A 225,749-nucleotide genomic window follows, 5' to 3' on the forward strand; every position below is an offset into this window, starting at 1 on the left:
TGGAACGCCAGCATGAAATCGCCTGTCGTGAAACGCTCCATCGTCGTCGCCGGCCACAAGACCAGCGTCAGCCTTGAAGAAGCCTTCTGGAATGGCATGAAGGAAATCGCCTCGGTGAGAAGCCTCACCCTCTCCGAACTGGTGGGAGAAATCGACGGCGGCCGCCAGCAAGGAAACCTTTCCTCCGCGATCCGCCTCTTCGTGCTGGATTACTTCCGCTCGCGCGCAACTCATCCGACAGGGAACGGCAGCACGAGATTGCAGGCTGAGGGGCCGCATCCGTAATTTTCCGCACCGTGCAGTTACGATCCTGACTCCGCCGTAGGTTTTCGTCCGAATACCGCGGCGGGTCCGTTTCCGTTACTATGTACCTGTGCCTCGAAGCGCACACCGTTTCGAGGCCGGCTGCGGGGGCGGCTACAATCCTGATCCGCGCGGCGAGATCAACATCGTACATGGTCCAGCTTGTCGCCGGCCGCGAGACATCGTCTCGCTGCACGCGGTCGCTTGGCCAGAACGGGGGCCTTCCGATGCAGAACGACAATCTCACAAACATCGCCGACCATGCGGACGGATGCTCCGTTCGCGGCGTCAAGGAATTCGCCGTGGTGAAACGCTCCGTCGTGGTCGGCGGTCACAAGACCAGCGTCAGTCTCGAAGATGCCTTCTGGACCAGCCTGAAAGACATCGCGACGCGACGCGGCCTGCCGCTGTCCAGCCAGATCGACGCCATCGACCGCACGCGCAGGACCGCCAATCTCTCATCTGCGATTCGCCTGTTTGTGCTGGATCACTTCCGCACCCGCGCGGTGACATCGGTCTTCATCGGCGAACGGCAACCGTCGCATCACATTGCACGCTAGAACGTGCCCGCAGGAGCAGCGGGGCGCTGCTTCTGCAGCCGCATCGCACCCGGCGCAGGCCTGATGTCGATCGGCGGAGGCAACGGCTGGATCACTGCGTTTCCGCCTGAAGGTGCAGGCGTCGCAGCGCCCGGCGCCGGAGCCTGCGGAGGATGCGCCGTCACAGGCGGACGCGCCGGTGTCTTTGCTGCGGGTGTTTTCCGCCGCGGATCGCGAGCCGGCATTTTCACCTGCGATGGCGGAAGCGGCTCCACCGATGGCAGGTCCTCCTCCCACAACCGCTCATCTGCTTCCGGCGCCGGCGTCACGCCACGCTCAAGCTGGTCGAGCCGCCGGGTCTCACGATCGATCGCGCGCAGCCCCAGCCACGACGACAGCGCCGCTACATCGACTGTGCGCACGAGCCGGTCCGGCGCGCCGTTAAGGTCGATGCGAATTTCCGGACGGCCATTCAAGGGCCGCGCGGTCACCGGCGACATGATGGCGCGAAGATCGGCCTGATCCGCCAGCAGATCGTATCCACCCGCGATCGCGACACGCGCCCGCTTCGCTTCCAGCGAAGCCGTCTCGATCCGCAGCCGCCCATCCTTGATGCTGAAGGGAATCTGCGCCGACGGGACTGTCAGCGTCCCGGCAGCCAGCACGGGATCGACAACATCCCTGAGTTTGATGTCGTCGGTCGCCTGGCCGCTGTCGCTGGCCCGCATCGCCGCCTCGAACGCGCGCGGATCGAGACCCGCGATTCGTGCATCCGTCAGCGCGAGTGTACCGGCGCCCGACAATGCGCCGGTCAGACCGGCGGCGCTGCGGCCCTGGCCGGAGAGCGTCATCTGCAGCGCGGCCTTGCCCTCGGGCAACATAAGACCGCGATAGTGAAGCGCGGTGCCATCGACCCCAGCGGCCTGAATGCGTGCAGTGAATGACGTGCCCTGGTTTGTCACGCCCTGCCGGGCATCGAGATCAATAGAGGCTTCACCGCCGCCGATACGGCCTTTGACACTTTCGAGAACCAGCGACTGGCCATCGCCCGTGATGGCTCCGCCAAACGGACGCAGTTCGGCACCTCCAGGCAGAACAGCGCTCAAGGCCTGAAACGCCAGCTTGCCGCGCCAGCCGCGCAACCAGCCGCGATCCAGAGGCGTCGATGGATCATGTCCCGCTGCACCGAAAGCCAGGCCCGTCACGGCTGCCAGATCGAGCGTGTCGAGTCCGATCTCGCCATCGACGCCAGTCTCCTCGCCGCGCGTCAGTACCAGCCGCCCGCGCACACGCGATCCGCCGACCGTGGTATCGAGATTGTCGAAGGTGAGGATGTTACCCGACACATCAAGCCGCGACGACAGCGATATCGGCGATGCGCTTGCCGGCTTTGCCCCGATCAGCGTCGAAACATCCGCGCGGCGCACAGCGATGTTGAGCACCGCGGCGGGCTTCTCGGCCCAGGGATTTCCCGTGCCCTGAAACTCGCCGTCGATTTCCGCGCCCGAGAGCTTCGCCTTCAGTTGCAGCGGCGCACCCCAGGTGCCGTTCACCGAAGCCTCGAATTGGGCCGGACTGCTGCCGCCGGACAAAACACCAGCGAGCCCCAGCGTCTGAATCATCGCCGTTGTCGTCTCGGCGGACAGCTTTGCTTCCGCTGTAAAATCGCTTCCGCCCAAAGCGGAAATATCCAGTCCGGTTGCGATGTCGATTGCGGGCGCCGCCGTCAGCGTGACCGCGCCCTTGATTTGCGGCGCATCGAGGTCGAACACGACACGGCCGCTGGCGCGGGAGCGCTCGCGCGCGACATCTGCGGACAGCCGGGCTTTCACGGGACCGGAAAGCGATAGCGCATTCAGCCGACCCGCCACGGCGGGTGCGAACGGCGCCACCAGTCCGCCGATTCGCGCGAACGACGACGCGGTCGTTTCCAGCGCGAGCTTGCCCTTGCCGCCGATCCGGTCGAATGAGCCGGTGCCGGTGACGGCAAGATCGCCGCCCGCCTCTCCAATTTGTATCCGCTCAAGGGCTATTGTCGTTGGCCCGTAACTGAGCGTGAGGCCCGCCGGCTTCACCTCCTGCCCTGCGATCACTGCGCGTCCGGCATCCAGCGCTATCCGCGCCTCATCCGGAAGTGTGGCCTGGGGTCCGGCCAGCACCGCGACAAGCGATGACACGGCATCCACATCGAAGCTCGCAGCGGACAGCGCGGCCTCGAGGCGGGTCTTGCCGCCGTCGATCGTCAGCAGCGCCAGACGGCCATCGAGCGCGCCGCCATTGATCTCCGCCGTCATGCCATCGAGACCGATCCTGTCAGCGGCGACCGTCGCCTCGCCGCGCAGCCGCAACGGCTTCTGATTGCGATAGGTCGCATCGCTGCGCCCCTGCAGCCAGGCCGTCAGAACGTCCGGATCGCCGGATTCGACGCTCACCGGCCCGCTGAAACGCGCCGATGGTTCGGCTGTGGAAATCACGCCGCTGGCGGTTACGCGGGTCGCGCCCGGTGCGCGCATCTCGAATTTTTCGATAGTCCAGGACTTGGCGTCGGTTTGCAGCGTCGCGGCGACGTTCTGGAGCGGCCGGCCGCCCAGCCCGATCTGGTCGGCGCTCAATTCGATTTGCGATGGAATCGGCAGCACAGGCATCGACGTCACCAGCATGCGCAACGCTGGCAGCAATCGCAGGGGTTCGGTGGCCGCTGCGCCCGTCGCCAGCAGGCGGTCTGCATCCAGTTGCCGCGCCGCGAGCGCCAGTTTCAACAATGGCGCCGCACCGAAGCGGATATCGCCGCCACCGGTCAGCCTCAGCGCATTGTCATCGGGACCGTAAGCCGCTTCCACCTGATCGAAGGCGGCGGATGACGGATTGGCCTTGATCCGCGATGAAATTTTCCACGGCTGCCCCTTGTCCGTCGCCTTGGCGTCGGATGCGCGCGCGAGCACCAGTGCGCCGTCGAAATTCGGCACCCCGTTGTTGAAGGTCAGTGCGCCGTCGAGATCGGCCATCAGCGGACGGACACCGGGGTCCGCCGTGAAGTGCACGCGCGTCCCTTTGCCATCGCCCGTCTGTCCCGACGACAAGCGGAATGGAGTTGTCGCGCCAAGCAACTGGAACGAGCCCTCGCCTCGCATACTGCCGGCGAGCGCCCGTACCTCTCCGCTGAATTTTAGATCCTCCATCCGCAGCGTGCCGCCGCTGGCGGCATCATGGAGCACGATCTGTCCTGCGAGATTCATGCGGTCGATGGTGAGCGAGCCGAGATTGCCGCGCCCCCCGGCAGACGGCAGCCGAAAACGGCCCTGCCGGTCGAGACCGAGGTCGAGCGAGAAGCCGTTCAGCGTCAGTTCGCTGGCACGCCAGTCCCCCCGCATCAACGATCCGAGGCTGAACTCGACATCGAGCTTGCCCGCGCTCACCCATGGCGCGCCCTTGTCGCCAACGGCGACGTCGTACAGCCGCAGCGTGGGCGTCGGCAGCAGGAGGGCATCGAGCCTGCCATTCACCCGTACCGGCGCGCCGATGATCCGGGACGCTTCCGCCTCGAACTGGGGCCGGAACTGGTTCCAGTCAACGAAATACGGCCCGGCCAGCGCCGCGATCAGCGCAAGGATGAGAGCTATGGCCAGTCCAAGCAGCGTGGTCTGCAAGGTCTTTCCTCAGTGAGATCGGTTGATCCGGGATGGCAACAGCGCGTCACCGCCGTAAGCTGCGAACATTGAACCAGCCGATGGCTTGGAATACTAATTTTAACGTCCCTTGTTCACAACCCTGTGTGACAACGATGTCTGAAAAGCAGGCACGGCCCACGGACCGAACCGGCGCTTCGCCCGAAGCCATCATGTCGCATTACGACATGGGCAACGATTTCTTCCGGCTCGTGTTGGACCCGGAGATGATCTATTCCTGCGCCCTGTTCAAAGGCGATGACGACCTCATCACGGCGCAGTTTCACAAGCTCGACCATCACATCGAGGCAGCGGGCGCCGCGGGGACCGCGCGGGTGCTGGACATCGGCTGCGGCTGGGGCGCGATGCTGCGGCGGCTGGTCGATCATGCCGGCGTATCGCATGCGGTTGGATTGACGCTCAGTCCGTCGCAGGCCCGCTGGATCCGCGAGTACGACAACCCGAAGATCGAGGTGCTGGAGCAGGACTGGCGCGATCACAGGCCGGAGCGCCGGTACGATGCGATCATCTCGGTCGGCGCCTTCGAGCATTTCGTCCAGAAGGGCCTCGATCCCAAGGTCAAGCTCGACGCCTATCGCGAATTCTTCGCCTATTGCGACCAGGTTCTCGCTATCGGCGGCAGGCTATCGCTGCAGACCATCGCCTATTCCGAGCGCACCAAGGTGCAGCCGCTGCTGGACAAGACCTTCCCGGACAGCGATCTGCCGCTGGAATGGGAGCCGATCGCTGCAGCCGAAGGCACCTTCAGCCTGATCGCCGCACGCAACGACGCGGATCACTACTATCGGACACTGGTGCTGTGGGAGCAGAACCTGCTGGCGAATTACGACAAGGCTGTCGCACTGGTCGGCAAGGCGCGCACCGACGAATTCCGCCGCTATCTGCGCATGTCGGCAGTCGGATTTCGTGCCGGGATGGTCAGCCTGATGCGCTACAGTTTCCGGAAAAAATACTGAGGCTCATCCGAACCGGATATCGAGACCGCCGATCGGAATTCCCTCAAGCTCCGTCGTCCACCGCTCGCCCGGCTTCACCGGCATGGCCTTGGTGAGCGTGCCGGTGGTGATGATCTCGCCCGCCGCGACCTGCGGATTGTGCCGATCCTGCGCCAGCAGGGCGACCAGGTGTTTCAACGCAGACAGCGGCCCATCCAGAACGTCACGCGCGTGGCCAGGTTCGGCAAGTTCGCCGCAACGAAGCGTGATCGAAAAATTCGACAACGGGCCAAACCATTTGTCGGCATCGTCGCCGATCTGATGGCGCTCGCCGACAAACAGCGCGCCGTGCAAACCGAATGCCGCGACTGTGTCCGGCGGCGCGAACTTCCAGTCCGGAAAAACCGACTGCACGATCTCGTAGCCGTGCGCCACCCAGCCGATACAGGACAGAAGATCGCGCTCATCCATGCCCGGCTCCGGCGCGGTGGCCATACCGAAGACAATCTCGGGCTCGATGCGCGGTTCGGCAAATGTAGCCAGCGAAGCAGACCCATCGGTATCCGCGAGGTTGCGAACGGTGCTGTCGTACATGTAGCCCCAGATCGGTGCATAGACGCCGTACTGTTCCCAGATCGTGCGGTTGGTGAACCCGATCTTGCGGCCAAGCACCTTCTCGCCGCGCGCTTCGCGCAGACCGCGCACCAGCGGGGTGATCCGGTAGGCATTAGCAAGATCGAAAGCCGGATCGCGCGACGAGAACGGGGTGATCTGCCGCCCGCTCTGGTCGAGAACGGAGATCAACTCGCGCGCCGCGGCGCCGGGCTCGATGGCAGCCGCGATAGTCATGCGGGCAAAATCTTTCCGGGATTGAGAATGTTCTGCGGATCGAGCGCGGCTTTCAGCGCGCGCATCGCCTGCACAGCCTCGGGGCCAAGCTCGGTTTCGAGATACTTCTGCTTGCCCTGCCCGATGCCGTGCTCGCCAGTGCAGGTGCCGCCCATGGCCTGCGCGCGCTCCACCAGCCGGTGCAGGAATCCGTCGGCGCGCTGCATCTCGTCCGGATCGTTGACGTCCACCAGCATCGAGCAATGGAAATTGCCGTCGCCGACGTGGCCGACAATGGGCGACAGCAGGCCGACCGTCTCCAGATCCTTCTCAGTCTCGACCACGCATTCGGCCAATCGCGAGATCGGCACGCAGACGTCGGTCGCCACTGCCTGCGCCCCCGGACGAAGCCCGCGGACTGCCCAGTAGGCGTCATGCCGCGCCTGCCACAGCCGGGTGCGATCCTCCGGCCGCGTCGCCCATTCAAATCCGCCGCCGCCGCATTCCTTGGCGATTTCCCCGAACATCGCCGACTGCTCGGCCACGTCCGCTTCCGTGCCGTGGAATTCCAGCAAAAGCAGCGGCGTCTCCGGCAGCGTGAGCTTGGAATAGGCGTTGCAGGCTTTGACCTGTGCCGCGTTCAGCAGTTCGATGCGCGCCACCGGAATCCCGGTCTGGATCGCCAGAATGGTGGCGTCGCACGCGCCTTTTACGGTGGCAAACGAGCAGGCGCCCGCGGCAATGCTTTGCGGAATGCCGCGCAGCTTGAGCGTGATCTCGGTGATGATCCCGAGGGTACCTTCCGCGCCGATGAACAGGTGCGTGAGATCGTAGCCGGCGGAGGATTTCTTGGCGCGCGTGCCGGTGGTGATGATCTCGCCGTCGGCGCGCACGACTTTCAGCGCAAGAATGTTGTCCTTCATCGTGCCGTAGCGAACGGCATTGGTGCCCGACGCACGGGTCGCGGCCATACCACCGATGGACGCATCGGCACCCGGATCAATCGGAAAGAAAAGACCCTGATCGCGCAGATGTTCGTTCAGCGCCTTGCGGGTCACGCCCGGCTCGATCACGCAATCCAGATCATCGCCATGAACCGCAAGAATACGGTTCATTTCGCGCAGGTCGATACAGATGCCGCCCGCGGGAGCATTGACCTGCCCCTCCAGCGAAGTGCCGGTGCCGAACGGGATCACCGGAATGCGGTGCTTCGCGCATATCCGCACCACGTCCTGAACGTCCGCCGTGCTCTGCGCCATCACCACCGCGTCCGGCGGCTGCATCGGCAGCCAGGTGGTGGTATGGGCGTGCTGTTCGCGCACCGCCTGCGATGTGATGAGGCTGTTACCGAAACGTGCGGCAAGCGCTTCGATGGCGCTGGACAAAGCGGATGCTGGGGGACGTGTCAGGGCTGCGTTGGAGAAGGCCACGGTTGCTCTTTTCGTTTCTTTCGAGGCTGTTGTGGCGCGAAACGTGGCAAAGGATGTATAGCGGGTCAAGAGAGTGGTACCGACACGCACGGGAATTGAGATGACCTCCAGCGCGCCTGCAAAAGACAATGCGCCGCAACATATCGCGGCGCCGTTCCTGACGACGGTGATGCAGATCGAACCGCAGTGGATCGACTACAACGGCCATCTCAACATGGCCTATTACAACGTGCTGTTCGATCGCGGCATCGACCAGATGTGGCTCGAACTCGGCATCGGCCCGCAATACATGAAAGAGCGCAACTGCTCGACATTCACGGCGGAAGCGCATGTGCGCTATCTGCGGGAGGTTCATTTCGGCGATCCTGTCCAGGTCTCAGTCTACCTGATCGCAGCGGACGAAAAGCGCCTTCACACCTTTGAAGAGTTGCGCCACGCCACCGAGGGCTGGATTTCAGCCACCTCGGAGAACATGACGCTTCACATGGACATGACGGCGCGGAAGACCGCGCCGTTCCCGCCGGATATCGCCGCGCGCATCTGCGATGTGATCGCCGCACACGGCAAGGTGCCCAAGCCGGATGGCATTGGCCGGCGCGTTGGCATGCCGGCCAGATAGCGCCATCGCGGCCCCGCGAGGCGCTTATGGCCCGCCGCTGCGGCGCGCCAGACCGACCACCGCCGAGATCAGGAACAGGATCAGGGCGACAAAGAAGACGATCTTGGCGATTTCGATCGAGGCGCCCGCGATGCCGCCGAAGCCCAGAAGGGCCGCGACCAGCGCGATAACCAGAAATGTGACCACCCAGCTCAACATGACATGCTCCTGCGGTTTGTTTTCGAGCGCGGAAGCCAGCGCTCCGACTGGGAAACCAATCCGCCAGCGGGGCCGGAGTTCCGCCCTGTGCCGCCCGTTTAAATTCTTCGGAAACGGGGGCTGACGGGAACAAATCCGCCCGATTGGGCTCCATGCGCGCCGGTTTTCCGGGGAAACCAGCCCTGCAGGTGTGCCCAATCATGCCTATATGTCCCGATATCCTGATATGAAACCTCCCCTTTCCCGCCTCGCGATGCCATCGTGACGGCAAAGACGAATCGCATGACCGAACCGAACAAGCTGCCGCCCTCAGACTTTCGCGATGTGCCGAGCCACCAGCCTGCCGCTGGCGGCATCGCAGCCCGTGCGCGTGCGTCGGCAGCCCCGCAATATCTGACCGCGCTCAATCCGGAGCAGCGCGAGGCGGTCGAGACGCTTGAAGGCCCGGTGCTGGTTCTGGCGGGCGCAGGCACCGGCAAGACGCGCGTGCTGACCTCGCGCATCGCACATATCCTTTCAACCGGCCGCGCCCGGCCGCACGAAATTCTCTCCGTCACCTTCACCAACAAGGCGGCGCGCGAGATGAAGCATCGCCTTGGCCAGATGCTCGGCCAGGCGGTCGAGGGCATGCCGTGGCTCGGCACCTTCCATTCCATCGGCGGCAGAATTCTCCGCTATCACGCCGAACTGGTGCAGTTGAAATCGAACTTCACCGTGCTCGATGTCGACGACCAGATTCGCCTGCTCAAGCAGTTGCTGCAGGCCGAAGGCATTGACGACAAACGCTGGCCGGCGCGGATGCTGGCCGGGTTGATCGACGGCTGGAAAAACCGCGGACTGACGCCATCGCAGGTACCTGCAGGTGAAGCCGCCGTCTTCGGCAACGGCAAGGGCGGCAAGCTCTATGCGACCTATCAGGAGCGGCTGAAGATTCTCAACGCCGCGGACTTCGGCGACCTCTTGCTGGAGAACATCCGCCTGTTCCGCGAGAACCCCGATGTGCTGCGGCAGTATCAGGGCCGCTTCAAGTATATCCTGGTCGACGAGTATCAGGACACGAACGTCGCGCAGTATCTCTGGCTCCGCCTGCTGGCGCAGGCACCATCCAATCAAACTGTACCTGCGATTGCGCCGCAGGACGCCGACAAAGCAACGCAAGTTCCGAGTCTGACGGTCGCCGCGCCGAAAAACATCTGCTGCGTGGGTGACGACGACCAGTCGATCTATGGCTGGCGCGGCGCGGAGGTGGATAACATCCTGCGCTTCGAGCACGATTTTCCGGGCGCGAAAGTCATTCGCCTCGAGCGCAACTACCGTTCGACCGGACATATTCTCGCGGCGGCCTCGCACCTGATCGCACACAATGAAGGCCGCCTCGGCAAAACGCTGCGCACCGAAGATCACGACGGCGAAAAGGTCACCGTCACCGGCGCATGGGATTCGGAAGAAGAAGCCCGCGGCATCGGCGAGGAGATCGAGCAGATTCAGCGCGCCGGCCAGAAGCTGAACGAGATCGCCATCCTCGTGCGCGCCTCCTATCAGATGCGCGAGTTTGAAGACCGCTTTGTCACGCTTGGCCTGCCCTACCGCGTGATCGGCGGCCCGCGTTTCTATGAACGCGCGGAAATCCGCGATGCGCTGGCCTATCTGCGCGTCATCAATTCGCCTGCCGATGACCTTGCCTTCGAGCGCATCGTTAATGTGCCAAAGCGCGGCCTCGGCGACGCCACCGTGCAGATGCTCCACGACATTGCCCGCAAGCGCCGCGTTCCGCTGACCGAAGCGGCGCGTCAGGTGATCGAGACCGACGAACTGAAGCCGAAGGCGCGCGGCAGCCTGCGCGATGTCATCGCCAATTTCGACCGCTGGCGCGCGCAGCGCGATATCGTTCCCCATACGCAGCTCGCCGAAATCGTGCTGGATGAGTCCGGCTATACCGAGATGTGGCAGAAGGACCGCTCGGCTGATGCCGCGGGCCGTCTCGACAACCTGAAGGAACTGGTCCGCTCCATGGAGGAGTTCGAGAACCTGCAGGGCTTCCTCGAGCATATCTCGCTGGTGATGGACCGCGAGGGCGGCGTGGACGAGGACGCGGTGTCGCTGATGACGCTGCATTCCGCCAAGGGACTCGAATTCGACAATGTCTTCCTGCCCGGCTGGGAAGAAGGCCTGTTTCCGAGCCAGCGCACGCTGGACGAACAAGGCCGCGCCGGGCTCGAGGAAGAACGCCGTCTCGCCCATGTCGGCATCACGCGCGCGCGCAAACGCGCGATGCTCTACTTCGCCACCAACCGGCGCATCCATGGCTCGTGGACCACGACCATTCCTTCGCGTTTTCTCGACGAACTGCCGGCGGCGAATGTCGAAATCACCGAGAGCAAGGGCGGCTCGGGATGGGGCGGCTCCGGCGGTTACGGCACATCACGCTTCGACAATGTCGAGACATTCGGTTCGAGCTATTCGACGCCGGGCTGGCAGCGCGCGCAGGCCAACCGCGCCCGCAGCGGCGGCAGAGGGTTTGACGAAACCGGCGCGCGCTATGACTCAGGCTCGCGCGGCAATGCCAGCCGCAAACCGATGGTCATCGAAGGCGAACTGATCGCGAAATCCACCGGCGCCCATTCGGACTACGCGCCCGGGGATCGCGTGTTTCATCAGAAATTCGGCTATGGCCACGTCGCCAAGGTGGACGGCAACAAGCTCACCATTGCGTTTGAAAAAGCCGGCGAGAAGAAGGTGGTCGACAGCTTTGTGAGCCGTGCGTAGCAGGCCTCGCCGCTGCGCATGACAAAATTGAATTTGTCGCAGTAGAATTTTCGCTGCGCGCGGCAGCCATCCAGCAGTCATTCCATATTGCGCAAGGGCGTCTGCGCGCCTATGTCATGCTCCCGCCCTGGCAGACCCCACCATGTCCCCCATCATCTCGATCAAAAATCTCTCGAAGACCTATGCCTCCGGCTTCACGGCGCTGAAGAATATCAACCTCGATATTCGCGCCGGGGAAATCTTCGCATTGCTCGGCCCGAACGGCGCCGGAAAGACCACGCTGATCGGCACCATCTGCGGGCTGGTCGGCGCGACCGAGGGCACTGTCACCGTCGGCGGCCACGACAATGTCAGGGACTACCGCGCGGCGCGCGCGATGATCGGACTGGTGCCGCAGGAACTGCATACCGACGCATGGGAAAGCCCGTGGTCCACCGCATCATTCAGCCGGGGGCTCTTCGGCAAGCCGAAGAATCCCGCGCATATCGAGAAGGTGCTCAAGGACCTCTCGCTGTGGGACAAGCGCAAGAGCCAGATCATCACCCTGTCCGGCGGCATGAAGCGCCGCGTGATGATTGCCAAGGCGCTGGCGCACGAACCGCAGATTCTCTTCCTCGATGAACCGACCGCCGGCGTCGATGTCGAATTGCGCAAGGCGATGTGGGACGTGGTGCGCGAACTGCGCGCTTCGGGTGTGACCATCATCCTCACCACGCATTACATCGAGGAAGCCGAGGAGATGGCGGACCGGGTCGGCGTCATCAACAAGGGCGAGATCGTGCTGGTCGAGGAAAAGGCCAAGCTGATGCAGAAGCTCGGCCGAAAGCAGCTCAAGCTGCATCTGCAGGAAAAGCTGACGGCCATTCCCGCGGCACTCGCCGCGCATCACCTCGAACTGTCGGCCGATGGCGGCGAACTGATCTACACCTACGACACCAAGGGCGAGCGCACCGGCATCACCGCCCTGCTCAACGACCTCAGCGGCGCCGGTGTCCGCTTCAACGATCTCAACACCACCCAAAGTTCGCTCGAAGAAATCTTCGTCAGTCTGGTGCATCAATAATGAACCTGTATGCCATTCGCGCGATCTACAAATTCGAGATGGCGCGCACCTTCCGCACGCTGCTGCAAAGCGTTGTCTCGCCGGTGATCTCGACATCGCTGTATTTCGTGGTGTTCGGCTCGGCGATCGGCTCGCGTATCACCGAGATCGACGGCGTCAGCTACGGCACCTTCATCGTACCCGGCCTGATCATGCTTTCATTGCTGACGCAGAGCATCGCCAACGCCTCTTTCGCGATCTACTTCCCGAAGTTCACCGGGACGATCTATGAACTGCTGTCCGCACCCGTCTCGTCGTTCGAGGCCGTGGTCGGCTACATCGGCGCCGCGGCCACCAAGTCGATCATTCTGGGCCTCATCATTCTCGCCACCGCCGGGCTGTTCGTGCCGCTGAAGATCGCCCATCCGTTCATGATGCTGACGTTCCTGGTGCTCACGTCGGTGACCTTCAGCCTGTTCGGCTTCATCATCGGCATCTGGGCCGATGGTTTCGAGAAACTGCAAGTGATCCCGCTCTTGGTCATCACGCCGCTGACATTCCTGGGCGGCAGCTTCTATTCCATCCATATGCTGCCGCCGATCTGGCAGACCGTGACCCTGTTCAATCCCGTCGTTTATCTCGTCAGTGGCTTCCGCTGGAGCTTCTTCGAGATCGCCGATGTCAGCGTCGCCGTCAGCCTCGGCATGACGCTGGGCTTCCTCGCGCTGTGTCTCGTGGCGGTGTGGTGGATCTTCCGTACCGGCTATCGTCTCAAGACTTGATCCCAAACGAAAAGCGCCCCGCGAGCGGGGCGCATGGGCAGTGGCTTCGTCCCGCTCAGTTCGGACGCCAGTTTCCATTGCTGTCGTAATGGCCGGTAGCCCCACTGCCGGGTGGCGGAGGCACCGTCGTCGGTTGCACCGCATTGCTGACGCCGGTGCCGACCACATTGAGCGTGCCGGCCACGGCGCCAACGCCTGCGCCGAGCGCGCCGCCGACCAACCCACCGACCGGCCCGGCAGCCGTCCTGCCCTGATAGGTGCCTTGCGCGGCACCGCTGATGGCGCCGTTCACAGGGTCCTGCTGTGCAACGGCAGGCATCGCCGAAAGAGCCAGCACCGCCGCGGTGGAAATGAAAGCTATAAATTTCATCTGAAAAACCTCCCTGCCCGGCCGGGTCCGGCCTTGAAGCAAATCAGTCAGGGAAGGTTGCGTCAGCGCGGGCCGAAATACAATGCGGAAGGACCGAACACCCGCCGGTTTCCCCGCCGGAATGTCTTAAAAGTCACAACGGCAACTTGCCGCATACAGCAAGGAAGGCGCCTCCGAGAGCCGGACGCGCCTTCGAGATATAGCCGCAGAATGGATTAGCGGTGACGGCGGTGGCGATAATGACGATGGCGATAGTGACGGCGGTTGTCGATTCCGAGCACGCCATTGACGCCGCCGACGATTCCGCCAACGCCAGCACCGACGGCGCCGCCGACCGCGCCACCCACCGGCCCCGCCGCACGGTTGCCGCGATAGGAGCCTTCCCTCGCGCCGCCTTCCATGCCCCTGATGACACCCTGCGCATGCGCAGCGATCGGCACAGCCAGAACGGCAAGCGCCGCCACAACAAACGTGAAGCGGCGATGCGCCGCCGTGAACATGAACAGGGCTTCGGTCTTCATTACGTGAATCTCCTCGATCTGATGGAATCTTGCCGTTTCAGCAACGCCCACCACGCCGAAAGGTTGCGTCAATTTGGCGAAAACACGCCGTAAACAAGAGCAGTTCACGAAAGCGTTTGCCTGCCTCCATCAACCTTAAGACGAAGTCACTGTGAAAAAAGCCACTTTCCATGCTTTATTGCACGATGAAGCGAGAGGGGCGGAGACGAGGCGAACGTCATGCGTGCGATTTTGATATCAGTGACCGGTCTGGTGCTGCTCTCGGGCAGCGCTGCGAACGCGGCCGTCTCCATCCTCGTCAACAAGGACACGCAGCAGATGACCGTCTCGGTTGACGGCACACCGCGTTACACTTGGCCCGTCTCCAGCGGCAATCCCTCGCACGAAACGCCGAATGGCAGCTTCAAGACATTCCGGATGGAAGAGGATCATTACTCGAAGGAATTCGACGATGCGCCGATGCCGAACGCGATCTTCTTCACCAAGCAGGGTCACGCCATCCATGGCACCGATGCGGTGAGCCGCCTCGGCACGCCGGCTTCGCATGGTTGCGTGCGGCTGTCGCGCGCCAACGCGCTGAAACTGTGGGGTCTTGTCAAGGCGGAAGGCCTGCTCAACACCACGGTGACGCTGACCGGATCGTCGCGCGTTGCGCTGGCGCGCAATCCCCGCACCCGCACGGCGGTCGCTCGCGGCGATGACGCCGCAAGCCAGCCAGTGCAGATCGCGCCACAGGGCGGCTACAGCGAAGACCTCAACGCCAACACGCGCGCGCGTCAGGTCTCGCCCGATCGTGTCTACCGCGATCCGTCCTATCCGCAGGATCAGGCCTATTATGGACCGGCAGACGCCGGCCCGATGCAGCGCCGCATCTACCAGCAGCGCGGCTACTATCAGGGTTACGAGCAGGATTCGCGTTATCAGCAACAGCGCTACGCCTATCCGCGCGGCGGCTATTACTACTACGCGGAGTGAACGCGGCAGCTATTCGTCCGGCGTCCTGAGCCTGCGCCACACCGCGCCGAGCACATTGGAATAGTCGTCGGTCCAGACCCGCTGGCCTTCGGTCGCTTCGGTCATGGCCCACTTCTCGTCCGAGGCAATCTTGCCGACATCGGCTTCCTCGCGTGCCGAGATCACGACGTTGGTCGTGAAGATATACTCGGCGTCGCGCCCGGAATCCTCGTTGAACACCCAGCTTTTCAGGTCGTTCTCCTCGGCGATCCCGACGACGACGCTCGCAAGCTCGAGATGCCGGTTCGACACATGCATGACCACCGCGCCCTGCGGCGCGAGCTTGGCCTTGTAGATCGCCATCGCCTCTTCGGTCGCCAGATGGATCGGAATCGCGTCCGATGAATAGGCATCGACGATGATCAGGTCGTAAGCACCGTCCGGCTCCTTGGCGAAGGTGAGCCGCGCATCGCCGATCACCGGCTTCATCTTGGGATCGCACGAATTGATATAGGTGAAGTATTTCGGATCGCGCGCCGTATCGACCATGGTCTGGTCGATCTCGAAATACGTCCAGTCTTCTCCAGGCATCGACTGACAGGCGAGCGTGCCGGAGCCGAGCCCGATCACCGCCACGCGAATGGGGCCGCCCTTGCGCTCGCGTATCGCGGCAATCGCGCGGCCGATGCCGCCGTCCTTGTGATAATAGCTGATCGGCTCGGGCCGTCCCTTGATCGGCGTGCCGTCATCGTTGAGAAATTTTTCAGCGCCGTGAATGGTCGTGCCGTGCATCAGCACATGGTACTGGCCGTTCGCTGTCACCACGATCTTGTGGACGCCGAAGAAGCTGCGCACCGTTTCGACACGTCCGTCGTCGGCGGGATAAACGCGGATCAGGATGAGCCCCAGCGCGACGAGCCCGGCGATCCTCCAGCGGCCAATGCGCCACAGCACCGCGAGCAACATCATGACGCTGGCAAAAGCGGCCACCACCCAGATGCGATTGGTTTCCAGAAATTCAGTGATTGTTCCCTGCCGGTAGGAAACGGCAATCAGAACAAATCCGGCGATCACCGCAAGCAGCCAGAGACTGAAACCTCCTCGCTTTGCTGTCGTCCCGGCCGGGCGACACAGCGCGGCGAGCGCCAGCAGGATCGGGTATTCGGCAATCCACGAGAAGGTGTAGGGTGCGATCAGGCCCGCGAACAATCCGCCGACCATGCCGCCAAACGACAGCGCAACGTAAAAGCCCGTGAGATAACGCGCGGCAGGCCGCGTGCGCGCCAGCTCGCCATGGCAGGCCATGGCGATGATGAAGAAACAAAGCTGATGCCCGCCAAGCGTCAGCAGCAGGTTCTGCTCGCCGCCGATCACCAGAAGGATCATCACGCCGGCGATGGCGAACGGCTGGAGCAGCAACATCAGCCCGTGCGGCAACAGCGGGCGCGACTGGAACACCAGCACCCATGTCAGAAGATACAGCGACAGCGGCAGGACCCACAGCAGCGGCGCCGCCGCGACGTCGGTTGATATGTGCGCCGTCACCGCGATCAGCAGACCCGACGGCACGGCGGCCAGGAATATCCAGCGCAGCCGCGTCGGCCAGCTTGGCGCGGGTGCGTCCCCGTCCGCTGCGCTGACAGCGTCAACCGTCATCGGCGGCGAGCGCAGCAACAGGACGCCGCAGGCCGCGATCAGAACGATGAGCAATGCATAGCCGCCGGTCCAGATCACATTCTGGGTTCGCAGCGAAAACATCGGTTCGAACAGCACCGGATAGGACAACAGGGCAAGGAAACTGCCGATGTTCGAGGAGGCGTAAAGAAAATACGGATCGGGACCGTCGGGATGGCCGGTGCGGACGAACCAGGCCTGCAGCATCGGATTGTTGGCCGCGAGCGCGAAGAACGGCAGCCCGATCGAGACCGCGAACAGCCCGAGCAGCCAGAACGCATAGCCGCTGGCTGGTGGCTCCCCCCACCCGCTCGCAATCGACAACGGCAAGGTGAGCAGCGCGGCGATCAGCAGCAGAAGATGGATGACGACCGGCGCAGTTCGGCTCTTCAAGGTCATCAGATAGTGGGCATAGGCGTAGCCGCCGAGCAGCAGCGACTGGAAAAACACCATCGCCACCGACCACACCGCGGGCGAACCGCCGAGCCGCGGCAGCACCATTTTCGTGAACAGCGGCTGAACCGAGAACAGCAGCAGGGCGCTGGTGAAAATCGCCACGGTGTAAACCACCAGCACAAGCGCGTTCCTCGCGCCGAAAGACTGGCCCGTGGTGTCGGACGGTATCGAATTCATGAAGGCTCCGGAACATGTCCGGCACATCACCGGAGACGGTGCCGAATGGAGCACAGCCGCCAGCGGCGAGCAATAACATGCGCGTGACAGAAATCACTCGCGCGTGACGTACTCTAATACTATGACGTGATGCATGTCGGACTACGATGCACTCATTATCGGCGCGGGCCATAACGGCCTGACCTGCGCGGCCTATCTCGCGATGAACGGCTTGCGCGTGAAGGTCGTCGACCGGCGAAAGGTGGTCGGCGGCGCGGCGGTCACCGAGGAATTCCATCCCGGCTTCCGCAACTCCGTGGCGGCCTACACCGTGAGCCTGCTCAATCCGAAGGTGATCGCGGATCTCGATCTGCACCACCATGGCCTGCGGATCGTGGAACGCCGCGCCCAGAATTTCCTGCCCGCGCCCGATGGACGCTATCTGCTCACCGGCGACGGACGCACCCATCAATCGATCGCAAAGTTCAGCGAACGGGATGCCCTGCGGATCGACGATTTCAACCGCGAACTGGAAACCATCGCCGACGTGCTGCGCGCCTTCGTGCTGCGCGCGCCGCCGGATGTGGTCGAGGGTTTCGGCCTTCGCGCCATCCGCGAAGGGTTCAATGCGCTCTCCAGCGCCAACATCCTGCGCGGCCTGTCGCTGGAGAGCCAACGCCTGCTGCTCGACCTGTTCACACGCTCGGCGGGCGACATGCTGGACGACCGCTTCGAGAGCGATCTGGTCAAGGCGCTGTTCGGGTTCGATGCCGTGGTCGGGAACTATGCCAGCCCCTACGCGGCGGGGTCGGCCTACGTCATGCTCCATCATGCCTTCGGCGAGGTGAACGGCCGCAAGGGCCTCTGGGGCCACGCCATCGGCGGCATGGGCGCGATCACCCAGGCCATGGCGGCGGCGGCCCGCGCCCACGGAGCGGACATCGAGACCGAAGCCGGTGTCCGGGAGGTCATTGTGGAGGGCGACCGCGCGATCGGCGTCACTCTCGATAACGGTACAATGATAAAGGCGAAATATGTCGCCTCGAGCGTGAATCCGAAGCTGCTCTACACCCGGCTGATCCCGCGCGACGCCCTGCCGAAGCCATTCCTCGACCGCATCAAGACCTGGCGAAACGGGTCCGGCACCTTCCGGATGAACGTCGCCCTTTCAGCCTTGCCCTCCTTCAAGGCGCTCCCCGGCGAGGGTGACCACCTGACCGCGGGCATCATCATCGCCCCCAGTCTCGGCTACATGGACCGCGCCTGGCTCGATGCCCGCGCCCACGGCTGGAGCCGGGAACCGGTGGTCGAGGTCCTGATCCCGTCCACGCTGGACACCTCGCTGGCTCCGCCGGGCCGGCATGTCGCCAGCCTGTTCTGCCAGCACGTCGCGCCGGAACTCCCGGACGGGCGGTCATGGGACGACCATCGGGAGGAAGTCGCCGACCTGATGATCGCCACCGTGGACCGCTACGCACCCGGCTTCGCTCGCAGCGTAATCGGCCGGCAGGTGCTCTCCCCGCTTGATCTGGAGCGCGAGTTCGGACTTCTCGGAGGCGACATTTTCCATGGCGCGCTGTCGCTCAATCAGCTCTTTTCGGCCCGGCCGATGCTGGGCCATGGCGGCTACCGGGGGCCGCTGAAGGGCCTCTATCACTGCGGCTCCGGCGCCCATCCCGGCGGCGGCGTGACCGGCGCGCCGGGCCACAACGCTGCGGCTGTTATCCTGCGGGATCATCAGGGAATCTTCACTTAAAGAGCTGTGGAAAGAGCGCTTCACGGCTGTTGAGAACCTGTGGATAACCCTGTGGATAATCAGTGGATTTCCGCTTGGTTAAGGTTTTACTAACGTGTTGAAAACCCGGGTTAACAAAGTGTGAAGAACCCCGGTATGTTCGGTGCGTAACCGGTGGACAGATTGTGGGAAAATGGGCGATGCAATCACGAAACTCAGCCCGCTGGACCCGCCCGTGACCGCATCAGATTCCCCGCCCGTGACCCAGGCCACCTTCGCCATCGGTGACGAGCGGACCGCCAGCCGCATCGTGGACGCGATCACCGAAAGCTATCCCAGCCACGACCTTGCCATTGCCGCCTTCGAGGCGCCGGGCGGCCGCTGGGACATCACCATGCATTTCGGCGAACCGCCGGATCAGGACTTCATCCGCTCGCTGGTGACTGACACCGCGGGCGAAGCCGCCGCGAGTTCCATCGTCTTCGGCACCGTCGAAACCAAGGACTGGGTCAAGGCCAGCCTCGCCGATCTGGTCCCGGTCAGCGCCGGGCGGTTCATCGTCCATGGCAGCCACGATCGCGATCGGGTGCCGACCAACAAGCTCGGGATCGAGATCGAGGCGGCGCTGGCCTTCGGCACCGGCCACCACGGCACCACACGCGGCTGCCTGCTGCTGCTCGATCAGGTGCTGAACCAGCGCACCCCCAAGCGGGTTCTGGATCTCGGTTCCGGAACCGGGGTGCTGGCCATCGCAGCGGCGAAGGCGCTCCGACGCCGGGTGCTGGCGACCGACATCGACTTCCGATCAGTGATCGTGGCGAGCGAAAATGCCCACCTCAACGGCGTCGGGACTCTGGTCGAGGCTGTCCATGCTACCGGCTTTCATGCCCCGGACTTTGCCGCCAACGGCCCGTTTGGCCTCGTGATGGCGAACATCCTGGCCAACCCGCTGCGGCGGCTGGCCCCGGACATGGCGCGGCATCTGGCGCCCCATGCTTTCGTGATCCTGTCGGGATTGCTGCCGCATCAGGCGAACAGCGTGGTGGCCGCCTATCGCGGCGCGGGCCTGAAGCTGCTCAAGCGCATCCAGATCGACGGCTGGAGCAGCCTTCTGATGCAAAGGCGCTGAGGGCGCGTCATTCCGGGGCGTGAGCCATTGCGAGCGAACCCGGAATCCGGTTGCGGCGGAAAAACTCTTCTGCATTCCGGATCAGTCCGCAGGTCCGGACTGTCCGGAATGACGGCATTCTGGTGAATGATCGGATGTCTTATTCCCGTTTCATCCGGTGAGGCGTGATATCGGCCTCGGTGTAGCCAGCTTCAAATCGCGCCCGGCGCGCCTCGCGCTGCAGCCGGTTTTCGGTCAAGCGATCCAGCATCTGGACGATGACCCCGCGCGGCTCCTTGATGGTCACCGCCGGAATGCTGCCGCCCTGATGAGTCGGCGGCGAAATCTTCTCAAACATAAAAGCTGGCATGCCCTATCCCCTCTTCGTTGAGTTGAAAAACACACCCCTTCGCATTTCCGCGAGGTCCACTTCGTTGAAGCATCTTTGCTCTCAAATGGTTCCTCTCATTGGCCTTCCCTGTAGGCACCGATTACAAAGCATGGATCGTGCCATTCACAATTGACGCAGCCCCATGACACGGCTGCCGATTGCCCGCCAATTCCACGCCTCATAAGGTCGCGCAATGTTCGAAGCCCAATTCCAGACATTCGAGGACCCCGAGGGCGGTGTCGCACTGGCTGCGCGGCTGTCCGCCTTCCGTGAGGAACTGCTGCGCCGGCAACTCACGGGATTCGTGATTCCCCGCGCCGACAGCCAGCAAAACGAATATGTGCCGCCGAGCGACGAGCGGCTGGCGTGGCTGACAGGGTTCACCGGCTCGGCGGGACTGGCGATCGTCCTGACTGGCGAAGCGGCGCTGTTCGTGGACGGCCGTTACACCATTCAGGCCGCAAAGCAGGTCGATACCAGTGCATGGAACATCGAATCCCTGATCGAGCCGCCGCCGGAAAGCTGGCTGACCGCACATCTGTCGCCCGGCGACCGCCTCGGATTTGATCCCTGGCTGCACACTTCGGCGGCAGCCGAACGACTGGCCAAAGCCTGCGAGAAAGCCGGGGCCGAACTGGTCGCCGTGGACAGCAACCCGGTCGATGCGGTCTGGACGGACCGCCCCGCGCCGCCGCTCGGGCCGGTGAAAATCCATCCCGCTCAGTTGGCCGGAGAAAGCGAGAATGACAAGCTCACGCGAATCCGCACAGAGATTGCGAAGCTGAAGGTCGACGCGCTCGTGCTGTCTGACTCGCACGCAGTCGCATGGACCTTCAACATCCGCGGCGCGGATGTCGCGCACACACCGCTGCCGCTCTCCTATGCGCTGATTCCGAAAGACGGACGGCCAACGATCTTCATCGACCATCGCAAGCTCTCGAACAGCGTGCGCGATCATCTCGAAAAGAACGCGACCGTCGAGGAACCTGCGGCGCTGATGGGAGAGCTTGCCGGACTGGCGCAGACCGGCGCGGCCATCGGCCTCGACAGTGCGACAGCCGCCGATGCTTTGAGCCGTCTGATCGCAACGGAAGGCGGCAAGCCGGTTCGCGTATCCGATCCGGTTGCAACGCTGAAAGCGGTGAAGAATGCCGCCGAGATCGCCGGCACCCACGCCGCGCACAAGCGCGATGGCGCGGCACTGGCGAAATTCCTGGCGTGGATCGACCGCGAAGCGCCAAGCGGCAAGCTGACAGAAATCGACGCCGTCGAAGCACTGGAAACCTTCCGCCGCGAAACCGGCGCGCTGAAGGACGTGTCTTTCCCCACCATCTCCGGCACCGGCCCGAACGGCGCCATCGTGCATTATCGCGTCACCCGCAAGTCCAACCGGCGGATCGCGCCCGGCGACCTGCTGCTGATCGATTCCGGCGCGCAATACGAAGACGGCACCACCGACGTCACCCGCACCATCGCCATCGGCGAGCCGACGGAGGAAATGCGCGACCGCTATACCCGCGTGCTGCGCGGGCATATTGCGATTGATCGCGCGGTGTTTCCCGACGGCGTCAGCGGCGCACAGATCGACGCTTTCGCACGGCAATTCCTCTGGCATGCCGGCATCGACTTCGAGCACGGCACCGGCCACGGCGTCGGCAGCTATCTGTCCGTGCATGAAGGCCCGGCGCGCATTTCCAAGCTCGGCACCACGCCGCTGAGGCGCGGCATGATCCTCTCCAACGAGCCTGGATATTATAAAACCGACGCCTTCGGCATTCGCATCGAAAATCTCGAACTGGTTGTCGAGAAGATGATCGAGGGCGCAGAGAAGCCGATGAATGGCTTTGAAGCGTTAACGCTTGCGCCATTCGACCGGCGGCTGATCAATGCCGACCGGATCAGCAAGCAGGAATTGCGCTGGCTCAACGCCTACCATGCGCGGGTGCGCGACGAGATCCGCCCGCTGGTCGATGAAGCGACGAAAGTGTGGCTCGACGCGGCGACGGAGCCGATGACCCACACACGATGAGCGACAACCGCAAGCCGACCCAAGAGAACAGAGTCCGGACAACGTGACCCACCCGAAGACCGAATTCTCCGCCACAAAGGCAGCGCCGCCCGCCGCGTGGAAACTGCTGCTGATGCTGGTGGCGATGAACGGTCTCGCGCCGGTCTCGCTCTACATCCTCGTGCCCGCGCTTCCGATCCTGGCCAAGACCCTCGGCAGCGACGTCTCCGCCGTTCAGCTCAACGTGTCGCTGTTCATGGTGGGCCTTGCGATCTCGCAACTGGTAACCGGATCGCTGTCGGATCGTTTCGGCCGCCGCCCCGTCCTGCTCGGCGGATTCGGGCTGGCAGTGATCGCCACCATCATCTGCATGTTCGCGGAAACCCTGCCGCAGCTTATCGCAGGACGCTTCCTGCAGGCGCTGGGCGGCGCCACCGGGATGGTGATGAGCCGCGCGGTCATCCGCGATCTTTATCCGCGCGAGCGCGTCGGCGGCATGATCAGCCTGGTGATAGCCGTGATGATGATCGCGCAGCTTCTCAGCCCGCTGATTGGCGGCCTTCTGGAAACCAGCTTCGGCTGGCGCGCGATCTTCTACTTCATGGCGGCGACGTCGATCGTCATCACCGTAGGCATCGCCCTGGGTCTGCCGGAAACACGGCCCGCTCGGGTCTCGACAGAGGACAGCGGATTTTTCAAGGATGTACGTGCGCTGTCCGCCAGCCGCGTGTTCTTCGGCTATGTCCTGTGCCAGATGCTCGCCTCGGCGATCATCTTCACCTTCGCTGGCGGCGGCCCTTACATCGTGGTCAACCAGATGGGCCGTTCGACCGCGGAATACGGATTGTGGTTCGCCACATCGGGCCTCGCCTATCTGCTCGGCAATCTGGCCTCGGTGCGGCTGTCGCCGCGTCACGGCATCGACCGGATGATCTGGCTCGGGATCGCGCTGCAGATCGCCGGATCGGTCCTCAATGTCATTTGGGGCTTCACCGGTCTAAACCAGACGCCGTCATGGCTGTTCGGCACCCATATGATCGTGATGTTCGGCAATGCCTTCGCGATGGCCAATGCGTCGGCCGGCGCGATCAGCATCCGCCCGCAGGCGGCGGGCACGGCGGCCGGCGCCATGGGCTTCCTGCAGATGGGCTTCGGCTCGCTCTGCTCGCAGCTCGGCGCGTTTCTCGGCGGTCAGTTCACAACGCCGCTGCCGCTCAACATCGCAATCTTGATTGTCTCTGCATCATGCGCGGTGGTGATCGTGCTGCTGGTTCCGCGCACGCACGTCGCGGTGACGACAGAGAAGATTGTTGAGGCCGAAGCGGAAGAGACGGGACTGATTTAGCTTCCACCGACCATCGCGAGCCATTCGTCTTCGGTCAGGACCTTGACGCCGAGTTTGTTGGCTTCGGCGAGCTTCGAGCCGGCACTGGGCCCTGCGACCACGTAATCGGTCTTCTTCGACACTGAACCCGATGCCTTCGCGCCCAACCGCTCCGCCGTGGCCTTGGCTTCATCGCGGGTGAACTTTTCCAGCGAGCCGGTGAACACAACGATTTTTCCGGCGATGGGGGAATCGGTCCTCGCCTTTTCCGCAGGCTGCACGGTGATCTCGTCCAGCAGATCGTCCACCGCCTTGACGCTGTGCGGCTCCTTGAAGAACTCGACCAGCGCGTTGGCGACAACGGTCCCGACACCCTCGATGCCATTGAGGTCGCGATAGGCTTCGGAGTCCTCGCCCTCGCCCGCCGCGATCATGGCCGCGCGGAACGCTTCGACCGTTCCATAGTGCCGCGCCAGCAGCTTGGCGTTACCCTCGCCGACATGGCGGATGCCGAGCGCGAAGATAAAGCGAGGCAGCGCGATGGTGCGGCGCGCGTCGATCGCCGCGAACAGGTTGCGCACCGACGTCGTGCCATAGCCTTCGCGGTCGGCCAGCTTCTTTTGCGCGCGCGCATCACGCTTCTCGAGCGTGAAAATATCGGCGGGCGACATCACCAGACCGTCGGTGAAGAATTCCTCGATCTGCTTGTCGCCCAGCCCGTCGATGTCGAATGCGTTGCGGGCGACGAAATGCTTCAGCCGCTCTTTCACCTGCGCCGGGCAAGCCAACGAATTGGTGCAGCGGCGCACCGAATCCGGACGGCCTGTTTTTGGATCTTCCTCGCGCACCGCATGGCTGCCGCAAGCGGGGCACACCGTCGGAAACTTGTAGGGCTTGGCATCCTTCGGTCGCTTGTCGAGGACAACGCTGACAATCTGCGGGATCACATCGCCCGCGCGTTGCACCACCACCGTATCGCCGACGCGGATATCGACACCGTCTCGGATCGGCTGGCCGTCATTGCCGATGCCCTTGATGTAGTCTTCGTTGTGCAGCGTCGCGTTCTGCACCGCAACGCCGCCCACCGTGACCGGCGCGAGCTTCGCCACCGGCGTCAACGCACCGGTGCGGCCGACCTGGATTTCGATGTCGTTGAGAACAGTGGTTGCCTGCTCGGCGGCAAACTTGTGCGCGATCGCCCATCTTGGACTGCGCGACACGAAACCGAGCCGCTCCTGCCAATCGAGCCGGTCGACCTTGTAGACCACGCCGTCGATATCATAGCCGAGCTTGGCGCGCTGGGTTTCGATCTTCCGGTAGAACTTCAAGACCTCGTCGACACTGTCACATAGCGTCGTCAGCGGATTGGTGACGAACCCCGCCTTGTCGATCCATTCAATCATCTTGAACTGGGTCTTGGCTGGCATCTCGCTCATCTCGCCCCAGGCATAAGCGAAGAATTTAAGCGGACGCGACGCGGTGATCGACACATCCTTCTGGCGCAGCGAGCCGGCCGCCGAGTTGCGCGGGTTGGCGAACACCGTGTCCTCGGCTTCCGCCTGCCGCTTGTTCAGCGCGAGGAAGTCCTTCTTGAGCATGTAGACTTCGCCGCGGATTTCGCAGACGGCGGGAATGTTGCGGCCCTTCAACTTGTGCGGAATGTCGGCGATGGTGCGCACATTGGCGGTCACATCCTCGCCGGTGAAACCGTCGCCGCGCGTCGCGCCGCGCACCAGATCGCCGTCTTCGTAGCGCAGGGAAAGCGACAGGCCATCAATCTTCGGCTCGGCGACAATGGCCGGAATATCGTCGTCGCCCAGCTTCAGAAAGCGCCGCACGCGATCGACAAAGTCAGTGACGTCCTCGTCGGTGAAGGCGTTGCCCAGCGACAGCATCGGAACGGCATGCGGTGCTTTCGCGAACCGTCCGGATGGCGCGGCGCCCACCTTCTGCGACGGCGAGTCTCGCGTGACCAGCCCCGGAAACCGCGCCTCGATGGCATCGCTGCGCTTGCGCAGTTCATCGTAGGCCGCGTCGGAAATTTTCGGCGCGTCTGCGTTGTAATAGGCCTCGTTATGACGCTCGATCTCGAGAGCAAGCCGCACGAGTTCGACCTTGGCCTGTGTCTCGGTCAGCTTGTCGACAGCGACAGGTGTTTTTTTCGGTTTCGCGGCCATCACGCATCACGCCGTCGCAGCTTTAAGCAGCCGGTCCGCCGCAGCGCGCGCCTCGGCGGTGATTTCCGCACCCGCCAGCATGCGCGCGATTTCCTCGCGGCGATGATCCTTCGCCAAGGTCGCCACCCGCGTCGCGACACGCTTGCCCTTGTCGAGGGCATCCTTGGAGATCAGCAAATGCTGGTCCGCCCGTGCCGCCACCTGCGGCGCATGGGTTACGGCCATGACCTGAACCTTCTCGGCCAGCCGCGCCAGCCGCGCGCCGATGGCGTCGGCCACGGCGCCGCCCACACCGGTATCGATTTCGTCGAACACCAGGGTCGGCGCGGAGCCGCGATCCGACAGCACCACCTTCAGCGCCAGCAGGAAGCGCGAGAGTTCGCCGCCGGACGCGACCTTCATCAGCGGGCCCGGCCTGGTGCCCGGATTGGTCTGCACCCAGAATTCGACGCGGTCGAACCCCTGCGGACCCGGCGACGCAGCGTCGCTCTCAATCTGCGTGGTGAATTTTGCGCGTTCCAGCTTGAGCGGCGCGAGTTCGGAATTGACCGCCTTGTTCAGCTTCTCGGACGACTTCGCGCGAGCGGCTGACAGCTTCTGCGCGGCCGCATCGTAAGCCTTGTCGGCAGCGGCAGCAGCCTTCTCCAGAACCTTGAGCTGATCCGCGCCGGCGTCGATCAGCGCGACATCCGCCGCATAACGCTGCGCCAGGGCAGCCAGTTCATCCACCGGCGTCGAATATTTCCGCGCCGCGCCGCGCAGGGCGAACAATCGTTCCTCGATACGTTCAAGTTCATGCGGATCGAAATCGGCGGCGATCAGTGCTGCATTCAAATGCTGATCGGCCTCTTCGAGCGCGTTGATCGCGGCATCCATCGCTTTCACCGCAGGCTCGATCAGTGACGGCGCACTGCCCGCGCGGCGTTCGAGACGGCGCACGGCGGCCGCGAGCGATGACACCGGTGACCCCGGACCACCGACGGCGGCCTGCGCCTCGCGCAAATCCTCGGCGATCTTCTCGCCCTGCATCATGGTGGTGCGACGTTCCGCCAGCGACGTTTCCTCGCCCTCCTGCGGATTGAGCGTCTTCAGCTCCTCGGACGCATGGCGCAGATAATCCGCCTCGCGCGCGGCGCGCTCCATTCCGGCGCGATGCTCATCGAGAGCCGTGCGCGCGGTGCGGCGCGCCTCCCACAGCGCCTCGACGGCACTGACATCTTTCTCAAGTCCTGCGAACGCATCCAGCAGGCGGCGGTGCGTGGCGGTGTCCACCAGCGCGCGTTCGTCATGCTGGCCATGGATTTCAACCAGCGTCGCGCCGAGTGCTTTCAGCGTCTGGACGCTGATGGTCTGATCGTTGAGGAAGGCCCGGGTGCGGCCGTCGGCGAACTGGACACGGCGCAGGATCATCTCGCCGGTGTCGTCGAGGCCGTTCTCGCGCAGAATGGCGCTGGCGGGGTGCTTCTTCGGAACATCGAACACCGCCGTCACCTGGCCCTGCTCCGCGCCATGACGGACAAGGCTGGCGTCGCCGCGCCCGCCAAGCGCCAGTGCGAAAGCGTCGAGCAGAATGGATTTGCCCGCGCCGGTTTCGCCGGTGAGCACGGCAAGGCCGTTCAGGAAATCAATATCGAGCCGCTCGATCAGGACGATGTCGCGGATCGAAAGCCGGGCCAGCATGCGGAATTAGTCCTGCAGGAAGAAATCAGCCGAGGCCGACCTTCTTGAATGCGCGGGTAATCCACGAATCCTTGTTGGCCGCCGGTTCGACACCGCCGGACTTTACAAGATTGTAGGCGTCTTTGTACCAGCGGCTGTCAGGAAAGTTGTGGCCAAGAACGGCTGCCGCCGTCTGGGCTTCCGGAACAATGCCGATGGACATATAGGCTTCCGTCAGGCGGGCGAGCGCTTCCTCGACATGGCGCGTGGTCTGGTACTGCGTCACCACCACCTTGAAGCGGTTGATCGCGGCCGTGTAGTCCTTCTTGTCCATGTAGTAGCGGCCGATATTCATTTCCTTGCCGGCGAGCTGGTCGCGGGCCGCTTCGATCTTCCGCTTGGCGCTGGTGGCGTATTCCGAGGTCGGATACTTGCGGATCACTTCCTCAAGCGCTGCGATGGATTTTTCGGTGCGGCCCTGATCGCGCGAGATGTCCGGAATCTGGTCGAAATTCGACGCCGCGATCAGGTACTGCGCGTAAGCCGCATCCGGGCTGCCGGGGTGCAGCGCCACGTAACGGTTCGCGGAGGAGATGCACTCGTCGTAGTCGCCGTTTTCGTAGGCGGCATAGGCCGACATCAGCAACGATTTGCGCGCCCACTCGGAATATGGATGCTGGCGATCCACTTCCTCAAACTTCTTCATCGCGGACTTGCGGTCGCCCTTCTTGTTCATGAGGTACAGGCCCTCATTGTAGAGCTTGTCCGCAGGCTCATCGACGAAGGTCTCTTCCTTCGCCATGAACTTGTCCCAGAGCGCACCGGTGCCGCATCCACTGAGCGGCACGGCGAGCAGCGTCAGCCCGAGCGCAAGGCGCACCTGACGGCCAAGGCGGCTCATGAGAAATGGGCCGGAAATCTTGCGCGGTTCGAGCATCATGCGTTGGGCCGACCTGAATTTGAAATCCGACACGGGATCAACCGACCACCGGCTCTGGGTTGCTGACATGTCTGCCGCCGCGTCGCGGCACAAGCAGTCTAAAGGCTCGTCCAGCGCGCCTATGTAACTGAAAAACGGTCCTTAACCAACCGGATAGGAGGACAATTCGCCGGGATTAAGGCGGGTTTGGCCAGCGCAACGGTGGTGTGGTTAAGCGGCAAACCGGTCTGATCCGGGGTTCCGAAACCCGCCGGACGGCCGGGGTTCAGGACACATCCGGGGCGAAAGCAACGGCCACCATGCCGCCGGCGACATCGGCGTGGCCACGCGCACGGCGCGCAACAACGGGACGTTCGAGCACCGGCTCGGTGGCTTCCACCACCCGCCAGGCATGACGGTCGGCCATCAGCGCGGTCAGCACGGCGTGGTTCAGCTTGTGGCCGCCACGAACCGAGCGGTAGAGGCCGAGCAGCGGCAGTCCTGCCAGCGCGAGATCGCCCACGACGTCGAGCACCTTGTGGCGAACGCATTCATCGGCGTAGCGCAGGCCCTCGGTGTTGAGGACGCGGGTCTCGTCGACCACGACGGAATTGTCCAGCGAGGCGCCAAGGGCGAAGCCTGCGCTCCAGAGCTTGTTGACGTCGCCCATGCGGCCGAAGGTGCGGGCGCGGCAGATGTCGCGGCGGAAGCTGTCCGCGGACAGATCGAATGCATAGGCCTGACGGCCGATCGGCGTGTTGACGAAGTCAATCTCGAGTTCGGCGCGGAAGCCGCCGGCATGCGGGCGGAGTTCACCGCACGATTCGCCGAGCGTGACCTGCACGGTCTTCAGGATTTCGATGAACCGGCGTGGCGCGTTCTGCTGCACGACACCCGCCTGATCAATCGCATCGACAAACGGCGCGGCGCTGCCATCCATGATCGGAATTTCCGGTCCGTCGACTTCGATGGTGGCGTTGTCGACGCCCATGCCGCGCAACGCGGCCAGAACGTGTTCTGCGGTGGAAACCAGCGGACCTTCGTGGTCGCCGAGCACGGTGGCAAAGTCGGTCGCAACAACAGACGACGTGGTGGCCGCGATTTCGCGATCATCGCCGCTGCGGATGAAAATGAAGCCGGCATTGATCTCGGCCGGTCCGATTGTGACACTGGCCGGAGTTCCGGAATGAACGCCGATACCCGTCACGGTGACGTGCGACCGGAGCGTTGTCTGCCGACTGGATTTCATTCCCGCTTGCCCAAAAGTTCAGTCATCCAAGCCGCTGTAACCAAACTGGTTTCGCCTGTTGGCCGGCGCCGCGACAAAGGATCGTCCCCAAGTGGACAGACCTTAACCCTTACGCGTGAGAGCGCTACTCACGCTTGTTTACAGATTGTTACCCCAAACTCGCCGCATTCGTGCCGCCGGTCTGGCCCAATTGCTCGCCGAAACCGCCGCCCACGAGCGCGTCAGCGCGGCTGCAGTTGGCATATTTTACCAGCAAAAACAAATATTTAATTTACAGGTCAGTGGACCCGAAGGGTTTCCAGCAAAATGCCCCGGCTTTTGGCCGGGGCATTGAGACATTCACGGATTGTAACAGAGCTTAGTTGGCCTGCCGCCGCAGAAAGGCGGGGATATCCAGATGGTCCTCGGCACCGCCCTGCGGCGCGACCGGAGCCGGACGGCCATGCGAATCAAGGCCCTGCGGAGCCGGACGGCGTGCATACTCGGATACCGGAGCACCGGACCCACCGAACTCGGCCGGAACGGGACGCTGCGGCTTGCGCTCGGGGAGCGGAGGCATCGGCGCCATGGCCGGACCCGAGGCACGGGCCGCAATCGGCGGCTCGCTCTCTTCGTCACGGCGGCCGAGGCCGACATTGGCAAGACGCTGCAGCAGCGACGCGCGCTTCTGCGGCGGATGCTCCTCGGTGGCTTCACCGCGGGCCTGCCGGATCTGGTTCTGGGCCGGTACCGGCAATTCCTCGAACTGCGGCATGCGCGGCGCGCGCATCGGCATCCGCTCCGCCTGCTGCGGAATGAAGGACGACGGGGGCGCTGCTTCCTGCAGGTTCATCGGCTCTTCGTGATCCGGAAACAGCGAGGGCTTCGGCGGGATCGGACGCACGCTGACGTCGCCATAGGCGGCGGGCTGCATTGGAGCCGGGGCCGGAGCCGACGGCGCAACCGCTTCCGCGATCGCGGCGAGCGCCGCGCGGTCGATCTGGTCGGCAGTGGCACGAACCGGCGCAGGCGCCGCGGCGACAGCCTGCTTCTGCTGCTGGGCGCGTTCCTGCATGCGCTGGTTGTCAGCGCGCAGACGTGCGGTCAGTTCGGCAAGGCGGCTTTCCGGCGCACCGGCCGTGGTGACCGGAGGCGTAGCCGCGCGGGTGGCGGCCACGGCGTCGATGCCGGTGGCGACCACCGACACGCGGATCACGCCGTCGAGGCTTTCGTCGAAGGTCGCGCCGACAATGATGTTGGCGTCGCTGTCGACTTCCTCGCGGATGCGGGTCGCGGCTTCGTCGACCTCGAACAGGGTGAGGTCCTTGCCGCCGGTGATCGAGATCAGCAGGCCCTTGGCGCCCCTCATCGACGAATCGTCGATCAGCGGGTTGGCAATCGCGGCTTCCGCCGCGGTCAGGGCGCGCTTCTCGCCGGTCGATTCGCCGGTGCCCATCATCGCCTTGCCCATTTCGCGCATCACGGCGCGGACGTCGGCGAAGTCGAGGTTGATGAGGCCTTCCTTGACCATCAGGTCGGTGATGCAGGCAACGCCCGAGTAAAGCACCTGGTCGGCCATCGCGAAGGCGTCGGCGAAGGTCGTCTTCTCGTTGGCGACGCGGAACAGGTTCTGGTTCGGGATGATCAGCAGCGTATCGACCACCTTCTGCAGCTCGGTGATACCGGCTTCGGCGGTGCGCATGCGGCGCTGGCCTTCAAAGTGGAAGGGCTTGGTCACGACGCCGACGGTGAGGATGCCCATCTCGCGCGCGGTGGCGGCGATCACGGGAGCTGCGCCAGTGCCGGTGCCGCCGCCCATGCCGGCGGTGACGAACACCATGTTCGCGCCCGTGAGATGGTCCTTGATCTCGTCGATCACTTCCTGCGCGGCGGCGGCGCCCACGTCCGGCTGCGAACCCGCGCCAAGACCCTGGGTGACCTGCGTGCCCATCTGCACGATGCGCTCGGCCTTCGACATGGTCAGGGCCTGCGCGTCGGTGTTGGCGACGACGAAATCAACGCCCTGCAGCCCGGCGGTGATCATGTTGTTGACCGCGTTGCCGCCCGCTCCGCCCACACCGAACACGGTGATGCGGGGCCTCAGCTCGCGTACATCAGGGGGGGTGAGATTGATGGTCATGGGTGCCTCTCGATTATGCGCGCGCGTGGGGGCTTGGGCTGCACGCCAAAGCGGTTGATGAATTGGTCCGATCCGGTGTTGAGATCATCAGAAGCCCTCTCGAAGCCATCTGCCGACCTTTCCGAAGTAGCCGTTGGTCCCTGTCACAAGTTGCCGCGTGTGCCGCGGTTCGACGTGTTCTAGATGTGCGAATTGCGGATAGACCAGCAGGCCGGTCGACACCGCGAAGGATGCGCTCTTGGCCTCGTTGGGCAGCCGCGAGAAACCGAGCGGGCGGCCGATGCGGACCTCGCGGCCCAGAATGCGGCTGGCGAGATCGGGGATGCCGGTGAGCTGCGAAGCCCCGCCTGTCAGCACCACTCGCGCCCGCGGCTCTGCCGCAAAGGGGGAATCCGCGAGCCGGTCCCTGACCATCTCAAAAATCTCCTCGACCCGCTGCTTCACGATGTTTGCAATCGTGGCGCGGGAAACAATCTGCGGCGCGTCACCGTCGTGACCACCTACTGTCGGCACGCTCATGACTTCGCGCGAGTCAGACCCACCCGTCAGCACCGTGCCATATAACGTCTTGATTCGCTCGGCATCCGCAACGCAAGCCCCAAGTCCGCGCGCCAAATCCATTGTCACATGCTGTCCGCCGACTGCGAACCCGCTGGCATGCACGCACTGCCCGGCCGAATAGGTCGCGATCGTCGTGGTGCCCGCGCCCATCTCGACCACGGCCGCGCCGAGATCGGCTTCATCGTCGGTCAGGACCGACAGGCCGGAGACATAAGGAGCGGCGGCCATCGCCTCGACATTGAGATGGCAGCGCTCGACCACCAGCATCAGGTTTTTCGCCGCGGTGGCGTCGGCGGTCATGACATTCATGTCGATGCCGAAATGGCGGGCGACCATGCCGCTCGGATCGCGCACGCCCTTGACGCCGTCCAGCGAGTAGGTCGCTGGCAGGACATGGAGAACGGTGCGACCATGTGGCGTCGCATGATGCATGCCGGCACTGATGACGCGGCTCATGTCGGCAGGCGTCACGCCGCCGCCGCGCAATTCCGAGGAGGCCTCGACCATGGCGCCCTGCAGACGGCCGGCGGAGACCGACAGCAACACCGACTCGACGCGGACTTTCGCCATCCGCTCGGCCAGCGCCACGGCCTGGCGCACAGCCTGCTCGCATTCGTTGAGATCGACCACGGCGCCGGCCTTGACGCCGCGCGACTGGATGTGGCTCAGGCCGATCAGTTCGACCGCATGGGTCCGCCCGCGCAGCGCATCGCTCGGGGCGCATGGCTTCAGCCGCGCAATCAGACAGGCGATCTTGCTGGTGCCGATGTCGAGCGCGGCCACAAGCGCCGTCTTGTTCGGCGGCATCTGCCGGGTCTTCGGGGTCTGTACGCCATCGAGACTGGTCATGCGCTTCCAGCCTTCTTCGGGGTTTTCTTGTCCTTGAGCAGGTCGTTGCGCGCTTTCGCCGCCTCTTCCGACAGGCGGACAGTCAGCCGGTCGGGCAGCCGCATGTCGATGGCGGTGATGTCGCGCGAGAACAGTCCGGTCTCCTTGTCCATCTTGGACAGGGTCGCCAGCGCCTTCTCGACCTCGAATTCCGGCAGCCGGACGTCGATGCCGTCCGCCAGGCGCAAATTCCAGCGGCGCTCGCCGACAAACACGATGGCCTTCACCTGCGCCTTCACCTGCGGATATTGCGCCAGCAGGCTGAGGAAATCCTTGGCGCGGGTTTCAGCACCCTTGCCCACCACCAGCGGCAGCGACACGAAGCGCCGCGCCACATAAGGCTCGAGCACCGTGCCATCGGACGAGATCACGGACACACGGCCGTTCTCCTGCCAGAGTGCGAACGGCGAACGCTCGGTGATGTCGATCTGCAACGCGCCCGGATACAGCTTCTGCACCGTGGCATCGGCGATCCACGGATCAGCCTTCAGCTTGTCGCGCGCCGCGGCGGCATCGAGAAACAGCAGCGAGGAGCGCCCGTTGACGCCGCCGACCGCGAGGATTTCGTCCTGCGTGAGCTGCTTGCGGCCGGTGATCGCGACGCTGGTGATGCGGAAGCCCAGCGCATTGGCCGCGGCATTGCGGGTATCGCTCAAGGCCCCGAGCACATCGTCGGTGTGTCCGCCCTTGGTCACACCGAGAACGACAGCGCCAAGCAGCATGACGACAGTCGCGGCAAGACCGAAACCGCGCGGACGCCGGCGCTCCAGTTCGGAAATCCAGCGGGGGTCTTCCTGGCGGGAAATCACAGTGACGCCGGTGCGGCGCGCAGACTCCTGCCCGCGGGCGCGCGGACGCTGGGCCGCGGAAGCGGCCCGGGCCTGCTGAGGATTAGACTGGGACCTCGTCCGGCTTAACGACCGAGAGAGGCGTCCTCCACCATCCATTGCACCAACTCGTCAAATGTGATGCCTGCATGCGCTGCAAGCTCTGGCACAAGTGACGTCTCGGTCATGCCGGGTTGGGTGTTCACTTCGAGGCAGGACAATCCCCCAATACCCTCGATGCGGTCGTCGTAGCGGAAATCCGCACGGCTTACGCCCCGGCAGCCAAGCGCAACATGCGCCGCCAGCGTTAACCTTCGGACTTCCTGGTAAACAAAAGGTAAAATAGGTGCAGGCAGGATGTGTTTTGATGCGCCCGGTGAGTACTTTGCCTCGTAATCGTAGAATTTAATTAAAGGTACGATCTCGATCACCCCGGTCGGCTCGCCATTGATGACGGCGCAGGTGAGTTCCTTCCCTGCAACGTATTTTTCGACCAGAAGCTGGTCGCCATGGGGCCAGTCCTCGCGAAACAGTTCCTGCGGGGGGTGGGCATGAGATTCCGTGACGATGAAAACCCCCACACTGGAGCCGTCCGCCACCGGTTTGATGACATAGGGCGGCGCCATGGCATGGCCTTTGGCGACTTCGGCTCGCGTCAGCGTCAGCCCTTCCGGCACCGGCACCCCCGCCGTCGCCATCACGGTCTTGGCAAGGTCCTTCTGCATCGCCAGCGACGACGCCAGCACGCCGGAATGCGAATAGGGAATCCCGAGCGTCTCCAGCACGCCCTGAATGGTGCCGTCCTCACCCGGGCGGCCATGCAGCATCACCAGCGCCGCATCCGGCTTCACCTGATCGAGCACCGTTGCGATATCTCGTTTCACGTCGATGCGTGTGACACGATAGCCCTTGCGCTCCAGCGCATCGGCGCAGGCCTTGCCCGACCGCAACGAGACTTCCCGTTCGGACGACCATCCGCCCATCAGCACCGCGACATGCTTGAATCGAGTCATGATTTCTCCCAATGAGCCTTACCTACGCTGATTTGGGCCGATGACCAAGCCACCGCGAGTCGGATAGGTTCGCGGCCAGCGAATCCCGCGCCAGAACCCAACCGAGAAAGAAGGCCGCTTCCATGATCAGAGCATGGCTCGACATGTATCCCACTGGAATTTTCCTGTGCCTGATCGGGCTTTATTTCGGCATGATCGTCCTGCTCGTGATTGTGGCGTTCTGCCGCCCGTTTAACCGCTTTGTTCAGTCGCTAACCGGAGTTGTCGCACCGTTCTTCAATGCCGCGGCGATCCTGTTCGCGCTTTTGACCGGTTTTCTCGCCAGCGACATTGCCGAGCGCGGACGGCAGGCCTATCGCGTGGTCCACACCGAGGCTGGGGAATTGCGCAACATCCACACGCTCAGCGTGGCTTCGGTATCGGACATGCGCACCATCCGGTCTGCACTCAAGGCCTATGTATCAGCCGTGGTGAATGAAGAGTGGCCGGCCATGAACGCCATGCGCCTGTCGCCTGCCGCCGCCGCTGCGTATGACAGCCTGCTGCATGAAGTCAGCATTCCGTCGATCTCGAAAGAGTCCGGGGCAGCGGTACAGTCCGCACTTCTCACGGCCACGCTTCGCGTCGGCACCGCGCGAAGCGACCGGCTCGCACTCTCCGCCGACCACACCAATGACCTGAAGTGGCTTGTGGTCATCGTGCTTGGCTTAATCACGCAGGTTGCCATCGCGGTGGTCCATCTGGAAAAACCGCGCGCTTTCCTTGCGTCGCTCGTGGTGTTTTCAACGGCCGCCATTGTCGCGCTCGGCATCATCGCGCTTCAGGAATATCCGTTTGACGGCACGTTTCAGGTTTCGCCAGAGCCGATCAGGGCGCTGCAATCCCTGAGCGACTAACGCTCAACACCGATCCGCTTGATCTCCCAATGCAGATCGATGCCGGAAGTTTCCTTCACCCGCGCACGCACGGTTTCGCCGAGCGTTTCGATGTCATGCCCGGTGGCATCGCCGGTGTTGATCAGGAAGTTGCAATGCATTTCCGACACCTGCGCGCCGCCGACACGAAAGCCGCGCATGCCTGCAGCATCGACCAGTTTCCAGGCGCTGTGACCCGGCGGATTCTTGAAAGTCGAACCGCCGGTTTTCTCGCGGATCGGCTGCGCCGTTTCGCGATGGTTTTGCACCTCAAGCATCCGCGCGCGGATCGTCTCGGGATCGGTGACTGTCCCGCGATAGAGCGCGGAGGTGAAGATCACCGACGAATCCACGCCTGAATTGCGATAGACGAATTTCATATCGGCGTTGGAGTAGGTGACGCGCTCGCCGGTGCGCGTGACGCCCCTCGCCTCGACCAGCACATCCTTGGTCTCGCCGCCATTGGCGCCCGCATTCATGCGCAGCGCACCGCCGATCGAGCCGGGAATCCCAAAGTAGAATTCCAGCCCGCCGATATTGGCCGCAGCGGCGGCTTCCGCCACGCGCTTGTCGAGCGCGGCGGTCCCCGCGCGCACCGTATCGCCCTCGGCTTTCACCTCGCCGAATCCGCGTGGCGACAGGCGGATGACAACGCCACTGACGCCGCCGTCGCGCACGATCAGGTTCGAGCCGACACCGACCGTGTAAACTGGAATGTCCTGCGGCAGCCTCATAAGGAAGTAAGCGAGATCGTCCTCGTCTGCGGGCGTGAACAAAATCTGCGCCGGGCCGCCGACGCGAAACCATGTGAGAGGTGCAAGGGCTTCATTCGCCAGCAATCGCCCGCGCAGATCGGGCATCGCAGACTTCAGATCGGCGCTGATGTCGGGGAAAGTCAATACAGCCAAGAACGATACTCCGGCTTGGTGTCTTTCATGTCGTCAAACAACCATACCATGCGATCGACAAACCAGGTCTTGGCGACAATCACCAGCAGCATGGCCAAAAGGGTCACGGCCGCATTCGACACGACAAGCCCCCAAATCAATGCGCCTGTGCCGATCAGCGAAAACAAGGTTGCCGCGCGAGGCGCGACGCGGTGATGCAATGGAATCTCGTCACGCTTGAGATCCAACCAAACCCGCTCACCAAGCACAGCCTTTGAGGCCCAATTGTTGGTGGAAGCCGGCGGCGGAAACGCCCGCGGATTCCATATCAACCACGCGACAACAATGGCGACAGGAACAACCGCCCACCAGTCCAGCCACATCCGGCTCCAGATCGCCGCAACCAGCGCCGGGAACGCAGCATAGCGCGTCCAAACGCTCCAGGGATTGGCATGACGGCGCCATGTCTCATCGCTGAGAACCATTCGCAGCACCCCGCGCTAGCTTAGGGCCTTCAGTTCACCCGGCAACGCATAGGCCCATTGCGTGATATTGCCCGCACCGAGACACACCACGAAGTCATCCTTCTTCGCGATATTGCGCACCAGCGGCGCAAGGCTGTCGGCGCCATCGAGCGGGATCACCTCGCGATGCCCGTGAGCGCGAAGACCCTGCACGAAGGAATCGCGGTCAATGCCGGGGATCGGATCTTCGCCCGCCGCGTAGATATCGGCGACGATCACGGTATCCGCATCGTTGAAGCAGGTGCAGAACTCCTCGAACAGCGACTGCAGGCGGGTGTAACGATGCGGCTGCACCACCGCGATCACCTTCCCCTTGGTCGAATCCCGCGCGGCCTTGAGCACAGCGGCGATTTCCACCGGGTGATGGCCGTAGTCGTCGATAATCGTGACACCGTTCCATTCACCGGTGCGCGTGAAGCGCCGCTTCACGCCGCCGAAGCCGGCGAGCGCCTTGCGGATCGCATCGTCCGAGATTCCGATCTCGTGCGCCACGGCAATCGCCGCCGTGGCGTTGAGCGCGTTATGACGGCCCGGCATCGGCAGCACGAGGTCCGAAATCCGATGGCCGACCTGGGTCTTTCGGTGGCGGAATTCGACCTCGAATTTCGAGCCGCCGCTGAACGGTTCGAGATCGACCAGCCGTGCATCGGCCTGCGGATTTTCACCGTAGGTGATGATGCGGCGATCCTCGATCTTGCCGACCAGCGTCTGCACCACCGGATGGTCGATGCACATCACCGCGAAGCCGTAGAACGGCACGCCTTCAACGAAATCCTTGAATGCCTCCTGCACGGCGTCGAACGTCTTGAAGTGATCGAGATGCTCGGGATCGACATTGGTGACAATGGCGACGTCGACCGGCAGCTTGAGGAACGTGCCGTCGCTCTCGTCGGCTTCGACCACCATCCACTCGCCTGCGCCGAGGCGCGCATTGGTACCGTAGGCATTGATGATACCGCCGTTGATGACGGTCGGATCGAGCGCCCCCGCATCGAGCAAGGTCGCGACCATCGAAGTCGTGGTGGTCTTGCCATGGGTGCCCGCGATGGCGATGCAGCTTTTCAGCCGCATCAGCTCGGCCAGCATTTCGGCACGCCGGACGACAGGAATGCGCAGGCCGCGCGCGGCGACCAGTTCCGGATTATCGCGCTTGATGGCGGTGGAGACCACCATCACGTCCGCGCCGTTAACATTCTCGGCCTTGTGGCCGATGCTGATCTTGATGCCCTTGTCGCGCAGCCGGGTGACGTTGGCATTCTCGGAGGCGTCCGAGCCCTGCACGGTGTAGCCGAGATTGCACAGCACCTCGGCAATGCCGCTCATGCCGATGCCGCCGATACCGACGAAGTGAATGGGTCCGATCTCGCGCGGCAGTCTCATACATATCTTCCGATCATGGGAGATGCCGTCCCGGGCATCCATGGCGTCCTTCAAACAGACGAAGCCGACCGGGACAAGCCCGGCCGGTTCGGAAAAATACACGATTCTTTTCAGATCGGGCCGGAAAGGCCGAACTTGGCCGACTATTCGGCGGCCGCGGGGCAAACAGCGGCCGGAACCGGCTTGGCGCGTGTCTCGAACCGATGGCTCGCGATCGCCAGCGCCATGCCGGCCAGCGGCACCAGCGCCGCGATCCATGGCACCGATTCCAGTCCCGGTCCGCGCGCAATCACTATGCCGCCCAGCCACGCACCGATGGCATTGCCGAGGTTGAACGCCGCGATGTTGAAGCTCGACGCCAGCGACTGACCCGCGCCATGGGCTTTTTCGAGCACCCACATCTGCAGCGGCGGCGCCGTCGCGAACGCTGCGACACCGAACAGCGCGGCAAAGGCAACCATCGCGATCTTGTTATGAACGGCGAAGGTCATCAGCGCGAGCACAAGAGCAAGAGCGAACAGGCTACCGAATACTGTCGGCATCAGATGCCTGTCCGCGAACCGTCCACCGAGCAGATTTCCGATCAGCAAGCCGATCCCGACCACCAGCAAGATCGGCGACACGGCGGCATCGGAGAAGCCGGTCACCTTGGTGAGAAGCGGCGCCAGATACGTGAAGACCGCGAATACGCCGACCCATCCAAGGACCGTTGTGAGCAGTCCCGCCAGAACGGGACCGCGCTTGAGAACCGCAAGATCTTCTCGCAGGTTGAAGCCTTCAGGCGCCTTGCTGCTCGCTGGAACGAGCGCTGCGATGATCGCGAACGCCACAACACCGACCAGCGTGACGGCCCAGAAAGTCGCGCGCCAGCCGAAATGCTGGCCGAGCCACGTCCCGAACGGCACGCCCAGAATGGTTGCGACGGTGAGGCCGGTGAACATGATCGCGATGGCCGATGCCTTCTTGTCGGAAGCGACCAATGAGGTCGCGACCACCGAGCCGACGCCGAAGAAGGTGCCGTGCGCGAAGGCGGTGAGCACCCGCGCGGCCATCAGGGTCCAGTAGTTCGGCGCCAGCGCACAGGCGAGATTGCCGATGGTGAACACCGCCATCAGCACCAGCAGCGCGGTCTTCCGCGGCCAGCGCGCGGTGGCGATGGTCATGATCGGCGCGCCGAGAACGACGCCGAGGGCATAGCCGGAAATCAGCAAGCCTGCCGCCGGGATCGAAACACCGAGATCGGCGCCGACCTCGATCAGCAGGCCCATGATGACGAATTCGGTGACGCCGATTCCGAAGGCGCCGGCGGTGAGCGCGTAGAGTGCGAGTGGCATGGAACAGTCCTCAGGCAAATCCGGCCAGATGCCGGCATTGTCCGAGAGATGGACGCAAAGCCATTCGTGAACTAGATTGTGTAAAGTAACAGTATTTGTGAAATGAAGTCACAATGGCCAGTCAAGACATCAACCGCTCCGGCGAAATGGAGGTGTTCGCCCGCGTGGTCGAACTTGGAGGATTTTCGGCGGCGGCGCGCGCTTTCCGCATGAGCCCCTCGGCGGTGAGCAAGCTGGTGGCCCGGCTGGAGGCGCGGCTCGGCGTGCGGCTAATAAACCGCTCGACCCGCAAGCTGCAACTGACGCCGGAAGGCTCGGCCTATTACGACCGCAGCATCCGCATTCTCGACGACATCAACACGGCGGAGCGCGAAGCCGCCATCGGCGCAATTCCGCGTGGCCGGGTGCGGGTCAATACCAGCGTGCCGTTCGGGCTGCACTGGCTGCTGCCGCTACTGCCCGGCTTCTTCAGGCTGCATCCCGGCATCAGCGTCGACGTTTCGCTCACGGACACCGTCGTCGATCTGATGGAAGAGCGCGCGGACATCGCCATCCGCGTCGGCCCGCTGCGCGAGTCGCGCCTGCTCGCGCGCAAACTCGGCGAGAGCCGCATGGTGGTGGTCGCAGCGCCGTCCTACCTGAAAGAGCACGGCACGCCGAAAACTCCGTCCGACCTGACGAGGCATAACATGCTTGGCTTCTGCTTTTCCAAGCAGATCGACGGCTGGCCGTTTCGCGATGGCAATGGCGGGACGATTTCGGTGGCCCCTGTCGGCAATGCCCTCGTCTCGGACGGCGAAGCGATGCAGCGCCTTGCAGTGGCGGGCGCGGGCCTTGCGCGGCTGGCACGCTTTCATGTCGATGCGGACATCAAGGCCGGACGGCTTGCCGCCGTGCTGGAAGATTCCAACCCCGGCGATCTCGAGCCGGTCCATGCGGTGTTTCTCGGCCACGGGGGACATCTGCCCGCGCGCGTCCGGGCGTTTCTGGATTATCTGGTGGAGAACGTGCGGCTCTAGAGTCCGGCGACCTTCATCAACAGGTCTGCGAGACGTTCGGACGCATCGAGCCTGCCGACAGTGCGTGCACTGGCCGCCATCGCAGCCAGCCGCGCCGGATCGGCGGCGAGCGCGGAGATTTCCGACGCCAGACGGTCCGGCGTGAATTCGGCTTGCGGAATCCGGATCGCGCCGCCAGCCTTTTCCAGCACACCTGCGTTGGCGTGCTGGTCCTGGTCAATCGCGCCGGGCAGCGGCACGAGGATCGAAGGTCGCCCGATCGCACCAAGCTCTGCGACCGTTCCAGCTCCCGACCGCGACACCACGAGATGTGTGGCGGCGAAGCGCGCGGGCAGATCGGTGAAGAACGGCGCAAGCTCCGCCTCGATCTTGAGCTTGTCATAGACCGCGCGCACGCGCGGCATATCTTCCTCGCGCACCTGCTGGACCAGACTGAGCCTGCGCCACAACGCCGGCTCCAGCCGCTCGATCGCAGGCGGCACGATGTCCGCCATCACCCGTGCGCCCTGGCTACCGCCAACGACCAACAGACGCAGCGGACCATCGGCCGTCGGAGCAATATAAGGGACCGCAGCGGCCGCAAGAATCGCGGGCCGCATCGGCGTGCCGGTGACCGTCGTCTTGCTCGCGAGCGATGGATCGCGATCCAGCACGCCGGGCAGCGACGTCGCAATCGCGCTGACGCGGGTCGAGAGCAGACGGTTGGCGCGGCCGAGCACCGCATTGGAATCATGAATGACGGTCGGAATGCCGAGCAGCTTTGCCGCGATCAGCGGTGGCAGCGTCGGATATCCGCCGAAGCCCACTACGGCCTTGGGCCTGCGCGCCATCAGCAAGGCGAGCGCCTTGGCGCCGCCAGCGGCCAGCATCGCGCCCGTGCGTGCCAGCGCCCAGGGCGTGCGGCCGCGCACTGTCTCGCTCGGCACCACATCCATCATGTCGCGCGTGAACATCCCGCCATAACGCAGCGCGCGGGAGTCCGTCATCAGCCGCACCTCGGCGCCACGCTTGATCAGCGCGACGCCAAGCGCCTCGGCGGGAAACAGGTGGCCACCCGTTCCGCCCGCCGCCAGCATGATGAGAGGTTTGTCAGACATAGGAGTATCAGTGTTACGCGAAGCCGTGCGCCGCTTGCGCCGCGCCGATGGATTCCATCTCCACGCGCGGGCGCTGCCGCGTCAGCGCCAGCAGCATGCCGACTCCATAGGCCAGCGAGATCATCGACGAACCGCCATAGGAGATGAAGGGCAGCGTCATGCCCTTCGCCGGCATCAGGTGCAGGTTCACCGCCATGTTGATGGAGGCCTGGATACCGAACATGATGGCGAGACCCGCAGCGGCGAAGCGCGCGAACAGGTCCTCGCTGGCATAGGCCCGCGACAGCGAACGAATGACGATGAAGGCGAACAACGCCAACAGCGCGAGGCAGAGGATGATTCCGAACTCCTCGGCGGCGACCGCGAACACGAAGTCGGTGTGGCTGTCAGGCAGGATGCGCTTCACCGTGCCCTCGCCCGGCCCCTGCCCGAACCAGCCGCCGTGGGTGAAGGCTTCCATCGCGGTATCGACCTGAAAGGTGTCGCCCGACGCAGGGTCCATGAAGCGTTTGATGCGGCCCGCGACATGCGGCACCATCATATAGGCGCCGAACAAGCCGACCGCGCCCGCGCCCATCAGGCCGAACACCCAGATCATTCGCATCCCGGCGATAAAGAACAGCGCCCCCCACACCATCAGCAGCAGCATGGTCTGGCCGAAGTCCGGCTCCAGCACCAGCAGCGTCACTGTCATCAGGAGAAGCGCGAGCGCCATCGAGGTCGCCGGCATTTCGGGACGCTTGGCGGATTCCGCGAACAGCCACGCGACCAGCACGACGAAGGCGGGCTTGAGCGATTCCGACGCCTGAATGTTGATGCCGAGGATGGTAATCCAGCGCTTCGCGCCCTTCACCTCCGGCCCGAGCAACAGGGTCGCAACAACAAGCGCCATGCTGACCGCGAACACGATCAAGGCACTGCGCCGGACCTGACGCGGTGACAGGAACGAGACGCCCAGCATCACCAGCAGCGACGGCAGCAGAAACAGCACATGCCGATTGAAGAAGTGAAACGGATCGAGACCGATGCGCGTCGCCACCGGCGGACTCGCAGCCAGCGAGAGAATGACACCCCCCAGCATCAGCGTGACGAACGCAGCCAGCAGCAGCCGGTCTACCGTCCACCACCATTCACTCAGGGGCGTGCGTTGCTCGCGGGAAATCATGGGCCGTCGCCCCTCTGCCAGAGGTTAACGGGGTATTACTCCCGCATCATGGTTTCCGGAGGGTTAAGGATGGGCAAATACGAGAAAAAATCTCGTCAAAGTGTCGGGAGATCGTAACAAGCGTTTGCCTAGGGCGGCGTCAGACCACCCGGCAAGGCATGAGCCACGTCGCGGAAGCGATCACCGCGCTTCTCGAAATTCGGAAACTGGTCGAACGACGCGCAGGCCGGAGACAGCAGAACCACAGGCGCGGCCAGACCGGATGCCGCCGCATCGCGCGCGGCGTGCGGCACGGCCTCCTCAAGGGTCTTGCTGATTTCGTGCGGCACATCGCCAAGGGTTTTGGCGAACTCTTCCGCGGCCTCACCGATCAGGTAGGCCTTGCGGATGCGCGGGAAGAATTCGCGCAAACTCTCGATCCCGCCGGTCTTCGGCTTGCCGCCGGCGATCCAGAAAATGTCCTTGAACGACGACAGCGCCCGCGCAGCCGCATCCGCATTGGTGCCCTTGGAGTCGTTGACGAACAACACCTGGCCCTGCCGGCCGATCTGCTCCATGCGGTGCGCAAGGCCGGGAAAACTGCGCAGTCCCTTCTGCAACACCTCGGCGCTGACCCCAAGCGCGAGCACCGCCCCCGACGCACATGCTGCGTTTTGCGCATTGTGCAAACCGCGCAACGAGCCGATTTCGGCCACGCTGGCGATGCGGGCGCGGGCGCCGCCATCGACACGCACGATGGTTTCGCCTTCAAGGCAAATACCATCGGCCACCGGACGCTTCACCGAGACGCGCACCACATTCTTGCCCGCCTGCGCCACCCGGTCCGCAATCGCCACACAGAACGGATCGTCGACGCCGACAATCGCGGTGCCGTTCGGCTGCACGCCCGCGACCAGCCGTTCCTTCACCGCCGCATAATGTTCGATGGTGCCGTGGCGGTCGATATGATCCTCGGTGACGTTGAGCAGGATGCCGACAGCCGGATCGAGCGAAGGCGTGAGGTCGATCTGATACGACGACATCTCGATCACATGGACGCGGCCTTTTGCGGGCGGTTCCAGCGAGAGGATCGCGGTGCCGATATTGCCGCCCATCTGCGTGTCGTAACCGGCTTCGCGCATCAGATGCGCGATCAGCGCCGTGGTGGTGGATTTGCCGTTGGTGCCGGTGATGGCCACGAACGGCGCATCCGGCGCATGGCGTCTGCGCTCGCGGCAGAACAGCTCGATGTCACCGATGACTTCGACGCCCGCGGCTTTAGCCGCCACAACCGTCCAGTGCGGCTGCGGATGGGTGAGCGGCACGCCGGGCGTCAGCACCAGCGCCGCGAAATTGTCCCACGACACGGTGCGCAGATCCGCGGTGATGAAACCTTCCCTCGCGGCTTCGGCGAGCTTTGCGGGCGTGTCGTCGCTGGCGATCACCTCCGCACCGCCCGCCTTCAGGGCGCGGCAACTCGCCAGCCCCGACCCGCCGAGGCCGAACACCGCGATCGTCTTGCCCTTAAAGGATGTGACGGGAATCATTACCGCAGCTTCAGGGTCGAAAGGCCGACGAGCGCGAGCATCACCGACACGATCCAAAACCGGATCACGATCTGCGGCTCGGTCCAGCCCTTCTGCTCATAATGATGGTGGATCGGCGCCATGCGGAAGAACCGCTTGCCGGTGAGCTTGAACGATGCGACCTGCACGATCACCGACAGCGCTTCCACGACGAACAGACCGCCGATCACCGCCAGCACGATCTCATGCTTGGTCGCGACCGCGATGGCGCCGAGCATGCCGCCGAGCGCGAGCGATCCGGTGTCGCCCATGAAGATCGACGCCGGCGGCGCGTTGAACCAGAGGAAGCCGAGACCTGCGCCGAGCACCGCGCCGCACAGCACGGCGAGTTCGCCGGTGCCGGGCACGTAGCGGATCTGCAGATATTCGGCGAACACGGCGTTGCCGACCAGATAGGCGATCATGCCGAAGCTCGCCGCCGCAATCATCACCGGCACGATGGCGAGACCATCGAGGCCGTCGGTAAGGTTCACCGCGTTGCCTGCGCCGACGATGATGAACATGCCGAACAGCACATAGAACCAGCCGATATTCAGCAGGAATTCCTTCACGAACGGAATCGACAGCGCCGTCACCGACGCGTCGCGGCCGAACCAGACGACACAGCTACAGGCGATCAAGGCAATCAATCCCTCGACTGCCAAACGCAAGCGTCCGGAGAATCCCTTGTCGGTCTGCTTGGAGACTTTCAGATAATCGTCATAGAAGCCGACGAAGCCGAAGCCGAGCGTCACCAGCAGCACGATCCAGACATAGGCGTTGCGCAGGTTGGCCCACAGCAGCGTCGCGACCACCAGCCCGGACAGGATCATCAGGCCGCCCATGGTGGGCGTGCCCTTCTTGGTCACGAGATGAGTCGGCGGGCCATCGGCGCGGATCGGCTGACCCTTGCCCTGCGCCAGCCGAAGGTGGGCGATGATCCACGGCCCGAACAGGAACACGAACAGCGCGCCGGTGACCATGGCGCCGCCGGTGCGAAACGTAATGTAACGAAACACATTGATGCCGGGGATAGTGCCGGCCAATTCAGTGAGCCAATAAAACATGTCCAATTGCCTTATGGTGCGACGTCATCCAGCGCCGCCTTGTCAGGGAAGCGCTTTTGCAATGCCGTCACAATCAATTTCATACGCGACCCGAGCGAACCCTTGACCATGATGGCGTCGCCTGCCCCGATCGCGGACACCACCTGCGGCTCGAGCGCTGCCGAGTTATCGGCATAGCCGCCCTTCTTCGTGGAAGGAAGGGCCTCCCACAGATTGCGCATCAGCGGACCACAGCAAAAAACCGAATCGATCCCGTTCATCGTGATCGCTTCTGCGAGGCCGCGGTGCAAATCCGGACCCGTGGGGCCGAGTTCCAGCATATCGCCCAGCACGGCGATCCGCCGCCCGCGCTGCCCGACCTCCGCCTGCCCCAGAACCGTGATCGCCGCCGCCATCGAGGCGGGATTGGCATTGTAGCTTTCGTCGATCAGCGTGGCGGTGCCTTCCGTGAGCGTCAGCGCCTCGCGCACGCCGCGGCCCGAGGCGGGCTTGAGTTGCGCAAGCGCCAGCGCCGCCAAGGCGAGGTCCGCCCCTGCCAGCGACGCGGCGGCGAGCACCGCCAGCGAATTCATCGCCATATGCCGCCCGGGCATCGCAATCTTGTAAGTGACGTCGTGACCGAGAATGTCTGCGCGCACCGCCGAAAAGGCGGCATGCAGCGAAACGTCAATCAGCCGCGCATCGGCTTTTTCGTCACTGCCGAACGAGACGATTTGCTTGATTCCGGCAGCCTTCGCGCTTTTGCGGAGGCGCGCGAACTGGGAATTGTCGCGGTTGAGCACCGCCGCACCGCCCGGTTCCACGCCGGCGAAGATTTCCGCCTTGGCATCGGCGATGGCTTCGATCCCGGAAAAGAATTCCAGATGCACCGGCTCCACCGTGGTGATGATCGCCACATGCGGACGGACCATCTTGACCAGCGGCTCGATCTCGCCCGCATGGTTCATGCCGACCTCGAAGATCGCGAATTTTACCGAGGCCGGGCAACGCGCCAGCGACAGCGGCACGCCCCAGTGATTGTTGAACGAGGCCGCCGAGGCGTGGGTCTCGCCCTGCGGACTGAGCACCGTGCGCAGCGCTTCCTTGGTCGATGTCTTGCCGACCGAGCCGGTTACCGCGATGACTTTTCCGCCAAGACGGGCTCGCGACGCCTTCGCCAGATCGACCAGCGCGGCGAGTACGTCGTCAACAATCAGGAGACGCGCATCGGCCGGAAACTTGTCCGCGTGGGACTCTGCGACGACTGCGAGCGATGCGCCGTTCTTCAACGCGGCCTCGACGAAATCGTGGCCGTCATGCACGTCACCCTTGATCGCGAAATACGCTTCACCCGGCGTCAGGGTGCGGCTGTCGATGGAAATTCCGGTGACATTGTCCGGCAGCGTGCCGCGCCTTGCAGCACGCATCGCTTCAGTCATCGCCGCGCTGGTCCACAATGCGGCGCTCATGCCGCATGCTCCGCCAGTGCCGCGATGGCGGCTTCGTGATCGCTGAACGGCAACACTTTATCTCCCACAATCTGTCCGGTCTCATGTCCCTTGCCGGCGATCAGCAGCGCATCACCCTGCTGCAATCCGGCGACTGCCGCGCGGATCGCCTCATTGCGGTCCGCGATGTCCGTTGCGCCCTTTGCCGCCGCCATGATGGCCGCGCGAATGGACGCCGGATTCTCCGAGCGCGGATTATCGTCGGTAACGATGACAGTATCCGCATTATCAGCCGCAATGGCGCCCATCAGCGGCCGCTTGCCCGCGTCGCGGTCACCGCCCGCGCCGAACACGACAACGAGCTTGCGCCGGGTGTAAGGCCGCAGCGCTTCCAGCGCTTTCGCCAGCGCATCCGGCTTGTGGGCATAATCGACAAACACCGGCGCGCCGTTCCGTTCGCCGACCAGTTCAAGACGGCCCGGCGCGCCCTGAAGGTTTTCCAGCGCCGCAAAAACACGCACCGGACCGCCACCCGTTGCGATGACAAGGCCTGCGGCGACCATCGCATTCTCGATCTGGAAATCACCGACAAGCGGCAGGCGCACATTGTAACGCTTGCCGCCATGTTCGACGGTCAGCTTCTGGGCGAAGCCGTCGACCGCAACATCGAGCAGCCTGATCGCATCACCGTTCCGGCCGACCGTCAGGATCCGCAGCTTGCGGACCCGGGCCGCCTCAATCACGGCCGCCGAGTGATCGTGGTCCGCGGCAATCACCGCCGCGCCGCCATCGACCACAAGATCGGTGAACAGCCGCAGCTTGGCCGCGAGATAGTGTTCGACCGTCGGATGATAATCCATATGATCGCGCGACAGATTGGTGAAGGCACCGGCGCTGACGCGCACGCCGTCAAGGCGATGCTGATCGAGACCGTGCGACGACGCTTCAAAAGCCAGATGCGTGATGCCCTCGCCCGCGATCTCGTCCAGCGAACGATGCAACGCAATCGGGTCCGGCGTGGTCAGGGAGCCATAGACCGTGCGCTTCGGAGAAACGAGGCCGATGGTGCCGATGCTGGCTGCGTCGAAGCCGAGCTGCTGCCAGATTTGCCGGGTGAACACGGCCACCGAGGTCTTGCCGCTGGTGCCGGTCACGGCTGCGATGGTCTGCGGCTGGCGCGGATAGAAACGTGCCGCGGCCAGCGCGAGCGCACGGCGCGGATTCGGAACGGCGATAAAGGCAACCCGGCTGTCGCTCCCGGGAAGACGATCGCTGACCACGGCTACAGCGCCCGCCGCGATTGCCTGGTCGATGAAACGCGCTCCGTCGGTCTTGACCCCGGCCAGCGCAAAAAACACATGGCCCGGCTTCACCGCCCGGCTGTCCACGGCAAGGCCCGTGACCGCAACATCCGCATGTTGCGCGCCGATCACGGCATCTCCGCTGAAAAGGTCGCGTAGCTTCATCATAGACCAAAACCGAATCGAACAAGCATGGCATCAAATCTGCAATACGCACGATAGAACCCCCTCTCCCCGTTGGGGAGAGGGTTGGGGTGAGGGGCGGTAGTTGTCAAAATTGAAATCAGATCCCCCTCACCCGGCGCTGCGCGCCGACCTCTCCCCGACGGGGAGAGGTGAAGAGTCGCGGTTACCGGCTTTCCTTCGATGCCGCAAGAATAAGGCGGTCGGACGGCGGCAAATCGAACCGCGGCACCATGCCCAAAAGCGGGGCGATCCGCTCGATCACCTTGCCGCCGGTCGGCACGGCATTCCAGCCCGAGGTGATAAAGCCATGGGTTTCAGGCAGCGCCTGCGGCTCGTCCAGCATGATCAGAAGCTGATATTGCGGATTGTCGGCCGGCATGATCGCTGTGAACGAGTTCAGCACCTGCTTCTTGGAATAGCGGCCGTTGACGACCTTTTCCGAGGTGCCGGTCTTGCCGCCGATGTAGTATCCCTTGATATCCGCCTTGCGCGCGGTGCCCCGCTCCGCATTCAGCCGCATCATGTAACGCAGGCTGACACTGGTTTCCGGTTTCACCACCTGCTTGGCGAGCTTGAGCGCATCCTCGCGCGAACGCTTGAGGAAGGTCGGCGGAATGAGCTTGCCGCCATTCACCAGCGCGTTGATGCCCATCACCGCCTGCAGCGGCGCCACCGCTATGCCGTGACCGAACGCAATGGTGATGGTGTTCAGTTCGCCCCAGCGCTTGGGCACCAGCGGCTCCGCGCTCTCCGGTAGTTCGGTGCGCAGCCGGGTCAACTGGCCGAGCTTGCGCAGGAACGCCTTGTGCGCCTCGACGCCCATGGATAGCGCGACGCGGGCCGCGCCGACGTTGGAGGATTCGGTGAAGACCTCCCACATCGGCACGGAGCGGCCGAGATTGTGGGTGTCGTGAATCTTGAACTTGCCGTAGACCAACGGCGCGCGCGCATCGTAAAGCGTATTGACCGTGGCCCGTCCGGAATCCAGCGCCATGGCCAGAGTGAGCGACTTGAAGGTCGATCCCATTTCAAACACGCCGGTGGTCAGGCGGTTGATGCGGGTCGGATCGTTCGCCTCGCGCGGATTGTTCGGATCGTAATCCGGCACCGACACCATCGCGATGATCTCGCCGGTATTGACGTTGGACACCAGGCCGGCGGCGGCCTTTGCCTTGTACTTGTCCTTCGCCTTCAGCAATTCGTCGCGCAGAGCATGTTCGACACGCAGATCGACGGCAAGCTCCACCGGCTCCTGCTGGCGATCGGTGGCGAAGCCGGCCCGATGCAAATCCGCAAGGCCGTTTGAATCGAGCCATTTCTCGATTCCCGCGATGCCCTGATTGTCGATGTTCACATGGCCGATCAGATGCGACACGACAGGACCATTCGGATAAACGCGCTTGTTCTCGCGCAGGAAGCCGATGCCCGGAATGCCGAGGCGGTAGATATCTTTCTGCTGCTGCTGCGTGATTTCACGCTTCAGCCAGACAAAACCCTTGCGTGACGACAGCCGGTCGCGCACCTCGCCGGCATCGAGGTCCGGCAGGGTCGCGGTCAGAAGCTCGATGGCCTCGTCCTTGTCGATCAGGCGGCGCGGCTCGCCGAACAGCGACGGTGTCTTGACGTCGGTCGCAAGGATCATCCCGTTGCGGTCAAGAATATCGGGCCGTGCGGTGGCGATCGCGTCCTGCGACGCCGTGCGCCGGGCACCATGCGCATCGCCATTCACGGCGAACATCACCAGTCGCCCGCCGATCACGGCATAGACCAGCGCGAATGCAATGATCGCAAGGCCGACACGCGCGCGCGCCTTGGCCGAACGGTCGACATTGCGCCCATACAGCAGCGTGCGGATCAGCCGCTGCCGCCAGGGCTCAGGGGGACGTGTGATCGCATCGGTCACTGGGCGCCCTCCGGTTTGGGGATCGAACCGGTCAGCGAGTCATCTTCCAGCGCTGCCTTTGCCAGCGCTTCGATATCGACGCTTTGAATCATGGTGCCGATCGGATCGGGGTCGTTCGGCTTGACGAAGCTCGGCGGCCGGGGCGGCAGGTTCTTCAGCGAGTCGTATTGCGTCGCTTCAATCGGGCGCAGGGAAAGATGGCGTGACGCCAGCTCCTGCAGACGCTTCGGCGAATCCAGCTTGGCCCACTCCGCCCTCAGGCTCGCGATGGCATCGCGCTGCTGACGGATATCGCTGCGCAGCTTCATCACGGTTTCGGTACGCACCGTGGATTCCATCTTGATGCGGTAGACATAGGCTGCCGCGAAGACCAGTGCGCAGATGACGAAGAGGTGGACAATGCGCATGTCAGCCTCCCCTCATCACGTCGGCCAGTTGCGGCCAGTCGAACGATGCCGTTTCGGACTGTGCGGGCGCATCTGTGCGCACTGCTGCGCGCAATTTCGCGGAACGTGCCCGCGGATTGGCGTCCACCTCCTCGTCACCGGCAACCACAGGCCGCTTGGTGAGAATCTCGAAGCTGGGCTGCGCCTGATCCACCTCGGGCAGATGACGCGAGCCGCCGCCGCGCTTGCCGCGTTCGTTGAGGAAGTTCTTGACGATGCGGTCTTCCAGCGAATGGAACGAGACCACCGCAAGCCGTCCGCCCGGCTTCAGCATCTGCTCGGACGCCACAAGCGCCGCGTGCAATTCGTCCAGCTCTTCGTTGACGAGGATTCGCAGCGCCTGAAAGGTTCGGGTCGCGGGATGAATTTCGTTGGGCTTGGAACGCACCACGCGCGAGACGATGTCGGCCAGCGCGCGTGTCGTGGCGATCGGCGCTTCCTTCCGGGCCGCGACGATGGCGCGGGCCACCGCGCGCGAGTGACGTTCCTCGCCAAAAATATAGATGATGTTGGCGAGATCGGTTTCCGAGGCCTTCGCCACCACGTCAGCCGCCGTCGGCCCGCGCTGCGCCATACGCATGTCGAGCGGACCGTTAAGGCGGAACGAGAAACCCCGCTCGCCCTGATCGAGCTGCATGGATGAGACGCCGACATCCATGACGATGCCGTCCACCGCGCTCAGGCCCTGACCTGCGCACACATCGGCAAGATTGGAGAAGCGATCCTCCACCAGGGTCAGGCGTCCGCCGGACGACTCCACAAGGTCGAAGCCTCCGCCGATCGCCGTGCGGTCCCGGTCGATGCCGATCACGCGGGTGCCGGGCGTTTTCAGGATCAAGCGGCTGTAGCCGCCGGCGCCGAAGGTGGCATCGACGTAAACACCGCCGTCGCGCGGCGCGAGCGCCTCCACGGCCTCGACACCAAGGACCGGGACATGGCGTACAGGTGCGTCGTCGGGCGACATTTCAAACGCCTGCCGGTGAAAGAGGGCCGCGTGGCGGCCCGAATAGCCGGGCCGATCCGCCAAATCCCGCCCGAAAAGCCCGAGACTGGCGCGTTCCGGCGCCCAGACCGACCTGAACGCGGACGCGCTGGCGATGACGCGCCGCAAATTCGAGGTTCCGCACGGGATTTTCTGGCCAGCCATCGAGATTGCGCATCGGTGAACCGTAGCCGCCCCAAATCGGCGCGGCTCCACATCCTTCAGTAGCGGCAGTTATCGTTAAGGAATGGTTGACGTGATCGCTTCACTTTAAAGAAGGTGAATTCCGGCCACTCCGGAAGGCAAACCGGCCATGCGCAATGTGTTGGGGGCAACGGAACCGGTACTCATTGCGCGGGGTATGGTTTGCCCTATCACTAACTCCGTACCGCCCTTCTCTCGCCCTGTTTCGAGTTGTGTATGCCGCGAGGATCGTTTGAGTCTGCTGGATTGAGTTCAAAGCGTCAGCGTCCCGACTTGCCACTTGGGGAACATTGCTGAAATGCCGAACTTCGTGCCGGATTCATCCGTCGTCTCGAACGTCACGCCGTCGCCGAACTACGGCGACCGCAAGGGTGTCCTCTCGCCGAACATGATCGTGCTGCACTACACGGGCATGGCCGATCCGGCGAGCGCGATTGTACGCCTGTGCACCACCGGCACCGAAGTCTCGGCGCATTATGTCGTGCTGGAAGACGGCAACATCATCCAGTGCGTGCGCGAAGCGGATCGCGCATGGCATGCCGGCGCGTCGTCATGGGCCGGCGAAACCGACATCAACTCACTGTCCATCGGCATCGAGATCGTCAATCCGGGTCACGATCTCGACTACACGGACTTCCCGCTGCGCCAGACGGCAGCAGTGATCGCGCTGTGCAAAGGCATCATGATCCGCCGCGATATTCCCAGGCATCGCGTGCTCGGGCATTCGGATGTCGCGCCCGGCCGCAAGAAGGACCCCGGCGAGAAATTCCCATGGCGGCTGCTGGCGGATTCCGGTGTCGGACTGTGGGTTGAGCCCGCGCCGATCGTGCGTGGCGTGCAGACCATGCTCGGGCAATCCGGCGACGATGTTCTCGCCCTTCAGAAACTGTTCGCGCGCTTCGGCTACGGCATTCCGCTGAACGGCCTTTATGACGCCGCCACCATGGATGTGGTGACTGCCTTCCAGCGCCACTTCCGCCCCGAGCGCGTGGACGGCGTTGCCGATACCTCGACGTTGACCACGTTGCACGATCTCCTGGCCTTGATGCCGAAAGAAGAAACCCTGACCTCTTGACCTCGCGCGCCGGTGCGCCCATCACTGCGGCGTCAGTCGGCCGGACGGCCGCTCCGGCAAGGATCGAAAGGTCGCCGGGGAGGAAAGTCCGGGCTCCATCGACATACGGTGCCGGATAACACCCGGCGGGGGCGACCCCAGGGAAAGTGCCACAGAGAACGAACCGCTTGCCGAAACCCGCAAGGGTGAAGGCGAGTAAGGGTGAAAAGGTGCGGTAAGAGCGCACCGCGTTTCCAGCAATGGAGACGGCATGGCAAACCCCACCGGGAGCAAAACCGAATAGGGACGGCATGGCGGACAGTTCGCTTTCGAGCGATAACTCCGCGGGGCGATGTCAGGCCCGCCGTCCGGGTAGGTTGCTTGAGGCGCAACGCAAGTTGCGTCCCAGAGGAATGGCCGTCACGTCTGCGTGGTGAAAACCATTCAGGCCCTACAGAACCCGGCTTACAGGCCGGCTGATCGAGAATGAGGGGTTCGGCGCAAACACGCCGGACCCCTCGCCATTTCATGACAGTTCATGCGGCAAACGACGCATCGTGAAGGGTTGATGGCCGGACTAAATCGGCGCAAGCTCACCGAGGGCTGACGAATTCCAATCGAAGGGGCGCGCACGATGACTGCGACGACGGGCCGAACGGTCATGCTGGTTCTGCTGCTTGTTGCATTTGTAGCAGCGCTTGTGTTCGGCCTGTCGTACATGCAGCGCGAGCGCTCGGGCGAAAACAAAAGGGTTGAAGCGAAAGCCGAACCCAAGGTTGAGCCCAAGGCTGAACCTAAGACTGAACCTAAGACTGAACCTAAGACTGAACCTAAGACTGCACCCAAGGCCGACGCCAAAGCTGAAGCCAAGACCGCGCCCACGACTGAAGCAAAACCTGCGGCAACAGCGACACCAGCGGTATCCCCGCCCGGCTCGCGCCCTCAAGCCGAGAGCTCGTCCGCGCCCGCCACGGCAAAGGCTGAAGCCAAGGCAGAGACTGGCGCGCCTGCACAGCCACCCCGTCCAGCGGATACGGACAGGTCCTTTCCCAGCTTCGACATTACCCGCGTTGAGCGAACGGGCGATGCGGTCATCGCCGGCAGAGCTGCGCCCGGCGCGACCGTCGAACTGCTGCGCGACGGCGAATCCCTCGGCCGGGCCGTCGCGGATCAATCGGGGCAATTCGTCATGACCCCTCCGCCGCTTCCTCCCGGAAACTACGAGCTGACATTGAGGTCCAGATTGCCGGACGGGAAACAGGCGATATCCGAACAAAAAATGGTGGTGGCGCTGGACGCGGCGGACTCTGCCTCCCCCGCAGTTCGCTCACGCGCTGAAGCGCCAAGGCCCGTTACGGAGGACAACAAGATGGCGAGCCGTTCCGCGCCGGAAGCTGGCGGGCCTTCGGACGCGCGCCTTCAGTCCAAAAAGCGCGCACCGTCCGCAGTGGTCGTGTCCCGCGGCGACAGTCTCTGGCGCATCAGCCGCGCCACCTACGGCTCAGGCGAGTTGTATCCACTGCTCCTGAGGGCGAACCGGAGCCGAATCCGGGATCCGGATCTGATTTATCCCGGCCAGAGCTTCGTCCTGCCGAGGCGATCGCGCTGACGGCACCCCCCGCCTGCCCCGGGTTCCAGTTCCCTCAAGTTGGAGCGTTTCCCGGGGCCTTCATTTTACTTGATGCGTCTAGAACTCCCGCAGGCTGATGGCGCCTTGTGCGCAAGACAGACTGCGAACCCATGACGCTTTCACCGATGCAATTGCTGCGCCCGCGCCAGCTTCCCGAGAGCATTTATGTCGAGATCATCAGCGATCTCTTCAGCGCCACGCCGTCTATCGTGGTGTTTCTGGTTAGTCAGTGCATCATCGGCGCGGTAATCTTTCTGGAGACCGGCGACCGCGCCATCCTCGCCCTGACCTTGATCGCGGTTCTGGTGTCGGTGGAGCGCATCTGGATGATCCGCCGCTATCATCGCGCCACCGCAGGCAGAAAGCTGCCGCGCGACGAGGCGCAGGTGTGGGAGCGGCAGTTTGCGATCCGAAGCATCGCGACCGCCGTTGTGGTCAGCGCCATCGGCGTGCGCTGTTTCATGCTGCCCGATGCCGCCGTTCACATGCTGATCATCGGCGTGATCTCGACCTATGGGGCGGGCACGGTGACGCGCGTGGCGTATCGCCCGCGGCTGGCGCTGCTGAATCTTTTCATCGTCGCCGTCCCGCCAAGCATCGCCTGCATGCTTCACGGCAGCCTGATCTACATCTCGCTTGGGCTAACTACGCTGATCTTCCTGTTCGGCGCATTCGACATCATCCAGCACGCTTACGCCACCGCGGTCAGCCAGCTCACCCTCAAGCGAAAATTTGCAGGTCTTGCGCAACAGGATGCGCTGACCGGCCTGTCCAACCGGCTGGGCCTCAGTGAAAACCTCGAGACCGTGATGGCGGACGCGCAGCGCAGCGGATATGGCCTCGCGGTCCACAGCCTCGATCTCGACCGCTTCAAGGCCGCGAACGATCTTTACGGCCATCCCGCAGGCGACGCGATCCTGAAGGAAGTCGCGCGGCGGCTGACGCGGCTGACCCGTGCAAGCGATCTTCTGGTGCGGCTCGGCGGCGACGAATTCGTGCTGGTGCAAACCGGAGTCGCTGAACGCGAACAGGCGACCGGCCTTGCATCGCGTATCGTCGAGGACATCGGCAGCTATTACAACATCAATGGCTACACCATCGAAATCGGCACCAGCGTCGGCATCGCGATGCTGACCGAGGAAGACATCGCGCCGGACGATCTGCTCGCCCGTGCCGACCAGGCGCTCTATCAGGCCAAACGAACAAGAAGCGGCTACGCCGTTTACACGGTCGCGCCGCATCTCGTTCCCTCGCCGATCGACGGCGACGACTTTCAGGACACCCGCGCGGTTGGCCGCAAGACGGCGAACCTGCGCTGATCCTAAAAGTCGCCGCCGCCGCGTTTACTCAGCCGCCGACATGCGGTCGAGTTCCAGCACCTGCCGCTCGAACAATGAACGGTAGATGCCGCCCGGACGCCGCGCGAGCGATGCATGCGTCCCCTCCTCCGCGATCCGGCCCCGGTCGAACACGATGATCCGGTCGAGGCTGCGCACGGTCGACAGACGGTGCGCGATCACGATTGCGGTACGCCCCTGGATCAGGCGGTCCATCGCCTCCTGAACCAGAGCCTCCGATTCCGAATCGAGGCTTGATGTCGCCTCGTCCAGGATCAGGATCGGCGCGTCCGCGAGGAACGCCCGCGCCAGCGCCACACGCTGACGTTCGCCGCCCGACAGTTTCACGCCGCGCTCGCCCACCAGCGTCTCGTAACGCTTCGGCAGCCGCATGATGAAGTCATGCGCGTTGGCAAGACGCGCAGCTTCCTCAATCTGCGCCATGCTCGCGCCCGGCCGACCGTAGGCGATGTTTTCCGCGAGCGAGCGATGGAACAGGGTCGGCTCCTGCTGCACGATGGCGATCTGGCTGCGCAGCGACTGCTGCGTGGCCTTCGCGACATCCTCACCGTCGATCAGGATGCGGCCGCCTGTGGCGTCGTACAGCCGCTGCACCAGCTTGACGAAAGTCGTCTTGCCGGAGCCCGAGCGTCCGACCAGACCCACGCGCTCGCCGGGCCTGATGCTGACCGCAAGCCGCTCGTAGAGCGGCGTGTCGTGTCCGCGATAGTGGAACGTCACATCGTCGAACACGATGCCGCCGCCGGCGACCTTGATCGGCTTCGCATCCGGTGCGTCGGCAATGCCGATCACCTCGTCATGCATCGCCACCAGTTCCTCCATGTCGTTCACCGAACGCTGGAGATGGCTGATGTGCTGGCCGATGTCGCCGAGATAGCCGTGAATGACGAAATAGGTCGTCACCACATAGGCCACCTCACCCGGCGTGGCACGGCCTGCCGCCCACAGCAGCAAGATTCCGCCGATCACGGTCACGCTCATCAGCACCAGCACGGCGTGCTGCGCCGTGCCGACGTACGTATAGCGCGACCATGTCCGTCCGGCCCGGCGGCGCCACTTGCCAAGCACGCCGCCGAGACGCTCGTCTTCCCGCGCTTCCGCGCCGAACGACTTCACCACCGCGTTGCAGGTCAGCGCATCGGCCAGCGTGCCGCCGACTTTCGTGTCGAGCGCGTTGGACAGTTGCGCCGCCGGCGCGATGTAGTTCGTGGTCAGCGCGACCGTCATGCCGACATAGATCACCGTCATGAGCGCGATCACCGCACCCAGCACCGGCCAGTGCCAGCCGACCAGGATGGTCGAGCCGAGCAGCACGACGAGCGACGGGATCAACGCCATCAGGATGGTGTCGTTGAGCAGGTCGAGCGACCACATGCCGCGCGTGATCTTGCGCACGGTCGAACCGGCAAAGCTGTTGGCGTGCCAGTCGGTCGAGAAACGCTGGATGCGCACGAAGGCATTCTGCGCCACATCCGACATGATGCGCAGCGTGAACGGGATGATCGCCTTCAGGCCGATGAAGCGCGTGACCATCGCGACCAGACCGAGAACGACGATGGCCCCGAAAGCAATTATCGCCCCGCGCTTTGCGGCAGCCGGATCGGTCAGCGCGATGGCGTCCACCAGCTTTCCCGCGAACAGCGGCATGAACACATCCGCTGCCGCGGCGGCGATCAGGCCACCGGCAACTACAGACAATCGCCCCGGCTGATATGTCCAGTGGCGGAAGACGAACGGAAGCACCGCGCGCAAGGCGGACTTTTTATTACGAGACAGAGTCATAGCGTGTTTCGGCTGCGCAGGCGCAAGCCGACTCCAAATGAGAGACGACGCAGCGGCTACGCCGCGCGCAATCGTCATGTGTCAAAGAAAAAGGTTGTGGAATTCGGTCAGCGAAGGTTCGCGAAAACCCGAACCGGACGACCACGGACAGGCCATCGGACGACCGATGATTGCCGGCAACCTTGCGCGGTGGACCGCGTGGTTAACCGAGGGGGTATCCGGATGCAGAGGCGCGAACGCGCAGGACTCGCGGGGTCGCGATAAACGCAAACGTCAAAATCATGCGATCCTCCCGCGTCTGAGTCATGCGGACTTCGGGGCGAAGTCCGCTGATGATGTTTTGGGCAATAATTGCGGCAAATTTTGTACCGGTTAATTGCTATCCTGCAATGTACGCGCGGCGACACGCCGCATGCGCTCACGCCTTGACGAAATACGGCGTGCGTAAATTCGTGAACGGCCTGAACTCTGCGACAACACGGTCGCCGATGCGCAGATCGATATCGCCATGCGCCATCACGCGAAAGCCTTCGGTCATATCGATCAGCAGGATCGCGTAAGGCACGTGGGCCTTGGCTTCCGGCGTCGCCGCGCGGCGAACAACAGTCGCGGAATAGACCACCCCTTGGCCGCCGGCTCGATGAGTCGTCGGCGAAGCATCCCCGCATGACGGACAGAATGCACGGCGGAAATACCACAGATGACCACACGCGCCGCATGACTGGTAGAGGATCGCGTCCGCGCCGTCGGTCCAGCCTTTGAGTTCTGCTGCTTCGCTCATCGCACCCGCTCCAGAAACATGCTGACATGTGACGACATCACGCCGCCGTCGCCATGCAGCAACGCCAGCGAGGCATCGCGCACCTGACGTTGCCCGGCTCGGCCAGTCATCTGCAACTGCGTTTCGACCAGATGCGCCATCGCGCCGCCGCAGCCGCAATGACCGTAACTCAAAAGTCCGCCATGCGTATTCAGCGGCAACGCACCGTCGATGCCGAAATCGCCATTGCGCGCACGCGCTGCGGACTCGCCGCGTGTCGCAAGACCAAGCTCCTCGATCAGGATCGCCAGCGTGATGGTGAAGCTGTCATAGATGCCGGCATATTTGATCGCGCCGGCATCGACGCCCGCCTTCTCCTGCGCCCGGTTCAGCGCCACCGCCGCACCGACATCGGACAGCGACTTTGCTGCGGTGATATGTTGATGCAGATGCGCTTGCCCGCATCCCATGATGCGGACTTGACGATCGTTTGTCGGCTCGCGACTGATGATGAAAGCCGCGCCGCCGTCCGACACCGGACAGCAATCCAGCAGTTTTAGCGGCGACGAGATTTCGCGCGACGCCATCACATCAGCCACCGTGATAGGTTCATGAAACTGCGCGCCGGGATGCTGCATGGCGTGCCGTCGCATCAGCACCGCGAACTCCGCCATGTCCTCCTGCGTGAGGCCATAGTCGTGCATATAGCGCGAGGCGAGCAAGCCGTAATAAGCCGGGATCGTCGGCCCGAGCGGCACCTCGTAATCGGGATGGCCGACCTGCGCCAGCGTGCTCATCGCGGAATCGCGCGCCTGCCCGGTGAGACGGTTCTCGCCGGCAACGACAAGAATGGTCTTCGCAACGCCGGCCTCGACCAGTTCATGCGCCAGCATCACCATGGCAAGGCCCGTCGCGCCGCCGACCTGAATCGCATGGGCATAGGACGGCTGGATGCCGAAGTGCTCGGCGAACACCGTCGCCAGCATCAGATGCGGCATGGTGGTGGAATAGCCGGTGAGCAGGCTGTCGACGTCACTGCGCTTGAGGCCCGCATCGGACAGCGCGCCCTGCGCCGCCTCGGTCATCAGATCGAGGGTCGAACGCCCCTCATGCTTTCCGAAAGCCGTCAGTCCGACGCCGCTGATGAAACTCATGTGCCCGCGCTTGCCGTTTCCATGCCCGTGACTGATGTGCCACGGCCAAGGCCCGACATCAATGCGCGTCCGGCGGAGGTCCCATCATGTTCGGCTTGTTGACAAAGAACACAAGCGTACTCAGCACCAGATAGAAACAGGTCAGGATGAAGAAGGCATCGCCGAAGCTCATGACCACGGCCTGCCGGTGCACGATCATCGACAGTTGCTTCAGCGCCATCAGCGAGGCATTGCCCGCGCCCTGAAACTTCTGGGTCAGCATGTTCAGCGTCTCGACAGCCATCGAATTGCCCCAGGTGACGCGGTCATGCAGCCGGGAGATGTGCAGATCGGTCCGGTGATCGAGCACCGTGTTGATAACCGCCAGCCCCACCGCGCCGCCGAGGTTGCGGGTCAGGTTGAACAGGCCGGAGGCGTTCTTCAGGCGCGAGGGCGCAAGCGTGCCGAGCGCGATATTGTTCACCGGCACCATCGCCATCATGATGCCGACCCCACGCAGGATCTGCGGCACCAGCAGTTCATAGAAATCGTAGTCGCGGGTGATGCCGGTCATCATCCACGAACTGATCGCGAAAATCACCAGCCCGGTAGCGATCATGAACCGCAGATCGACCTTGGTCATCAGCCGTCCGATGATCGGCGCGCTGACGAACATCGCAGCGCCCGAGACGAACATGGTCTCGCCGATCATCAGCGCGCTGTAGCCCCGCACCTCGGCGAGGTAGCGCGGATAGATGTAAGTCAGGCCATAGAGGCCTATGCCGACGCAGAATGAGAACATACAGCCGAGCGCGAAGTTGCGGTCGGTAAAGGCGCGGATATCGACAATCGGCTCCTTCTGCGTCAGCGCGCGATAGAAAAAGACCACGGCCGAGATGACGCAGACGACCGCGAAGAAGAAAATCGATTCGTCCTGCAGCCAGTCGTTGCGCGGGCCTTCTTCCAGCACATATTCGAGCGAGCCGAGGAAACCCGCCATCGAGATCAGGCCCCACCAGTCGAAATGCTCCAGCAGCGCGAAGTTCGGCTTGTCGAAATCCACCAGCGCCAGCACGCCGATGGTGATGCCGATGCCGGGCACGACGTTGATGAAGAACAGCCAGTGCCACGACATCAGGTCGGTGATGTAGCCGCCCACCGTCGGGCCGATGGTCGGCGCCAGCGTGGCCACAAGGCCGATGATCGGGCCGACGATGTGAAACTTGTTGCGCGGAAACACCGTGTAGGCAGACGCAAATACGGTCGGGATCATGCCCGCGCCGACAAAGCCCTGGATCGCGCGCCACAGGATCATCTGCTCGATGGTCGAGGTCAGGCCGCACATAAAGCTCGCGAACGTGAAGCCTGCAGCAGAAATCGCAAACAGCAGCCGCGTGCCGAAGGCGCGCGACAGAAAACCCGACAGCGGGATCGCGATCACTTCCGCGATCAGATAGGAGGTCTGCACCCATGCGACTTCGCTGGTGCTGGCGGAGAGGCCGGCCTGGATTTCGGAAAGCGATGCCGAGACGATCTGGATGTCCAGGATCGACATGAACATCCCGAACACCATGATGAGGAAGGCGATCAGCCGGCGCGTGCTGATCGTCTCCGTCCCCGCCGGTGCAGCGGGGCCGCCACTCATCGTCGGCGATGCAGTGTTTGACGACATCACGTTGTCCTAAAGGCCCGCGATGCCGGGCCTTGTGCTGTTATCGCGCTGCGATCGGATCGACGTGGTCCGGGTTCGGCTTGGTGTTCACTGTGGTGATCACCGACATGCCAGGCCGCAGCAGGTTTTCCCGCGCCACCGAGAACGGCACGCGGATGCGGACCGGCACGCGCTGCACCACCTTGGTGAAGTTGCCGGTGGCATTGTCCGGCGGCAGCAGCGTAAAGACCGAGCCTGACGCCGGCGCGAGGCTGTCGACAATTCCAGTGATGGTGCGTCCGGACACCGCGTCAACGGTGATCGACACCGGCTGGCCGGGTTTCAGGCGTCCGAGTTGCGTTTCCTTGTAGTTGGCGTCGATATAGACGTCGTCGATCGGCACGACATTGGCGAGCCGCTGACCGGGCTGCACATAGTCACCGGCGCTGACGATGCGATTGGAGAAGATACCGTCCACCGGCGCGCGGACTGCGGTGAACGACAGATCGCGCACGGCCTTCGCCAGCGCCGCACGCAATTCCTGCAACTGGCCTTCGGCTTCCGCCTTTTGCGCGTTGATGACATCAACCTGCGTCTGCGCGGCATCCAGCGCCGCCTTGGCGCCCTGCACCGCCGCCTGCGCCTGATCGCGGCCCGCCTGCGACACATCGAAGGTCGCCTTCGAGGCGAAGCCCTTGGTACTCAGGCTTTCCTGACGTGCGAAATCGGCTTCGGCGCGCTTGATCGCGGCGTCCGCCGACATCAATTGCGCCTTCGCCTGGTCCACAGCGCTTTGCTGCGCCTCGGCCTGACGGCCGATGCGCTCAATGGTCGCCTGCTGCGTCGCGACCTTGGCACGCGCGCTCTCGACGGCGAGACGATAGTCGCCGTCGTCAATCATGAAAACGACGTTGCCCGCACCGACGCGCGTGTTGTCGCCGACCATGACCTTGGAAATGTGTCCGGCGATCTTCGCGCCCATGGTGGTGTTGTTGGCGCGCACATAGGCGTCGTCGGTCGTGACCAGATAGCGGCCGACGACCATGTAGTGATAACCGAAATAGATGCCGGCCAGCGCCGCCAATGCGCCGACACCGACGATGATGCGCCTGCGCGTCGGAGACTTCGGTTTCGCGGCGTCGTCCTTCGCCTCAGTGGGCGGCACTGTCTCGGGTGCTTCCGTCGCAGGCTGCTCGGCCGGACGCGCACGCTGCTCGATGGTCGCCGCGCGCGATGCGTCGGTCTCGTCAGGCTCCGGGTGAACAACCCTTGCGACCTGGTCTCGGGCAGGCACGGCCATCATGGCCTCCATACGTGTCAAAACGCTCGCACCCGGCGGGACTGCCGCCGGGCCTGCGACACAAATATCATTGACCGAACCGTTCGGTCAATGATATTTTGCTCCAACAGTTCGTACAGCAGTTCGGGTTCCCGCGCCGTTTCCGGACCCGCGCTCCACAACGAAACGAAAAAACAGACTAAACGAATGGTTGCTGCCCAAACCCACCTCTCCGTCGCGCCGCAAGGCGACGAGGACAGCGCGAAACGCCATCAGATCATGGATGGCGCGCGGCGCGTCTTCATGGATCTGGGCTTTGATGGCGCCAGCATGAACGAGATCGCGCGGGCCGCAGGCGTCTCGAAGGGCACGCTTTACGTCTACTTCGCGGACAAGAACCGGCTGTTCGAGGCGATTGTCGAGCAGGAAAGCCTCGATCAAGGCAAGAAGGCATTCAACTTCGATCCGGCGCTCGATGCCGAAACCAGCCTGCGCGCCTTCGGCCGCGCCTATCTGGAAATCGTCTGCCGGCCCGATGGCGGATCAGCCGTCAGAACGGTGATGGCGATTGCGGAGCGGATGCCCGATGTCGGTCGCCGTTTTTACGATCACGTCATCGCCCACACCATGCGCCTGCTCGGGGACTATCTGGAAGCCCGGGTCAAGGCGAAGGAGCTTGCGATCGGCGACTGCTATCTCGCCGCCGCACAATTCATCATGATGTGCCAGGCGACGCTGTTTCAGCCCTACGTGTTTCAGGTCAAGCCGGCGCCGAACAAAGAACAGATCGCAACGGTGGTCGACAGCGCCGTGCGGGTATTCCTCGCCGGCTATCGCGCGTCGAAAAGCTGAAGACTTCAGCGCTCCCGGAGACGGGATTCGTCTTCGATGGAGTCGCGGTCTTCCTTCGACAACGGACCGCGCGCGAACATGCGCTTCACACGCTGGCCAATCGAGCCGGTGACGCCATTGTCGCGGAAAGCATAGCCACGCGGTGCTGCGCGCGCGGCGATTTCCTCGCCGGAGACAGCCGCTGGCTGACAGATGATGCGCCCGCTGGCGCGGCGCATCAGATCGACGTGAATATGATCGTAGTGATAGACGTTCGAGCCCGGCGCCAGCACGGTGTTGAACTGCTGGCATGCAGCGCCCTGTACGTCGCGCAGAAACCCCTGCTCTTCCGGCAAACCCTTCCAGCCGTCCTTCACCGAAATGCGCCGTCCGTCCGCGAGCGTGAAAGACGCGATGTCGAGCGCGTTGCCGAAGGCATGCTCGGAAATATGCGCGCGCGAATTGCCGTTCATGCCGCGGCACGAATAGGCCGAAATCTGTTTGATCTCCGCAACGGGCGAGCCGAACCAGCGCTGCGCGGCAGGCTGCACCGAATCCGCCAGCCATCGGTCGAGCGCCGACACAATCGGACAGGCCAGCGTCGCGGCAGGCTTCACGGCCACAGCACCGAACCTGCTGACCGGCGAGCCCTGCGACGGGCCGAGACGCGGCGGCGTGAAAGGCTGGTTGGCGGATGGATATGGCTGCGCGGCATACGGCGCGCGCGGTGACGGACGCGCCATCGTCGGCGATGTCGTCTCCGGTCCAGCCATCTGATCTTCCTCATCCGGCGGCTCTATTCCGGGCGCGTTCAGGCGCATCGGCGCACCGGCCTGCGCAGGATAGCCGGGCTGCGAGCCCTGATAGGGCTGCTGCGATGGATAAGACGATGACGGATAGGACGGCGGCTGCGAGGCCGAATACGACGGGCGATAGGAAGGCGGCTGCTGCGCCACCGGCCAGCGCGGCTGATTGCCGATGCTGCCGGGCGGGCGCAGATCGTCAGCGTAACCGAGGCTGCTCATGTTCTCGCCGAGGGCTGCGACCTTGAGCGGAAATTCCGCGCCACATGCGCCCGGACCCGAGATCGGATCGATGCGGACGAGATCGGCACTCTCTTTGACCGCACCGGATTTCAGGCACGCCTTCTCGGCCTCAGCCCGCCATGGCTCGCGTTCCGCGGACATGAATCCACGGCCGCAACCCGCAAGGGCGACGAGAACCAGGGAGCCGACTACAAACCAACATACTCCGCGCGTCATCCGCGCAAGTTCACCGAAGATAATTAAAGACTCTTCAACGCTTTGTTATTCAACGTTTTTTAACCATAACCCGCGCGACGGAACGCGATGAGTCAGGACGCCTGCCTTTTTGAACACGGAACGTCCGGGTAACGTCGGCGTTACATGACCCAGCGTTGAGCCAAGGGAGATTCCCATGACCATCGTCGGACCTTTGAGTGTCGTGGCGGCCTATGCGTCGTTTATTCTTGTCGGCGCGATCGTGCTGGGCATGTTCTAGCCACCGTTCGATATCCGGATATCAAGCGCCCGTTTGATCACCACGTTGGATGACGAACGCGCCCTTGATCGCAAGCCGCTGAATCTGCGATCATCGGCTTCATGATTTTCCGCCAGCTCTTCGACAGCGTTTCCAGCACTTACACCTATCTGCTCGCCAGCCGCCGCGGCGGCGAGGCGCTGATCATTGATCCCGTGCTGGAGAAGGTCGATCGCTATATCCAGCTTCTGCAGGATCTCGATCTGCGGCTGATCAAGGCGGTCGATACGCATGTCCATGCCGATCACATCACCGGCCTTGGCGCGCTGCGCGACAAGACCCATTGCATCACCGTGATGGGCGAGCAGAGCGGCGTCGATGTGGTCTCGATGCGGGTTGCGGATGGCGACAGGATCGACATCGAGGGCGTGAGCCTCGATGTACTCTACACGCCCGGCCACACCGACGATTCCTACAGTTTCATCCTGCCGGATCGCGTCTTCACCGGCGACACGCTGCTCATTCGCGGCACCGGACGCACCGATTTCCAGAACGGCGATCCGCGCGCGCAGTACGAGTCGATTTTCGGGCGGTTGCTTAAGCTGCCCGATCACACGCTGATCTTCCCCGCACATGACTACAAGGGCGATACCGTCTCGACCATCGGCGAGGAGAAGGCGTGCAATCCTCGCCTTCAGGTTAAATCGGTCGATCAGTATGTCGACCTGATGAACAACCTGCATCTGCCGAATCCGAAGATGATGGATGTCGCCGTGCCGGCGAACCTGCACATGGGCCTCGCGCAAGATGACGTCGCGCGGCGCGGCTGGTCGCTCACGGCAACGCAAGCCAAGGATATCCTCGGGCGTCCGGACGTTGCTCTGATCGACCTTCGCGAACGACGCGAGCGCGAGAAGCACGGTGTTATTCCAGGGTCGCTCCACGCGCCCTATCCCGATCTTCAGGACAATGTGAAAGCGGGCGGCGTGCTGCACGATCTCGCCGCGACAACGCAGAAGCAATTGCTGTTCTACTGCGCATTCGGCGAACGCTCCGCGATGGCCGTGCAGGCCGCGCAGGACGCCGGCCTCACCACCGCCCGCCACATCCAGGGCGGCATCGAAGCATGGCGCATTGCGGGCGGCCGGATCGCGCGCGACAGTTAAGGCGTTCACCGGAAGCCAACGCGCATCCCGCTGACGTACTTTTGCCTCGGAAATGCAATGGAAAATCTGTTCGCGGGTTGCGAATGGCGTTGCTTCGCCATGACGTGGCTGTCAAAAATACCACCGTTGCCTTTCCGTCTCATGGCTCGTTGAGCAGGTGATATTTTGATCCGTTCCGTCCTGCTGATGGCAGCGATCCTGTGCGGCCTCGCCCTTACACCCGCGCATGCTGAACAATCCATCCGCGTCGCTCAGGCTGCGCCTGCGCAACCGGCAGCACCGGCGCCATCAACCCCATCGGCGGATTCGACCACCCCTGCCACGACACCGTCACCGACCGATCAGCCTGCGGCCGACGCGAACCAGCAAGCCAGCGACGAACCCGCAGGCAATGTCGTCACCCTGAAGGGCAGCGCGACGGTGACCCGGGGCGGCATGACCGGTCCCCTGAAAGTGCAGGACGAGATCTTCAAGGGTGACATTCTTCAGACGGACAAGAACGCCACGCTCGGCGTGACCTTCAATGACGACACCACGCTCAATCTCTCCGCGAGTTCGCGCGTGGTGGTCGACAACTTCGTTTATCAGAACGGCGCGAAGGACAACGCCGCTCTCATCAATGTCACACGCGGCACCATGGCGTTCGTCGCCGCCGCCGTCGCCAAGACCGGCGACATGAAAATCGAAACGCCGACGGCGACGCTCGGCATTCGCGGCACCACCGGCGTGGTCGAAGTGCCGGAAGGCGTGACGGCCGGCACAGCCAACGCCAGCAATGTCGGCGTCAAGCTCTATCCCGATGCCGACGGCAAGGTTGGACGCATCGACGTCCGGGGCCGCGACGGCGCGCCGCTCGGCATGCTGACGCAGGCAGCCAGCGGTTTCACGGTGCGCGGCATGATGGTGCCGGGTTTCGGCATGCGGATGTCCGCGACACCGATGGTGATGTCGGCGCAGATGATCGCGCGGGACCGCGGCTTCATGCAGCGCGTTCACACCATGCAGGGGATTGGACGCAACATCGTCAGGCAGCAGCGCGATTTCCGGATGCAGAATCCAAACCGCCCGCCGGCCTTCGGACGGCCGGGATATAATCGCGGCGCGCCGCAGCGCGGCGGATTCAATCAGCCCGGAAACCGGCCTGGAAACCAGCCACGAAATCAACCGGGCCTGAATCAGCCGGGACAACGCGGCCAGCCCGGATTGAATCAACCGGGTCAGCGCGGACAGCCGGGCCTCAATCGTCCGGGTCAGCTCAATCAACCCGGACAGCCACGGCAACCGGGATTGCAGAACGCGCCGGGACAACGTGGCAGCCTGCAACCCGGCATGCAGCGTCCGCCCGGTCTTGCCAATCAACCCGGACTTCGACGCGATCCCGGCGCTCCGCCACCCGGCGGATTCCAGCGCGCGCCCGGCGCACCCGGCCAGTTCGGATCGCGTCCGAACCAGCCGGGACTCGCGAACCGTCCTGCCATTCGGCAAGGCGGCATTCCGGTTGGATTACAGCGGCCAGCGGCTGCGCCCGGCGGCTCCGCGCTGCAAGGAGCGGGCGGCTTGCTCAATCGTCTCGGCGTGCCGAACCGTCTCGGCATCCCGCAGGTACCCACCGCCGCGCCGCGCGCGGGCCAGCCCGCGGTTCCGGCGCTGCAGAAGAAGCCGCCGCAGCTTCCGAAGAACAAGCAGCTTCCGAAGGAGCTGCTGCGATAGGTCGACTAATACCGCCGCGTTTCGATTGCGAACGACAAACCGCTTGATTGGCACGCGGGGTGGCGTGCATCACACGCGCCCTGTAGCATCGCCGCCCTGATGCCGGAGTCGCCATGCGCCTGAAAATCATTCTGCTCGGACTGGCGGTACTTGTCATATCTTTCGCCGCCAGCCTTTATGCAATGAACTGGCTGTGGCCCGTCACCGTCGAAAAACCTCTGCTCGCAAAACTGCCGCCGCTGCCACAGGTGGCGCGCAACTCCGAAATCCTGACACCGATTTCCATTTCCATCGCCGCGCTGCGCGACAGTCTCGATCGCGCCGCACCGCGCAATATCGGCGGCAAGGCCGAAAATCCCGTCAGCCAGATCCTGCAGAACGCCGATATCAACTGGACCGTGACCCGCGGACCGATCGCCGCGTCCGGTGTGCAGAACGCGCTGTCGCTGTCGACGCCGCTCGACGGCAAGCTGACGGTGCTCGGCTCGCTGTCGGCGGCAAGCGGCACCGCGCTCGGCAACGCCTTGGGAAATGTTCTCGGCAGCAATGCCGTCAAGCAACTCGGTAGCGTCTCGATCAAGCAGCTCAACGCCAGCGCCGCGATCCACGGCAATGTCGGCATTACCGCGCGTCCGGAAATCCTGCGCGAGTGGCGCATTGATCCGAAGCTCGCAGCGCAGGTCACACTCGGCGAGAGCAGCCTCACCATCGCCGGCGCGAAAGTCGCGGTGCCAGCGCAGGTCAAGCCGCTGATCGACAAGACCGTCAACGAGCAGATGGCGCTGCTGCAGCAGCGCCTGCGCAACGACCGCTCGCTTGAGCAGAACGCGCGCCGGGAATGGGCCAAGCTCTGCCGCTCGATTCCACTGCCTCCGGCTGCAACCGGGATGCCCGTGCTGTGGCTCGAGATGCGTCCAGTCCGCGCCATGGCGGCGCAGCCGCGCATCGACGCCAACTGGGTCAGCTTCACGCTCGGACTGCAGGCCGAGACGCGCGTGCTGCCCACCGAGACGAAACCGGACTGCCCGTTTCCCGCGACGCTCGACATCATGCCGCAGCCCGAACGCGGCCGCGTCAATATCGGCGTGCCGATCGACCTGCCCTTCACCGAAGTCAGCAAGATCGTCGAACTGCAACTGAAAGGCCGCAAGTTTCCCGAGGACGGCAGCGGCTCGGTCGATGTCACGGTGAAGAGCGCGAGTGTCTCCGCCGCCGGACAGCGCCTGCTGATCTCGCTGCTCGTCAACGCGAAAGAGAAGAAGAGCTTCCTCGGCCTCGGCGGCGAAGCGACCATCCATATCTGGGGCCGTCCCGTGCTGGATCAGGAACAACAAATCCTGCGGCTGACCGATCTCGAACTCGCCGTTGAATCGGATTCGGCCTTCGGCCTGCTCGGCGCCGCCGCGCGTCCCGCCGTGCCCTATCTGCAACGCGCGCTGGAGCAGCGCGCCACCATCGACCTGAAAACCTTCGCCGCCAACGCGCAGCAGAAGATTTCGTCCATCGTCGCGGATATGCGCAAGAGCGATCAGGGCATTCGAGTCGATGCCTCGGTGTCGAGCGTGCGCCTCGGCGGCATCGCCTTCGATTCCAATACGCTCCGCATCGTTGCCGAAGCGGACGGCGCGATCAGTGTCGCGGTGACATCGCTGCCGGACCTGCAGCAGTGACGGAGTGAATGTGACTGCATAGCTTGCCCGCACATTCGCATGGCTCCAAGTCATTGATATTGAGTCGCTAATTCTCCCGTCACGTTCTCTCCACATTTACGGGTCACGGAACCGTCACATGCCCGCCGCCGTTGAGCCGGGTCGTTCCGTTGCGTTGGCATTGCGTTCCACGCTGATCCTTTTCCCGAACCGCTGAGGACAGACATCATGAAACGGATTTTGCTCGCCGCTGCTGCGGCGACGATGATGATGATTCATCCCGCCAGCGCGCAGCGCGCGAACTACGAATCCATGGTCGCCAGCCACGCTGCGGCAAATGGCGTTCCGCCCGAACTCGTGCATCGCGTCATCGTCCGTGAAAGCAAGTACAACCCGCGCGCCGTCAGCCGGGGCAACTACGGCATGATGCAGATCAAGCTCGCCACGGCGCGCGGCCTTGGTTATACCGGCACCGCCGAAGGCCTGCTCGATCCCGACACCAATCTCACCTATGCCGTGAAGTATCTTGCGGGCGCCTACCGTGCCGCCGGCGGCGATCACAACCGTGCGGTCTCCTATTATGCCGGCGGCTATTACTACGCCGCGAAGCGTCAGGGGCGGCTCCAGCAGCAGGCAGCCAACGCCGCGCCGGAAGGCATCACGCTGTTCGACGCCAATGCGCAGGCGATCCCGCGCAAGCACCGGCGTCATCGCCACTGATATCAGCTTGTTGGGTGCGATCTGAAAAAGCCGGCCTCAATTCGAGGCCGGCTTTATTTCTGGTTCTGCGCTGTGCCGCGCGGATGGATCGCGCACATGCGCCACGGCGTTGTCATCCGTAAACACTTTCTTCCAGCCATCGACATGATCGAGCAATTGCGCCGCAGGCGTCTGCCGCCGCAGCAATGTAGCGTCGATCCGCTGCGAGGCCAGCAGCCTGAACAGCGCATCCGGATTTTTCAGCATCATGGCATCGTCGACCTCGACCATGAAGCGTTCGCCGTAGAGTTCGGTCCGCCCGTCGATGGCCACGGGAATTCCGGTCCAGATCAGATAGCCGCCGAAATCGTAATCGTTCAGCACACGCGTTACGCCGCGCTCCTTCAAGGCCGCAACGGCAGGCGCGAGGCTGGACGACGGCGCGTAGCAATTGATCGCGATAACAAAGGCTGACATCGCGGCGATCGCGACAAGCGCGGCAGCGGCCAATGGTCCGCACCAGCGCGCCGCTTTTGGACTTTCATCCACCCGCCCGAAACGCGCCGCCAGCGGTGCGGCGATCACAAGCGGCAACAGCAGCGCCAGCACCGTGATATTGCGAATGTGCGACAGCGCCATATGCAGCAGCCCGATCACCAGCACGATACGCATGAGCGGAAGCGTCAGGCCCTTGAGCAGAACCGCGCCCAGCCCGAGCAGCAGACAGACTTCAAACGCGCCGAGCCGGGAGAAATCCGCCGGCCGCCATTCGGTGATCAGCGGCAGCGCCGCGCCGAGAGTGAGAATGTTGCGGGCCGCGAGAATGGCCTCGACGCCGTAGGGCGTCAGGCAACTTGCAGCAAGCGCCGCAACGCCGAACACGAACCAGCGCAGCAGCATCCGCGCCCTCGCCTGCGCGTCCACCTTCAGTACCACATCGAGCGCGACAGGCCCGATCAGCGCCAGACCCAGAATGAAACTGCCGTGAAGATTGGCCCACAGCGCGATCAGCGGCAGCAGCCAGTAGGAAGGCGCATTGCTGCGATCCGCCGCCGCGATCAATCCGGCAAGCCACGCCACCATCACCGGCATCGCCAGCGCATGTGGCCGAACCAGAAAATGCGGGGAGGCAATCGCCAGTGCTGCCATCACCAGAACAAGTGCAGGGACCGCATCGAGACGGCGGCGAATGAACCACGCCAGAATGGCGAATGCACCCGCGATGGAGGCCGCTGTCAGCACCACCGGCCCGGCCCAGCCCGCACGCGCGAAGGCCGCGGCGTACAGCACCTGCGCCAGCCACTGCGTGGAAATCCACGGTTGCCCCTGCATGGTGAACGAGAAGGTGTCCGTGCGCGGGAGCGCGCCGGTGTCGAGAATCTGCTGCCCGACTTTGATCTGCCAGTAGGTGTCCGGATCGGCCAGCAGCCGGTTCCCCAGCAGAAGCAATCCGGCGAACAGGCAGACGCCGAGCACGCAGGGCAGCGTGCATCGCGGCGCGGGCATTGTATCGACTGCCTGAGCGCTCATCGCGATACGGCCTTCGCAGGCAGGTCAAAATATGCGGCGATGGTCATGCGCGGGTCCGGCTGGAGAAACAGTTCCAGACCTAAGCACCGGGGGCATAATTCCAGGTAAATTCCGCCGCAAACGCATCGGGCTGCGCTAGTGCGATATCCGGAATCAGACCGAAAACGCGGTCCCACGATGCGGAAAAGCCATGGCGCGCGGCGGCACGAGCCATTGAAACCGCGATCCATCGGGTCTATCGTTAAGGCTGTTCCGAGGGGGGCTCCGGCGTGGAGCTGAGATACCGCAGAATGCGCGGTGACCCTTTGAACCTGATCCGGGTCATGCCGGCGAAGGGACAGGGATGTATCGAGACACGTCATCATCTCCGCGAGGAGACTCTTCCGTCAATATCATCGGCGCGGGCATTGCCGGCACATGGCATGCGCTGCTGTTCGCGCGCGCGGGCTATGACGTCACCCTGCATGAACGCGATGACGCGGCAATGACGCAGGCGACCAGCCACTGGGCTGGCGGCATGCTGGCGCCGTGGTGCGAGCGCGAGGCGTCCGAGCCCGTTATCACGCGGCTTGGCATCCGTTCGCTCGATCTGTGGCGCGAGCAGGTGCCCGAAACGCCGTTCAATGGCTCGCTGGTGGTGGCGCATCCGCGCGACCGCACCGATTTCGAGCGCTTCGCAAGACTCACCACCGATTACGAACGCCTCGATGCGTCCGGCATCGCCAATGTCGAGCCATCGCTTGACGGACGCTTCCGCGAAGCACTGCTATTCCCCGGCGAAGGTCATGTCGAGCCCCGCGCCGTTCTGCCGAAGCTGCACGCGAAGCTCGCAGAAGCGGGTGCGACCATCAGCTTCGGCAGCGACCGGAAGCCTGAAGATATCGCAGACGGCATCGTGATCGACTGCCGTGGCTTGAGCGCGCGGGACAGGTTTCCCGAACTGCGCGGCGTCAAGGGCGAACTGGTGATCGTCGAGACCCCGGAGATTCAACTCTCGCGCCCGGTGCGGCTGCTGCATCCGCGCTGGCCGCTGTATATCATTCCGCGTGACGGCAACCGCTTTATGATCGGCGCGACCTCGATCGAGAGCGAGGACACCGGCGTCAGCGTGCGCTCCGCGCTCGAACTGCTGACGGCTGCCTATGCCGTCCACCCGGCATTCGCCGAGGCGCGCATTCTCGAAATCGGCGCAGGCCTGCGCCCCGCCTTCCCTGACAACCTGCCGCGCATCGCGATCGACGCGAAGCGCATTTCCGTCAACGGGCTTTATCGCCACGGCTTCCTGCTGGCCCCTGCCCTTGCGGAACTGACGCTCGCTTATGTCGAGCGCGGCGCGATCGACAACGAGGTAATGCAATGGTCCTGATCGTCAACGGAGAGCGTATCGAGACGAAAGCCACGCGCGTCGACGCGCTGCTGGCTGAACTCGATTACGAAGGCACACACCTCGCCGTCGCGGTGAACTACGACGTGGTGCCGCGCGCCCGCTGGGCCGAGACCACGCTCAACGACAACGATTCGGTTGAAATCCTCACGCCAAGGCAGGGAGGGTAACGATGGCTCTCTTTCCGTCGTCCCGGCGCAGGCCGGGACCCACCTTTTACCTCTCCCCGTTTACGGGGAGAGGTCGAAGCCTGAGCCGCGCGAAGGCTTCGGGTGAGGGGCGAGTGCCCGCACTCGATGCCCCTCACCCCAACCCTCTCCCCGTAAACGGGGAGAGGGAGCTACGCGCAATCGCGCGCGGAGGGATGTCATGAGCAAAGTGAATTTCTACGGCAAGGAATTTTCCTCGCGCCTTTTGATCGGCAGCGCGCTCTATCCGTCGCCGAAGATCATGCAGGACGCGATCCGCGCCGCGGGCAGCCAGATCGTCACCGTGTCCGTGCGCCGCGAAAGCGCCGGCGGAAAGACCGGCGACCAGTTCTGGTCGCTGATCCGCGAGCTTGGCGTCACCGTTCTGCCGAATACCGCAGGCTGCAAGAGCGTGCGCGAGGCTGTCACCACGGCGAAGCTCGCCCGCGAACTGTTCAACACACCGTGGATCAAGCTGGAAGTCATCGCCGACGACGAGACGCTGCAGCCCGATGTGGTCGGCCTCGTGGAAGCCGCATCCATCCTGATCAAGGATGGCTTCGAGGTGTTTCCCTATTGCACCGAAGACCTGAGCGTCGCGATGAGGCTGGTCGATGCCGGCTGCAAGGTGGTGATGCCATGGGCCTCGCCGATCGGCAGCGCGCGCGGCATCACCAATCGCGATGCCTTGAAGCTGCTGCGCGCCCGCTTCCCCGACATCACGCTCGTGGTCGATGCCGGGATCGGCGCACCGTCGCATGCCGCCGAAGCCTTCGAGCTGGGCTATGACGCCGTGCTGCTCAACACCGCCATCGCCAAGGCCGACGATCCGGTCGCCATGGGTCATGCGTTCCGCCTTGCCGCCGAAGCCGGACGATCCGGCTTCGAGGCGGGCCTGATGGGCGCGCGCGATTTCGCCTCTCCGTCAACCCCTGTCGTTGGGACACCGTTCTGGCATGCCGTATCCTGATCGTTTCTATCCTGTTGTCGATAGCGTCGCATGGGTGGCGCGGCTGACCAGGCTCGGCGTCGGCACCGTGCAACTGCGCGCCAAGAATCTCGACGACGCAGCCGCCCTCGCCATCGTGAAAGAGGCATTGGCCGTCACCAAGGGCACGCAGACAAAACTCGTGGTCAATGATTACTGGCGCGCGGCCATCGATGCCGGTGCGCAGCATCTTCATCTGGGTCAGGAAGACCTCGACACCGCGGACGTTCACGCCATTCGCCGGGCGGGACTGACGCTGGGGCTTTCCACGCACGATGAAGACGAACTCGACAACGCGCTGGCCTACAAGCCGGACTACATCGCGCTCGGCCCGATCTACGAGACCACACTGAAGAAAATGCGCTTCGCGCCGCAGGGCATCGAGCGCATCACCGCCTGGAAGCTGCTGATCGGCGACATTCCGCTGGTTGCCATCGGCGGCATCAAGCTCGAACAGGCCGACATGATTTTCGCCGCCGGCGCCAATTCCATCGCCGTCGTTAGCGACGTCACCCAGAATCCCGATCCGGACGCACGCGTGCGCGCCTGGCTCGACACGACAGCGGAGATGGCGTGATGCGAGCAGGAAACATCCGTCATTGCGAGGAGCGCAAGCGACGAAGCAATCCATCTTTCCTTCATAAGAATGGGTTGCTTCGCTTCGCTCGCAATGACGACCAAAAATCCACAAACACCCCTCACAGGAGGACGCCATGAACAAGCAAATCAATACGGCCGATATCAAGCCCGCCGTCACCACCGGGGGCTTGACCTCGTCACGCAAGATCTACGTGACCCCGGACGAGGCCGCGGACCTGCGCGTCCCCCTGCGCGAAATCATTCTTTCCGAAGGCGCGGGCGAACCCAATCTGCCCGTGTACGACACCTCCGGCCCCTACACCGACCCGAATGTCATCATCGACGTCAACGCCGGTCTGGCGCGCAATCGTCTCGCATGGGTGAAGGAACGCGGCGGTGTCGAGGAATATGAAGGCCGCCAGATCAAGCCGGAAGATAACGGCAATGTCGGCGCATCGCATGCCGCCGCCGCCTTCAAGGCACATCACAACCCGATCCGCGGTGTGGGTGATGCACCGATCACGCAGCTTGAATTCGCCCGCAAGGGCATCATCACCAAGGAGATGATCTACGTGGCGGCGCGCGAGAACCTCGGCCGCAAGCAACAGTTGGAGCGCGCGGAAGCAGCATTGAAGGACGGCGAGTCGTTCGGCGCGGAGATTCCCGCGTTTATCACGCCGGAATTCGTGCGCAGCGAGATCGCGCGCGGCCGCGCCATCATCCCCTGCAACATCAACCATGCCGAGCTTGAGCCGATGATCATCGGCCGCAACTTCCTGACCAAGATCAACGCCAATATCGGCAACTCGGCAGTGACCTCGTCCGTGGAAGAAGAAGTCGACAAGATGGTGTGGGCGATCCGCTGGGGCGCGGACACCGTGATGGACCTCTCCACTGGCCGCAACATCCACACCACCCGCGAATGGATTCTGCGCAACGCGCCGATTCCGATCGGCACCGTGCCGATCTATCAGGCGCTGGAGAAGTGCGACGGCGATCCGGTCAAGCTGACCTGGGAACTGTACAAGGACACGCTGATCGAGCAGTGCGAACAGGGCGTCGACTATTTCACCATCCATGCCGGCGTGCGCCTGCCCTACATCCATCTCACCGCCAATCGCGTCACCGGCATCGTGTCGCGCGGCGGCTCGATCATGGCCAAGTGGTGCCTTGCGCATCACAAGGAGAGCTTCCTCTACACTCATTTCGACGAGATCTGCGACCTCATGCGCAAGTATGACGTCTCCTTCTCGCTGGGCGACGGCCTGCGCCCCGGCTCGATTGCGGACGCCAACGACCGCGCGCAGTTCGCCGAACTCGAAACCCTCGGCGAACTCACCAAGATCGCATGGGACAAGGGCTGTCAGGTCATGATCGAAGGCCCCGGCCATGTGCCGATGCACAAGATCAAGATCAACATGGACAAGCAGCTCAAGGAATGCGGCGAAGCGCCGTTCTATACGCTTGGGCCGCTGACCACCGACATCGCGCCGGGCTACGATCACATCACGTCCGGCATCGGTGCTGCGATGATCGGCTGGTTCGGCTGCGCGATGCTCTGCTACGTGACGCCGAAGGAGCATCTCGGCCTGCCCAACCGCGACGACGTCAAGGTCGGCGTCATCACCTACAAGATCGCGGCCCATGCCTCCGATCTCGCCAAGGGCCATCCGGCGGCGCAGCTTCGCGACGACGCACTGTCGCGCGCGCGCTTCGATTTCCGCTGGGAGGACCAGTTCAATCTCGGCCTCGATCCGGATACCGCGCGGAGCTATCACGACGAAACGCTGCCGAAGGAAGCGCACAAGGTCGCGCATTTCTGCTCGATGTGCGGACCGAAGTTCTGCTCGATGAAGATCACGCAGGACGTGCGCGACTACGCCGCGACCCTCGGCGACAACGAAAAGGCTGCGCTCAATCTCGACGGCAAGCTGCCCGGCGTCGGCATGACCATGACCGGCGTGATCGAAGACGGCATGGCGCAGATGAGCGAGAAGTTCGTCAAGATGGGCGGACAGGTCTATGTCGAGGCGGACGCCGTGAAGGATAGCAACAAGGCGTTTTAGACGAACACCTCATGGTGAGGAGCGCGGCAACGCCGCGCGTCTCGAACCATGGGCCGCCCTCGTCCTTCGAGACGCATCGCTACGCGATGCTCCTCAGGATGAGGTCCGGTTGTTGCGCCAGAACATCCAGCAAATTTAGGGCCGGGATACTCCCGGCCTTTTTGTTTGCGCGAGCGCATCCGCAACGGCGCTGTCGCAATCGCGGAATTGAAGCTGTCGTCCAAACGCTGCTAAAAATGCGCAACGCAGAATCATGGAGCGCAGCAGGTGGTGAAAGATACAACGCGGCAGGCGCGGCCCGGCCCGCAGGGACCGCAAGGCAAGCCCGGACATCCCGGCCCGCAGGGTCATCCCGGCCGCCCCGGTCCCGAAGGCCCGCGCGGCAAGACCGGATTACCGGGCAAGACAGGCGCGCAGGGAAAACCGGGACCGCAGGGAAAAGCCGGTCCGCAGGGCAAGGCGGGTGTCCCCGGAAAGCCGGGCGCGCAGGGTCCGCGCGGCGCGGAAGGGCCGCAAGGCAAGCAAGGTGCCGTCGGCGCACAGGGTCCGCGCGGTGAGCAAGGCTCTCCCGGCCGCCTGCCCTCGTTCGAGGAAATCCTGCCGTGGCTGGAGACGATCTTCGACGCCTACGAAGAGCACCGCGCCAGGCGCGCGCGTGAAGCTGCGGAGCGCGAGGAACGCGAAGCTGCCGAGCGCCATGCCGCCGAACTCGCCGCCCGCGCGTTTGAGGCGAGCGAGGATGACGACGACCATCACGACAAGAAGAAGAAAAAGAAGAAGGACAAGCGGTAAGATATGAGGCCGGAGGCAGGTTCCAGCCTCAGGAATTTCGCAGCGGTGATCGAACCGCATGGCACGTCCGCCCGACAGAGTATCAGGTTTAAAAGGGACAGCAGAACCATGCGCAGCACATCAACCGCTACAAGCGCTCTCATCGCCACAGCCCTCGCGGTATCCATGGCGTCGCAGGTTTCCGCGCAAACAAAGCAATCCGCACCCAACGCCGAAGCGTCGCTCACCGAAAAAATGAACGCCTATGTGGGCTGTATCAACCGCCTGTCCGAGCGGTCCTATAGTTCGCGCAGCCGCTATTTCAGTTGGGCGAGGCCGAGCGGGCCGACCGGCAAGGAGCGGATCATCTACGGCACCTATACGATCTACGACACCTCCGACTGCCGCAAGAATGTCGAGCAGGCCAATGCGCTGGAGCCGCGCGATGCCGAACTGGAAGCCGCAGGCTCCGCTTACGCCGACGTGGTGAGCAAGCTCGAGCCGCTGCTGAAGGAAGCCGACGACTACTACACGCAGGAGAACTATAAAGACGACAAGATGGCCAAGGGGAAAGCGATGCATCCCCGGCTCGTCGCGGCGTGGGATGCCTTCGCCAAGGCAGACAAGGACCTGCGGAAGAATGTCGAACTCATCAACGACAAGCGCGCGCTGCAACGGCTGGCCGCCATCGAGCAGAGCGAGGGCCGCAAGGCGCGCTATCATGTCGAAGCGACCATGATCCAGGCCAAGCGCGTGCTGCGGACGCAGAATGTCGACAAACCCGATCTCGCCGCGCTGACGCAGGCATTGAACGACTACGAAGCCGCCGCGAAGGATCTCGAAACCGCGGCAGGCGCCGATGACGGCAAGAAGATCGGCTCGATGTTTGTCAGCAGCACGAAATCATTCCTGACCTCGGCGAAGCAGCTCATGCGCCGGATTCGCGACAAGACGCCTTACAGCCAGGGCGACAGGATGATGATCAACGCCGGCAGCGGTTGGATGATCGAAGGAACACCGGAAAGGCTGCTGCGCGATTACAACCAGCTCATCGACGCCTACAATCGCGGCGCGCGGATCTAGGCTGAAAATTAGAGGTTTGCTCGCCTCGCCTGACCGGCGCAAGGCTAACAAGCCGAACATTTGAGCCGCCGCTGCGTTCCTTGCGCTACGATCTCACACCTCGCGACAATTCCGCGCATGCTTTGCCATGAGTCTTACCATTCCTTCACATCAGGAACGATGACATCCGCCTGCTGTTGACCCGCGTAACATTTCAAATGTTGCGCGACGCTTGCGGGAGGAAAATTTCATGCGGACGAAGCTCGTCGATACGTCGGCGACAACCTGAAGAGCGTCCGAATGCGAATCCGCGACGGCAAAGTCATCGTTTGAGAAAGGATATGCCATGAAGAAAATCTTGCTGGCCGCGGCCATTGTGCTCGGCGGATACGGATCGGCGGCGGCGCTTCCGGCTCCGGCGGCATCCGCTCCGTCGATCGGCGCCCCCGCACAGGCGCAGACACTGCAACTCGTGAAGATGAAGCGGCATCACCGACATCATCACTGGCGACGCCATCATCACTGGAACAGGCCCCACTTCAATCGCTACGAGCGATATCGCGGCTGGCGGCGTTATCACGCGCGGCCGTATAACTGGCACAGGCGCGGTTGCGTGATGGTCGGCCCGCTCTGGTTCTGTCCATAACCGCATCGAAAGCAAAAAATGCCGCATCGAAAGATGCGGCATTTTTCGTCTGTTGAACGGATGCTGATCGCGGCCGTTATTTCAGCGTGATCGCGAGACCACTCAGGTCGGCGTTCGCCATCAGACCGGTCTGCTGGCCGGAGAGTTCGAGCACCGCGCCTTTCTGGTTGGTGAGCACAATCGCGCGCGCACCGCGGCCCACCGCAATGCCTGCGCCCGCCGCGCCGTAGACACCGGCGACATCCGACGGACGGTTGATATTGCTGACGCGGCCGCGCAGCACGGTCTTCGATCCGCCGAACACCAGACCGTAATCAATACCGCCGGTGGACAGCGCATAGTTCCGGCCGCGGAAGTTCAGCGTGCCCGTTCCGCCCGAGCCGCCGATGAACCATCCGGCCTTGTAGATCACGAGCGAGACACTGCCGCTGTCAGCATGAGCGGACGAGAGGCCCGCTCCGAAAACAGCGGCGACAGCAATCAGCATGGCGCGAATGGCGGATGGCAAACGCATGATATCTCTCCGGATTGATGTGGCAGATATTGATGTGACAGACGAGGTGAGCGGGCAAATGTTTGCAAATGAAGCGGCACAACCGAATCAACTCTAGCGCATCACGCGGTTTCGGAAAACGCTCATGACGCAAGCGGAACTCTAAACCCGCAGGATCGGTCAACAGGTTTGACGGCTCCGCAGGTTTCACCGCGCGTCATTCTGTTGTTAAATCGATTCGGTTTCAGAACGACCAACGGGAGGTTTCTGTGAATCGCGCTGAATGGGATCTGCACGCCGCCAAATTCGAGTCGATGGTGTGCGACATCGTCACCGATGAAACCGGCAGCCAGATGCCGCGCTTCGTTGCGTCGGCCTGCCGCTCGCGAAAGAATCTCGAACTGGTCGATCTCGGCTGCGGTGTCGGAAGTTTTGTGAAGAAGTTCGGACATCGCTTCGAGAAAATCACCGGCATCGACTTCGCGCCGCGCATCGTCGCGCGCGCGAAGAAGCGCTGCGGCGAGATGCCGAACGCGACATGGCTGGCGATGGATGTGTGCAAGTCCGCGGACGTTCTCGGCCGCGTCGCCGATCTCTCGGTATGCCTGAATGTCATTACCTCGCCGCGCGAGGCCAAACGCGACGCTCTGTGGGCGACGCTGGCCGCGGTGACCAAGCCCGCGGGTCACGCGCTGGTCGTGGTGCCATCGATGGAATCACAGTTGATGGTCAACAAGCTCGGAGCATCCGCTGACAAGATCAAGGCGGGCGGCCTCGTCAGCCGCGACGGCGTCTGGCAGAAATTCTACGAGCGGGATGAACTGATCTCCACCGTGTCGGAAAAGGGCTTCGACATCACCCGCATCGCGAAGGTCTATTATCCCTGGTCGGTGGACGGCCTGCGCAAGCCGCGCGGCTCGAAGCAGTTGCCGTGGGACTGGGGTTTTCTGGCGCAGCGCGCGGCCTGAGGCATCAGCCGCCGCGCGGGCACTCCTTGTAGCCGAACTCGTCGATGATCCGCGCGCCGGAGATGGTGCTGAACTCCAGCCTCGTGAGATAGCCGTTCGCGACCACATACTGCCGCAGCTTGGCGTTATAGGCGTTGAGCATCCGCTGGGTCGAACCGGCGTTGATGACATACCGGTTGGGTCCGCGTCCGTGTCCGGCGTGAAACAGCAGCCGCGCGCTGCGCTCGACGCAGACGTTGCGGACGCCGAGAAACAATGTGCAGTTCGACTGGCAATGACCGCGGATGCGAAACAGTTCGCCGGTGGCATTGGCCTGATCAATCGCCGGCTGGAATTTCTCGATCCAGCCGCCCATGGCAAAACGGTCGGAGGTGTCGGCACGGACCGGCGACGGCATCAAGGCGGACAGTATGAGAAGCAGGGCAGCGGCGAATTTCATAGAATATCTCCGGCGCGAAATATCGCTGCAGGTTAACGTGTCATGGGCGGGCGGCAAGCCATTGCGCGACCACTTCCCCGGACATAGGTTGAATCAAGACGTGGAAGCTGCCCGACGTTGAGTCGGCGCTTTACTGCCAGACAGCCGATGCAAACACTCAGGAAGTGGATTGTGACATGTTGGCGGAAATTTTCCTTTTAAGACTTGAAGCCCTGATGCGGGTTGAAGCCAGCGAACAGCGCGCTGGGTCTGACGATCCACGCTTTGTCCCTGTTGCTCTGCCGCACTGAGCTTCGCCGCGCCCCGCGCAGGTTGCCTCGTATCGGCCTGCCTGACACCTCGAAGGTCCGTACAGGTTACCCGAGGCTTATCCTGTCTGCCCGAACCGTGCCCGGTTGCGCTCCCGCGCCTTCTCCGCCTCGGTCTCGCGGTCGCGTGGCGGGGCATGGGTGTGCAGCGAGGCCAGCAGCTTGCGCGCACTGGCGGACACCTCGGCGACCGCGAGATCGAACGCGGCTTCATTGGCCTTTGAGGGCGCATTGAAGCCGGAGAGCTTGCGCACGAACTGCAGCGCCGAGGCATGAATCTCGTCCTCGGTGGCGGGCGGCTCGAAATTGAACAGCGTCTTGATGTTGCGGCACATGGTGCATTCCTTCCCAAGGCTGGCGCAGTACAGGCGCGCATTTCAGCGAATTTCGGACAAAGGCACGAGCAAATTCTGGGCACGCCGTGATGGCGAGCCTGAATTCCGCAGCGATCTCCTCCGGTTCCGTCAAAGTTCCTTTTTCAAGGTCCGTGAACGGGTTAGCCGCGAATTAGGATTTCATTAACCATATCGGCCCACCCTCGATCCATCTCGGGCTGGGATCGCTGACTTGACCATGCTGCCGTTGCAGTACGGCCTTTTACGGAGGTCGCAATGATCCGGGAAACTTTGCCATCGCCTGCAGAACTGCTGATCGAGGGGCCTGCCATGGCCCCCGATCAAATCGTGCCGCTGCTGATCGGCGCGACGGTCGGAGACATCGAGCGCGTACTTGTCCTGCAAACCCTGGCCCGCTGCGGCGGCAACCGCACCCGTGCCGCCCGCATCCTCGGCCTTTCGGTCCGCACGCTGCGCAACAAGATCAGGCTGTATTCTGCCGAAGGCATGGACGTGCCTGCGCATCACTGAGGATGTGGCACCGTCACGCGCCCGCGGTGGAATGCCCGGGCCTGCCCACAGCGGTTTACCGTTTGATGGATGATCACGATCAGGTTACGGTTCCATCCCGAGGATCCGAACCATGACCCGATCGCATTTCCGACTCCGCACTGCCCTCACCGCCACCGCGTTGCTTGTGGCGGCGGCGTCCGTCGCGCAGGCGCAATCGCAGGGAACGCCCGAACAGCGCCGCGCCTGCCGAAAGGACGCGATGAAATTCTGCCGCGACTTCGTTCCGAACGTGAAGCTCATCACCGCGTGCATGGAAAAGAATGTGCGCAAGCTCAGTCCTCTGTGCCGGACGCAGTTCAGGTAAGCGCGACCGGTTCATGCATATTCCCGCGACTCTCGATCAGGCCCGCAACACACTTGCCGTGATGCTCGGCATCGCCGCGACCGAGAGCATGCCTGCCGATATCGACCATGCCGCCATCGCTGCCGCGACACGTTATATCTTCCATCTCGAGCCGCAGTTCGGCCTTGCGGGGCTGACGCCGCTCAGTCCCGTCCGCCAGGCCGAGATGATGGAAGACCCCGAACTGGCGCGGCAGGCGGTGAGCTTCGCGGCGATCATGGCCTTTGTCGGCGGCACGCTCGATCAGGCCAGACTCAGCGCCACGGTCAGGCTGGCGGACCAGCTCGGCGTCCGTGACGATTTCGTCAACGATCTGGCGCGGCTGGCGCTCGGCGACCTCAAGGAGGCCCTGGACCATATGCTCCGCGCCAATGTCGAGAGCATCACCGGCCGCGAATGGACCAATGCGCAGATCGGTCCATGGCTGCAGCCTTACGACAAGCAGCCCGATGCCGCGCTGGCGACACGCTTTCACGCCCTCTCACGCTTGCCGGATGACACGTTCGGTTATGCATTTGCGGCATTCTATCAGGACAACAACTACGTCTATCCGGGCGAACCGGCGGCGCTCAACTTCGAGTTCGCGGTTCGGCACGATTCCGTCCATGTGCTTGCGGGATACGACACCTCACCGAGCGGCGAACTGCTCACCGCGACATTGAGCGCAACCATGCACCGCAGTCACGCCATGTCCGGGCATGTTCTGCCGGCGCTGCTGAACTGGCATCTCGGCATTCCGCTCAACAAGACCGGCGCTTCGGCAACCGGCGCGTTCGAGCCGGAAGAATTCTTCTATGCCTGGGCGCGCGGCGAGGACACCACGCTCGACCTGTTCGGCCCCGGCTGGAATTTCTGGGCGGCGGCGATCCAGCCGATCGACGCGGTGCGCGAAGCGGTCGGACTGCTCGACTGACGTTCAGCCGGATTCCATCCGGCGCAAAAACGCTCTAGCTTCATGCCGGGATCAGGCGGGGCATACGGATGGCGAAGATCACAAATTCCACCATTGTCGCGGCGTTGCTGTCGTTCAACGGCGGCTTTGTCGACACCGCGGGCTATCTTGGCCTCGCCGGACTTTTCACTGCGCATGTCACCGGCAACTTCGTCACCCTCGGCGCCGCGCTGGTCCACGGCAGCCATGGCATTGTCGGCAAGATTCTCGCGCTGCCCGAGTTCATCGCGGTGATCGCGCTGGCCCGCTTCGCAGGCACCGCGATGCGCGCGCTGAATTTGCCTGCGATGCAGATCCTGCTTGGCGTCAAGGTCATTTTCCTGCTGGCGTTCTTTGCTCTCGCGGTCCGGTTCGGTCCGTTTCCGGACGCCAATACGCCGATGGCGCTGCTGACCGGCTTTGCCGGCGTCGCCGCCATGGCGATGCAGAATGCCGTGCAGCGCGTGCATATGGCCAGCCTGCCGCCCTCCACCATGATGACCGGCTCGACCGTCCAGGTGACACTCGATGCCGTCGACCTCATGACCGGCGCCAAGCCCGAAAGCCGCCCGCAGGTGCGCACCCGCTTCAGCCGCCTCGCGCTGGCGATCTGCTTTTTTGCGCTCGGCTGCGCGGTCGCCGCCGTGATGTATGTCTATGTCGGGTTCTGGTGTCTGGCCGTGTCCGTTGTTGTCGGCCTCGCCGCATCGGTGATCCGGATCGAGGAAGCCGCCCCCGCATAAGCCGCTTGCGCCCTACCCGCTCCGGTTGCAGGATAAGGGTGGGCTGGGGATTGCGTGGTGCGTTGTGTCGCGTTCGCCGTGATGGCCGTCTTGCTGGGCTCGGGCCTTGGTGCCTGCGCCATGCGCGATCCCTATGTCGCCGCTCCCGCAACCACGACATCCGGCAACTGGAAGATCGAGAAGCAGAACGACCGCATCACCGGCGTGCCGGTCCCGAGCGCGACGCTCATCATCAACAATGCCTCGAACACCTTTGCCGATTACGCGCAGCCGGCCTCGCTGCAACTCACCTGCTTCGACGGCGCGCCGCTGGTCCGCTTTGCTTTCTCGTTCAAGGTCGGGACCGATCCGAATTCGACGCTTGGCTATCGTTTCGACGAGAAGCCGGGCCACGACAATATAGCCGCGCGATTCCTCCAGGAACACAGGACGGTCGTGATCGAGGACCGCGCCGCGATTACGACATTCGTCAACGAGCTTGCATCCTCCAGCACGCTCGTGATCCGCATCCGCTCGCTGGCTGCGGGCCGCACCACCGCCGAATTCAAGCTCGACGGCGCATCCGCCGCCATTGAAGCCGCCTTCGCCGGCTGTCCGCTGACACCGCCTCCGCCGCCGGAGACGAAAAAGAAGAAGCGCGTGGCGCGGGGGTGAGCAGCAGGCGGCAACAACCGCAAGCCTCATCCTGAGGGTCGTGGCTCCTTCGCGTTAAAGATGCTGCGGCGCATCGTGCCTTATCTATGTGCGGGACGAGCGTTGTGCCTCGCGCGGCTGTGTCTGGACGCTTGCGCGAGTCTCGCGGACACTTCTGACGATTCCCCATGACGGAGGATCGCATGAGGTGGCCGGCTCGCGTTGCCCTGATGATTCCGTTGATCGCGCCCGCCGCAACGGCTCTTGCGGTGGACCGCGGGCAGTTCAGCGATGTCCCCGAACACATCCGGAAATGGTTCAAGGACGCGCGCAGCCCGGAGGGCGTGCCCTGCTGCGATGTATCGGACGGCTATCGCACCGAGTACGACGTGCGCGGCGGAGTCTACTGGGTGCCGATCGACGGCGTCTGGCGCGAAGTGCCGGAGAAAGCGGTGATCCGCACCGGCGGCAATCCCACCGGCGGCGCCGTCGTCTGGTACATGACCTATCAGGGCAAGCTGATGATCACCTGCTTCGTGCCTGCGGATGGGTCGTGAACACCTTGCACACTGGCATCGCTAATTCCTGCGTCGTCCCCGCGAAGGCGGGGACCCATAACCACCGGCTTTTCGTTTGCAAATGATGTTGAGACAACTTTGAAGAAACACCGTTCAGGGAGTATGGGTCCCCGCCTTCGCGGGGACGACTCGCTGAAATATCGTAGTCCCTACGCCCTGCCCGGATAGCTCACCGCCATGCCGGCGCGTACATCCTGCTGCACGCCATACTGCGCGAACGGATAGCGGAAGCCGTTCTTCGACAGCGCTTTCATTCCCGCAATCGCGCTGACGAGATATTCCGGCGGCGTCGCCATCAGCATTTCCTCGTCCAGCACGCCGCCATAGCGGCGCTCGGCGAAACACGGAATCGACAAGCTCGGCAATCGCGTGGTCAGAGCGCGGCCCCATGAATCGGCGCAGGCGGATTCGCCGACCACGCTCCAGTCGAACCGCTTGTAGCCGGACCATTGCAGCCCGTTGATGAAATAGATCATCGCGCCCGGCGTTGCATAGAACAGCGCGATGTCCGGCGGATCGAGCTTTCCGGATGCGAGCGGGCCAACCGCGAGCGCGTCGTATTTGCCATCGGGCACACAATGCATCGCCTCCTGATGCGCCTGTGCGTCCTGCTGCGTCGAAAACCACACGCCTGTCATATGCTGACCCGATTGCCATGCCTCGGTCTTCGCGCCGCCGAGACCGACCACCGCGCGGCATTGCGCGCCGACCAGATCGTCGCTGGTGATGCCGACCGTCCAGCCGATGCGCGAGGCCTGCGCCACCACCTGATCGAGCGTATGCACCGCCTGCGGCCGGCGAATCTTCGGGATCGCCTCCATGTCCTCGCGCCGCGCGAACATCTTCATGCCGAACGGAATCGAGCGCAGCTTCAGCAGCGCGTTCAGATCGTCGACCATCGCAGGCCAGTCGTAAGTCGGATTATGGGTCATCGCGTTTCTCCCGGATGTTTCTTGTTATCGGTGAGGCTAAAGCATTTTCAGCGTGAAGCGTGAAAAGAAAAGCCCGGAGCCGCATGAGCGGTCCGGGCTGTGGTCTGCAATCGCATTGACGGCAGGAAGGGTCAGTGTCCCTCGCCTTCGGGCGGATTGTCGTCACCGATGTCGCCGACATGCTTCTGTTCGTAAAGCTGGATCCCGATGCGCTCGACCAGATCGATCTGCGTTTCGAGGAAGTCGATGTGATGCTCCTCGTCCTTCATGATGCTCTCGAACAGATCGCGCGAAACGTAGTCCTTGATGCTGTGGCAGTAGGTCGCCGCTTCCTGATAAAGTTCGCGGGCGCCCACTTCGGCCGCCAGATCGCACTCAAGAATCTCCTTGACGTTCTGGCCGATCCGCAGCGGGTCCAGCACCTGCATGTTCGGGAAGCCGTCCAGGAACAGGATGCGGTCGGTGAAGCGGTCGGCGTGGTGCATCTCCTCGATGGACTCCTTGCGCCAATGCTTGGCCATGCTCTTCAGGCCCCAATGATTGAGCAGCCGGAAATGCAGCCAGTACTGGTTGATCGCAGTCAGTTCGCTGCGCAGGCCCTTGTTCAGGTAGTCGATGACCTTGGGGTCGCCCTTCATCTTGCACTCCATTGCGGAACCGTCGTCTGACGGACCAAAATCTACTTTAGAAGCGTTCTAAATCAGATTTACGACGAGTACAACCCCTCGCGGCAAAGGCGGCCACGAAGGGGGAAAACAAGCCGATGGAATGACTTAGGCAGCAGCCTGAGCGGTCAGGGTCACCTGATGGTGATGATCCGGGGCGGCGGCGTGTTCCTGGTGCTGCTCGCTATGGGGGCATCCCGCGCAGCAGGCCTTGGCGCAGGCGCCGAGGGCTTCGTCCATGATTTTCTTGATGGTCCGGGCGCACCGCCCGCATTCTGCGCTGCAGCCCAGACAGCCATAGACCTGCCCGGCCGTGCGCGGAAAATCCTTGGCCTGGGTCACGACGTTACGCACGTCGTGGTCGGTCAGGACGTTGCAGGAACAAACGATCATGGATGCCCGGAGAACCTGTAAGGACTGTTGACCAACAGGTATTAAACCGACGCCTCCGATGCAAAAGGAAAACAGCCAGTTTTAAGCTATTCCAAACTGGCCACGGCCTGCGCAATCAATCTGGAATCAATCTAAAGTGGCGGCAAATGCACGGCCCGGCGGATTGGGCTAAATGTCGGCATGGGAATGAAGGAGCACGGCGTGACAAGCATCGGCCTCGACGAACTCGGCGCTATCTACGCGCCGCCCACCGACCGCGTGATCGCCAAGCAGTTGGCGCGGATCGACCGCCACGCCGCAAATTTCATCGGCCTGTCCCCCTTCTGCGTGCTCGCGACCTCGGGTCCCGACGGCACGGTGGACGCCTCCCCGCGTGGCGGAAATCCCGGCTTTATCCGCATCGAGAACGAGACGCGCCTGCTGATGCCGGATCGCCCCGGCAACAACCGAATCGACAGTTTCCGGAACGTGCTGTCCGGCAGCGGCTATGTGCAACTGCTCTTCTTCGTGCCCGGGCTGGACGAGACCCTGCGTGTCGGCGGCGATGCCAAGCTCTCGGCGGATGCGGACGTGCTGGCCGCCATGATCGAATTCGGCAAGCTGCCGCGCGCCGTTTTGGATATTGCGGTGCGCGAGGTGTATTTTCACTGCGGCAAGGCGCTGATGCGCTCAAAACTCTGGTCGCCGGACTCGCGCGTGGCGCGGTCCGCGCAGCCGAGCATCAGCGAGGTCATCCACGAACAGACCGGACAGGGCACGCCGGAGTCGCAGGACGCCGTCGAGGCGCGTTACAAGACGCAGCTCTGACCCTCTCACATCGAAAGTCACGCCATGGAAAAGCTGTTGCCGCTCGCGGAAAAAATCGCCGCGTCCCTGATCGCGCGGAAGGAAACCGTCGCGGTCGCGGAATCCTCCACCGGCGGATTGATCTCGGCGGCGCTGCTCGCGGTGCCCGGCGCATCGGCCTACTATCGCGGCGGCGGCGTGATCTATACGCCGCGTGCGCGCGCCGCACTGGTGAACATCACCAAGGAAGAAATGGAAGCCATCGGCAATCGCGGCGCGACCGAGCCTTACGCCACCTTGCTCGCGAACCGCGCCCGTGAATTGCTCAACACCACATGGGGCCTCAGCGAAACCGGCGCGACCGGCCCATCCGGCAACCGCTACGGCGACGCTGCAGGTCATTCCTGCATGGCGGTTGCGGGACCGCAGATGCGCGTGGTCACGCTTGAGACCGGCAGCGGTGACCGTGTCGCCAACATGCGCGCCTTCGCGCTTCACGCATTGCAATTGTTTGCCGACACGATCGGCGCGGTGCGCTGAACAGACTGCCGCGATTCGCGATGATGTAAATTATCCCGCATTTCCCGGCAAAATCAGTGATTCCGGTTCCTGCCATTAACCACGGAACTCGCTTCACCTTTGATGAGCGAATGTTACGGCATCAAAAACAGTGTTGTTTTTGCGGAACAAATCCGCACCCTAAACCTTAACAATGCGTTGCCCTGCGTTTTCCGGATTTATTAACCCAATAGATCGCATTTTGGTCACATATGGCCCGTACCCCGCGCCCATCATTCCACACATCGAAGTGAGACAAATGCGAAGATTGCCAATCGCGATTGCGTCCGTTGTTGCCATGCTGGCAATTTCCGCCACTGCACCGGCCCGCGCTCAGGATGTCACGACGGCATCATTCAGCACCGAAGCTGCGCCCGCGCCGAAGAAGAAGCTGTCGATGCTCCAGTCGGCGATGAGCGAAGTCGCCATTATGCGTTATCGCGCGGCGCTCAAGCTGAAGGCCGAGCAGGTCAAGTACTGGCCCGCCGTTGCCAGCGCACTGCGCGCCCTGGCCCGCGAGCCGGAAGTGAACGAAGCCGCCGTGCGCCGCTTCGCGCCCGCCGCTTCCGCGCTGTTCGCCCGCCTCGACGAAGACCAGAAGCGCACCGCGATGGGCCTCGTCCAGCAGGCCGGCCTGCAGCAGTACGCTTCGCTGTTCTGATTGGTCTGCGGACCCGTCCGCATCGCTTCAAAATTCCGACGGCGCTTCGCATTCGCGAGGCGCCGTTTGCGTTTGCGGGGATCGTGGCGGGAATCCGGCGGGGCCATTCAGTTCCCGTTCAAGCCGCGCGTGCAACTTTCATGGCCACGATCCGTTATCTGTTGGGTCACTCAGGAAAGGTGCAAGCCATGAAGACAATCGTTCTGGCGGCAGCCACGGCCGCCACACTCGCAGTCACCACACTCGCAGCCCCGGCACCGGCCGAAGCGCGCGGCGGCCGTGTCGCGGCAGGCGTCGGTCTCGGCCTCCTCGGCGGTGCCATCATCGGCGGCGCGATTGCCAACAGCGGCGGCTACTACGGTCCCGGCTACGGCTACTATGGCGGCCCGGCCCCGGCCTATTACGGCGGCGGCTGCTACCTGCGCCGCGAGCGCTTCTGGGACGGCTACGGCTGGCGCGTCCGCCGCGTTCAGGTTTGCGACTAACGCAAATTTCTTGGGGCCAGCCATGTTTTAGCCGCCACGGCTTGGAAGAAAAGTAACGCTCCGGAAGGCAAAATAGCCTTCCGGAGCGTTTTTTGCTGCGATGAAACGCCAGAATCCCGCTATATTTGCGTGGGGACACTCGCTGAAGGCTCGGCGCATAGCCGCCGGACCTTTCAAACAGGGGCCAAATTGGGCTATTAGAGTACCGTCATTGGATCCTTGCCGACCAATCGCCTTGCGCCAGGCTTCGGCGTGTTCTGAGGAGAGACAACATGAAGAAGGTTCTTTCAGCGTTCCTCGCGGTCGCCACGGTCGCTGGTTCGCTCGCCACCGCGATGCCTGCCGCCAAGGCTGACGGCGGCCGTATCGCTGCCGGCGTTGCCGGCGGTCTGATCGGCGGCGCCCTGATCGGCGGCGCGATCGCGTCCAGCCGCCCGGCTTACGGCTATGGCTACGCACCCGGCCCGGTCTATGTCGAAGAGCCCGCCTGCCGCCTCGTGCGCGAGCGCTTCTGGGATGGCTACGGCTGGCGCGTCCGCCGCGTTCAGGTTTGCGATTGATCTGAACAGTTCTCGCGGCCTTCGCGAGACGTGAGTTTCAAAACCCGGCCTCGCGGCCGGGTTTTTGTTTGGCCAATCCGAGCGAATGAGCCACCCGTCATTGCGAGCGAAGCGAAGCAATCCATTCATCAGAAAAGCTGGATTGCTTCGTCGCAGCGCTCTTCGCAATGACCAGCTACCGCCCCGCGCTCATGGCGCGCAGCACATCCGCACCCGGCCAGCAATCGACCTTGAGCCCGGCCTTCTTCTGATAGGCCCCGAGCGCCGCGCGGGTCTGCATGCCCGCCTTGCCGTCGAGCTTCGACGAATAGAGCCCAAGCCTCGTGAGATGCTTCTGCATCGCCTCGACATCCGTGCTGCGCATCTGCGTCGAGGCCGACCACGGTGTCGCGAACGGCTGGCCGTCCGTCATGCGGTCGGCGAGATGGCCGACAAACAGCACATAGAGATCGGAGAAATTGTATTCCTTGATGACGAAATAGTTCTTCGTGGTCAGGAACGATGGCCCGTAGATTCCTTCCGGCTGCAAGAGCGACGCCTCCTGTGCCTGCTCGCCGGTGGAAAGGCGCAAGCCACGCACTGGCACAAAACCTTCCCGCAGCCACTGCGACATCGGCTTTGTCACCTCCGGCACGCCCTGTGTGCAATCGGCGCCACGCGGCGCACGCACCTCGTAGGCCCAGCGCAGGCCCGGCACCCAGCCCTTGTTCTTGAGCTGTTGCGCGGCGGAAGCCAGCGCATCGGGCACCGAGGTCCAGATGTTGATATGGCCGTCGCCGTCGAAATCGACGCCGTGCTTGGCAAGCTCGGACGGCAGGAATTGCGTCAGCCCGGTCGCGCCGCCCCATGAGGTGCGGAGCTGCTTGCGCGTGACGTCGCCATTCTGGATCAGCTTCAGGGCCTCGATGAACTCGCCGCGATACTGATCCTTGCGGCGGCCGACATAGGCCTGCGTCGCCAGCACACGCAATCCGTCATAGGGCAGCGCGTAGCGGCCGAAATCGGTCTCGCGGCCCCAGATCGCCAGAATGATTGGACCCGGCACGCCGAAGCGCTGCTCGATGCCCTTGAGGGTCGCCGCATGTTGCTGCATCAGGCTGCGGCCATGGGCGGCAAGCCGCGCGATGCTTGCTTCCTTCACATAGTCCGCGGGCACCTGCACGAATTCGGCTTGCGACGGCGCGCCGGTCTTCGGGCGGCCCGGCAGCAGCAGATCCGGCAGCTTGTAATCCGGCTCAAGCCCGCGCGTTTCCCTATCGAACACCGCACGCGAGACGCCTGCCTGCTTTGCCTCGGGCCAGAGCGAGGCGACGAAGTTGGTGAAGCCTGTATCGGCGGCGAAGGATGGAGCAGATGCAACCAGCAATGAAAACATCATTGCGAGGAGCACTTGCGACGAAGCAATCCAGCATCTCATCGGGAGGGCCTCCAAGAGTGGATTGCTTCGCTTCGCTCGCAATGACGGCTTTCGCGTGGCTACATCAATGCTTGCCGTGTCCGTTCCTGTGTCCGTTGTGCGCGCCATCCTCGATCACCGGATTGTTGGAAAGCCGGTCGACGAAGGCAATGCCGATGGCGGAGAGAATGAACATGCCGTGGATGATGGTCTGCCACATCACGCCCGCCTCGGTATAGTTGGTGGTGCGGCCCGCGCCGCCGAGGTTGCCGGCCTCGATGAAGGTCCGCAGCAGGTGGATCGAGGAAATGCCGATGATCGCCATTGCGAGTTTGATCTTCAGCACGCTGGCGTTGACATGACTGAGCCATTCCGGCTCGTCCGGATGGCCCTTCAGGTGAAGACGCGACACGAAGGTCTCGTAGCCGCCGACAATCACCATCACCAGCAGGTTGGAAATCATCACCACGTCGATCAGGCCGAGCACCACCAGCATGATCTGCTGCTCGGTAAAGTCGAATGAATGCGAGATGAGATGCCAGAGCTCCTTGAGGAACAGAACGACATAGACGCCCTGGGCGACGATCAGGCCGACATAGAGCGGCAATTGCAGCCAGCGCGATCCGAAGATCAGCATCGGGATCGGGCGCAGCGAGGTGTCGCCGCGCGCCGGCAGGGGCGTTTCGGGGGTCAGGGACATGCGGAACGAATCTCCGGCTGGCAGGTCTAAAGGCGGTACTCAGCTAGGGAGAATGTCCGATTCTGTCGAGCCGCGCTGCAGCGGCCATTCACCGCAGCGGATTTTTTGATCCGACATCATCGCGTCAGATTCATGGGTATGGCGGAACGCGGCCCGGCCCCTACTTCACCACGACGATAAAAATCCGCGGAAACCGCAGCAGCACCTTGCCGTCGTCCTGCGGCAGATAGGCGGCGGCGATGCGCGCCTTGTAGGCTTCGAGGAAGTCCTTGCGCTCGGGAAAATCGAGCGGATCGAGAAACGGGCGCAGGCCGGTGCCCTTCACCCATTCGACGATGGCCGCGGCATCGTCCATGACGTGATTGTAGACCGTGTGCCAGATATCGATATGGCTGCACAGCGGGCGCAGCGCGTCGTAATACTCGCCTGGCTTCGGCAGGTTGCCCCGCGCGTCCACCGCATGCGCGAGCTGGCTCTGGAACTGCGGCAGGCGTGCGACCTCGCGCATCATGACATGCGATGGCTCGTCCATGTTGTCCGGCATCTGCACCGCGAGAACGCCGCCCGGCTGCAGCGTCTTGGTGAGACGCTTGAGCTGGGCCATGTGATCCGGCACCCACTGAAAGATCGCATTGGCGAACAGCACATCGGTTCCGGCGGGCGGCGCCCAGTGCGAAATGTTCGCTTCGATGAATGTGTGCTGCGGAAGCCGCTCGCGCGCCTGCCGCAGCATGTCTGCCGAGGTGTCGATGCCGGTGATCTTCGCCTGCGGCCAGCGCCGCGCCAGCAGTTCGGTGGAATTGCCGGGACCGCAGCCGATATCGACTACGCCGCGTGCATCCTGAACCGGGACCTGCGCCAGCAGATCGCGCGCGCCCCGTGTCCGTTCATCTTCGAATTTCAGGTATTGCTGCGCATCCCAGTCCGACATCGTGACGCTCCAAAACGCTCGCGCGTAATCCGGAGCGCCCTTTTACGTCAGCCGATATACGATGGCCAGATGACGCTTGGTTAACCGCCGCAATTTCCCTGAACCGCAGCCGCGGCCTTCTGGCGTGCGATTTCACCCGCTGCCGTCGCGCCGACATTCGCGGCCACGCTCGACGCGGCGCTGCCGAACGGCAGGAATCCGACGGCGCTGGACAGAACGGATGTTCCGACCGCGGTAGTCTGCGCATCGTTGACCGCATCCTGGCAGCGCCTTGCCCGCTCCATCGCCTGCTGCTGCGGATCGGCGGCCCGCTTGGCCGCGCGCGGCTTGGACGGACGCTGCGCCTCCTGTGACAGAACCGAACCCGGCGTCAGCAGCAAGAGCGTGAGTGCAAAGGCAATAAAGCGTGAAACCATGATCTCTCCCCTCGTGGTCAGGAAAGATCACTCCTTATCGGCCACCGGCGGAGAATTCACGCAGGATCGTTTGCAGTTTTGTCGTCGATTGCGTTGCGCCCGGTCCACACAAATCCGTGTTCGCGCATGATGCGGATTCGCGCCTGCAGATAGCCGTGGCCGATGGTCTCCAGCCGCCGCGTCGGCATCAGGAAGATGCGCCGGCGGTCGGCGGGATCGGTCTGCCGCACGATCATGCCGCTTTCTTCCATATCGTCGAGATGGCGCGAGACCGTGGCCTCGGTCGCGAACAGCTCAAAATAGGTGGCAAGTTCCTTGTGGGTGATCGGGCGCTCGGCGAGCCAGCGATGCGCGACGATGCTGAACATCATGTCGGCCTCGAACACACTGCGCCAGGGCCGGTTCAGCACACCCGCGGCGATGACGGTGCGCCGAAAGTCGGAGCGCCACTGGACATAGGCGACGTCGATACCCAGCGCCGCCCGTTCTTCGTCATTGATGGTGCATTCTTCAAGGTTGAAAGTTTCCGCCGCAGCCGCGCTGATATCGGCGGATGTCACCGCCTTGTCGTCGTCCCCCATCTGCCCGTCATTCCTTGTTGTTATTGTTGCTCCAGACAAAGCCATTCTCCCGCATGATGCGCAATCGCGCCTGCTGGAATTCATGGCCAAGACCTTCGAGCCGCCGCGTCGGCACCAGGAACATGCGGCGGCGATCGTTCGTATCGAGGCGGCGCTCGACCAGCCCGCCCTGCTCCATGTCGTCGACATGGCGCGAGACCGTGGCCGGGGTCGCGATCATGCCGAAATAGGTCGCAAGCTCCTTGAGCGTGACGGGCCGCCCGAGCAGCGCGTGATGCGCGACGATGCTGAAGATCATGTCCGCCTCGAACACGCTGCGCATCGGGCGGCCGAGAATGCCGTCGTTGAACAGCTTCCGGCGAAACTCGGACCGCCACTCGACCCAGGCAACATCCATGGCGAGGAGCGCACGCTCCTGCGCATTCATGCTGCTGTCGAGCGGTGCGGGATTCACCGCGTCAGCCCAGCTTGCCTGCGAGACGTGACGACAACCCATGCCAGCAGAGCGACAAACGTCAAGCAAGCATAGGGATGGATCACGAACAGCCAATAGGAGTTTATCAGAAAGGACAAAAACCATCCGATCGAGGGATCGCCCTCTTCGAGGCGCGGCTGAAAGTATCTCAGCAACTTTGCCGTGACGACCAACTCGGCCAAAAAGAAGATTACAAAGGCCAGCATCAGCAGAGCACCTTTGCCGGCTAGCCCGAAGCGGCCAAATGGGCGTTGGCCTTCAGTGGGCTCGCGAAGAAAGGTCATCGCCGCAATCAGGCCCAGCGCCATGGTTATATAAAGAGGTATGTTTCCGCCAAGTGAGCCAACCGATGTGCCGAATACTGACGAGCCTGGCTTGACAATCAGATACGGGACATCGGCAAAAAGCAAAAGCGGGACGACAATGCCAGACCAGCCGGGAAGACCGAGCGCGCGCATCCGTCTCCAGCTTGGCCGGATCAACGAAAGAAGAAGAAGCAAATAGAGGGAAACCCCGATTGGGCTTTGCGTCATCAGCGCGATTGCTTCGGTAAACGAGACATTGGATCCGTTAAGGCGGTCGACGAAGCAAAGCCCCAGCGGAAGGCCAAAGACCACTCCCAGAAAGAGGCCGATCCGCCACGCGGCCGCCCGTCCAAATTGACGTCCGGAAAAATGTGCCGTCATAAGAAGCTGGTGGTTTCGGAAACGCTGTCTGGACTATCCGTTCACCCACCAGCCAATGTCAATGCAAGGCGGGTTTCACCGCGTCAGTTTCTTGTACTTCACGCGATGCGGGATCACCGAGTCCTGACCCAGACGGCGCATCTTGTCCTTCTCGTAGTCCTGGAAGTTGCCCTCGAACCATTCCACATGGCTGTCGCCCTCGAAGGCCAGCATGTGGGTGGCGATGCGGTCGAGGAACCAGCGGTCATGGCTGATGATCACGGCGCAGCCGGCGAAATCCTCCAGCGCCTCTTCCAGCGCGCGCAGCGTATCGACGTCGAGGTCGTTGGTCGGCTCGTCGAGCAGCAGGACGTTGGCGCCGGACTTCAGCATCTTGGCCAGATGCACGCGGTTGCGCTCGCCGCCCGACAGCGCGCCGACCTTCTTCTGCTGGTCCGCGCCCTTGAAGTTGAACGCCGAGCAATAGCCGCGCGAGTTCACTTCCTTCTTGCCGAGCAGGATCAGGTCGTTGCCGCCGGAGATTTCCTGCCACACCGTCTTGTTGCCATCGAGCGCGTCGCGCGACTGGTCGACGTAGCCGAGATGCACCGTCTCGCCGACAGTGATCGTGCCGGAATCCGGCTTTTCCTGCCCGGTGATCATCTTGAACAGCGTGGTCTTGCCCGCGCCGTTGGCGCCGATCACGCCGACAATGCCGCCCGGCGGCAGCTTGAAGGTAAGATTGTCGATCAGCAGGCGGTCGCCATAACCTTTCGACAGGCCCTCGAAATCCACCACATTGTTGCCGAGACGTTCGGCCACCGGAATGATGATCTGCGCGGTCTGGGTCTGCTTCTCGCTGGCCTGCTTGAGCAGGTCCTCGTAGCGCTGATAGCGCGCCTTCGACTTGGCCTGACGCGCCTTGGGCGAGGATGCGATCCACTCCTGCTCGCGTGCCAGCGTCTTCTGGTGCGCGGCGTCCTCGCGGCCTTCCTGCTCGAGTCGCTTCTGCTTCTGAACCAGCCACGAGGAGTAGTTGCCCTCGTAGGGAATGCCCTTGCCGCGGTCGAGTTCGAGAATCCAGCTCGTCACGTTGTCGAGGAAGTAGCGGTCGTGGGTCACGATCAGGATCGCGCCGGGATAGTTGCGTAAGTGGCCTTCCAGCCACGACACCGATTCGGCGTCGAGATGGTTGGTCGGTTCGTCCAGCAGCAACAGCTCCGGCGCATCGAGCAGCAGCTTGCACAGCGCCACGCGGCGGCGCTCACCTCCGGAGAGCTTGGTGACGTCGGCGTCGTCCGGCGGGCAGCGCAGCGCGTCCATCGCCTGATCGACCTTGCTGTCGAGATCCCACAAGCCCTGGGCCTCGATCTCGTCCTGCAATTTGGTCATCTCGTCGGCGGTCTCGTCCGAGTAGTTCACCGCGAGTTCGTTGTAGCGATCGAGGATCGCCTTCTGCTTGGCGACGCCTTCCATGACGTTCTCGCGAACGGTCTTGGTCGCATCCAACTGCGGTTCCTGTTCGAGGTAACCGACACGCGCGCCCTCGGCGACCCAGGCTTCGCCCGAGTAATCCTTGTCGATACCCGCCATGATCTTGAGCAGGGTCGATTTACCGGCGCCGTTGACGCCGAGCACGCCGATCTTGGCGTCCGGATAGAACGACAGATGCACGTTATCGAGCACCTTGCGGGTCGGGTAGGCCTTGGTCAGACCCTGCATGAAGTAGACGAACTGGCGAGCCATGATTCTTGAAAGCCTCGGTGGTTCTTGGAACCGTCGGATTTGAGCGGGAATACGCGGGGAAATTTGCTGCCGTTGATGTAACTGCGGGAACTGCAAAGGGCAACCACAGAGCGGGCCAGCAAAAGTGGAAACCGGTTTTGCGTCCGGCCCGCTCCCACCCAAAAAGAGCCCCCTCCAAAGGTAGGGTTTTGGAAAGGCTGCCACGACAATTTTCCAGCGTTCCGAGGCCGTTGCCGCGCCGAAAACGGCTTTTTAATCGAATCCGCGCAAGGCTTGGCACCGAACCGCACGGACGCGGATCACGACTGATATTCAGCCGTCAAGAATCACGGTTACAGATCGTCGAACACAAGCCATGACGACGCACAGCACCCCGCTCCCGGCCTCCATCACGGAGATGCCCGCCCCACTCCCCGGCCATTCGCCGCGACGGATGCTCGCGGAGATCAGCGAGTTCTGGCGCATCTTCATTCAGGCGGCCTTCAACCCCTACCATCCCGAGCAGCACTATATGCGCGGCCCCGGCCCGGCGTGTGCGAGGAAGTTCGGCAAAGCGGCGAAGTGAGGCATTCGTGGTCGTCCCGGCCAACAGATCGGCGCATAGCGCCGTCCGATGACAGGCTCCAGCCGGGACCCATCACCACCGGACTCCCCGGTGAAAAGTGATACCAGCATCCTGCAAAAATTTGCGACATAGTGGGTATGGGTCCCGGCCTGCGCCGTGACGACCCGCTGTTGTCGTGTGACAAAACCCATCGTCCTGCTGACAAACGAACAACGAGGCAAAACCAAATGCCCCTGCGCTGCGCCATCCTCGACGACTACCAGAACGTCGCTTTGAAATTCGTCGACTGGTCGCCGCTGAACGGCAAGATCGACATCACGGTTTTCGATACGCCGTTCGCCTCTCAGGACGAGGCGATCCGCGCGCTGCAGGATTTCGAGATCGTCTGCGCCATGCGCGAGCGGACGCCGTTTCCGCGCGAGGTCTTGGCCGCGCTGCCAAAGCTGAAACTGCTTTTGACCTCCGGTATGCGCAATGCCTCGTTCGATCTGGAAGCCGCGAAAGATAGCGGCGTCACCGTGTGCGGCACCGGCGGTGTCGGCAATGCCACCGCGAGCCTCGCCATCGGCCTGATGCTGGAGCTGACCCGCAGGATCGGCTTCGAGAACGCACGCATGCATGCGGGCGAACTCTGGCAGACCACCATGGGACAGGACGTCGAAGGCATGACCCTCGGCGTGGTCGGCCTCGGCAAGCTGGGCACGAAAGTCGCGGCGATTGCCAAGGCGCTCGGCATGAAGGTGATCGCCTGGAGCCAGAACCTGACGCCGGAGGCCTGCGCCGCCGCAGGCGTGACCTACGCCAGCAAGGACGAACTGTTCGCGACAGCCGACATCGTCACCATCCACACAATCCTCAGCAAGCGCACGCGCGGATTGATTTCCGCAGACGATCTCGCGCGCATGAAGCCGACGAGTTATCTGGTGAACACCGCGCGCGGCCCGATTGTGGATGAAGCCGCGCTACTCGATGCGCTCCAGCGCAAGGCCATCGCCGGTGCGGGGCTCGATACGTTTTCAGTGGAGCCGTTGCCGCTCGATCATCCGCTGCGCAAGCTGGACAATGTCGTTCTGACGCCGCATCTCGGCTATGTCACCGAGACCAACTACCGCAAGTATTATGGCGACATGGTCGAGGACATCGCCGCGTGGCTGAAGGGCGCGCCGATAAGGGAGATGACATAATACGCCAACAAAAAAGCCCGGCAAAACCTAAAGGTCTTGGCCGGGCCTTTGTTTAACGGATCAAAAAATCAGAAGTGATAGTTCGCGCCGACGCGCACGATATGGAAGTCTAGATCGCTGAAGTGCGTGCCATAGGTCGAAACGGCGTTACCAGGAGACGTGGGCGCTGCTGACGTGATGTCACTGCTTCCGAGATTGACGTAGAGATATTCAGCCTTGAACGAAACATTCCGCCAGGCGGCATATTCAAATCCGCCGCCGACTGTGTATCCGGTCAGGATCTTGGTTGTGGAGCCAGTATAGCAAGTTGCTGAAGGAGCACAGACGGCGCTGAAGCCGCCGGCCGTTGCGGTGTAACCTATTGTGTTGCTGAGGGTGGAATTTGCGTGGACCGAGCCGTAAGCCAGGCCGCCCGTTCCGTAAACGAGCAGCTTGTCGGTCGCGAGCAATCCTGCACGAGCGCGAAGCGTTCCGAACCACTCAATATTCTGCTCGGCGTTAACTTGCCCGGGTCGACCGATCAGCGCGTAGGGCGTGGCCGCCGATCCCTTGATGTCACTGCCCTGAAAATCCGCTTCCAGACCAATCAGCCAATTCGGCGAGACCTGCCAATTGTAACCAGCCTGCGCGCCGCCAAGAACGCCTTTGACGTCGTATGCAACCGACGACGCCGGATTTGGGTTGGAAAAGTTGAATACGTTCGCGGATACAACGTCATTGGGCGCAAAGGTCGCAACCGGATCGTTAAAGCCATAGCCGACGTTGAGGCCGACGTAGAAGCCGGTCCAGCTTGAGACAGCCGCCAATGGAGGCGCTTTTGTATAGGGGCGCGCCGCGATGTCAGCAGCGTGTGCGCCGGTTGCGCCAAGAGCGGCAACCGCAGCAGCGATCAAAAGCTTTTTCATGAAATTCCTCAAAAACCTGCAACAAAATCTGGATGCACCTTAGGGAGAGCCGAAGGTCGTTACTGTAGCGCGCGGGCAACAACGTGGAACTCTGTCGATAGGCTTCTTCGACACCGCAAGCCAAAACAAAAAGCCCGGCATTTCTGCCGGGCTTTCAAACTCTCATCGAAATCCGATTTAGCGCACGACGACCGGCGCAGGGAGCGGCGGCACAACGGTCGGCCCCTGATTGGGCACACCGACCGGTGCGGACTGCGCGGCAGCCACCGGCGCGGGCGCAGGCCCGCCCTGATAGGGCTGCGGCTGCGCCGATGCGGTGACCGGCGCCGCGGGCGGCTTGCCGCCCGGCAGAACCACCACGCGGGTGCCCACCTTCGCCCGATCGAACAGGTCGGTGACATCCTCATTGAGCATGCCGAAGCAGCCGGAGGACACGAACTTGCCGATGGTCGACGGCTGGTTGGTGCCATGGATGCGGTACACGGTCGAGCCGAGATACATCGCGCGCGCGCCGAGCGGATTGCCGTCTCCGCCGGCCATGAAGCGCGGCAGGTAAGGCTGGCGCTCGATCATTTCCGCGGGCGGATGCCAGTCCGGCCACTCCGCCTTGCGGGTGATCTTCTGTACCCCGGTCCAGGTGAAACCCTCGCGGCCGACACGAATGCCGTAGCGGATCGCGCGGCCGCCACCGAGAACATAATAAAGCTGGGTGTTCGCCGTATCGACGACGATGGTGCCCGCCGGCTCCTTGGTCTGGAAGTTCACTTCCTGACGGCGCAGGCGCTCGGGCAGTTCCTGGCGCGGGCCGGTTTCCGGCTGGTCCTCCGGCGGCAGCGCCGCCATCACCGAGCGGCCGTTGGCGCCCATCGCGGTGTCCTGCCCCTGCGGCTGGACAGCGCCGGTCGGGCCGCCATCGACAGCGCCGGGCGGACGCATCGCGACATCGGCATTCGGCGACGGGGCCTGCCCCGGATAAAGCTGGGTCGGGCCGCGGTCGCCGCCAGCCGGCGCAGGTCCCTGATCGGAATAGATGGTCGGGCGGCCATAGCGCGGATCGTCCGGCGACATCACCGGGCCGCGCGGGTCGAGGCCCGGCTGCTGATAGCTCTGCTGCTGCGGCGCAGGCTGCTGCTGGTAATTCGGCTGCTGCTGATAGCCCGGAGGCGACAGCGCGGCGCCCCGGTCATCGCCATCGAGCCGGTCGAAATCCGGAACTCCCCGGTTCGCGGAATCGGGCGCGCCATACGGCGCAGGCTGAAGCGGCTGCGAATAGCCCGGCGGCGGCGGATAGGACTGCGCCAGCGCAACCGGGGCGCCCGTCAGGCCAGCCACTGTGGACACTGCAAAACCGGCCGCGAAGGACCGTGCCGAAAGTCTGGAAAGGCGATTGAACATCATGCCCCTTTATAGCGCGAACCCGCCACCGTACTGTTAACGGCAGATCGCTCAGGATAGCGGCGCATTCAAGACATTAAGCGAAAAAACCGCCCGGAAACGGCTGACTTTTTCGCGAGATTGCAGCCTTGCAACAGGTTCCGGGCAATGTCGCGGCATCCCCAGCTCTCTGCGAACTTTTTTCGGGCAATTTCGCGGCCTGCGGTATCCTTTTTGACGGGCCTTGATTCGTGGCCTCAACCCACGCATCGCGCCCATTCCCGGCCTACCGAGGGCAGGACCCGACACCATGCTTCCCGGCCTCCGCATCCTGTTCGCGACAACCGTTCTGGCGATTTCCATTCTGGTTTTCGGCCTCGGCGCGGCAGCCTTGTTGCGCGCGGCGCATGAGGAATTCGCCAGCCTGCCGACCTGGCGGCTGGCGCAGCAGCCCCTGCTCACGCCGTTCACGCCGCAACTGCCCCGGATCGAGGCCACCCCGGTGCTGGCGATGCTGCGGATCGAGGCTCCGGCAGGAACCAAACCGCTGCCCGAAGCCCTGCGCCGCGACGCCATCACGCCCGACTACCAGCCGCCGCTGCAGGCCTCCCTCACCCCGCCCGCCGACGATGTCGCTCCGCCGGAGAACCGCGAGGCGGACAAGGTTTCAGAGGAAGCCACCGCCAGCGCCCCTGTGATCGACCCGCCGGTCACCGATGCGGTGGACGCCGCAGCCTCAAAGCCCGCCGCGCCGGTGAAGGAAGCCAACGCACCCGACGTCACGACACCTGACGTCAAGGAGAGCAGTGTGGTTGCTCCCGCCAATGCTCCTGCGGAGCCGAAGACGACCGAACTGACGCCCATCGACATCGCCACGCAGCCGAGCCCGTCGCCCACCGAAGCAACCGAACCGTTGTCCACAGTGACGTCGATCGAGCGCTCATCGGAGGCGACAGCGTTCGCGGTGGAGCCGCCCGTGGTGAAGAAGGTGCGCCGCCCGAGCGCCCGCGCCATCGCCCAGCGCCGTGAAGCGGCTCGCCTGCGTGCGGAAGCCCGCGCCCGCGCCAGGCAGTTGCAGCAACAGCAGCAAGCCTTCCCGCTGTTCGGCGGCTAGCTCTTACGCGGCTCCCGTCGCGACCGGCGGGCCGCCCTGCTCGCCCCATTCCGACCATGAGCCGTCATAGAGCGCGGTGTCCGCAACGCCGAGACGATACAGCGCCAATGTCAGCACACCCGCCGACACGCCCGAGCCGCAGCTCGTCACAATCGGCTTGTCGAGATCGACGCCTGCGCCGGTGAACGCCGCGCGCAGATCCGCCAATGGCTTCATTGCGCCGGTTTCCGCATCGAACAGCCCCGCATAGGGCACGCTGCGCGCGCCCGGAATGTGTCCGCCGCGCAGACCCGGACGCGGCTCGGGCACGCTGCCTTCAAATCGCGCAGCCGGGCGCGCATCAATCACCTGCTCGGCCTTGCTTTCGAGGTTTCCGATCAGTTGGTGCATGCTGCGCACACGCTTCGCATCGAACGCCGCCTTGAAGGTCGCGGGCTTGGGCTTTGCCTCGCCGCCTTCCACCGCGCGGCCTTCGGCCAGCCATTTCTTCAGGCCGCCATCGAGCACGCGCACGTTGGGTTGGCCGAATGACAGGAACATCCACCATGCGCGCGGCGCGGCGACCCATCCGCCAGCATCATAGACGACGACCGTGTCGTCGTTGGAAATGCCGAGCGCGCCGATGTCCCGGCCGAACTGCTCGGCGGAGGGAAACATGTGCGGCAGCGGGTTTGAATGATCCGACACCGCGTCCACATCGAAGAACACGGCGCCCGGAATATGCTGCGCCAGATAGTCATCCTTCGGCAATGGCAGCACGCCGGGCAGCTTGAATGTCGCGTCGAGCACTTTCACGCGCGGATCGTTCAGATGCGCGGCCAGCCATTCGGTCGAAACGAGAGGATCGGTGGTCATACGGGTGCTATTTCCTGCTGAATAAGACTTCGGGTTGTGATGCGCATCAGGCATCCATCGACACAACGACTTTTCCCTTCGCGCGCCCGCTTTCGAGATAGGCGAGGGCCTCGGGAATCTGCGCAAACGGAAACTTGCGATCGAGGATAACCTTGAGCTGTCCGCTTTCGATCAGCGAGCCGAGTTCGGACAATTCGGCGCCGCTCGGATGCATGAAAAGATAGCGATAGGCCACGTTTGCATCGTGCGCCTGTTGTCTGATTTTCCGGCTGATGACCCAGAACAGAAATGCAAGGAAGCGCCGGCCGCCGAGGTCTTTCATCGCGGTCTCAGGCTCCGGCAGCGCGCCGACCGAAACGACCTTGGCGCCGGGCTTCATGATGCGGAACATTTTCGCCAGCGTCTCGCCGCCGATCAGATCGAATCCCGCATCGAATTTGCGCCCGGCTTCGGTGATGTCCTGCGAGGTGTAATCGATCACATCATCGCAGCCGAGCGAGCGCACCAGCGCTTCTCCTCGCTTCGAGGCCGTCGTCGTCACATGCGCGCCCAGCCATTTGGCAATCTGGATTGCGAAAGTGCCGACACCGCCGGCGCCGCCGGAGATGAAGACGTTCTGCCCCGGCTTGATATTCAGCTCCTCGCGGAGCGCCTGCAGCGCGGTCAACCCCGCCAGCGGAACGGCTGCGGCCGTAACGAAATCAATGTCCGGCGGAATATGCGCCGCATATTCCTCATCGACACAGACCTGTTCGGCAAACGCCCCGCCGCCTTCCTTCGCGACACGCGCATAGACCCGATCGCCCGGACGGAACGATTTCACATCCTGGCCCACGGCGATGACTTCGCCGGCCAGTTCGTTTCCGAGCACGAAAGGCAGCCTCGGCCGGTAGATCGCGCGAAGTTTCCCCTCACGGAATTTGAAATCGACCGGATTCAATCCGGCGGCGCGAACCTTGACAAGAATGTCGCGCGGTGCGGGCGATGGCGCGGGCACGTCCTCCAGCTTCGCACCATCCGCCGCCCCGTACCGATGAAGAACGTAGGCCAGCATTCGCATTCCTCGCTCAGGTTGATCCTACTTCTTCGGCTCGACCTTCTCGACCGGACCGCCGGCGGCCTTCCAGGCGGTGAAGCCGCCGCCGAGATGCGCCACGGAGGCAAGGCCCATGTCCTGCGCGGTCTTGGCCGCGAGCGCGGAGCGCCAGCCCGACGCGCACTGGAATACGAACTTCCTGTCTTCCTGAAAGACCGGCTTGGCGTAAGGGCTTTCCGGGTCGATCCAGAATTCCAGCATGCCGCGCGGGCAATGAAACGCGCCGGGAATGCGGCCCTCGCGCTCGATCTCGCGCGGATCGCGCAGGTCGACGATCACGATTTCGCTCTGCCCCTCGCCGCCCTTGGGAAAACGCTCGACGGCTTCCGCCGCATTGATGGTCTCGATCTGGGCATTGGCCTCGTCGAGCAGTTTCTTGTAACCGCGGGTGATGGTGGAGGGCATGGGGCGTCCTTTGCGAAATCTCTTGGCTGCAATGTGCCGCCAATCAGCGCTAAAAGCTAGCGTCTCTCTCCGTCATTGCGAGGAGCGCAGCGACGAAGCAATCCAGTTTTTCTGCCGACAAAATCGGAACGGATTGCTTCGCTTCGCTCGCAACGACGATACTCTATCGCAGAACATGATCTGAGCGCAGGACGTTTTCGGTGAAATCGCCAGCCGTTTACATAATGACAAATCAAAGGAACGGAACGCTATATACGGGTGTAACGTCAGACTTGCCCCGCCGCGCCCATGAACATCGCGAAGGGTTAATTGACGGCTTCACAAAGAAGTACGGTTGCAAATTGCTGGTCTGGTACGAAGCTCACGGCACGATGGAAGCAGCCATTGCCCGCGAAAAGCAGATCAAAGCGGGAAGCCGGAGCGACAAAATCCAGCTCATTCAGGCGCTGAATCCTAACTGGGATGATCTTTACAATACGCTGATCTGAGTTTCGATGACCACTCGTCATTCCGAGCGAAGCGAAACAATCCATCCGTTGTAGCCACACAGGAAGATGGATTGCTTCGTCGCTAACGCTCCTCGCAATGACGACAGGAGAGCCCGTTGGGCTTCGCGACTACCTTGTCAATTCCCGCATCGCGCCTTCAAGGCCTTCCAGCGTCAGCGGGAACATGCGCTCGGCGAAGAGCTTGCGGATGATCGTCGTGGACTCCGAGTAATCCCAATGCTTGCGCGCGACCGGATTGAGCCAGACCGCGTGCGGATAGGTCCGCGTCACGCGCTCCAGCCACACCGAGCCCGGCTCCTCGTTGACGTGCTCGACCGAGCCGCCCGGCACCATGATCTCGTAAGGCGACATCGACGCATCGCCGACGAACACGACCTTATAGTCGTGCGGATACTTGTGCAGGATATCCCAGGTCGGCGTGCGATCGGAGAAGCGCCGCTTGTTCTGCTTCCACACGCCTTCATAGAGGCAGTTGTGGAAGTAGAAATACTCCATGTGCTTGAACTCGGTCTTCGCCGCCGAGAACAGTTCCTCGACCTGCTTGATGTGACCGTCCATGGAGCCGCCGATGTCGAAGAAGATCAGCACCTTCACCGCGTTGCGCCGCTCGGGGCGCATATGCACGTCGAGATAGCCGTGGTTGGCGGTTTCCTTGATCGTGGTGTCGAGATCGAGTTCGTCCGGCGCGCCGGTACGCGCGAACTTGCGCAGGCGCCGCAGCGCCACCTTGATGTTGCGGATGCCAAGCTCGACATTGCCGTCGAGGTCCTTGAACTCGCGCTTGTCCCACACCTTCACGGCGCGGAAGTTACGGTTCTTCTCCTGGCCGATGCGGATGCCTTCGGGATTGTAGCCATCGGCCCCAAAGGGAGACGTGCCGCCGGTGCCGATCCACTTGTTGCCGCCCTCATGGCGCTTCTTCTGTTCTTCGAGGCGCTTCTTGAGCGTCTCCATGAGCTTGTCCCAGCCCATGGCCTCGATCTGCTTCTTCTCTTCCTCGGTGAGATATTTCTCCGCCGCCTTGCGCAGCCACTCGGCGGGAATCTCCGCCTTCTCCATGGCGTCGAGCAGGCTTTCCAGCCCCTTGAACACGGTGCCGAACACGCGGTCGAACTTGTCGAGGTTGCGTTCGTCCTTCACCAGCGCGGCGCGCGACAGGTAATAGAAATGCTCCACGCTCTGATCCGCGAGGTTGGCGTCGAGCGCCTCCATCAGCGTCAGATACTCGCGCAGCGTGACCGGAACCTGCGCGTCGCGCAGCGATGTGAAGAATTGCAGGAACATGGGATTTAGATCGCCTCCGCAGCCGCGCCCGTCAAGTGCGGGCTGTGCCCTGTCCGACGGGGTAGAGAAGTGAAACTACAGGGCTGCGGGCCATCCGTCTGCCCGCGCCCGGCCTGAAAACCGCCCCGCAGGGCAGGCTTGCGTTCAAAAACAGCACTAGCACCAACTAGCGCCGTGTGCCATTTCATTTAAACTGTTGTTTGACGCCATCCAGACCGCTCCAGCCGGGACGGTTCGCGGCGTTGACCGGGACGCAGATAACTGCGTTTTAAACAGGGGGTTTGGCTGATGGGCATTGAATCCATTATCGTCTGGCTGATCGTCGGCGCGATCGCAGGCTGGCTGGCCGGGCTGATCGTCAAGGGCGGCGGCTTCGGACTGCTCGGCAACATCGTCATCGGCATCGTCGGCGCTGTCGTCGCCGGCTGGCTGCTGCCGCAACTCGGCATCAATCTCGGCACGGGCATCATTCGCGCCATCATCAACGCCGCAATCGGCGGCATCATCGTGCTGGTCATCCTGTCGTTGATCCGGCGGGCTTGACCTTTTAAGGGTTTCTGGAAGCGGCCGCCGATAAAGCGGTCGCTTCTTGCTTAAAGAGATTTTCCCGCGCAGCAACGCGAAACAGAACAAACGAACTCGGACAAACTCACCAAGGCAAACGTCGATGAAATTTACCGGTACCAAGAACTATGTCGCCACCGATGACCTCAAGGTCGCGGTCAACGCAGCGATCGTGCTCGAACGCCCGCTGCTGGTGAAGGGCGAACCCGGCACCGGTAAGACCGTGCTGGCCGAGGAAGTCGCCCGCGCGCTCGATGCGCCGCTTTTGACCTGGCACATCAAGTCCACCACCAAGGCGCAGCAGGGCCTGTACGAATATGACGCGGTCTCGCGCCTGCGTGACAGCCAGCTTGGCGATCCGCGCGTCTCGGACATTTCCAACTACATCAAGCGCGGCAAGCTGTGGGATGCTTTCACCAGCGAGAAACGCCCGGTCCTTCTGATCGACGAAATCGACAAGGCGGACATCGAATTCCCGAACGACCTGTTGCTCGAGCTCGACCGCATGGAATTCCATGTCTACGAGACCGGCGAGACGATCAAGGCGAAGCAGCGCCCGATCATCATGATCACCTCGAACAACGAGAAGGAACTGCCGGACGCGTTCCTGCGCCGCTGCTTCTTCCACTACATCAAGTTCCCGGACATCGACACCATGAGCGAGATCGTCGAAGTCCACTTCCCGGACATCAAGAAGCGGCTGGTTCAGGAAGCGATGAAGATCTTCTTCGAGGTGCGCGAAGTGCCGGGTCTGAAGAAGAAGCCTTCAACATCGGAACTGCTGGACTGGCTCAAGCTGCTGCTCAACGAGGAAATGACCGTGGAGCAACTCCGCGAGCGCGACCCGCGCAAGCTGATTCCGCCGCTGCACGGCGCGCTGCTCAAGAACGAACAGGACGTGCACCTGTTCGAGCGTCTCGCTTTCCTGAGCCGCCGCGAAGTCTAACGCGGTCTCCCAACCGGTCGTCCCCGCGAAAGCGGGGACCCATACTCCCTGAATCATCAAATCAATCGCAACAACCAAACACGGTTGGCGCAACCCTCAGCGATAACATCAGCTACTGTGGTTATGGGTCCCCGCTTTCGCGGGGGCAACGTCGCGGGGTGCTATTCCGGCCGGCGCGACTTCGCCCTGCGCATCAGGACGAGTTGGGACCGCACACCGTAGCCAAGGCCGAACCCGGCGACGAAAACCAGGGCAAGAACGGAAACTGCCTCGAACATGGCGGCCTCACGGGCAAGGATCGCCGGACGCAGTATGCCGTCCGACGATCCCGTCTTGTGGTTCACGGACATGGGCAATTGTCCGCGCTGAAACGATAGTCGCCTGCTTTGTGCACGCAACGACAGCCGCGTTTAAACCTTAATACCGCCGATGCAAGTTAATTCGGGAACAGGAATCGGCGGCGGCTATCGCGCCTTCTCGTGCAGTTGATAGGTCAGATGCGCCTTCACCGTCGGCCATTCGGACGCGATGATGCTGTAGACCACGGTGTCGCGCAGCGTGCCGTTCGGCGCGACCTGATGGCTGCGCAGAATGCCGTCGAGTTTGGCGCCCAGCCGCTCGATCCCGCGCCGCGACTGGTGGTTGAAGAAATGCGTGCGGAATTCCACCGCGATGCAGTTCAGCTTTTCGAACGCATGGGTCAGCAGCAGCAGCTTGCACTGGGTGTTGAGCGGCGTGCGCTGGACCCGCTGCGCATACCAGGTCGAGCCGATCTCGACGCGCCTGTTGGCGGCATCGACGTTCATATAGGTCGTCATGCCGGCGATTTTTCCATCAGCATCCTTCACCGTGAACGGCAGCATCGCGCCCGCCGCCTGCAGGCCGAGGCGGCGGTCGATTTCCTGATCCATGTTTTCGGCGCGCGGAATGAAAGTGTACCAGAGCTTCCACAACTCGCCGTCCTTTACCGCCTCCACAAGGCCATCGTTGTGATCGCGCGACAGCGGCTCGAGCCGCGCGTGAGGGCCTTCGAGCGTGACGGGCGAGAGAAAGGTCATGTGGTCGTCCTTTGCAAGGAAGATGGTCTGCTCCCTCTCCCCGCTCGCGGGGAGAGGGTTGGGGTGAGGGGCATTTCCTTCATGCGAGAAGTGCCCCTCACCCGACCGCGTTGCGGTCGACCTCTCCCCGTAAGAACGGGGAGAGGTTAAGAGTCACTTATTCAAGAAATTCAGCGGCAGGCCGCCGCGCGGCCAGTCCATCGCAATCAGTTCGCCCTTGCCGGACAGCGTGATGTAGGCGGTTTTCAGTTCAGGCCCGCCGAACGCGATGTTGGTGGTGACGTTGTCACCGGTCGGCACCTGCTCCACCAGTTTGCCGTCCGGCGCGATCACCGAAATGCAGCCCGAGATCAGCGTGGCGACGCAGACATTGCCCGAGGCTTCCACCGCCAGCGAGTCATACATTTGATAGCCGCCGAGACCTGAAATCGGCTTGCCCATTTCGCCGCGATAGATCGGCTCGCCCGGCACGACCTGGCCGGTCGATCCCACAGCGAACGCCCACAGCCGCGCGGTGGGCGTCTCGGCGACATAGACGGTCTTTTCATCCGGCGACAGGCCGATGCCGTTGGCGGGCAGCATGTGCGGCACGGCTTCCACCAGTTCAGTGGCGCCCTTCTTCATGTAGTAGACCGCGCCGACATCGAGATCGTGCGCGCGGCGCTTGCCGAGATCGGTGAACCAGATGCCGCCGTCCTTGTCGAAAACAAGATCATTGGGCCCCTTGAGCGGACGGTCGCCGCAGTGCGTGAACAACGTCTCGATCTTGCCGGTCGCAAGGTCCACCCGCTGCAGCGAGCCGCCGATATATTCCGACGGCTTCGGTCCGCCGGGCATGATGTTGCCGCGCGGCCCCGGCGCCCACGAGAAGCCGCCGTTGTTGCAGATGTACATCTTGCCGTCCGGCCCGAGCGCCGCGCCGTTCGGCCCGCCGGGAATCTTCGCGACGATCTCCTTGCGCCCATCGGGATAAACCCGCGTCAGGGTCTGGCGGCGGATTTCCACCAGCACCACCGAACCGTCGGGCATCACCACCGGCCCTTCTGGAAATTCAAGACCGGTTGCGATGACGCGGATATTCGACATGAAGACCTCCCGAAATTTTCTGTCCTCATGGTGAGGAGCGCGTCTTCGCGCGTCTCGAACCATGAGGTTTGTTGCCTCATCCTTCGAGACGCGGCCAACGGGGCCGCTCCTCAGGATGAGGATTTGCGCAAAACCTATCGCGCGGATCAGGCGATGACCAGTGCGGGGATGCAGGGCCGGGTTGTCGAACTCCAGGCGCGGCTTGCTCTCTCCCCGCTCGCGGGGAGAGGTGAAACTCAGCCCTTCGCAGAAAAATCCCGATACACCAGTCCCGCCGCCGCGATGTCGGACAGCGCGTTGCCCACCGCCTTGAACACGGTGATCTCGCTGTCGCTGGTGCGGGCCTTGCGCTCGCCGCTGCACAGTTCGGCCAGCGAACCGCGAATGTCGCCCGCAGTGATGACCCCATCGCGGATCGGATCGAGCAGCTCGCCGCTTTCCTTCAGCGCATCGTAGGTGTCGAGCCAGACATGCCCGCGCCGGAACGTCTCGTCATCGGCCTCGCGCATGAACGGCGTGAAGCTGCCGATCAGGTCGAGATGCGTGCCCGGCTTCAGCCACGCCCCCTTGATGACCGGCTTTGCGGCCAGCGTCGCACAGCTCACGATGTCTGCCTCGCCTACCGCGCGCTCCAGATTGTGCGCCACATGGGCGTCGATGCCCCTCGCCCGCAGATCAAACACCAGGCGCGCCGCGCCCGCCTCATTGACATTCCACACCGCGACCGTCTCGATCGGCCGCACGGCGGCAAACGCATCGGCGAGCAGGCTCGCGATGCGCCCGGAGCCGCAGATCAGCAGCCTGCGCGACTCCTTGCGGGCAAGAAAATCCGCGCCCAGCGCGCCGATGGCGGCCGTGCGCCGCGAGGTGATCTCGTTGCCGTCGATCAGCGCGATATGCTGGCCGGTCTCGCCGTCGCAGAGCAGATAACTGGAAAACAGGCCCGGCAGCGCGCGTCTGCCGTTCTCGGGAAAGATCGTGACGATCTTGATCCCGATGAACGCGCGCTGCCATGCCGGCATGATGAGGATGGTGGCGGTCGAGCCGTCCGGCTGCACCATGAAGTGATGATGCCGCAGCGGCACATCCGCGCCTGCAGTGAATGCCTCACGCAGCGCCGCGATCAGCCGGCCGAACGGCAGGCTGGCGCGGGTCTGCGCCGCGTCGATGATGATGGGCGACGGGGTCGTGTTCATGGCTTTGCCCTCACCTTGTCCATCAGTTTCTTGCGGAAGGCGCGGTCGCGCTTGAGATGCCATTCGCGGCTCATGGCTTCATTGCGCGTCCTGAACGGCTCGGTGTGCAGCAGCGTCCAGACCCGGCCGCGGGTCGAGCGCGCGCCGGTGCCGTTGTTATGCTTCGCCAGCCGCTGCATCACGTCGTTGGTCCAGCCGACATAAGAAATGTAGCGGCCCTTGTGAAAACTGCCGAGCACGTAAACGAACGCGGCAGGTTTGGCTTTGGGCGTGCGTTTCTTTGCCTTCGCTGCGCCTTTGGCTTTTGCCAAGCGATATCTCGGCGACGGCTGCGTCATGACCATCGCGAGAAATTCTCAACACGTCGTCCCCGCGAAGGCGGGGACCCATAACCCCTAACGGTTATGTTCAGCGAGAGCTTGCAAAGACAGCCAGTAAACACAATGACAGGGAGTATGGGTCCCCGCCTTCGCGGGGACGACATCGCATGTATGGAAACTCCGCGTCTCACTTCGCAGCCGGAGCGGCTGGCACCTTCGCCGCACCATTCGGTTTGCCCATCGCCTGCACCTGTCCCTGCAACTGCGCGACGGTGGCCTGCAAGCCGGTCACCGCCGCTTTGAGCGCGTCGATCTGCCGGTTCGCGGCGTCGATCTTCTGCTGATGCTCGAGCGAGGCCTTGGTCAGCGAGCTTTTGAGGAAGTTGACATTGCTCTGCAGGCAGCCGGTGCGACGCTCCATGGTTTTCTCGGCCGTGCAGATTTCGATGCCGGGCACGTCCTGCGCCGCCGCCGAATGCGCCGCCACGGCAAAAAGCACAGCGCCCACCAGCAATCTCATCATGTCCGCTCTCCCCGAAACACCGCCGCATCGTGCGCATTTCCGCGCGGTGCGCGCAAACTGTCTCATAACGTGACGGCCGGAGCCGCCAAAACCTTGCGCGATCTTAACACCTGGAACGCGGGTGGAACGAAACGCGCCCGAATCAGCGATTCATACCATGGCCTCCGATTCCCGCACCGACATCTTGTGTCGCATGAGCGCGGCGCATCCAGATCATGCAAGGCGAGGGTTGCGCGGATCGCGCGAAACACCGAAAACAGAGCATCAATCGTTAACGCCGCCATCCGCCGAGAGCCAAAGAGAACGAAGTCCCATGAGCCCGCAGTCCGCAGACGTGACTCAAGACCTGCACGGTGTGTTTCCCTATCTTGTCTCGCCGACGACAGCCGACGGCCGGATCAAGACCGATGTGCTGGGCAGACTCTGCGACGACCTGATCAAGGCCGGCGTTCACGGGCTGACGCCGCTCGGCTCCACCGGCGAATTCGCCTATCTCGGCGCCGCGCAGCGCACAGCGGTGGTGACGGCGACCATCGAGGCCACCGCGAAGCGCGTTCCCGTCATCGCCGGTGTCGCGTCGACCTCGACGGCGGATGCGGTCGCGCAGGCAAAAAGCTATCAGGCGCTCGGCGCGGACGGCATTCTCGCGGTGATGGAAGCGTATTTTCCGGTGAAGGACGCGCAGGTGGAGGCCTATTTCCGCGCCATTGCGGACGCCGTCGATATTCCGGTGGTGATCTACACCAATCCGAACTTTCAGCGTTCCGACCTTACTCTGGATGTGATCGCGCGCCTTGCGGAGCATCCGCGCATCGTCGCCATCAAGGATGCCTCGAACAACACCGGCCGCCTGCTGTCGATCAGGAACCGCTGCGGCGACAAGCTCGATGTGTTCGCGGCCTCGGCGCATATTCCCGCTGCGGTGATGATGATCGGCGGCAAGGGATGGATGGCAGGACCGGCCTGCATCGTCCCGCGCCAGAGCGTGCAGCTTTACGAACTGTGCAAGGCGGGCCAATGGAGCGAGGCGATGACGCTTCAGCGCAAGCTCTGGCGGATCAACGAAGTGTTTGCGCGGTTCAATCTCGCGGCGTGCATCAAGGCAGGGCTGCAATTGCAGGGCTATGACGTCGGCGATCCGGTCGCACCGCAAACCCCGCTCACCGCCGACGAACGCAAGGTGGTCGAAGGCGTTCTGCAGGATTTAGGGTAGCGCGATCTGGTCCCTCGCCCCGCCCTTGCGGGGAGAGCGGTGGGGCGGGATCTCAAGCCCCCGCCCCCTTCCGCTTCTCCAGCGCCGCCAGCGCGTCGGCCAGAATACCGCGAATGCGCGCGGCTTCCTTTTCGTCGATCAGCGAGGGATCTAGATAGAAATCCAGCCCGGCCGCGCGCTCGACCACGATGTCGCCCTTCTCTGCTGCGGCATCGAGCAGGCTGTCCACGGCGTAAGGGATCACCTCGCGGCTGATGCCCTTCATGGTGATCGGCGGCAGCGGATGCGCCGAGATCACGTCGCTGACCAGCGCGAAGGTCTCGTAGCTGATGACGATGCGGCCCGGCTCGGCGATGGATTGCAGGCGCGCGGCGAGGTTCGCCTCCGCGCCGATGATCGTATAGTCCATGCGGTCGGCGCTGCCGAAATTGCCGACATTGCAATAGCCGGAATTGATGCCGATCCGCGCCTTGAACGGCTGTTCGACGCCTTCGGCGCGCCATTTCGCATTCAATTCCAGCAGGCGGCGCTGCATCTCCCACGCCATGCGCAGGCAGGCCTGCGCATCCAGCCGCTCGCCCCTGGTTTCCGGATCGCCGAAGAAAATCAGCATCGCGTCGCCGACGAACTTGTCGATGGTGCCGCCATGCTTGAGCGCGATGGCGGACATTTCGGTGAAATACTCGTTGAGCAACTGGGTGATGAGTTCGGGCTGCAGCCGCTCGGTGGTGGCGGTGAAGTTCTGGATGTCCGAGAAGAAGATCGTCAGCTTCTTGCGCTCGGTCTGGATGGTGACGTCCTTCTGTCCGCTGAAAATGCTCTTGTAGATCTGCGGCGAGATATAGCGCGAGATTTTCATCGACAGCGTGGCGAGGAAGTCGTTGTTGGTTTCCAGTTCCTTGTTCATCCCCATGATCTGCAGCGACTGCCTCCGCTGCATGGCAAGGAATGAGATTCCGCAGATCGCGGTCAGCGCGAAATAGGCCAGCAGGTACTTGAACGAGAAAATGTTGGCGGCGATCGGCTGCGCGATGATGACCTCCTGAATGCCGCGCACATCGCCCACCTTCCAGTCCCGCTTCGGGCTTTCCGGATGCGTGTTATGGCAACTGACGCAGGCCGCGCCCATGATGATCGGCGCCACAAGGCGTACGCGGTCGCTGAAAAGCGAATGCGAGGAATCCTCGATCTTCTGGTCGGGATTGGCGCGCAGGCTCGCCAGCGCTGCCACCTCGAATGAATCGAGCTGGTGGGCCGAGCGGTTCTTGAACGGATAGTCCGACACGAAGCGATAAATGATATTCTGCTGCTGCTCGCTGATCACCTTGCCGAGTTCGAGCGACAGCGTCGCCGGGATCGGCACCGCGCCCGGAATGGTCTCGTAGTTATGGACCACCTGGGTCTGGCCGGAATGCGACAGGATGCGGCCCACGACATTGCTGGCGTAATAGCTGCGGACGCTGCTCACCAGCGAGTTGAGGTCGGTGGCCTGCCGGCGCAGCGCGGCTTCCCCAAGGTTCGTCAGATCGAGCCACACCGCCACTGGAAGCAAGGCCAGCAGCAGGGCGATCAGAAAGCCGGTCAGGATGCCACGCGAGCGGAGATTGTCGGGAGTCGTCTTGTTCATGCGTTTATTGTCCCGCGGTTGTCATGTCATTCTAATGCGGTGGCTTTCACAAACCAATGACGCCGGCATCAAACTTGACTGCCGGAGGAACGGGACACCATCATGGGTGTTGAAATGGGCCATCCGAGGCAACACGTAAGATAGATCAAGCGCCGCGAAACTGAGGTGGAAACATGGTCAAGGTCGTTTACGAAGTGGTCGAGCACGATGGCGGTTGGGCCTACAAGTTCAACGGCGTGTTTTCGGAGACCTTCCCCACCCGCGAAGCGGCCCATGCCGCCGCCACCCGTGCCGCTGCGGAACAGCGCGTTCCCGGCCGGACCGAGGTCATCCAGTTCGAGGACGGCCAGGGCAACTGGCGCGAGGAGACCGCGCGGGGCACGGACCGGCCATCCACCGAGGTCGTGGACAAAAAAGCCCGGTAACCCTGCGGCGTTTTTTGCCATCTCCCGGTTTCCCTCGTGGCGAAAACTGTTTTAGAAGATCGCCATGAACCTTGGCAGGGCACTTCAAAACTGGCTGAACTCGCATGGCCTCGGCGCGATCATCGCCGCCGTCCTCGGCGTTATTGCGCTGCTTGCCGTGATCCTCGTCGTCGGCGGGTATTACATCGTCACCCCCTAAAACGCCGGCCCGTGCCGTTTCAGCGAGACCGACAGTGGCCACAACCGACGTCATTTTCAGCGAAGCCATCTCGTTCCTGCAGGCCGGGCGGACGCATGAAGCGGAGAAAGCGCTGCGCCGGCTGCTGCGCCGGACCTCCGATCATCCGCTGGCCCTGAGCATCCTCGGCGCCATTCTGGTCGGCAGCGGCAAGCACGACGAAGCCGAACGCTTCCTGCGCGCCGCCGTGAAACTCAATCCGAACGCGCAGGCCGCGCTGTACAATCACGGGCTGGCGCTGAAGGCGCTGGGCCGCGCGGGCGAGGCCATCGCCCAGTTCACGCGGGCGCTTGCGATCAATTCAGACGATGCCGAGACGCTGAACAATCGCGGATCGGCCTTCAACGATCTCAAGGACCATCAATCCGCGCTGGCGGATTTCGACCGGGCGCTTGCGCTGCAGCCGAACTACGCGCTGGCGCATCACAACCGGGGCAATGCGCTGTTCGGCCTCGCCCGTCATGAGGAGGCGCTCGCGGCCTATCGGCGCGCGCTGGCGCTGACGCCGAATTTTCTGGAAAGCTGGACCGGAGCCGGTCTCTGCCTGCACAAGCTCAAGCGGCATGACGAGTCGGTGGCGGCCTACGACGCCGCGCGCAAGATCAATCCGGATTATCCGTTCCTCAAGGGCATTGTTCTGCACCAGCGCATGCTGGCCTGCGACTGGTCCGGCATCGCAGACCTGATTGCCGAGATCGAAACCGACATCGCCGCCGGCAAGCCCTCCGCCGAACCGTTCGGCTGGCAGGGCGTCGCCACATCGGATCGCAGCCTGCAGCAATGCGCCGAAATCTACAGCGCGGCGATGTTTCCGCCGAACCATCGCGGCCTGCCGCCGGCGCGGCCGAACAACGGCGACACCATCCGCATCGGCTATGTCTCCGGCGACTTCCGTGCGCAGGCGACTGCGTTTCTTCTGGCTGGCGTGCTGGAGCAGCATGATCGCGGCACGTTCGAGATTCATGCGTTCGACAACGGCTGGGACGACGGCAGCGACACCCGCAAACGGATCGCGGCGGCGGTCCACCGCATCACGCCCATTCGCGGCCTCAACGATGCGCAGGCGGCGCAGGCGATCCGCGACAGCGGCATCGATATCCTGGTCAACCTCAACGGCTATTTCGGCGAGGACCGCAACGGCGTGTTCGCGCAGCGCCCGGCCCCGGTTCAGGTCAACTATCTGGGATTTCCGGGAACGCTCGGCGCGCCCTATGTGGACTACATCGTCGCCGATCCGATCGTGATCCCGGATGCACAGCGCGCCTTCTTCACCGAGAAGGTCGTGCATCTGCCGCACAGCTATCAGGCCAATGACAACAGGCGCGCGATTTCGGATCGCGCCTTCACCCGCACCGAGCTTGGCCTGCCGCAGGACGGTTTCGTGTTCTGCTGTTTCAACAACAACTACAAGATCACGCCGCAGACCTTCGCGGGCTGGATGCGCATCCTTGAGCGCGTGCCGGGCAGCGTGCTGTGGCTGATCGAGGACAATCCGCTCGCCAGCGCCAACCTGAGGAAGGAAGCCGGCGTGCATGGCGTCGATCCTTCGCGGCTGGTGTTCGCCGAGCGCGTCCCGCCCGAGGACCATCTGGCGCGGCACCGCTGCGCCGATCTGTTTCTCGACACCCTGCCCTACAATGCGCACACCACGGCGAGCGACGCACTGTGGGCCAGGCTTCCGGTACTCACCTGCACTGGCGGCACGTTCGCGGGCCGCGTCGCCGCAAGCCTGCTTTTGAACGTGGCATTGCCTGAACTGGTCACGTCATCGCAGGACGATTACGAGCGGCTCGCCGTCGAACTCGCCACGCAGCCGGAGCGGCTGAACGCCTTGCGGGAAAAACTTGCCGCCAATCGCCTGACCACGCCGCTGTTCGACACCGAACGCTTCACGCGGCATCTGGAACAGGCCTATGCCGCCATGCATGCGCGCCGCAAAGCGGGACAGAAGCCGGAGCATATTGTGGTGAGCGAAATCTAGCCGGCCTTACTTCTCGTCCCGGAAATACGGCTCGACCGGACCGGTGAGCTTCATGGTCACGGGATTTCCGAAACGGTCCTTCGACGAACCCACCGCGACACGAATCCAGCCTTCGCTGACGCAATACTCCTCGACATTGGTCTTCTCGGCGCCCTTGAAGCGGATGCCAACATCGCGCGACAGAACCTCCGCGTTGTAGTACGGGCTGCGCGGGTCGGTGGAGAGGCGGTCTGGCAGTTCGCTCATCGTGGAATCCTGATTCGGTTTGGCTTCGAGAGATGCCCTGTTTACAGGAGCTTTTCAATATCGCGGGCCAGCGCATTCGGCGACACGGTGGAGGCATAGCGCCCGACCACCTTGCCTGCGCGATCGGTCAGGAATTTCGTGAAATTCCATTTGATCGACGAGCCGAGCAGCCCCGTCTTCTCTTTCTTCAGATGATCGAACAGCGGCAGCGCGCCGGGGCCGTTGACGTCGATCTTGGCGAACATCGGAAAGGTCACGTCATACTTCGTTGAGCAGAACGCTGCGATCTCCTGCGCACTGCCCGGCTCCTGTCCGCCGAACTGGTTGCAGGGAAAGCCGAGCACGGAAAAACCGCGCGGGCCGAATTTACGCTGCAGCTCCTCGAGCTGTGCGTATTGAGGCGTGAAGCCGCAGGCGCTCGCGGTGTTGACGATCAGCAGCACCTGCCCCTGATAGTCTTTCAGCGGCTGCTCCGCGCCGTCCAGCCTCGCCGCCGCAAAATCGTAAACCGTGGTCACGGCATCTCCCTCAGGTGCGGAAACCGCCCTTGCGCTGATCGGCCAGCCAGTCGGACAGTTTCGCCGGCGCAGCCTTTTCCTGTTTCGCGGCAGCGGTCCGCTTTCCGCCAGCCTTTTTCGCGGGCTTCGGCGGAGCGGAAGCGGCCTCGGCGGCTTCCTTCGCCAGCCGCAGCGCACGCAGCTTCTCCATGTTGGCGCGCGCGGCGCGGCCGTCGATCTCATATTGTGGAACGGTCTTGCCGTCGCTTTTCTGGCCCGGCGGCTTGTCGGTCATTGTCGGTCTCCGGAATGGGATGTTGTCGGAGGCGTGCCCTCGGATTGCATCGGGCGGAACCTGAAAGACTCCATCCCGAACGCCGCCGTCCGCATCGCTGCAGCGGTCCCTTTAGCCGATCCCCGCAGCCGTGTCTTGAATCATGTCCTGAATCATGTGCTGCATGTCGTCCCGCCGCGCGGCGACGCCGATTTACCCGCTATTGACGATGAAGCGGCCATGGCCGCAGGAAATGGAGCCTCGGAAAGCCACAATTGTTCAACATTTTAGGCCAAACTGGCCGCTTTCTGACACTGGCAAACATCGCGAATTCATACGTGGCGATCCGGACGGCATATATCGTGTTGATCAGCGGCGCGGGCATCCTCGCCGCCGCCGGCGGCTGGCTGATCGGCGACCAGTTGTTTTTCCAGAGCGCGTCCGCCTCGCTTACCCCGGATGAGCCGACGCTGAATGCGCGCTATCCGATCTCCAACACCATGATGAAGCAGGACCGTATCGTCGCGGCGCCGGCTCCGGCGCAGACCGAGCAGCCCGCCGTTCCGAACGATATGATGGAAACCGCGCGCGCCTGGCTCACTGCGCCTGTGACGCTGCCGCGCCAGCAGGCCGCGCGATCCGAAAAGCCGTCGCGGCTGTTCCTCAACGAGAGCCAGCTTGCCGGAATCAAGAAACGGCTGAACCTCACCCCATCCCAGCAGAAATACTGGCAGCCGGTGGAGAGCGCGATGCGCGAGGTTACGCTGCAGATCGAGGACTATCAGAAGCGGATGAAGAAGGATCGCGACGATTCGTTCGACACCGAAAGCGGCGCCATCACACGGCTGAAAACCGCGACCCGCGCGTTCTATTCGCAGCTCAACGGCACGCAGAAGAACGATCTTGCGCTGCTCGTGCGCATGACAGGGCTCGGCCCCGCCTTCGCCGAACTCACCGGCACGAAGATGACGAAGAACGAGCCCGAGAATTCGCGGTAAACCTTAATTCCGGAACTCATTGGTCAGTTCACCGACCCCGTCGATGGCTACCGTGATCGTGTTCACCGGCTCCTTCATCACGCCGACGCCGAGCGACGTGCCGCAGGCGATGATGTCGCCGGGCAGCAGCGTCATGTCATGCGAAATCCTGCTGACCAGTTCCTGCGCCGAGAAAATCATGTCGGAAATCTTGTACGACTGCCGCTCTGCGCCGTTGAGGATGGTGCGCACGGTGAGCGTCGAGGGATCGACATCGGTGACGATCACCGGACCGAACGGGCAGAAATCGTCAAAGCCCTTGGCGCGCGCCCATTGCGGAAAGGTCGGATCCTTGTTGAGAATGTCCGCCGCGGTGATGTCGTTGACGCAGGTATAGCCGAGGACGAAATCATCGGCTTCCGCAACGGACACCGCGCGGCAGGTCTTGCCGATCACGATGGCCAGTTCGCCCTCATAGACCACCTTGCCGTCATACCAGGCGGGCTTCTGCACCACGGCATTCGGCGAGGCCGCCGTGGTCGGCGCTTTCAGAAGATAAAGCGGCTCCGGCGGCTCGGGCTTGTCTAGCTTCGCCGCAAGCGCGTGAAAGTTATTCCATAGCGCAATGATCTTGCTCGGCACGCAGGGCGCGAGCAGTTCGACCTCCGACAGAGCCAGCGTTGTCCCGTTGGCCTTCGGTGCGTCGAACATGTCGCCATGATGGACGACGATCTCCTGCCCCGACAGGGTGCCGAAACCGGTCTGATCCCGATGGCGAAAGCGAATCCAGTTTGTCACGATTGAAGCTCCAGACTAGATACCATTGCGAGCATATGCGCTCATCACTGGTCGTCCCGGCGAAGGCCGGGACCCATAACCACTCAATTCAGTTCGGCTCGCAATGTCGCAAAAGCTGCTCTTCTCGATGGTCTAGATTTGACGAAAGCTCAGGGAGTATGGGTCCCGGCCTTCGCCGGGACGACCCGAAGAGAGTCAGTGCTTACGCTTCACCATTCAATAAAGCCCCGCGACATTCGCCCGCTGCACCACCAGCGCCAGCACGGTGTCGATGCTCGGGGTCGGCATCTTCGTCAGCTTGCCCATTTCCTGGACCACGGTGACCAGCGGGTCGATTTCCATCGGCCGGCCGCGCTCGAGATCCTGCAACATCGAGGTCTTGTGCGCGCCGACCTTGCGGCCGCCTTCAATGCGGCGGTCCACATCGACGCGGAATTTGACGCCAAAGGTTTCCGCGATCTGCTGCGCCTCGACCATCATCGAGCGTGTCACCGCGCGCGTGCCCGGATCGCTGCACAACACATCGAGCGTTGCATGGGTGAGCGCGCTGATCGGATTGAAGGAGACATTGCCCCACAGCTTCAGCCAGATTTCGTCGCGGATGTTCTCCAGCACCGGCGCCTTGAGCCCGGCCTTCTCGAACAGCGCTGACAGCGCCTGCACGTCTTCGGTGATCTCGCCGGACGGCTCGCCGAGCGGAAAGCGGTCACCGTAGATATGCCGGATAACACCCGGCGCCTCGATCTCGGTGGCGGGATAAACCACGCAGCCGATGGCGCGCTCGGGGCCGAGTTCTTTCCACTGGCGCCCGCCGGGGTCGATGCTCTCCAGCCTCGCGCCCTCGCAAGCGTTGCCGTGCTTGTAGAAGTACCAGTAGGGAATCCCGTTGACGGCGGTGACGATGCGCGTCTTTGGCCCCAGCAGCGGCTGCATCGCATCGATCACACCGGCGATGGAATGCGCCTTGAGACAGATGATGACGACATCCTGTACGCCAAGTTCTGCGGGATTGTCGGTGCAGCGCGGATAGGCCACGCGCTCCTCGCCATCAATCAGGAGCTTCAAACCATCGGCTTTCATCGCCGCCAGATGCGCGCCTCGCGCCACCAGGCTGACGTCTGCGCCTGCCAATGCAAGCTGCACACCGAGATAGCCGCCGATCGCGCCCGCACCGTAGATGCAGATCTTCATCGCTTCCCCCAGGACTGAACGAACAAAAAAAGCAGGGCGCTTTCACATGACCGGGGAGTGCATGCGATCGCGCCCTGCAGGGAGAACCGTCAAACGAACGCGAATTCGGCGGGCCGCGCTGCGGGCTGCGCCCCAAGGCCGAACGTCGGCGAGGCATTGATGTCCCGCATGCTGATGACGCCGACCAGCGTGTGGTCGTCGATCACCGGCAGATGGCGAATGTGATGATCGTGCATCAGTTCGCGTACATAGTCGAGCAGATCGGTCGAATGGCACGAGACCAGCTTCTGCACGGAGATCAGCGCCGAAACTTTCATGCTCAGTCCGGCTGCGCCGTGTTCGGCGACGGCGCGGACCACATCGCGCTCGGTGAACATGCCCACCGCGACATTGCCCTCGGTGCGGCACACGTCCTTCACCACAAGCGCGCTGATGTTCTCGTCGCGAAGCAGCCGCGCGGCGGTCGCGACCGTCTCGTTCATGCGGACGGTGGCGATACGGGTGTTCTTCCTGTTCAGGATGTCTCCGACTCTCATCACAACCTCCTCTGGGCGGGGCCGGGATCTCCTCCCGGGGTGGAGCCATGCAAGGATGATCATCCTCGCGACACCCGAATATTGGTATACATTATGCCAAGAGTCAATTGGATCGTATTCCTATTTCGCGAGGTATGCCACAGGCGGCGAGCTCGCCTTTGGCCGCCCTTGCCCCTGCCCTGAGCGGTGGAAATGCCCGCCGCGATGCGGTCACCGCTTCGCCCTTTGCGGAAAAGTTTGCCGCCGTTTTGCCTTATGGGGCGACGGACCATCGTGATCAGCCAATAAGGTGTTGAGACGGCCTCGGATTTCCTCGCTAACCCGTCATCGCGAGCGAAGCGAAGCAATCCAGATCATTTCGCGCGAATGAGCGTGGGTGACGCGATGCTCCTTGCAATGACGAAGCGAAAAACAAATGCCCGGGACAGGCCCGGGCATAACGACACAATGCACTCATCATTCCGGGGCGCGAGCAGTTGGGAGCGAACCCGGAATCCAGACGTGGCATCCAATGGACTCTTCTGGATTCCGGATCAGTCCGCAGCGCGGACTGTCCGGAATGACGTGCAGATCATTTACCCCTTCAGCACATCCACCAGCGTCTTGCCGAGCCGCGCAGGCGACGGCGAAACACGAATGCCCGCCGCCTCCATCGCGGCAATCTTGGATTCAGCATCGCCCTTCCCGCCCGAGATGATCGCGCCGGCGTGGCCCATGCGGCGGCCCGGAGGTGCCGTGCGGCCTGCGATGAACCCGACCATCGGCTTCTTGCGTCCGCGCCTGGCTTCATCCTTGATGAACTGTGCCGCCTCTTCTTCCGAGGAGCCGCCGATCTCGCCGATCATCACAATCGATCGGGTGTCAGGATCGGCAAGGAACAGTTCGAGCATGGAGATGAAATCGGTGCCCTTGACCGGATCGCCGCCGATGCCGACGGCGGTTGTCTGCCCGAGACCTTCGGCGGACGTTTGATACACCGCCTCATAGGTCAGCGTGCCGGAGCGCGAGACGATCCCGACATTGCCTTTCTTGAAAATGTTGCCGGGCATGATTCCTATCTTGCATTCACCCGCCGTCATCACGCCGGGGCAATTCGGCCCGATCAGGCGCGAGTTCGATCCTTCCAGCGCGCGCTTGACGCGGACCATGTCGGCAACCGGAATGCCTTCGGTGATGCAGACGATTAGCGGCAGTTCGGCATCAATCGCCTCGCAGATCGCGTCCGCCGCGCCCGGGGGCGGAACATAGATCACGGTTGCATCGGCGCCGGTCGCCTCACGCGCCTCCGCCACCGTATCGAACACCGGCAGGCCGAGGTGGGTGGAGCCGCCCTTGCCGGGCGATGTGCCCCCGACCATTTGCGTGCCGTACAGCGCCGCCTGCTCGGAGTGAAAGGTGCCGTTTTTCCCGGTAAAACCCTGACAAATGACCTTGGTGTTGCTGTCGATGAGAATGGACATTACGCAGCTTCCTTCCGTGTGGCGCGAACGATTTTCTGCGCAGCGTCGTCGAGATCGTCAGCGGCAACGACATTCAGGCCGGACTCGGCGATCACCTTCTTGCCGAGTTCGACATTGGTGCCTTCGAGACGCACCACCAGCGGCACGCCAAGACCGACTTCACGCACCGCGGCCACCACGCCTTCCGCCACGACATCACAACGCATGATGCCGCCGAAGATGTTGACCAGAATGCCCTTCACATTCGGATCGGACGTGATGATCTTGAAGGCTGCGGCGACCTTCTCCTTGGTCGCGCCACCGCCGACATCGAGGAAGTTCGCCGGCGTCGCGCCGTAGAGCTTGATGATGTCCATGGTCGCCATCGCAAGGCCTGCGCCATTGACCATGCAACCGATGGTGCCTTCGAGCGCGATGTAGTTCAGGTCATACTTCGAGGCCTCGATTTCCTTCTCGTCCTCTTCGGTGAGATCGCGCAGCTTCACGATGTCCGGATGACGATACAGAGCGTTTGAATCGAAATTGATCTTGGCATCGAGGCAACGCAGCTCGCCCTGCTTCGTCACGACGAGCGGATTGATTTCCAGCATCGCCATGTCGGTGGTGACGAATGCGTTGTAGAGCTGCGCCGTCAGGATCGAAGCTTGCCTGGCGAGATCGCCGGTGAGACCGAGCGCCTGCGCGACATGCCGCCCGTGATGCGCCATCACGCCGGTCGCCGGATCGACCGAGAAGGTCACGATCTTCTCCGGCGTGTCATGCGCCACCTTTTCGATGTCCATGCCGCCTTCGGTCGACACCACATAGGCGATGCGCGAGGTCTCGCGATCGACCAGCATCGACAGATAGAATTCCTTCTCGATGTCGGAGCCATCCTCGATGTAGAGCCGATTGACCTGCTTGCCCGCGGGCCCGGTCTGCACCGTCACCAGCGTCCGCCCCAGCATTTCCTTGGCGAAGGCAGCAACTTCATCGACCGACTTCGCAAGACGCACGCCCCCCCTTGCATCCGCCGGCAACTCCTTGAACTTGCCCTTGCCACGGCCGCCGGCATGGATCTGCGATTTCACCACATAGACCGGCCCCGGCAGCGACTTCGCGGCGGCGACGGCTTCTTCAACGGTGAAGGCCGGCGCGCCTGCCGATACCATCACTCCGAAATTCTTCAGGACCGCCTTGCCCTGATATTCGTGGATATTCATTGCAGTCCTCCCGTCATGAACGAAGTCAGGAAATGTTCTGTTTTTCAGGGCTTTGAGGTCAAAAGCATTGCTTTGTATTTTGTATACCAGAGATTGCCTGCTCGTTCCACCCGTGTCAATCGGGCGGAAAAGAAAAACGCGCCGATCCGGAGACGGGCGCGTTTTCATTCTTGATCCTCGCAGCTTGAACCAGACCGCTAGGTCTTCATCAAACCGCCTGTTGCGACCTGGCGACCACGGCCTTGCGCCACGGCTTCAGCACAAGGATCGCAAGCAGCGACGCCAGAATGTTCGCGCCGGCCGCCACGATGAAGACCATGTCCCATGTGCCCGAACTCTGCTGCATGTAGTTCGCCACCGGAACCAGCAACGCCGCTGTTCCCTTCGCGGTGTAGAGCAAGCCGGCATTGGTGGTTGCGAACTTCGAGCCGAACGTGTCCGTGCAGGTCGAGGGGAAGAGCGAATAGATTTCACCCCAGGCAAAGAACACGAAGCCCGAGAGCAGCACGAACCAGAGCGGATCGTGACCCCACAAGTAGAGCATGTAGATGCCGACGCCTTCCATGCCGAACGCGATGAACATTGTGTTCTCGCGGCCGATCATGTCCGAGATCCAGCCGAAGAACGGGCGCGTCAGTCCGTTCAGCACGCGGTCGATGGTCGCCGCGAACGTCACGGCGGTCAGCGTCAGGCCCATCAGCGTCACCGGCGTGGCGTCAACCTTCCAGTCAACACCGATCGGCTTGAGGTTGGCCGTCACCATCAGGCCACCGGCGCCGACGATGACGAACATGAAATACATCAGCCAGAAAATAGGCTGACGCAGCACTTCCGTCGGCGCGAAGTTGCGGCGGCTCTGGATCACGTTGGCGTTCTGCACGGCAGCCGGCACCTGCCCCGCCTTCGGCGCGAACATCAGAAACGCGAGGATCACGATAATGATGCCCTGCCCCAGACCGAAATAGAGAAAGGTGGTCTGGAAGCCGTCATTCTTGATCATCGCCTGAATGGGAGCAACCGTCAGCGCGGAACCGGCGCCGAATCCTGCCGCGGTGATGCCCGCGGCAAGACCGCGCTTGTCGGGAAACCACTTCAGCGCGTTGCCGACGCAGGTGCCATAGACGCCACCGGCGCCGATGCCCGCGATGATCATACCGAGATAGAAACCATGAAGCGACGTCGCATGCGCGTTGACGATCCAGCCCACCGCGCACAGCACGCCACCGACCAGCACAACAATGCGCGGGCCGTACTTGTCGACGAACCAGCCTTCGACCGGCACGAGCCACGTCTCGAACAGGACGAAAAGGGTGAACGCCCACTGGATCGACGCGCGATCCCATCCGAATTTTTTCTGAATGTCGGGGACGAAGAACGTCCATCCGTATTGATAGTTCGCGATCATCACCATGGCGCCGACGCCGATCGCAAGTTGAAGCCAGCGATAGGTGTCGCTGACACGTGCAGCCGCCGGGGCTGCTGTATGCACCGTATCCGTCATAGTTCCTCCGAGCGCGCTCTGTTCTGTTTGATGTCGACAAGCGCTACCGGCGCGAAGGCTGGTATATGATATGCCAGATTGCAAGAGGTAATCGAAGGAACCTGCGACTTTTTAGCTATGCGCTTGCCGCATGCAATTCACAAACTAAAAAGGCTCCAGCAAAAGCCGGAGCCTTTCAATAGGACAATAATCAGCGATGGTCTCGCGGCACCGACGACGAAGACGCTCCGATAAATAAAGCCTCGACGCCGCTTGTCCGGACTAGGTTGCCGCCTTCGGTGTACGCGAAGACAGCCGCGCCCACCCGTTCGAGATCAGCGGCCAGAACAGAGCGATCAGGCCGAGCGTCATGATTGATCCAACCAGGCCGTTGGAGAAGAAGACTCCGAGACTGCCCTGGGATCCCAGCAACGCCTGCCGGAATGCTTCCTCCGCTTTGTCACCCAGCACGATGGCAAGGACCAGCGGCGCCATCGGATAATTGCATTTCTTCATGACGTAACCGACGACGCCGAACACCATCATCATCAACACGTCGAACGTATTGTTGTGAACGGTATAGGCGCCGATCGCGCAAAGAACGAGAATGACGGGTGCGATGATGCTGAACGGAATGCGCAGGATCGCGGCGAACAGCGGAACGCAGGTCAGCACCACGAGCAAGCCGACAAAGTTGCCGAGATACATGCTGGCGATGAGGCCCCAGACGAATTCCTTCTGCTCGACGAACAGCAGCGGACCGGGCTGCAAGCCCCAGATCAGCAAGCCGCCGAGAAGCACGGCAGCCGTCGGCGAGCCGGGAACGCCCAGCGACAACATCGGCAACAGCGCGGCCGTGCCGGCCGCATGCGCGGCGGTCTCGGGCGCGACCACGCCCTCGATCTCGCCCTTGCCGAAGTTATTGCCCTGCTTCGACATGCGCTTGGCGATGCCATAACTCATGAACGATGCAGGCGTCGCGCCGGCAGGCGAAATGCCCATCCAGACACCGATGAAACAGGAGCGCAGCGACGTCACCCAGTATCGCGGAAGCTCTTTCCAGGTATCCCATACGACGCGTGCGTTGATCTTGGCGGGCTTGCCCCTGAAGTTGAGTCCTTCTTCCATCGTGAGGAGAATCTCACCGATACCGAACAGACCAATTACCGCGATCAGGAAGTCGAAGCCACTGAGCAGTTCAGGGAAGCCGAACGTCAGGCGCAACTGTCCAGTGATGCTGTCAAGACCCACAGCCGCAAGCGCAAAGCCGATCATCATGGCGACAATTGTCTTGAAAGGCGGCTCCTTGCCCATGCCGATGAAACTGCAGAATGCGATGAAGAACACCGCGAATTTTTCTGCCGGTCCGAACTGAAGCGCAAACTTCGCGACGAGAGGTGCAACCAGCGTAATCATGATGACGGCAAACAGAGCGCCGACAAAGGACGACGTGAACGCAGCAGTGAGCGCTTCACCGGCCTTGCCCTTCTGCGCCATCGGATGACCGTCGAATGTCGTGGCCACCGACCATGGCTCGCCCGGGATATTGAACAGCACCGATGTAATGGCGCCTCCGAACAACGCTCCCCAATAGATGCACGAGAGCATGATGATCGCGGATGTCGGCGGCATGCTAAATGTCAGCGGCAGCAAAATCGCCACGCCGTTCGCGCCGCCGAGACCGGGCAACACTCCGATGACGACGCCGAGAACGATCCCGATCAACATGACCAGGATGTTGAACGGCTGCAGTACCGTCGCGAAGCCGTGAAACAGATTTATGATTTCTTCCATCGAAGTGTCCTCAGCCGCGGCGGGATTGTCTAGAGACCAAGCAACTCTTCCAGCGGCCCCTTCGGCAGCGGAATGAGGAACCATTTTTCAAAGAACAGATAGACGGCGAACGGCACGCCGAGCGCGACGGCGGCGGTCGTCATCCACGGATATTGCCCGAGCCACTTCATGAACAACGCGATGAGGAGAATGGAAGCGACGTAGATTCCGAGATACGGAATCAGGAGACAGTAAATCGTCGTGGGTGCGAGCACCGAGAGAACCTGACGAAGCTGTCCCCAATCCGCGAAAAGCTGGCCGTCATCGTGCTCCATCAAAAGCTGGATGCAGTTCACACAGCTCGCCAGCACGATGATAATGCCGACATAGAAGGGGAAGAATCCGGATTTCGGACCGTCCGGTCCCCATCCGGCACCGGCTTTCATGCTTCCGATGATCGTAACGATACCAAACAGGATGCAGACTATTCCGACACCGAACTCCGTCCACTTGTGTGACGGACCGCGGCCGGCTTCAGAAGAATGCTCGCTCATGATCTTTTCCGCGCTGGAGATCTGCCGGCGGAATTGTCCGCCGGCAGCATTGATTCCTTGAAGTTTACTGCGGAGCCGCCAGGAAGCCGGCATCCTTCATCAGGGCCTGATGCCGCTTCTGTTCGTTATCGACCCATGCCGAGTATTCGGGGCCGACCATCATGGTCTGATTGAAGGCACCGTCCTTCATCAGGGTCTGCCATTCCGGCGTTTCGCGAACTTTCTTGAATACGTCGATGTAGTAGTCCACCTGCTCCTTGGTCGCGCGCGGCGAGGTGAAGAATCCACGCAGCATCACGTATTCGACATCGAGTCCCTGCGACTTGCAGGTCGGAATATCGTTCCACGACTTCCCGTCGGCGATTGCGTCCTTGTATGGCAACGGCTTTCCGTCAAACACGCAGAGCGGGCGCACGGCCCCGCCACGCCATTGCGCGACCGCCTCGATCGGATTGTTGACACTGGAGTCGATATGCTTGCCGACAAGCTGAACCGCGACTTCACCGCCGCCACGATAGGGAATGTAGGTGAACTTCGCGTTGGCGGCCTTCTCGATGGCGACCGTGATGATCTGGTCTTCCTGCTTGGAGCCGGTGCCGCCCATCTTGAACTCGCCGGGCTTCGCTTTCACCGCCGCGAGATAGTCTTTCACGGACTTGTAGGGGCTTTCAGCGTTCACCCAGAGGACGAATTCGTCGAGCGCCATCATCGCGACAGGCGTCAGATCCTTGTGGCTGAATGGGATGCCCGTTCCCAACGGTGTCGTGAAAAGATTGGACAGCGTGATAACGAGCTTGTGGGGATTGCCGGCCGAGCCCTTGACGTCGAGGAAGCCCTCGCCGCCCGCGCCGCCTGCCTTGTTCACCACCACCAGCGGCTGCTTCATCAGACTATGTTTGGTGATAATGCCCTGAATGGTGCGGGCCATCTGGTCCGCACCGCCGCCGGTGCCCGCAGGCACGACAATTTCCACCGGCCGGGTCGGCTCCCATGCCGCCGACGCGGCGACCGGCGCCATCCCGAGGAAAACCCCAACACCCAGCGTCAGGCTCAATGTTCGATTAGACGACCACATCATGCGTTTCTCCCACTCGTTGTCTTCGCCGCTCAATGGCGACTTGATTTTCGAAATCTGCCTTGCTGGCAGTTATGGATTTCGCTTCCGGTGACGCCGGTTTGCCTGCTTCCCCGAACCTAAAATTCAACCGCGTGATCGAGACGCGCAGCCCGAGCCTTTGCGCGTTCGAATCCGCACAACGGGAGGGCCACGTTCATTGTCAGGGAGTTGCCGCCAAAGGCTATTGCACCACCGGCCAATAGACGGCCCGGCTGCGACGACACCGCGCACACGGCATCTGCCATTATCCCCTCCCCAAGGCGCGCCGTTCTGTTTGCGAAAGCGACAGCCGCTGCCTTAAGCACATCGTTGTATGCGATATGCCAGGACACAAGGATTATTGGTGAGGCCGCTCTCTGGCGTTGCGGTATGGAAACTTCAAAATCAAAAGCAAAAGGCTCCGGAAACCGGAGCCTTTTGCGATGTCGTGGTGTCATACAGCGCGCGATTATACGCGCGGCGCCAGTGACTTATTTATCAGAGTCCGAAACGCGGAGCATCGCCGTTGCGCGCTGCGATGGCGGCGCTCTTCATCAGGAAATTATCAACAAAAGCAATGATCTGCGCGAGCAGACCGTTCGACGAAGACAGGCTGATGGAAGCAGTTTTGGACATTGGTGGCCTCTTGGATCCGGTAAATTCAGCGGCAGTGCAGCACCGCGTTACTGGCAATTTATGTATACCAGATACCAGACTCAATGGTTCTTTTTGCATGGCAGCAATTGCACTGCTGCATCGCCATATGTGCCGAAACTGCGACAAAATGTCTCAGTTTTTGCACATCAGATCAAAAGGTAGCGGGTAAAATAAAACCATAAGGGCCGGTGCTGAACACCGGCCCTCGAATAATGCGTCACCGATCACTCGCGGCTATTCGGCCGCTTCCACCTTGCGAGGCGGCGACAACGCGCCCGAATTGTGCGCTTCGGCAACCTGGTTGTCGTTGAAGCCAAGCACCTGCTTCAGGATTTCGTCGGTGTGCTCGCCGAGCAGCGGCGAGCGGGTCACGACGGTCGGGCTGTCCGAGAGCTTGATCGGATTGCCGACCGACAGATACTTGCCGCGGGACGGATGATCCACCTCGACGATGGTGCCAGTGGCACGCAGCGACTGATCTTCCGCCAGTTCCTTCATCGACAGAATCGGACCGCACGGAATGTCGTCCTTGTTGAGGATTTCCATCGCCTCGAACTTGGTCTTGGTCATGGTCCACTGCTCGATGCGCGCGAAGATTTCATTCAGGCGCGGCAAGCGGGCCGGCGGCTTGGCGTAATCCGGATGGGTCTTCCAGCCGGGCTCGCCGATCACGTCGCAGATCTTTTCCCAAACCGGCGCCTGGGTGATGAAGTAGATGTAGGCGTTCGGGTCGGTCTCCCACCCCTTGCACTTGAGGATGCGGCCAGGCTGACCGCCGCCGGAGTCGTTGCCGGCGCGGGGAACGGCATCTCCGAACGGAACGCCTTCGCCGAACTGGCTGTATTCCTTGAGCGGGCCATGGGCGAGGCGCTGCTGGTCGCGCAGCTTGACGCGCGACAGATTCAGCACGCCGTCCTGCATGGCGGCGGTGACCTTCTGACCCTTGCCGGTCATGGTGCGCTGATAGAGCGCGGTGACGATGCCGAGTGCGAGGTGCAGGCCGGTGCCGGAGTCGCCGATCTGCGCGCCGGTCACCAGCGGCAGACCGTCGCGGAAGCCAGTGGTCGACGCAGCACCGCCGGTGCACTGGGCGACGTTCTCATAGACCTTGCAGTCTTCGTAGGGACCGGGACCGAAGCCCTTGATCGACGCAACGATCAGCTTCGGATTGATCTTCTGAATGGTCTCCCAAGGAAAGCCCATGCGATCCAGCACACCGGGGCCGAAATTCTCGACCAGCACGTCGCACTTCTTCATCAGTTCGGTCAGGACTTCCTTGCCCTTGGGGTTCTTGGTGTCCAGCGTGATCGAACGCTTGTTGTGGTTGAGCATCGTGAAGTAGAGGCTGTCCGCATTCGGAACGTCCATGAGCTGACCGCGGGTGATGTCACCGACGCCGGGACGCTCCACCTTGATCACATCTGCGCCAAACCAGGCCAGCAACTGCGTGCAGGTCGGTCCCGACTGAACGTGGGTGAAATCGAGGATGCGAACGCCCTTCAGCGCCTGTGTCATTATCTTCTACTCCGTATCAATCGACGCCTTCTGACGCCGAGTTTGAGGACTGAAATGATTGGGCAACAGCGCCCAACAGTGTGGCCTTATTTCTTCTTCAAAGCACTTTGCGGATTGAGATTGCCGATGCGGCCGCTTTCGCTGCCGGCCGCCGGATCAATCACCGCGTTGATGAGCGTCGGTTTACCCGAATCCATCGCCGCATTGACCGCGCGCTTCAATTCATCCGGTGTCGTCGCGTTAAAGCCGACACCGCCAAATGCTTCCATCATCCTGTCGTAGCGCGCGCCCTTGACGAAGACGGTTGGCGCAACATCGGGACCGCCCGTCGGATTGACGTCCGTGCCGCGATAGATGCCGTCGTTGTTGAAGATCACCACGCAGATCGGCAGCTTATAGCGGCAGATAGTTTCGACTTCCATGCCCGAAAAACCGAATGCGCTGTCGCCTTCGACCGCCAGAACCGGCTTGCCCGTCTCGACGGCGGCGGCGATCGAATAGCCCATACCGATGCCCATGATACCCCAGGTGCCAACATCGATGCGCTTGCGCGGCTGGTACATGTCGATGATGCCGCGGGCGAGATCGAGCGTGTTGGCGCCTTCGTTCACGAGGATCGCGTCGGGACGTTCCTTGATGATGGTGCGCAAAACACCAAGCGCGCCGTGATAATCCATCGGCGAATTGTTGTTCATCAGGCGCGGCGCCATCTTCGCGACGTTGTCGTCGCGCTTGGTCTGGACGGTCTTGATCCAGTCCGCCGCGGGTGCGGTCCAGTTGCCGCCCATGCCCTGCACCAGAGCCGTGACGCACGAGCCGATATCGCCAACCACCGGAGCGACGATCTCGACGTTTGAGTCCATTTCCTTCGGCTCAATGTCGATCTGGATGAATTTCTTGGGGGCATCGCCCCAGGTCTTGCCCTTGCCGTGCGACAGCAGCCAGTTCAGCCGGGCGCCGATCAGCATGACGACGTCAGAATCCTTCAGCACCGTCGAGCGCGCGGCACCAGCGCATTGCGGATGCGTGTCCGGCAGCAGGCCCTTGGCCATGCTCATGGGCAGGAACGGAATGCCGCTTTTCTCCACCAGCGTGCGGATCGCATCGTCGGCCTGCGCATAAGCTGCGCCCTTGCCAAGAATAATGAGAGGCTTCTTTGCGGACTTCAGCACATCAAGCGCGCGCTTGACGGCCTCCGGAGCCGGAATCTGCGCGGGAGCCGCGTCGATCACCTTCACCAGCGACTTCCGGCCGGCTTCCGCATCCATCACCTGACCGAACAGCTTGGCGGGAAGATCGAGATAGACGCCGCCCGGGCGGCCCGACACGGCCGCGCGGATCGCACGCGCCAGACCGATGCCGATGTCCTGCGCATGCAGCACGCGGAACGCCGCCTTGCAAAGCGGCTTCGCGATCGCGAGCTGATCCATTTCCTCGTAATCGCCCTGCTGCAAGTCGACGATCTCACGTTCCGACGACCCCGAAATCAGGATCATCGGGAAACAGTTCGTCGTTGCATGCGCGAGCGCGGTCAGACCGTTGAGAAAGCCAGGCGCGGACACCGTGAGGCAGATACCGGGCTTCTTGGTTAGAAAGCCGGCGATCGAAGCGGCATAACCGGCGTTCTGCTCATGGCGAAACGAGAGAACACGAATGCCTTCGGCCTGCGCCATGCGGCCGAAATCCGTGATCGGAATACCAGGCACACCGTAAATGGTATCGAGGCCATTGAGCTTGAGCGCGTCGATGATCAGATGGAAACCATCCGTCAACTCCCGCTCCTCGCTCGCAGCCGTCTCTACCTTGTTTGCCGTTGTCAGCATCGGTGGCCTCCCTGATATCTTCTTGTTGTTGGTCTACGTGAAAATTTCCTGCCCGTGGGTCTCGACATAGGTCGCCAGTCCAAGGGTGTGGTCGCGCGCGCGTTTCTCCGCGAGTTCTGTGTCGCGCTCCTCAAGCGCCTCGATGATTGCCAGATGCTCCGGCAGCGACACCGCGGTACGGTCCGTCCGGCCGATGGTGAGCTGGCGATAGCCGCGCACATGGAGCAGGATGTCATTGGTCATATCGACAAGGACCGGAGACTCGCTCAACGAAATCAGCGCCTGGTGAAACGCGATATTCGCCCTCGAGTATTCCGCGATGTGATCCTGCGGCAGACGGTCCTTGTTGAAGTCCTTGAAGAAGTTGCGCAGCGCGGAAATATCCTTCTTGCGCGCGATGGTCGTGATCAGACGCGCGGCCATGCTTTCCAGCGCCGCCCACGCCCGGATCATGTCCACGATCTCGGCCTTGGTTTTGCGCACGACGACAATGCCGCGGCGTGGAACCGTTTTGACGAAACCGTCCTGTTCCAGCATCGCGATCGCTTCGCGGATCGGCGTGCGGCTGACACCGAGATGTTCCGACAGCGCGCGCTCGTCGAGCATGACCGGCTCGGGATTCGTATAGATGTCCATCTTGAGGATGGCCTCCTTCAGCGCGTCGTAGGCCTTGTTCTTGAAACTGGCCTCCGGCGCGATGCGTACGATCGCGAGATCCTGGTCGTTCAGCGGCACCTTTGACGTTTTCTGGGTAACCATGAATCATCTCCCTCACTGGTTGAGGGCTGTATACCACGGGAGCGTTGGCTATGTTCTTGGCATACCAGATGCCAAAGTGTCAAGCGATGCAGGCAGCGCCGGGAAAGCACGCCAAACAGGCTTGACAAAGTTGGTTCTTGGCATACCAAATGCCAATTGTGGTTTGTTGCATTCACGCCTTTCGAAAGTGCGAAGAGCGACGCCAAAACAAGGTTCAAGCGCCCGGGAAACATCCGTCCGACACCTCGTGCGCAATCCGGTTTCCAAAAAATGGACGTGACAGGAGGAAGTAATGGCTCATTCGCAGGACGCAGCGCGAAAGATTGACGTCGGACAGCAGGCGAAGGCCGAGGTCCGAAAGATTCTCGACGCCGTCAAAGCCGACAAACGCACCAGCCTGACCGCGCCCGAGGGCAAGCTGGTGTGCGATGCATACGGAATTCCGGTCCCCAAAGAAGGTGTCGCGAAGTCCGCAGCGGATGCCGCCAAGATCGCGAGTGGCATGGGTTTCCCGGTCGTGATGAAGATCGTGTCCCCCGACATTCTCCACAAGACAGAAGCCGGCGGCGTGATCGTCGGCGTGAAAACCGCCGCTGACGCCGAAAAGGCCTATGACACCATTCTGGCAAACGCGAAGAAGTATAAAGCCGACGCAAAGATCGAAGGCATCCAGGTGCAGCAGATGCTGCAGGGCGGCACCGAAGTCATTGTCGGCTCGATCACCGACGGCTCGTTCGGCAAACTGGTCGCCTTCGGACTCGGCGGCGTTCTGGTCGAGGTGCTCAAGGACGTCACCTTCCGTCTCGCTCCCGCAACCACCGCCGATGCGCTCTCGATGCTCGACGGCATCCAGGCCCATGAAATGCTGCAGGGCGTGCGCGGCGGCGACCCGGTGAACCGAGAAGCGCTCGCGGACATCATCGTCAACGTGTCGCAGCTCGTCAGCGACTTCCCTGAAATCATCGAACTCGATCTCAACCCCGTCTTTGCGACCAAGAAGGACGCGACAGCGGCCGACGTCCGCATTGTCGTCGATTTCGACTACAAGCCGCGCCCCGCGCCGCGCTCCAATGAAGAGATCGTCACCGCGATGAACCGCATCATGCAGCCGAAGGCGGTTGCCGTGATCGGCGCATCGAGCGAAGCCGGCAAGATCGGCAATTCAGTGATGAAGAACCTCATCAACGGCGGATACAAAGGACAGATCTACCCCATCCATCCGAAGGCCGACGAGATCATGGGGATCAAGGCCTACAAGAGCGTCAAGGATGTTCCGGGTGTCATCGACACGGCCGTGTTCGCAATTCCAGCGAAGTTCGTCGCCGAAGCGCTGGCCGAGTGCGGCGAGAAGAAAATCCCCGGCGCAGTTCTGATCCCGTCGGGCTTCGCCGAAGCCGGCGCGCCTGAACTTCAGGAAGAAATTGTCAAGGTCGGCCAGAAGTACAACATCCGCCTGATGGGGCCGAACATCTACGGCTTCTACTACACGCCGGCCAATCTCTGCGCGACCTTCTGCACGGCCTATGATGTGAAGGGCCACGCGGCATTGTCGTCGCAGTCCGGCGGCATCGGCATGGCGATCATCGGCTTCTCGCGCTCGGCAAAGATGGGCGTGTCGGCGATTGTCGGCCTCGGCAACAAGTCGGACATCGACGAGGACGATCTGCTCGCTTTCTTCGAGCAGGACCCGAACACCACGATCATCGCGCAGCATTGCGAAGACCTGAAGGACGGCCGCGCCTTCGCGGAAGCCGCCAAGCGCGTCTCCAAGAAAAAACCGGTGGTCGTGCTCAAAGCCGGCCGCACCTCTGCCGGCGCTAAGGCCGCATCGTCGCACACCGGCGCGCTCGCCGGTAACGACAAGATTTATGAGGACGTGCTGAAGCAGTCGGGCGTGATCCGCGCCCGCTCGCTGCGGCAGCTTCTCGAATTCGCGCGCGGCATCCCTGTGCTGCCGACGCCGAAGGGTGAGAATGTCCTCATCATCACCGGCGCGGGCGGCTCTGGCGTGCTTCTGTCGGACGCAGTTGTCGATAACGGCATGTCGCTGATGGCGATGCCGCCGGATCTCGACGCGGCGTTCCGCAAGTTCATCCCGCCGTTCGGCGCCGCCGGCAATCCGGTGGACATCACCGGAGGCGAACCGCCGATCACCTACGTCAACACGGTGAAGCTGGGCCTGTCGGACGATCGCATCCACTCGCTGATCCTCGGCTACTGGCACACCATCGTCACGCCGCCGATGGTCTTCGCCAAGAACATGGTCGAGGTGAAGAAGGAGATGGAAGCCAAGGGCTTCGTGAAGCCGATGGTTGCGTCTCTGGCAGGCGACATCGAGGTCGAGGAAGCTGCCGAGTATCTTTACCAGAATGGCATTCCGGCCTATGCCTACTCCACCGAGCTTCCGGTTGAAGTGCTCGGCGCGAAATACAAGTGGGCACGCGGCGCAGGCTTGCTGTAACATCCAGGCCAGGGTGCTGCTCCATGCGGAGCAGCACCCTCCCCGGCACGATCTTCACGTCTATCGACCGCCGTAGGTAGCAATGAAGAAAAGCATGATCCGGCGAAAAACCCCAGAACCGCGCAGTCACACCGAGGCGGAAGCCGACGCCAAGGATGGCAGCGTCCAGTCCGTCAACCGCGCGCTCACCCTGATCGAGACCCTAGCGGAAGACGATGAAGGCTATCGCCTCACCGATCTTGCCGTCCGCGCCGGTCTTTCCACCTCCACCGTTCATCGCCTGCTGACGACGCTGGAAAAGCGCCGCTTTGTGCAATTCGACCGCAGCGAATCGAAATGGCATATCGGCGCGCGGGCCTTCTCGGTCGGCTCGACATTCGCGCGGCGCCGGAATTTCGTCGCCCATGCGATGCCTTACCTGCGTAAATTGCGCGACCAGACCCGTGAAACCGCCAATCTCGCCGTGGTCGACGACGAAACCATCATTGTGCTGACCCGCATGGAAAGCCGCGAGATCATGCGCTCGCTGACCAAGGTGGGTGGACGGGTCGCGATGGTCGCATCGGGTGTCGGCAAGGCTGTGCTCGCAACCTATTCCGACGAGGACGTCAACGCGATCATTCATCGTCAGGGCATGCCGCGCCTGACGGAGAAATCCATCGTGCGCCCCGGGGAATTGTTCAAGGCGCTGGAGATTGTCCGCCAGCGCGGCTATGCGTTGGACGATGAGGAAGCCCGCATGGGGCTGCGGTGCATTGCGGCCGTTGTCTACAACGATTGCAGCGAGCCGCTTGCAGCGATCTCGGTATCGGGGATGACCTCGCGAGTCACAGATGAGCGCGTGCCGATCATCGGCACCATCGTGCGCGATGTTGCAGCCGAACTGACGGTTGCACTGGGCGGAACCATGCCGGCCGCCGAAGCGAGAAGCTGAACTTCCCTTCCTGTTTTCCGTGAATGCGGATTTCACAACTTCTTCTGCGTATTTGTTTGATCGCGCGAGGGAATCTCTTGCGCGCCTCACATCGCGGGAAACAAATTCAACGCCGTTGAGAGAAGCCATTCTCCTCGCGATGATCACACTCGAACCTGAACATTCGAGGTGTGACATGGCGAAGATGCGAGCAATCGATGCGGCGGTGCGTATTCTCGAGAAGGAAGGCATCTCCTGCGCGTTCGGCGTTCCCGGCGCTGCGATCAATCCGTTGTACTCGGCGCTGAAGAAGCGCGGCTCTATCAATCACATCCTTGCGCGCCATGTCGAAGGCGCGTCGCATATGGCCGAGGGCTATACCCGCGCCAGGGCCGGCAATATCGGTGTCTGCATCGGAACATCCGGCCCCGCCGGAACCGACATGATCACCGGCCTGTATTCGGCGATCGCCGACTCGATTCCGATCCTTTGCATCACCGGACAGGCCCCTCGCGCGCGCATCTACAAGGAAGACTTTCAGGCGGTCGATATCGAATCCATTGCGAAGCCCGTGACCAAATGGGCGGTCACAGTGCGCGAACCGGCCCTGGTGCCGCGCGTTTTCAGCCAGGCATTTCACATCATGCGGTCGGGCCGTCCGGGGCCCGTGCTGATCGACCTGCCGCTCGACGTGCAGCTCGCCGAGATCGAATTCGACGACGAGACCTATGAGCCGCTGCCGGTCTACAAACCGAAAGCCACGCGCAAGCAGATCGAAAAGGCGCTCGAAATGCTCAACGCCGCCGAGCGGCCGCTGATCGTCGCGGGCGGCGGCGTGATCAATGCCGATGCGTCCGACCTTCTCGTGGCGTTTGCCGAGATCGTCAATGTTCCCGTGGTGCCGACGCTGATGGGCTGGGGCGCGATCCCGGACGATCATGTTCTGATGGCCGGAATGGTCGGCCTTCAGACCAGCCATCGCTACGGCAACGCGACCATGCTGGAATCCGATTTCGTTCTCGGCATCGGCAACCGCTGGGCCAACCGGCACACCGGTTCGATCGAGACCTACACCAAGGGCCGCAGCTTCGTGCATGTCGATATCGAACCGACGCAGATCGGCCGTGTATTCAACCCCGATCTCGGCATTGTCTCGGATGCGAAAGCTGCGCTTGAGCTGTTCGTGACGGTTGCGAAGGAATGGCGCAACGCCGGCAGGCTGAAGGACCGTCAGGCATGGCCCGCGGCGTGTCAGGATCGCAAGCGGACCATGCTGCGCAAAAGCCATTTCGACAACGTGCCGATCAAGCCGCAGCGCGTCTATGAAGAAATGAGCAAGGCCTTCGGCCGCGATACATGCTTTGTCAGCGTAATCGGCCTGTCGCAGATCGCCGGCGCCCAATTCCTCGGCGTCTACAAGCCGCGCAACTGGATCAACGCCGGACAGGCCGGTCCGCTTGGATGGACCCTGCCTGCTGCACTGGGCGCGCGCGTCGCAGATCCGCAACGCGAGATCGTCGCTCTTTCCGGTGACTACGATTTCCAGTTCCTGATCGAAGAGCTTGCCGTCGGCGCGCAGTTCAAGCTGCCGTACATCCACGTCGTTGTGAACAACTCGTACTTGGGCCTGATCCGTCAGGCGCAGCGTGGCTTCGACATGGACTATCATGTCCAGCTCTCGTTCGAGAACATCAACGCGCCGGAGCTTGGTGTTTACGGCGTCGATCATGTCGCTGTCGCTGAAGGCCTCGGCTGCAAGGCGATCCGGGTCACGCATCCGGAAGATGCGCAGGCCGCGTTCGCCACCGCGCGCGAGATCATGAAGGAATACAGCGTGCCGGTGGTGGTCGAGTTCATTCTCGAGCGCGTCACCAACATCGCGATGGGGACCGAGATCGACAACATCGTCGAGTTCGAGGAGGTGCTGGATCTGCCGCTCGACGATGCGGCGGTCAGCCCCGACAAGACCCGCGGCAAACTGCTGCCTGTCTGACGCCGTCAACTCAAACAAAGGACATGTCGCGTGCCGAAATTTGCTGCAAACCTGACCATGCTGTTCAACGAAAGTCCCTTCCTTGACCGCTTCGCGGCGGCCAAGGAAGCGGGATTCGGCGGAGTTGAGTATCTGTTTCCCTATGATTTTGAGAAAGGCGTGCTCGCCGAGCGTTTGCAGCAGTACGGCCTGACACAGGTGCTGCACAATCTGCCCGCCGGAAACTGGAGTGCCGGCGAACGCGGCATCGCGATCCTTCCGGATCGCGTCGCGGAATTCCGTGACGGCGTTGCGCGTGCGGTTGAATATGCCAAGGCACTCGATTGCCGACAGGTGAACTGCCTCGCAGGTATTGCCCCAGCAGGAGCAGATCCCGCTAAACTGCGTGCGGTGTTCGTAGAGAATCTGCGTTACGCCGCCGATGCCCTTGCAAAGCACAACATCAGGCTGCTGATCGAGCCGATCAACACGCGCGATATCCCCGGTTTCTTCCTCAATGGAACCGAACAGGCGATCCAGATCATCTCGGAGGTCGGCTCGGAAAACCTGTTCGTCCAGTACGATATCTATCACATGCAGATCATGGAGGGTGACCTTGCCCCGACCGTGACAAAGCACCTCGACCGCATCGCGCATATTCAGTTAGCGGACAATCCCGGCCGGAACGAACCCGGCACCGGCGAAATCAACTATCCATTCCTGTTTCGCACTCTTGACGAGATCGGCTATCGTGGATGGATCGGCTGCGAGTACAAGCCGAAGACCACCACCCTCGAAGGCCTGGGGTGGTACGAGCCGCATACGGTCGATGCATAATCAAGAAGAATAGAGAGATTGGGAGATCAGAATGACCGATATCGGTTTCATCGGATTGGGCATCATGGGACGGCCCATGGCGGGCCATCTTCTGGCCGCCGGGCATCGCCTGTTCGTGCTGGAAAAGTCCGCTGCCGCGAAAGACCTTGTTGCCGCGGGTGCAACCGCTTGCAAGTCTGGCAAGGAGATCGCGGAGAAAGCCGGCGTCGTCATCATCATGGTGCCGGATACACCGGACGTTGAATCCGTGCTGTTTAGTGCGGGCGGCGTTGCCGAAGGCTTGTCGAAAGGCAAGATCGTTGTCGACATGAGTTCGATCTCGCCGATCGCAACCAAGGAATTCGCAAGGAAGGTCAACGCCAAGGGCGCGGACTATCTCGATGCTCCGGTTTCCGGCGGAGAAGTCGGTGCGAAAGCTGCCTCGCTGACCATCATGGTGGGTGGCCCGCAAAGTGCGTTCGATGCGGTCAAGCCGCTGTTCGACAAGATGGGCAAGAACGTCACCCTGATCGGCGGCAACGGTGACGGACAGACCACCAAGGTCGCCAATCAGATCATCGTCGCATTGACCATCGAGGCGGTCGCAGAAGGCCTGCTGTTCGCCTCCAAGGCCGGCGCCGATCCGACACTGGTCCGTCAGGCCCTGATGGGCGGTCTTGCCACCTCGCGTATTCTGGAATTGCACGGCGAGCGCATGATCAAGCGGACGTTCAATCCGGGCTTTCGTATCGAACTGCATCAGAAAGATCTCAATCTGGCGCTCGAAGGCGCACGCGCACTCGGCCTGTCGCTGCCGAACACATCCACGGCGCAGCAGCTTTTCAATGCCTGCGTGGCCCATGGCGGCAAGGCCTGGGATCATTCCGCGATGGTCAAGGCGCTGGAAACGATGGCCAATCACGCGGTCGCCAAGGACTGATGTCCCTGGCGGCACTGGATTTGATGGACGGCGCCGAAACACTGCGCCGTCCACTTTAGTATGACCTCCAGATTTGTCTTTCCGGATATTTCGTCGGGTGGCACAGTCACCCAACGAACTGCCTTGGGGAGAAACGCATGATCGTCGTGACCGGAGACGCCATCGCCAAATCCGAAACCTTCGATGAGGTCCGCAAGCTCAGTCTCGCGCATGTCCATCGCTCGCGCACCGAACCGGGCTGCATTTCTCACGCCGTTCATATTGATTGTGAAAACCCGCTTCGGCTTGTCTTTGTCGAGCAATGGGCCGACAAGCAGGCCCTGATGGCTCACTTTCAGGTCCCGGCCTCGCGCGCATTCGTGAAAGAGTTGCGCAGCATGCTGTCCGAACCGTCCACGATCCAGATCTACGATGCCACGCAGCTCTCCATGCTGTGAGAGCTGCGGATGGGCACAGCCCTATTGCTTGCGACCGGTGCTCGCTGGCTTGATATGACCTTCCGGACCAGAGCTGAAACGCTCGACAAGAAAATCAATGAACAGGCGGACTTTCACCGCAAGATGCCGCGTCGGCGGGTAGATCGCGTACAGCGTCAGTGGCGGCGCCTTGTAGTCATCAAGCACGGTGTGAAGTTTTCCCGCCCGCAGCGCCTTACCGGCGATGAACGTGGGGAGCAGCGCGACGCCCCGGCCTTTCACGGCAGCATCGCACAGCACTTCCGCGTTGTTCGCGCACAGCAGCCATGACGGCTGAATCCAGTGATCGCCATCTTTTCCGGTGAGCTTCCACTGGTTACCGGTCAGGAGAAAGCCATAGGTGAGCGCGGCATGGCTGCGCAAATCATTCGGATGGGCGGGAACGCCGTGCTGCTTCAGATAGGATGGTGCTGCGCAGATGACCCGCTCGATCGGAATGATCTTGCGCGCGATCAGGCTGGATGATTCAAGGTCCGCGATCCGTAATGTGACATCAAATCCGCCCTGCACGGGATCGACCTGCTCATCGCTCAGAACGAGATGGATTCGCAGTTCGGGATTGATCTCCATGAAGTCGGCAATCGCACTGCCGAGCTGCAGCGTGCCGAACGACATCGGCGCATTGACGCGCAGCAGCCCGCGCGGCGTGGACTGCAAGTGAGCCACGGCCTGATCGGCAGCGTCGATATCCGCCAGAATGCCCAGCGCACGCTCGAAATACATCTCGCCGTTTTCGTTGGGGCTTGCGTGGCGCGTCGTCCGGTTGAGAAGCTGCACGCCAAGGCTCTCCTCAAGGTCCCCGACATATTTGCTGATCGCGGAGCGCGAGAGCCGCAACTGCCTGCCGGCTTCGGAGAAGCTGCCAAGCTCAACAACCTTCACGAACGCCCGGAGGCTGGCGAGCTTGTCCATGGAGCACCCCTTCGGCGGAAAATGGATTGTCATCAAATCATAGACAGAAACGCCATGAAAGCGCCAATTGTCTTTAATTCGGCAAGAGCCAATATCCCTGCAACCGAGGCGGAGATGCCTCTTCATGCAGGAGAAGACGACCATGTCTGGCATTCATCACGTCACCGCAATCGCTGGTAATGCATTGCAAAATTTCGACTTTTATACGCGGCAGCTCGGACTGCGCTTCGTCAAGAAGACCGTCAATTTCGACGATCCGGGCACCTATCACTTCTATTACGGCGATGAGGCTGGCAGCCCCGGCACAATCCTGACCTTCTTCCCCTGGGAAGGCGCGGCACCCGGCCGTGGCGGCGTCGGCCAGACCCAGCAGACGGCGTTCCGTGTGCCCGCCCGCTCGCTCGGCTACTGGACGCATCGCTTTATCGAGAAGGGCATCGCCCACGAAGCGCTCGAAAAGCGCTTTGGCGAATCCGTGTTGCCCTTCACCGATCCCGACGGCATGAGCCTCGCGCTGGTCGGCATTCCCGGCCTTGAAAACGAGCCTGGCTGGAGCAATGGGGATGTCCCGGCCGAGCACGCGATCCGCGGTTTTCATGGCGTGACGCTGCTGCTCGACAACGCGGCACGCACCGGGGCGATCCTGACCGATGTGTTCGGCTTCAAGGAAGCCGCGCGCGAAGGATCGGTGATCCGCTTCAAGGCGCCCGGCCTCGCCACAGGCGGCGTGGTCGACATCTATGAAGCCAAGGGCTTCCTGCCCGGACGGCAGGGGACCGGATCGGTTCACCACATTGCCTTCCGTGCGGAGGACGATGCCGAGCAGGCCGAGATGGCGCGAAAGCTGGTCGAGACGCACCGTCAACATCCGACGGAGCAGAAGGACCGGAACTACTTCCGCTCGATCTACTTCCGCGAACCTGGCGGCGTGCTGTTCGAGATCGCAACGGATGATCCCGGCTTTGCCGTGGACGAGCCGGTGGCGACGCTCGGTCAGGACCTGAAGCTGCCGAAATTCCTCGAGGCCCATCGCAAGGACATCGAGGCCGTGCTGCCGTCACTTGAAAGGGCTGCGTCATGAGCAACGATCTGAGCTTCGCTCATCGCTTCGAGCCGGGAAACCGGCTCGAAGCTCCCCCTCTCCTCCTGCTTCATGGCACCGGCGGCGACGAGAACGATCTGTTGCCGCTGGGCCAGGCTGTTTCGCCGGGCTCGGCTCTGCTGTCGCCGCGCGGCAAGGTGCTTGAACACGGCATGCCGCGTTTCTTCCGCAGGCTCGGAGAAGGCGTGTTCGACGAGGACGACCTTCGCCGGCGCGCCGATGAACTGGCAGACTTCGTCGAAGCCGCGCGGGCCCGCTATGGCATCGCGGCGCCCGTCGCGCTGGGCTACTCGAACGGCGCGAACATCGCGGCGGCGATGCTGCTGCTCCGGCCCGACGTGCTGGCAGGCGCGATCCTGCTGCGCGCCATGGTGCCGCTGTCGCAACCGCCGCAGGCCGACCTGAAGGACAAGCCGGTGCTGATCATATCGGGCAAGCTCGATCCGATCATTCCGTCCAGCAACTCGGCGCAGCTTGCGGGCTTGCTGGCCAAAGCCGGTGCGAACGTCCAACATCCGGTGCTGCCGACGGGACATCAGTTGACACAAACCGACCTGACCATGAGCCGCGAATGGATCAAGGCGGTGGGATTTCTGCAAGTGCAGGCAGGTGCGGCCTGAACCGATAGCGACAAGATGCGCCGGAGACCGGCGCATCTTGCCTTGTTGCCATCAGGGGGTCTTCGCCTTGCAGCGATGATAGGTCTGCTCGCCGACCAGAAGAGTATCCGCCGACACCTGCTTCAACGTCAGCGTGCTCTTCGCCCGCCCGTCGTCGGCGACGCTAAATCCCGACGCCTTCAACGATCCATCCTTGAGTTTCGTCAGCTTCGTGATGTCGAAACCGTGCTCATAGAACAGAACCGTCTTCGGCTCGATCGTCATCCCCAATTCGCTCGCCTGCTCTCCGCAGGCGGATGGCTCGGACGCCCACGCGCCGAGCATGTCCTTTGGAAGGGACGCCGCCTCCGCGGATCGCGCAGCGGCAATAAGCAGGAGCACCAAACCGAACAATCGCATTGGCATCTCAACTCGCAGCGCCCTTCTTTGCGGCGCCTTGGGTGATCAACCGGGCGCTGCGTTGCCCCCTGACATAAATCCACAGCCAGTTCATGGCAACGGCCAGACGATTGCGCAATCCGATCAGGAAGAAGATATGGGCGATACCCCATATCCACCAAGCGAGACGGCCCTTCAGCTGGATCCAGCCGAAATCGACAATCGCTGCCCGCTTGCCGATCGTCGCCAGATTGCCCGCGTTCTTATAGACAAAATTCTCACCGAACTTTTCGCCGCGCAGGCGCGCCTGAATTGCACGAGCGACATACTGCCCTTCCTGCTTGGCCGCGGGCGCGACGCCGGGGACAAGTTTTCCGTCCGTGGATTCGACATGCGCGGCGTCGCCAATCACAAAGATATCGGGATGTCCCGGCACCGTCAGATCCGGCATCACCATCACGCGGCCGGCACGGTCCGCGGGCGCATGAAGCCATTCCGCCGCAGGCGAGGCAGCCACACCAGCGGCCCAGATGATTGTGCTGGCCGGGAGAAACTCTCCGCCAAGCTCGACGCCTTCTTCGCTGCATCTTGAAACAGCATGCCCGAGCCTGATCTCGACCCCGAGGCGTGTCAGCGCCCGTTGCGCATAGTCCGACAGATCTTCGGTGAATCCGGAAAGAATACGAGGACCGGCCTCGATCAGGATCACACGGGCCTTGCGCGTATCGAAATTGCGGAAGTCGCCGCGCAGCGTATCGTGGGCGAGTTCGGCGATGGTGCCGGCAAGCTCAACACCGGTGGGACCCGCACCAATGATGACAAAGGTCAGGAGCCGGGCGCGCTCCGCTTCGTTCGTTGCCCACTCGGCCTGCTCGAACGCCGAGAGGATTCGCCGCCGGATTTTTGTCGCATCCTCAAGCGTCTTGAGCCCCGGCGCATAGGGCTCCCACTCGTCATGTCCGAAATAGGCATGACGCGCGCCCGTCGCCAAAATCAGCGTATCGAACGGGACCGGCTTTTCATCTTCAACGACAACCGTCTTGTTGCCGGTGTCCACGCCGATAACCCGTCCGAGTAACGTAGTGACGTTACTGTGCCGGCGCAGGAGATAACGAATCGGCCAGGCGATTTCGGACGTCGCGAGAGAGGCAGTCCCAACCTGATAAAGAAGTGGTTGAAACAAATGATGGTTGCGCTGGTCGATCACCGTTATGCGCACCCGCGCGCTTGCGAGATGACGGGCAGCTTCCAGCCCGCCAAAACCAGCGCCGACAATCACGATGTGAGGGTCTGAACTGGACGCCATTATACAATCCTGTAAGCGGGCCAATTCTGATCACCTGAAAATTGCGCGCTTTTCATCCCTGACAGAGACAGTTTTCGGGCCGCTCTGACCAGCCCTAGCCGGCCGGAGTTAGCACGACGGATGCCTCCGTGGTGAGCAGACGAAAGGTGAAGCTCTCCTGCAGGTAGAGTTCGACCGCCGTGCTGGAATGGCTGAGATAACCGATCGAGAAATCCTGACCGATATCCAGCTCAAAATCGCCGCCGCGCGTGGTCAGCAGGAAACCACCCTTGAGAGCCGGCGCCCAGATGACCCCGCCATCGACGATCCGCTCGATATGATGGAACACGGGATAACCCTCATCGCTGCCACCCGAAGCGGCGGTATAGGCATCCGCGCCCAGCACCAGGGCATAAGGCCCTTCGCATCCCGCCAGCCGCAATTGACTGACAGCCTGCGCGATGGCGTCCGGATAACCCTTCACGCTCGCGGGCAGCGTCACACCGCTGTTGCTGCTGCCAGTGCGAAAACCCTGAATCCCGGCGGCGCCATATCCATCGAACACCGCGCGGTCTTCGGCAAACGCGATCTTGCGCGCCGCTTCCTTGACCGGTGACCAGTCGGAATCGCTTGCCCCGCGCTCGACATCGTCGATCGCCTGGCGGGTGAGTTCAAACGGGACACGAATTTCGATCAGCGGCTGGCTCTCACGCTGCGAGGCAAGAACGCCGTCATCGGGAGACTGGATCTGATGCAGATGCCCGGTGCCGACCGCGGCAAGCTCGGTGCCTTTCGGCCCGACCACATCCACCACACGCCGCGCGGCGAGGTGGCGCTTGAGGGTGCGGGAGGCTTCCTGCTCGATCTGTTCCCAAGCTGCTTCCGAGATGGGTGCCAGATGCCGATGGAGATTGTTCATGTCACGCCTCTTTGCTTCAGGGATCCGATACCGAGCGAGCCGTCGCTGCGCGACGTCTTTTGCTGCGGGACCTTGGTTGTGAGTGTTTCCGGTGTGCCGATATCAGTGTCCGTCGCCGGCGGTGCATCCGGGTTGACGTCATCGAGGAACGACGCAGTCGGCACGAAAAACAGACAACCGGTGACCGCGCGGCTGAAATCCAGCAGATGATCGTAGGTGCCCGGCGGATTGCCGATGAACATGTTGTCCAGCATGGTCTCGATCGGCTGCGGAGCACGGGCATAGCCGATGAAGTAGGTGCCGAATTCGCCCTTGCCTATCTCGCCGAATGGCATGTTGTCGCGCAGAATCTGGATTTGCTCTCCGTTCTCCTCGAGCGAGGTCAGGACGTTGTGAGCATACGGCTTCTTCACGGAATCGGGTTGCTCGATGTCGGACAACTTGTGACGGCCGATAATGTTCTCCTGCTCTTCGACCGGGACCTTATTCCACCGCTCCAGGTCGTGCAGATACTTTTGCACGATCACATAGCTGCCGCCGGCAAAGGGTGCATCGTCGTCACCGATCAGCGTGGCCGCATCGGCGGCCTGACCGACCGGGTTCTCCGTTCCATCGACAAAGCCGAGCAGATCGCGGTCATCGAAGAACTTGAAGCCGTGCACCTCGTCGACGACCGACACCGCCCCGGCGAGCCGCGACATGATATGCGTCGCAAGTTCAAAGCAGAGATCCATGCTCGCCGCACGGATGTGAAAGAGGATATCGCCCGGGGTCGAGACAGCGGTGTGAACGCCGCGAATCTCGCGAAAGGGATGCAGGTCTTTCGGCCGCGGCGTACCGAACAGCCGGTCCCAGGCCTGCGAGCCAAACCCCATGATGCAGGACAGTTGGCCGTCGAGATTGCGAAAGCCCACCCCGCGCAGCAGGCTGGAGAGATCGGCGCATAGTTCACGCACCGTCCTCTCTGCCCCAGCCCCCGAATTGATCGTCACCGCAAGGAAAATGGCTGAGCGCGAAAGCCTTGCGACAACCGGCTGGGAGACAACGAATGACACACAGAACTCCTTAAGCTGCCGGACCGACAAGCCTTACGACGGATGGGGTGCAGGAATGACGATACACCCCAATCCGAGTTTTATCATATCCTGTCGAAAATACCCGTCTGCTCCCGGTTAACGCCTCCTTGGTATTAGTCCATATTGCGGAAGCCATGCCCGTCGGCGGCGACACTCTTTACTGCATCCGGCGGCAGAAAAATCTTCAAGTCGCCTGCCAGTGCTAGTGATTGATTTCTTTTTGCAATTGCGCGAGCGCCTGACGCAGCCCGTGAAGCTGGTCCATCAAATGAAGGATGACGTCGATGCCTTCGTCGTTGGCACCCAGATCGCTCTTCAGATCGCGAATAAGATGGGCGCGCGCCACATCGGCGCTGGAAAACTCGGCTCCGCTCGTGGTGTCCACCGGCACCAGCCATTGTTGCTCAACCCAGAAGTCCAGTGTCTGGATCTGCAAGCCGGAAAACGCCAGAAACTCTTGCTTGTTCATGATCACGATGTCCTGTCTTCACGCGGGTTGAAGTCCTTACCCTTCTCCCAATTCGAGACGAAGGCCTCGAGTTCGAGATCCGGCGTCCGGGGCAAAACCACCTTCAGCTTGACGAACTGATCGCCAAAGCCTCCCCCGCTATGGGGTGCTCCCTTGCCCTTGAGGCGCAGCGTTGTCCCCGTGTTCGATCCTTTCGGCACCGACATCGTAACGTCGCCTGTCGGCGTCGGAACGCGGACGCGGCCGCCGAGCACGGCTTCCGACAGCGATATCGGAAGTTCGAGCGAGATATTGTCACCGTCGCGGGTGAAGCGGCGATCCGGCACGACCTCCACTTCGATCAAGGCATCGCCTGCGGCTCCCTTGCCGGAACCCGGCGCGCCCTTGCCCTTGAGCCGCAACACCTGACCGTCGACCACCCCGGGCGGGATTCTCACGTCCAGCGTATCGCCGTCCGGCAGTGTCAGGCGCTTGCTCGTTCCCGTGATGGAATCCGCAAAATCAATGGCGAGACTGTAGTGCAGATCCCGTCCACGCCGATTGGCGCGCGCGCGCTGCCCCTGCCTGAGAAGTTCGGCGAAAGCATCGTCGGTGTCCATGAAATCGGCATAACCGGAATGGTCCGTATAATGGTGCCCGTTATCGGAGGTCGCATAGTCGCGATAGAAATTGTGCTGCGGCCGTTCGGCGCCGGTCGCGTCGATCTCGCCGTTGTCAAAGCGCTTGCGTTTGTCGGCATCGCTCAGCAGGTCGTAAGCACCGGCAACTTCCTTGAACTTTTCTTCCGCAGACTTGTCGCCCGGATTAAGATCAGGGTGGAGTTGCTTTGCCAGCTTGCGATACGCCTTCTGAATGTCGGCCGCGGAAGCAGCCGGCGTGACCCCGAGAACCTCATATGGATTTGCCACGACGTACTCCGGAAATGACGTCAGGATTCGCATTCTGCCTGCGATGCGGTCCGCAGACCGTGCTCATCGACGACAGCCCGCCTTCTGACTGTATCATGACCGTATAACGGCGAAACCTTTGGTTGGTCCGGGCACCACCGGACGGAAAGTCGGCAGAACGGCCGAAAACCGGCCTATCCCTTTTGGCGCACACACCAATGCGAGGACCGGCTATCATGCCGGGACGACCGGTCTCCGAGGCTAGTTCTGCGCGCCCCGGACTCTGCCTTGTCCCGCCACACCGGACTTTCCGGACACGTCTCGCTCTTCGGCTGCCACCTTGCAGGCCGCTACATGCCTACCGCCCCTTGAACACGGCCTGGCGGCGCTCGACGAAGGATTGAATACCCTCTTTCATATCCTCGGTGTTCATCACCCGATCGCGGATGCTAGGAATGATATCGATGGCAGCCTTTTCTCCGGCTTCGATGAACTGAAGCGCGGCCTGCTTGGTGACCTGAATTCCGATCGGGGCATTTTTTGCGATTGTCTGAGCGATATCCATCGCTCGCTCGATCTGCGTTCCCGTCGGCACCACCTCCTGCACAAGACCGATCTTGAGCGCGCGATCCGCCTTGAATTCATCGCACAGGAAGAGATGGTACATTGCGTCGCCCCAGCCCATGCGTGTGAGGTAACGGAAATGCGCGCCGCCAAGAGGCGCGATGCCGCGCTTGGATTCCATCTGACAGAAGCGGGAATTGTCGGCCGCGATGACGATGTCGCCGGCAAGCGAGATTTCGATACCGATTGTAAAAACGATACCCTGAACCGCCGTCACGATCGGCTTTCGGCAACGGCTCCGCAGGCCGAATGGATCAATGTTGCCTTCGGGAAGCGGCTTCACGGTGGCTTTGGGACCGAAGAACTTCGGCATATCCAGCCCCGCGGTGAAATCGGCCCCATTGGCACACAGCAAACCGACCCACAGATTCTCGTCGCCATCCAGCAACGTCAGCGCGTCGGACAGTTCGCGCATCATCTCGGGGCTGAACGCGTTCTTCTTTGCCGCGTTGTCGATGACGATCTTCAGAACATGACCGTGCGTCTCATGATACACGCGGCCGGCTTTTTCTTGGGTATCTGTCATATGAAGCTCCTGGAGAGTGAGAACGCGAAAATAAATCAACGCTGGCAAGCGATGACGGCGGGCGGGCTCGCCGCGGCAAGGCCGCTCCGCATCCGGGAAAGCGACACCCTGCAGCGCGACCCAGACCTTTGAGAATTCCATGGAAATTGCTGCAAACCACGCGTACCGTGCCTCGCAACAATGTGCATGATTGCCATCATACACATTCAGCATGATGCCTGTCATGCTGAACGTCAAGCGCCAGTTTGAAGGATTTTGCCGTGGGGCATTCGCAAGCAGACAAGGCCCGGAGCCGGGAGCGAATTCTGGAGGTCGCCGCCGCGCAACTGCGCGAACTCGGCCTCGACGGTGTCAGCATCGGCGACCTGATGAAGGCTGTCGATCTCACCCACGGCGGCTTCTATGGCCATTTCGCGTCACGAGACGAGCTCGTTGCCGCGGCTCTCGACAAGGCGCTGACAGACGGCGAAGCATCCGCCGTCCGATCCAGCTCCGCGAAAGGCAAGCGCACGTTGAAGTCCGTGGCGAACAGCTACTTGAGCAAGGCCCACCGCGACAACCCGGACTCAGGATGCGCTATGGCTGCTTTGTCGGGAGACGTCGCCCGGTCAAACGACCAGAACCGCGAGATCATGAGCAAGCATCTCGCGAGGTATTTTGACAACATGCAGAACGTGATGGACGACAACGGCTCCAGAGAGCTCGCTATCTCCTTGATGTGCATGATGGTGGGCGCGGTTACCCTGTCGCGGGTGATGACAGATGCAAGCCGCTCGGATGAAATCCTGCAGGCCGCGCGAAAATCGATGCTCCGGTTGGGAGGGGAAAAATCATAGTTGTGTAACATTGGTGGTGCACGCAGTGATTACCCAACCAGTCTCGCGGCGGAAATGGGATAAATAATGGGAAAATCGCGCAAATAGTGCGATTCGAATTTGCAAAATGCAGAAAACCCCTGCGGCAGAGGCCAATTTTCCGGAATCCGAACAAAAAATAATTGGGAAAACACATCGTAAAATTGGGAAAATCAGCCAAAGAAATGGGAGGCTTTCCCAATATTTTTGATTCGCGATTCGTGAGTGCACAATCTCTGCAAATCAGGCTTGGGGGGCGCTTTGAGCACGCTGGCCATCAAATATAAAGACCCGCGCAAGCTCAAACCTCGCCTCAAGAATCCCCGTACGCATACGCCCCGGCAGATCAAACAGATTGCCGCCAGCATCCAGGAATTTGGTTTTATCAATCCCGTCCTGATCGATGGCTCGGACGGCGTCGTAGCGGGCCACGCCCGGATTACTGCTGCCATATCCCTAGGCATGGCGGACGTTCCGACCGTGAGGGTCGACCAGCTCAGCCCAACCCAAATCCGGGCCTATGTTATCGCAGACAATCGGCTTGCAGAGAATGCAGGATGGGACCCCAACCTGCTTGCCCTTGAACTGCAGGAGCTTTCTGTCCAGCCGAATTTCGATGTGACGGTCACTGGTTTTGAGATGGCCGAGATCGATCTGATAGTCGGCCAGGCGAGCGACAGCGGACCGGACGAGGCAGATGCCATCCCCGAGATCGATCGCTCCCTCCCCGCGGTATCGCGGCACGGAGACTGCTGGCAGATCGGTGACCACTTTCTACTGTGCGGAGATGCCCTCAAGCCGAAAAGTTATAAATGCCTCCTCCAGGGCAAACGAGCACAAGTGGTGTTTGTTGACCCGCCCTACAACGTGCCGATTGCAGGCAATGTTTCTGGTCTGGGCAAAAAGCAGCACCGGGAATTTGCGATGGCATCAGGCGAGATGAACCGGCAGGAGTTCACGAACTTCCTGCGGCGCGCCTTGAAGAACCTCGCCGCGTTCAGCGTCGACGGCTCAATCCATTTCGTATGCATGGACTGGCGGCATATTCGAGAATTGGCCGATGCTGCCGATGATGTATATACGGAACTCAAGAATATCTGCGTCTGGTCGAAAAGCAATGCCGGTATGGGTTCCTTATACCGCTCCGCTCACGAGTTCGTTTTTGTCTATAAGAATGGCCGCGCCAAGCACATCAATAATGTTGAACTGGGGCGCTTCGGACGAAGCAGAACAAATATTTGGCATTATCCCGGCATGAGCAGTTTCGGGAAGGACCGGGACACCGCGCTTGCCGGGCACCCGACACCGAAACCACTTGCACTGGTCAGCGACGCCATTCTCGATTGCTCAAAACGAGGCGGCATCGTTCTGGATGCGTTTGCCGGCAGCGGCACCACATTGCTCGCGGCTGAAAAGACTGGCCGGCATGGATACGGCATTGAACTGGATTCGCATTATGCTGATCTCATCATTCAACGGTTCAAAGAGATCTATAGCCTGAAAGCCATACATGTAGAATCTGGCTTGAGTTTCGATCGAGTTAAGGCCACGCGGACGGAGCACGACAAGAATGGTCAAGCGGGTACAACGGCTAACATCAGAGCAAAAAAGTCGGATCGACAAAAAATCCTCGAAGGAAAAGCAAACGCCTCGCGCAAGAGCAACGCACGACACCGACGCTCCGGCCGAAAAGAAAGATAAATATTCGGTTGGACGCGGCAAGCCGCCGAAACATACCCAATTTAGAAAAGGCGATGGCCGACCTCGACCGGGTCGCCCCAAGGGCAGCAAGAATATCGTTACTCTCGTAATGGAAGCTGCGCGCGATCAGGTCACCGTCGCCATCGACGGGAAACGGCGGAAAATATCTAAAGCACAAGCAGCGGCGATACATTTGGCAAACGCAGGTGCAACGGGAAATGAAAAGCTATTATTGAAATTCATCGACGTGATTGCAGACATCGAAGCGCGTGCCGAGGCAGCCAGACCTTCCGAATATCCTTTTAGCGATACCGATCAAATAGTGATCCGGGCAATCTACAAGCGCCTGCGGCCATACGATCAGCGGGAGAGCGACTGATGACTCTATCTCCGGCAAGGATGGTGGCCGAAATCTATCGGCAGGATCTGCTTGCATTCATCCATCGTTCCTTTCTTGAGCTCAATCCAGCGGCGACATTCGAATACAACTGGCATCAGGAATTAATTGCTCGAGCCCTCGAAGAGGTTGCCCACGGCAGTTGCAAACGTCTGATCATCAATGTTCCGCCGCGGCACTTGAAATCTCACTCCGCATCCATCGCGTTCCCTGCCTGGTTCCTGGGACACTTTCCGGAGAAGCAGGTGGCATGCGTCTCTTACGCCCAGGATTTTTCCGATACTCTGGCACGACAGTCTCGTCGCCTCATGGGCAGTGCATTTTATCAAGCCCTGTTCAACACCAGGATTTCTAGCAAAAGAGACACCGTAGCTGACTTCGAAACCACACAAGGTGGTTTCCGGTTCTCTACTTCAGTCGGAGGTGGATTTACGGGTCGTGGCGCAGACGTCATCGTGATCGACGATCCTTTGAAAGCTGATGAAGCACTGTCTGACGCAAGACGCCAAGGCGTGAACGAATGGTTCAATAACACCTTGCGCAGCCGTCTCAACAAGCAAGTCGAAGGTGCGATCATCATAGTCATGCAGCGATTGCACGCCGATGATCTGGTCGCCCATGTCCAGAAGATGGAAAACTGGAAAGTATTGTCGTTCTCAGCGATCGCCGAAGAAGACGAATCCTATGAAATTCGAACACCGTACCAAACGACCCAGTTTCGTCGAAAGGCAGGAGATATTCTTCAACCATCCCTGATGCCGCGATCGTCCCTAGATACGCTTCGCGCGTCAGTGACGCCATATCATTTTGCTGCCCAGTATCAACAGAACCCGCAACCGCCGGAAGGCCACATCGTCAAGCGCGAGTGGCTAAAATTCTATACGGCAAACGAAAAGCCTGACGATTTCGGAACAATTCTTCAAAGTTGGGATACAGCCGTGAAGGATACTGAAATTGCAAATTTCAGCGTCTGCACGACTTGGGGGGTTAAGGACAAAAAAGCTTATTTGCTAGACGTTTTTCGCAAAAGACTTTCATTCCCCGATCTAAAGAAATCCGTCCAAAGCCAAGCTGAGCGTCACCATGCGACGGTCGTTTTGATTGAGGACATGTCATCCGGGTCTTCTTTAATCCAACAACTACGCGCCGAAGGCCTTTCGAAAGTGCAGGCTGCGCCGTCCTTGGACGGTAATAAGATCATGCGATTGTATGGCCAGACGTCAGTGATCGAAGGCGGATTCGTTCTTTTTCCAAAAACGGCAGATTGGCTCGATACCTATTTAACCGAACTGCTTTCGTTCCCGAGTTCCAACTATGACGATCAGGTCGATTCTACGGTCTACGCGCTAGCTTGGATCGCTCAAAATCCTAGATGGTCCGGCAATATCATTAAGCAACCGTGGCTTCACTATTACAGCAAGCTACCTGAGGATCAGCGGTATAAGCGCGTTTTTATGTCTTGGGACACTGCCCTTAACGATGGCGGGCAGAGTGACTGGACTGTGTGCACGATTTGGATGCGACTTGGCGACAATTATTATTTGCTACACGTAGAGCGCGGCATCTACGAATACCCCGAGCTGCGCAAAGTGTTCGTCGAACTCGTACAAAAGTACAACCCAGAGCAGATCCAGATGGAGGAAACCGCAATAGCAAGAGCGCTCAAAAGCGAGCGCGACTTACCACGGCGCTCGTCAATTAAACTTCAGCCCATCGAGCAAGATCGAAGAGGTCGGCTCTATACCCAGCAATCCAAATTTAAAGATGGCAATGTGCGGTTTCCCAAACAAGCTACGTTCATGTCTCTGGTCGAAAGAGAACTTCTCAGCTATCCGCACGGCGAAACCGATGACATCGTAGATAGCATCAGTCTAGCTCTCCAATACGGTGGTACGGGGTATGATACCACTTTGAGTTGGGTAGGATGAGAAATCTTAAAAATCTAGCGACTGCGCTTGCATTTCTGCGATCCGGAAGTCTCGACAGGCATGCCTGCTATTAATCCAAGTCCGTTAGATGAGCCGTTTCCTCAGCCGTTAAGCTTATGCGAACGACGTAATAACTCATGTTCATTTTCTGGTCTTGATTTACATCGGCTGAGAAAAGCGTGCCGAAGCCTTTGACTTCTGGCATCGTCCGTTGAACGCGGCAAAGCGCATCACAATGGCTGCCCCACGCGTAACTGGTTAATATCTTGCGATGGCACCTTGGCTTCGACAGTTGATTGATAGGTCTCTGGAACGATCAACATCAGCGGCTGGTTGGCATTGGCTCCCCCAACCGCATGGATTTCCAATTGGTGTACAACGCCATCTTGAAGAGCTCGTATGTCGATGCGTTGAGTTGTTCTCCGGCAGCAACTTTGTACTCGACGAGCTCTGCATACTTTCCCTGAATTTCTCTGAGCTCTTTCGCGACCTTACTTCGGACGTCTGATATGCCTCACGCTACTTAGTCGAAATTACCTTCCATTGCATCTGGCAAGGGACCGCCGGTAGCCCAATCAAGCAACTCCACCGTATGAACAATCGGAATAGCCGTCCCGGCGCCGATTTGCGTGATGCACCCGAGATTGCCGCTCGCGATGATCTGCGGCTTCAGCTTTTCGATATTCGCTACCTTGCGCGACCTGAGCTGGCCGGCAATCTCGGGCTGCAGAACATTGTACGTACCTGCCGAGCCGCAGCATATGTGGCCTTCTGGAACATCACTAACAACGAACCCCATTTGAGTCAGAAGGGATTTCGGTTGATCCACGATGCGCTGACCGTGCTGCATCGAGCAGGCCGAATGATATGCGACCAATTGCCCTGTAGCTCTAGTCGGGCCTTGAAGTCGAAGTGTATGAAGATATTCCGAGATATCTTGTGCAAGCTCGGACACGCGCGCAGCCTTGCTAGCATACGCCTTGTCCTCGCGAAGCATGAACCCATAATCTTTGACGGTCGTTCCGCAACCCGACGCTGTGACGATGATGGCATCGAGTCCATTCTCGTCTAGCTCGCGTGTCCAGACATCGACGTTGCGCCGAGCCGCATCCAGGGCTGAATCTTCATAACCCATATGGTGCACAAGCGCGCCGCAACACCCCTCACCACGCGGACTTGTCACCTCGATGCCGTGACGCCTCAACAACCGGATCGCAGCGTCGTTGATACCGGGAGCGATGACCTGCTGGGCGCAGCCTGTCAGGATCGCAACCCTGCCGCGCCGGTTTCCTTCGTTCAATTCCGGAGGAGCATGTTTACGCGGCCTCAAAGCCGGAGCGAGATCGATCATCGCGCCGAGTTGTGTCCCGCCGGGGAGCCGAACCAGCCATTTCTTTATCGGCCTGACAACCGATGCCGCGAACAGCGCAGGCCTGAGCCATTTCGGATTCGGCAACACCGCGGCCAGTGCGCTCCGCAGAACACGATCGATCAAGGGACGTTTGTAGGTCTCTGTAATGTGAGCCCGCGCATGATCCACCAGATGCATGTAGTGGACCCCTGAGGGGCATGTGGTCATGCACGAAAGACAGGAAAGGCAGCGATCGATATGCTTGACCACCTTCTCGCTTGCGGGCTTCTCATTCTCGAACATATCCTTGATGAGGTAAATTCTCCCGCGCGGACTGTCGAGTTCATCTCCCAGCAACAGATAGGTCGGGCATGTGGCGGTACAAAAACCACAATGAACGCAAGCACGGAGAATTTTCTCCGATTCACGCATGTGCGACTCGGCAAGCGCGACCAGCGAGAAGTTCGTTTGCATGGAATTCCTGTTTCTATCTCAGATGCCGGAATACATTCTTCCGAAATTGAGAATACGGTCGGGATCGAACGCGAACTTGATCCTTCGAGTCAGCTCAGTAAGCGCCGGTGAAAGCGGCTCGAATACATCCACGGTGCTTCTCACCTGGGGCGATGCGCGCAGAAGCGTCGCGTGACCGCCGAGACCGCGCATCGCGTTCCGGACAACCGTCGAGCCCGCATCTTCCGATGCGTTGACAGCGAGCCAAACCAAACTGCCGCCCCAATCGTAGAAATGACGCGCATCCAGCACTCGTTTGATGTGGTCAATGACGCCGGGCGCCTTCGAAGGGGCCAGCGAAAGCCGCCATATGGCGCTCTCAGCAGGATCGACCAGCCACCGCGCATCCCGCACGTCCGACCAAACATCCGTGCCGACCGTCTCTTCCAGAAGATCTGCATCTCCATATGGCCGCCAAAGCTTGGCGATTTCCCCGCAACGATAGATCACGGACGATTCGAAGCCTTCGACGCGGACGATGGTCAGGGGTTCGGACACCACTTCCTTCGGCAGGTGCGCTGCTGCGGAAACGGAGAATGGAGATCCCATGGCCGCCGTCAATGCGGCAATCGCCGTCGCATCGTTCAATCCGCGCAGGACGAGCGAGGATGTCGATTCCGGTTTTGGCAAAACCTTGAAAATAACTTCACTGAAGACACCGAAGGTGCCCCACGCTCCGCAATTGAGCTTGACCAGATCGAGACCTGTCACGTTCTTCATAACCCGGCCGCCAGACTTCACGATGTCGCCGCGGCCATTGACCAGCCGTATGCCGATCAAACTGTCGCGGCAGGCTCCAGCCATGACCCGTCGCGGACCAGAAACATTTCCGGCCGCGATTCCGCCGATCGTCGGCTCGTGATCGCCACCCAGAAGCGCCCGATAATCCATCGGCTCGAACGGCAGCATTTGATTCCGGCTTGCCAGTGTCTCGTTGATCTCGGACAGCGCGGTTCCGGGAAGAGCTCCGATCACCAACTCTGTCGGCTCATAGATCGATACTCCTCGCATGCGCTGGGTTGTAACGGATGTCGCATATCCGTTCGGCCTGCCTATTTGCGATTTGCTGCCTGCTCCGCGGACGACGAGCGGTACATTCCATGCGCCCGCCATTTTGATCGACTCGGAGAGACTCTTTTCGTCGTGCGGCTTCAAATCTCCTGACATGGGAAATTTCGTCCAGCGTTACGCTTGATTTCAGCAGTCAATGGGAAACACCTTGTCTCTGTTGAGTAACGATTTTGGATCAAACGCTTCACGCAAACGCATCTGCTGGTCCAAATCGATCCTGTTGAATTGATATCTCATCAGATCGCGCTTCTCCAATCCGACACCGTGCTCTCCCGTGAGACAACCACCGACTTCAACACATAACTTGAGAATGTCGTTGCCTGCAGCTTCCGCTTTCGACTGCTCCGCCGGATCGTTGGCGTTATAGAGAATAAGAGGATGCATATTCCCATCGCCGGCGTGAAAGACGTTAGCTACACGCAATCCGTAGCGCTTCACGATCTCGGTGATCTGCGCCAACACGTAGGACAGCTTCCCCGTCGGCACGGTACCGTCCATGCACAAGTAGTCCGCAACGCGCCCGGTCGCGCCGAACGCCGACTTCCGCCCCTTCCATATGGCCGCTGTTTCAATCGCGGATCTGCTCTCCCGCACCGTCTGCACCCCGTTGGCTCGCGCGATCGATATGATCCGTTCAAGCGTCGCGTCCATTTCCGCCTTCGAGCCCTCCACTTCGATGATCAGAAGCGCTTCAGCGTCGAGCGGATACCCCGCCCTGGAAAAGGCTTCGCAGATTTCGATCGCGGCCTTGTCCATGTACTCAATCGCGACCGGAATGATTCCAGCCGCGATGATTTCCGCAACTGTGTTGCCAGCTCCATCGCATGAGGAAAATCCGAACAGAACGGGGCGCGCGGCTTCGGCAGATCTCAGTATCCGGACGGTAGCCTCGGTCACGACCCCAAGCTGACCTTCAGATCCAACCACGACACCAAGCAGGTCCAAACCGCCGCTATCGTGACTGTTTCCGCCAAGGTCGATGATCGTTCCGTCCATAAGCACCATTCTGACGCCGAGAAGATTGTTGGTCGTCACACCGTATTTCAGACAATGCGCACCGCCCGAGTTGTTGGCGATATTGCCCCCGATGGTGCAAGCAAGCTGTGACGACGGATCCGGCGCGTAGAAAAAGCCCCTGTCCGCGACCGCTGCGGTAATTTTTAGATTGGTGACACCCGCTTCGACACGAATGAAGCGGTCATCATAGTTGATCTCCAGCACGCCGGTCATTCTTGAAAGCCCAAGAACAATGGAGTCCTCGGTGGGAATTGCCCCTCCTGCAAGCGAGGTGCCCGCGCCGCGTGGCACGACCTTCACCCCGTGGTCATGGCAAAATTTGAGAACAGCACTGACTTCGTTCGTCGATGCCGGCAGCACAACGGCGAGCGGCATCTTGCGGTAGGCGGTGAACGCGTCGGTTTCATACGCCCTGCACTCGTCCCTGTCCGTGATAAGCCCATCGGAAGAAACCAAGCGCGCCAGATGCCCCACGATGGCTTCACGGCGATCGAGTATGTCCTTGTTCGGCTCGGAAAACATCGTCGCGTTCAAGAGCATCTCCTTCCTCGGAACACGCGGGCGCACACTTCAAGGTCCGGGGAGAATCTTCTTCTCGTCCAACACGGATCTTGCAGTGCACGCTCCAGCCTCTAGCCAGAAGCCAAGACACGCTCCGGGTGTCCGGACCATTTCCATGCGAGCGTCGGCCTGGAAATGCCAAGCATCATTCCATCGAGCGCACTCGGATGAAGCCAGATCTGTTCGGGCTCCCGGCCTTCCTCCCGCTTTTCCCGCGAATCCAGGGTCAGGCCTGCGCCGTCCGCCCTTGCCGACCGCTCGATACCGCCGACGTCGCGGCTCTCCGCGTACGCCATGTAGAACGACACGCCCTCACGCGCGCAATACCGGCCCATCGTCTTGGACGCATCGGTGGGGGTGATGACTTCGAATCTATCGAGACGATCCGGAGAAAAGAGAGTGAGAACGCCGCTATATCCGAAAAGCTCCGATGTGATTGCGACAAAATTCTCCCGGTTCAATCCGAAGACGCGCGAAATCTGGTTCACCGCGGCGGACTGGTCCGCCACGAGCAATGTGACTTCGTAGAGGAAATCCAGCTTCCCAGCCGGCTTCACATCGCGTAGCGGCGAGATCACAAAGTGCACGGGACTGCCTTCGATCTCGATGCGAATGAAATCCTGGTCACCTTCTTTGATATGCTGAGCACCGCCATTGATCGCATTGCTGGCGAGACCGGGCATGTCCAACGATGTCGCACCGGCGCCGAAAACATGAGACCGCCCGCGCCGGACCAGTTCATGCTCCACAATCCCGGTGCCATCCGGCTCCAGAAGTTCGACTTCGCCTGTTCCTACGCGCAGCGTGGTCCGTCTGGCCCGAAGCGCCTTGATAACGTCAAAGGAAATCTCCTCGGCGCCCAGTCTGCGGCGCCAGGTTTCCGCAACGCTCTTGGCGTCCCGCGTGGCAATCTGCACGCGATCGATCGTTGTCAACATCCCAAAAATCCCTTGTTGGCATTCTAAGGCAAGGCGCGATTGCTTCCGGTCGATCTACCGCATTCGTTATGTATCTCCGCGACGAACAGCCCGCGGCCGATGGCGTGATTGCCATCTCTTCGTTGTCACGCTTTCGCGCCAAACATGTTTTTCCAGGATTCCGTGCCCGGTTTTGCTTCCCACTTTTTCGTCTCGGACATGACGGCCAACCCCTCCTGCACAGCGGGACGAACCTTGATGGCGTCAAACCAGCGCTTGAGATTGGGATAGGTGTCAAGCTCCTGTCCCTGCCATCGATAGGGCCGAATCCAGGGAAAGGTCGCAATATCCGCGATCGAGTAGTCGCCGGCGAGATATTCGCGGTCGGCCAGGCGACGATCGATCACGCCATAAAGCCTCGCGGCCTCCTTCGTGTAGCGCTCGACCGCGTAGGGAATCTGCTCTGGCGCATAGCGCCGGAAATGATGAGCTTGACCCAACATAGGTCCGGCGCCGCCCATCTGAAACATCAACCATTGAATGACTTCCATCCGTGCCCGCGCATCGGACGGCAGCAACTTGCCGGTCTTCTCAGCAAAATACAGAAGGATGGCCCCCGACTCGAAAACGGACAGCGGCTTCCCGTCCGGGCCATCATGATCGACAATGGCCGGGATCTTGTTGTTCGGACTGATCTTGAGAAACTCGGGGCCGAATTGATCACCCTTGGTGATGTCAATCGGCAGAACCCGATAATGCAGGCCGAGTTCGGCCAGCATTATCGTGATTTTGTATCCATTCGGCGTGGTCCAAAAGTAGAGGTCAATCATATACCAACGTCCTGCGAAACAGCCGAATGGATAATGTCGTTCGATTTAAGCCTTGGGCTTGTCGAACAGAATGCCTGGATTGAGCACCCAGTTTGGATCGATCTCGCGCTTGTTGGCTTGCATCATGCGGATGAAGCCCGGATCGATCTCCTTGTCATACCAGGGCCGGAAGCTGCGTCCGACGGCATGGTGATGCGTGATGGTGGCGCCGAGTTCGAGCAAGGCGTCGGAAGCCACCTTGTTCAGGGCCGCATAGTGCTCAATGTTCTTCTCGTGAGAAGACGGAGCCATGATCGAGTAGTACGGCGCCGGTCCATCCGGATAAAGGAACGAGAAGCGACGGCAGACAATGCCTCCACCGCAAATCTTCTTTTCCGCTTCAGCCACCCGCCGCATGACTTCCGTGTCGAGCGCCTCAAACTTGTCCCACGTATAGGCCGTTTCGAAGGTGAAGCTGACAATGCCCATGGCCGCGCGAACGTGCATGAGATAGGGCAGATAGCGGAACTGGTTGCGCCAGCTGCCCTGCGCGCCCGATCGGCTGGTTTCGAGAGCATCGCTGCCCGTTCCGGCCTTTTGCTTCACCGTACCGCCGAAATCCCTGCAGATTTCCAGCGAGCGATCCAGCCACGCATCGACCGGATGATCGGCCGATTCATAGCCGATCAGCAGCACCGATTCCGTGCCATCGCCAGCTCCATAGAAGAACGCGTCCTTCTCATCGAGATAGCGGCAGTTTGCGGGATAAAGACCGGCCTGGGTGATCTGCCGAACGGCCTTCGCACCCTCGTAGAAAGTCTTGAACGACACAGAGGCGTTGGCGCGGAACTTCACCCGGCCCTGTAGACGCATCCAGGCTTCGGTGATGATTCCAAGCGTACCTTCTGATCCGATGAAGGCGCGATCTGGGCTCGGACCGGCGCCCGAGGCCGGCAGCCGGCGGTTCGTGATCGTGCCGGTCGGCGTGACGACGCGCAGACTCTCCACCATGTCGTCGATATGAGTCAGATGCGTCGCATAGTGACCGGAAGAACGGGTCGCGATCCATCCACCGAGTGTTGAGAACTCCCAGGACTGCGGGATGTGGCGCAATGTGAAGCCGTGCGGCTTCAGCTGCTCCTCGAGCGAAGGACCGAACGTGCCACCCTGGATACGAGCAGCACGCGAGGTCGGATCTACCTCCAGAACGCGATTGAGATTCTCGAGGTCGATCGTGACCACGCCCTTGTAGCTGCTGTCGTCCGGTGGATTGATGCCGCCCGTGACGCTTGATCCGCCGCCGAAAGGCACGGCCGCGTAGCCATTTTCACCGCACCAGTCGAGAACGGCCGCAATGTCTTTCTCGTCGCGAGGATAGGCCACGACATCCGGCGGATTCGGATACTTGCGCTTGTAGATCATGGCCAGATCGCGGAAGCTCTTGCCATAAGTATGCGAGACGCGATCCCACTTTTCCGTCGTGCAGAAGCTCGCAAGGGACGCCGGTGGCTTGATCCGCGGAGCGCGCAACTCGATCTCGTCAAGAGTCGGATCCGGCAGAACTGTGAAATCGCTCATTCCGAGACGCTTGGCGACGCGTTCGTGCATCGACTTCACTTCAGACTCGGGAATGTCCTGGCCTTCGTAACCCCAACTCCAGAACTTCCTACGCTGCCCTTTTGGCATATTCAGGGGTGCATTCATTGCTTCGCTCCTTGTCCTCGCTTGTGTTGAACCAGAAAGTCAGTCCGACCCGATTCGTACGGCCCGATAATCGGGAGGGAAATCTTTGGTCGACTACTGGCCAATCCAGATTGGTAATACCAATTAATGCCCGGCGAGTTTACTTGTCAAGCGTATCTTCAATCGCCGATCGACAATTTCTTCGCTGCCGCAGGCCTTCTTGCGAGACCATGGCCCCATCAAGCGGGCGTGGCAGAGCAAACCCGCCGGCGTCCGCGCAACGAAGCTCTGGAATTTCAACTGGCGGGAGAAAGCCGCGAAGCCGCGATGATCTTCGTGGCTCAGCTATTCATTTGAGTAACGAACTTGGTGTTCAGATAGGCCTCCATGGCTTCCGTCCCGCCTTCGGAGCCGTATCCGGAGTCCTTGATGCCACCGAACGGGGTTTCAGGCAGCGCAAGACCATGATGGTTTATCGACATCATTCCGCTTTCGACGCCTGTGCTGACGGCGCCAATGACAGAGGCCGATTTGGTATAGGCATAAGCAGCCAGGCCAAAAGGAAGACGATTCGCTTCCACAATGGCTTCATCGAGTTCTGAGAAGACGCTGACGGGTGCAACCGGACCAAACGGCTCTTCATTCATGATGCGCGCGTTCAGCGGGACGTCCGTGAGCACGGTCGGTTCAAAGAAGAATCCCTCGTTTCCTATCCGCTTGCCACCGGCCCTGATGCGGCCGCCGCACGATGTGGCGTCGGCGATCAGCGCCTCCATTGCCTCGATACGGCGATGATTGGCCAACGGACCCATCTGACTCGCGGCGTCGAGACCGTTGCCAACCACCAGATTCTTTGCAGCCGATGTGAAGTGGTCGACAAATTCCTCGTAGACACTCTTGTGCACGATAAAACGCGTAGGCGAGACGCAAACCTGACCCGCGTTCCTGAACTTCGCCGCGGACAACAGTTTGGCGGACTGCGCAACGTCAGCATCACCGAACACCAGCGCCGGCGCATGCCCTCCCAGTTCCATCGTCACGCGCTTCATATGGGATCCCGCCAGAGCGGCGAGTTGCTTGCCGACTTGGGTCGAGCCTGTGAATGAAATCTTGCGAATGACGGGGTGAGCGATCAGATACGAAGACACTTCGGCTGGCACGCCGAAGACGAGGGTGAGCACGCCGGGCGGCAGACCAGCATCGGCATAGGCCTGAACCAGAGCGGCACAGCTGGCCGGCGTTTCCTCAGGTCCCTTGAGAATCACGGAGCAGCCGGCGGCGATCGCAGCCGAGATTTTGCGAACAGCCTGATTGATCGGGAAATTCCACGGCGTGAACGCCGCCACCGGACCGACCGGCTCCTTGATCACGACTTGCTGCACTGCTCCGGAACGCGAAGGAATGGCGCGGCCGTAGGATCGGCGAGCTTCCTCGGCAAACCAGTCGATGATGTCCGCACCCAGCAGCACCTCCAGCTTCGCTTCCGCCAGGGGCTTTCCCTGCTCGAGGGTGAGAATGCGAGCGATTTCGCCGGCCCGCTCCCGCAATTTTTCGGCAGCCGACCGCATCAGCTTGTAGCGGTCGAACGCGGACGTCTTGCGCCATATGCCGAAGCCGCGCGATGCGGACTCCAGCGCGCGGTCAAGGTCGTCGACGGAAGCGTGTGGAACGCGCCCAATCGCAAGCCCGGTTGCCGGATTCAGCACGGCGCCCGACTTGCCGTGCGATCCCTCGCACCAGGTCGCGTCGATGAACATTTTGATATCCGGATAGGCCTGTTCCTGATTCATGGCGATGTCCAACGGCGCTTGATGAGAATTGGGTCTGGAAGGACTAGACGGCTAGGCCAGCTGTTTCGGCATATTTCTTCAAGTCATGCTTCCGGATCTTGCCGTTTGGCGCGACCGGAAGTTGCGGCATCACGATGATCTGCTGAGGCTTCTTGTATCGCGCAAGCTGTTCCTCGATAAGCGTGAACAGGTCGTCGGTTTCTATGCAGCTTCCAGGAACAGGCTCAACAAAGGCGATGATCTCCTCGTTGCCTTCAACCGACCGCCCGACGACCGCAGAGTTGAGAACCGTCGGATGCGTATTAAGCACCGCCTCGATCTCGGGCGGATAAACGTTGAACCCGGAACGGATGATCAATTCTTTCGATCGCCCCTGCATAATCATTTCGCCGCGCGCGTTGCGGCTGACGATGTCTCCGGTCTTCAAGTAACCGTGCTCATCGATAGCATCCGCGGTCAGTTCCGGCTGACCGTAGTAGCCAAGCATCACATTCGGCCCTCGCACGAGAAGCTCGCCAGGCAAGCCGTCCTCGACCTCGTTGCCGTCCGCTCCGACAATCTTGATCTCGACTCCGGAAATGGGCGGCCCGATATTGATTTCGTCGCTTCCCTTTGCATATTGGGTCCGGCTGATCGTGGGTGACGTCTCCGTGAGACCGTAACCGTTGTGAAGAACGACCCCAAACACGCGTTCGACGTTTTGGCGCAACGAAAGGTCGAGCGGAGCCGTGCCGGTATAAACATATCGAAGCGTGTTCGGTGTGAGCCGAAGCCCGGCCTGGTCAACGTGAGCGACAATACGCGCCAGCAACGCGGGAACGGCGGTAAATATCGTGAGCGTCTTGCTCAAGATGGCTTCGATAGCCTGCGTGAGCGAGAATCTCGGCATGATCTTCAGATGCGCGCCTGCGAACAGCATGCCCTGCATGAGCGTCAGTCCATACGAATGGGAAATCGGCATCACGCACAGCGAGACATCGTCCGGATGAATTGTATCGGTCCTTTTCCCCCGGCAAGCGACAAACGCCAGACTACGATGACTGAGCATCACCCCCTTTGGGCGGCCGGTTGTGCCCGTCGTGTAAATAACAACGGCGACCTGCCGGGAGGGATCCTGGTGCGTCCGCTCCGCAACCGAGTCCGCATCGAGCTCTCCGACTTTCACCTTCCCTATGCCGGTGAACGACTCGATGTCCGCATTCCGGCGACAAGCATGAGCATCAGCATCGGATGAAACGGCATGGGTATAGAACACACGCCGTGGCCGACAGTCACGCTCTATCAAATTCAGCTCGTTCTGGCTGAGACGTGCATTGGTGATGACCGCCCAGGCGTCGAGCCGGCTCGACGCATAAAGCAAGACGATTGCAGCAATCGAATTTTCACACACGATCATGACCCGATCGCCCGGACGAACACCGAGCCGGCTCATTTCAAGGGCGACCAGTTCAACGACGTCTATCAAGCGGCGATAAGACCAATCGACACCGCGCTCGTCGGTAAACGCAATCCGAGAGGCGTCCCCCTTGGCGCCCTCATCGAGTATCCCGTGAATGCGGGCGGGCAAATTCGATATCAGATCCATATTGTCAGCCTGTTTCTTGGCCGCTGCTAAGTCAGAGCCGCATCCGCATCGCGTCATCGCTACGCGGACACGGCTGCGGCTCAAGTCTGCAGCTCCATATTGGTACTACCAATTTGGTCTTCTCGATCGCGCGATGTCAAGCGGTATTTCTTGGACCGCGTCTGTCCGCCGGTCCGTCTCCCCGGCGTCCTAGAGGCAAGAGCTCTCGGCGGCTATTCCGCCGCCTCCCGAACGTAACGGTGGGTCGGCGTTCGCATCGTCACCAGTTCCTCGGCAGAGGTGGGATGCAGCGCCATCGTGGCATCAAAGTCGGCCTTGGTTGCTTTCATCTTGATCGCGATGGCGACAGCCTGAACGATCTCGGCAGCTTCCGGACCAACGATGTGGCAGCCGAGGACACGGTCGGATGTTTGGTCGACGATCAATTTCATCAGAACGCGGCCTTGGCTGCCTGACAGCGTGGCCTTGATCGGCCTGAAATCGGCCTTGTAAATATCCACATGCGTGAACTGCGCCCTCGCCTCGGCTTCAGTCAGCCCGATCGTTCCGACCTGAGGCTGCGAGAACACCGCCGTTGATATCTCGGTATAGTCAACGCGCACAGGCCGCTTGCCAAACACAGTATCGGCGAAGGCATGTCCTTCGCGAATTGCGACCGGCGTCAGATTGACCCGGTGGGTGACGTCGCCCACCGCATAAATGTGCGGCACGCTGGTTTGCGAAAAACCGTCGACGGCGATGCCGCCGTTGGCCGGATTGAGCGCCACGCCCGCCTTTTCAAGCCTAAGGCCCTTGACGTTGGGATGACGGCCAATGGCAAACAGCACCTGGTCAGCGGCGATCGTTCTTTCCCCGGACAGATGCGCGGTAAAGCCCTCGCCGCGCTTCTCGACCTTGTTCACCGTGCAGCCCGTGAGAACGGAAATGCCCGCCGCTTCGATCTCTCCGCGGACATGCGCGCGAACATCCTCATCGAATCCCCGCAGGATGTTATCGCCGCGATAGACGAGCGTCACGTCGGCGCCGAGACCTGCGAAGATGCTGGCGCACTCCAACGCGATATAGCCACCGCCCTGGATTACGATGCGCTTCGGGAATGCAGGCAAGTGGAAAATATCATCCGACGAGATGACATGCTCGATGCCGGGAATCGCCGCGCCGTGATTGGGCGCGCTTCCGGTGGCGATCAGAATGTATTTCGCGCGCACCGTTTCGCCGGTGGACAGCCGAAGCGTGTGCGCATCCTCGAACACCGCACGTGCCTTAACGACACTCGCACCGGCCTTCGCGGCATTGCCGGTGTAGGCCGCTTCGAGCCGGGCAATTTCTCTGTCCTTGTTGGCGACCAGCGTCGGCCAGTCGAATGTCGCGGATGGAATGTTCCACCCGAAACCCGCGGCGTCTTTGATTTCCTCGTGGACGTGCGAAGCATAGGCAAACAGTTTTTTCGGCACGCAACCGCGAATCACGCAAGTGCCGCCCATGCGATACTCTTCGGCAAGCATGACCTTGGCGCCATGATTGGCTGCGATCCGCGCGGCGCGAACGCCGCCCGAACCGCCGCCGATGACAAACAGATCGACGACGTAGTCAGTCATGGCGGTTTGGGGCTTGCTGGTTTGCCCGATGGGCTCCAAAGATTTCAAATTTATCAACCTGATAGCAAGGAACTATACGCGGACGGGCATTTTTTCTGGATCCCGGCAGTTTAGGTCCTACCAATCCGGTATACCAATCTTACATGCCCGGTGAAGAGGAATCAAGCGACCGCCGTGCGGGGCCGCAATTTGGTTTGTGGATTCGGGGCGCCCGATCCGGGCCCGGCGCGCAAAGCACCTGTCATGTCATCGCCACTCGAAATAGAGTGAATATCACTTAGATTCGTGACTATTGGAGGGGCCGGCATGAAAAGGCTTGACGTACCAGTCCCCTCCCGGGCGCAGAAAGAGCAGACGCAGATGACCGAGCGAAACCGAACCGACAAGCCTGAGGCTCCCTCGAACGCCATTGGAAAAATCCTTTCGTTTATCCGTGAGCGCCGCTATCAACCCTCCGAGCGCCTGCCGTCCGAACGAGACTTCGCGGAGAAATTCGAAACAAGCCGGGGCGCCGTCCGTGAGGCGCTGGCCGCTCTGGAGGTCATGCGCGTCATCGAGAGACGGCCCAACTCGGGCATCTATTTGCGAAACTCGGATGAAAGCAGCATCGAAGCTCTGGTCCTTCACGCCGAGTCCGGCCTTCCATTCCAGGCCAACGAGATCGCCGATGTCTTCGAGGTACGGCGTATGCTCGAAGTACAGGCCGCTCGGCTGGCCTGCACCCGCAGGACGCCTGACAATATCCGCGATCTGCGCGCGATTTTAACCGCCACCGAGAAGCGTCTTGCGAAGAAGCAGACGATCGAGCTGGAAGACGAGGCATTTCACCTAGCGATCTTCGCTGCCACCAAGAATGATATCCTGCTTCGCGTTGTAAAATCATTCTACGAACTGTCCCGGCAGCGCCGCCGCGTTTATTTTTCCGATCACAACCGCGGTCGCCGCTCTTATGAGGATCATTGCGAAATCCTTGAGGCCATCGAGGGACGGCGCGTCGGCCAGGCCGAACAGAAAATGAATGAGCACCTGTCTCAAACAATCGAAACCTGGCAGACGCTGCTGGGAGAGCCGAAGATACCTGTAAGACGATAGGCTTTCTCCGCAAGCCCGCGCCGCTCAAGCGGCCCACGCCGGTTCGGGGCGCCAGCGCGCACCGAACCATGCTCTGCAGACAGATGCCGCCTACCCCTTCAGCGCGCCTGCCGTAAGTCCCGCGACGAAATAGCGGTAGCAGAACGTAAAGATTACAAAGAGCGGCAACGCAATGAGGGACGCACCGGCGAGGATTTCGCCCCAACGCAAATCCTGCGCTCCGAGCATCGACGCAAGGGCGACTGGAAGCGTCTTGTTTTGGTCGCTCATGATGAGGATGAGAGCGAAGACATAGTCGGCCCAGGACAGCAGGAACGAAAAGATTCCGACCGTGATCAGACCCGGCGCGGAAAGCGGCAGGACAACCTTGATGAATGCGCTGAATTGCGAACAGCCATCCACCATTGCGGCTTCTTCCAGGTCAAATGGCATCGACTTGAAGAAACCCCACAAAAGCCAAACGCCCAACGGAAGCGAGATTGCGAGATGAGCGACCAGCAAGCCCCACAGGCTGTCGGAAAGACCCGCCATGCGGAACAACGCTGACATCGGAATCGCGAGCATCAATGGCGGGAACATGTAGGCGAACAACATCGAGGCGACCAATGTTGTTTTGCCGCGAAACCTCAACCGCGTCGCGCCATAGGCGATAAACGCCGAAAGCGTCGTGGAGACGATAATCGTCGCCATCGCCATCAGGGTGCTGTTGAGAAAATTGGCCGTATAGTTCGTGAGTTCCAGCAGCGACCTGTACGACGACAGATCCGGCGGCCAGAACACCAGCGATGTGTCGAGAAACAACCGTTGCGGTGCCCGGAGACTGGATATGATCATCCAGTAAATCGGGAAAAACGAATAGACGCAGATTAAAATGACAGCTGAGTAGAGTGCGATGGGGCCGGCAAGTTTCTTGATCGGCTCGCTCGCCCAGCCGAACGATTTCTGCCCGGATACAGGCGATGATATCTCCGTCGGCAAAGGCTCAGACCTGGATGAATGGCGAAGGAATGGCTTCTGCCGCGGATCGGAAACAGCCGCAACGACGGAAGGATGTGAATATTTCTGCGTCACTGTCATCGCCCCTGCTTTGCTTCGTCGATCGGAAAGAATCTGAGATAGATCAGAATGATGGACGCCAGAAGAAGAAACGAGATCGTTGCAACCGCCGCTCCGCCCCCTAGATCGAACTCCAGGAACGCGCGTCGATAGGCCAAGATCGGAAGCGTCTCGGTCTGGTTCAGCGGCCCTCCCTTGGTCAGCAGCCAGATCACGTCGAACTTGTTGAACATCCAGATGCCTCTCAGCAGAATGACCACAATCAACACAGATCGGAGGCCCGGCAACGTAATGTGCCAGAACTGTTTCAGGGCTCCGGCTCCATCGACCCGCGCGGCTTCATAAAGCTGAGCCGGAATTGTCTGTAGACCGGCAAGCACGCATGTCACCACGAACGGTGTCCATATCCAGACACTGACGAGAACAACCGTTCCCTTCGCAGTTGCGGAGTTTGCGCCCCAGTCGAACATGCTGGATCCGAACGACGCGAGGACACTCTTGATCAGCCCATAGTTTGGATCAAGCATCCATTGCGCGATGAGACACGCAACAACTGTCGGCAAGAAATACGGAACTATCGACAACGCCCGGACAATCGTCTGCCCGACGAACTGACGATTCAGAACGAGCGCAATAGACACACCGAGCACGACTTGCGAAATAATCGCAAAAATGGAAATCACCAATCCATTCATGAGCGCGGCCCAGAAGCTCGGGTTCTTAATCGCGGCTAGGTAATTATCGAGCCCGACCCACCGCGGCGGAGCGATAAACGACTCCGCCGCGTAGAATGAGAGCTTGATGGAATACAGGAGTGGCCCGCCGACAACGGCGCCGAGTATCAAAACACCCCCGACGAACAAGCCAATAATTCGCCAATCCTGCCTCATGAAGAACCTACTTTCCCGTCAACAACTTCAGCCGATCGCCCGGATGCGATCAGCGGCCGTTTTCACACAGTCGGCCGACGACATGTTCTTGAGCACCTTGTTTTGCAGCATTTCCGGCATGATGTTCGCGTCAAACACCTTGCAAGGCCGCAGGTCGATCGACGGCCCGATCAGGTCAACCGATGAAAGCCTGACCTTGCTGTCCGGGTCGATGAACGACTTCATCTGCATCATCGTTGCCCAATGCTTCTGAATCATCGGGTGCTTCTTCCAGCGAGGGTCTTCATAGACATCCAGGCGCACAGGCTGGAAGTTCATCCAGGCGGAATGCAACCAGTCGATATAATGCTCGTCGATGAACCATTTGAGGAACTTCATTGTTTCCTCACTCTGCTTGGTCTTGAACGCGACGAAGCCATCGAAGGCGAAGGGCAGCGCGGACTGTTTGCCACCGCTATCCGGCGCAGCGAAAATTCCGTACTTGTCTGCAAGTTCCGGATTTCGTGCCTCGAGCGCTTCGACCACTCGTCCCGAGTAAAGCGTATGCGCGACCTTCCCGGTAACGAAGAGACTCATAAGCTCCGCGTAACCCACCGTGTTCAATCCGGGAGGCATTGTCTTGTAGAGCTCGCCGAAAAGATCGAGGAAGCGGCCTGCGCGGCCGGCGTTCTCCGGCGCATCCAGAACAACGTTCCACTTGTCGTCGTAGAACTGCGGAGCTTCCGCAAACAGATTGCCAAAACTTGCCCAGTTGGTAGCGCTGTCGCTCGCCAGAGGAATAACGCAACCGCCGCGTTCGATATTTCCGTCTTTTGAAACGGTCAGCGCCCGGCAGTTTTCGAGATACTCTGCCCAGGTGGTCGGGACTTTGAGACCCTTCTCGGCATAGAGATCCTTTCGATAGTAGCACGTCACCAGGTTGTAATCGTAGGGATAGAACCAGTTCTCACCCTGGTACGTCCACGCACCCATCTTGCCCCACGAATGCTGCTTTACAAGCTCCGTCATCGGAAGAAGATGACCACCACGGGCGTACTGAAGAATATGAGCGATATAACCTTGGGTAGAAAGGTCATAAGGCGTGCCCGCATTGATCGCCGCCATGGTCTTCGCATAGGCACCGCTGATCGGCGTCGAATCGACAATGATCTTGACGCCGAACTTGCTCTCGTACGCACTGCAAGCATTTCGCAGGACAGTCTGGCTATCGGCCGCGGTCTCATTGTTCAGAAATCTGAGCGTTACCTTTGCCTGCGCATTGACGTAGGGAGCTGCAAAAGAGCTTGCCGCCCCCGCCATCACGGCGGCCGATGTCTTCAGGAAGCTTCGCCGGTTAAAGCCGGAAGACTTACCCTTGGACTTCCATTCGCTTGGGTTGTACTTGGTCATAATTCTCCCTCCCTTTGTTAATTTCATTTATCGATTTTGATTGTCTCAATGTTTTTCCGCTGTCTCGCGAGAACAAGTGAAGCTGCTGCGCCGGCAGAGCAACGGGAATCCTGTCGCCGGCCGCGAGCACATCGTCGCGCGCGAACACCGCACGAAACTTCTGACCGAATATCGTTCCGAGAACATATGTTTGCGCACCGATTTGCTCGACCAGGCTGACGACCATATCGATGCCGGATGCTGAATCAGCGCGCGTAATGTGTTCCGGCCGAATGCCGAACGTGACGTTCTTTTCAATCTCGACAAACTCGCCGTCCGGAAGTTCGAGCACCGTTTCGCCCGCGCGGACCTTCATTCCAGCACTGTCGCGGATCAGTTCACCCTCGGCCAGATTCATTTCGGGCGAGCCGATAAATGCTGCCACGAAAGCGTTGACAGGCCGGTCGTAGAGATCGAGCGGGCTACCGACCTGCTGGATCAAGCCGTCCCGCATGATGACGATCCGATCACCGAGCGTCATGGCTTCGACCTGGTCGTGCGTCACGAAGATCATCGTGGCGCCAAGCCTCGCATGCAGCGTCGCGATCTCCTCGCGAGTCTTCACGCGCAACTTTGCGTCAAGGTTGGAAAGAGGCTCGTCCAGCAAAAAAACGTCGGGGTCGCGAACGAGCGCGCGACCGAGCGCGACGCGCTGCATCTGACCGCCCGACAACTGTCGCGGCTTCCGCTCGAGCAACGGCTCCAAACCAAGACTCGACGCCGCGCTTCGCACACGACGATCGATCTCGTCCTTCGACTCGCCCCGGACACGCAGGCCGAACGCCATGTTGTCGTAGACGGTCTTCTGCGGATAAAGCGCGTAGTTCTGGAACACCATCGCGATGTTGCGATCTTTTGGCGGCAACGCGGTTACATCCCGCCCGCCGATCAGAATCTTGCCGGACGTCACATCGTCAAGACCGGCAAGCATGCGCAGCGTCGTCGACTTCCCGCAGCCGGACGGCCCGACAAAAACAATCAGTTCGCCGTCGGCAATATCCAATGAGAAATCCTGAACGGCCCAAGGGCCTCGATCTCCGCCAAAGGATTTCGACACATTCTGGAGAGTGACTCGCGCCATACAGCAAACCTCACTTCGCGTTGCCTCTAGTTATTATCGTTATGCGGGAACCAACCACATAACCGGCATCCAAATTGGACAGACCATTTTGGTCTTCCATACGTCCGCCCCTATCGGCTGTCAAGCAATCTCCCCGTTCAGCATCAGCAAAATCCAGATCGTTCAGCAAAAACTTGCGCCGGAGTCGGCAGCCCGGATCGGACTTCACAGACCAGCCTCAATTTTGTTTGGTTTGACCAATTTGGTCAATCCAATTATAGATCGAAGAAACATGCGATCTCTCGAGAGCAGATTTCGCCGCATAAACTGACAAGGAAATGTCATGGCTGGACCTCTGGTTGGTTACCGAGTGCTCGATCTTTCAAGAATTCTTGCCGGACCATGGTTGGGCCAGTTGCTTTCCGATCTCGGCGCGGAGGTCTGGAAGATCGAACGTCCCGGCACCGGCGACGACACGCGGCAATGGGGTCCTCCGTTCCTGAAGGACGGAGACTCCAACGACACAACCGAAAGCGCCTATTTTCTCAGCGCTAACCGCGGCAAGCATTCGATCTGCGTCGATATCGCAACCGAGGAAGGCAGCGAAATCGTACGCTCGCTGGCGCAGCAAGCCGACATCGTGATTGAGAATTACAAGGTCGGCGACATGCGTCGGTACGGACTGGACTACGAGTCCCTCCGGAAACTGAAGCAAGATATCATTTATTGCTCCATCACCGGCTACGGTCAGACCGGCCCGATGAAGGACGTCGCAGGATACGACATGGCCATCCAGGCAACCGGCGGACTGATGAGCATTACCGGTGAGAGCGACGACAAACCGGGTGGAGGCCCTCAGAAGGTTGGCGTTCCGATCGTCGACATTCTGACCGGCATGTACAGCGCGACGGGTGTCCTTTCCGCGCTGCTGCATCGCGAACGCACCGGCGAAGGCCAACACATCGACATGGCTCTGCTCGATGTTCAGGTGTCCGTGCTTGCCAATCAGAACATGAATTATCTTACGACGGGGCGTCCGCCCAAGCGCTACGGGAACGCGCATCCGAACATCGTCCCCTATCAGGTATTCAAGACAAAAGACGGTTCATTCGTGCTCGCGGTCGGAAACGACCAGCAGTTCAGAAAATTTTGCGCGACGGCGGGATTTGCGGAACTGGCCGCCGATACCCGTTTTGCCACGAACACCGACCGGCTTCATAATCGTGATCAACTCATCCCGCTTCTCGATGTCCATCTGGCCAAGCAGACGACGCATCACTGGGTATCGTTGCTGGAACCGGTCGGCGTTCCTTGCGCGCCGATCAACACGCTGGATCAGGTGTTTGCTCATCCGCAAGTGATCCATCGGGAGTTGCAGATCAATCTTCCGCATCCTTCCGGCGCCATTACGCCTCTCGTCGGCAACCCGATCAAGTTCTCGAAAACGAAGATCGAATATTCGAAGAGCCCGCCGCTTCGAGGTGAAGACACCGAACAAGTTCTCAAAACCGTGCTAAAGTTTGATCAGGCGAAAATTCAGAGGCTCAGCGACCGCCGGATCGTCGATACTGGAACGCATCCGCAGCATTCCAAATCCGGGCTGCCCGAATAATCCGGGTGCATTGTTGGCAACCACGGACGTCGCGCCGATACGCCAGGCCGAATATCTGGCAGCGGAGAGCCTCACTAGTGACCGAGGGCCCAGACCGTCTTTTCAAAGGCCGATCTTTCTTGTGGCGACATACTCGCCTTCCAATGCTGCAACCCTTTCGCCGACCAGAAAAAAACGGCACAGGCTGCCGCAACAAGCATGACCGTAAACACACGAGTGATCACCGAAGCACCTCTCTGTTGACGCCAGAGTCGCTACTCTTATAATTGGACATACCAAAATGGTAATCCAAACTGACTTAAAAACAATGGCAAAATTCGTCGCTGCAATCGCAAACGACTGACGCTACGCACTTCATGCCAGATCAGCCGCACCTGCCAGCCGCGCGCGTTCCCAGGGGGATTCGAAAATGAAACTATCCGGATATGATTACATCATCGTCGGCGCGGGATCCGCAGGATGCGTGCTGGCTTCGCGACTGAGCGAAGATCCAAATGTCAACGTCCTCCTGATCGAGGCCGGAGCCCCCTCCGCGTCCATCTTCGTCCACATGCCCGCTGGCATTCGGGTGCTCTATACGAGTCCGAAGTATAACTGGCAGTTCTGGACGGAGCCTCAGGCCAATCTCAACAATCGAAAGATCTACATTCCGCGTGGACGGGTTGTGGGCGGCTCGTCCTCCATCAACTCCATGATTGCAATCCGAGGTAATGCCTGGGACTACGACTCGTGGGCCGCGCAGGGCCTACCGTCATGGAGTTACGAGAACCTGCGCCCATATCTTAGAAAAATCGAGGACGCGACTTTAGTCACCGGGGAGAGAGATCAGGATCGAGGCTACTCTGGCCCTATCCGGCTGTCCTACGGCACTCTGCAACATCCCATTTCGAAAGCATTCATTGAAAGCGCGGTGTCGGCCGGCTTGCCGGAAAACAACGGCTTCAACGGTCCGTCCCAAGTCGGCGCGGGCTTCTACGAACTCACCATCGCGGAAGGAAAGCGATCCGGAGCCTTCAAGTATCTTGATCGAGCGAAGGGACGGCGCAATCTCACTCTTATGGCCAACTGCAGAGTTCGCCGGATCGCCATGGAGGGAACGCGCGCGCGGGGCGTCGTGATCGAAAAGGGAGGACGCGAGGTCACCATCCCGGCGGAGCGCGAGGTATTGCTGACATCCGGAGCCATCGGCTCACCACAGCTATTGATGTTGTCGGGCATCGGTCCGGCGGATCACCTGCAGTCGCTCGGCATCAAGCCTGTTCTTGATTCCGCCGGCGTCGGAGACAACCTGCAGGACCATCTCGACTGCGCGATCCGCATGGAGGCATCTCAGCCGGTGACGCTGACGCCTTATCTCGGCTTGATCAAGGGCGGCCTCGCAGGGGCGCAATATATTCTTCGTGGTACAGGCCCCGCAACGTCCCAGGGCGTCGAGGCCGGCGCCTTCTGGGGACCCGACCAGGGTTCATCGCTGCCGGAGTGGCAAGCTCATCTGATCGTCGCGCTCCGGAATCCCCCACCCAACGAACGCATCGCTCATGGTTTCGCGATTCGCGTTTGCCAGCTTCGGCCCAAGAGCCGTGGAACCCTGCGATTGCGGTCGGCCAATCCATCCGACACTCCAGCTATCGATCCTCGTTTTCTTTCTGACGAGTCGGATTTCGTCAGCATGCAGGAAGGGGTCAGGCAACTGTGCGGAATCATCGATCAGCCGGGTCTGAAAAAATTCGTCAAACGAAAAATCGACATCGATGCGTTTACCAGTGTCGATTCCCGAAAAAAATGGATTCGCGCGCGCGCCGAAACGATCTACCATCCTGTTGGCACTTGTCGCATGGGCGAAGACAGCAACGCTGTTGTCGATGGCCAATTGCGAGTCAGGGGAATCGACAACCTGAGAGTCATCGATGGTTCAATCATGCCGACTGTGATCAGCGGAAATACCAATCTGCCGATCATGGCCATGGCCGAGAAAGCTGCCGAGTTGATTGCAGGTAACAACAAGACGAGCCAATTTCAGGCGCACAACAGCAAAGCCCGGTCCGCCTGACTCCCGCTATCCGGCCCTAACATTTTGGAATGCAGAGCACACGGCTTGGCGCTCGCATCGCGAGGATGAATCATGACTGAGCGGCTAGAGCCGTATCGTGTAAAAGCTTACAACACCGCCAAGCTGTCGGAAAATAAGATGCACGACGACTCCGTGGCCCTGAAATATGGCTTCAAGGGCGGATTGGTGCCCGGCGTCGATGTGCTCGCCTACATGATCCACGTTCCCGTTGCGAAATGGGGCCGGGCATTTCTCGAACGAGGATTGATCGAAGCGCGCTTCGCCAAGCCCGTCTATGACGGCGAGATGGTGCTGGTTCAGGCCGAGGAGTCCGGCGAAGTGATGGCCCTGACTGTCGGAAGCGGTGAAATAGCAGCAACCGGAACAGCCTTACTTGCCGCCAAAGCGCCGTCATTTTCGCTCGCCGATTATCCCGACACCGCGCCTGTTGAGACGCGAACGCCAATCGACGCAGAATCCTATCGGCTCGGTAAGTGGCTCGGCACCGCCCCAAGATCTTGGCAAGGTGAGGTAGGCGCGGAGTATCGCGCCGAGGTGCGAGACGCTGAACCAATTTATGCGCGCGAAGGTCTCGTCCATCCAGGCGTGCTACAACGGATCATGAACAGGGTCCTTATGGAAAATGCTCTCCTTGGACCATGGATTCATGTCGGCAGCCGCATGCAGATGTTGTCAGCCGTGGCGGACAGCGACAACTTGGCCGCCCGCGCATGCGTAACAGCTAATTACGAGAAGAAGGGTCATTTGCTTGTGGAATTAGACGCACTTATCGTGGCCAACCAACGCATTCCTGTCGCCCATTGCCAACATACGGCAATTTATCAGCCCCGCGCAGAGGCCTTATGAGGTGCCATGCCAACCTCAAATCCCCAAAATGGGTGAATCGCCCACTGTTGACTGCCTGAATGATGTCTGCGGGCACCTTAACTGCTCTATTTTTCTGCCATCTCCAGTTCACGAACGACATAGAGATTTTCGATTTCCAGGGCATACTTCTTCTGAACGTTGGCGCGGCGAACTTTCATCGTCGCGGTCACTTCGTCATCGTCGTGATCCAGCTCTTTCGTCAGAAGATGGAATTTACGAATTTGCGAAACCTGCGCAAGCTGACCATTCGCCGTATCGATCTCTGACTGAATCAACTCACGGAGGCTTTCGTTCTCGGTGAGATTCCTGAAGTTGGTATAGGCGATGCCCTTCTCTTCCGCCCACTTGCCGGCGAGGTCGTAATCGATCTGGATCAACGCTGAGACATACTTGCGCGCCTCACCGATGACGATGCATTCCTTGATAAAAGGGCTGGCCTTGACGGTATTCTCGATTTCCGACGGACTGAGATTCTTCCCGCCAGCCGTGATCATGATGTCCTTCAGGCGATCCACAATGCGGAAGTGGCCATCCTTGAACTCCGCGACGTCGCCGGTATGCAGCCAGCCATCGCGGATTGCGACATTGGTGGCTTCGTCGTTTCGATAGTAACCGACAAAAACCGTATCGCCGCGCAACAGCAGTTCGTTGGAATCTCCCAGCCGCGCATCCATTAAGGCGATGCCATAACCGACCGTCCCCACCCGCCGATCCGTCAGCACTTGCCCCAGCGCAATCCCGGAGCTTTCCGTAAGACCATAAACTTCGATCAGCGGCACACCGATGGTGCGGAAGAAGTGCACGATAGCCGGCGAAATCGGCGCCGCACCCGTCATGGCAATGCGGGTTTTGCGCAACCCGATAAAATTCTGCAGCGCCCGAAAAATCAGCCAGTAAGACAGACCGAACCTGATCATCTCCGACAACGTCCTGTCCGCTGCGTTCTTCTCCGCAAACGGCTCGCACGCAGCATAAGCGTACTCGAACAGCGCCCGGCGAATGCTTCCGGCTTCCAGCAATTTGATATGGATGGACGAATGCAATTTTTCCCAGATACGTGGCACCCCGAGGAACATGCTTGGTGCGACTTCCCGCAGGTCTTCCTGCACAGTGCGGATCGACTCGCCGAAATTAACCAGCGAACCGAGATAGACCGGCACCATCACCGTCGTCATCTGTTCAGCGACATGACATAGCGGCAGATAAGACAGCAGGCTCTCGTCTTTCGACAGACTGAGACGATCCACCGAGGCGATCGCCTGCGCGCGGATGTTCTTGTAGCTCAGCATCGCGCCCTTCGGCTTCCCGGTCGAACCGGACGTGTAGATAATAAGCCCGATCTGCGCCAACGTCTGCCTGTCGATCGTTGTGTCAACGAGCCCCGCATACTTTGTCTCGAAGGCAGCGCCCAGCGCTTCCAGCGCGTCGAACGACATCACCTGATCCGGCGGATAGTCCCGGATACCCTTGGTTTCCACGACAATGATCCGCTGCAGCTTCGGCAACTCGTCGCGGCGTTCGAGAACCTTGTCGACCTGTTCCTGATCCTCGCAGACGATGACTTCGGATTCGGAGTGCGCCAGAACGTAGGCCACTTCATTCGACGGACTCGTCGGATAAACGCCGACTACGATCCCATCGACGATGTTCGCGCCAAGCTGGGCCAGCACCCACTCGATCCGGTTTTCGGACAAAATGGCGACATGTCCCCCTTTGTTGAGTCCAAGCGCGCGAAACCCAAGACCCACATGGCAGGCGCGCTGATAGTAACGCTGCCAGGTCGAAGGATTCCAGATGCCGAATTCCTTCTGGCGGATCGCCACGTCTTCCGGCGCCCGGCGTGCATTATCGCGCAGCATTTGCGGCAGCGTGAACTCTGGAAATGTCTCGCTCATGCAATCCTCACACAGCCTCAGGACAGCCAGCGCTTACGGCGCTTGTAATGCTTGATCCCGCGAAAGCTCTTTGTCTCGGCATTTGCCGCACCCACGCCGAGATAGAACTCGCGAACGTCCTGGTCGCGGATCAGCTGTTCCGTTGGCCCGTCGGTCACGATCTTTCCGGATTCCATGATGTAGCCGTAGGTGGAGACGGCAAACGCCACCGCGGCGTTCTGTTCGACCAGAAGCATCGAAACTCCCTGCTCCCGGCTGATGCGCGCGATGATGGTGAAAATTTCCTCCACCAGTTTTGGCGATAGTCCGAGCGACGGCTCATCCAGCAACATCAATTCCGGCTGCGCGATCAACGCGCGGCCGATGGCCAGCATCTGCTGCTCGCCGCCGGAGAGATAGCCGGCGCGGCCGGTGCGCCGCTCGAACAGCCGGGGGAAATAGGTATAGACAAGATCGAACGGCGTCTTCGCTCCGCTGCGGCCGGACATTGCGTAGGTCGCAGCAGTCAGATTTTCTTCAACCGTCAGATCCTCAAAAATCCGTCGCCCTTCCATCACATGGAAGAGTCCGCCCCGCACCAGTTGATGCGGAGCGAGACGCGATACGGAACTGCCCTTGAACAGGATTTCACCTGTTGTGACCTTGCCATCTTCCAGTTCGAGTAGATTGGAAATGGCCTTCAGCGTGGTCGACTTACCTGCTCCATTGGAGCCCAGCAATGCGACCACCGCTCCCTTGTCGACTTTCAACGACAGGCCGCGAAGCACCTGGACCGTCTTGTTATAGACGACCTCGATATTATTGACTGAGAGAAGGTCATTCTTCAGCGAAATCGCTGCTTGTTGATACTGCGCTTGCTGCATTTCAGCAAAGAGATTTTCTGCGAGCATGCTCGTCACTTCGCGATCTTGATCCAGTCGGAGACCGGCTTCATGGTCTTGTTCGCGCCGTCATACTGATAGACACGGCCGACGGGCACCGTGTTGCCTGGGATCGAGATCGGCACGCCGATGATGCCGCCGGTATCGAAGTTCTTGATGGAGTTCAGCGCCGCTTTCATGTTCGCTGCCGTAAGGTCCTTCTTGGCATCGAGCGTGCGCTTTACAGCCTCGATCATCAACATCGCGGTCAGAAAGCCCTGCGTATAGTACGTCGGCTGATATTCCCGGTGCAGCTGCCGGATCTTGTCCAGCATCGGTGAAGATCCCTCTGTATCAAAATAGTATCGATATGGCATCACGCCCATGTAGCCGTCAGCGACTTGAGCCGAATTCGCCCAAATCCCATTATCCATCGACCAGAATGTGCCCATGAACTTGCTCTTGAGGCCCAGCTGCTTCATCTGCGCCATGAATTCCGGCAGTGGTGCAAGAACGTAGCCGTGGAAGATGGTGTAATCCGGATCGGCACGACGCAGCTTGAGTACTTCGGTGGAGACGTCGATGCTGGTTGGCGGCGTCGCGATCTTTGCGACGATCTTCAATCCCAAATCACCCGCACGCTTTTCGGTTGCTGTAACCGGATCGCGGCCGAACTCGGTGTCCGAGTTGACCAGAGCGATCCTCGCGCCCGGCTGGGTCTTGGCGATGTATTCCAGCAGAATGCCGATCATTTGCGAATAATCGGGTCCAGGAATGAATTGAAAAGGAAATTCTTTCGGATCGTTCAGCTCGGTCGCGAAGGACGTTCCAGCCATAAGAATATTGCCGCGCCGGTTCAGTTCGGCATTGACGGTTTTTGCGAAGCCCGTGGAATCTCCGTAATAGAGGCTTATCTTCTCGCTGGCGGTGATCCGGTTAAATGCTGCAATGGATTTATCAACTGCGTAAGAGGTATCCTCGGGTATATATCTGATCTTACGACCATCGATTCCACCGGCGTCGTTGATGATCTTTACATAATCCTGGAATCCTACGTTGAGAGGAATACCAGCAAATCCAAATACGCCCGTCATCGGCATCGACGCGCCTATTACAATATCATCAGCGGCCCACGCCTGCATATTGATTCCAAATGCCAGGCAACCTGCTGCTGCGTAGGATAGAATTTTTCGACGCCTCGGAATGTGTTTCATTACTGTGTCTCCCTGTGTGTTATTTCTTGAATGGCCATAAATGAAAGAAACGTCGGACGCGGCGCCAGATTTCGGCGAGGCCCTGCGGCTCGAACAGCAGAAAACCGATGATCAGCAAGCCGAAAACGATTGTCCGGATCGGCGACAGTTGCGCCACCGCATTCGGAATGAACGTCATGTAGGACACCGCAATCTTGAGAATCTCCGGCACCATGGTCATGAAGATCGCGCCAAGGATCGCGCCGAGGATCGTGCCCATGCCGCCAACGATGACGGCGGCGAGGAAGAAGACCGAATAGATCAGCGGAAAGCTCTCCGGCGTCACGACGCGGAAGAAATACGCCCACATGCCGCCCGCGACGCCGGCGTAGAACGACGACAGTGCGAACGAGAGCAGCTTGTATCTCAAGAGCGGAATGCCGAGCACTTCGGCGGAAATATCGCGATCGCGGATTGCGATAAAGGCGCGGCCGATCCGGGTCCGGAACAGGTTGGCCGCGGCGAATACGGCGAGCGCCGTCAACGGTATGAACAGCCAATAAAGCTGGAACGGACGCGCCAGATCGTAACCGAACAGCCGCGCAGGTGGCATGCTCAGCCCTTGCGTACCGCCAAGGAATGCAGGGCCATTGGCAAATATGAAGTGCAGTATGAAGGATGCGGCAATGGTCGCGATGGCGAGATAAAGGCCCTTCACGCGCAAACTCGGCACGCCGACAACAAGACCGACGGCGGCGGAAACAAATCCCGCGACAACGAGATTAATGAAGAACGGCGTACCGATCCGGATTTCCAGAATAGCGACAGTGTATGCGCCGACGGACATGAAGGCCGCTTGGCCCAGGCTGACGAGGCCGGTATAGCCGGTGAGAATGTTCAGGCCGGTCGTGCTGACAATGTGGATCGCCACCAGACAGGCGAGATAAATCCAGTACTGATCCACGAAGAATGGAAACAGCACCAGCGCCGCGAGCAGCGCGACCATCATTAGACGCTGCACGTTGGTATCGAGCAGCGATTCCGCCTGGGCGTAAGTTTCGTGTACCGCGCCGATCCGCATCAGAGTCGCTCAATTTCAACTGTGCCGAACAACCCGTAAGGACGGATCATCAAGGCAACCACCAGAATGCTGAAAGTGACGAGCAGCTTGTATTCGCCGCCCATGTAGGTTCCGACCAGCGCTTCAACGACACCAATCGCGAGGCCAGCGACAAGCGCACCAGCGATCGAATCCAGACCGCCTACAATGACAGCGACCAGCACCGAGAGGCCAAACACGCCCATGTTTGGTGAGATGCCGCCGATCGAGCCAATAAGAATACCCGACCCGGCTGCCGCCATCCCTGCGACAATCCACGACACCGAGAACACCGCTGGAACGTTGATGCCGCAGGAGAGCGCCGCGCCTTGATCCGTTGCCGTCGCGCGGAGCGCAACGCCACCTCGCCATGTCCGGAAGACCAAAAGAAATACAGCGATCAGGATAGAAGCAATCGCAAAACACACGGCGATCTTCGGCGAGACATAAGCATCGCCGATGAAGATCGGCTTGGATGGCAGGAAACTGGGCAGCGTCCTCGGATCGCCACCCCAGATGAACTCGACAAAACCGATTAGCACCGAGCTCAGACCGACCGTAACCATGAACACCGAAATCGGGCTCTCGCCGAGCATCGGACGGATCAGGACGCGCTCGAAGACGCCGCCAAGAATGCCCCCACCCACCAATGTCAGGATAACAGCGAGCCAAATCGGGAGCATCAGGGAAATCGTTAGACCGAAGAAAAAGTAAGCACCGAGCATCAGCATTTCGCCGACGGCGAGATTGATCACCTTCGTCGCCTTGTAGATCAACACGAAGGCAATGCCGGTCAGCGCAAGCAATGCGCCCGACCCCAATCCCGACAGCACCACCTCGAAGAGAAACAGCCAATCCATCACGCTGCCCTCTCGCCTGCGATCCGACGCGACAGATCGCCGACGTCCCCCGAACCGAGATAGGCCGCAATCACGTTCGGGTTGTTCTGGATTTCTGCGGGCTTTCCGGCCGCGATCACCTGCCCGAAATTCAGCACGACGACATGGTCGGAAATGTCCATCACCAGACCCATGTCGTGTTCGACCATCAGAATGGTGACGCCCCACTCCTCCTTCACATCGAGGATGAAGCGCGCCATGTCTTCAGTCTCTTCGCGGTTCATGCCCGCCACCGGCTCATCGAGCATCAGCAGGCGTGGCTGCATCGCCAACGCACGGGCCAACTCGACCCGCTTGCGCAGACCATAGGAGAGCGACGCGACCGGCTGGTCACGAATATGTTCCATCTCAAGAAAATTGAGAACCCGTTGCTCGATCTCGGACCGCAGCGCAAGCTCCTCGCGCCGCGCGCGGCCGAAGTACCACAACGCATCGAGCACGTTGGTCTGCATGTGCGCATGACGGCCGAGCTTGATATTGTCCAGCACGGTCATGCCGCGAAACAGCGCAATATTCTGGAATGTGCGAGCGAGTCCGATCTTGGCGCGTGCAGGTGGGTGCAGCTTGCTGATGTCCTCGCCGGCAAACTCGATCGCACCCGCCGAGGGGCGATAAAAACCGGAAATGCAGTTGAACAGCGACGTCTTGCCGGCGCCGTTCGGGCCGATCACCGCCGTGATCGATCCCGGAGCAACCGAGAACGAAACATTGGTCAACGCCTTCAAACCGCCAAATGACAACGACAGACCGTTGACGTTCAAGTCAACGGAATATGATTCCGCTTCTCCGGACAACTACCCCTCCGTTAAATTTGGCGCTTTGCACGCTCTTAGGACTTATTGTTTTCGACGCTATCTCCGCATGATCCAAACGAATTTCATTTGGATGCTCCAACAAGTTCTTGGGCGAATTGCATCTATGGAGTTAACCGCTCTTATTCATCGAATCTTTCTCCTGCATTTCATCTCCGAAAAGCACGAGATGTCGCAAAGAACGTCTGAAAGATTCTGGTGAGTATCTGCATATCGGCGCAAACCGTCAGTTGACATGCAGATTCAGCAACGCTGTTCGAATGTCGTCGCTTGTGAGTTGCCAGTCATTTCCCAGGTTCGCAACGATCTCTTTCATGAATCCATTAGCGAGAGAGAGTGCCTTCTGCGAATCGCCAAGATACTCACTAAGAATCGCTAGAGACAGTTGCATCGGCGCATCGCCTTCGTAACCCCACTCGAAGAAGCCGCCATCATACGTTTTAATCTGGAGAGCCCGATCCAACGGTCGCCCATCGACAGTCACTTCCACGCCGTTAATCGTTCTCGAACCTTCAAACGTACTCATGCCCTTGCCCTTGTGGTTTCTTCCCCGCGAGCGAATAAAAATCGCTCAATGAAAACCCGTCATCCCCCCGCTCACAGCTGCTGGGGAAACCCTCGATATGCCAAAAATCCACCGTCGACCGGCAGCTCTGCCCCATTGATGTATGAAGCCGCATCAGTCGACAGAAACACTATTGCTTCAGCGACTTCAGGAAAAAGCCCAGTACGACCCAAGGGGACGGACTGCAAAAGTTTTGGACGTAACTCCGGGTCCGCAGATGCAACGGATGTGCGCATTGGCGGCATCCAACCGGGAATAACGGCATTCGAACGAATATTGTCCTTTGCATAGCGCCCCGCCGCAGATTTCACGAGCAGGAGTATCGCCGCCTTTGCGGCGTTGTAGCCCATGTGAACGTAATCCGCGCCGATCTTTCCAGCGATGGATGACGTGGCAACAATAGAACCGCCACCCGCCTGCGCGATCACCGGCGCAGCATGCTTAATGCCAAGGAATGTTCCACGAGCATGGATCGACATCAGACGATCGAAATAATCTGTATCCATGACATCGGGAATCATTCCGCTGATTCCCGCATTGCTAACAAGTCCGTTGAGTTTGCTATAAGTTGACACAACAGATTTCACGGCATCAATCCACTCCGGCTCATTACGGACATCTAGATGAACGGTTGATGCGGATCCGCCGTCAGACACGATCGACTGAGCAACGCGGGAAGCCTCTTCGTCGAGTATGTCACCAATCACGACATTGGCTCCCTCTTTGGCCATAAGGCGAGCCGTACTCTCTCCAAGGCCACTTGCTGCGCCCGTCACAAGGAATGTTCTGCCTTTTAACCTCATCGACTCCCCTTACTCCGCGTTGACATCGCCGGAACTCATTCCACCGATAGGCCCTTTGTTGTTGAGTTAGCTGTTACGTTTGACGTTGCCTTTGCGTTTGACGTCCGGAAATACCCAGATGGCAAAAACCACAAACATGCCGACCCCCAATGCCACTGCGGCGGGTGGGTATAGTCCGATGCGATAGTCATAAAACGCGATGCAGGCAGCGACGAGAAGAACGAGAGTCGAAATCACAAGCTTTATCTTGACCAACATGACCTTCTTCCTCGCTCACAACGACAGTGCATTTGCGAAATGTGCGGATTGGCCCAACATCATCACTGCCGCTGCTTGAATACAGAGCAAGACCAGCAATCCCGCGTAACTGTCGAGCCACCGCTGTGGAACGACGTTAAAAATGGCTGGCGCAAAAAGAAATATCCAACTCCCCATCAGGATGATGCTCGATAAACGAAGGGTGGATGCGGCAAATACAACCGTTCCTATCAGCAACAGGACCAGCAATATTGCGTTGCCAATCACGAGGCCAAATCCCAACGGCGCTGAACTATTTGCGCGAGCACCCAACGGCAGCAGACCAGAAATGATCAACCCGCTAAGAGAACAAGCCGCCCAAAGAATAGCGAAGCATCCAAGTGACCTGAGGTCCGGCTCAACCGAACGAGCAACCGAAAGCACAGCTTCCATCGCTTTCCTCCAACGTTACGAGGGCACTTTCGGTGGATTATCTGCCGGCCACTGCAACCTTGGGAGGAAGCTTGTCAGCTGCCTTCGCTGTTCGCCGCAGATTTGACTTCACATGTTCCCAGCTATTGCCATTGAAAACGTGACCAAAGAAGCCGCGGTCAAGATCGGACGTACCGTAAACCCAATCAAAGATCGGCGTCCCGATACCCATGTTGACCTCCATCATGATCGAGTGATCATGATGGGCTCGATGGTGTCTGCGGGCAGTATTGACGATGGGGCAATACACGAGGAACCAGTTGTCCTCGACATGACAGCAGAAATGAACGAACTCGTACCACATATAGCTGCCAATCACGCTCGCCATCACCAACCAGCCGGCGTTCGATGAAATGAGCAAACCCACGATCACCGCGCTGGGCAACGCAATGAGAAGCATCGTCGCCATTGTGAATGGGGGAAAGAAGGTCACGCGCCAATCCATATGATCGGCGAAGCGCATCTCGTCGTCCGTAAAGAACTGATGATGCTGCAGTGTGTGGCGGTTGTAGAGCTCCCGCAGCGCTCCATTACGCGCAGGCCGATGAAGCCACACACGATGGGCCCAATATTCTCCGAACTGATACGTCAAGAAAACAGCAGGAATGACGCCCCACTGCCACCAAGCAACGTCGCTCAAATTAGCAGAGCACACGTAAATGATGGAGAAGCCGGCAATAAAGATAACCGAGACATGCAGCCAGCCGTTGTACCACGTCGCAATCTGCTGACGATAAGTCGCGCGGAAAGCACGCTGCCTGTTGGACATAGATGAGTTTCGCAGTTCCATGGCGCTACCTCCGATCGAATACAGCCAGCCTGTATGCCGACATGTGAAATATCAGTTGTCGTCAGATAATACGGTCGTGCCAATACGCTGTCAAGTTGGATTGCAACTAATTATTAATCAGCCGCCTTCGAAATGTTTGTGTCGTTGCGATCGGACAAATGTGGGCTAAATGTGTTTTTGGATATCGAACAAGAAAGTCTCTTTTGATGCTTCGCAAAACTGACGTCCGCCAACGGCAAAAGCCTGTCGCCCCCGAGAACGCCGACGCTAATTCAGACATCAGTTTAGCTGAACACGCCTACCGCACCTTGGAGGAGCTGATCATCACCTTGCGACTGCAACCGGGGGCAGCTCTTTCCGAACAAGCTCTCGCCAGTCAATTGAACATGGGAAGAACACCGATCCGCGAAGCTTTGCGACGATTAGAACGCGAAGGACTTGTTCTCATTCTCCCTCGCAGGGGAGTCCTTGTGAGCGAATTGAATGTTCACAAACAGCTTAGTCTTCTGGAAATGAGAAGGGAGACGGAGCGTTTGCTTGCGCGACTATCCGCTGAACGCGCTACCCCTGAACAGAGAATGGAGTTCGCCAACATTGGCTTGAGTTTGCGGAGTTTCAGCGATGATGACGATGAGACGCTATTTAGTCGTTGGGACAGCCGTCTAACCGAACTTGAATACGAAGCTTCTCAAAATGAATTTGCTGCAAAATCCATGGCACTCATGCATGGCCTATCCAGACGTTTCTGGGTAAAATATCATAACAAGCATGCAAGTCTCGCCGAAACTGCCGCCCTGCATGCCAATCTGGCTGAACAAATCGCTCGAGGCGATACGAGCGCAGCAGCAGCGGCCTCCGACGAATTGTTGGATTACATCGAAGAATTCACTCGAAATACGGTGGCTTGACATCGACACTACCCGCTTGACGCTCCTATGAGCATTAGCGAATTCCGCCGGCAAGCCGTAAAATAGTATCGATGCAGCCAAACCTCTGCCCTGCGGCATGTCGTTGTGCTGAGGGAAAGCACGCCTGATCCGTGAGTCCGGTCTGGATGAAGCGCTCTGGTGGGCCAAATGTAGACAGGCTGGCGCTGCCGAATGTCGAGCTTTCCGAGAAAATTCCTGCCGAGCTTTACAAGGGAGTCGCGGCAATCTTTTTCTTGTGATGCGGTTGACGAAAAAATTGCGCTAAAGTGAAGGCGGAGGTCCGAAAAATCCAATCATCTTGATCAAGCGACCGTCGGGCCCGATTTCGCCGACGTCGATCGATGTATCTCCAAATGTGGCGTCAGCGTGCACTAGACGCCAGAGAAACCGTAGCACATTGTGATGCGTTTCAATGCCGCTCATGAACTCGAGATGCGCACCGGGACGCCCCATCTGCACTTTGGCGATATGACGTGAAAGATTGTCACGTCCCAAAATCTCGACATTTGGGTCCACATAAATACCGTTGTCAGCCCAGCAGGCGGCCAGCAATGCGTCGCGATGGGTGGTATCAGCCTCATTCCAAGCTGCGGCATATTTCTTCACTTTCTCGGCTGTATCGCTCATTGGCTTTATCTCTCCGTTCTTTTGAATGATAAGGTGTTTCATTGTCGTGCTTTAACACGAAGCACGCCAGTTGCCCGCCAAATTACGTCATGACGATCACTACAGCGGAGACTATTAGGTGCCGCTATCTTCTGGCACTAGGGGGTGCGCTTGGTCGCTTGCTCAGCAACCTTCTCGACGTTGAAACCGTCATAGTTGTCGAAGACGCCCATAAATCCCGCAACGGTCCCGTCGCGCATCCAGTCGCGCTGGAGCTCGCAATACATCTGGACGCGGCTTATGAGGTTCGCTCCAGCCTGCTCGACGCGCCGCAACGCTGCCTCATGTGCAGTCACGGAAGTGCCGCCTACGGCGTCAATCGGTACATATACCTCAAAGCCCTCCTGAATTGCATCGAGAGCTGGGAAGGTCAGACAGGCCTCGGTCCAAAGCGCGGTCATAATGAGTTTTCGGCGGCCGATCGCCTTCACCGCCTGCTTGAAGTCAGCATCTTCCCAGCTATTGATGGAAGTTCGGTCATAGGTAGGCAGATGACCTATTACATCCTGCAAGTCTTGGATCGGTGGTTTATTACGCCCAGTCGCAACGTTAACCGTCGAATGGACGATAGGAAGGTTGTAGTTTACTGCGGCCTTAGCAACACTGACGATGTTAAATACGAGTTCCTCGCGCGGCATCGAACGGATCGAAGAAACTTGGATCGGCTGATAGTCGATAATAATGAAAGCAGCGTTCTCTGGCGTGAGGAGATGATCGGTTTTAGGATTTCGAATTACTTCGCTAGTCATTAGCAGGTCCTTTCCTCGATTGGATAAATCGCGCAGGGAACGGGCAAATGCCCTTGATCATATGGAGGAGCGAGCGCGGTGCCCCTCCGCTAGAAGGGGCCAACCCCAATGGGAAATCCGCTCCTGAATTGCCTTGCCACCGCTGTGAAGAAGTGACCGCCGCTGAGGCCGACGATTCGGTCATATCCGTGGATTCCTGGCGGATTCATCATTTTTACCCGTCGCTACAGGAATCGTTCCGCCAAGCGCCAATGTTATTTCGATGGCGACATCCTGCACGAGCTTACCGAGTATAGGCAATCGATCATCGGGAACCCGCGACGCCGTACCTGAGACGGAAATGGCGGCGAGCGGCTCACTGCAATTGTCATAAATCACGGCGGACACACAGCGCAATCCAATCTGCGCTTCCTCGTAATCTACGGAATAGCCGCGCTGGCGAATGTCATGTAGAGATTTGCATAGGTCTCCGGCGCGGACGATTGACCTTGATGTCAACCTCGGCATGCCTTCTCGGTGAATGATCGCGAAAACGTCTTCCTCGGTGTAAGTAGAGAGCAACGCTTTGCCAAGTCCCGATGCAACCATTGGCACACGACCACCGACTTTGGTTACAGAGCGCATAATCTCGCGGCTTTCGAGACGGGTGAGGACCAACATCGCGCCGTTGTCGACGACGGCGAGATTTACAGTTTCGCGCGTTTGGTCTCGCAGCTTACGTAGATAGGGGATGACCTGCGTTAAGAAATTTCTTCGGCGAACGAATGTCGCGCCGACCGCGAAGCTCTGAGCACCAATATGCCAACTAGCTTGCCCGCGGTCGAATTGTACAAAGCGGCGCCTTTCTAATGTGATGAGTAAGCGGTGAATCGTTGACCGTGACAAACCTGTGCGAATGGCTAGGTCCGTCAGCCTATAGCCCTCATCGTCCTCGGCCAAGGTCTCGATCAGCAGCATTGCGCGATCAACCGATTGCACGCCACTGTCTTTAGCGTGTGCTTGATAATTGGATTGATCACCGGACTCGGACCGGAGTTCAACGTGCTTGCGCCGAGCAATATCTCTTTTCATCGCGTCGAATTCCGCCAATGGAATATGAAGGTCGCCTGGCCAGTCCAACTCTAGGCGAGGGAATTCCCAATGTGCTGCATTCACACCCTCGCGCGAAGGACACAAGGACGATATCAGTTATTCCAAAACCTTGTTTAACGGAGCTTTGTGGTTGCTCCTTTACCTAATATTACTAGATATTTGGCACCGACTGCCTTCGCAGACGCAAGCTTAATTTGGACAAGAACGAATTCTGCGAGCAATAAACCGTTATGGATAGAATTCGCGAGATCGGCGTTTTTACAAGAGTGGTCGAACTCGGCAGCTTCTCTAAGGCTGCTGACGACCTCACAATTTCTCAGTCGACTGTAACGAAGAGTATTGCCCAGCTTGAATTGCAACTCGGGGTACGGTTACTCAATCGCAATACGCGTGGTATCAGTCTCACCGAATTAGGATCATTATATTATGAGAAGTGCAAAGCGGCTTTGCACGAACTCGCCGAAGCTGAAAACATCATCAGCCAGAGACGTGTTCAGCTTGAAGGTACATTGCGAATCTCTACATCGGTTGCGTTTGGTCGACGCATCGTAACTCCTCTGCTTATTGATTTCATGAATCGTAATGCTAGTCTTCGAATTGATCTAAGTTGTGATGACAACTACGTAGATCTTGTCTCGCAAGGCGTCGATATCGCACTCCGCATGGGCCGACTTGCAGATTCTTCACTTGGGGGAAGATACCTCGGTCGCAATCCATGGGTTATGGTGGCTTCACCAGATTACGTCGAAAATCGTGGGGCTCCCTCTGAACCAGCTCAGCTGAATAAACACGACTGCATCGTTTACACGACCGTGCAGGGGGATGCTGTCTGGCACCTCCAGGAGTCAAATGGCATTTCTTTTCCTGTTTATGTTTATGGAAGATTGCGATCAAATAACCTTTCAACAGTCCTGGCAGCCACAGAAAATGGACTTGGAATTTCTATCTTGCCCCAATATGTCGCACAGAAGGCCCTTCGCCGTGGCCAACTCGTGCAAGTTTTAATAGATTACATTTTACCGGAGCAAGAATTACATGCGGTGTTTCCCTCGCCAAAATTGGTATCTAACAATGTTTTGTCTCTGATCAATTTTCTCAAACCGAAATTTCAAGGCGATTGGTGGTTTGATCTGTCGGCTTAGTGTTGGCGGAAATCCGTCAACTCCAAGCAAATCTTGGCTCGGGCTGCCAAGACAATCATGGGCTGCAAGTTTCCCAAGGCCACTTTCGCTTGCACGTCAGCATCGTCATCTGATTTAAGACATACAAGGTTACGGGAAGCAATTTCACTCACGACCGAACATGTTTCGTCACAAGAGTTGCTTTCGAATTCAGCTGCGAAAGCTCTAGCGCTTTAGGCGCAATATCCCGCAAGACCTTTGCTTGCTTTCAAAGCGGCGCTGAAGAAGAATCGAGAGGCGCAACAGTAACGGGAATTTCCTTGGAGACGATAAGCAATTTGCCCTAGGGGCGACCTACCTCGAAAACTGGCACATCAAAGAATTCAGAATGGAATGATCAACCGTCTCATCATCAAAATGCCGCCTCGGTACCTAAGTTTTTGACGGTAGGGCAACGAATGGACCAGCCTTACCGCTAAAGTTTGCGGATCGATGAGAAGCGCATGGTGAAGACCGGGCTCCTCATCGACCCTGCCAGGGTCACGCTCATTTCTCTCACGCAATCGACTTTTGATGGAAAGAAATCACCAGAGAACCGGACGGTATCACCTCTCTTCATTGCAGCCAGAGACTTAAAGAGCTGACTCTCCGGATCGATCAAGGTTTTGTCAGAAAAATCAGATACGGCGTTGTTCCAGGTCGATACCTGCAAGTTTGGGGCAAGCTCGAGGGTAACCACACCTTTGCCATCCCCATTTGTTGATTGATCCGCAACCTTCGCGATCCAGCCGGAAACGTAATTGCCTTGGAGGGCGTTGCAAACCGCCTGCTGTCTGCTGTTGCGAAGACCTCCTGCAGCCAGCTCATTTGCGGCCGCAATAAACTGGGAGCGCGCCTTTGTGACGGCCTCAATAAAACGGGCCTGATCAGAGGGAAGCGGCACGCTCGGAGCTGGCGGAGGAGCGCTTTTCCCGCCGCCGACCAGAGCTCCGACAACGATAAATCCAAGTGCACAGCCCAAGGCCGCCTTCACCGCAATATTCATGGACCATCCCCGCTTACTACTCGATTTGCCCTCCCGCCGCCTCATGAACGACCCGGCGTGGACAGGTCAGCACATCGCTTCCCTTATTACCGAAGTCCACAAAACCCTCGGCTGCCGCGATCACTATCGGTAGGGTCGGTTAATATAATCCTATTTTGGGATAATCCATTTTCGGGATCAGATTACTTGCCGCCGATTCACGGCCTTGGCGGCAAATGCAGAAGACCCTCAAATCCGCAGATTATGCCCGGCTGATCGACCTGCTTGTCGCAGTGCGGAAATCAGCGGACATTCGCCAGCAGGCGTTGGCCAAAAAACTCGGCCGCCCTCAATCTTTTGTCGCAAAGTATGAGAATGGCGAGCGTCGCCTTGATATCATCGAGTTCACGGCCATTGCGCGCGCTCTTGGCGCCGATCCCGTTAAGCTTTTTAAGGACCATGTTGCCGGAAAAGGCGCGCCGAAGGCCACCCCAAAGCGTCCGACCAAATAGGTCGTAGAGCCTTGGGCTCTTTCGGATCATTTTGTGATCCGGACCGGCTGATAAGAGCCACTAGATTGCTGCGTTTCCGCTCGACTTCCCCGGCACGTGGAGCGTCACTGTCGCCGTAAATCGGAGGCAATGATGGATCGCAAAGTTACCGAACAGGCAATTGGCCTGATCTTGACCGAAATTGGTATTCGCCTCGGCGAGGCCGCACGGATTGCCAAGGCTGCCGAGGCCTGCGCGCTGGCCGGTAGTGTAAGTGAAGGAGTGAGAGTTTCGATGGATCTCGAGCAAATGTTCTACGAAACGCACCGGTTGCAGGACGCAGCTTCGCTGCTCAACCGTTTGTCGGGCGAATAGGAGCTCTCCAAATCTCAAGGCTCCCCTGCCCGTCAGCAAATGACGGGCCTGCGGCCATGGCAGCACAAGATGCTGTCGCTTACCTCGGCCGCGTCAACGGAATCATTGAACGCTCGACCTGGGCGACCGCATTCAATCGCGTCTGAACCAATTCACGCGTCAAAAAGCAGAGGTTCGCCCATCGAATGTTATGGAATTTCGCGCTGTCGCTGTAGCAGCAAAGCTAAAATGTCAGCACTGAGCAAAGTTCAAATGTCAGTTTCTGGTCCCTTTGGGGACCTTGGAGGCTGTCATTTCGATGGGCATAGTGTTGATGAGCAAGCGCGAGCTGAACCGTCTTGATGTTCTGGCACGGCTGGATAGCGATAGACTGACCGTCCTCGCTGCGGCCGGCTTGATGAACGTAACACCGCGGCAGACGTATCGGCTGTTGAGCAGATATCGCGAAGGCGGTGCTTCAGCGATCGCCAACCAGCGCCGTGGCCGCCCCTCGAACAACCGGTTGTCCGACGAAGTGCGGGATCACGCGATCGCTCTGGTCCGCCAGCTCTACGCCGACTTCGGACCGACATTGGCGGCCGAGAAGCTAGAGGAGCGTCATGATCTCAAGGTCTCGCGGGAGACGCTGCGCAACTGGATGCGGCAGGCAGGAATCTGGGTATCGCGGGCCGAGCGCAAGCGGATTCAGCAGCCTCGGTACCGCCGCGAGCATGTCGGCGAACTGGTCCAGATCGACGGCTCGGAGCATCGCTGGTTCGAGGATCGCGCGGCTCCCTGTACGCTGCTGGTGTTCGTCGATGACGCCACAAGCCGACTGATGGAGCTGCGCTTTGTCGCCTCGGAGAGCACATTTGCGTATTTCGAGGCGCTGAAGGCTTATCTTGGTCGACACGGCAAGCCGGTCGCCTTCTACTCCGACAAGCATTCCATCTTTCGGGTGTCGAACGAGAACGCGGTCAGCGGCAACGGAATGACGCAATTTGGACGGGCCTTATCGGAGCTCAACATCGAGATTCTCTGCGCCAATACCAGCCAGGCCAAAGGCCGCGTCGAGCGTGCGCACCATACGTTGCAGGATCGCCTGGTGAAGGAGCTGCGGCTCGCCGGCATCAGCACGATCGATGCGGGCAACGATTTCCTGCCCAGCTTCGTCGCTCACTACAATGCCCGCTTTGCCAAGCCGCCCGCCCGTGAACAAGACTTCCATCGCGTGCTCGACCCCCGTCAGGATCTCGATGATGTTCTGTGCTGGCGTGAGCAGCGCAAGGTCTCGCATCAGCTGGTGGTGAACTACAATCAAATGAAGCTGACGCTAAGATCTCAGGGTTTGGCAGTTCGCCTGCGCGGCAAGATGGTCGAGATCTATGACTTTCCGGATGGACGGCTCGAGGTTCGCTGGAAAGGCAGATCATTGCCCTACACAGCCTTCGACAAGCTACAGCGGGTCAGTCATGCCGCCATCGTCGAGAACAAGCGCCTCGGCGAGATTCTTGCCTGGATCAAGGAGCGGCAAGACAGTCAACCTCGCTTCAACACTGTTCCGAAGGGCCCGCGCCGATCAAGCCAGAAGTCCGGTCTTATGAAGAACCGGACCTTGCGGATGAACGAAGCCAGCAACTCAGCCCCAAAATCCTCCCGCAGAGGACGGCGCCGCTCCGATACGATGGTCGGCGCGGCGCCGTCTCCTGTCCCCTGACAGGCCGCCCTATGATATTTCTACTTTGCACAAATCGTGACATCTCAACTTGGTTGCAACAGTCGCTGATCGCATATCCGATGTTATGGAATATCGAGGCAACTGATAAGTTTTGCCACCACCTTATCAAGAGGCCAAGCCTTCGGCCGGCGCATGAATGACGTAATCCGCCTCCATGACGAGCGAAACGAACTGTCCTCGAACGAAAGAACGCATCGATTCCAGTCGTCGCGCGTCGTGCAGCTCATGCGGCAATGCCACATTGATCTCGCGGGCAAGGCCAGCACAACGTCTGTGAGTGTGCTATAGAGAGGTACAATCAGGAGCAGATGAGACGAATGGCGAAGAAGCCGGGGATCGGGAAATGCGTACACTGCCTCAAGGACCATGTCGAACTCACGTCGGATCACATGTTTCCGAAATCTTGGTACCCCGATGCGACGCCTGACAACCTAGAGAAATGGCAATTTCCGTGCTGCTTGGAATGCAATCAACAGTATAGCAAAATTGAAAGTGACTTGCTGAACCGCTTTGCGCTTGCGTTGGATGCGAAACACCCGGCATCCCAAGGCCTCATCGAAACTGCGTTGAGAGCAATGGACCCGAACGCTGGAAGGGATGAGAAGGACGCGGCCGCCCGAACCCTCCGCTGCCGGAAAATCTTGGGCGACATGTTTAAGGGCGAGGAGATACCGGAAGACCAGATCCTGTCCGGACTCGGCGAAAGATGGGGCCGAGCAAAAGGCGAGCAACTCGCAGTGCAAATTCCACGTTCCGGTGTTGATAAAATGACGGAGAAGATTGTCCGTGGATTAGTTTATCGTGAGGACGGTCGCTTTATCGAAACTCCCTACGAGGTAAGCACTTACGTTGATGGAGCGGAAGCGGATTTTGCAAGGGAGATGATTCAAAAGGCTGGAAAGGAATATAAGCGCGAGCCGGGCCTTGAGATACGTCGTGCAACAGTTGATAGCGACCCGCGGACTGCAATCTACGAGATAACATTCTGGAAGCAGTTCAAAACGTACGCGACAGTTGGATATGATTGCCCACCCGGCAATCACCTCTTAGACAGAAGTGAGGCGGTCACAGCGGGTGATCTTTGGTGTCATCGAGGTAAAGTGCATAGAATATGGTTGCCTGCCAAGCTGTTTGGAAAGCAGCTACCGAATAACGACTATTGCAGGAAGGCGTTTTAACCTGCCGGTTGAAACACTCCGCTGGCAATTCGTCACAAATGCACATCATGTATACGAAAATGAAGGTAACCGCCTTGGGAGACTTTGCAGAGATATTGAGCCGAGAGTTTAGGTGGCCTAAGCCAGGTGACCAAGCCTTCACAAAATCTAGCGATTGGCAGCAAAATGCTCTGACTACTCAGGGAGTCCATGGCCGTCTCGTGCTCATGATGACGGGATACAAAGAGGCCGCTGACACCCTGGTAGATGAGGCCCAACAGTCGGGGTTCAAGCGCGATACTTTAATTTATCCAGTTATTTTTCTGTACAGGCAGTTCATAGAGCTGGAGCTTAAATATCTAATCTACACATTTGGCGGGCGCGTTGGCGTTGAAGCCAATTGGAAATCGCATGACATCGCGTTCCTTTGGACTGAATTTGTCAAAGTATTGGCAGGCTATGGAGTTCAGGATCCTGACAAAACAGATGCGGTGGTGAGCTCTATTGTAGCCGAATTTGCGAAGGTTGATCCGCAGTCTTACTCATATCGCTACCCAGTCGATACGCGGGGGCACGAGGTCCCGCTCGGTGTGGATGTTCTGAACCTTAGTGCTCTCAAGGACGTTATGGACGGGGTAGGTGGATACTTCACCGGTTGCGACGGATACCTTGATCACCTAGCCGACTAAGACCGTCGCCCAAGGGTATACGCGGCTTTCAGCTCTTCAATTGAGAATGGCGGCTGCCTACGATGTGCCATTCGGTGACAATTGGCGCAAAGTGGCCGAACATCCTCGACTGTTAGGGAGACGACTGTTCCGGCTTCTTGGGCTGCTAGGCTCAACGGATGAAGGTGGTGGACTTCAATGTAACCAGTCCCGATTTCTCCGTAGGTTTCCTGAAAATCAAAACTGCACACCACGCAACGTAGTCCATGCGCCTTTATGGCGTCGTCCCGTAAGGCGGCATTCCGAGCAAAGAAGGTACGCTCACTTCTAAACGCTTCACCTTCCTGATACTCCCTGATGCTCGTAACGATCTCACTTGGACTAGTCGCCAGACGCCCGGTGTAAACGTCAAAGATCTCGACGAGGCGATTCGTAAGCTTTCCCAGGTAAAGACCTTGAGCAACACGGATTCCAGAGCCGTACGTCGCATAGGGATGATGTTTTGGTCTGTTCGGATAGATGTCCTGCCTGATGCTGTCGAGGTTGCCGCTCTCTATCTCTCGCAACAACGGCTGGTGGGACAACGGCGCGAAATTGCGCAGTGGTATCCGATAGTACGCTGGAAAGTCTGCCCAAGCACCTGGCTCAGGCGGTGGCTGCAGAACGCGCTGAGCATTTCCCGATATCTCGGATACTCCGACCAGGGCTCGCCCAGTGTCGATAGTGATCAAGTGGTATACTACGTCACCGAGGACGGGCTCTCGCATTATCTCGTAACGCTTATTGTTGCGTCGATCGGCGGCTGGACTCCAAAGGCAAACACCCAATTCCCACCCTGGGCCACCGTGCCCGTGCGATAGAGCCGAGATTTCGACCCAATACTGCGGCACCTAATTTAGTCCTGCGCTGGTTTCTGGTTTTGAATGAACTGAACTGTTCCGCTGTGTTTGTAGAACAAACGGGCCTTGTTTGAGCCGTTGTAGAAAATCTTGATGTGGTGAATCGCCTTCGGGAATTTGTCCGGCTCAAGCTGAGTTTTGCCGAGAAAGCCTTTGGCACGCGAAATCGCTGCCTGATCGTAGGTATTGCCCTTGGGCACCGGAGAGGATTTGTGGATTGCGAGCGAACCGATTCCGTTGGGTTGGACCATTTCGATGTAGTCGATCAAGAAGTCCGGAATCGCTTGCGGACCGATTTTATCCTTGAGCTCACACAGTGTTTTGGTGCTGGCTTGATCCAGCAATAGCAAGGCCTCCAGCGACGGGTTGTAGTCAAACATTTGAAACGACATCTCGCCCTTATCAAGAACGACCGTGGCGTTGTTAATGCTTGCTTTGGATGCGACTGAAACGCGGCTATCGCCGACCCAAACGGGAGAGCCAAGCTTGTTCTTGATCGTAGCCAGTGCAAGCCGGTGGAATACGAAGCACCTATGCCAATTCGCGTACAACTGCTTGGGAATGGTCAACTCGAAGTGCGGCAAGTACTCCCCACGGGCTCCGAACATTCTCGCGCGCTGAATGTACGTGTCTTGCTGTAGTCTGTTCGCGACATCCCGAGTGAAAAACATTGCAAGCAGGTTCGGGAAGGTCACACCGCGCGAGACGATGTTTCCGCCGATTATGATCGTGAAGGGAGAAGTGGGCTCTGTGGCGGAATCGCCTGCGGCCACTCTGTCACGCTCGCTATTTAAGACGACGGTTGACGCGCGAGAAATATTCTCAAGGGCCCACTTGGTGATCGCGTCAGCGTCAGCCTTCGGATAGAGCGCGTCCGCATTTGTATGAACCTGCGTCACCAGGTGGGCAAACGCCTTGTCGTTGGTGTCGCTGAGGGCGTAAATCAGGTTCTCGATGGTTTTTAGGTCGCTCTCGTGGTCTTGCTTCTTGCCACTGGTGTGTACCAGAAGCGAATAATTCTGCTCCTCGCTGTTGAAGTAGAGGTTTAGATACGCCGAAGTTACCAAGAAGCGGATCAGTGCTTGTTCTGCGTCCTTGGGATCGCCTGACTGGTCCAGCAGCTTCAGGCGGTAAGGAATCTTCTTCTGATCCAAGGGAAAGAATACATCCTGTCCGGTGTATTTCGCATGGGCGGGAAAGTTGACCCATTTTTCAGCATCATTGTGGAACGTATTGTTGAGATCTAAACGGGCCGGCGTTGCGGTTACTCCCGCATAATAGCCGCTCGGACCGATCAACTCCCCTACAAGCTTGTTGATTTTCGTCTTGGTACCTTTGTTTATCTTTGCGTTCGGACTGGCGTAGTCGGCTTCGTCATCGATCACGACCACCGATTTTACACCTGCGAGACGCTCAATAAGCTTCTCGAGGTCGCGAGCGTTCTTTTTACAGAAGATAACCGCCTCTTGGGTCTTTAGGTTCTTGTTTGTGTTCAGCAGCTCCGAAGAATTCTTGGCGGCTGGCGCTAGGCCCGAGCCTTTAAAGCGTCGGAGATTCTGCGTGAGGAGGTCCACGCTATCGTTCATGAGGTGGACAATCGTCTTGTGTCCGTCGTCCAAAAGCTTTGCCGTGAGACAGATCATCATCTCAGTTTTGCCGCTTTGCGGCTCCCCATAGATGATGAGCGAAGATTTCTTTGCTGTCTTCAGATTCTCAATTGCGCCCTTAACGGCCTCCTCAATGCAGTCGGTGGGAATTCCCTTGCTCTGAAGGCGATACAGCTGCTTTTCGTAACGCCCCGAAAGCTTCGTAGTCTTCTTGAATTTTTCAACGTTCACCGCCATTTTCAATTTTTCTAACTAATTCTTGGTGAACGTGAGCACAGTCTCTGTGCGCATGCGCTTACTGAGCGGGCCCGATGTGAGAGGCAGGTAGCGGCTTCGCTCAGGAAGGTCGCGCTCTACCTTGCTTGTGACTATTAGTCCCGCTCGCTCTCCTGCACGGGCTACCCCCTCGGAATTTCGAATAAAGGTACCCTTCAAACACGAGTTTCCGACCACCAAAACTGCCTTACCGTTGGGCTTCAATACTCGCGCGATCTCAGCCATCATGGTGCTTACGTCTTGAGCATAGCGATCGATCATCGCGCGATGTCGATTTTCCATCCCCTTCGTATTGGCCATCGCCCGCGCGACATCTTGAACCGATGTGTCGGCGGCGCTAGGGCCGCGCTCTGCGCCGATGCTTTCCGATCTGATCGTCCGTAGATCTCTCAATCGATAACCGAGCCAAACAAGCGCAAGGCGATGCCCTCGCATGTAGTCGATAGCATTCAGATAAGGTGGGGAGGTCACCACAGCATCTACGCTATTGGCGCGTAAGGTGAGTGATCGAGCGTCTCCCAACTGAAGCTTTACATTGCCCTTTGGAGGGGACGACAAAAGCAGCCGCGATAGATTGTTGATGGCTTGCTCAAAACCAGCAAAGACATCGTAATCAGATTTGGTCGCAACCTTGTGGGGACGGCTGTGCGAAGTATCTCTCGCGAGCGAGGCGCCTTTTTCTTTGGTTACGATAATACGGCTCAATGCCAGCTTGACGACATTAAGCGCAGTAACTTGGTTTTCCGGGTGGCGCGCTTCAAATGTATATAGCGCGTAGGCCAGCCGTTTGAGGCACCGCCTTTGTTTGAGTCCGAACCAATATTTTACGAAGGCGGCAGTCTCCTCATCTTCCATCCACGGAAGAGAGGCATTTCCGGCCCTTGCGCTCCTGGCTATTTTGAGCACGGCCGCCGCAACGCTGCTTATCTCGTTTGACTCGACCGGTGTGGTCCAGACACTAGCCATTAGGACGGCTAAAGGATCCATGTCGAAGCCCAGGGCACGCAATCCCAATTCCGAGGCATGCCTGATCACCGTGCCAGAGCCGGCCATCGGATCGAGCACAATGCTATTGGGCTTGAGACTGGTAAGCTCGCCTATAGCAAGCTCAGGGGCCATTCGAGCGGGGAACGGGTGAACGGGGCGAATCATTTAGACTTCTCCGACGCGGTTGTTTTTGTTTCGTGCAATGCTTCCAACTGGCTGGAGACCGCTGCGGCAACCCTTTCAGAGCTGGCATTGATGATGATCTTATCACCCTCGATACCGATAAGGTCGGGCACGAGAATGGATAGGCCTTTCACGAGAGCAATGACATCGTCTTCTTTTACGGCCACGGCGTTCAGGTGCTGCCGGCAGGCCATGACTACGGTTGAGGCGGAGAGGCTGTCAGGAACAACATTCTTCAGATGGTCAAGGGCCTTCAAGAATATGTCGATCGTCAATATTCGCTGAGTCTTGAGGGCCTTGCCAAGGTCAAAGACCCATTCCGCTAGCTTTTTGGGGTCGTGGAAGCTGAATATCTGTCGAAGTTTTGGTAGGGGAAGTGCACCATACTCGACGGTGTATTCCAACAGCCGACCGAGATCGTGGGCGGTCATGGGAGTGATTCCCAGGTCTGTACAGCGATTTACAAGGGCTCCGTCGCTGTATCCTGGAGCCACAACGAGCGCGTAGTCAGCACCGTATTTCTTCCGGTGCTCATTTACGGCGTCGAGGCTGATATTGCCGGTTTTGGCGACCTCGTGCTTCGACGATTTCGCGTCGAACGTGAAACTGTAAAGAGGTGGGTTCGGCTTGTCGGCGGTCGGTGTCTTGAGCGTCGGCGAGGCGAATGCACTGGCAACACCCTCTGGCTCTCCAGATTTTGCCAGATCCCTTACCGAGAACCCAAGATATGTAAGAGCATCGGACACCACCTGTTCGAGGCGTTTGCTGTTCTCACTGTCGTTTTGCATTTCGCGCAAGAGGCGGGCGATGTATGTGCCGGACCGTCGTTGTTGCATGGCGCGGAAGCGCAGGAGCCTGTCGCGATACTGCCTAATGTTGTCTAGGGCCGAAGTTTCAACGCCAACATCCAGTGCGTAGACATCGGTCAACAGATTGACCATCGCAAACGTCCGCACGAGCTCCTTCTCGGCCTTGCTTCGACTATGCTCGACTACGAACGGGTGATTGTTGTTAACGACAATTGAGTTATCGGAGATTCGAAACTTCACGAAACTGTCGTCGTCAGCCTTCTCGTATTTGACCTCTCCTAATGCGCTCTTGATATTATCGGCTGTGTTCTTCTGCCATGACTCCTTTTTCTCGGCTCGATTCTGAATTCCAGAGTCATCGAACATGTCTTTTGGCAATGCGCGAGTTGAACTAAGAACCTCAGACACAATGTTACGCAGTGGGTTGAGAGATACGACGCCGAGCGATTTGACGAGGACGTCCCCGCCGTCGGGCATTCGTGCATCGTCATCGCTGTCGTACTGACTTCTGGACTTGTTGAAGATCTTGCGTAGAAATCCACGGAATATCTGCAATTCGCGCGTTTCTCTGAACCTTTCGCGGTCGGTGGTGAGCAGGCCATTGAGGCCATCAGCACGGACGGTCATGCGGAAGCGCGCCCACGCCGCATGACTAAGGTTTTCCTCGCCGAAGCTAGGGTCGTTTTGGTTTACCACGCGGCCAAGTACGTTTACGTGAAAGCCATTGGAGGCACCGCGTTCTTCACTCTTACCAACGGCGATAGAATCGCGGAAAAGCTTTACCTGGCCAGTTATCTTCCCAACTTGGGGGATAACCACGTGCGGCACGGGTTTGTCGAACGCTTCGATTTTGATTGTTTCTTCTTTGGTCGTTTGGCCACCGGCTCCGTCCGGTTGAGCCATCTCAAGCTCGAATTCTGTCAAACCCAGCTGGGGACCAATGATCCATTCTTTAGAGACAGGCGCGTCAAACTTCGAGGAAGTTAGCACCTCGCCGTTGATGCTGATGGCCATCTCACTCCCGAATGGAAGGGCCGCCTCAAGCATCCTTCGCAGCACGCCAAGTTTCAACTGCCGCCCGACAGGCTTTAGTTCCGAGAGGACAACTAGGGTCCACGCCTTGGAAGATGGCTTTTGAAGCGCACTTTTTTCCGCGCCGAATTCGTCAATTGGAAGCGCGTCTTGGGGCTTTGGAACGCCGCTCTCAATCAATTTGAGCAGTTCGGGACCACCGTAGACGGTCTTCAACGCCTCCCCTAGGTCTTCAGGGCTAACGTCAAATAGATCCAGCTGCAGGGTGCTCAGAAGCTTCCCAGATTTCTTGCCGGTTTGGTCGATGGAATTATAGTCCATCGTGACGCGCCGGATCTTTCCGTCTGCAGCTTTGCAAATATAGGTAAGCTTGCCGGCGAGTACGTAGGTTGCAAGCTTGCCGATCCCAAACTTTCCTATGACGTGCCGGCCGTGCTGTTGCGGCTTGTCCGTCTTGGGCGAGAAGGCAATGTGCCAGAGTTCACGAAGGCCAGCCTCATCCATCGACGCCCCGTTGTCGAGGACGCAAAGCGTGGCTGCGGGATCGTGCAGATTGTCGGGTATCCGGATGTCTACGCAGTCAGCGCCTGCATCCCAGCCATTTGAGATCAGCTCCTCAAAGGCTTTTTGAGGTGACGAGTATAGCTGTTCGCTAAAATGCTTGAGGAACTGGGCGCTGAGCTCGACCGGAATCTTAGTCGGCGCCTCCTTTCCGATCGTGTCCGGCAATATTGGCAGCGCCTGGCTCTTGGCCGGCGCCGCTGGCACCTGATTCATTTGCCCCGCCCGTTAGTCATTTCTATATCAGGATAGCACCACAACTAATGTGGGTGGACAACCCTACACACAATCGCGGCAAAAAGGATGGTGCGACCGCTGGACTCGAACCCGGCCGCAGTCGAATTTTGTGCTACGCGCGTGCTAGGCTACTTGCAAAAGTCAAAGGGTTAGACCCTCGCAGGATGAAAGAAGACATCCCGACGCATTGATAAACTCAACGTACTGTGCCGCAAATTTCCGACCATTCTGGCCAGCACTCAGTGCGATCGAACCCGTCTCCGGCCTAGGTCTTCTAAAACGGGAATATTTTATTAGACGACCGGAGAATACTGACCCCATTTCAGTCGGCTTGGCGGAAACTCGGTCTATGCTGAGGATACCATCGCGTGAAAAGCCTGCTATTGGCGGCCTTTCTCGCAACTAACAGAGAAATTCTCCAAATCACACACTGGCTGGCTGGGGTGGAAGGATTCGAACCTAGACCCTCCCATTTCGCATTAAAAACCGCTGGCAATCAGGCACAAAAGGAGCATTGCTATACGCGTCAGCCGCCCAAAAGGCGGCCCCTGAGGTCACCCCGCCGAGCGTGGGGTCGAGGTCGTGCGGCAGACGTTGCCGCGACAATCTCAGGAGATTTCCGTGACAAAAGCCAAGAAAGCCTCTCCGAAACGCGCAAAGAGCTCACCCCGACAGACAACTTCGCATTCCGCACCGCAACGAAGAACCAAGCCAATTGGCTCCGCCTCGTCCCCAGCTGAAAGAGTAGTTAGCCGCGAAACTAAACGCGAAAAAGTGCTGGTGATGCTTCGGTCCAATCGGGGCGCGACGATAGAAGCAATTGTGAAGGCGACAGGCTGGCAACAGCACTCAGTGCGCGGCTTCCTAAGCGGTGTTGTGCGCAAGCGGCTGAAACTAGACCTTGCCTCGGAGAAGCCAGGCAAGGATCGCATCTATCGCATCAAAGCTGCACGATCATCAGCAGCCAAAGCTACCGCGACTGGCTCCATGGCCTAGCCATGGTCCGCACGCGCGGCTTGAGGCAGCCTTTGAAGAACTCGATCGAAGAAGAGATCGCGCAGTTGCGCGGTCTTGATCTGCGCGGGTTGCAGGCCCGCTGGAAGATCACCTTCCGAAAGCCTGCCCTCCCCCATCTGCCGAAACACTTGCTGTTTGGCATCCTTGCATATCGGCTGCAGGCTGATGCATTCGGCGATCTCGACGCGGCGACAAAAGCCGCACTTGAACAGAGCGGCGGAGCCAAGTCTCGGGGCGTAGTCGCATCTCAGCTTGATGATCATGATCAGCGACAGGCCAAGCCGGAAGCTGGCACTGTTCTAATGCGGGAGTGGAAGGGCCGCGAGCACCGCGTCATGGCGATGGCAGATGGCTTTGCCTGGAATGGGAAAACCTACAGGAGCCTTTCCGCAGTTGCATTAGCGATGACAGGCACGCGTTGGAACGGTCCGAGGTTTTTCGGTCTGCGAGACGGCACCATAGACAAAAAATCAAGGACTGACCGATGAATGATCGCAAGAGCATTCGATGTGCGATCTATACTCGCGTTTCGACCGATTTAGGCCTTGATCAGAATTTCAACTCTCTCGATGCCCAATACGAGGGTGCATCTTCTTACATCAAAAGCCAAGCACACGCGGGATGGATCCAGCTTCGCAAACGGTACGACGATGGTGGTTTCTCCGGAGGATCGACTGATCGTCCCGCACTCCAGCAACTCCTAACTGACATTCAGGAAGGGAGGATCGACGTCATTATCGTTTATAAAGTCGACCGCCTGACGAGATCACTCGCCGACTTCGCCAAGCTTGTTGAGCTTTTCGACAAGCACGGCGTCTCGTTTGTTTCGGTTACGCAGCAATTCAACACCACGACCTCCATGGGACGCCTGACGCTCAACGTGCTGTTGTCCTTCGCCCAATTTGAACGAGAAGTTACGTCAGAGCGTATTCGAGACAAGATAGCGGCCTCAAAACGCAAGGGACTTTGGGTTGGGGGCGTCGTTCCACTAGGGTACAAAGCCAAGGATCGCAAGATCACCATTGCCGAGAGCGAGGCCAAGACTGTTCGTCATATCTACCATCGCTATCTCGAACTCGGCAGCATCAACGCTCTCCTTGAGGATCTAAGAAAAGGCAAGATCACGACGAAGCGCCGATCTCTATCGACCGGCAAGGTCATCGGAGGTATTCCTTTCGGCAGAGGGCCGCTTTCTCACCTCCTCCGCAACCGTTTCTATATCGGTGAGGTCAAATATAAGAACGAGATATTGCGCGGCGAGCAGAAGCCGATCCTTGATCGTAAGTTGTTTGATGCCGTCCAGACCAAACTCGACCAGCAACGTCAAGCGACCGCCACAGCCCGAAGCAACTCAGGGGCTTTCCTCATGGGCCTCATCTTCGATGACGGTGGCAACCGAATGACACCTACATCGAAAATCAAGAAAGGTGTTCGCTATCGCTATTACATATCGACCGCACTCATTCAGGGCGAATCCCGCAAGGCCGGCAGTGCGGCGCGAGTGCCGGCCCCACTAGTCGAGAAGCTGGTGATCGACGCCGTCCAGAAACGACTAAAGCAGAATGAAAACGACGCCGCGTTGGTCGTTCGTGACCACATTGCGCGGGTCGAAGTGGGGCTGAAAACCTTGAAGATTCATCTCGCGACCAAGGCTAGCGAACGAAAAACTACGCAAAAATCACAACGTAGCAAGCCAAACATTCTCCTCGTACCTTGGTCTAAGCCGTCCTCCAAAGTCGCAAGAGAAATTATCCCGCCAGCAAGGTCATCACGGCGCATCGATAAACGACCAATCCGATCTGAAACACGAGCAAAGCTCGTCCAGGCGATCGCTCAAGGCCGATGTTGGGTCGATGAACTCGTCTCGGGCAGCGTAACATCTACTCAACAAATCGCCTCGCGCGAGCAATGCAGCCTGCGGCAAGTTAATCTGACGATTTCGCTAGCGTTTTTGTCCCCCACCTTGGTCAAGGCTGCTGTGGATGGGCATCTTCCGAGAGGAATTGGAATCTCGAACATTCGCGATTTGCCATACCTCTGGGCAGCCCAACACCGAAGCCTCGGCCTGCAGGCTTAATTGGCTGGCTGGGGAACAGGATTTTTCGGCCGCAGAGACAAACCGGCCAATTTGGCTGAATGCGGGTCTCTGAGACCAATTTAGCGACAGGCAGTTTCAGAAAGCCCGCCAATAGCGGGCTTTTCTCGTCGCTCTCGCGATGTCGAAGATATTGAAGGACTGTGTGGTGGGCCCGGCAGGACTCGAACCTGCAACCAGACCGTTATGAGCGGTCGGCTCTAACCATTGAGCTACAGGCCCCGCCGGTCCCCAATCAGGCGGACGGTGCATGCTCCCAATACAATGACTGCTGCTCTCGGGCAATCGCAGGTGCGCGCCTTCCGGATCATATCCTGACTTGCCAGGCGAGTTGGCAGCAATTTCGGCAGCTTCAGCCGAAAACCCACGCCTCGCTGCCTCGTTCAGGCCCTGTCACCCGCCAGTTCGTCAATCGCGCCATAGACCAGATCAAGGTCGTCGGCGGTGCTGCAATAAGGCGGCATGATGTACACCGTGCTGCCGAGGGGACGAACGAGCAGTCCGCGCGCGAGGAAGCCGCGATAAAGACGCGGTCCGATGTCGGCGAGATAACCGGCATCCTTCGCCACGATGTCCAGCGCTGCGATGGTCCCGATCTGGCGGACACTCGCAAAGCGCGGATCATCGCCAAAGCGAGCGAGCTGCTCCTTATGCAAGCCGGCGATCGAAGCGATGCGCTCCATCACCGGTTCGCGCTGCCAGACTTCCAGATTGGCCAAGGCCGCCGCACAGGCAACCGGGTTAGCCGTGTACGAACTGGAGTGAAAAAACGTCTTGCTGCGATCCTGCGAATAATGCGCGTCGAAGATATCGGCGCGGCACAGGGTCACCGCCAGCGGCACCGAGCCTCCTGTGAGGCCTTTTGAGTAACATCCGATATCCGGCGTCACTCCGGCTTGCTCGCAGGCGAACAGCGTGCCCGTGCGGCCCCACCCCGTCATCACCTCGTCGGCGATGAACAGGACGTCATGCGCCGCGCAGATGCTTTTCATTTCCGCCAAAACGCTCGGCGGGTAGATCAGCATACCGCCGGCGCCAAGGACAAGCGGCTCAACGATAAGCGCAGCGACATCACCGCGTTTACAGGCAACCCTCAAGGCATCGAGCGTCCTGTCTTCCAGACCGCCTGCGGGAAACGGAATCCGTTCGACATCGAACAGCAACGGCGCATAAGGCGCATTGAACACACCGCGCTCACCCACCGACATGCCGCCGATTGTGTCGCCATGATACGCGCCCTCCAGCGCGAGAATGCGGCTGCGCTGGATCCCCTTGTTCTGCCAGAAGCCCAGCGCCATCTTCAGCGCGACCTCAACCGAGGTCGACCCGCTGTCGGAGAAGAAGACGTATTCAAGCTCCGGCGGTGTGATCGAGATCAGATGCCGCGCCAGCTTCTCCGCAGGCTCGTGGGTAAAGCCTGCAAAAATGACCTGATCGAGCCGGTCAATCTGATCCTTGATCGCCTGCACGATATGTGGATGGCGATGACCGTGGGTGATCACCCACCATGATGAAATCGCATCAAAGATACGGCGCCCGTCCGCAGCCTCCAGCCATGCCCCCTCACCTCTTGCGATCAGCGTCGGATCGGGCTGAACGGCATGCTGTGTGAAGGGATGCCAGACGGGAGACTCTGTCATCAGCTCGCACACTTCAGAAAGTCTTCTCTGTTGAAGTTCTGTGCAAACGCGGCGCGCAAGGTCTCCTGCGTCAGCGATGCGAGATACGGCAACCTGCCCAGACGCGGCACCTGCCCCATTTTGCAGATGATCCGTTCGGACTCGGAATTCTCGTCTCCGATGAACGCCACACCGAGCAACGGAATCTTGCGCGCACGCAGTGCTTCGATCGAGAGCAGGCTGTGGTTGATGGTGCCGAGCGTGGTGCGTGCGCACAGAACGACCGGCACGCGCCATTGGGCCATGACATCGGCATAGGTCAGGGTTTCAGTCAGCGGCACCATCAGGCCGCCGGCTCCCTCGATCACCAGCGGACCATCGGTCTGCGGCAAGGCCAGCTTCTGCGGATCAATCACAACACCGTCGATTTGTGCGGCGAAATGCGGTGAGGCTGGTGTCTTCAGTCGATACACTTCAGGGACGAGGCGCTTCGCGGGAAGTCCGGAGAGCCGCATCACGGTTTCCCGGTCGGTCTCCTCATCGAGTCCCGCCTGGACCGGCTTCCAGTAGAAAGCATCAAGCGCACCCGCAAGCGCCGCCGAAAACACCGTCTTGCCGATGCCGGTGTCCGTCCCCGTGACAACAACACGCACGCTCATGCCGCCTTCCGCATATCTTCGGCAAGCGCCTCGAACAATTCCGCGACCGCCGCTTCATCGACATTCAATGTCAGGGCGATGCGCAGCCGGGCCGTTCCCTCCGGCACCGTCGGCGGACGGATCGCGCGAATGTCGAACCCGCGCTCCTGAAGAGATGCCGCGACCGCGACAGCCGCCCGATCGGCGCCGATCACGATCGGAATGATTTGAGAGCCGGACGGCGCGATACCGCAGCGTTGGCGCAGTTTCTCACCCGAGAAGCGAACCAGCCGCGCCAGCCTTTCGCGGCGCTCCGGATCGGTTCTGGACATCTCGATGGCGGCGCGCGTGATCGCGGCCGTCAGCGGCGACGGGGCGGTTGCAAAAATGAAGGGCCGCGCACGGTTGACCAGAAAATCGCGGATAACGCGCGGCGCCAGGATGAATCCGCCGACCGTTCCCAGCGCCTTGCCGCATGTATGCAAGGTGATGACGTTCTCGCGTCCTTCAAACCGAGCCGCCAGTCCCCGCCCCTGAGGGCCGAGCACGCCTGTCGCATGCGCTTCGTCGATCACAATCATCGCGTCGTGACGATTGGCGACGTCAAACAATCCGGCAATGTCCGGGCTGTCGCCATCCATGCTGTAGAGACTCTCTGCCGAAATCCAGGGCGTGCCCTTGCCGCCAGCGGATCGCCAGCGGACAATCGCCGCGTCGAATGCATCGACATTGTTATGGGCGACCGCGACATGCTCGGTACGGCCGCTGCGCAGGCCCTCGTGAACGCTGGCGTGAACCAGTTCATCGTGAACCACCAGATCGCCACGCTGCGGCAGCGTCGAGAAAATCGCGAAGTTCGCAACATAGCCGCCGCCAAAATACAGCGCCGTCTCCGCGCCGAAATAGGCAGCGGCCTCACGCTCGAGTGCTTCGTGCTCGTCGTGATTGCCGCGCAACAGCCGCGATCCGCCGGCCCCGACAGGAACGCCACGCGCAATCGCGTCCGATGCCGCCCGCTTCAATTCCTCGGACTCCGCAAGCCCCAGATAATCGTTCGATGTAAAGTCTGTTCCTGCGCGCGCCCGAAGGGAGCGCAAACGGCCGCGCCCTGCAAGATCGTTCAAATCGGCTTCGAACTTCTCGTGCATTGCGTGACTCCCAATTTGAAGGACCAGGATGCGGTTATCACAGGACGCGCCGTCGCGGGCTTGCGTCAACCCTCCGCTCGATCAGAGCTTCTGATTTTTTTCGTTGACGAGAACCACACGCGGCTGAAACTGCCTTGCTTCAGCCTCTTCAAAATTCGCATAGGCTACGATGATGACCTTGTCGCCCATCATGGCCAGCCGGGCAGCGGCACCGTTCAGGCCGATGATGCCCGAACCCGCAGGCGCCTCGATCACATACGTGGAAAACCGCGCGCCGGTGTCGATGTTGTAGATGTCGACCCGCTCGTTGATGAGAAAGCCGGCCGCGTCGATCAGTGTGCGGTCGATGGAGATTGATCCCTCGTAATGAAGGTCCGCCTCGGTGACGCGCGCGCGGTGAATCTTGCCCTTCATCAGCGTGACGTGCATCGGCCCTGCCCTGTTCCACGCGCGGACTTTCGCGCGAAAGTCCGTTAGGACGGCCCGTTTCCGAGGTCAAGATGCCGGGAGAGGATATCTGTCAGGCAAAAGCCACGCCACGGCGGCGCGCGCGCAACAACAGTGCGACAACAATGGTGATATTCAAGGCATTCCAGCCGACGCCGTTCAAAAATGCCGCTGCATAGGAGCCGGTCATATCGAAAATAACACCGGACACCCACCCGCCGAACGACATCCCGAGCACCGATGCGAAAATGACGATGCCCACGCGCGTGGCGGCTTCGCTGGCCGGCATCGATTCCCGGACGATGATGGCATAGCTCGGAACAATACCGCCCTGAAACAGCCCGAACATCGCAGAGATGACATAGAGCGACGTCAATCCGTCGAAGAACAGATAAAACATCAGCGCGACGCCCTGTGCGATCGAGCCGACCAGAAGGGTACGCAATCCGCCGATGCGGTCCGCGAGAAATCCGGAACCGATCCGGCTGATAATGCCAAATGCCAGCATCAGCGACAGCATTTCCGCGCCGCGCGCCACGCCGTAACCGAGGTCGCCGCAATAGGCGACGATATGGACCTGCGGCATCGACATCGCCACGCAGCAGGCAATGGCGGCGATGCCCAGCACGGCAGTCAGCGCATTGGTGCCGATCTGCAGATCGACACGCGGCGGCGGCGCGTCCGCATGCGAGCGGGTTGTTTCGCCGCCCATCTGCCAGCGCAGGATCGCGACCACAACAGCCATGACGATCGCGCAGCCGATTCCAATCGCGATGTGCGTGGCGCGCCATCCGGCATAGGCGGTGCCGCGCTCGACAACAGTCGGCCAGAACGTCCCGGCGATGTAGTTGCCGCTCGCGGCGATGGTCACCGCGAGACCGCGATGCTTGTCGAACCAGTGCGAGGCTTCCGTCATCAGCGGACCGAAGGTCGCCGCGGCACCAAGGCCGATCAGGAAGTGCATCAGATTGAATTGCCACAGCGCGGCCGAATAGCCCGCGCCAAGGTAGCCGAGCAGCATGGCGACGATGCCGATCGCAATCGCCGTCACGATGCCGAGACGATCGGACAGCTTGCCCATCATCACGCCGCCCGATCCGAAACCGAGCATGGCGAGTGTGAAGGCAAGAGACGCGGCACCGCGGGTCGCGCCGAAATCCGCCTGGACCGTCGGCATCACCACGACCACCGACCACATGCCGACGCTGCCGATCGACCCGATGATCAGGGCAACGGCCAGCCTGGACCACGCAGCGCGTGAGTCCGGCGTAAAGACCGCTGGATGAGACTGAGAATCGACTGAGCCCGGCACGGGTGAAACTTCGTCCGCCCGGCTTCGCGGGTCAAGTCATTCTCCGAATGGCCGTCATGCGAGAATATCATCCTCCTGAGCAGGGTGATTTCCGGCTTCGTTTTCCTCGTTAACCCTTTGCTAACCATACACCGGGCAAATTTTGCCGGGTGAAGTCGAGTGTCGTCGGTCGCAGAACGGGGAATGCCCGTGGATGCCAGTGCGGTGCCTCACTTTAGGAACGGTGGCCCTTCGGCCGCCGCTCAAACCTTTGGGGCTCGCGAGCGGCATTCGCGGGGGGAAGCGGCGACTATGGTTGATGTAACGGCAGGCCAGGGCAGCGCGGAGACAACGTCCGGATTTCCCAGCCTTAACGAAATCGGCGCCATCCTCAAACGCGGCGACCTTGCGCTGGCGTTCGGTGTTCTGACCATTCTGGTCGTCTTGATCTTGCCGCTTCCAGCGGTGGTGCTCGATCTGTTTCTGGCGATCTCCATCACCTTGTCGATTCTGATCCTGATGACCGCCCTGTTCATTCAGGCGCCGCTGGAATTCTCGGCGTTCCCGACTGTGCTCCTGATCTCGACCATGCTGCGCCTGTCGCTCAACCTGGCGTCGACCCGCCTGATCCTCTCGCACGGCCACGAGGGCACCGCCGCCGCCGGCCACGTCATCGAGGCGTTCGGCAGCTTTGTGATGGGCGGAAATTTCGTCATCGGCATCATTGTCTTCACGATCCTGATTATCGTGAACTTCGTGGTCATCACCAAGGGTTCGGGCCGCATCGCCGAAGTCGCCGCGCGCTTTCACCTCGACTCGATGCCCGGCAAACAGATGGCGATCGACGCCGATCTCTCCGCGGGCCTGATCGACGAAAAGACCGCGAAGCAGCGCCGCAAGGAACTTGAAGATGAAAGCGGCTTCTTCGGCGCCATGGACGGCGCCTCCAAGTTCGTGCGCGGCGACGCCATCGCGGGCCTGCTGGTGGTGTTCATCAACGTGATCGGCGGCATCATCATCGGGGTTGCGCAGCAGGGCATGGGCTTCGCCGATGCCGCGCGCACCTACACCCTGCTTACGGTCGGCGACGGCCTTGTCACGCAGGTGCCGGCGCTGATCGTCTCGACCGCAGCGGGCCTGCTGGTTTCCAAGGCCGGTGTCAGCGGTGCGGCTGACAAGGCCATGATGAAGCAACTGTCCGGCTATCCGCAGGCGCTCGGCATGTCGTCCGGCGTGATGCTGGTGCTGGCGCTTCTTCCCGGCATTCCCATGCTTCCGTTCCTTGTGCTGGGCAGTGGCGCCGGCTGGCTGGCATGGAAAGCCCGGAACCGGAAGCGGACCGTCAACGCCGAGGAGGCGCGCGAGGCAGCGGCACCGGCCGCAGCGGCAGCCGCCGAGGAACCGATCGCAAGCGCGCTCAAGATCGACGACCTGAAGATCGAACTCGGCTACGCACTGCTGCCGCTGGTGAACGGACCGGACGGCACCGATCGGCTGACCGATCAGATCAAGGCGCTGCGCCGTTCGCTCGCCACCGAAATGGGCTTTGTCATGCCCGCCGTCCGCATTCTCGACAACGTGCAGCTCGAAGCCAACACCTACGTCATCAAGATCAAGGAAGTGGACGCGGGCACCGGCCGCATCTGGGCCAACCAGTTCATGGTGATGGATCCATCCGGCAACCAGGTCACCATCCCCGGCACCCACACCACCGAACCGACATTCGGATTGCCCGCCACCTGGGTTGAGGCAGCGTTCAAGGAAGAGGCCTCGCTCAAGGGCTATACGGTGGTGGATTCCGCAACGGTCCTTTCCACACACCTCACCGAACTGCTCAAGAGCAACATGTCGGACCTCCTGTCCTACGGCGAGGTGCAGAAGCTGCTCAAGGATCTGCCGAAGGAACAGGGCGAACTGGTCAAGGACATCGTTCCAAACCAGATCACGGTCTCCGGCATCCAGCGCGTCCTGCAGCTTCTTCTGGCCGAACGCATCTCGATTCGCGATCTCTCGACGATCCTCGAAGGCATCGCCGATGGCCTCGCCTTCTCGCGCAATCCATCGACGCTTGCCGAGCACGTCCGCGCCCGGCTGGCGCGGCAGATCTGCGCGCAGAATACATCCATGAATGGCTATCTGCCCCTGATCGCCCTCAGCGCCAAGTGGGAACAGGCCTTCGCGGAATCCCTGATCGGAACGGGAGACGAACGCAGCCTCGCGATGCAGCCGTCGCGCCTGTCGGAATTCATGAGCCTTGTGCGCGACCGTTTTGAGCAGGCGGCCCGCGAGGGCGAAGCACCCGTGCTGGTGACCTCGGCCGCGATCCGGCCATTTGTGCGCTCGCTGGTGGAACGATTCCGCGCCCAGACGACTGTCCTGTCGCAAGCGGAAATCCATCCTCGTGCCCGATTGAAAACGGTCGGAAGCGTCTAGTCCGGCACCGCTTCAAGAGCGAAGCACCTGCGGCATTCTGGCCACAGACAAGCCTTTCGTTAAAAAACGGAAATTTCTGTGCTGCGATGCAGCAAGACGAGTCCGTTTAATTAGCTGATTCTGCTGCAGAATCGGGAGTGGTTTACGGTCCTCTCGTTTGTTCAAGACATTTCACTCGTTTGTGAACGCCGCTTGGAAACGAATCCCTGCCAATCTAGTTGTTAGAGCGTGAGGCTTTGAACTCACGGGCTGGCGGACGCGACAAACGTCTGACTGCATCGAAAAGGCGGCGGGAGGTTTGTATGAACCATTCGTTTTATAGTGCGGACCGCATGACACACTTGAAGATCGTTGTTGTGGCGCTCGTCGCCGCGATCGGTGTTGCCGGTCTGGGAATTTCTGCGCGCCTTGCGGACACCGGCTTTACACAGACGGCCCGCGCCACTGGTCCGGCGATCAAGGCGAATAAGGCTGTTGTTCTCACAAGCTCGGAGCAGTCAGCGATCCGGTAAATAAGGTTTTACGAATTCACAAGGCTCTCTTCCCCGCCCCCCGAAGTCGCCTTGTGATTGCTCAGAAGACCCCAAGTCTGAGACCAGAAAACGCCCGCTCCCCACGGGCGTTTTTTGTTGCCTGCATTAGCGCGGCAGTGCCGAAGCTGGCAGCGCGGGAACGCTCTCGATCAACTTGCCGGTATAGACAATCGGTCCTGTGGCGACGCCGGTCGGCGACCCGCCTTCCGGTTCGACGGTTACGGCATACGTCGCCTTGTTGATCGTGTCGCTGTCGTAGTCAGCGAGTCCGGGGCGAATGGTGAAGTCGCTGCCGCCGATCACGCCAAGCGAGCGCGGCCGCTGCAGCTTGTCGGAAACCAGCCACAACTCATAGCTCTTGCCGGGCGCAGGCGCGGCGCCGACCTTTCGTACAGTGAAGTTCTTCGTCTCCGTATCGACTGTGAGAATGAAGGCGGGCGCGGAAGGATTCTGCTGAAGGATTGCGACGAACTGCGCGGCCTGTGCGGACGCGGACGCAGGTGCCGGGACCTTGACTTCCACAACCTGGATCTGCGGCTTGATCCGCAGCTTCTCGGGCAGCAATTCCGGACGATAGGCCTGCAGCGCGATGACCGCGGCCAGCGAAGCCGCAACAGCGGTCATGAACCAGCCGAACGTTTGCGGAGCGTTATTGCGGCGGGCCAGCGGAACAACATTCGATGGCGCTTCGGCGACGGGCTCAGGCACGACATCGGGAGCCGTTGGCGCGGCCGGTGGCTCGGTCGTTGCAGCCGGCGTAATGGATTGCTCTGTGATTTCCGGCGCGCGCGGCTCGAGCAGCTTCGCCAGCATCGCGTCGTCCGGCTCGGTCGGCTCGATCGGCTTGGGCGCTTCCGGAGTGGAGGACAGGGTTTCCACCGGCGGCACCGCCACGGGCGGGGGTTCGGCGGGCTTCGGCTCCTCGACAACAACAGGCTGCGGTCCGACAAGACCAAGCTCGGCGCTGATCTTGTCCCACAGATGCGGCGGCGGCTCGACCGGAGCGACCATCTGGTGCAACGGACCGAGCTTGCGATCCCACGCATCGACCACTTCCATGAAACCGTGGTCGACAATCATCATGGTTTCGACAAGCGCGCGCTCATCGGCGCTCAGGGTGCCGAGCGCATATTCAGCCGCAAGCGCGATATGATCTTCGCTATAGTTCATCTCGATCCGACCCGATTATCCCAGTCCCAGACAGCCGCGGATTTCGATCATGCTGCGCCTCAACCACGTCTTGACCGTATTCAGGGGCGTATTGAATTTTTCGGAGAGTTGTTCGCGGCTCCATCCGTTGTAATAAGCCAGCAGCACCATCCTTTGCCGCTCGGGATCGAGCAGTCCGACACACTCCAGTATCCGCTTCAGTTCCTCGGTCATCTCCTTGCGCGCAAGCGGATCGGGCGTATCGGACGCCACTTCCATGGCCGCCGGTTCGTCCTCCAAAGAGGTCTCGCTACGCTTGCGTACGACATCAATGGCCCGATTGCGGACAATCGAAACCATCCAGGTAATGGGCGACGCCAGCGAGGCATTGAACTGTCCCGCGCTGTGCCAGATCTTGACGTAGGCTTCCTGGACGACTTCCTCCGCAAGATCCTGACGCCTCAAGATACGAAGGGCCACGCCAAAGAGTTTCGCGCGGGTGGCAGCATAAAGGCGCTCAAACGCAGCCTCGTCCCCCTTCGCAACCGATGCGAGCAGCCAGATCAACTCAGCCGGCGTCAGCATAATCCCCTCAAAAAACGTCGCTCCGCCGTTCCCGGCAGGAATGGAAATCGAAATGGCGGTTTTGCCCGTTATCTTTCGCCCAGTCGTATCACATTAAGCCGTATCACATCTTGCGGATATCCGGTCCAGTTCCCCGCCGGAGCAAGTACCACCGCAGACCTGAAATCGCTCAAATCGAGACCCGAAAAAGCAAAGCCCGGGCGGAAAGCCCGGGCTTCATATCGCCGAAACAACTCACAAAAACCAGTGCGGCAAGGTCACACATCCAACACATGGCCACAGACTGCGGCGCACGGCGGCAGAACGGTAACCGGAGGTATTCGCCTCAGGCCATCGCGCCGATGCGCGAACGCATCAACCCGATGCTGTCAAGATCGGCCTGTTCGCGCGCACTTTCCTCGGCGCGCTCACGCGCCTGATCGCGCTCGTCGAGAAGCTCGACCTTCTTCAGTTCTTCAAACGCCTCGCCGAGCACGGCCTTGGCGTCCTCGAGCTGCACACGCAGTTCATCCGCGGAGCGGGTCAGGTTTTCGCGGCGCTGGATTGCGGCCTTGGCGTAGGTGGGATAGGCGAAGTGCGTGGGATCGTTGATACCGGCGCGCTCCTGCTCATGCTGGATTTCTCGCTCGAGATCGACCGACATGCGCTGGAAGTCAGCAATCATGCCCTCGATCTGCGCGACCCTCCGGCGCTTCTCGTCGACCTGAAACTTCTTCAGGCGGATCAGCGTTTCACGTGACTTCATCGACTCATACTCCCCAGAAGTCCCAATCTGAAACCGGGACGGAACCGGCACCCCCCAAGGGCCCCTCCGGTCAAAACACAGGTGTCCGGATCATGGCGCGACAAAGTTAGCGTTCCGTTTCCACGGTCTGCAGGATTTGCTCCAATTGACGGTATCCCTCCCCAATTCCGGTGGATTCGTCCTTGGCCTGCCGCAGGAAGGCTTCCAGCGGCTCATGCAGACGAATGGCCTCGTCCACCTCGGGGCTGGACCCGGCACGATAGGCGCCGAGCCGGATCAGTTCCTCCATGTCGGCGTAGGTGGCCATCACCTGCCGTGCCCGGGTGACGCTTGGATAGAAGGCCGGATCTGCAGATCGCGGCATGGTCCGGGAGACGGACTTCAGGATGTTGATGGCGGGATAGCGCCCGCGCTCGGCAATCGAGCGCTGCATCACGATATGGCCGTCAAGGATGCCGCGCACCGCGTCCGCGACCGGCTCGTTGTGATCGTCGCCGTCCACCAGCACCGTGAAGATGCCGGTGATGGTGCCCTCGCCCATGCCCGGACCGGCGCGCTCCAGCAGCTTCGGCAATTCGGTGAACACAGTCGGCGTATAGCCCTTGGCCGTCGGTGGCTCGCCCGCGGACAAGCCGATTTCACGCTGCGCCATCGCAAAGCGCGTCACCGAGTCCATCATGCACATGACGTCCTTGTCCTCATCGCGGAAATACTCCGCGATGGCCAGGGTTAGATAGGCCGCCTGACGCCGCATCAGCGCCGGCTCGTCGGAGGTCGCCACCACCACTACCGAGCGCGCCAGGCCTTCTTCACCAAGATCGTCCTGCAGGAATTCCTGCACCTCGCGGCCGCGCTCGCCGATCAGGCCGATCACCGAGACGTCCGCATCCACGTTGCGCGCCAGCATCGACAGCAGCACGGACTTGCCGACACCGGACCCGGCAAAGATACCCATGCGCTGGCCGCGGCAGCAGGTGAGGAAGGTGTTGAGCGAGCGCACGCCAAGATCGAGCGGCGCGCCGACCCGCTTGCGCGAATGGGCCGGCGGTGGTGCATTCCGGTAGGACATTGGCGAAGGGCCTTGCACCAGCGGCCCCTTGCCATCGATCGGCTCGCCCATCGCATTGATGACGCGCCCGAGCCACGATGCCGACGGGCGCACCTGGCTCGCCGCATTGGCGATCACCGCACGGCAGCCGCGCCGGACTCCTTCGAGTCCCGCAAACGGCATCACCACCGCGTTGTTGCCGGTGAAGCCGATCACCTCGCAGGGGATGAAACGGTTGGTGCCGGTCTCCACCACGATGCGCGCGCCGACCGACATCGCGTGAATGGGGCCGGCAATCTCCACCATGAGACCGCGCACGCCGACAACGCGGCCATAAATATTGACGCCGTCGATGTCGGAGATCTGTTCCGCGAGGGCCTTCATTGCGAAAACCTTAAGTTTCCGCGATTTCGCGGCATCCCCTTAACCCTGTGTTTACCCGCATCGTTAATCATTGCGTCACTGTCTTTGATGACTGAGAGCGCTTGACCTTCAGAACGAAGGTGCGAGTCGCAGGAGTCGGTTAGGCCCGGCTCTTAATGTGGAACTTGAACGGCACGGGTACGAAAAGCTGCTTGCCCGCAATATCTTAGTGCGATTCGACAAAAATTGCACGATAGAGCTTGCAGAGACGAATCAGCTTTTGTTAACCATATGTCGTCAGGATCCGAATCAGTTGTTCAAAGGCGTTTCCAGTGCCGCAAGTAGGCGGCCGGCCTGACGCCCGGAGCGGCGACTATAGGGGACTGGCATGCGCGTATTGCTGATAGAAGATGACAGCGCCACTGCGCAGTCGATCGAGCTGATGCTCAAATCCGAGAGCTTCAACGTCTACACGACGGATCTCGGCGAAGAGGGCATCGACCTCGGAAAACTTTACGATTACGACATCATCCTGCTCGACCTGAACCTTCCGGACATGTCCGGTTATGACGTTCTCAAGCAGTTGCGTGTCTCCAAGATCAAGACACCCATTCTGATCCTCTCCGGCCTTGCCGGCATCGAGGACAAGGTCAAGGGTCTCGGCGTCGGCGCCGACGACTACATGACCAAGCCTTTCCATAAGGACGAACTGGTCGCCCGCATCCACGCGATCGTCCGCCGTTCCAAGGGACACGCCCAGTCGGTCATCCAGACCGGCGATCTGGTGGTCAATCTCGACACCAAGACCGTCGAAGTCGGTGGCCAGCGCGTCCACCTGACGGGCAAGGAATACCAGATGCTGGAGCTGCTCTCGCTCCGCAAGGGCACCACCCTCACCAAGGAGATGTTCCTCAACCATCTCTACGGTGGCATGGACGAGCCCGAACTCAAGATCATCGACGTTTTCATCTGCAAGCTGCGCAAGAAACTTGCGAATGCTTCGGAAGGCCGTAACTTCATCGAGACCGTCTGGGGCCGCGGCTATGTGCTGCGCGAGCCACACGACGACGAGGTTCGCATTCCTGCGTAATACGGGTTGTACCGGGGCCTGTACGGCCCCTCCTCCCAGACTGAACCCCCGCCGCAAATGGCGGGGTTTTTGTTTGTGCGGACCTGAATCCGCCGGGTTCAGATCGCTCCGGTAACATGCAGCAGCACGCCCGCCAATGCGCAGGCCGCCAGCGTCTGCAACATTCCCACATTGAAGCGAAAGATCGCGGTTGCCGCCGCAACAGCCAGCGCGAGTGCCCATGGATCGACACTGTTGGGCACCGGTGCATCGAACGACAGCCCGAAGCCCTGAACCGAAAACGTTTCGCGAAAGACGGTGTGGATCGCGAACCAGATCGCAAGATTGAGGATCACGCCCACGACCGCCGCCGTAATGGCCGACAGCGCGCCGGCCAGAGCCTTGTTCCCGCGCATGACTTCGATGAAAGGCGCGCCGAGGAAAATCCACAGGAAGCACGGCGTGAACGTGACCCAGGTTGCAAGGAATCCGCCGAGTGTCCCCGCGAGCATCGGAGGCAGCGTCCCGGGATCGCGGAAAGCCGCCATGAATCCTACAAACTGCAACACCATGATCAGCGGACCCGGCGTCGTTTCCGCCATCCCGAGGCCATCGAGCATCTCGTGCGGCCGCAGCCAGTGATAGTGTTCGACGGCCTGTTGCGCGACATAGGCCAGCACGGCATAGGCTCCGCCGAATGTGACCACCGCCATCTTGCTGAAGAACAGCGCAATCTGCGTGAAGACATTCGTCTCGCCCATCGCCAGAAAGATCAGAACCACCGGCATCAGCCACAGAAGCAGCCAGACCGCCGCCACCCGCAATGAACCCGCAATGTTAGGGCGTGCATGCCTCGGGAGTTCATCAGACAGCAATGCGTCGACCAGAGCGGCCGATGTGTTGCCCTCCTCGCCGCCGGACACGAACGCGGTCAACCCTGCGCGGGCGCCAAGATAGCCGATCGCGGCCGCAACCAGGATGATGACGGGAAAGGGCACGTTGAAGAAATAGATCGCGGCGAACGCTACCGCCGCGATGCCTTGCATAACCCGGTTCTTGAGCGCCCGCTTGCCGACGCGGAAGACCGCCTGAATCACGATCGCCAGCACCGCCGCCTTGAGGCCAAAAAACAGCGCCGCGACAAATCCAACATTTCCAAAGGCCGCATAGACGTAGCTCAACGCCATAATGGCGGCGATGCCCGGCATGATGAAGAGACTGCCGGCCATGATGCCGCCGCGGATGCCATGCATCAGCCAGCCGATATAGGTGGCCAGTTGCTGCGCCTCCGGTCCCGGCAGCAACATGCAGTAGTTCAGCGCGTGCAGGAACCGGCTCTCGGAAACCCAGCGCTTCTCCTCGACCAGAATGCGATGCATGACCGCGATCTGCCCGGCAGGGCCGCCGAACGACAGCAGCGCAACCCGGAGCCAGACGGAGAAAGCCTCCTGCATCGAAATGCCGGATCGCGCGGCGGAATTACGCTCGGGCAGAACGGGATCAGGCGAAGACATGGGGTCAAGCGAAGACATGGCACGTCCTTGCACGGATGCGGACGCGATGCTTGGGCGGGATACGTGGGCGGATATCTGGACCTGTCGCCTGCGGGGAGATCGCCTGTCCCCGCTGGCATTCTAACGGAGTTTCAGTTTCGCGCCAGAATCTTCGTCTGGCCCGCACCCAATCCCGGCACCAGAGACGGTGACGCCGTGCGAACCGTGTTCGGCGCATAGACCCCGCGAAGGTCAGGGCACGCGCGATAGGCATCAGTGAGCCCGATGACGGTTTCCGCCGCCCCGAGGAACAGATAGCCGTCCGGCTCGCTGATCTTCTGCATCCGGCCGAACACGTCGATCTTGGTCGGCTGGTCGAAATAGATCAGCACGTTGCGGCAGAAGATGATGTCGAAGATTCCGAGATAGGAGAAATCCTGCAGCAGGTTGGCCTGCTGGTAGCGGACCATCGAGCGAATGTCGGGGTTGAGTTGCCACACATCGCCGATCTGCTTGAAGTGCTTCACCAGCAACTGGATCGGCAATCCCCGCTGCACCTCGAACTGGGTGTAGATTCCGGCCTTGGCCTTTTCAAGAACCTCGAGCGACAGATCGGTCGCGACGATCTCCGCGCGCCAGCCCGCGGGCAGCGCATCCTTCAAAAGCATCGCGAGCGAATACGGCTCCTGACCCGTGGACGATGCCGCGCACCAGATGCGCAGGCTCTTGCGGTTGACGCGCGCCTTCAGCAACTGGGGCAGAACCGTATCGCGGACATGATCGAACGGCACCTTGTCACGGAAGAAGAAGGTCTCGTTCGTGGTCATCGCCTCGACCACATCGACGGTCAGTTGTTCGCTTCCCGACTTGAGCTTCTGGACCAGTTCACCGATGCCCGACAGCCCAGCCTTGCGGGCGAGCGGCAACAGACGGCTTTCGATCAGATACTGCTTGTCGGACGACAACAGCAGCCCGGAGCGATCCTTGAGGAGCTTGCGCAGATACTCGTAATCCAGTGGTGTCACGCGCGAACTCCTGAGAAAATACGAACAACCTTGGAAGCGATCTGGTCGAGCGGCAGAACCGCGGCGCAAATTCCGGCATTGGCAACCGCGCCCGGCATGCCCCAGACGACGCTGGTCGCCTCGTCCTGGGCGATCACGTTGCCGCCGGCCGCAACAATGGCCTTGCCGCCCTGCGCGCCGTCCGATCCCATGCCCGTCAGAACGACGGCGAGGATGCCGGCCTGCCAGACGTCGATCGCAGAGGAGAAAAGCGGATCGACGGCGGGCTTGCAGAAATTGATCTGCGGGCCGTCGTCGAGCGCGATCACGGGACCAGCCGCGGAGCGAGCCACGCGCATATGGCGGCCGCCCGGCGCGAGATAGATCTGTCCGGCCTTGATGGCCTCGCCATCGTTCGCTTCATGCGCCTGACGTCCGCTGGCGCGCGTCAGATGCTCGGCCAGAATCGTTGTGAAGGTCGGCGGCATGTGCTGCGTGATCAGGACCGGATACTGGTCGATCACGGGACCTATCCCGGCGACCACGTTCATCAGCGCCTGCGGGCCGCCGGTGGACGACCCGATGAGGAGCACGCGCGGTGCGACCGGCGTGAACGGGCGAAGCGTCAGCTTCGACGGCGGCGTATGCAGTGCCGCGACCGGCGAGACTTTCGCGACATGCGGCGCGGCGGAATGACCCGCCGGCGACAGCGGCGGACTGGCCACCACCGCCGGGCGGCGAAGCCGCGCGCCGAGATGGCGGATCTTTTCGAGCAGATCGCGCTTGAAGACGTCGGCAGCCGACATCTCGCGCGTGCTTTCGGGCTTCGGGATGTAGTCCGACGCACCCAGCGACAGCGCCTTGAAGCTGATTTCCGCATTACGGCGGGTCAGCGTCGACGCCATGATGATGACGAGGTTCGGCTTCTTCTCGAGCAGCAGCGGAAGCGCGGAAATGCCATCCATGTCGGGCATTTCGATATCGAGG

General features: G+C 60.7%; 214 protein-coding genes, 1 tRNA gene, 1 other RNA gene, 1 pseudogene and 1 riboswitch (2 of these 218 only partly in view). Of the genes and pseudogenes, 84 read left to right on the plus strand and 133 right to left on the minus strand.

Annotated features, from left to right (window positions below):
• The 3 genes from HMPREF9696_RS09995 to HMPREF9696_RS10005 all read left to right on the plus strand — a co-directional run.
• A protein-coding gene (locus HMPREF9696_RS09995) for a DUF4169 family protein (RefSeq protein ID WP_002712873.1) crosses the window boundary here: on the plus strand, window positions 1-16 show its 3' end. The gene continues 173 nt to the left of window position 1, outside the view; 16 of the gene's 189 nt are visible here — the last part of the coding sequence; the start codon falls outside the window, past its left edge; its stop codon occupies window positions 14-16.
• Window positions 13-285, plus strand: coding sequence for a ribbon-helix-helix domain-containing protein (locus tag HMPREF9696_RS10000; protein WP_002712874.1), 273 nt, complete (start codon window positions 13-15; stop codon window positions 283-285). Before HMPREF9696_RS09995 ends, HMPREF9696_RS10000 begins: the two co-directional genes overlap by 4 nt.
• Window positions 286-530: 245 nt before the next feature.
• Complete coding sequence (locus tag HMPREF9696_RS10005; RefSeq protein WP_002712875.1) at window positions 531-863, plus strand: ribbon-helix-helix domain-containing protein; 333 nt, start codon at window positions 531-533, stop codon at window positions 861-863.
• On the opposite strand, the gene HMPREF9696_RS10010 is transcribed toward HMPREF9696_RS10005, so the two are convergent.
• Complete coding sequence (locus tag HMPREF9696_RS10010; RefSeq protein WP_002712876.1) at window positions 860-4,489, minus strand: AsmA family protein; 3,630 nt, start codon at window positions 4,487-4,489, stop codon at window positions 860-862. The genes HMPREF9696_RS10005 and HMPREF9696_RS10010 overlap by 4 nt on opposite strands.
• Before the next feature lie 134 nt (window positions 4,490-4,623).
• Here HMPREF9696_RS10010 and HMPREF9696_RS10015 point away from each other — a divergent pair, with 134 nt between their 5' ends.
• Complete coding sequence (locus tag HMPREF9696_RS10015; protein WP_002712877.1) at window positions 4,624-5,484, plus strand: SAM-dependent methyltransferase; 861 nt, start codon at window positions 4,624-4,626, stop codon at window positions 5,482-5,484.
• A 3-nt stretch (window positions 5,485-5,487) separates the two neighbouring features.
• Here the strand turns inward: HMPREF9696_RS10015 and HMPREF9696_RS10020 are convergent, their stop codons facing one another.
• Window positions 5,488-6,312: a 2-keto-4-pentenoate hydratase gene (locus tag HMPREF9696_RS10020; RefSeq protein WP_002712878.1), complete on the minus strand. Its 825-nt coding sequence runs from the start codon at window positions 6,310-6,312 to the stop codon at window positions 5,488-5,490.
• The gene (locus HMPREF9696_RS10025) at window positions 6,309-7,721 is read right to left on the minus strand and encodes an FAD-binding oxidoreductase (RefSeq protein ID WP_085946838.1); all 1,413 of its coding nucleotides are present in this window, start codon (window positions 7,719-7,721) and stop codon (window positions 6,309-6,311) included. The genes HMPREF9696_RS10020 and HMPREF9696_RS10025 overlap by 4 nt, the downstream gene beginning before the upstream one ends.
• Window positions 7,722-7,821: 100 nt before the next feature.
• On the opposite strand from HMPREF9696_RS10025, the gene HMPREF9696_RS10030 reads away from it, so the two are divergent.
• Entirely contained in the window at window positions 7,822-8,340 is a 519-nt protein-coding gene (locus tag HMPREF9696_RS10030) for a thioesterase family protein (RefSeq protein WP_002712880.1), read from the plus strand.
• Window positions 8,341-8,364: 24 nt separating this feature from the next.
• On the opposite strand, the gene HMPREF9696_RS21260 is transcribed toward HMPREF9696_RS10030, so the two are convergent.
• A complete protein-coding gene (locus tag HMPREF9696_RS21260; RefSeq protein ID WP_002712881.1) occupies window positions 8,365-8,538 on the minus strand; it encodes a DUF1328 domain-containing protein in 174 nt (57 codons plus the stop codon).
• A gap of 282 nt (window positions 8,539-8,820) precedes the next feature.
• Between HMPREF9696_RS21260 and HMPREF9696_RS10040 the strand changes: the two genes are divergently transcribed.
• The 3 genes from HMPREF9696_RS10040 to HMPREF9696_RS10050 all read left to right on the plus strand — a co-directional run bounded on the left by HMPREF9696_RS10040 (window position 8,821) and on the right by HMPREF9696_RS10050 (window position 13,128).
• A complete protein-coding gene (locus HMPREF9696_RS10040) occupies window positions 8,821-11,304 on the plus strand; it encodes an ATP-dependent helicase (protein WP_002712882.1) in 2,484 nt (827 codons plus the stop codon).
• A 142-nt stretch (window positions 11,305-11,446) separates the two neighbouring features.
• Complete coding sequence (locus tag HMPREF9696_RS10045) at window positions 11,447-12,367, plus strand: ABC transporter ATP-binding protein (RefSeq protein WP_002712883.1); 921 nt, start codon at window positions 11,447-11,449, stop codon at window positions 12,365-12,367.
• Window positions 12,367-13,128, plus strand: a complete 762-nt coding sequence (locus tag HMPREF9696_RS10050) for an ABC transporter permease (protein ID WP_002712884.1) — start codon at window positions 12,367-12,369, stop codon at window positions 13,126-13,128. Before HMPREF9696_RS10045 ends, HMPREF9696_RS10050 begins: the two co-directional genes overlap by 1 nt.
• A 55-nt stretch (window positions 13,129-13,183) precedes the next feature.
• Here the strand turns inward: HMPREF9696_RS10050 and HMPREF9696_RS10055 are convergent, their stop codons facing one another.
• Together HMPREF9696_RS10055 and HMPREF9696_RS10060 are read right to left on the minus strand one after the other, a co-directional pair.
• The gene (locus HMPREF9696_RS10055) at window positions 13,184-13,498 is read right to left on the minus strand and encodes a hypothetical protein (RefSeq protein WP_002712885.1); all 315 of its coding nucleotides are present in this window, start codon (window positions 13,496-13,498) and stop codon (window positions 13,184-13,186) included.
• Window positions 13,499-13,713: 215 nt separating this feature from the next.
• Complete coding sequence (locus tag HMPREF9696_RS10060; RefSeq protein ID WP_002712886.1) at window positions 13,714-14,019, minus strand: hypothetical protein; 306 nt, start codon at window positions 14,017-14,019, stop codon at window positions 13,714-13,716.
• A gap of 219 nt (window positions 14,020-14,238) precedes the next feature.
• Between HMPREF9696_RS10060 and HMPREF9696_RS10065 the strand changes: the two genes are divergently transcribed.
• Entirely contained in the window at window positions 14,239-14,994 is a 756-nt protein-coding gene (locus HMPREF9696_RS10065; protein ID WP_002712887.1) for a L,D-transpeptidase, read from the plus strand.
• Window positions 14,995-15,003: 9 nt separating this feature from the next.
• Here HMPREF9696_RS10065 and HMPREF9696_RS10070 read toward each other — a convergent pair whose 3' ends face one another.
• Window positions 15,004-17,280: a fused MFS/spermidine synthase gene (locus tag HMPREF9696_RS10070; protein WP_002712888.1), complete on the minus strand. Its 2,277-nt coding sequence runs from the start codon at window positions 17,278-17,280 to the stop codon at window positions 15,004-15,006.
• A gap of 133 nt (window positions 17,281-17,413) precedes the next feature.
• Here HMPREF9696_RS10070 and HMPREF9696_RS10075 point away from each other — a divergent pair, with 133 nt between their 5' ends.
• Both HMPREF9696_RS10075 and HMPREF9696_RS10080 read left to right on the plus strand, forming a co-directional pair.
• Complete coding sequence (locus tag HMPREF9696_RS10075; protein WP_002712889.1) at window positions 17,414-19,015, plus strand: phytoene desaturase family protein; 1,602 nt, start codon at window positions 17,414-17,416, stop codon at window positions 19,013-19,015.
• A gap of 172 nt (window positions 19,016-19,187) precedes the next feature.
• On the plus strand, window positions 19,188-20,123 hold the full coding sequence (locus tag HMPREF9696_RS10080) for a 50S ribosomal protein L11 methyltransferase (protein ID WP_002712890.1): 936 nt from the start codon (window positions 19,188-19,190) through the stop codon (window positions 20,121-20,123).
• Between the two features lie 139 nt (window positions 20,124-20,262).
• Here the strand turns inward: HMPREF9696_RS10080 and HMPREF9696_RS10085 are convergent, their stop codons facing one another.
• Window positions 20,263-20,472: a hypothetical protein gene (locus HMPREF9696_RS10085; protein ID WP_002712891.1), complete on the minus strand. Its 210-nt coding sequence runs from the start codon at window positions 20,470-20,472 to the stop codon at window positions 20,263-20,265.
• Between the two features lie 214 nt (window positions 20,473-20,686).
• Here HMPREF9696_RS10085 and HMPREF9696_RS10090 point away from each other — a divergent pair, with 214 nt between their 5' ends.
• Together HMPREF9696_RS10090 and HMPREF9696_RS10095 are read left to right on the plus strand one after the other, a co-directional pair.
• On the plus strand, window positions 20,687-22,522 hold the full coding sequence (locus HMPREF9696_RS10090; RefSeq protein ID WP_002712892.1) for an aminopeptidase P family protein: 1,836 nt from the start codon (window positions 20,687-20,689) through the stop codon (window positions 22,520-22,522).
• A gap of 43 nt (window positions 22,523-22,565) precedes the next feature.
• Window positions 22,566-23,846, plus strand: a complete 1,281-nt coding sequence (locus tag HMPREF9696_RS10095) for a multidrug effflux MFS transporter (protein WP_002712893.1) — start codon at window positions 22,566-22,568, stop codon at window positions 23,844-23,846.
• On the opposite strand, the gene ligA is transcribed toward HMPREF9696_RS10095, so the two are convergent.
• The 8 genes from ligA to HMPREF9696_RS10135 all read right to left on the minus strand — a co-directional run bounded on the left by ligA (window position 23,843) and on the right by HMPREF9696_RS10135 (window position 35,237).
• The gene (gene ligA, locus HMPREF9696_RS10100; RefSeq protein ID WP_002712894.1) at window positions 23,843-26,002 is read right to left on the minus strand and encodes an NAD-dependent DNA ligase LigA; all 2,160 of its coding nucleotides are present in this window, start codon (window positions 26,000-26,002) and stop codon (window positions 23,843-23,845) included. The two genes, HMPREF9696_RS10095 and ligA, sit on opposite strands and share 4 nt — an antisense overlap.
• Before the next feature lie 6 nt (window positions 26,003-26,008).
• Window positions 26,009-27,682, minus strand: coding sequence for a DNA repair protein RecN (recN, locus tag HMPREF9696_RS10105; protein WP_002712895.1), 1,674 nt, complete (start codon window positions 27,680-27,682; stop codon window positions 26,009-26,011).
• A 25-nt stretch (window positions 27,683-27,707) separates the two neighbouring features.
• The gene (locus HMPREF9696_RS10110) at window positions 27,708-28,601 is read right to left on the minus strand and encodes an outer membrane protein assembly factor BamD (protein WP_002712896.1); all 894 of its coding nucleotides are present in this window, start codon (window positions 28,599-28,601) and stop codon (window positions 27,708-27,710) included.
• 265 nt (window positions 28,602-28,866) lie between these two features.
• Window positions 28,867-29,829, minus strand: a complete 963-nt coding sequence (lpxC, locus tag HMPREF9696_RS10115; RefSeq protein WP_002712897.1) for a UDP-3-O-acyl-N-acetylglucosamine deacetylase — start codon at window positions 29,827-29,829, stop codon at window positions 28,867-28,869.
• A gap of 358 nt (window positions 29,830-30,187) precedes the next feature.
• Complete coding sequence (ftsZ, locus tag HMPREF9696_RS10120) at window positions 30,188-31,948, minus strand: cell division protein FtsZ (RefSeq protein ID WP_002712898.1); 1,761 nt, start codon at window positions 31,946-31,948, stop codon at window positions 30,188-30,190.
• Between the two features lie 87 nt (window positions 31,949-32,035).
• A complete protein-coding gene (ftsA, locus tag HMPREF9696_RS10125) occupies window positions 32,036-33,358 on the minus strand; it encodes a cell division protein FtsA (protein WP_002712899.1) in 1,323 nt (440 codons plus the stop codon).
• A complete protein-coding gene (locus HMPREF9696_RS10130; RefSeq protein WP_002712900.1) occupies window positions 33,355-34,344 on the minus strand; it encodes a cell division protein FtsQ/DivIB in 990 nt (329 codons plus the stop codon). Before HMPREF9696_RS10130 ends, ftsA begins: the two co-directional genes overlap by 4 nt.
• Window positions 34,311-35,237, minus strand: coding sequence for a D-alanine--D-alanine ligase (locus tag HMPREF9696_RS10135; protein WP_002712901.1), 927 nt, complete (start codon window positions 35,235-35,237; stop codon window positions 34,311-34,313). Before HMPREF9696_RS10135 ends, HMPREF9696_RS10130 begins: the two co-directional genes overlap by 34 nt.
• 122 nt (window positions 35,238-35,359) lie before the next feature.
• On the opposite strand from HMPREF9696_RS10135, the gene HMPREF9696_RS10140 reads away from it, so the two are divergent.
• Complete coding sequence (locus HMPREF9696_RS10140) at window positions 35,360-36,133, plus strand: bestrophin-like domain (protein ID WP_002712902.1); 774 nt, start codon at window positions 35,360-35,362, stop codon at window positions 36,131-36,133.
• Here HMPREF9696_RS10140 and murB read toward each other — a convergent pair.
• From murB to HMPREF9696_RS10160, 4 genes are all read right to left on the minus strand, one after another.
• Entirely contained in the window at window positions 36,130-37,050 is a 921-nt protein-coding gene (gene murB, locus HMPREF9696_RS10145) for a UDP-N-acetylmuramate dehydrogenase (RefSeq protein ID WP_040301353.1), read from the minus strand. The two genes, HMPREF9696_RS10140 and murB, sit on opposite strands and share 4 nt — an antisense overlap.
• Window positions 37,047-37,523: a DUF6653 family protein gene (locus tag HMPREF9696_RS10150; protein WP_002712904.1), complete on the minus strand. Its 477-nt coding sequence runs from the start codon at window positions 37,521-37,523 to the stop codon at window positions 37,047-37,049. Before HMPREF9696_RS10150 ends, murB begins: the two co-directional genes overlap by 4 nt.
• A 15-nt stretch (window positions 37,524-37,538) precedes the next feature.
• Window positions 37,539-38,942: a UDP-N-acetylmuramate--L-alanine ligase gene (murC, locus tag HMPREF9696_RS10155; RefSeq protein WP_040301962.1), complete on the minus strand. Its 1,404-nt coding sequence runs from the start codon at window positions 38,940-38,942 to the stop codon at window positions 37,539-37,541.
• 143 nt (window positions 38,943-39,085) lie between these two features.
• The gene (locus HMPREF9696_RS10160) at window positions 39,086-40,276 is read right to left on the minus strand and encodes an MFS transporter (protein WP_002712906.1); all 1,191 of its coding nucleotides are present in this window, start codon (window positions 40,274-40,276) and stop codon (window positions 39,086-39,088) included.
• A gap of 113 nt (window positions 40,277-40,389) precedes the next feature.
• Between HMPREF9696_RS10160 and HMPREF9696_RS10165 the strand changes: the two genes are divergently transcribed.
• Window positions 40,390-41,295, plus strand: coding sequence for a LysR family transcriptional regulator (locus HMPREF9696_RS10165; RefSeq protein WP_002712907.1), 906 nt, complete (start codon window positions 40,390-40,392; stop codon window positions 41,293-41,295).
• Here the strand turns inward: HMPREF9696_RS10165 and murG are convergent.
• From murG to rsmH, 9 genes are all read right to left on the minus strand, one after another.
• Window positions 41,292-42,392, minus strand: coding sequence for an undecaprenyldiphospho-muramoylpentapeptide beta-N-acetylglucosaminyltransferase (gene murG / locus HMPREF9696_RS10170; protein ID WP_081602396.1), 1,101 nt, complete (start codon window positions 42,390-42,392; stop codon window positions 41,292-41,294). The genes HMPREF9696_RS10165 and murG overlap by 4 nt on opposite strands.
• Window positions 42,393-42,405: 13 nt before the next feature.
• The gene (gene ftsW / locus HMPREF9696_RS10175) at window positions 42,406-43,557 is read right to left on the minus strand and encodes a putative lipid II flippase FtsW (RefSeq protein ID WP_002712909.1); all 1,152 of its coding nucleotides are present in this window, start codon (window positions 43,555-43,557) and stop codon (window positions 42,406-42,408) included.
• 128 nt (window positions 43,558-43,685) lie between these two features.
• Entirely contained in the window at window positions 43,686-45,083 is a 1,398-nt protein-coding gene (murD, locus tag HMPREF9696_RS10180) for a UDP-N-acetylmuramoyl-L-alanine--D-glutamate ligase (protein WP_002712910.1), read from the minus strand.
• Window positions 45,083-46,168, minus strand: a complete 1,086-nt coding sequence (mraY, locus tag HMPREF9696_RS10185) for a phospho-N-acetylmuramoyl-pentapeptide-transferase (protein WP_002712911.1) — start codon at window positions 46,166-46,168, stop codon at window positions 45,083-45,085. Before mraY ends, murD begins: the two co-directional genes overlap by 1 nt.
• An 11-nt stretch (window positions 46,169-46,179) precedes the next feature.
• Window positions 46,180-47,616 carry a UDP-N-acetylmuramoylalanyl-D-glutamyl-2,6-diaminopimelate--D-alanyl-D-alanine ligase gene (locus HMPREF9696_RS10190; protein WP_002712912.1) on the minus strand — a complete coding sequence of 479 codons (1,437 nt, stop codon included), beginning with the start codon at window positions 47,614-47,616 and terminating at the stop codon, window positions 46,180-46,182.
• Window positions 47,613-49,061, minus strand: coding sequence for a UDP-N-acetylmuramoyl-L-alanyl-D-glutamate--2,6-diaminopimelate ligase (locus tag HMPREF9696_RS10195; RefSeq protein WP_040301964.1), 1,449 nt, complete (start codon window positions 49,059-49,061; stop codon window positions 47,613-47,615). Before HMPREF9696_RS10195 ends, HMPREF9696_RS10190 begins: the two co-directional genes overlap by 4 nt.
• Window positions 49,062-49,245: 184 nt before the next feature.
• Window positions 49,246-50,985, minus strand: a complete 1,740-nt coding sequence (locus HMPREF9696_RS10200; RefSeq protein ID WP_002712914.1) for a peptidoglycan D,D-transpeptidase FtsI family protein — start codon at window positions 50,983-50,985, stop codon at window positions 49,246-49,248.
• Window positions 50,982-51,392, minus strand: a complete 411-nt coding sequence (gene ftsL, locus HMPREF9696_RS10205) for a cell division protein FtsL (protein WP_002712915.1) — start codon at window positions 51,390-51,392, stop codon at window positions 50,982-50,984. The genes HMPREF9696_RS10200 and ftsL overlap by 4 nt, the downstream gene beginning before the upstream one ends.
• Window position 51,393: 1 nt before the next feature.
• Window positions 51,394-52,578, minus strand: coding sequence for a 16S rRNA (cytosine(1402)-N(4))-methyltransferase RsmH (rsmH, locus tag HMPREF9696_RS10210; protein WP_040301354.1), 1,185 nt, complete (start codon window positions 52,576-52,578; stop codon window positions 51,394-51,396).
• 337 nt (window positions 52,579-52,915) lie between these two features.
• Between rsmH and HMPREF9696_RS10215 the strand changes: the two genes are divergently transcribed.
• From HMPREF9696_RS10215 to HMPREF9696_RS10225, 4 genes are all read left to right on the plus strand, one after another.
• Window positions 52,916-53,692, plus strand: coding sequence for an N-acetylmuramoyl-L-alanine amidase (locus HMPREF9696_RS10215; RefSeq protein ID WP_002712917.1), 777 nt, complete (start codon window positions 52,916-52,918; stop codon window positions 53,690-53,692).
• 32 nt (window positions 53,693-53,724) lie between these two features.
• An RNA gene (gene rnpB / locus HMPREF9696_RS21100) (RNase P RNA component class A) lies at window positions 53,725-54,155 on the plus strand.
• 150 nt (window positions 54,156-54,305) lie between these two features.
• Window positions 54,306-55,280: a LysM peptidoglycan-binding domain-containing protein gene (locus HMPREF9696_RS10220; protein WP_002712918.1), complete on the plus strand. Its 975-nt coding sequence runs from the start codon at window positions 54,306-54,308 to the stop codon at window positions 55,278-55,280.
• Between the two features lie 131 nt (window positions 55,281-55,411).
• The gene (locus tag HMPREF9696_RS10225) at window positions 55,412-56,620 is read left to right on the plus strand and encodes a GGDEF domain-containing protein (protein ID WP_040301355.1); all 1,209 of its coding nucleotides are present in this window, start codon (window positions 55,412-55,414) and stop codon (window positions 56,618-56,620) included.
• 24 nt (window positions 56,621-56,644) lie between these two features.
• Here the strand turns inward: HMPREF9696_RS10225 and HMPREF9696_RS10230 are convergent, their stop codons facing one another.
• The 5 genes from HMPREF9696_RS10230 to HMPREF9696_RS10250 form a co-directional block, all read right to left on the minus strand.
• Window positions 56,645-58,441 (minus strand): ABC transporter ATP-binding protein, encoded by a 1,797-nt coding sequence (locus HMPREF9696_RS10230; RefSeq protein ID WP_002712920.1) that lies wholly within the window; start codon window positions 58,439-58,441, stop codon window positions 56,645-56,647.
• Between the two features lie 418 nt (window positions 58,442-58,859).
• Window positions 58,860-59,222, minus strand: a complete 363-nt coding sequence (locus tag HMPREF9696_RS10235) for a Zn-ribbon domain-containing OB-fold protein (protein WP_002712921.1) — start codon at window positions 59,220-59,222, stop codon at window positions 58,860-58,862.
• Window positions 59,219-60,355, minus strand: a complete 1,137-nt coding sequence (locus HMPREF9696_RS10240; RefSeq protein WP_002712922.1) for a thiolase family protein — start codon at window positions 60,353-60,355, stop codon at window positions 59,219-59,221. The genes HMPREF9696_RS10235 and HMPREF9696_RS10240 overlap by 4 nt, the downstream gene beginning before the upstream one ends.
• A gap of 58 nt (window positions 60,356-60,413) precedes the next feature.
• Window positions 60,414-62,006: a DHA2 family efflux MFS transporter permease subunit gene (locus HMPREF9696_RS10245; protein ID WP_002712923.1), complete on the minus strand. Its 1,593-nt coding sequence runs from the start codon at window positions 62,004-62,006 to the stop codon at window positions 60,414-60,416.
• Window positions 62,007-62,046: 40 nt separating this feature from the next.
• Window positions 62,047-63,285, minus strand: coding sequence for an HlyD family secretion protein (locus HMPREF9696_RS10250; RefSeq protein WP_002712924.1), 1,239 nt, complete (start codon window positions 63,283-63,285; stop codon window positions 62,047-62,049).
• Window positions 63,286-63,471: 186 nt separating this feature from the next.
• Here HMPREF9696_RS10250 and HMPREF9696_RS10255 point away from each other — a divergent pair, with 186 nt between their 5' ends.
• Complete coding sequence (locus HMPREF9696_RS10255; protein WP_002712925.1) at window positions 63,472-64,116, plus strand: TetR/AcrR family transcriptional regulator; 645 nt, start codon at window positions 63,472-63,474, stop codon at window positions 64,114-64,116.
• 5 nt (window positions 64,117-64,121) lie between these two features.
• Here the strand turns inward: HMPREF9696_RS10255 and HMPREF9696_RS10260 are convergent, their stop codons facing one another.
• Window positions 64,122-65,357, minus strand: a complete 1,236-nt coding sequence (locus HMPREF9696_RS10260) for an extensin-like domain-containing protein (protein WP_040301358.1) — start codon at window positions 65,355-65,357, stop codon at window positions 64,122-64,124.
• A gap of 360 nt (window positions 65,358-65,717) precedes the next feature.
• Here HMPREF9696_RS10260 and HMPREF9696_RS10265 point away from each other — a divergent pair, with 360 nt between their 5' ends.
• The 4 genes from HMPREF9696_RS10265 to HMPREF9696_RS10280 all read left to right on the plus strand — a co-directional run bounded on the left by HMPREF9696_RS10265 (window position 65,718) and on the right by HMPREF9696_RS10280 (window position 70,840).
• Window positions 65,718-66,761 carry an MBL fold metallo-hydrolase gene (locus HMPREF9696_RS10265; protein WP_002712927.1) on the plus strand — a complete coding sequence of 348 codons (1,044 nt, stop codon included), beginning with the start codon at window positions 65,718-65,720 and terminating at the stop codon, window positions 66,759-66,761.
• Window positions 66,762-66,926: 165 nt separating this feature from the next.
• The gene (locus HMPREF9696_RS10270; RefSeq protein ID WP_002712928.1) at window positions 66,927-68,471 is read left to right on the plus strand and encodes a FecR domain-containing protein; all 1,545 of its coding nucleotides are present in this window, start codon (window positions 66,927-66,929) and stop codon (window positions 68,469-68,471) included.
• Window positions 68,472-68,584: 113 nt separating this feature from the next.
• Window positions 68,585-70,141: a DUF4403 family protein gene (locus tag HMPREF9696_RS10275; protein WP_002712929.1), complete on the plus strand. Its 1,557-nt coding sequence runs from the start codon at window positions 68,585-68,587 to the stop codon at window positions 70,139-70,141.
• A 207-nt stretch (window positions 70,142-70,348) separates the two neighbouring features.
• The gene (locus tag HMPREF9696_RS10280; RefSeq protein WP_002712930.1) at window positions 70,349-70,840 is read left to right on the plus strand and encodes a transglycosylase SLT domain-containing protein; all 492 of its coding nucleotides are present in this window, start codon (window positions 70,349-70,351) and stop codon (window positions 70,838-70,840) included.
• A gap of 36 nt (window positions 70,841-70,876) precedes the next feature.
• Here HMPREF9696_RS10280 and HMPREF9696_RS10285 read toward each other — a convergent pair whose 3' ends face one another.
• Window positions 70,877-72,349 carry a hypothetical protein gene (locus HMPREF9696_RS10285; protein WP_002712931.1) on the minus strand — a complete coding sequence of 491 codons (1,473 nt, stop codon included), beginning with the start codon at window positions 72,347-72,349 and terminating at the stop codon, window positions 70,877-70,879.
• 245 nt (window positions 72,350-72,594) lie between these two features.
• Window positions 72,595-72,705, plus strand: a riboswitch (TPP riboswitch).
• On the opposite strand from HMPREF9696_RS10285, the gene HMPREF9696_RS10290 reads away from it, so the two are divergent.
• The 8 genes from HMPREF9696_RS10290 (at window position 72,693) to HMPREF9696_RS10325 (ending at window position 80,033) form a co-directional block, all read left to right on the plus strand.
• Window positions 72,693-73,715, plus strand: a complete 1,023-nt coding sequence (locus HMPREF9696_RS10290) for an FAD-dependent oxidoreductase (RefSeq protein ID WP_002712933.1) — start codon at window positions 72,693-72,695, stop codon at window positions 73,713-73,715. Its footprint overlaps the riboswitch before it by 13 nt.
• The gene (thiS, locus tag HMPREF9696_RS10295) at window positions 73,706-73,903 is read left to right on the plus strand and encodes a sulfur carrier protein ThiS (protein WP_002712934.1); all 198 of its coding nucleotides are present in this window, start codon (window positions 73,706-73,708) and stop codon (window positions 73,901-73,903) included. The genes HMPREF9696_RS10290 and thiS overlap by 10 nt, the downstream gene beginning before the upstream one ends.
• Window positions 73,904-74,102: 199 nt before the next feature.
• On the plus strand, window positions 74,103-74,891 hold the full coding sequence (locus tag HMPREF9696_RS10300; protein ID WP_002712936.1) for a thiazole synthase: 789 nt from the start codon (window positions 74,103-74,105) through the stop codon (window positions 74,889-74,891).
• Entirely contained in the window at window positions 74,878-75,486 is a 609-nt protein-coding gene (locus tag HMPREF9696_RS10305; RefSeq protein WP_002712937.1) for a thiamine phosphate synthase, read from the plus strand. The genes HMPREF9696_RS10300 and HMPREF9696_RS10305 overlap by 14 nt, the downstream gene beginning before the upstream one ends.
• 136 nt (window positions 75,487-75,622) lie before the next feature.
• On the plus strand, window positions 75,623-77,554 hold the full coding sequence (gene thiC / locus HMPREF9696_RS10310) for a phosphomethylpyrimidine synthase ThiC (RefSeq protein WP_002712938.1): 1,932 nt from the start codon (window positions 75,623-75,625) through the stop codon (window positions 77,552-77,554).
• A 267-nt stretch (window positions 77,555-77,821) separates the two neighbouring features.
• Window positions 77,822-78,346: a collagen-like domain-containing protein gene (locus tag HMPREF9696_RS10315; RefSeq protein WP_002712939.1), complete on the plus strand. Its 525-nt coding sequence runs from the start codon at window positions 77,822-77,824 to the stop codon at window positions 78,344-78,346.
• Between the two features lie 108 nt (window positions 78,347-78,454).
• On the plus strand, window positions 78,455-79,408 hold the full coding sequence (locus HMPREF9696_RS10320) for a YiiG family protein (RefSeq protein ID WP_002712940.1): 954 nt from the start codon (window positions 78,455-78,457) through the stop codon (window positions 79,406-79,408).
• A gap of 325 nt (window positions 79,409-79,733) precedes the next feature.
• Window positions 79,734-80,033, plus strand: coding sequence for a hypothetical protein (locus tag HMPREF9696_RS10325; RefSeq protein WP_002712941.1), 300 nt, complete (start codon window positions 79,734-79,736; stop codon window positions 80,031-80,033).
• A 76-nt stretch (window positions 80,034-80,109) separates the two neighbouring features.
• Here the strand turns inward: HMPREF9696_RS10325 and HMPREF9696_RS10330 are convergent, their stop codons facing one another.
• Complete coding sequence (locus HMPREF9696_RS10330; protein WP_002712942.1) at window positions 80,110-80,547, minus strand: hypothetical protein; 438 nt, start codon at window positions 80,545-80,547, stop codon at window positions 80,110-80,112.
• A 248-nt stretch (window positions 80,548-80,795) separates the two neighbouring features.
• Between HMPREF9696_RS10330 and HMPREF9696_RS10335 the strand changes: the two genes are divergently transcribed.
• Window positions 80,796-81,494 carry a class I SAM-dependent methyltransferase gene (locus HMPREF9696_RS10335; protein WP_002712943.1) on the plus strand — a complete coding sequence of 233 codons (699 nt, stop codon included), beginning with the start codon at window positions 80,796-80,798 and terminating at the stop codon, window positions 81,492-81,494.
• Between the two features lie 4 nt (window positions 81,495-81,498).
• Here the strand turns inward: HMPREF9696_RS10335 and HMPREF9696_RS10340 are convergent, their stop codons facing one another.
• A complete protein-coding gene (locus tag HMPREF9696_RS10340) occupies window positions 81,499-81,933 on the minus strand; it encodes a hypothetical protein (RefSeq protein WP_002712944.1) in 435 nt (144 codons plus the stop codon).
• Window positions 81,934-82,300: 367 nt separating this feature from the next.
• Window positions 82,301-82,576 carry a DUF2277 domain-containing protein gene (locus tag HMPREF9696_RS10345; protein WP_002712945.1) on the minus strand — a complete coding sequence of 92 codons (276 nt, stop codon included), beginning with the start codon at window positions 82,574-82,576 and terminating at the stop codon, window positions 82,301-82,303.
• Between the two features lie 276 nt (window positions 82,577-82,852).
• On the opposite strand from HMPREF9696_RS10345, the gene HMPREF9696_RS10350 reads away from it, so the two are divergent.
• The 6 genes from HMPREF9696_RS10350 to HMPREF9696_RS10375 all read left to right on the plus strand — a co-directional run bounded on the left by HMPREF9696_RS10350 (window position 82,853) and on the right by HMPREF9696_RS10375 (window position 86,356).
• Entirely contained in the window at window positions 82,853-83,107 is a 255-nt protein-coding gene (locus HMPREF9696_RS10350) for a helix-turn-helix domain-containing protein (RefSeq protein ID WP_002712946.1), read from the plus strand.
• Window positions 83,108-83,219: 112 nt separating this feature from the next.
• The gene (locus tag HMPREF9696_RS10355) at window positions 83,220-83,453 is read left to right on the plus strand and encodes a hypothetical protein (protein ID WP_002712947.1); all 234 of its coding nucleotides are present in this window, start codon (window positions 83,220-83,222) and stop codon (window positions 83,451-83,453) included.
• A 13-nt stretch (window positions 83,454-83,466) separates the two neighbouring features.
• Window positions 83,467-84,405, plus strand: a complete 939-nt coding sequence (locus tag HMPREF9696_RS10360) for a hypothetical protein (protein WP_040301360.1) — start codon at window positions 83,467-83,469, stop codon at window positions 84,403-84,405.
• 68 nt (window positions 84,406-84,473) lie between these two features.
• Window positions 84,474-85,166, plus strand: a complete 693-nt coding sequence (locus tag HMPREF9696_RS10365; RefSeq protein WP_002712949.1) for a YoaK family protein — start codon at window positions 84,474-84,476, stop codon at window positions 85,164-85,166.
• A gap of 57 nt (window positions 85,167-85,223) precedes the next feature.
• Window positions 85,224-85,820: a hypothetical protein gene (locus HMPREF9696_RS10370; RefSeq protein ID WP_002712950.1), complete on the plus strand. Its 597-nt coding sequence runs from the start codon at window positions 85,224-85,226 to the stop codon at window positions 85,818-85,820.
• Between the two features lie 182 nt (window positions 85,821-86,002).
• Complete coding sequence (locus tag HMPREF9696_RS10375; RefSeq protein WP_002712951.1) at window positions 86,003-86,356, plus strand: hypothetical protein; 354 nt, start codon at window positions 86,003-86,005, stop codon at window positions 86,354-86,356.
• 170 nt (window positions 86,357-86,526) lie between these two features.
• Here HMPREF9696_RS10375 and HMPREF9696_RS10380 read toward each other — a convergent pair whose 3' ends face one another.
• From HMPREF9696_RS10380 to HMPREF9696_RS10390, 3 genes are all read right to left on the minus strand, one after another.
• Window positions 86,527-87,309: a DUF169 domain-containing protein gene (locus HMPREF9696_RS10380; RefSeq protein ID WP_002712952.1), complete on the minus strand. Its 783-nt coding sequence runs from the start codon at window positions 87,307-87,309 to the stop codon at window positions 86,527-86,529.
• Window positions 87,310-87,440: 131 nt separating this feature from the next.
• Window positions 87,441-87,947 carry a bacterioferritin gene (gene bfr, locus HMPREF9696_RS10385; protein ID WP_002712953.1) on the minus strand — a complete coding sequence of 169 codons (507 nt, stop codon included), beginning with the start codon at window positions 87,945-87,947 and terminating at the stop codon, window positions 87,441-87,443.
• Between the two features lie 135 nt (window positions 87,948-88,082).
• On the minus strand, window positions 88,083-88,367 hold the full coding sequence (locus HMPREF9696_RS10390) for a (2Fe-2S)-binding protein (protein WP_002712954.1): 285 nt from the start codon (window positions 88,365-88,367) through the stop codon (window positions 88,083-88,085).
• A 186-nt stretch (window positions 88,368-88,553) separates the two neighbouring features.
• Here HMPREF9696_RS10390 and HMPREF9696_RS10395 point away from each other — a divergent pair, with 186 nt between their 5' ends.
• The 5 genes from HMPREF9696_RS10395 (at window position 88,554) to HMPREF9696_RS10415 (ending at window position 91,417) form a co-directional block, all read left to right on the plus strand.
• Window positions 88,554-89,174, plus strand: a complete 621-nt coding sequence (locus HMPREF9696_RS10395; protein WP_174309453.1) for a pyridoxamine 5'-phosphate oxidase family protein — start codon at window positions 88,554-88,556, stop codon at window positions 89,172-89,174.
• A 24-nt stretch (window positions 89,175-89,198) separates the two neighbouring features.
• A complete protein-coding gene (locus HMPREF9696_RS10400; RefSeq protein WP_002712956.1) occupies window positions 89,199-89,693 on the plus strand; it encodes a CinA family protein in 495 nt (164 codons plus the stop codon).
• A gap of 277 nt (window positions 89,694-89,970) precedes the next feature.
• A complete protein-coding gene (locus HMPREF9696_RS10405) occupies window positions 89,971-90,372 on the plus strand; it encodes a hypothetical protein (protein WP_040301362.1) in 402 nt (133 codons plus the stop codon).
• Window positions 90,373-90,560: 188 nt separating this feature from the next.
• Window positions 90,561-90,857, plus strand: coding sequence for a hypothetical protein (locus HMPREF9696_RS10410; RefSeq protein ID WP_002712958.1), 297 nt, complete (start codon window positions 90,561-90,563; stop codon window positions 90,855-90,857).
• A gap of 272 nt (window positions 90,858-91,129) precedes the next feature.
• Complete coding sequence (locus HMPREF9696_RS10415; RefSeq protein ID WP_002712959.1) at window positions 91,130-91,417, plus strand: hypothetical protein; 288 nt, start codon at window positions 91,130-91,132, stop codon at window positions 91,415-91,417.
• Between the two features lie 175 nt (window positions 91,418-91,592).
• On the opposite strand, the gene HMPREF9696_RS10420 is transcribed toward HMPREF9696_RS10415, so the two are convergent.
• The 8 genes from HMPREF9696_RS10420 to ettA all read right to left on the minus strand — a co-directional run bounded on the left by HMPREF9696_RS10420 (window position 91,593) and on the right by ettA (window position 98,327).
• Window positions 91,593-92,792 carry a lytic murein transglycosylase gene (locus HMPREF9696_RS10420; RefSeq protein ID WP_430642318.1) on the minus strand — a complete coding sequence of 400 codons (1,200 nt, stop codon included), beginning with the start codon at window positions 92,790-92,792 and terminating at the stop codon, window positions 91,593-91,595.
• Window positions 92,793-92,898: 106 nt separating this feature from the next.
• On the minus strand, window positions 92,899-93,513 hold the full coding sequence (locus tag HMPREF9696_RS10425; protein WP_002712961.1) for a TIGR00645 family protein: 615 nt from the start codon (window positions 93,511-93,513) through the stop codon (window positions 92,899-92,901).
• A gap of 160 nt (window positions 93,514-93,673) precedes the next feature.
• Entirely contained in the window at window positions 93,674-94,444 is a 771-nt protein-coding gene (tam, locus tag HMPREF9696_RS10430) for a trans-aconitate 2-methyltransferase (RefSeq protein ID WP_002712962.1), read from the minus strand.
• Between the two features lie 80 nt (window positions 94,445-94,524).
• Window positions 94,525-94,860: a hypothetical protein gene (locus HMPREF9696_RS10435; protein ID WP_002712963.1), complete on the minus strand. Its 336-nt coding sequence runs from the start codon at window positions 94,858-94,860 to the stop codon at window positions 94,525-94,527.
• Between the two features lie 56 nt (window positions 94,861-94,916).
• A complete protein-coding gene (locus HMPREF9696_RS10440) occupies window positions 94,917-95,441 on the minus strand; it encodes a MarR family transcriptional regulator (protein ID WP_002712964.1) in 525 nt (174 codons plus the stop codon).
• 7 nt (window positions 95,442-95,448) lie between these two features.
• A complete protein-coding gene (locus tag HMPREF9696_RS10445; protein ID WP_157170080.1) occupies window positions 95,449-95,868 on the minus strand; it encodes a MarR family transcriptional regulator in 420 nt (139 codons plus the stop codon).
• Between the two features lie 23 nt (window positions 95,869-95,891).
• Window positions 95,892-96,602: a hypothetical protein gene (locus HMPREF9696_RS10450; protein ID WP_040301363.1), complete on the minus strand. Its 711-nt coding sequence runs from the start codon at window positions 96,600-96,602 to the stop codon at window positions 95,892-95,894.
• 75 nt (window positions 96,603-96,677) lie between these two features.
• Window positions 96,678-98,327 (minus strand): energy-dependent translational throttle protein EttA, encoded by a 1,650-nt coding sequence (gene ettA, locus HMPREF9696_RS10455; protein WP_002712967.1) that lies wholly within the window; start codon window positions 98,325-98,327, stop codon window positions 96,678-96,680.
• 355 nt (window positions 98,328-98,682) lie between these two features.
• Between ettA and HMPREF9696_RS10460 the strand changes: the two genes are divergently transcribed.
• Window positions 98,683-98,892: a hypothetical protein gene (locus HMPREF9696_RS10460; RefSeq protein ID WP_002712968.1), complete on the plus strand. Its 210-nt coding sequence runs from the start codon at window positions 98,683-98,685 to the stop codon at window positions 98,890-98,892.
• A gap of 227 nt (window positions 98,893-99,119) precedes the next feature.
• Window positions 99,120-100,076, plus strand: coding sequence for a D-2-hydroxyacid dehydrogenase family protein (locus tag HMPREF9696_RS10465; protein WP_002712969.1), 957 nt, complete (start codon window positions 99,120-99,122; stop codon window positions 100,074-100,076).
• Between the two features lie 68 nt (window positions 100,077-100,144).
• On the opposite strand, the gene HMPREF9696_RS10470 is transcribed toward HMPREF9696_RS10465, so the two are convergent.
• Both HMPREF9696_RS10470 and HMPREF9696_RS10475 read right to left on the minus strand, forming a co-directional pair.
• A complete protein-coding gene (locus tag HMPREF9696_RS10470) occupies window positions 100,145-100,981 on the minus strand; it encodes an outer membrane protein (RefSeq protein ID WP_002712970.1) in 837 nt (278 codons plus the stop codon).
• Between the two features lie 177 nt (window positions 100,982-101,158).
• Window positions 101,159-102,376 (minus strand): L,D-transpeptidase family protein, encoded by a 1,218-nt coding sequence (locus tag HMPREF9696_RS10475; protein WP_002712971.1) that lies wholly within the window; start codon window positions 102,374-102,376, stop codon window positions 101,159-101,161.
• Window positions 102,377-102,665: 289 nt separating this feature from the next.
• Between HMPREF9696_RS10475 and HMPREF9696_RS10480 the strand changes: the two genes are divergently transcribed.
• The gene (locus tag HMPREF9696_RS10480; RefSeq protein WP_002712972.1) at window positions 102,666-103,469 is read left to right on the plus strand and encodes a hypothetical protein; all 804 of its coding nucleotides are present in this window, start codon (window positions 102,666-102,668) and stop codon (window positions 103,467-103,469) included.
• A 3-nt stretch (window positions 103,470-103,472) separates the two neighbouring features.
• On the opposite strand, the gene sseA is transcribed toward HMPREF9696_RS10480, so the two are convergent.
• From sseA to HMPREF9696_RS10495, 3 genes are read right to left on the minus strand one after another with little or no spacing between them, the layout of a single operon-like run.
• Entirely contained in the window at window positions 103,473-104,324 is an 852-nt protein-coding gene (gene sseA / locus HMPREF9696_RS10485) for a 3-mercaptopyruvate sulfurtransferase (protein ID WP_002712973.1), read from the minus strand.
• Window positions 104,325-104,370: 46 nt separating this feature from the next.
• The gene (locus tag HMPREF9696_RS10490) at window positions 104,371-105,378 is read right to left on the minus strand and encodes an NADP-dependent oxidoreductase (protein ID WP_002712974.1); all 1,008 of its coding nucleotides are present in this window, start codon (window positions 105,376-105,378) and stop codon (window positions 104,371-104,373) included.
• A 24-nt stretch (window positions 105,379-105,402) separates the two neighbouring features.
• Window positions 105,403-105,825: a rhodanese-like domain-containing protein gene (locus HMPREF9696_RS10495; protein ID WP_002712975.1), complete on the minus strand. Its 423-nt coding sequence runs from the start codon at window positions 105,823-105,825 to the stop codon at window positions 105,403-105,405.
• Between the two features lie 200 nt (window positions 105,826-106,025).
• Between HMPREF9696_RS10495 and HMPREF9696_RS10500 the strand changes: the two genes are divergently transcribed.
• The gene (locus HMPREF9696_RS10500) at window positions 106,026-106,313 is read left to right on the plus strand and encodes a GIY-YIG nuclease family protein (protein WP_002712976.1); all 288 of its coding nucleotides are present in this window, start codon (window positions 106,026-106,028) and stop codon (window positions 106,311-106,313) included.
• 129 nt (window positions 106,314-106,442) lie between these two features.
• Here the strand turns inward: HMPREF9696_RS10500 and HMPREF9696_RS10505 are convergent, their stop codons facing one another.
• Complete coding sequence (locus HMPREF9696_RS10505) at window positions 106,443-107,618, minus strand: vWA domain-containing protein (protein WP_002712977.1); 1,176 nt, start codon at window positions 107,616-107,618, stop codon at window positions 106,443-106,445.
• 288 nt (window positions 107,619-107,906) lie between these two features.
• Here HMPREF9696_RS10505 and HMPREF9696_RS10510 point away from each other — a divergent pair, with 288 nt between their 5' ends.
• Window positions 107,907-108,161 (plus strand): GlsB/YeaQ/YmgE family stress response membrane protein, encoded by a 255-nt coding sequence (locus tag HMPREF9696_RS10510; protein WP_002712978.1) that lies wholly within the window; start codon window positions 107,907-107,909, stop codon window positions 108,159-108,161.
• 124 nt (window positions 108,162-108,285) lie between these two features.
• Window positions 108,286-109,128 (plus strand): AAA family ATPase, encoded by an 843-nt coding sequence (locus tag HMPREF9696_RS10515; protein ID WP_002712979.1) that lies wholly within the window; start codon window positions 108,286-108,288, stop codon window positions 109,126-109,128.
• A 161-nt stretch (window positions 109,129-109,289) separates the two neighbouring features.
• Here HMPREF9696_RS10515 and HMPREF9696_RS10520 read toward each other — a convergent pair whose 3' ends face one another.
• The 6 genes from HMPREF9696_RS10520 to HMPREF9696_RS10545 form a co-directional block, all read right to left on the minus strand.
• A complete protein-coding gene (locus tag HMPREF9696_RS10520; RefSeq protein WP_002712980.1) occupies window positions 109,290-109,478 on the minus strand; it encodes a hypothetical protein in 189 nt (62 codons plus the stop codon).
• A 114-nt stretch (window positions 109,479-109,592) separates the two neighbouring features.
• Window positions 109,593-110,186 (minus strand): GNAT family N-acetyltransferase, encoded by a 594-nt coding sequence (locus tag HMPREF9696_RS10525; RefSeq protein WP_002712981.1) that lies wholly within the window; start codon window positions 110,184-110,186, stop codon window positions 109,593-109,595.
• Between the two features lie 153 nt (window positions 110,187-110,339).
• Window positions 110,340-111,272, minus strand: a complete 933-nt coding sequence (locus HMPREF9696_RS10530) for an SMP-30/gluconolactonase/LRE family protein (RefSeq protein WP_002712982.1) — start codon at window positions 111,270-111,272, stop codon at window positions 110,340-110,342.
• 236 nt (window positions 111,273-111,508) lie between these two features.
• Window positions 111,509-112,468 (minus strand): bifunctional Delta(1)-pyrroline-2-carboxylate/Delta(1)-piperideine-2-carboxylate reductase, encoded by a 960-nt coding sequence (gene lhpI, locus HMPREF9696_RS10535; protein WP_002712983.1) that lies wholly within the window; start codon window positions 112,466-112,468, stop codon window positions 111,509-111,511.
• Window positions 112,465-112,812 carry a GIY-YIG nuclease family protein gene (locus tag HMPREF9696_RS10540; RefSeq protein WP_002712984.1) on the minus strand — a complete coding sequence of 116 codons (348 nt, stop codon included), beginning with the start codon at window positions 112,810-112,812 and terminating at the stop codon, window positions 112,465-112,467. The genes lhpI and HMPREF9696_RS10540 overlap by 4 nt, the downstream gene beginning before the upstream one ends.
• Window positions 112,813-112,975: 163 nt before the next feature.
• Complete coding sequence (locus HMPREF9696_RS10545) at window positions 112,976-113,311, minus strand: hypothetical protein (RefSeq protein ID WP_002712985.1); 336 nt, start codon at window positions 113,309-113,311, stop codon at window positions 112,976-112,978.
• Between the two features lie 313 nt (window positions 113,312-113,624).
• Between HMPREF9696_RS10545 and HMPREF9696_RS10550 the strand changes: the two genes are divergently transcribed.
• Window positions 113,625-114,524 (plus strand): dihydrodipicolinate synthase family protein, encoded by a 900-nt coding sequence (locus HMPREF9696_RS10550; protein WP_002712986.1) that lies wholly within the window; start codon window positions 113,625-113,627, stop codon window positions 114,522-114,524.
• A gap of 52 nt (window positions 114,525-114,576) precedes the next feature.
• On the opposite strand, the gene HMPREF9696_RS10555 is transcribed toward HMPREF9696_RS10550, so the two are convergent.
• Window positions 114,577-116,151, minus strand: a complete 1,575-nt coding sequence (locus HMPREF9696_RS10555) for an adenylate/guanylate cyclase domain-containing protein (protein ID WP_002712987.1) — start codon at window positions 116,149-116,151, stop codon at window positions 114,577-114,579.
• A 173-nt stretch (window positions 116,152-116,324) separates the two neighbouring features.
• Between HMPREF9696_RS10555 and HMPREF9696_RS10560 the strand changes: the two genes are divergently transcribed.
• The 3 genes from HMPREF9696_RS10560 to HMPREF9696_RS10565 all read left to right on the plus strand — a co-directional run bounded on the left by HMPREF9696_RS10560 (window position 116,325) and on the right by HMPREF9696_RS10565 (window position 118,795).
• Complete coding sequence (locus tag HMPREF9696_RS10560; RefSeq protein WP_002712988.1) at window positions 116,325-116,576, plus strand: DUF2188 domain-containing protein; 252 nt, start codon at window positions 116,325-116,327, stop codon at window positions 116,574-116,576.
• Between the two features lie 64 nt (window positions 116,577-116,640).
• Window positions 116,641-116,775, plus strand: coding sequence for a hypothetical protein (locus HMPREF9696_RS22135; RefSeq protein WP_002712989.1), 135 nt, complete (start codon window positions 116,641-116,643; stop codon window positions 116,773-116,775).
• A gap of 34 nt (window positions 116,776-116,809) precedes the next feature.
• Window positions 116,810-118,795 (plus strand): O-linked N-acetylglucosamine transferase, SPINDLY family protein, encoded by a 1,986-nt coding sequence (locus HMPREF9696_RS10565; protein ID WP_002712990.1) that lies wholly within the window; start codon window positions 116,810-116,812, stop codon window positions 118,793-118,795.
• Between the two features lie 6 nt (window positions 118,796-118,801).
• On the opposite strand, the gene HMPREF9696_RS10570 is transcribed toward HMPREF9696_RS10565, so the two are convergent.
• Genes HMPREF9696_RS10570 through HMPREF9696_RS10580 form a run of 3 tightly spaced genes read right to left on the minus strand, consistent with a single transcriptional unit; the run spans window position 118,802 to window position 119,833 of the window.
• Entirely contained in the window at window positions 118,802-119,041 is a 240-nt protein-coding gene (locus HMPREF9696_RS10570; RefSeq protein WP_002712991.1) for a DUF3297 family protein, read from the minus strand.
• 41 nt (window positions 119,042-119,082) lie between these two features.
• On the minus strand, window positions 119,083-119,559 hold the full coding sequence (locus HMPREF9696_RS10575) for a glutathione peroxidase (RefSeq protein ID WP_002712992.1): 477 nt from the start codon (window positions 119,557-119,559) through the stop codon (window positions 119,083-119,085).
• Window positions 119,560-119,569: 10 nt separating this feature from the next.
• On the minus strand, window positions 119,570-119,833 hold the full coding sequence (locus HMPREF9696_RS10580; protein WP_002712993.1) for a hypothetical protein: 264 nt from the start codon (window positions 119,831-119,833) through the stop codon (window positions 119,570-119,572).
• A gap of 341 nt (window positions 119,834-120,174) precedes the next feature.
• Here HMPREF9696_RS10580 and HMPREF9696_RS10585 point away from each other — a divergent pair, with 341 nt between their 5' ends.
• Entirely contained in the window at window positions 120,175-120,810 is a 636-nt protein-coding gene (locus HMPREF9696_RS10585) for a hypothetical protein (RefSeq protein ID WP_157170081.1), read from the plus strand.
• A gap of 3 nt (window positions 120,811-120,813) precedes the next feature.
• Here HMPREF9696_RS10585 and HMPREF9696_RS10590 read toward each other — a convergent pair whose 3' ends face one another.
• The 13 genes from HMPREF9696_RS10590 to HMPREF9696_RS10645 all read right to left on the minus strand — a co-directional run bounded on the left by HMPREF9696_RS10590 (window position 120,814) and on the right by HMPREF9696_RS10645 (window position 135,633).
• Window positions 120,814-121,587 carry a fumarylacetoacetate hydrolase family protein gene (locus HMPREF9696_RS10590; RefSeq protein WP_002712995.1) on the minus strand — a complete coding sequence of 258 codons (774 nt, stop codon included), beginning with the start codon at window positions 121,585-121,587 and terminating at the stop codon, window positions 120,814-120,816.
• A gap of 216 nt (window positions 121,588-121,803) precedes the next feature.
• Window positions 121,804-122,778 (minus strand): 2-dehydropantoate 2-reductase, encoded by a 975-nt coding sequence (locus HMPREF9696_RS10595; protein ID WP_002712996.1) that lies wholly within the window; start codon window positions 122,776-122,778, stop codon window positions 121,804-121,806.
• A gap of 89 nt (window positions 122,779-122,867) precedes the next feature.
• Complete coding sequence (locus tag HMPREF9696_RS10600) at window positions 122,868-123,314, minus strand: CBS domain-containing protein (RefSeq protein ID WP_002712997.1); 447 nt, start codon at window positions 123,312-123,314, stop codon at window positions 122,868-122,870.
• A 575-nt stretch (window positions 123,315-123,889) separates the two neighbouring features.
• A complete protein-coding gene (gene sucD, locus HMPREF9696_RS10605; RefSeq protein WP_002712998.1) occupies window positions 123,890-124,774 on the minus strand; it encodes a succinate--CoA ligase subunit alpha in 885 nt (294 codons plus the stop codon).
• Window positions 124,774-125,976, minus strand: a complete 1,203-nt coding sequence (gene sucC / locus HMPREF9696_RS10610; protein WP_002712999.1) for an ADP-forming succinate--CoA ligase subunit beta — start codon at window positions 125,974-125,976, stop codon at window positions 124,774-124,776. Before sucC ends, sucD begins: the two co-directional genes overlap by 1 nt.
• Before the next feature lie 208 nt (window positions 125,977-126,184).
• Window positions 126,185-127,477 (minus strand): oxalate/formate MFS antiporter, encoded by a 1,293-nt coding sequence (gene oxlT / locus HMPREF9696_RS10615; RefSeq protein WP_002713000.1) that lies wholly within the window; start codon window positions 127,475-127,477, stop codon window positions 126,185-126,187.
• A 261-nt stretch (window positions 127,478-127,738) separates the two neighbouring features.
• Window positions 127,739-129,250, minus strand: coding sequence for a tripartite tricarboxylate transporter permease (locus HMPREF9696_RS10620; RefSeq protein WP_002713001.1), 1,512 nt, complete (start codon window positions 129,248-129,250; stop codon window positions 127,739-127,741).
• Window positions 129,251-129,279: 29 nt separating this feature from the next.
• On the minus strand, window positions 129,280-129,783 hold the full coding sequence (locus HMPREF9696_RS10625) for a tripartite tricarboxylate transporter TctB family protein (RefSeq protein WP_002713002.1): 504 nt from the start codon (window positions 129,781-129,783) through the stop codon (window positions 129,280-129,282).
• A gap of 64 nt (window positions 129,784-129,847) precedes the next feature.
• On the minus strand, window positions 129,848-130,861 hold the full coding sequence (locus tag HMPREF9696_RS10630) for a Bug family tripartite tricarboxylate transporter substrate binding protein (protein ID WP_002713003.1): 1,014 nt from the start codon (window positions 130,859-130,861) through the stop codon (window positions 129,848-129,850).
• Window positions 130,862-131,377: 516 nt separating this feature from the next.
• Window positions 131,378-131,515 (minus strand): hypothetical protein, encoded by a 138-nt coding sequence (locus HMPREF9696_RS21815; protein ID WP_002713004.1) that lies wholly within the window; start codon window positions 131,513-131,515, stop codon window positions 131,378-131,380.
• A 255-nt stretch (window positions 131,516-131,770) separates the two neighbouring features.
• Complete coding sequence (gene frc, locus HMPREF9696_RS10635; RefSeq protein ID WP_002713005.1) at window positions 131,771-133,051, minus strand: formyl-CoA transferase; 1,281 nt, start codon at window positions 133,049-133,051, stop codon at window positions 131,771-131,773.
• Between the two features lie 86 nt (window positions 133,052-133,137).
• Window positions 133,138-134,874, minus strand: a complete 1,737-nt coding sequence (gene oxc, locus HMPREF9696_RS10640; protein WP_002713006.1) for an oxalyl-CoA decarboxylase — start codon at window positions 134,872-134,874, stop codon at window positions 133,138-133,140.
• A 33-nt stretch (window positions 134,875-134,907) separates the two neighbouring features.
• A complete protein-coding gene (locus tag HMPREF9696_RS10645) occupies window positions 134,908-135,633 on the minus strand; it encodes a GntR family transcriptional regulator (RefSeq protein WP_002713007.1) in 726 nt (241 codons plus the stop codon).
• 292 nt (window positions 135,634-135,925) lie between these two features.
• On the opposite strand from HMPREF9696_RS10645, the gene HMPREF9696_RS10650 reads away from it, so the two are divergent.
• The 6 genes from HMPREF9696_RS10650 to HMPREF9696_RS10675 all read left to right on the plus strand — a co-directional run bounded on the left by HMPREF9696_RS10650 (window position 135,926) and on the right by HMPREF9696_RS10675 (window position 143,172).
• Window positions 135,926-138,094 carry an acetate--CoA ligase family protein gene (locus HMPREF9696_RS10650; RefSeq protein ID WP_002713008.1) on the plus strand — a complete coding sequence of 723 codons (2,169 nt, stop codon included), beginning with the start codon at window positions 135,926-135,928 and terminating at the stop codon, window positions 138,092-138,094.
• Window positions 138,095-138,176: 82 nt separating this feature from the next.
• Entirely contained in the window at window positions 138,177-139,028 is an 852-nt protein-coding gene (locus tag HMPREF9696_RS10655; RefSeq protein ID WP_002713009.1) for an IclR family transcriptional regulator, read from the plus strand.
• Between the two features lie 175 nt (window positions 139,029-139,203).
• Entirely contained in the window at window positions 139,204-141,000 is a 1,797-nt protein-coding gene (gcl, locus tag HMPREF9696_RS10660) for a glyoxylate carboligase (protein WP_002713010.1), read from the plus strand.
• A 30-nt stretch (window positions 141,001-141,030) separates the two neighbouring features.
• Window positions 141,031-141,816 carry a hydroxypyruvate isomerase gene (gene hyi, locus HMPREF9696_RS10665; protein ID WP_002713011.1) on the plus strand — a complete coding sequence of 262 codons (786 nt, stop codon included), beginning with the start codon at window positions 141,031-141,033 and terminating at the stop codon, window positions 141,814-141,816.
• Between the two features lie 31 nt (window positions 141,817-141,847).
• Window positions 141,848-142,735 carry a 2-hydroxy-3-oxopropionate reductase gene (locus HMPREF9696_RS10670; RefSeq protein ID WP_002713012.1) on the plus strand — a complete coding sequence of 296 codons (888 nt, stop codon included), beginning with the start codon at window positions 141,848-141,850 and terminating at the stop codon, window positions 142,733-142,735.
• A 137-nt stretch (window positions 142,736-142,872) separates the two neighbouring features.
• Window positions 142,873-143,172 (plus strand): putative quinol monooxygenase, encoded by a 300-nt coding sequence (locus HMPREF9696_RS10675; protein WP_002713013.1) that lies wholly within the window; start codon window positions 142,873-142,875, stop codon window positions 143,170-143,172.
• A 21-nt stretch (window positions 143,173-143,193) separates the two neighbouring features.
• On the opposite strand, the gene HMPREF9696_RS10680 is transcribed toward HMPREF9696_RS10675, so the two are convergent.
• Window positions 143,194-144,123 carry a LysR family transcriptional regulator gene (locus tag HMPREF9696_RS10680; RefSeq protein WP_002713014.1) on the minus strand — a complete coding sequence of 310 codons (930 nt, stop codon included), beginning with the start codon at window positions 144,121-144,123 and terminating at the stop codon, window positions 143,194-143,196.
• Window positions 144,124-144,265: 142 nt separating this feature from the next.
• Between HMPREF9696_RS10680 and HMPREF9696_RS10685 the strand changes: the two genes are divergently transcribed.
• Both HMPREF9696_RS10685 and HMPREF9696_RS10690 read left to right on the plus strand, forming a co-directional pair.
• A complete protein-coding gene (locus HMPREF9696_RS10685; RefSeq protein WP_040301970.1) occupies window positions 144,266-145,204 on the plus strand; it encodes a ring-cleaving dioxygenase in 939 nt (312 codons plus the stop codon).
• Window positions 145,201-145,845 (plus strand): alpha/beta hydrolase, encoded by a 645-nt coding sequence (locus HMPREF9696_RS10690; protein WP_002713016.1) that lies wholly within the window; start codon window positions 145,201-145,203, stop codon window positions 145,843-145,845. The genes HMPREF9696_RS10685 and HMPREF9696_RS10690 overlap by 4 nt, the downstream gene beginning before the upstream one ends.
• A 51-nt stretch (window positions 145,846-145,896) precedes the next feature.
• Here HMPREF9696_RS10690 and HMPREF9696_RS10695 read toward each other — a convergent pair whose 3' ends face one another.
• The 7 genes from HMPREF9696_RS10695 to HMPREF9696_RS10725 form a co-directional block, all read right to left on the minus strand.
• Window positions 145,897-146,244 carry a hypothetical protein gene (locus tag HMPREF9696_RS10695; RefSeq protein WP_157170019.1) on the minus strand — a complete coding sequence of 116 codons (348 nt, stop codon included), beginning with the start codon at window positions 146,242-146,244 and terminating at the stop codon, window positions 145,897-145,899.
• 7 nt (window positions 146,245-146,251) lie between these two features.
• A complete protein-coding gene (locus tag HMPREF9696_RS10700; RefSeq protein WP_002713018.1) occupies window positions 146,252-147,529 on the minus strand; it encodes an NAD(P)/FAD-dependent oxidoreductase in 1,278 nt (425 codons plus the stop codon).
• A 94-nt stretch (window positions 147,530-147,623) separates the two neighbouring features.
• Complete coding sequence (locus HMPREF9696_RS10705; RefSeq protein WP_002713019.1) at window positions 147,624-148,427, minus strand: family 1 encapsulin nanocompartment shell protein; 804 nt, start codon at window positions 148,425-148,427, stop codon at window positions 147,624-147,626.
• On the minus strand, window positions 148,424-149,482 hold the full coding sequence (locus tag HMPREF9696_RS10710) for a Dyp-type peroxidase (protein WP_002713020.1): 1,059 nt from the start codon (window positions 149,480-149,482) through the stop codon (window positions 148,424-148,426). Before HMPREF9696_RS10710 ends, HMPREF9696_RS10705 begins: the two co-directional genes overlap by 4 nt.
• A 223-nt stretch (window positions 149,483-149,705) precedes the next feature.
• A complete protein-coding gene (locus HMPREF9696_RS10715) occupies window positions 149,706-149,972 on the minus strand; it encodes a chaperone modulator CbpM (RefSeq protein ID WP_002713021.1) in 267 nt (88 codons plus the stop codon).
• Between the two features lie 2 nt (window positions 149,973-149,974).
• A complete protein-coding gene (locus HMPREF9696_RS10720; protein WP_040301972.1) occupies window positions 149,975-150,880 on the minus strand; it encodes a DnaJ C-terminal domain-containing protein in 906 nt (301 codons plus the stop codon).
• A 337-nt stretch (window positions 150,881-151,217) separates the two neighbouring features.
• A complete protein-coding gene (locus HMPREF9696_RS10725; protein ID WP_002713023.1) occupies window positions 151,218-152,009 on the minus strand; it encodes a crotonase/enoyl-CoA hydratase family protein in 792 nt (263 codons plus the stop codon).
• A 245-nt stretch (window positions 152,010-152,254) separates the two neighbouring features.
• On the opposite strand from HMPREF9696_RS10725, the gene HMPREF9696_RS10730 reads away from it, so the two are divergent.
• From HMPREF9696_RS10730 to terL, 4 genes are all read left to right on the plus strand, one after another.
• On the plus strand, window positions 152,255-152,845 hold the full coding sequence (locus HMPREF9696_RS10730; protein ID WP_157170020.1) for a TetR/AcrR family transcriptional regulator: 591 nt from the start codon (window positions 152,255-152,257) through the stop codon (window positions 152,843-152,845).
• Window positions 152,846-153,124: 279 nt separating this feature from the next.
• On the plus strand, window positions 153,125-154,564 hold the full coding sequence (locus HMPREF9696_RS10735) for a site-specific DNA-methyltransferase (RefSeq protein WP_002713025.1): 1,440 nt from the start codon (window positions 153,125-153,127) through the stop codon (window positions 154,562-154,564).
• Window positions 154,479-154,943 carry a DUF5681 domain-containing protein gene (locus tag HMPREF9696_RS22030; protein WP_245259266.1) on the plus strand — a complete coding sequence of 155 codons (465 nt, stop codon included), beginning with the start codon at window positions 154,479-154,481 and terminating at the stop codon, window positions 154,941-154,943. Before HMPREF9696_RS10735 ends, HMPREF9696_RS22030 begins: the two co-directional genes overlap by 86 nt.
• A complete protein-coding gene (gene terL, locus HMPREF9696_RS10745; RefSeq protein ID WP_002713026.1) occupies window positions 154,943-156,889 on the plus strand; it encodes a phage terminase large subunit in 1,947 nt (648 codons plus the stop codon). The genes HMPREF9696_RS22030 and terL overlap by 1 nt, the downstream gene beginning before the upstream one ends.
• A 523-nt stretch (window positions 156,890-157,412) precedes the next feature.
• Here terL and glcF read toward each other — a convergent pair.
• The 9 genes from glcF to gor form a co-directional block, all read right to left on the minus strand.
• Complete coding sequence (gene glcF, locus HMPREF9696_RS10750; RefSeq protein WP_002713027.1) at window positions 157,413-158,714, minus strand: glycolate oxidase subunit GlcF; 1,302 nt, start codon at window positions 158,712-158,714, stop codon at window positions 157,413-157,415.
• Between the two features lie 18 nt (window positions 158,715-158,732).
• Entirely contained in the window at window positions 158,733-159,920 is a 1,188-nt protein-coding gene (locus HMPREF9696_RS10755) for an FAD-binding protein (RefSeq protein ID WP_002713028.1), read from the minus strand.
• A gap of 30 nt (window positions 159,921-159,950) precedes the next feature.
• On the minus strand, window positions 159,951-161,381 hold the full coding sequence (locus tag HMPREF9696_RS10760) for an FAD-linked oxidase C-terminal domain-containing protein (RefSeq protein WP_002713029.1): 1,431 nt from the start codon (window positions 161,379-161,381) through the stop codon (window positions 159,951-159,953).
• A gap of 92 nt (window positions 161,382-161,473) precedes the next feature.
• The gene (locus tag HMPREF9696_RS10765; protein ID WP_245259221.1) at window positions 161,474-162,319 is read right to left on the minus strand and encodes a hypothetical protein; all 846 of its coding nucleotides are present in this window, start codon (window positions 162,317-162,319) and stop codon (window positions 161,474-161,476) included.
• A gap of 146 nt (window positions 162,320-162,465) precedes the next feature.
• Complete coding sequence (locus HMPREF9696_RS10770; RefSeq protein WP_002713031.1) at window positions 162,466-163,149, minus strand: glutathione S-transferase N-terminal domain-containing protein; 684 nt, start codon at window positions 163,147-163,149, stop codon at window positions 162,466-162,468.
• Window positions 163,150-163,194: 45 nt separating this feature from the next.
• Complete coding sequence (locus tag HMPREF9696_RS10775) at window positions 163,195-164,832, minus strand: FAD-binding oxidoreductase (RefSeq protein ID WP_002713032.1); 1,638 nt, start codon at window positions 164,830-164,832, stop codon at window positions 163,195-163,197.
• 320 nt (window positions 164,833-165,152) lie between these two features.
• Window positions 165,153-166,601 (minus strand): NAD-dependent succinate-semialdehyde dehydrogenase, encoded by a 1,449-nt coding sequence (locus tag HMPREF9696_RS10780; RefSeq protein ID WP_002713033.1) that lies wholly within the window; start codon window positions 166,599-166,601, stop codon window positions 165,153-165,155.
• A gap of 43 nt (window positions 166,602-166,644) precedes the next feature.
• Entirely contained in the window at window positions 166,645-168,270 is a 1,626-nt protein-coding gene (locus HMPREF9696_RS10785; protein WP_245259222.1) for a class I adenylate-forming enzyme family protein, read from the minus strand.
• 128 nt (window positions 168,271-168,398) lie between these two features.
• Window positions 168,399-169,784: a glutathione-disulfide reductase gene (gor, locus tag HMPREF9696_RS10790; protein ID WP_002713035.1), complete on the minus strand. Its 1,386-nt coding sequence runs from the start codon at window positions 169,782-169,784 to the stop codon at window positions 168,399-168,401.
• Window positions 169,785-170,144: 360 nt separating this feature from the next.
• Between gor and HMPREF9696_RS10795 the strand changes: the two genes are divergently transcribed.
• Window positions 170,145-170,876 carry a FadR/GntR family transcriptional regulator gene (locus HMPREF9696_RS10795; RefSeq protein WP_009737314.1) on the plus strand — a complete coding sequence of 244 codons (732 nt, stop codon included), beginning with the start codon at window positions 170,145-170,147 and terminating at the stop codon, window positions 170,874-170,876.
• 90 nt (window positions 170,877-170,966) lie between these two features.
• Here the strand turns inward: HMPREF9696_RS10795 and HMPREF9696_RS10800 are convergent, their stop codons facing one another.
• The 4 genes from HMPREF9696_RS10800 to HMPREF9696_RS10815 are packed head-to-tail and all read right to left on the minus strand — an operon-like array spanning window position 170,967 to window position 175,331.
• Window positions 170,967-171,953: a carbohydrate ABC transporter permease gene (locus tag HMPREF9696_RS10800; RefSeq protein ID WP_002713037.1), complete on the minus strand. Its 987-nt coding sequence runs from the start codon at window positions 171,951-171,953 to the stop codon at window positions 170,967-170,969.
• Window positions 171,950-172,822: a carbohydrate ABC transporter permease gene (locus HMPREF9696_RS10805; protein ID WP_002713038.1), complete on the minus strand. Its 873-nt coding sequence runs from the start codon at window positions 172,820-172,822 to the stop codon at window positions 171,950-171,952. Before HMPREF9696_RS10805 ends, HMPREF9696_RS10800 begins: the two co-directional genes overlap by 4 nt.
• Window positions 172,823-172,849: 27 nt before the next feature.
• Entirely contained in the window at window positions 172,850-174,211 is a 1,362-nt protein-coding gene (locus tag HMPREF9696_RS10810) for an extracellular solute-binding protein (RefSeq protein WP_002713039.1), read from the minus strand.
• Entirely contained in the window at window positions 174,171-175,331 is a 1,161-nt protein-coding gene (locus HMPREF9696_RS10815; protein ID WP_002713040.1) for an ABC transporter ATP-binding protein, read from the minus strand. The genes HMPREF9696_RS10810 and HMPREF9696_RS10815 overlap by 41 nt, the downstream gene beginning before the upstream one ends.
• Window positions 175,332-175,653: 322 nt before the next feature.
• Here HMPREF9696_RS10815 and HMPREF9696_RS10820 point away from each other — a divergent pair, with 322 nt between their 5' ends.
• The 3 genes from HMPREF9696_RS10820 to HMPREF9696_RS10830 all read left to right on the plus strand — a co-directional run bounded on the left by HMPREF9696_RS10820 (window position 175,654) and on the right by HMPREF9696_RS10830 (window position 179,839).
• Window positions 175,654-176,922 (plus strand): CaiB/BaiF CoA transferase family protein, encoded by a 1,269-nt coding sequence (locus HMPREF9696_RS10820; protein WP_002713041.1) that lies wholly within the window; start codon window positions 175,654-175,656, stop codon window positions 176,920-176,922.
• A 409-nt stretch (window positions 176,923-177,331) separates the two neighbouring features.
• Window positions 177,332-178,972 carry a GMC family oxidoreductase gene (locus HMPREF9696_RS10825; RefSeq protein WP_002713042.1) on the plus strand — a complete coding sequence of 547 codons (1,641 nt, stop codon included), beginning with the start codon at window positions 177,332-177,334 and terminating at the stop codon, window positions 178,970-178,972.
• A 72-nt stretch (window positions 178,973-179,044) separates the two neighbouring features.
• A complete protein-coding gene (locus HMPREF9696_RS10830; RefSeq protein ID WP_002713043.1) occupies window positions 179,045-179,839 on the plus strand; it encodes a hypothetical protein in 795 nt (264 codons plus the stop codon).
• 86 nt (window positions 179,840-179,925) lie between these two features.
• On the opposite strand, the gene HMPREF9696_RS10835 is transcribed toward HMPREF9696_RS10830, so the two are convergent.
• From HMPREF9696_RS10835 to HMPREF9696_RS10885, 11 genes are all read right to left on the minus strand, one after another.
• Window positions 179,926-181,755, minus strand: coding sequence for an AMP-dependent synthetase/ligase (locus HMPREF9696_RS10835; RefSeq protein WP_002713044.1), 1,830 nt, complete (start codon window positions 181,753-181,755; stop codon window positions 179,926-179,928).
• 17 nt (window positions 181,756-181,772) lie between these two features.
• The gene (locus tag HMPREF9696_RS10840) at window positions 181,773-182,645 is read right to left on the minus strand and encodes an ABC transporter ATP-binding protein (protein ID WP_002713045.1); all 873 of its coding nucleotides are present in this window, start codon (window positions 182,643-182,645) and stop codon (window positions 181,773-181,775) included.
• 5 nt (window positions 182,646-182,650) lie between these two features.
• Entirely contained in the window at window positions 182,651-183,829 is a 1,179-nt protein-coding gene (locus HMPREF9696_RS10845) for an ABC transporter substrate-binding protein (protein WP_002713046.1), read from the minus strand.
• A 19-nt stretch (window positions 183,830-183,848) separates the two neighbouring features.
• Window positions 183,849-184,889, minus strand: a complete 1,041-nt coding sequence (locus HMPREF9696_RS10850; RefSeq protein ID WP_002713047.1) for a branched-chain amino acid ABC transporter permease — start codon at window positions 184,887-184,889, stop codon at window positions 183,849-183,851.
• Window positions 184,889-185,767, minus strand: coding sequence for a branched-chain amino acid ABC transporter permease (locus HMPREF9696_RS10855; protein ID WP_002713048.1), 879 nt, complete (start codon window positions 185,765-185,767; stop codon window positions 184,889-184,891). The genes HMPREF9696_RS10850 and HMPREF9696_RS10855 overlap by 1 nt, the downstream gene beginning before the upstream one ends.
• A complete protein-coding gene (locus HMPREF9696_RS10860) occupies window positions 185,767-186,567 on the minus strand; it encodes an ABC transporter ATP-binding protein (protein ID WP_009737320.1) in 801 nt (266 codons plus the stop codon). Before HMPREF9696_RS10860 ends, HMPREF9696_RS10855 begins: the two co-directional genes overlap by 1 nt.
• A gap of 277 nt (window positions 186,568-186,844) precedes the next feature.
• A complete protein-coding gene (locus HMPREF9696_RS10865; protein ID WP_002713050.1) occupies window positions 186,845-187,144 on the minus strand; it encodes a DUF6166 domain-containing protein in 300 nt (99 codons plus the stop codon).
• A 71-nt stretch (window positions 187,145-187,215) separates the two neighbouring features.
• Window positions 187,216-187,986, minus strand: a complete 771-nt coding sequence (locus HMPREF9696_RS10870) for an SDR family NAD(P)-dependent oxidoreductase (RefSeq protein ID WP_002713051.1) — start codon at window positions 187,984-187,986, stop codon at window positions 187,216-187,218.
• A gap of 66 nt (window positions 187,987-188,052) precedes the next feature.
• Window positions 188,053-188,244 (minus strand): hypothetical protein, encoded by a 192-nt coding sequence (locus HMPREF9696_RS10875; protein ID WP_002713052.1) that lies wholly within the window; start codon window positions 188,242-188,244, stop codon window positions 188,053-188,055.
• A gap of 15 nt (window positions 188,245-188,259) precedes the next feature.
• Window positions 188,260-188,676, minus strand: coding sequence for a hypothetical protein (locus tag HMPREF9696_RS10880; protein ID WP_002713053.1), 417 nt, complete (start codon window positions 188,674-188,676; stop codon window positions 188,260-188,262).
• Window positions 188,677-188,713: 37 nt separating this feature from the next.
• Window positions 188,714-189,505, minus strand: a complete 792-nt coding sequence (locus HMPREF9696_RS10885) for a sterol desaturase family protein (protein ID WP_002713054.1) — start codon at window positions 189,503-189,505, stop codon at window positions 188,714-188,716.
• A 206-nt stretch (window positions 189,506-189,711) separates the two neighbouring features.
• Between HMPREF9696_RS10885 and HMPREF9696_RS10890 the strand changes: the two genes are divergently transcribed.
• Window positions 189,712-190,413 carry a GntR family transcriptional regulator gene (locus HMPREF9696_RS10890; protein WP_002713055.1) on the plus strand — a complete coding sequence of 234 codons (702 nt, stop codon included), beginning with the start codon at window positions 189,712-189,714 and terminating at the stop codon, window positions 190,411-190,413.
• 282 nt (window positions 190,414-190,695) lie between these two features.
• Here the strand turns inward: HMPREF9696_RS10890 and HMPREF9696_RS10895 are convergent, their stop codons facing one another.
• The 3 genes from HMPREF9696_RS10895 to HMPREF9696_RS10905 all read right to left on the minus strand — a co-directional run bounded on the left by HMPREF9696_RS10895 (window position 190,696) and on the right by HMPREF9696_RS10905 (window position 192,920).
• Window positions 190,696-191,061 (minus strand): nuclear transport factor 2 family protein, encoded by a 366-nt coding sequence (locus HMPREF9696_RS10895; protein ID WP_002713056.1) that lies wholly within the window; start codon window positions 191,059-191,061, stop codon window positions 190,696-190,698.
• A 137-nt stretch (window positions 191,062-191,198) separates the two neighbouring features.
• Window positions 191,199-191,849, minus strand: a complete 651-nt coding sequence (locus HMPREF9696_RS10900; RefSeq protein ID WP_002713057.1) for a hydrolase — start codon at window positions 191,847-191,849, stop codon at window positions 191,199-191,201.
• A 180-nt stretch (window positions 191,850-192,029) separates the two neighbouring features.
• Window positions 192,030-192,920, minus strand: coding sequence for an IclR family transcriptional regulator (locus tag HMPREF9696_RS10905; protein WP_002713058.1), 891 nt, complete (start codon window positions 192,918-192,920; stop codon window positions 192,030-192,032).
• Between the two features lie 251 nt (window positions 192,921-193,171).
• On the opposite strand from HMPREF9696_RS10905, the gene HMPREF9696_RS21270 reads away from it, so the two are divergent.
• Window positions 193,172-194,083 (plus strand): LysR family transcriptional regulator, encoded by a 912-nt coding sequence (locus HMPREF9696_RS21270; protein WP_002713059.1) that lies wholly within the window; start codon window positions 193,172-193,174, stop codon window positions 194,081-194,083.
• A 454-nt stretch (window positions 194,084-194,537) separates the two neighbouring features.
• Here the strand turns inward: HMPREF9696_RS21270 and HMPREF9696_RS10910 are convergent, their stop codons facing one another.
• Window positions 194,538-195,107, minus strand: a complete 570-nt coding sequence (locus HMPREF9696_RS10910; RefSeq protein WP_002713060.1) for a hypothetical protein — start codon at window positions 195,105-195,107, stop codon at window positions 194,538-194,540.
• A 215-nt stretch (window positions 195,108-195,322) separates the two neighbouring features.
• Between HMPREF9696_RS10910 and HMPREF9696_RS10915 the strand changes: the two genes are divergently transcribed.
• From HMPREF9696_RS10915 to HMPREF9696_RS10925, 3 genes are all read left to right on the plus strand, one after another.
• On the plus strand, window positions 195,323-195,598 hold the full coding sequence (locus tag HMPREF9696_RS10915; protein WP_002713061.1) for a helix-turn-helix domain-containing protein: 276 nt from the start codon (window positions 195,323-195,325) through the stop codon (window positions 195,596-195,598).
• A gap of 132 nt (window positions 195,599-195,730) precedes the next feature.
• Window positions 195,731-195,952 (plus strand): hypothetical protein, encoded by a 222-nt coding sequence (locus tag HMPREF9696_RS10920; protein WP_002713062.1) that lies wholly within the window; start codon window positions 195,731-195,733, stop codon window positions 195,950-195,952.
• Window positions 195,953-196,250: 298 nt separating this feature from the next.
• Window positions 196,251-197,648: an ISNCY family transposase gene (locus HMPREF9696_RS10925; RefSeq protein ID WP_002713063.1), complete on the plus strand. Its 1,398-nt coding sequence runs from the start codon at window positions 196,251-196,253 to the stop codon at window positions 197,646-197,648.
• A 126-nt stretch (window positions 197,649-197,774) separates the two neighbouring features.
• Here HMPREF9696_RS10925 and HMPREF9696_RS22220 read toward each other — a convergent pair.
• A pseudogene (locus tag HMPREF9696_RS22220) lies at window positions 197,775-197,930 on the minus strand (MobA/MobL family protein); the annotation flags it as partial.
• A 56-nt stretch (window positions 197,931-197,986) separates the two neighbouring features.
• Between HMPREF9696_RS22220 and HMPREF9696_RS10930 the strand changes: the two are divergent.
• Window positions 197,987-198,847, plus strand: coding sequence for an HNH endonuclease (locus tag HMPREF9696_RS10930; RefSeq protein WP_002713064.1), 861 nt, complete (start codon window positions 197,987-197,989; stop codon window positions 198,845-198,847).
• 59 nt (window positions 198,848-198,906) lie between these two features.
• Window positions 198,907-199,515, plus strand: a complete 609-nt coding sequence (locus tag HMPREF9696_RS10935; protein ID WP_210161302.1) for a hypothetical protein — start codon at window positions 198,907-198,909, stop codon at window positions 199,513-199,515.
• Here HMPREF9696_RS10935 and HMPREF9696_RS22225 read toward each other — a convergent pair.
• From HMPREF9696_RS22225 to HMPREF9696_RS10955, 4 genes are all read right to left on the minus strand, one after another.
• Complete coding sequence (locus tag HMPREF9696_RS22225; RefSeq protein WP_081602400.1) at window positions 199,512-200,261, minus strand: HNH endonuclease; 750 nt, start codon at window positions 200,259-200,261, stop codon at window positions 199,512-199,514. The genes HMPREF9696_RS10935 and HMPREF9696_RS22225 overlap by 4 nt on opposite strands.
• Window positions 200,262-200,389: 128 nt before the next feature.
• Window positions 200,390-202,237 (minus strand): Z1 domain-containing protein, encoded by a 1,848-nt coding sequence (locus tag HMPREF9696_RS10945; RefSeq protein ID WP_002713067.1) that lies wholly within the window; start codon window positions 202,235-202,237, stop codon window positions 200,390-200,392.
• Between the two features lie 15 nt (window positions 202,238-202,252).
• Window positions 202,253-203,428, minus strand: coding sequence for a DNA methyltransferase (locus tag HMPREF9696_RS10950; protein WP_002713068.1), 1,176 nt, complete (start codon window positions 203,426-203,428; stop codon window positions 202,253-202,255).
• On the minus strand, window positions 203,425-206,064 hold the full coding sequence (locus HMPREF9696_RS10955; RefSeq protein WP_002713069.1) for an ATP-binding protein: 2,640 nt from the start codon (window positions 206,062-206,064) through the stop codon (window positions 203,425-203,427). The genes HMPREF9696_RS10950 and HMPREF9696_RS10955 overlap by 4 nt, the downstream gene beginning before the upstream one ends.
• 642 nt (window positions 206,065-206,706) lie before the next feature.
• Here HMPREF9696_RS10955 and HMPREF9696_RS21285 point away from each other — a divergent pair.
• The 3 genes from HMPREF9696_RS21285 to HMPREF9696_RS10965 are packed head-to-tail and all read left to right on the plus strand — an operon-like array spanning window position 206,707 to window position 209,179.
• A complete protein-coding gene (locus HMPREF9696_RS21285; RefSeq protein WP_081602401.1) occupies window positions 206,707-207,081 on the plus strand; it encodes a DUF3489 domain-containing protein in 375 nt (124 codons plus the stop codon).
• Between the two features lie 2 nt (window positions 207,082-207,083).
• Entirely contained in the window at window positions 207,084-207,590 is a 507-nt protein-coding gene (locus tag HMPREF9696_RS10960; RefSeq protein WP_040301372.1) for a DUF2924 domain-containing protein, read from the plus strand.
• The gene (locus tag HMPREF9696_RS10965) at window positions 207,587-209,179 is read left to right on the plus strand and encodes a recombinase family protein (RefSeq protein WP_002713070.1); all 1,593 of its coding nucleotides are present in this window, start codon (window positions 207,587-207,589) and stop codon (window positions 209,177-209,179) included. The genes HMPREF9696_RS10960 and HMPREF9696_RS10965 overlap by 4 nt, the downstream gene beginning before the upstream one ends.
• A gap of 164 nt (window positions 209,180-209,343) precedes the next feature.
• Here HMPREF9696_RS10965 and HMPREF9696_RS10970 read toward each other — a convergent pair.
• From HMPREF9696_RS10970 to HMPREF9696_RS10995, 6 genes are all read right to left on the minus strand, one after another.
• A tRNA-Ile gene (locus HMPREF9696_RS10970) sits at window positions 209,344-209,419 on the minus strand.
• A gap of 161 nt (window positions 209,420-209,580) precedes the next feature.
• Window positions 209,581-210,837: an adenosylmethionine--8-amino-7-oxononanoate transaminase gene (locus HMPREF9696_RS10975; RefSeq protein ID WP_002713071.1), complete on the minus strand. Its 1,257-nt coding sequence runs from the start codon at window positions 210,835-210,837 to the stop codon at window positions 209,581-209,583.
• Complete coding sequence (gene bioD, locus HMPREF9696_RS10980; RefSeq protein WP_002713072.1) at window positions 210,837-211,475, minus strand: dethiobiotin synthase; 639 nt, start codon at window positions 211,473-211,475, stop codon at window positions 210,837-210,839. The genes HMPREF9696_RS10975 and bioD overlap by 1 nt, the downstream gene beginning before the upstream one ends.
• Window positions 211,472-212,602: an 8-amino-7-oxononanoate synthase gene (locus HMPREF9696_RS10985; RefSeq protein WP_002713073.1), complete on the minus strand. Its 1,131-nt coding sequence runs from the start codon at window positions 212,600-212,602 to the stop codon at window positions 211,472-211,474. Before HMPREF9696_RS10985 ends, bioD begins: the two co-directional genes overlap by 4 nt.
• 81 nt (window positions 212,603-212,683) lie before the next feature.
• Window positions 212,684-213,031: an aspartate 1-decarboxylase gene (gene panD / locus HMPREF9696_RS10990; protein WP_002713074.1), complete on the minus strand. Its 348-nt coding sequence runs from the start codon at window positions 213,029-213,031 to the stop codon at window positions 212,684-212,686.
• 91 nt (window positions 213,032-213,122) lie between these two features.
• Window positions 213,123-214,361, minus strand: a complete 1,239-nt coding sequence (locus HMPREF9696_RS10995) for an MFS transporter (protein WP_002713075.1) — start codon at window positions 214,359-214,361, stop codon at window positions 213,123-213,125.
• Window positions 214,362-214,652: 291 nt separating this feature from the next.
• On the opposite strand from HMPREF9696_RS10995, the gene flhA reads away from it, so the two are divergent.
• Together flhA and HMPREF9696_RS11005 are read left to right on the plus strand one after the other, a co-directional pair.
• A complete protein-coding gene (flhA, locus tag HMPREF9696_RS11000; RefSeq protein WP_002713076.1) occupies window positions 214,653-216,773 on the plus strand; it encodes a flagellar biosynthesis protein FlhA in 2,121 nt (706 codons plus the stop codon).
• A gap of 302 nt (window positions 216,774-217,075) precedes the next feature.
• A complete protein-coding gene (locus tag HMPREF9696_RS11005) occupies window positions 217,076-217,285 on the plus strand; it encodes a hypothetical protein (protein ID WP_002713077.1) in 210 nt (69 codons plus the stop codon).
• Window positions 217,286-217,411: 126 nt separating this feature from the next.
• On the opposite strand, the gene HMPREF9696_RS11010 is transcribed toward HMPREF9696_RS11005, so the two are convergent.
• The 4 genes from HMPREF9696_RS11010 to fliI all read right to left on the minus strand — a co-directional run bounded on the left by HMPREF9696_RS11010 (window position 217,412) and on the right by fliI (window position 221,217).
• Window positions 217,412-218,476, minus strand: coding sequence for an anti-sigma factor (locus tag HMPREF9696_RS11010; protein ID WP_002713078.1), 1,065 nt, complete (start codon window positions 218,474-218,476; stop codon window positions 217,412-217,414).
• 15 nt (window positions 218,477-218,491) lie between these two features.
• Entirely contained in the window at window positions 218,492-219,040 is a 549-nt protein-coding gene (locus tag HMPREF9696_RS11015) for a sigma-70 family RNA polymerase sigma factor (RefSeq protein ID WP_002713079.1), read from the minus strand.
• Between the two features lie 325 nt (window positions 219,041-219,365).
• Window positions 219,366-219,785, minus strand: a complete 420-nt coding sequence (gene fliJ, locus HMPREF9696_RS11020) for a flagellar export protein FliJ (protein ID WP_002713080.1) — start codon at window positions 219,783-219,785, stop codon at window positions 219,366-219,368.
• A 106-nt stretch (window positions 219,786-219,891) separates the two neighbouring features.
• Window positions 219,892-221,217, minus strand: a complete 1,326-nt coding sequence (fliI, locus tag HMPREF9696_RS11025; RefSeq protein ID WP_002713081.1) for a flagellar protein export ATPase FliI — start codon at window positions 221,215-221,217, stop codon at window positions 219,892-219,894.
• A gap of 367 nt (window positions 221,218-221,584) precedes the next feature.
• Between fliI and ctrA the strand changes: the two genes are divergently transcribed.
• Entirely contained in the window at window positions 221,585-222,286 is a 702-nt protein-coding gene (gene ctrA / locus HMPREF9696_RS11030) for a response regulator transcription factor CtrA (RefSeq protein WP_002713082.1), read from the plus strand.
• A 98-nt stretch (window positions 222,287-222,384) separates the two neighbouring features.
• Here the strand turns inward: ctrA and chrA are convergent, their stop codons facing one another.
• The 3 genes from chrA to HMPREF9696_RS11045 form a co-directional block, all read right to left on the minus strand.
• Window positions 222,385-223,779: a chromate efflux transporter gene (gene chrA / locus HMPREF9696_RS11035; protein WP_051053311.1), complete on the minus strand. Its 1,395-nt coding sequence runs from the start codon at window positions 223,777-223,779 to the stop codon at window positions 222,385-222,387.
• A gap of 131 nt (window positions 223,780-223,910) precedes the next feature.
• Window positions 223,911-224,783, minus strand: a complete 873-nt coding sequence (locus tag HMPREF9696_RS11040) for a CheR family methyltransferase (RefSeq protein ID WP_002713084.1) — start codon at window positions 224,781-224,783, stop codon at window positions 223,911-223,913.
• On the minus strand, window positions 224,780-225,749 hold the 3' portion of the coding sequence (locus HMPREF9696_RS11045; protein ID WP_002713085.1) for a protein-glutamate methylesterase/protein-glutamine glutaminase. It continues 206 nt past the right edge of the window; 970 of the gene's 1,176 nt are visible here — the last part of the coding sequence; its start codon lies beyond the right edge, outside the window; it ends in the stop codon at window positions 224,780-224,782. Before HMPREF9696_RS11045 ends, HMPREF9696_RS11040 begins: the two co-directional genes overlap by 4 nt.

Origin of the sequence: Afipia clevelandensis ATCC 49720, from assembly GCF_000336555.1 — a bacterium.
In the GTDB taxonomy this organism is placed as follows: Bacteria; Pseudomonadota; Alphaproteobacteria; order Rhizobiales; family Xanthobacteraceae; genus Afipia; species Afipia clevelandensis.

Excerpts from the sequence above, each read along its gene's own strand:
- HMPREF9696_RS10000 (WP_002712874.1), top strand. The coding sequence starts at position 13 with ATGAAATCGCCTGTCGTGAAACGCTCCATCGTCGTCGCCGGCCACAAG.
- HMPREF9696_RS10005 (WP_002712875.1), top strand. The coding sequence starts at position 531 with ATGCAGAACGACAATCTCACAAACATCGCCGACCATGCGGACGGATGC.
- HMPREF9696_RS10015 (WP_002712877.1), top strand. The coding sequence starts at position 4,624 with ATGTCTGAAAAGCAGGCACGGCCCACGGACCGAACCGGCGCTTCGCCC.
- HMPREF9696_RS10020 (WP_002712878.1), bottom strand. The coding sequence starts at position 6,312 with ATGACTATCGCGGCTGCCATCGAGCCCGGCGCCGCGGCGCGCGAGTTG.
- HMPREF9696_RS10030 (WP_002712880.1), top strand. The coding sequence starts at position 7,822 with ATGACCTCCAGCGCGCCTGCAAAAGACAATGCGCCGCAACATATCGCG.
- HMPREF9696_RS21260 (WP_002712881.1), bottom strand. The coding sequence starts at position 8,538 with ATGTTGAGCTGGGTGGTCACATTTCTGGTTATCGCGCTGGTCGCGGCC.
- HMPREF9696_RS10040 (WP_002712882.1), top strand. The coding sequence starts at position 8,821 with ATGACCGAACCGAACAAGCTGCCGCCCTCAGACTTTCGCGATGTGCCG.
- HMPREF9696_RS10045 (WP_002712883.1), top strand. The coding sequence starts at position 11,447 with ATGTCCCCCATCATCTCGATCAAAAATCTCTCGAAGACCTATGCCTCC.
- HMPREF9696_RS10050 (WP_002712884.1), top strand. The coding sequence starts at position 12,367 with ATGAACCTGTATGCCATTCGCGCGATCTACAAATTCGAGATGGCGCGC.
- HMPREF9696_RS10055 (WP_002712885.1), bottom strand. The coding sequence starts at position 13,498 with ATGAAATTTATAGCTTTCATTTCCACCGCGGCGGTGCTGGCTCTTTCG.
- HMPREF9696_RS10060 (WP_002712886.1), bottom strand. The coding sequence starts at position 14,019 with ATGAAGACCGAAGCCCTGTTCATGTTCACGGCGGCGCATCGCCGCTTC.
- HMPREF9696_RS10065 (WP_002712887.1), top strand. The coding sequence starts at position 14,239 with ATGCGTGCGATTTTGATATCAGTGACCGGTCTGGTGCTGCTCTCGGGC.
- HMPREF9696_RS10070 (WP_002712888.1), bottom strand. The coding sequence starts at position 17,280 with ATGAATTCGATACCGTCCGACACCACGGGCCAGTCTTTCGGCGCGAGG.
- HMPREF9696_RS10075 (WP_002712889.1), top strand. The coding sequence starts at position 17,414 with ATGTCGGACTACGATGCACTCATTATCGGCGCGGGCCATAACGGCCTG.
- HMPREF9696_RS10080 (WP_002712890.1), top strand. The coding sequence starts at position 19,188 with ATGGGCGATGCAATCACGAAACTCAGCCCGCTGGACCCGCCCGTGACC.
- HMPREF9696_RS10085 (WP_002712891.1), bottom strand. The coding sequence starts at position 20,472 with ATGCCAGCTTTTATGTTTGAGAAGATTTCGCCGCCGACTCATCAGGGC.
- HMPREF9696_RS10090 (WP_002712892.1), top strand. The coding sequence starts at position 20,687 with ATGTTCGAAGCCCAATTCCAGACATTCGAGGACCCCGAGGGCGGTGTC.
- ligA (WP_002712894.1), bottom strand. The coding sequence starts at position 26,002 with ATGGCCGCGAAACCGAAAAAAACACCTGTCGCTGTCGACAAGCTGACC.
- recN (WP_002712895.1), bottom strand. The coding sequence starts at position 27,682 with ATGCTGGCCCGGCTTTCGATCCGCGACATCGTCCTGATCGAGCGGCTC.
- HMPREF9696_RS10110 (WP_002712896.1), bottom strand. The coding sequence starts at position 28,601 with ATGATGCTCGAACCGCGCAAGATTTCCGGCCCATTTCTCATGAGCCGC.
- lpxC (WP_002712897.1), bottom strand. The coding sequence starts at position 29,829 with ATGAAATCCAGTCGGCAGACAACGCTCCGGTCGCACGTCACCGTGACG.
- ftsZ (WP_002712898.1), bottom strand. The coding sequence starts at position 31,948 with ATGACCATCAATCTCACCCCCCCTGATGTACGCGAGCTGAGGCCCCGC.
- ftsA (WP_002712899.1), bottom strand. The coding sequence starts at position 33,358 with ATGACCAGTCTCGATGGCGTACAGACCCCGAAGACCCGGCAGATGCCG.
- HMPREF9696_RS10130 (WP_002712900.1), bottom strand. The coding sequence starts at position 34,344 with ATGGATGGTGGAGGACGCCTCTCTCGGTCGTTAAGCCGGACGAGGTCC.
- HMPREF9696_RS10135 (WP_002712901.1), bottom strand. The coding sequence starts at position 35,237 with ATGACTCGATTCAAGCATGTCGCGGTGCTGATGGGCGGATGGTCGTCC.
- HMPREF9696_RS10140 (WP_002712902.1), top strand. The coding sequence starts at position 35,360 with ATGATCAGAGCATGGCTCGACATGTATCCCACTGGAATTTTCCTGTGC.
- HMPREF9696_RS10150 (WP_002712904.1), bottom strand. The coding sequence starts at position 37,523 with ATGGTTCTCAGCGATGAGACATGGCGCCGTCATGCCAATCCCTGGAGC.
- murC (WP_040301962.1), bottom strand. The coding sequence starts at position 38,942 with ATGAGACTGCCGCGCGAGATCGGACCCATTCACTTCGTCGGTATCGGC.
- HMPREF9696_RS10160 (WP_002712906.1), bottom strand. The coding sequence starts at position 40,276 with ATGCCACTCGCACTCTACGCGCTCACCGCCGGCGCCTTCGGAATCGGC.
- HMPREF9696_RS10165 (WP_002712907.1), top strand. The coding sequence starts at position 40,390 with ATGGCCAGTCAAGACATCAACCGCTCCGGCGAAATGGAGGTGTTCGCC.
- murG (WP_081602396.1), bottom strand. The coding sequence starts at position 42,392 with ATGTCTGACAAACCTCTCATCATGCTGGCGGCGGGCGGAACGGGTGGC.
- ftsW (WP_002712909.1), bottom strand. The coding sequence starts at position 43,557 with ATGATTTCCCGCGAGCAACGCACGCCCCTGAGTGAATGGTGGTGGACG.
- murD (WP_002712910.1), bottom strand. The coding sequence starts at position 45,083 with ATGATTCCCGTCACATCCTTTAAGGGCAAGACGATCGCGGTGTTCGGC.
- mraY (WP_002712911.1), bottom strand. The coding sequence starts at position 46,168 with ATGTTTTATTGGCTCACTGAATTGGCCGGCACTATCCCCGGCATCAAT.
- HMPREF9696_RS10190 (WP_002712912.1), bottom strand. The coding sequence starts at position 47,616 with ATGAGCGCCGCATTGTGGACCAGCGCGGCGATGACTGAAGCGATGCGT.
- HMPREF9696_RS10195 (WP_040301964.1), bottom strand. The coding sequence starts at position 49,061 with ATGAAGCTACGCGACCTTTTCAGCGGAGATGCCGTGATCGGCGCGCAA.
- ftsL (WP_002712915.1), bottom strand. The coding sequence starts at position 51,392 with ATGCGCATTGTCCACCTCTTCGTCATCTGCGCACTGGTCTTCGCGGCA.
- rsmH (WP_040301354.1), bottom strand. The coding sequence starts at position 52,578 with ATGGCTGGCCAGAAAATCCCGTGCGGAACCTCGAATTTGCGGCGCGTC.
- HMPREF9696_RS10215 (WP_002712917.1), top strand. The coding sequence starts at position 52,916 with ATGCCGAACTTCGTGCCGGATTCATCCGTCGTCTCGAACGTCACGCCG.
- HMPREF9696_RS10220 (WP_002712918.1), top strand. The coding sequence starts at position 54,306 with ATGACTGCGACGACGGGCCGAACGGTCATGCTGGTTCTGCTGCTTGTT.
- HMPREF9696_RS10225 (WP_040301355.1), top strand. The coding sequence starts at position 55,412 with ATGACGCTTTCACCGATGCAATTGCTGCGCCCGCGCCAGCTTCCCGAG.
- HMPREF9696_RS10230 (WP_002712920.1), bottom strand. The coding sequence starts at position 58,441 with ATGACTCTGTCTCGTAATAAAAAGTCCGCCTTGCGCGCGGTGCTTCCG.
- HMPREF9696_RS10235 (WP_002712921.1), bottom strand. The coding sequence starts at position 59,222 with ATGAGCGAAGCAGCAGAACTCAAAGGCTGGACCGACGGCGCGGACGCG.
- HMPREF9696_RS10240 (WP_002712922.1), bottom strand. The coding sequence starts at position 60,355 with ATGAGTTTCATCAGCGGCGTCGGACTGACGGCTTTCGGAAAGCATGAG.
- HMPREF9696_RS10245 (WP_002712923.1), bottom strand. The coding sequence starts at position 62,006 with ATGTCGTCAAACACTGCATCGCCGACGATGAGTGGCGGCCCCGCTGCA.
- HMPREF9696_RS10250 (WP_002712924.1), bottom strand. The coding sequence starts at position 63,285 with ATGGCCGTGCCTGCCCGAGACCAGGTCGCAAGGGTTGTTCACCCGGAG.
- HMPREF9696_RS10255 (WP_002712925.1), top strand. The coding sequence starts at position 63,472 with ATGGTTGCTGCCCAAACCCACCTCTCCGTCGCGCCGCAAGGCGACGAG.
- HMPREF9696_RS10260 (WP_040301358.1), bottom strand. The coding sequence starts at position 65,357 with ATGACGCGCGGAGTATGTTGGTTTGTAGTCGGCTCCCTGGTTCTCGTC.
- HMPREF9696_RS10265 (WP_002712927.1), top strand. The coding sequence starts at position 65,718 with ATGATTTTCCGCCAGCTCTTCGACAGCGTTTCCAGCACTTACACCTAT.
- HMPREF9696_RS10275 (WP_002712929.1), top strand. The coding sequence starts at position 68,585 with ATGCGCCTGAAAATCATTCTGCTCGGACTGGCGGTACTTGTCATATCT.
- HMPREF9696_RS10280 (WP_002712930.1), top strand. The coding sequence starts at position 70,349 with ATGAAACGGATTTTGCTCGCCGCTGCTGCGGCGACGATGATGATGATT.
- HMPREF9696_RS10285 (WP_002712931.1), bottom strand. The coding sequence starts at position 72,349 with ATGAGCGCTCAGGCAGTCGATACAATGCCCGCGCCGCGATGCACGCTG.
- HMPREF9696_RS10290 (WP_002712933.1), top strand. The coding sequence starts at position 72,693 with ATGTATCGAGACACGTCATCATCTCCGCGAGGAGACTCTTCCGTCAAT.
- thiS (WP_002712934.1), top strand. The coding sequence starts at position 73,706 with ATGGTCCTGATCGTCAACGGAGAGCGTATCGAGACGAAAGCCACGCGC.
- HMPREF9696_RS10300 (WP_002712936.1), top strand. The coding sequence starts at position 74,103 with ATGAGCAAAGTGAATTTCTACGGCAAGGAATTTTCCTCGCGCCTTTTG.
- HMPREF9696_RS10305 (WP_002712937.1), top strand. The coding sequence starts at position 74,878 with ATGCCGTATCCTGATCGTTTCTATCCTGTTGTCGATAGCGTCGCATGG.
- thiC (WP_002712938.1), top strand. The coding sequence starts at position 75,623 with ATGAACAAGCAAATCAATACGGCCGATATCAAGCCCGCCGTCACCACC.
- HMPREF9696_RS10320 (WP_002712940.1), top strand. The coding sequence starts at position 78,455 with ATGCGCAGCACATCAACCGCTACAAGCGCTCTCATCGCCACAGCCCTC.
- HMPREF9696_RS10325 (WP_002712941.1), top strand. The coding sequence starts at position 79,734 with ATGAAGAAAATCTTGCTGGCCGCGGCCATTGTGCTCGGCGGATACGGA.
- HMPREF9696_RS10330 (WP_002712942.1), bottom strand. The coding sequence starts at position 80,547 with ATGCGTTTGCCATCCGCCATTCGCGCCATGCTGATTGCTGTCGCCGCT.
- HMPREF9696_RS10340 (WP_002712944.1), bottom strand. The coding sequence starts at position 81,933 with ATGAAATTCGCCGCTGCCCTGCTTCTCATACTGTCCGCCTTGATGCCG.
- HMPREF9696_RS10345 (WP_002712945.1), bottom strand. The coding sequence starts at position 82,576 with ATGTGCCGCAACATCAAGACGCTGTTCAATTTCGAGCCGCCCGCCACC.
- HMPREF9696_RS10350 (WP_002712946.1), top strand. The coding sequence starts at position 82,853 with ATGATCCGGGAAACTTTGCCATCGCCTGCAGAACTGCTGATCGAGGGG.
- HMPREF9696_RS10355 (WP_002712947.1), top strand. The coding sequence starts at position 83,220 with ATGACCCGATCGCATTTCCGACTCCGCACTGCCCTCACCGCCACCGCG.
- HMPREF9696_RS10360 (WP_040301360.1), top strand. The coding sequence starts at position 83,467 with ATGCATATTCCCGCGACTCTCGATCAGGCCCGCAACACACTTGCCGTG.
- HMPREF9696_RS10365 (WP_002712949.1), top strand. The coding sequence starts at position 84,474 with ATGGCGAAGATCACAAATTCCACCATTGTCGCGGCGTTGCTGTCGTTC.
- HMPREF9696_RS10375 (WP_002712951.1), top strand. The coding sequence starts at position 86,003 with ATGAGGTGGCCGGCTCGCGTTGCCCTGATGATTCCGTTGATCGCGCCC.
- HMPREF9696_RS10380 (WP_002712952.1), bottom strand. The coding sequence starts at position 87,309 with ATGACCCATAATCCGACTTACGACTGGCCTGCGATGGTCGACGATCTG.
- bfr (WP_002712953.1), bottom strand. The coding sequence starts at position 87,947 with ATGAAGGGCGACCCCAAGGTCATCGACTACCTGAACAAGGGCCTGCGC.
- HMPREF9696_RS10390 (WP_002712954.1), bottom strand. The coding sequence starts at position 88,367 with ATGATCGTTTGTTCCTGCAACGTCCTGACCGACCACGACGTGCGTAAC.
- HMPREF9696_RS10395 (WP_174309453.1), top strand. The coding sequence starts at position 88,554 with ATGAAGGAGCACGGCGTGACAAGCATCGGCCTCGACGAACTCGGCGCT.
- HMPREF9696_RS10400 (WP_002712956.1), top strand. The coding sequence starts at position 89,199 with ATGGAAAAGCTGTTGCCGCTCGCGGAAAAAATCGCCGCGTCCCTGATC.
- HMPREF9696_RS10405 (WP_040301362.1), top strand. The coding sequence starts at position 89,971 with ATGCGAAGATTGCCAATCGCGATTGCGTCCGTTGTTGCCATGCTGGCA.
- HMPREF9696_RS10410 (WP_002712958.1), top strand. The coding sequence starts at position 90,561 with ATGAAGACAATCGTTCTGGCGGCAGCCACGGCCGCCACACTCGCAGTC.
- HMPREF9696_RS10415 (WP_002712959.1), top strand. The coding sequence starts at position 91,130 with ATGAAGAAGGTTCTTTCAGCGTTCCTCGCGGTCGCCACGGTCGCTGGT.
- HMPREF9696_RS10420 (WP_430642318.1), bottom strand. The coding sequence starts at position 92,792 with ATGTTTTCATTGCTGGTTGCATCTGCTCCATCCTTCGCCGCCGATACA.
- HMPREF9696_RS10425 (WP_002712961.1), bottom strand. The coding sequence starts at position 93,513 with ATGTCCCTGACCCCCGAAACGCCCCTGCCGGCGCGCGGCGACACCTCG.
- tam (WP_002712962.1), bottom strand. The coding sequence starts at position 94,444 with ATGTCGGACTGGGATGCGCAGCAATACCTGAAATTCGAAGATGAACGG.
- HMPREF9696_RS10435 (WP_002712963.1), bottom strand. The coding sequence starts at position 94,860 with ATGGTTTCACGCTTTATTGCCTTTGCACTCACGCTCTTGCTGCTGACG.
- HMPREF9696_RS10440 (WP_002712964.1), bottom strand. The coding sequence starts at position 95,441 with ATGGGGGACGACGACAAGGCGGTGACATCCGCCGATATCAGCGCGGCT.
- HMPREF9696_RS10445 (WP_157170080.1), bottom strand. The coding sequence starts at position 95,868 with ATGAATGCGCAGGAGCGTGCGCTCCTCGCCATGGATGTTGCCTGGGTC.
- HMPREF9696_RS10450 (WP_040301363.1), bottom strand. The coding sequence starts at position 96,602 with ATGACGGCACATTTTTCCGGACGTCAATTTGGACGGGCGGCCGCGTGG.
- ettA (WP_002712967.1), bottom strand. The coding sequence starts at position 98,327 with ATGGCTCGCCAGTTCGTCTACTTCATGCAGGGTCTGACCAAGGCCTAC.
- HMPREF9696_RS10460 (WP_002712968.1), top strand. The coding sequence starts at position 98,683 with ATGACGACGCACAGCACCCCGCTCCCGGCCTCCATCACGGAGATGCCC.
- HMPREF9696_RS10465 (WP_002712969.1), top strand. The coding sequence starts at position 99,120 with ATGCCCCTGCGCTGCGCCATCCTCGACGACTACCAGAACGTCGCTTTG.
- HMPREF9696_RS10470 (WP_002712970.1), bottom strand. The coding sequence starts at position 100,981 with ATGAAAAAGCTTTTGATCGCTGCTGCGGTTGCCGCTCTTGGCGCAACC.
- HMPREF9696_RS10475 (WP_002712971.1), bottom strand. The coding sequence starts at position 102,376 with ATGTTCAATCGCCTTTCCAGACTTTCGGCACGGTCCTTCGCGGCCGGT.
- HMPREF9696_RS10480 (WP_002712972.1), top strand. The coding sequence starts at position 102,666 with ATGCTTCCCGGCCTCCGCATCCTGTTCGCGACAACCGTTCTGGCGATT.
- sseA (WP_002712973.1), bottom strand. The coding sequence starts at position 104,324 with ATGACCACCGATCCTCTCGTTTCGACCGAATGGCTGGCCGCGCATCTG.
- HMPREF9696_RS10490 (WP_002712974.1), bottom strand. The coding sequence starts at position 105,378 with ATGCTGGCCTACGTTCTTCATCGGTACGGGGCGGCGGATGGTGCGAAG.
- HMPREF9696_RS10495 (WP_002712975.1), bottom strand. The coding sequence starts at position 105,825 with ATGCCCTCCACCATCACCCGCGGTTACAAGAAACTGCTCGACGAGGCC.
- HMPREF9696_RS10505 (WP_002712977.1), bottom strand. The coding sequence starts at position 107,618 with ATGTTCCTGCAATTCTTCACATCGCTGCGCGACGCGCAGGTTCCGGTC.
- HMPREF9696_RS10510 (WP_002712978.1), top strand. The coding sequence starts at position 107,907 with ATGGGCATTGAATCCATTATCGTCTGGCTGATCGTCGGCGCGATCGCA.
- HMPREF9696_RS10515 (WP_002712979.1), top strand. The coding sequence starts at position 108,286 with ATGAAATTTACCGGTACCAAGAACTATGTCGCCACCGATGACCTCAAG.
- HMPREF9696_RS10520 (WP_002712980.1), bottom strand. The coding sequence starts at position 109,478 with ATGTCCGTGAACCACAAGACGGGATCGTCGGACGGCATACTGCGTCCG.
- HMPREF9696_RS10525 (WP_002712981.1), bottom strand. The coding sequence starts at position 110,186 with ATGACCTTTCTCTCGCCCGTCACGCTCGAAGGCCCTCACGCGCGGCTC.
- HMPREF9696_RS10530 (WP_002712982.1), bottom strand. The coding sequence starts at position 111,272 with ATGTCGAATATCCGCGTCATCGCAACCGGTCTTGAATTTCCAGAAGGG.
- lhpI (WP_002712983.1), bottom strand. The coding sequence starts at position 112,468 with ATGAACACGACCCCGTCGCCCATCATCATCGACGCGGCGCAGACCCGC.
- HMPREF9696_RS10540 (WP_002712984.1), bottom strand. The coding sequence starts at position 112,812 with ATGGTCATGACGCAGCCGTCGCCGAGATATCGCTTGGCAAAAGCCAAA.
- HMPREF9696_RS10545 (WP_002712985.1), bottom strand. The coding sequence starts at position 113,311 with ATGATGAGATTGCTGGTGGGCGCTGTGCTTTTTGCCGTGGCGGCGCAT.
- HMPREF9696_RS10550 (WP_002712986.1), top strand. The coding sequence starts at position 113,625 with ATGAGCCCGCAGTCCGCAGACGTGACTCAAGACCTGCACGGTGTGTTT.
- HMPREF9696_RS10555 (WP_002712987.1), bottom strand. The coding sequence starts at position 116,151 with ATGAACAAGACGACTCCCGACAATCTCCGCTCGCGTGGCATCCTGACC.
- HMPREF9696_RS10560 (WP_002712988.1), top strand. The coding sequence starts at position 116,325 with ATGGTCAAGGTCGTTTACGAAGTGGTCGAGCACGATGGCGGTTGGGCC.
- HMPREF9696_RS22135 (WP_002712989.1), top strand. The coding sequence starts at position 116,641 with ATGAACCTTGGCAGGGCACTTCAAAACTGGCTGAACTCGCATGGCCTC.
- HMPREF9696_RS10570 (WP_002712991.1), bottom strand. The coding sequence starts at position 119,041 with ATGAGCGAACTGCCAGACCGCCTCTCCACCGACCCGCGCAGCCCGTAC.
- HMPREF9696_RS10580 (WP_002712993.1), bottom strand. The coding sequence starts at position 119,833 with ATGACCGACAAGCCGCCGGGCCAGAAAAGCGACGGCAAGACCGTTCCA.
- HMPREF9696_RS10595 (WP_002712996.1), bottom strand. The coding sequence starts at position 122,778 with ATGAAGATCTGCATCTACGGTGCGGGCGCGATCGGCGGCTATCTCGGT.
- HMPREF9696_RS10600 (WP_002712997.1), bottom strand. The coding sequence starts at position 123,314 with ATGAGAGTCGGAGACATCCTGAACAGGAAGAACACCCGTATCGCCACC.
- sucD (WP_002712998.1), bottom strand. The coding sequence starts at position 124,774 with ATGTCCATTCTCATCGACAGCAACACCAAGGTCATTTGTCAGGGTTTT.
- sucC (WP_002712999.1), bottom strand. The coding sequence starts at position 125,976 with ATGAATATCCACGAATATCAGGGCAAGGCGGTCCTGAAGAATTTCGGA.
- oxlT (WP_002713000.1), bottom strand. The coding sequence starts at position 127,477 with ATGACGGATACGGTGCATACAGCAGCCCCGGCGGCTGCACGTGTCAGC.
- HMPREF9696_RS10620 (WP_002713001.1), bottom strand. The coding sequence starts at position 129,250 with ATGGAAGAAATCATAAATCTGTTTCACGGCTTCGCGACGGTACTGCAG.
- HMPREF9696_RS10625 (WP_002713002.1), bottom strand. The coding sequence starts at position 129,783 with ATGAGCGAGCATTCTTCTGAAGCCGGCCGCGGTCCGTCACACAAGTGG.
- HMPREF9696_RS10630 (WP_002713003.1), bottom strand. The coding sequence starts at position 130,861 with ATGATGTGGTCGTCTAATCGAACATTGAGCCTGACGCTGGGTGTTGGG.
- HMPREF9696_RS21815 (WP_002713004.1), bottom strand. The coding sequence starts at position 131,515 with ATGTCCAAAACTGCTTCCATCAGCCTGTCTTCGTCGAACGGTCTGCTC.
- frc (WP_002713005.1), bottom strand. The coding sequence starts at position 133,051 with ATGACACAGGCGCTGAAGGGCGTTCGCATCCTCGATTTCACCCACGTT.
- oxc (WP_002713006.1), bottom strand. The coding sequence starts at position 134,874 with ATGCTGACAACGGCAAACAAGGTAGAGACGGCTGCGAGCGAGGAGCGG.
- HMPREF9696_RS10645 (WP_002713007.1), bottom strand. The coding sequence starts at position 135,633 with ATGGTTACCCAGAAAACGTCAAAGGTGCCGCTGAACGACCAGGATCTC.
- HMPREF9696_RS10650 (WP_002713008.1), top strand. The coding sequence starts at position 135,926 with ATGGCTCATTCGCAGGACGCAGCGCGAAAGATTGACGTCGGACAGCAG.
- HMPREF9696_RS10655 (WP_002713009.1), top strand. The coding sequence starts at position 138,177 with ATGAAGAAAAGCATGATCCGGCGAAAAACCCCAGAACCGCGCAGTCAC.
- gcl (WP_002713010.1), top strand. The coding sequence starts at position 139,204 with ATGGCGAAGATGCGAGCAATCGATGCGGCGGTGCGTATTCTCGAGAAG.
- HMPREF9696_RS10670 (WP_002713012.1), top strand. The coding sequence starts at position 141,848 with ATGACCGATATCGGTTTCATCGGATTGGGCATCATGGGACGGCCCATG.
- HMPREF9696_RS10675 (WP_002713013.1), top strand. The coding sequence starts at position 142,873 with ATGATCGTCGTGACCGGAGACGCCATCGCCAAATCCGAAACCTTCGAT.
- HMPREF9696_RS10680 (WP_002713014.1), bottom strand. The coding sequence starts at position 144,123 with ATGGACAAGCTCGCCAGCCTCCGGGCGTTCGTGAAGGTTGTTGAGCTT.
- HMPREF9696_RS10685 (WP_040301970.1), top strand. The coding sequence starts at position 144,266 with ATGTCTGGCATTCATCACGTCACCGCAATCGCTGGTAATGCATTGCAA.
- HMPREF9696_RS10690 (WP_002713016.1), top strand. The coding sequence starts at position 145,201 with ATGAGCAACGATCTGAGCTTCGCTCATCGCTTCGAGCCGGGAAACCGG.
- HMPREF9696_RS10695 (WP_157170019.1), bottom strand. The coding sequence starts at position 146,244 with ATGCGATTGTTCGGTTTGGTGCTCCTGCTTATTGCCGCTGCGCGATCC.
- HMPREF9696_RS10700 (WP_002713018.1), bottom strand. The coding sequence starts at position 147,529 with ATGGCGTCCAGTTCAGACCCTCACATCGTGATTGTCGGCGCTGGTTTT.
- HMPREF9696_RS10705 (WP_002713019.1), bottom strand. The coding sequence starts at position 148,427 with ATGAACAATCTCCATCGGCATCTGGCACCCATCTCGGAAGCAGCTTGG.
- HMPREF9696_RS10715 (WP_002713021.1), bottom strand. The coding sequence starts at position 149,972 with ATGAACAAGCAAGAGTTTCTGGCGTTTTCCGGCTTGCAGATCCAGACA.
- HMPREF9696_RS10725 (WP_002713023.1), bottom strand. The coding sequence starts at position 152,009 with ATGACAGATACCCAAGAAAAAGCCGGCCGCGTGTATCATGAGACGCAC.
- terL (WP_002713026.1), top strand. The coding sequence starts at position 154,943 with ATGACTCTATCTCCGGCAAGGATGGTGGCCGAAATCTATCGGCAGGAT.
- glcF (WP_002713027.1), bottom strand. The coding sequence starts at position 158,714 with ATGCAAACGAACTTCTCGCTGGTCGCGCTTGCCGAGTCGCACATGCGT.
- HMPREF9696_RS10755 (WP_002713028.1), bottom strand. The coding sequence starts at position 159,920 with ATGTCAGGAGATTTGAAGCCGCACGACGAAAAGAGTCTCTCCGAGTCG.
- HMPREF9696_RS10760 (WP_002713029.1), bottom strand. The coding sequence starts at position 161,381 with ATGCTCTTGAACGCGACGATGTTTTCCGAGCCGAACAAGGACATACTC.
- HMPREF9696_RS10770 (WP_002713031.1), bottom strand. The coding sequence starts at position 163,149 with ATGATTGACCTCTACTTTTGGACCACGCCGAATGGATACAAAATCACG.
- HMPREF9696_RS10775 (WP_002713032.1), bottom strand. The coding sequence starts at position 164,832 with ATGAATGCACCCCTGAATATGCCAAAAGGGCAGCGTAGGAAGTTCTGG.
- HMPREF9696_RS10780 (WP_002713033.1), bottom strand. The coding sequence starts at position 166,601 with ATGAATCAGGAACAGGCCTATCCGGATATCAAAATGTTCATCGACGCG.
- gor (WP_002713035.1), bottom strand. The coding sequence starts at position 169,784 with ATGACTGACTACGTCGTCGATCTGTTTGTCATCGGCGGCGGTTCGGGC.
- HMPREF9696_RS10795 (WP_009737314.1), top strand. The coding sequence starts at position 170,145 with ATGACCGAGCGAAACCGAACCGACAAGCCTGAGGCTCCCTCGAACGCC.
- HMPREF9696_RS10800 (WP_002713037.1), bottom strand. The coding sequence starts at position 171,953 with ATGACAGTGACGCAGAAATATTCACATCCTTCCGTCGTTGCGGCTGTT.
- HMPREF9696_RS10805 (WP_002713038.1), bottom strand. The coding sequence starts at position 172,822 with ATGAGGCAGGATTGGCGAATTATTGGCTTGTTCGTCGGGGGTGTTTTG.
- HMPREF9696_RS10810 (WP_002713039.1), bottom strand. The coding sequence starts at position 174,211 with ATGACCAAGTACAACCCAAGCGAATGGAAGTCCAAGGGTAAGTCTTCC.
- HMPREF9696_RS10815 (WP_002713040.1), bottom strand. The coding sequence starts at position 175,331 with ATGGCGCGAGTCACTCTCCAGAATGTGTCGAAATCCTTTGGCGGAGAT.
- HMPREF9696_RS10820 (WP_002713041.1), top strand. The coding sequence starts at position 175,654 with ATGGCTGGACCTCTGGTTGGTTACCGAGTGCTCGATCTTTCAAGAATT.
- HMPREF9696_RS10825 (WP_002713042.1), top strand. The coding sequence starts at position 177,332 with ATGAAACTATCCGGATATGATTACATCATCGTCGGCGCGGGATCCGCA.
- HMPREF9696_RS10830 (WP_002713043.1), top strand. The coding sequence starts at position 179,045 with ATGACTGAGCGGCTAGAGCCGTATCGTGTAAAAGCTTACAACACCGCC.
- HMPREF9696_RS10835 (WP_002713044.1), bottom strand. The coding sequence starts at position 181,755 with ATGAGCGAGACATTTCCAGAGTTCACGCTGCCGCAAATGCTGCGCGAT.
- HMPREF9696_RS10840 (WP_002713045.1), bottom strand. The coding sequence starts at position 182,645 with ATGCTCGCAGAAAATCTCTTTGCTGAAATGCAGCAAGCGCAGTATCAA.
- HMPREF9696_RS10845 (WP_002713046.1), bottom strand. The coding sequence starts at position 183,829 with ATGAAACACATTCCGAGGCGTCGAAAAATTCTATCCTACGCAGCAGCA.
- HMPREF9696_RS10850 (WP_002713047.1), bottom strand. The coding sequence starts at position 184,889 with ATGCGGATCGGCGCGGTACACGAAACTTACGCCCAGGCGGAATCGCTG.
- HMPREF9696_RS10855 (WP_002713048.1), bottom strand. The coding sequence starts at position 185,767 with ATGGATTGGCTGTTTCTCTTCGAGGTGGTGCTGTCGGGATTGGGGTCG.
- HMPREF9696_RS10865 (WP_002713050.1), bottom strand. The coding sequence starts at position 187,144 with ATGAGTACGTTTGAAGGTTCGAGAACGATTAACGGCGTGGAAGTGACT.
- HMPREF9696_RS10870 (WP_002713051.1), bottom strand. The coding sequence starts at position 187,986 with ATGAGGTTAAAAGGCAGAACATTCCTTGTGACGGGCGCAGCAAGTGGC.
- HMPREF9696_RS10875 (WP_002713052.1), bottom strand. The coding sequence starts at position 188,244 with ATGTTGGTCAAGATAAAGCTTGTGATTTCGACTCTCGTTCTTCTCGTC.
- HMPREF9696_RS10880 (WP_002713053.1), bottom strand. The coding sequence starts at position 188,676 with ATGGAAGCTGTGCTTTCGGTTGCTCGTTCGGTTGAGCCGGACCTCAGG.
- HMPREF9696_RS10885 (WP_002713054.1), bottom strand. The coding sequence starts at position 189,505 with ATGGAACTGCGAAACTCATCTATGTCCAACAGGCAGCGTGCTTTCCGC.
- HMPREF9696_RS10890 (WP_002713055.1), top strand. The coding sequence starts at position 189,712 with ATGCTTCGCAAAACTGACGTCCGCCAACGGCAAAAGCCTGTCGCCCCC.
- HMPREF9696_RS10895 (WP_002713056.1), bottom strand. The coding sequence starts at position 191,061 with ATGAGCGATACAGCCGAGAAAGTGAAGAAATATGCCGCAGCTTGGAAT.
- HMPREF9696_RS10900 (WP_002713057.1), bottom strand. The coding sequence starts at position 191,849 with ATGACTAGCGAAGTAATTCGAAATCCTAAAACCGATCATCTCCTCACG.
- HMPREF9696_RS10905 (WP_002713058.1), bottom strand. The coding sequence starts at position 192,920 with ATGAAAAGAGATATTGCTCGGCGCAAGCACGTTGAACTCCGGTCCGAG.
- HMPREF9696_RS21270 (WP_002713059.1), top strand. The coding sequence starts at position 193,172 with ATGGATAGAATTCGCGAGATCGGCGTTTTTACAAGAGTGGTCGAACTC.
- HMPREF9696_RS10910 (WP_002713060.1), bottom strand. The coding sequence starts at position 195,107 with ATGAATATTGCGGTGAAGGCGGCCTTGGGCTGTGCACTTGGATTTATC.
- HMPREF9696_RS10915 (WP_002713061.1), top strand. The coding sequence starts at position 195,323 with ATGCAGAAGACCCTCAAATCCGCAGATTATGCCCGGCTGATCGACCTG.
- HMPREF9696_RS10920 (WP_002713062.1), top strand. The coding sequence starts at position 195,731 with ATGGATCGCAAAGTTACCGAACAGGCAATTGGCCTGATCTTGACCGAA.
- HMPREF9696_RS10925 (WP_002713063.1), top strand. The coding sequence starts at position 196,251 with ATGGGCATAGTGTTGATGAGCAAGCGCGAGCTGAACCGTCTTGATGTT.
- HMPREF9696_RS10930 (WP_002713064.1), top strand. The coding sequence starts at position 197,987 with ATGGCGAAGAAGCCGGGGATCGGGAAATGCGTACACTGCCTCAAGGAC.
- HMPREF9696_RS10935 (WP_210161302.1), top strand. The coding sequence starts at position 198,907 with ATGAAGGTAACCGCCTTGGGAGACTTTGCAGAGATATTGAGCCGAGAG.
- HMPREF9696_RS22225 (WP_081602400.1), bottom strand. The coding sequence starts at position 200,261 with ATGCGAGAGCCCGTCCTCGGTGACGTAGTATACCACTTGATCACTATC.
- HMPREF9696_RS10945 (WP_002713067.1), bottom strand. The coding sequence starts at position 202,237 with ATGGCGGTGAACGTTGAAAAATTCAAGAAGACTACGAAGCTTTCGGGG.
- HMPREF9696_RS10950 (WP_002713068.1), bottom strand. The coding sequence starts at position 203,428 with ATGATTCGCCCCGTTCACCCGTTCCCCGCTCGAATGGCCCCTGAGCTT.
- HMPREF9696_RS10955 (WP_002713069.1), bottom strand. The coding sequence starts at position 206,064 with ATGAATCAGGTGCCAGCGGCGCCGGCCAAGAGCCAGGCGCTGCCAATA.
- HMPREF9696_RS10960 (WP_040301372.1), top strand. The coding sequence starts at position 207,084 with ATGGTCCGCACGCGCGGCTTGAGGCAGCCTTTGAAGAACTCGATCGAA.
- HMPREF9696_RS10965 (WP_002713070.1), top strand. The coding sequence starts at position 207,587 with ATGAATGATCGCAAGAGCATTCGATGTGCGATCTATACTCGCGTTTCG.
- HMPREF9696_RS10975 (WP_002713071.1), bottom strand. The coding sequence starts at position 210,837 with ATGACAGAGTCTCCCGTCTGGCATCCCTTCACACAGCATGCCGTTCAG.
- bioD (WP_002713072.1), bottom strand. The coding sequence starts at position 211,475 with ATGAGCGTGCGTGTTGTTGTCACGGGGACGGACACCGGCATCGGCAAG.
- HMPREF9696_RS10985 (WP_002713073.1), bottom strand. The coding sequence starts at position 212,602 with ATGCACGAGAAGTTCGAAGCCGATTTGAACGATCTTGCAGGGCGCGGC.
- panD (WP_002713074.1), bottom strand. The coding sequence starts at position 213,031 with ATGCACGTCACGCTGATGAAGGGCAAGATTCACCGCGCGCGCGTCACC.
- flhA (WP_002713076.1), top strand. The coding sequence starts at position 214,653 with ATGGTTGATGTAACGGCAGGCCAGGGCAGCGCGGAGACAACGTCCGGA.
- HMPREF9696_RS11005 (WP_002713077.1), top strand. The coding sequence starts at position 217,076 with ATGAACCATTCGTTTTATAGTGCGGACCGCATGACACACTTGAAGATC.
- HMPREF9696_RS11010 (WP_002713078.1), bottom strand. The coding sequence starts at position 218,476 with ATGAACTATAGCGAAGATCATATCGCGCTTGCGGCTGAATATGCGCTC.
- HMPREF9696_RS11015 (WP_002713079.1), bottom strand. The coding sequence starts at position 219,040 with ATGCTGACGCCGGCTGAGTTGATCTGGCTGCTCGCATCGGTTGCGAAG.
- fliJ (WP_002713080.1), bottom strand. The coding sequence starts at position 219,785 with ATGAAGTCACGTGAAACGCTGATCCGCCTGAAGAAGTTTCAGGTCGAC.
- fliI (WP_002713081.1), bottom strand. The coding sequence starts at position 221,217 with ATGAAGGCCCTCGCGGAACAGATCTCCGACATCGACGGCGTCAATATT.
- ctrA (WP_002713082.1), top strand. The coding sequence starts at position 221,585 with ATGCGCGTATTGCTGATAGAAGATGACAGCGCCACTGCGCAGTCGATC.
- chrA (WP_051053311.1), bottom strand. The coding sequence starts at position 223,779 with ATGTCTTCGCCTGATCCCGTTCTGCCCGAGCGTAATTCCGCCGCGCGA.